The sequence below is a fragment of the Pseudosporangium ferrugineum genome (assembly GCF_003002065.1).
GTDB lineage: Bacteria > Actinomycetota > Actinomycetes > Mycobacteriales > Micromonosporaceae > Actinoplanes > Actinoplanes ferrugineus_A.
Genome location: NZ_PVZG01000002.1, coordinates 168,234 through 396,991, shown reverse-complemented (window position 1 = coordinate 396,991; position 228,758 = coordinate 168,234). Strand labels below are relative to the sequence as shown.

The following is a 228,758-nucleotide window of genomic DNA, read 5'->3' as shown; positions in this document are numbered from 1 at the left end:
GCGCCGAAGACGCCGACGGCCAGGCCCCGGCGCTCCGGCGGGAACCAGGCGTTGACGAACGGCACGCCCACCGCGAAGGCGGTGCCGCCGATGCCGAGGAAGAAGCCGCCGATGAGCAGCGCGGCCAGCGAGCCGTGCCCGGCGAGGCCCAGATAGAGCACCGGGACGATGGTGATCAGCGAGATCAGCGGGAACATGAACCGCCCGCCGAACCGGTCGGTGAGCGCGCCGACCGGGATCCGCCCGACGGAGCCGACCACCACCGGCACCGCGACGAGCAGCGCCTGCTGGAACGAGGTGAGCTGCAGGGCCGTGGTGAACTTGACGGCCAGCGGGCTCAGCAGCGCCCAGGCCCAGAAGTTGACGGCGAAGCCGATCGTCGCCAGGGCCAGCATCAGGTACGCCTTGCCGCCGGTCCGGTCCGGAGCTGTGCTCATGTCGTCTCCACTGTCTCGTCGCCGGTGGTCGGCCGGCCCGATTCCCGTCGCCCAGCGTGCCGTCACGAAAACCGGCGTGACAGGGACTTAGGTCCTGTACGGACGGGACGCTTCCCCTCCAGCGGTGGCTCCTGATGGGCAGAATATCCGGATCGAACGCGGTTTATTCGGGTTTCGGGCGGGCACCGGCTTTTTTTGACGCCGGGAAGCGTTATAACGTAGGTAACCATGGAAACCCCGAGGACCGGGCCGAGCGGCGAGGCCATCGACACCCATCGGCACCGGGCGCTCGGCTCCGCCAGCCGGGCGACGATCCTGCGGCTGGTGCGCGCCGAGGCCGGCGGGCTGACCGCCGCCGACGTCGCCACCCGCACCGGGCAGCACCTGTCCACCACCCGCGCGCACATGGACCGCCTCGTCGAGTCCGGCCTGCTGGTCAAGGCGCGGGCCAGCGGCGGGCGCCCCGGCCGGCCCGCGTGGCGCTACCGGTCGACGACCACGGATCCCGCGCCGGCGCCGTACCGGGCGCTGGCCGCGGCGCTGCTGGAGCATCTGACCCGGGCGGGCGGCGACGTGCGGCACGAGGCCGGGCGCGCCGGACGGGACTGGGGACGGCAGCTCGCGGCGGCGACGCCCGGCGGCACGCCCGCCGACACGGTCGTCACGGTGCTGGACGGGCTGGGCTTCACCCCCCGGCCGCAACCGCCGGCGGACGGCCGCCCCACCGAGATCCACCTGCGCACCTGCCCGTTCCTGGACCTGGTCGGGCGCGACCCGGACGCGATGTGCGGGCTGCACGCCGGCGTCATCCGCGGCATCCTCGACCAGCGCGGCGCCCCCTCCGACGGCACGGTGCTGGAACCCTTCGGCGCCCCGGACGCCTGCGTCGTGCGCCTGCCGGCCGAGGCCGTCCGGTGACCGCCACCGCCGCCGCCCGGCCACCGCGCCCCTCCGCCCGGCGGCGCGCCGTGCGGCGGTTCGTCCCGCCCCAGCACGGCGCCTGGGCGATGCTGCTGCTCCCCTGGCTCACCGGGGTGCTGGTCGCCGGGTTCCGCTGGCCGCACGCGCCGCTGCTGGGGGCGTGGCTCGCCGGCTACCTGGCGTCCTACTACGCCCTCCAGGCGGTCAAGACGCGGCGGCTGCGGCGGTTCCGGGCGCCGCTGCTCGCGTACGCGCCGGTCGCGGCGGTTCTCGGCGCGGTGGTCGTGGCGGCCCGTCCCGGGGTGCTCGCCTACGCCCCCGCCTACGCGCTGCTGCTCGCGGTGAACGTGGCGTACGCCTGGCGCCGCCGCGAGCGCGCCCTGGCCAACGACCTGGCCTCGGTGGCACAGAGCTGCCTGATGGTGCTGGTCGCCGCCACCGTGGCCGGGGAGCCGCCGGCCACGGTGGGCGTGGCGTTCACCGCCGTCCTGCTCTACTTCGCGGGCACCGTGCTCTACGTCAAGACGATGATCCGGGAACGGGGCAGTGCCGCGTACCGGAGGGCCTCGGTGGCGTACCACCTCGTCGCCGCCGCCGTCGCGGCCTGGCTGAGCGTGCCGCTGGGTGTCGTCTTCGCCCTGCTGCTGGCCCGCGCCTGGCTGCTGCCGCGACGCCGGCTCGCCCCGGTGCGGGTGGGCCTGATCGAGATCGCCGGCTGCCTGGCCGTGCTGGGCGCGATCCTGCTCAGCTGACGCCGGCCTCCTCGTCCACGTCGTCGCGGTGCGCGGCCCAGCCGAGCCACCAGTCCTGCTCGCCGACCTCACCGGCGGCCGCGGCGAAGGCGGCGAGCGCGTCGGTGACCGCGGGCTGCCACAGCTCGGCGGTGGCGGCGACGATCCGTTCGAGGTCGGCGCGGCGGCGCGTGATGACCTGCTCCACGATCTGCCGGCCGGCCCGGGGTGAGGCGCACGCGCACCACCCGGCGGTCCTGCGTGGAACGCACCCGGCGCACCAGGCCCTTGCGCAGCAACCGGTCCAGCATGCGGGTGCCGGTGGACGGGTTGACCTGTAGCTCCTCGGCGATGTCGATGCTGCGCTGGGGACCCCGGACGGCCAGCACCACGAGGGTACGGAACTGGGGCAGCGTGATGTCGCCCTCCACGGCCGCCAGCGACCGGACGGTGAGCCCGACGAACGCCCGGCTCGCCAGCATCAGCGCCTGCACGGCGGGCCCGGCCGGTGGGGATGACATCCGATCATCTTCGCACCCGCGCCGGGGCCCGGCCGCCGCAACCGCCGTGCCGGCGTACCCCGCTCCCTTCCCGGCCGAAACCCGGGCGCGCTAAGCGCCCGGCCGCCCGCTGCCGATAGGGATTCCGGGGAGGGAGGTGGAGCCGATGGCACGGTTGCTGGTGGTCGACGACGAACCGGACATCTGCGCCCTGATAGCGCGCCACCTGGTACGCGCGGGACACGAGGTCATCTGCGCGCACGACGGTCCCACCGCGCTCGCCGAGGTCGCCCTGCACGGGCCGCCCGACGCCGCGGTGCTCGACATCGACATGCCCGGCGTGAACGGGTTCGAGCTGCTGGAGCGGTTGCGCGCCACGCTGCCCGGGCTGCCGGCGCTGTTCCTGACCGTGCTCTGGAACGCCGACGTGCTCGCCCGGGCCGCCCGCCACCACGCCGGGTACGTCCCGAAGCCCTTCACCCCCGCGGCATTGCATGACGCCCTGCACGACGTGCTCACCCGGGACAGCGGCACGCCCCGGCGTCCCGGGACGGCGCGATGACCCTGGGCACCTCCCTGCGGCGCACCGCGGCCTTCGCCCTGCTCTACATGGTCGCCACCTGGCTCGGGCGCCAGACCCTGATGGACGGCAACAACCTGAGCCTGGTGTGGCCGGCCGCGGGCGTCAGCGCCGTGTGGTTCCTCGCCCAGCGCCGCTCGCGCTACCGCGCGCTGGACGCCCTGGCGCTGGCCGCGGTGACGCTGACCGTCAACGTGGCCACCGGCGCCTCGGCGGTGCTGGCGGCGATGTTCGTGGTGGCGAACCTGGCCCAGGCGAGCCTGTTCGCGTACCTGTTCCGCCGCTGGCTGCCGCACCTGTGGGGCGGCGGAGGCGACCAGCCCCTGTCCCGGGTGGCCGAGCTGTGGCACCTGATCGCCTCGGCGTTCCTGGCCACCGCGGCCGGCGCGCTGATCGGGCCCACCGCCGGCTGGCTCGTGAACGGCTTCTACTCGTGGACCGCCACCGCGGTGTGGATGACCCGCAACACCGTGAGCATCCTGCTGATCGGCGCGGTGGGGCTGCGGCTCGGGTACGCGCTGCACCGCCTGCACGCCGACAGCCGGCGCGACCCGCGTGCCCTGCTGCGCGACCGGACCTCCGCGCTCACCGGCCGGCGCCTGCTGGAGTACGCCGCCGTGGTGGCGATGTCCGTGGTCACGTACACGGTCGCCTTCGGCATCGACCACGGGCTGCCGCTCGCCTTCCCGCTGCTGACCATGACGGTGTGGGCCGGCCTGCGACTGCACACCGGCTTCGTGGTCCTGCACGATCTGGCCTTCGGCGCCGCCGCCGTGCTGTTCACGCTGCACGGCGACGGCCCGTTCGCGCACATCGGCGACAGCGCGGTACGCGCCCTCATCGCCCAGGCGTTCGTCGGGATGGTCGCCGTCGTCGGCCTCGCGCTGGCGCTCAGCCGCGACGAACGGGACCGGCTGCTCGGCGACCTCCGCAGCTCGGAGCGGCTCGCCGGGGAGCAGGCGACGGTGCTGAGCACGATCGTCGACAGCATGGCCGAGGGTCTCGTGGTGATGGACGACCGCGGCGGGGTCATCCTGCGCAACTCGGCCGCCGCGCACCTCATGGGCGGGGCGGTCAGCGCCGACCGGCGGGTCGCCGGCACCTCCTTCTACGGCCTGTTCCACCCGGACGGCACCCCGCTGGCCGACGAGGAGATGCCGTTCCGGCAGGTCCTGCGCGACGGGGCGCCGTACAGCATGGACATGGTCGTGCGGAACCCGCACGTGCCCGACGGCCGGGTGCTGCACGTGACCGCCACGACGATCCCCCGGCCCATCGACGGCCGCCCCTGCACGGTCAGCATCTTCAGCGACGTGACCGCGGACCGCCGGCACCGCGACGAGCTGGCCACCTTCGCCGGCGTGGTGGCACACGACCTGCTCAACCCGCTCGCCACGGTCGAGGGCTGGTCGGACGCCGCGCTCACCGCGCTCGGCGAGGCACCGGAGCACCCGGCCACCGAGGACGCCCGGGACGGGCTGCGCCGGGTCCAGCGCGCCGGCGGGCGGATGCGGAACCTGATCAACGATCTGCTGGCGTACACGACGGCCCGCGACGCCGAACTCGCCGCCGTGGACCTGCCGCTGGGCCCGCTGGTCGCCGAGCTGACCGCCGCCCGCGTCGACCAGGCGGAGAGCGGCGGCGCGCCGGTGCCCCGGTTCCACGTCGACGACCTGCCCCCGGTGCACGCCGATCCGATCCTGGTCCGGCAGCTGCTCGACAACATCATCAGCAACGCGGTCAAGTACACCGCGCCCGGCGTCACCCCGGAACTGGAGATCGGCGCGGGCCTGACCGAGGCCGGGCTGGTGGAGATACGCGTACGGGACAACGGCATCGGCATCCCCGCGGGCCAGCACGGGCGGGTGTTCGACAGCTTCCACCGCGCCCACCGCACCGCCGGGTACGCCGGCACCGGGCTGGGGCTGGGCATCTGCCGCCGCATCGTGGAGCGGCACGGCGGCACGATCGGCGCCGAGCCCAATCCCGGCGGGCGCGGCACCTGCTTCGTCTTCACGCTGCCCGCGGCGGCCGTCCGGCAGCCCGCGCGGCTCTGACCCGGGCACCCTCCCGCTCCCGGGCCGACGCGGGTCCCGCGGTCGTCCCGCTCAGGACGCGCGCGGAGGCGCCGCCCCGCCGGAACGGGGCGACGCGGAGGATCAGAAGGTGATCCAGTGCTGGTCGGCCCAGCGCCTGCCCTGCTTCCAGTCGCAGGACGTGGCGACGGCCGCGGACTCGCCGGAGCCCCGGGCGGTCAGGCACAGCCCGGAATTGACGTTCTCGAACTGCTCGGTGCTGTCGCTGTTGAACCGCCACCGCCACAACTGGTCGTTCCATCCCCCGCACGTCGTCGCGACCGCCGCCGACTCGCCGGAGCCCCGGGCGGTCAGGCAGAGATTCAACAACGGGCTGTGGATCAGGTACGCGGAACCGACCGGCAGAAGCTGCCAGTACTGGTCCGGCCAGTACTGACCCGGCACGTAGTCGCACGTGGTCTGCACGGCCTGCATTCTCATGGCCTGCCCCCCATTGCGACTGTTCCGTCCGACGAGAGGGTCAGCGAGGATGCCGGAGAGCACGCTGGTGCGGTGACGCCCGATAAACCCCCGTGAACCGTCGTCCCCCGCAGACTAGGTCCGGCCGATGATCGTCCACAATGCGCGGACCCCGTCGGATCGAGGACAAGACCGGTCACCCCGGACCGGAGCATCGGCCCGCCGGACCTGCGGCACCCGGGGCCGCCGGGTCACGCCGGGTCGTCGGCCGGGGTGTACAGGTAGAGGCCCATGCTGTGCATGGTGTTCCGGAGGGTGTCGCGGAGGACGCGGTACTGCTCGTCGTCGAGGAAGGCCAGGGCGCGCTCCTCGGCCCTTCCCGTGGCGGCGTGGGCGCGGGCGAGCAGGGCGGCGCCCTCCGACGTGATCCGGACCTGCAGGATCCGCCCGTGGGTCGGGTGCGGCTCGCGGCGCACGAGGCCCCGGTCGAGCAGCCCGGCGATCGCGGCCGACATCGACTGGGCGGTGATCCCGTTGCGTTCCGCCATGGTCGCCGCCGAGAGCGCCTCGGGGTCGACGAGGCCGAGCTGAGCGAGCGCGCCGTACTGCGCGTGGGTGATCGAGAAGTCCCGGAGCGCCCGGTCGACGTCCTGCGCGAGCGCCGTGCTCACCCGGCGCATCAGGTACGTCAGCCGGTCCTCGAAGTTCTCCGCCATCGTGCCCTGCCTCGCCTGTCGCGTCCCCCGGAGTCCGGGTACCACGCTAGCCGACTTGCATGTTGTCAGTTGACTGATAAGGTGGCTGACATGTCTGCACATCGCACAGTTGTCGTCACCGGCGCCGCGGGCGGCATCGGTTCCGAGATCGTCGACCGGTTCCTGGCCGCGGGCGACACCGTCGTCGCCTCCGATCAGCGCTCGTTCCATCGCGACCAGACGCCCGCGGACCTGGTCGGGGCGATCCTCTTCCTGGCGTCCGACGGGGCCGGTTTCCTGACCGGCCAGACGCTCAACGTCGACGGCGGGCTGCACTTCCTATGAGGAAGTGGATGCCGCTGATCTCCGTCAGCCTGGGCACGTTCATGCTGCTGGTCGACACCACCGTCGTCCAGGTGGCCCTGCCGGGCATCGCGACGGACCTGGACGCCTCCCCCGTGTCGCTGCAGTGGATCGTCGACGGCTACGTGGTGGCGCTCGCCGCGTTGCTGCTCAGTGCGGGCGCGGTGGCCGACCGGCTCGGGCACCGGCGGACGTACGCCGGCGGCCTCGCGCTCTTCGCCGCGGCGTCGGCGCTCTGCGGCGCCGCTCCGGACGACGCCACCCTGGTCGTCTTCCGCATCCTGCAGGGGGTGGGCGCGGCGGCGCTGTTCGCGACCACGACCGCGCTGCTCAACTCCGCCTACCAGGGAACCGACCGCGGCAAGGCGTTCGGGCTCTGGGCGGCGGTCGCGAGCGCGGCGGCCGCGGTGGGACCGATCGTCGGCGGGGTGCTGGTCCAGGGGATCTCGCGGCGCTGATCGTCAACTTCGTCGCGTTCGCCCCGCTCACCTACACGTCGATCTGGCTGCAGGGCGTCGAGGGCGTCTCGCCCATCGGCGTCGGCCTGTCCACCCTTCCGCTGGCGGGGGCGGCGTTCCTGGTCTCCTGGCAGGCCGGCAGGTCGCTGCACCGCCTCCACCCGGGACGGGTCATCGCCGCCGGTCTCACCCTGGTCGCCGCGGGATCGTTCGCCGGCGCCGCCCTGCTGCACGGCGACGCGAGCTGGCCCGCCTCACGGCGGGCCTCGCCCTGACCGGCACCGGCACCGGGCTGGCCGTGCCGAGCCTCACCGCGGCGGCGATGGGCAGCGTGCCGCCCGACCGCGGCGGCATCGCCTCCGGCACGGTGAGCACGGCCCGGCAACTCGGCTTCGCGATCGGCATCGCCGTGCTCGCGACGGCCTTCAACGCCGGGGCGACGGCCTCGCTGGCGTCCGCGGGCGTACCGGACCCGGCCGCCGTCGCCGATGCCCTGTCCGCGGGCCGGGCCGCTCCGGGCCCGGCCGCGGTGCCGGCCGCGCTGCACGACGCCGCCCTGGCCGGCCTCGACCGCGTGTTCCTGCTGTCGGGAGCCCTGGCGGCGGCCGGGGCCCTGGCCGTGATCGTCCTCGTGCGCGCCGTCCGGGACAGCGCCACGCCACCCGCCACCGAATCCACCACCGGAATGAGGAAAGCCCATGCCTAGCCGGCCCGGCATCGATCCCGGCGTCCACCGGCTCGTCCGCGGGATCGCCGCCATCGACGACCACGCACACCCGGTCCCCCCGGAGTGGGAGGTGCCGCCGGACCCCGGAAACCCGATCTCCCCGTACGACCACCCGCGGCCGGTGCGGATGCGGCAGACCAATCCCGAGTACGCCGACGCCTGGCGTGCGCTGTGGGGCTACGAGCACGACGACCTGGAGGACGCCCACCTCGTCGAGCTCTTCGCCGCCAAGCAGCGGGTGCAGGCGGAGCGGGGAACCGGTTACGGCGCCTGGGTCCTCGACCGGATCAACATCGCGACGATGCTGGCGGTCGACCACTGCCCGCAGCCGTCCCTGCCCGCGCCCCGCTTCCGGTGGATCGCCTTCGCCGACTGGCTCATGTGGCCGGTCCCGGCCGTCGGCCAGGACGCCTTCACCCGTCAGTACCAGCCGCAGATCGACGCGGCCTGCAAGCGGGCGGGGCTGGACGGCCCGCCCGCGACGCTGGCGGAGTACGTGCACGGGGTGCTGGAACCCGAGCTCGAGGACCGCGGGGCCACCGGGGCGGTGGCGCTCAAGATCCACACGCCCTACTACCGCCCCATCGACTTCGCCGAGGTCACCGGGGAGGACGCGGCCGAGCTGTACCGCCGGGCGATGACCGGGGGCATCACCGGCGAGGAGCACCGGCACCTCGAGGACCACCTGTTCGCGGTGATCGCCCGCAAGGCGGCCGAGCTGTCCCTGCCGGTGCAGATGCACACCGGGCAGGGGCCCCGGCGGCACTTCCGCAACCAGGGCAGCGATCCGCTGCTGATGGAACCCGCCGTGGTGGCCGCTCCCGGCACCAGCTTCCTGATGCTGCACGCCGGCTGGCCGTTCGACAAGCAGGCCGTCGCCTCGCTGTCCCACGACAACGTCCACCTCAACATCTCCTGCGCGACCGTGCACCTGTACGGGCGCAACCTCGCCGGCATCATCCGGGACGCGCTGGAGTGGTTCCCGGAGAAGATCCTGTACGGCACCGACGCGTACAGCGACCTCGCGCTCGCCTACCTCTCCGGCGCCGAGCCCCGGTCCAACTTCCTGCAGGGCTGGGAGGAGAAGGCCTGGCTGCTGGACCGTACGGCGCGGGAGGCGCTCGCCATGGCGCTGACGGCGATGCGGGACGACCGGGTGATCGGCGCCGGCGACGTCGAGCGGCTGGCGACCATGGTGCTGCGGGACAACGCCACCCGCCTGTACCGGCTGTGAGCCGCCGGGCCTACTCCGGCCGGCCCGTGAGGTAGTGCTCGACGACCGGGGAGATCCAGGCCACGAGTTCCTCCGCGGTCATGGCCACCACGGCCGGCAGTTGCAGGACGTAGCGGGTCAGGGCCAGCCCCATCATCTGGGTCGCGAGCAGGCCGGTCCGCCGGGTGGCCAGCTCCGGGTCGGGCTCGATCGTGGCGACCACGGGCTCGATCTGCTGCGCGACGATCGTGCGGGCGCGCTCGGCCGCCGCCTGCTGGGTGGCGGCCAGGCGCAGCAGGGCGATCATCGTGTCGTCGCGCTCGCAGAGGTCGATGAGGTGCTGGACGAGCGCGGCGCTGCGGGCGCTGGTCGACAGCTGCGACACGTCCGGCATCTCCAGGCCGAACTCGGCCGCGGCGGCCAGCAGCTTCTCCTTGGAGCCGTAGTAGCGCATCACCATCGACGGGTCGATGCCGGCCTGGGCGGCGATCGCCCGGATCGTGGCCTTGGCGTATCCGTCGGCGGCGAACCGTTCGCGCGCCGCGGCCAGGATCGCCGCCCGGGTGCGATCGGAGCGGCGGGGCGGCACGTCGTGTTCCACGGTCATGCCCACGAGTGTAGGCCCACAGGTGTTGACGCGCTGCCCCGGGTCAACGAGTATTGGCAAACATTTGTTGGCATTGGAGGATCGAGCGATGGATACCGATGTGCTGATCGTCGGCGCGGGGCCCACCGGGCTCACCCTGGCCGGCGACCTGGCCCGCGCCGGCGTCCCCCACCTGGTGCTGGAGCGGCGCTCGGCCGAGCCCAACACCACCCGCGCGTTCGCCGTGCACGCCCGGACGCTGGAGCAGCTCGACGCGCGCGGCGTCGCCGACGAACTGGTCGCGACCGGGCGGCAGGTGCCCGGCATCCGGCTGTTCGGGGTGGCCGAGGTGCTGCTGACCGGCGTACCGAGCCGGTTCCCCTTCGTCCTGGTCACCCCGCAGTACGAGACCGAGCGGGTGCTGGCCGGCCGCGGCGTCGAGGTGACCCCCGGCGCCGCCGTGGCGTCGGTGGCGCAGGATGCCGACGGTGTCACGGCGACCCTGGAGGACGGCCGTACGCTGCGGGCCCGCTACCTGGTCGGCTGCGACGGCGTGCGCAGCGCGGTCCGCGGCTCGCTCGGCCTGCCCTTCCCCGGCAAGGCCGTGCTGCGCTCGATCATGCTGGCCGACGTGCGGCTCGCCCAGGAACCCGCGGAGACGCTCACGGTCAACTCCAGCGTCGGCGCCATGGCGTTCATCGCGCCGTTCGGCGACGGCTGGTACCGGATCTTCAGCTGGAACAGCAACGAGCGGCCCACCTCCGAGCCGGTCGAGTTCGACGAGGTGCGCGACACGGTCCGCCGGGCGTGCGGCACCGACTACGGCATGCACGACCCGCGCTGGATGTCCCGCTTCCACTCCGACGAGCGCCAGGCGCCGCGCTACCGGGTCGGCCGGGTCTTCCTGGCCGGCGACGCCGCGCACTGCCACTCGCCGGCCGGCGGGCAGGGCATGAACACCGGCATCCAGGACGCGGCGAATCTCGGCTGGAAGCTCGCCTCCGCGGTGCGGGGCCACGACGGGCTGCTGGACACGTACGAGGCGGAGCGGCACCCGATCGGCAAGGCGGCGCTGCGGGCCTCGGGCGCCCTGGTCCGCTCCGGCATCGCCCGCTCGGCGCCGCAACGGGCACTGCGCATGGCCGTGACCCGGCTCGCGCTCAGCGTGCCGGCGGTCCGCCGCAAGGGCGCGCTCATGGTGTCCGGGGTCGGCATCAGCTACGGCGACGGCGCGGACCGGGTGCCCGACAGCCCGCTGCCCGACGGGCGCCGCGTCTACCAGGCGCTGCGGGACGGCCGGTTCCTCCTGCTCGGCACGCCGCACCTCGACATCGGGGCGTGGTCCGAGCGGGTCACCCTCACCGGCGCGGCGCCGGCCGCCGACCGGATCACCCTGGTACGCCCGGACGCGTACACGGCGTGGTCGGGCGCCGCGTCCGACACCGAGGGACTGCGCGCCGCCCTCGCCCACTGGTGCGGGGGCCCGGCCCGGGCGTCGTCGGCGTCGTAGCGCCTCACGCGTCCGCGGCGTTGCGGGCACGGCGGCCGGGGCCGGAGATGCGGTCCATCATCGCGGCGGCGGCACGCCGGCTCACCAGCCTCGTCGTCAGCACGCCCAGCCGGTTCGAGAACCCGTCGACGACGACCGGACCGGGATCGCGGCGCTCGAGATGGGCCAGCGCCGTGGCGACGACCTGCGCGGGTTCGCGTACGGCGCCGGCGGCGAGCACGTCCGCGCCCGTACCCATGCCGGTCGTGAAGTCCGTGGCGGTGGCGCCGGGACACACGGCGAAGGCGGCGACGCCGGTCCCCCGCAGCTCCGTCCACAGCGACTCGCTGAAGCTCAGCACGAACGCCTTCGCGGCGCTGTAGACCGCCATCCTCGGCGACGGGAAGTAGGCCGAGGCGCCGGCGACGTTGATGACGAACCCGGTGCCGGCGCTCAGCATCCGCGGCAGGAACGCCGCGGTGAGCCGCACCGGCGCGGCGACGTCGACGGCGATCTCGGCGGCCAGGCGCCCGGGATCGGCCTCGGCGAACCGGCCGAAGGTGCCGAACCCGGCGTTGTTGATCAGGCCCGTGACGGTCATGCCCCGATCGGCGACGGCCTTGCGGAGGTCGTCGCCGGCGTCGGGTCCGGCGAGGTCGCAGGGGACGGCCTCGGCCCGGATCCCGTACGTCCGGCGCAACTGCTCCGCCGTCGCCGCCAACCGCCCGGCGCGCCGGGCGACCAGCACGAGGTCCGAGCCGCGCGCGGCCAGGGCCGTGGCGAAGGCGGCACCCGGGGCAGCAGGCTGACCGCCGCCGGCGAGGCCTTCCTGCCCCGCGCCCAGACCCTGCTGCACCACGCCGGCCTGGCCGTCCGCGCGGCCCGCGACGCCGCCCCGCCGGGCTCCGTCACCATCGGCTACGCCGAGGACCTGGTCATCACCCGGGCGGTCCGCGACCTGCGTCGGCGCCACCCGGACGCCCACGTCCGCACCCGCCACCTCGGCTGGCAGGACACCCGCGCGCTGCCCGACGGCCGGGTCGACGCGCTGGTCGCCCGGACGCCGCTGCCGGTGCCCGCCGGCAACCTCGACGTCACCGTCCTCTACGAGGAGCCCCGGGTGCTGGTCCTGCCGGCCTTTCACCGCCTGGCGGGCAAGGAGACCGTGACCCCCGGCGACTTCGCCGCCGAACCGATGGTGGCGTGCGCCGGCGCCCCCGCACCGTGGATCGGCTTCTGGCGCCTCGAGCCCGGCACGCGGCACCGCCCGGCCCCCGTGGCGCCGCTGGTCGCGGACGCGGTCGAGGACAAGCTCGACGCGGTGGCCGACGGCCGGGCGGTGGCCCTGCTCCCGGCCCGCGACCGCCGCCTGACCGGCCGGGACGACCTCGCCACCGTCGCGGTCGAGGGCATCGAGCCCTGCCACGTGGTGGTCGCCACCCGACGCGGCGACGACAACCCGCTCGTCGCGGGCTTCCGCGAGGCCGCGGGCACCCACCTGCGTCACCCGTGAGGGCCGGGCCGGCTACCCGGGCGGCGGGGTGCTGGAGGAGGTGGCCGGCGGGGAGACCGGTATCGAGCTGCCCGGCGGGCTGACCTCGGCGGTGGCCGAGCGGGAGACGTCCGGGGTGGCGGACGGCGCGGGCGTGGCCGGGGCCGAGGGTGTGCCGGCCGCGGGCGGGCCCGGATGTTGCGGCGTCCGGTTGCCGGCGGGCAGCAGGAACGGCAGCACGGCCAGGAGGACGGCCGCCACGGCGACCCCGGCCGCGGCCCGGGTACGGCGGCGGCGGGAGGCACCGCGCAGGGCGCGGTCCGCGAGCGGGGTCGGCACCGCGTCGGCCGAGATGTCGCGCAGGACCGAACGGAGCATGTCCTGGTCCATTACATCTCCTCCCTGAGCGCCGCGAGGTCCGGGACGAGGGACCTCAGTTTGGCCATGGATCGGTGGATGGTGCTGCGGACGGTGCCGACCGACCAGCCGAGCTGCGCGGCGATCTCCGCCTCAGGCAGGTCCTCGTAGTAGCGCAGCACCACGACGGCACGCTGCTTCGCGGTCAGCCGCCGCAGGCCGTCCTGGACCAGGAGCTTGGTGGCGATGCGCCCGCTACTGTCCCCGACCACGGCGTCCAGCTGCACCGCCCGCGGGTCGGTCGGCGTCTCCCGGCGGCCCAGGCGGACCCGCCAGCGGTCCACCTGGCGGTGGTACATGGCGCGGCGGACGTACGCCTCCAGGTCGAGGACGTCGATCGACCGCAGCCGCATGGCCAGCCCGGTGAGCGCGCCCTGCAGCAGATCCTCCGCGTCGTGCTGGTTGCCGGTGAGCAGGTAGGCGGTGCGCATCAGCGCCGGCGTCCGGGTCGCCACGAACTCCCGGAAATGCTGCTCCGCCGCGCTGTCCACTCGCCCTCCTCGTCCCCCAAGACGGAAGCGGCCCCGCCCGGCTATGCCGATCGTGATCTAGATCACTGCTGCCATAGCGGAGCGATCACCACTCGTCCTTGGCGTCCGACCGAGGAGGTTCGCACATGCCGAGACGGGTACGCCTGGAAGTGACCGCCGCGGGAGCCGGGGCGGCACTGCTGGCGATCGCGCTGACCTGGCCCACCCTGCGCCATCCGTGGACGACGATCCCGGGTGACCTGGGCGACCCCACGCTCCAGGCGTGGCAGGTGGCGTGGGCCGGGCACGCGCTGCTGACCGACCCGCTGAACTGGATCGACTCGAACACGTTCTACCCCGCGCCGTACACGCTCGCGTACAGCGACACCCTGCTCGGCTACGCGCCGGCCGGATGGTTCGGCCACGGCCCGCAGGCGGCCGTCCTGCGCTACAACCTGCTCTACGTCGCGGCCCACGCGCTGGCGGCGTTCGGGGCGTACGTCCTGGTCCGCCAGCTCGGCGCCCGTCCGGCGGCGGCCACGGTGGCCGCGGTCGCGTGGGCGTACGCGCCCTGGCGGCTCGCCCACAGCGGCCACCTGAACGTGCTCTCGACCGGCGGGATCGCGCTGTGCCTGGCGATGCTGGCGCGCGGGCACGGCTGGTCCCTGCGCCACGGCCACCGGCCCGACCGGCACAGCCCGTGGTGGGCGTTCGGCGGCTGGCTCGTCGCCGCCTGGCAGATCAGCCTCGGCTTCGGCATCGGCCTGCCGCTGGTCTACGTGCTGCTGGCCGGCTGCGCGGCGTACGCCTGGTTCCTCTGGCGTGGCCGGCGCCGCGGCCCGGACCGGCGGCTGCTGATCGCGGACCTGGCCGGCGCGGTGATCTTCGCGCTGACCTGCGCGTCGCTGGGCCGGCTCTTCCTGCGTGTCGTGGAGCTGAACCCGCAGGCCCGGCGGGACCTGGAGTGGACACGCATGTACTCGCCGCCGTTGCGCGGCTACTTCGTCCCGCCGGCGGACTCGTGGCTGTGGGGCGAGCACTTCACCGCGGCGCGCGACAAACTGTCGTGGCCCCCGGAGATGGCCCTGATGACCGGGGCGGCGCTCATGGTCCTCGGCGTGCTGGGGCTGTTCTGGTCGGTGTTCCCGGTGCGGCACCGGGTGCTGCTCGGCGCCGGCCTGCTGACCAGCGCCGCGCTCGGCCTGGGCAGCAACCTCGGCGCGGACGGCGAGCCCGGCTACCTCACCCTGTCGAAGATCCTGCCCGGGTGGGAGGCGCTGCGCACGCCCGGCCGGCTGATGATCTGGATCAGCCTCTTCCTCGCCGTGCTCGCCGCCGGGCTGCTCTCCAGGCCGGTCGGCCGGTGGCGCGCCCTGATCGCGATCCCGCTGGTGCTGGTGCTGGCCGAGGGCGTCAACCGGACGCCGCACCCGCGGGTACCGGACGCGCCCGCCGCGATGCGGGCCGCGCCGGAGCCGATGCTGGTGCTGCCCAGCGACGGGCTCGGTGAGCTGCACATCGCGCTGTGGAGCACCGACGGGTTCCCGCGGGTCGTCAACGGGCTCGCCTCGTTCGTCCCCGCCGGCCAGGAGGAGATCCGCCGGGGCGCCGAGTCGTTCCCCGATCCGGCCAGCGTCGCGCTGCTGCGGGCGTACGGGATCAGATCGGTCGTGGTGCTCCCGGACGAGCTGGGCGGGACGCCGTGGGAGGGCGTGCCGGACCGGCCGGCGGACGGGCTCGGCATCACCCGGGAGGAGGTCGGCGATGCCCTCGTCTACCGGCTCTCCTGACCCCGCGCCGCTGTCGATCGTGGTGCCCTGCTTCAACGAGGAGAACTCCCTCGTGCCGCTGCACGAGGCGCTGCGGGAGGCCGTCCCGGGCGTGCCGGTGGAGTTCGTCTTCGTCGACGACGGCAGCACCGACGGGACGCTGGAGGTGCTGCGGAAGCTGGCCGCCGAGGACCCGTCGGTGCGCTACACGTCGTTCAGCCGCAACTTCGGCAAGGAGGCGGCGATGCTGGCGGGCCTGCGCCGCGCGACCGGTGACGCGGTGGTCATCCTGGACGCGGACCTGCAGCATCCGCCGCGGCTGCTGCCCCGGATGCTCCAGCTGCACCGGCAGGGCTTCGACCAGGTCGTGGCCACCCGGGACCGGCGCGGCGAGGCGTTCCTGCGCCGGACCACGGCACGGCTCTTCTACCGTACGGTCAACCGCTGGATCGACGTGCGGCTGGACGACGGGGCCGGGGACTTCCGGCTGCTGTCCCGCCGGGCCGTCGACGCGATCCTGGCGCTGCCCGAGTACAACCGGTTCGCCAAGGGGCTGTTCTCGTGGATCGGCTTCTCCACCGTCGTGCTGCCGTACCCGAACGAGCGGCGGCGCACCGGCCGGAGCAGCTGGACCGCGGGCCGCCTGATCAACTACGCGTTCGACGGCCTGCTGTCGTTCAACGACAAACCCCTGCGGCTGGCCCTCTACGGCGGCCTGCTCGCGACCGTCTTCGCCCTCGGGTACGCCCTCTGGGTCGTCGCCCACGCCGTCGTCTCCGGGGTGGACGTGCCCGGCTACACCACGATCATCGTGGCGGTCATCGGGATGGGCGGCTTCCAGGCCGTCCTGCTCGGCATGATCGGCGAATACGTCGGCCGGATCTACCGCGAGTCGAAGCGGCGCCCGCATTTCCTCATCGGCGAGACGGACGAGGACGCGGCCCGGGTTCCGGCGCAGCGGCGCGGCTGACCACGGCCTCCCAGCCGGGGGTGATCAGGTCGAAGATCTCGTCGACCGCGGCCGCCGGGTCCTCCGCCTCGCGGGCCAGCGGGTAGACGCCGAGCACGTAGCGGGCGAAGGCCCGGCAGGCCGGGGACGGCTCCGCGAGGCCGAGGTCGGCGGCGATCGCGCCGGCCAGGGCGTCCTCGTGCCGCAGCCACATGGTCGACGCGTACTCGCGCAGCGCCGGGGAGCTGTCGACGAGCTCCCAGAAGGGCGCGGTGCCCGGCCGGGCGAAGTCGCGCACGGTGACGTGGAGCTGGTGCCGCAGCGCCTGCGGCACGGACCGGCCCGGCTCGCGGTCGGTGACCGCCCGGACGAGCCACTCCTCGCGCTTGCCGTCCTCGTCGAAGACGAGCGCCTCCTTCGACGGGAAGTGCGCGAACAGCGTCGTGATCGCCACGTCCGCGGCCGCGGCGATCTCCCGGATGCCCACGGCGTCGTAGCCGCGCTCCAGGAACATCCGCAGGGCCGTGTCGGCGATGGCCCGGCGGGTGGCGGCCTTCTTGCGTTCGCGTCGTCCCGGCTCGGTCACGCCCCCAGCGTAGCAGAGAAACCCTAACCGTTGCGAAACACTAACCGTTAGCCCTATCGTTGCCGGCGTGGACAACGACGAGAAGCACGGGCCGCGGTCGCTGCGAGCCGCGTGGGTGGCGCTGACCGGGCTGTCCGCGGTGTTCCTGGTCGAGATGCTGGACAACTCGATCCTGAACGTCGCGCTGCCCACGATCGGGCGCGAGCTGCACGCGTCGACCGTCGCTCTGCAATGGGTGACGGGCGCGTACGCGGTCGTCTTCGGCGGCCTGATGCTGCTCTGCGGCGCCCTCGCCGACCGGTACGGCCGCCGCCGCGTCATGCTCGCCGGCCTGGCGCTGCTGGGCCTCGCGAGCCTGGCGACCGCGTTCGTCACCACCGCCGAGCAGCTGATCGCGGTGCGGGCGCTGATGGGGGTCGCCGCGGCGATGACCACCCCGGGCTCGCTGGCCCTGGCGTTCCGGCTGTTCGACGACGACGGCCTGCGCGTCCGCGCCACCACCCTGATCTCGACCGTCGGCCTGGTCGGGCTGGCCGTCGGACCGCCGGTGGGCGGCTTCGTGCTCGCCGTCGCGCCGTGGCAGACCCTGCTGCTGATCAACGTGCCGATCGCGGCGCTCGCGACGGCCGGCGTCCGGTTCGGCATCGCCGCGGACGGGCCGGCGGAGCTGCACCGCGACCCGATGGACCTGCCCGGCGCGGCGCTGGGCACCGCCGCCATCGTGCTCGCCCTGGTCGCGCCGGCCCTCTTCGTCGGCGAGGGCGCCCGGTCGTGGGCGCCGTGGGCCACCACCGCGGCGGCGCTGGCCGGCGCGGCCCTGTTCGCCGTCCGCGAGCGTACGGCCCGTCACCCGCTGCTCGACCTGGCGCTGGTGGCCCGGCCGCTGGTCTCCGCGGGGCTGGCGTACAAGGCGGCGGCCGGGCTGGCGACCGCGGGCCTCGGTTACCTGGTCACGCTCCAGCTGCAGCTCGACTGGGGGTGGCCGCCGGCCCTCGCCGCCCTCGGGATGCTGCCGCAGGTCATCGTCCTGGTCGCGGGCGGAGCGTTCATCGGGCCGCTCGTGCGCCGCGCCGGCCTCGGCCGGGCCGCCGGGCTCAGCGCGGCCGCGGTCGTCGCCGGGCTCGCGGTCTACGGGTCCCTGGGCCGCTTCGGGTACGTCTGGGTCGCCCTCGCCCTCGTGCTCGTGGCGGCCGGGATGCGCGTGGTCGGCGTCGTCGCCGGCGTCACCGTGCTGCGCGGCCTGCCCGAGAACCGCACCACGATCGGCGCGGCCCTCGCCGACACCGCCACCGAGGTCACCTCCGGCGCGGGCATCGCGGTGACCGGCACGATCCTGGCCGCGCTGGTCACCGGCACCGTCGCGACGTCGCACTGGAGCGCCCGGCAGAGCGCGGAGTTCGAGCGGGCGGTCACCGTCTCCGGGCTCACGCTGACCGTCGTCGCCGCGGCGCTGGTGGGGTGGGCGATGCTGCGTACCCGGGGCGCCGCCGGGCAGGACGCGGCGTAGCGCGGCTCGGCTCAGGCACGCAGGCCGACGACCGCCAGGGAGAGGGAGTCCCCGGGGTCGCCCGTCCAGCCGTCGGCGGGCTCGGGGCGCCACTGCGGCGCGTACACGACGCCCGGCTCCACCGGCTCCCAGCCGCGCAGGAGGGCGGCGAGCTGCTCGCCGTCGCGGACCACCAGCGGCGTGCCCGTACGGTTGTAGAGATCGCTGATCCGGTCGACCTGCCCGGACCGGGTGCCCGCGGTGACGTGCGAGACCGCGAGCACGCTGCCGGGCACGGCCGCGTCGCGGTAGCCCGCCAGCGTCGCCGTGAGCTCGGGCCCGTCCTGCAGGAAGTGCAGCACGGCGAGCATCAGCAGGCAGACCGGCTCGGAGAGGTCGATCAGGGCGGCCAGCCCCGGGTCGGCCAGGATCTCCCCGGGACGCCGCAGGTCGCCGTGCACGATGACGGTGCCCGGGTCCGCGCCGACGACCTCCCGGGCGTGCAGCACCGCGGTGGGTTCGCGGTCGACGTACGCGATCCGGGCGTCCGGGCGGACCGCCCGCGCCACCTCGTGCACGGCGCCCTCGGCCGGGATGCCGGAACCGAGGTCGAGGAACTGCCGCACGCCCCGGTCCGCGGCGAAGCGCACCGCGCGGCGCAGGAAGGCGCGGTTGGCCCGGACGATCCTGGGCAGGTCGGGCACCAGTTCGACGGCCCGGTCCGCGACCGCACGGTCGGCCGCGAAGTTGTGGTCGCCGCCGAGGAAGGCGTCGTAGATCCGGGCCGCGCTGGGCCGGTCGGGGTCGATCTCCGTGGGCAGATGGGTGTCGCCGGCCATGGGTGCCGCCCTCCGAACAGTTTCCGCGAACCGCGAGCACCGGGGGTGCCTCTGACTCTACGTTGGGTGAGGCGGTCCTGCGGGGGTGCCGCCGGGATCGAGGCATGGTGCAGACGCTCGGATCGCTGACCGGCCGGCTGGTGGACGAGGCACCCGACGCGGTGATCGTCACCCGGGCGGACGGCACGATCGTGCTCGCGAACCGGCGCGCCCACGAGATGCTCGGTCACCCGCCCGCCGGCCTGCTCGGCGAGTCGGTGGACGTGCTGTTCCCCGAGGACGCCCGGGGCCGGTACCCGGACCAGCGCGCCGCGTACCTGGCCGGCCGGCGGCCACCGCTGCGCCGCGTGCCGTTGCGGGCGCTGCGCAGCGACGGGCAGGCGTTCCCGGTGGAGGCGTCCATCTCCGCCCTCGCCGCCGAGGACGGGATGTACGTGATCGCGATCATCCGCGACGACACCGCCCAGCGCGAGGCCGGGGAGGCCCGCGGCCTGCTGGCGTCGATCGTGCAGTCGTCGCACGACGCCATCGTCACCACCGATCTCGACGGCACCGTGCTGACCTGGAATCCCGGGGCCGAGCTGCTGTACGGCTACCCCGCCGACAAGATGATCGGCGGCCCGGTCGACCGGATCATCCCGGCGGAACGCCGCACCGACGAGGCCGAGATCCTCACCCTGGTCCGCATCGGCGGGCGGATGGACCGCTACCGCACCGTACGGTTGCACGCCGACGGCTCCCCCATCACCGTGTCCGTGCTGGTCTCCCCGCTGCGCGACCCGCGCGGCACCATCGTCGGCATGACCAGCACCGCCCGCGACATCAGCGAGCGCGAGCACGCGGAGGCGCGGGTGCAGGCGGTGCTCGACGCCGCGCCGGACGCCCTGCTCGGCGTCGACGACGCGGGGAACGTGGTGCTCGTCAACGCCGAGGCGGAACGCCTGTTCGGATATCCCCGCCACGACCTGACCCAGCTGGCCGTGCACCGCCTGCTGCCCGACGGGCTCCCGCCGGCCGGGGCCATGCTGCGGGCCGGGGCGGGCACCGCGCTCGACAGCGAGCGGATCGGCGAACAGCCCGGGGAGGCGCCGCGGTGGGTGACGCGGACGGCCCGCCGCCGCGACGGCGAGGAGCTGCCGGTCGAGATCTCGTGCAGCGGCCTCGACACCGGCGAGGGCGTCATCGTGGTCGCCACGGTCCGCGACATCACCGCCCGGCTCGCCGCCGAGGCCGAGCAGGCGGCGCTGCGGGAGGAGGCCGAGCGGCAGCGGATCGAGGCACGGCTGCAGCGCACCCAGCGCCTCGAGAGCCTGGGCCAGCTCGCCGGGGGGATCGCGCACGACTTCAACAACCTGCTCGCCGTGATCCTCAACTACGCGTCGTTCATCGTCGAGGACGCGACCGGCACCCCGCTGGCCCACGACGCCGAGCAGATCGCCCGCGCCGCCCGCCGCGGCAGCGACCTGACCCACCAGCTGCTCGCCTTCGCCCGCCGCGAGGTGATCCGGCCCCGCCCGCTGGACGTCAGCACGGTGGTCACCGAGGTGGAGCAGATGCTCAAGCGCTCGATCGGCGAGCACATCGGCCTCACCACGGTCACGGCGCCGCTGCCGCCGGTCATGGCGGACCCCGGGCAGCTCGAACAGGTGCTGGTGAACCTGGCCGTCAACGCGCGCGACGCGATGCCCTCGGGCGGCCACATCACCATCGACACCGCGACGGTCACCGTCGACGACACCCACCCGGCGGCACGCAGCGGGCTGAGCCCCGGCTGCTACGTGCGGCTCCGGGTGTCCGACACCGGCACGGGCATGCCGCGCGAGGTCATCGAGCAGGCCTTCGACCCGTTCTTCACGACCAAGCCCAGCGGGCAGGGCACCGGGCTGGGCCTGGCCACCGTGTACGGCATCGTCACCCAGGCCGGCGGCACCGTGCACATCTACTCCGAGACCGGTTTCGGCACGACCATCACCGTCCTGCTGCCGGTCACCGACGCCGCGGTGCCGCAGAAGCGCCCCGCCGAGGCGACGGCGGACCTCCACGGGCACGGCGCCACCGTCCTGGTGGTCGAGGACGAGACGGCGCTGCGCGAGGTCACCGGGCGGATCCTGCGCCGCGGCGGCTACACCGTGCTGTCGGCGGCCGGCGGCCGGGAGGCCCTCGACCTGTGCGCCGGCCACGACGGGCCGATCGACGTGCTGCTCACCGACGTGATCATGCCGGGCATGCTGGGCAAGGACCTCGCGGAGGCGGTGACCGCGGCCCGGCCGGGCATCCGGGTGGTGTTCATGTCCGGGTACGCCCAGCCGGTCCTCACCACGCACGGCACGCTGGCCGCCGACGTGCACCTGCTGGAGAAGCCGTTCACCGGCGTGGAGCTGATGAAGGCCCTGCACGAGCAACTCAGCACGCCCGGCGGCGAGTGCTCCGAACAGTGACGGCGGCCGGGCCCGGTGCCCACGATGTTTCGCGCGCCGCCGGGAAGGGTACGGAGGGCGCCGCGACCGGGGAGGAAACCGACTCATGCCATTCGACTGCACCATCGAGCGGGAGGGCGACACGATCGTCGTCGCGCCCGAGGGCGACGTGGACGCGGACAACGCCGCCGTCCTGCGGCAGGTCCTGCAGCAGGTGGTGGACCGCCGCGACTGCGCCCGCCTGGACATCGACATGAGCGCGGTGACGTTCCTCGACTCCTCCGGGCTCGGCATGCTGGTCGCCGCCCAGCGCGCGGCGACCGCCAACGGCATCAGCCTGCGGCTGCGCGACCCGGGGCCGATGGTCCGCATGGTGCTCGAGGTGACGAACCTGCACGAGACGCTGGCCGGGGAACCCGACGCGGAGACCACCGCCTGACCGGATCCGACGGTCACCGTGATTGATCGGCCATCGATCACGGGAGATAGCCTGACGCGCATGTCGCTGCCCACCCCCACGCTGCACAGCGATCGCCTTCGGCTGCGTCCCTTCGACGACGCGGACGCGGACGACCTCTTCGCCATGCACAGCAACGCCTCCGTGCTGCGCTACTGGGACACGCCACCGTGGAGCGAACGCGGGCGGGCTCAGCGTTTCCTGACGGTCTGCCGGCAGATGGCGGAGCGGGGCACCGGGGCGCGGCCGGCCGTGGAGCGGGTCTCGGACGGGGCGTTCCTCGGCTGGTGCAGCCTGAACCGGTGGGATCCGCCGAACCGTAGCGCGTCGCTGGGCTACTGCTTCAACGAGGCGGCGTGGGGCCACGGCTACGCGACGGAGGCCGCGTACGCCCTGCTGGGGTGGGCCTTCGACACGCTGGACCTGAATCGGGTCCAGGCGGCGACCGACACGCGCAACGCGGGATCCGCCCGCGTGCTGGAGAAGCTCGGGTTCGTGCGGGAAGGCACGCTGCGGGAGGACTGCGTCGTGAACGGCGAGGTCTCCGACTCCTGGGTCTACGGGCTGATCAGGCGCGAGTGGCGGCCGGTTCCCGCGGAACGCGGTCAGCCCGCTTCGCACTCCCGAGCATCGAGGTAAGTGCGGGCGGGTGCCAGACTGCGGGGCCGGACGATCGAGGAGGCCGGGCAGTGTGCGCGTACGTGCTGGTCGCGGAGGACGACGACAAACAGGCCGAACTCGTGCGGCGTTACCTGCGGCGCGAGGACCACACGGTGCTCGTCGTGTCCGACGGGCGGGCCGCCGTCGACCAGGTGCGCAGCCGCCGGCCGGACCTGCTGATCCTGGACGTGATGATGCCCCGGCTGGACGGGCTGGACGTGCTGCGTGCCCTGCGGCGCGACTACGACCTGCCGGTGCTGATGGTGACCGCGCGGTCCACCGGCGACGACAAGCTCGCCGGGTTCGACCTGGGGGCGGACGACTACCTCACCAAGCCGTACGACCCGCGGGAGATGATGGCCCGGGTGCGTTCCCTGCTGCGGCGGGCCCGCCCGGCCGGGGACGCGGTCGCGCTGCCGCTGCGGGCCGGACCGCTGGCGCTGGACCGGATCCGCCACGAGGTACGGCGGGACGAGCGGCGGATCGAGTGCACGCCGGCCGAGTTCCGCATCCTGGAGGCGCTGATGTCCAGCCCGGGCCGGGTGTTCAGCCGCGCCCAGCTGCTCGAACGGGCGCACGGCAGGGACAGCTTCGTCACCGAGCGCACGGTCGACGCGCACGTGAAGAACCTGCGGCGCAAGATCGAGGCGGATCCGCGCGACCCGGCCCTGCTGCGCACGGTCTACGGCGTCGGCTACAAGATGCACGATGGCGCGTAGGTACGGGCTGCGGGCCCGGCTGGTCGCCGGGACCGTCCTGGTGGCGACGGCGGCGGTCGCGGCCACCGCCTGGCTGGCGGTGTACGGCACCACGACGTCGATCAACCGGCAGCAGGAGTCCGTGCGCGGCCACTACCCGTACGTGTACCAGGCGCTGATCGACTACGCCGCGACCCATCCGGACTGGACGTCGGCCGGCCCGCTGATCGCCGGGCTGAGCGCCGACCTCGCCCACGACGGGCTGCGGATCGCGCTGACCACCGCCGACGGCCGGCCGGTCGTGGGCCCGTCCGGCGCGCCCGGGAGCGCCGGCACCGCGTACCCGTCGGTGGCGGTGGATCCGCTGACCATCGACCGTACGCTGGCAGCGGTCCGTTTCCGCGACGGCATCAACCCGCTGGTGGTCGGGCCGTTCCAGCTCACCCCGCCGGAGCACGGCGACCTCACCGTGCTGGCCGAGCGGGCGGCGGCCTGCCTGCGCCGGCACCGGGTCGCCGTGGACGTCGCCGAGGTGACCAGCGGGCGGCCGTACCTGCGCATCCCGGAGGCCCGTGCCCCGCGCGCCTGCACCGGGCTCCTCGCCGAGGGCGACGGGTACGTCGGGTTCAGCGACTCCCCCACGGTCACCCCGACCGCGACCGAGCGGGCCGCGCTGCGGCAGCTGGCCCTGCTGGCGCGCAAGTGCATCGATCCGCGCGGGGCGGCGCGGCTGAGCCTGGACGGCACCGGTCAGGTCACCACCGGCGCCGCCCAGGATCCGAAGGCCCGGCAGTGCCTGGTCGACGCGCGGCGGCAGATGCTGCGGTCGTACGTGGCGCCGACCGCGTTCCTCAGCATCGTCCCCGCCGGCGACCGCACCGGAACGGAGGTCGGCCTGTCGTCGGCCGGTGCGCTGCGCATCGCCGGCGCCGCCGGGATCGTCGCCGTGCTCACCGTCGGCGTCGCCCTGCTGCTCGCCGACCGGGTGATCCGCCCGGTGCACGCGCTGACCGTGGCGGCCCGGCGCATGCGGGCCGGCGACCGCTCGGCGCGGGCCGGGACCACCGCCGGCTGGGAGATCGCCGAGCTCACCGCGGCGTTCAACGAGATGGCCGAGCACGTCGCCGGCACCGAGCGGCAGCGCAGGGAGCTGACCAGCGACATCTCGCACGAGCTCCGGAACCCGCTGAACACGATCCGGGGCTGGCTGATCGCGGCGCACGACGGCGTCGCCGACCTCGACCCGGAACTGGTGTCGTCGCTGCTGGCGGAGACCGCGCTGCTCCACCGCCTCGTCGACGACCTGCGGGACCTCGCCCTGGCCGACGCGGGAGAGCTGCGGCTGGAACCGGTGGAGCTCAACCTGGCCGACCTGCTGCGGCACGTGGCGGCGACCGGCAGCGGGCGGGTGACGGTGCAGGCGCCGCCGCGGCTGCTCCTGGTGGCGGACCCGATCCGGATCCGCCAGGCGGTCGGGAACCTGGTGGCCAACGCCGAGCGGTACACCCCGCCGGACGGGTCCATCACGGTACGCGCCCGGCGGGTGGAATCGGTCGTCGTCATCGACGTGGCCGACACCGGGCCCGGCATCGCCGCGGCGGACCTGCCGCACGTGTTCGACCGGTTCTGGCGGGCCGACAAGTCACGCAACCGGCGCACCGGCGGCACCGGCCTGGGCCTCGCCGTCGTCCGGAAACTCGCGGAGGCGCACGGCGGCACGGTGTCCGCGGTCAGTACGCCCGGTGCCGGCAGCACGTTCACGCTGCGGCTGCCGGCGGCGAAGGAACCCGCATAGCGTTCGCACGGGATCTTCACAGTGCCCGGTCACGCTGGTCGCCGTGAAGAAGAAGCTGATCGCACTCCTGGCCCTGCCCCTGCTCGGACCCGCCGCGTGCACCGGGGAGGAGTCCACCTCCGAGGCGCAGGTGGCCACCCTCGCGAGCGCCGGTCCGGTGGCCTCCGCCCCGGCCGACGCCGACGCCGGACGGCCACGGCTGCGCCTCGACATCACCGACGAGGAGAGGGAGGCGCTGGACGCGGCGTTGATCAGCTGCGTCAAGGCGAACGGCGTGCCCGAGCCGCGGTTCCTGGGCTGGGGCGACTTCAGGTCCATGACCAAGCTCGCCCCCGGGGTGCTGGAGAAGGCGAAGGTCGCGTGCCGGTCCAAGATGCCGCTGCCGGCCTGGGAGGAGGACCCGGACAACCCGCACGCCGCCGACTTCGCCCGCGCGGTCGCGACCTGCCTGCGCGCCAAGGGGGTCAAGATGGTGGAGAACCCCTCGGACGGCAGTTACTCCTTCGACGACGGCTCGGCGAGCAAGGGCCTCGAGCTGAAGCCCGCCTGCGAGCGGGAGGCGGCGGCCAAGGGCATCGGCCGCTGACCGCTGCGCCGGCCGGTGACAGGCCGTCAGTCGAAGACCAGCACCAGGCGGCCGCGGGTGCCGCCCGCTTCGAGGCGGCGGTGCGCGTCGGCCGCCCGCTCGGCGGGGTAGGTGTCCGCCACGCGCGGGGTGACGACCCCGCGCTCGGCGAGGTCCCGCAGGCCGTCGAGCTTGGCGCGCTCCTGCGCGTACGACCGCACCATCACCGGCGTGACGCGCACGTCCCGGCGGCCGTCGCCCGGGTAGCCGCGCAGGGTGGCGACCGCGCCGCCGTCCCGTACGGCGGGCAGCACCGCCTCGTTCAGCAGCGCCCCGTCGGCGAGCCCGTCCACGCCGCCGGGGAAGTGCTCCAGGAAGCGGGCCGCGACGTCGGCGCCGCGCGCCACCACGACGTCGGCGCCCAGCCCGCGCACCAGCGCCTCGTCGGCCGGGGCGGCGTCGGCGATCACGGTGAGCCCGGCGGCCCTGGCCAGCTGCACGACGTAGCCGCCGTACGCGCCGGCCGCGCCGGTGACCGCCAGCACCTGCCCCGCCGTGAGCCCGAGCGTGTCCAGGGTGAGCGTCGCGGTCAGCCCGTTCATCGGCAGCGTCGCCGCGGCGACGTCGTCCATGCCGGCCGGCACCCGGGTCACGGAGGCCGCGGGCAGCACGATGTCCTCGCGATATCCGCCGTGCGGGCCGTCCGGCACGACGATGCCCATGACGTGGTCGCCGACGGCCAGCCCGGCTCCCGCGCCGGCACCGAGCCCGGTCACCACGCCGGCGATGTCCATCCCGGGGACGTCGACGCCCCCGGCCGGCCGGTCGCCGGCGGCGCGCAGGCCGGCCCGCAGGCCGGTGTCGGTCGGGTTGACGGCGGCTGCCCGCACCCGTACGCGCACCTGCCCGTCGCCCAGATCCTCGGCCGGCACGTCGACGAGCCTCAGGACGCCGGGGTCGCCGTACTCGGTCAATCCGATCGCACGCATCGCAGTTCTCCGCTCCCGAGCCGGTGTGAACTGACAGATTACAGAATCTGTCAGCCAACCGCTAACGGGAGGGCGGGACGGCGGGGGTGACGACGCCGGCGAGGACCTCGGCGGTGCGGTCGGCGGGCGCCGGCCGGCCGTAGTGGAAGCCCTGGCCCTTGTCGCAGCCGAGGGTGCGCAGGACCGTCGTCTGCTCGTCCGTCTCGACGCCCTCGGCGACCGCGGTGAGCCGCAGCGTGTGTGCCAGGTCGACGATCGTGCGGACCAGGGCCACCTGCTGGGCCGGGTCGCCGGTGGCGGCGTCCGGCATGAACGAGCGGTCGATCTTCAGGATGTCGATGGGGAGGTCGCGCAGGTACGCCAGCGACGAGTAGCCGGTGCCGAAATCGTCGACGGCAACCTTGACGCCGAACCGCCGCAGCTCGCTCAGGTGCGCGATGGTCTGGTCCGCCTGCGCGCCCGCGCCCACCAGCACCCCCTCGGTGATCTCGAGGATGAGCGCGGCGGCGGGCAGGCCCGCGTCGTGCAGCGCCCGCATGACCCGGGCGGCGAAGTCGGCCTCGGAGAGCTGGCGCGGCGACACGTTGACGGTCAGCGTGGTGCCGTAGCGGCGGTACCAGACCGCGGCGTCGTGGCAGGCCCGGCGCAGCACCTGCTCCCCCAGCGGCACGATCAGGCCGCTGTCCTCGGCGGCCGGGATGAAGTCGTCCGGGCCGATCGGGGCCTCGCCGGGCGGGACCCACCGGACCAGCGCCTCCACCGCGATGAAGCCGCCCGTCTCCAGCGACACGATCGGCTGGTAGTGGACCACGATGGCGTCGGTGCCGATGGCCGTGCGCAGCCGGTCCACCACGGCGATCCGGCGCAGCTGATTCTCGCGCAGCGTGACGTCGTACGCGACCACCCGGTCCTTGCCCGCTGCCTTCGCCGCGTACAGGGCGAGGTCCGCGTCGCTGAGCACCTCGGCGCTGCCGGCGGCGGAGGCGAGGTGCCGCAGGCCGACGCTGGCGGTGACGTGCAGCCGGTGGCCGAGCACCTCGACCGGCCGGCGCATGGCCCGCAGCAGCGACTGCGCGTGCCCCTCGGCGACCAGGGCGTCGCGTTCGAGCAGCAGCAGCGCGAACTCGTCGCCGCCCAGGCGGGCCAGCGTGCCCGCGTTGCCCACCTCGGCGTGCAGGCGCCGGGCGACCTCGTCGAGCAGCGCGTCCCCGGTCGGGTGGCCGAAGCTGTCGTTGACGTGCTGGAAGCCGTCGAGGTCCACCATCAGCAGGCAGCCGTCGCGCCCGGCGTGCACCGCCTCCTCGATCAGCCGCTCCAGGTGCAGCCGGTTCGGCAGGCCGGTCAGGGCGTCGTGCAGCGCGAGGTGGGTCATCCGCTGCTGCATCGCCGCCTGGTCGTCGAGCGCGGCCTGCAGGTCGGCGGCCCGCCGGTTCACCAGCGTGCTCGTGTGCGACAGGCGGATGACGAGCAGCACCGCGGTGGCCGCGGCGGCGGTCAGCGGCAGGGCGATGTCGAGGGTGTCGAACCGGCCGCGGTCCAGGTCACGCCAGAACGCGTACGCGGTGGCCACCGGCCCGACCAGCACCAGGACCGCGTAGAAGGTGGTCATCCGCCGCGGCGAGCGCCAGTACCGCCCGATCGCGGCGGCGCCCGCTCCGACGGCCATCGAGGGGTGCAGCGCGGCCGCGCCGACGAGCAGGTAGAACACCATCCAGCCGGCGGCGCTGCCGCCGGAGCCGGACCACGGGCCGCCGGACGCCACCCACAGGAAGTAGCCGACGTCCGCGACCACCAGCGCGGCGACGGAGAACAGGAGCAGCGCGTGGGTCCGGGTGAGCGAGCCCGCGGTCACGGCGAGGCGTACGGCCATGGTCAGCAGGATCAGATCGAGCACCGGGTACGCGAGCGCGCCGCCGCCCGTGGCCCAGTCGTCGCGCGCGTCGACGAACGGGTCGATGAGGAACACCCAGGCGAGGACGGCGGCGGTGCAGGCGACGATCCCGGCCTCGGCCATGCCGACGAGCGCGGAGCCCCTTCCCCGCGCGGCCAGCACCGCCAGCGCCCCGGCGACCAGCAGGTACATGCCGTAGTACACCGCGTCGACGACGGTGAGGCCGGTGGGCGTGCGGCCCAGCAGGAGGGCGACCGACCAGGCGAGGTTGCTGACGGCACCGCACGCCATCCCGGCCGCCAGGAGCACCCACGGCAGCTTCCGGGCGGGCCGGTGGGCCCGCATCCCGACGATGACGGCGGCACCGGCCGCGGCACCGAAGGCGGCGTACCCGGCCTCCTGCGCGGCGGGGCCGAGCACCGCACCGGCCACCACGACCGGTACGCCGCCCAGCAGGAACCACCGCCACGCGCGCTGCTGAGCTCTCATACGGCCGCCTTCTCGCCAGGTCCGAGCCACCCATACTCCGGCGCGACGGGTGCCGCCGGGGAGCAGGACCGGTCGGCGTCCGGAGCAGGCGGGGTATGGCGCGCATAGATCGATCGTGTTAAGTTCCTGAAACGTTCCAACCGCCGGGAGGTCCCCACCGTGCCCGCACCCGCCCGCCTCCGGCCCCGCCGGACCCACCGTTCCCGGCTGCTGGTCATGGCCGTCTGCCTGCTCACCTCCCTCGCCGGCCTCCCGGTCGCCGGTACGCCCGCGACCGCCGCCCTCCCGGCGGTCTCACTGTCGCTGTTGCAGGTGGAGCGCAAGACCGAACCGGTGGGCATCGACGTCGCGCAACCACGGTTCTCCTGGGTCACCGGGTCCGGCCTGCGGGGTGTCGAGCAGACGTCCTGGCGGGTACGCGTGGCGACCAGCAGGTCCCGCCTCGCCGCCGGCCGGCTCGTGTGGGACAGCGGCAGGACGCTCTCCGCCCGGTCCTTCGACGTCGCGTACGGCGGCCCCGCCCTCGCCGCCGCCACCGACTACTTCTGGCGCGTCGACATCGGCACCACCAAGGGCCCCGCCTCCGCCGTCAGCCACTTCCGCACCGGGCTGTACGACGCCGGCGACTGGGCCGGCAGCGCCTGGATCGGCAATGCCCGCACCGCCACCCCGGACCGGCTGAACCTGAGCGGGGCCTCGTGGATCTGGACGCCGGAGGCGACGACGCCCGTCGCACCCGCCGAGCCGCGCGCGTTCCGCACCGTCCGCGTCCCGCCCGCGGGCCGGACCGCCCGGTCCGCCGAGATCCTGATCACCGGCGACGACCTGTACCGGCTGTGGGTCAACGGCGCGCTGCTCGGCGAGACCGGGGGCGCCGACAACGAGTGGCAGCAGTCGCACGAGTACCGCGTGGCCCTCGAACCGGACCGCAACGTGTTCGCGGTCCGCACCGACAACGGCCCCGGGACGCCGGCCGGACTCGTGGCCAAGATCCGGATCACCTACACCGACGGCAGCACGTCGGTGTTCACCACCGGCACCGACTGGAAGGCCAGCAGGACCGTCCCGGCCGGCTTCGAGGCGCCGTCGTACGACGACAGCGCCTGGGGCACGGCGGTCGTCCAGGCCCCGTACGGCCAGGGCCCGTGGGGCAGCAACGTGCGAGCGCCGCAGGCCGAGGTACGCCCGGCGCCGTTGCTGCGCAAGGAATTCCCGGTGGACGGCAGAATCGCCGACGCCACGCTCTACTACGCCGCCGGCGGCTACGCCGAGGTCTCCCTCAACGGCGCCCCGATCGACGACGGCGTGCTCTCACCGGGCTTCACCGACTACGACGACACCGTCCAGTACGCCGCCGTCGACGTCACCGACCGGCTGGCGCGGGGAGCCAACGCGATCGGCATCGAGCTGGGCCGCGGCTTCTACGGCATGACCGGCGGCAACGTGTGGCGGTGGCAGTCGCCGCCGTGGCACGACGAGCCGGTGGTCCGCGCGGTCCTGCACCTGGAGTACGCCGACGGCCGCACCCGGGACGTCGTGACCGACGACTCGTGGACCATCACCGACGGCCCCACGGTCTTCGACGACCTCTACGCCGGCGAGACCTACGACGCCCGCAAGGCCCGGGACGGCTTCGACACGACCGGCTACGACGACCGGGCCTGGGCCCCGGCGAGCGAGGTCGCCGGCCCGAAGGGCGTCCTGGTGAACCAGCGCCAGCAGCCCATCCGGGTCACCGGATCGCTGCCCGCCGCCGAGATCACCCAGCCGGCGTCCGGGGTCTGGGTCGTCAAGTTCCCGCGGGTGCTGGCGGGCTGGGTGCGCATCACCGCCCAGGCTCCGGCCGGCACCACCATCCGCGCCCAGTACGGCGAGAAGCTGCTCCCCACCGGCCGCGTCGACTTCTCCAACAACGGCGGCTTCCAGTCCGGCTTCCAGACCGACCGGTTCATCCTGCGCGGCACCGGCGCCCCCGAATCGTGGCAGGCCCGCTTCTCGTACAAGGGCTTCCAGTACATCGAGGTCACCGGCTGGCCCGGCGGCTCGCCGCCGCCGCTCAGCGCGTTCACCGCCCAGGCCGTGCACACCGGCGCGGCCGAGACCGGCTCGTTCGCCAGCTCGGACGAGACGATGAACCGGACCCACCGCGCGGTTGTGGACACCCTGAAGAACAACATCCACGGCATCCCGACCGACACCCCGATGTTCGAGAAGAACGGGTGGACCGGCGACGCCGCGCTCGGCGCCGAGATGTTCATGCTCAACCTCGACGTGCACGAGCTCTTCGCGAAGTGGATGCGCGACGTCCACGAGACCCGCGACGCCGCCGGCGCGCCGCTGGTGATCGCGCCGAGCTCGGGCGACTGGGGCCAGTGGGGCGTGAACCCGCCGTGGCACTCGGCGTACGTGATGATCCCCTGGTGGCTCTATCAGTACGGCGGCGACGACCGGACGCTGACCGAGCTGTACGACGGCATGAAGCGCTACGCCGACCTCGAGTACGGCCGGACGGCGAACGGCATCGTGGCCGACCCGCGGCTGGGCGACTGGGTCAGCCCGGAGGCCAGCCCGGCCGGCGGCAACGCCCCCGAGGACGTCCGCGTCTCCGGCACGGCGTACCTCTACGCGATGCTGTCCTCGATGGAGCGTGCGGCCCGCCATCTCGGGAAGACGGCCGACGCCACCGCGTTCGCCGCCAACGCCGCCCGGGTGAAGACCGCCTTCAACACCACCTTCCTGGACAGCGCCGCGGGGTACTACCGGGGCAACGGCGATCGTGGTTACCGCCAGACGCACAACGTGCTGGCGCTCGCGTTCGGGCTGACCCCGGACGAGGGCACCGCGGCCCGGGTGGCCGCCGGGATCGTCGCCGACGTCCGGGCCAAGGGCGACCACCTCAACACCGGCGTGCTCGGCACGAAGTACCTGCTGCCGGTGCTCACCGAGGCGGGCTACGGCGACGTCGCCCTGCAACTGGCCCGGCAGACGACGTACCCGTCGTGGGGTTACATGATCGCCAACGGCGCCACCTCGATGTGGGAGCACTGGTCGCTCGAGGCCCGCTCCCGCGGCCACTACTTCCTCGGCACCGTCGACGACTGGTTCTTCCACGACGTGGCCGGCATCCGCGCGTCGGAGGAGACCGGCTACCGCGACCTCACCATCGCGCCCAAGGTGACGAGAGGGCTGGACTGGGCCAAGGCCACCACCCGGACCCCGTACGGCCCGGTGACCAGCGACTGGAGCCGCAGCGGCCGCACGCTGCGCCTCACCGTGACCGTCCCGGTCGGCGCCCGGACCACCGTCGAACTCCCCGCCCGGCACGCGTGCGCGGTCACCGAGGGCGGGACCCCGCTCGCGAGGGCCGACGGCGTCCGGACCGTCCGGCAGGGCGACGGCACGGTGTCCGCCGAGGTCGGCTCCGGCCGCTACACCTTCGTGGTCGTCGACGACCGCTGCGACCGCCCGGGCCCGCGGCCGGCCGCCCCGATCAGCTGACCCCGCCGGCCGGGCCGCGCCGGACGGGACCGCCGAGATCAAGCCGGCAGCCAGCGCCTCCGGTCAGCCGTTGAGGCGGCGGTAGATCGGGGCGAGGTGCTTGTGCACCGAGCGGTAGACCTCGAAGATGCCGTCGTAGGTCTCGTGGTGGGTGCGGTCCGGGGTGAAGACGCGGTCGGTGCGGATCAGGTCCGGGATGTCGGCGAACGCGATCAGGCCGGCGCCCACCGCGCCGATCCAGCCGGCGCCGCGGGCGTTGACCGCCAGGGGGCGGGCGTCGCGGCGGATCTCGTGGCCCAGGACGTCGGCGAAGATCTGGCACCAGGAGTCGGACAGGGCGCCGCCGCCGGTGATGGCCATCGAGGTGACCGGCGCGCCGAGGAAGCGGTCGACCGCGCCGGCCAGCCAGCGGGTGTTGAGCGCCACCCCCTCGAACATCGCCCGCGCCAGGTCCGAGCGGGTCGTGTCCAGCGAGATGTTCAGGAAGCCGGCGCGCAGGTTGGCGTCGTCGACCGGGGCGCGCTCGCCGTACAGCCAGGGGGTGTAGAGCACGCCGTTGGCACCGGGCGGCACCTTCGGCAGGATCTGGTCGAAGGCGTCGAAGATGGAGGTCTCGTCCCGGCTGACGTGGCCGGCGCTCAGCAGCGGGTCGTCGTACTCGACCACCTTGTCGCGCAGCCAGGTCAGGTTCGCGCCGGCCGTCGCTTGCAGGGCCGTCATCAGATAGCGGTCCGGCAGCGCGCAGGGCACCGCCGCGATCTGCGCCACCACGTCGGTCTTCTTGCGCGGCACGTGCGCGGCGATCCACGACGACGTGCCCACGTACAGATGCGGCTCGTTGTCGCGGACCGTGCCCGCGCCGATCGCCGCCGCGGTGTTGTCGATCGCGCCCGCGACCACCCGCACCGACTCCGGCAGGCCCAGGTGCGCCGCCGCGGCCGGGGACAGCGTGCCGATCACCTCGGTGCAGGCCACGATAGGCGGCAGCTTGGCCGCGTCGATGCCGGACGCGGCGACGAGCGAGGGCGCGTACCGGATCGCGCCCGGGCGGCGGTTGTCGGTGACCCAGGAGGTGAGGATCGAGTCGACCGTCGCCACCGTACGGCCGGTCAGCCGCAGGTTGATCCAGTCGAGCACGTTGAGGAACGTGGCCGTGCGCTCGTACACCCCGGGCAGTTCGTCCCTGATCCACAGCATGTGCGCGGCCGGGTCCTTGCCGGTGCCCGACGGCATGCCACCGGTCAGCCGGAGCCAGCGGGCGATCCGGGGCACCGAGAAGCCACCGTACGAGACGGGCCCGCCGAACTGCCTCCGCAGATGCTCCGCCCCGCGCATGTCCAGCCAGCTGATGCACCGGGTCAGCGGCTCCCCCGCGGCGTCGACCGCGATCGTCCCCTCGCCCTGCGTCGACGTGCACACCGTGGTGACCGCCCGCAGGTGCTCCGGGTGGCCGCGGCCGAGCTCGGCCACCACCTCGGCGAGCGCGTCCCACCACTCGCGCGGATCCTGCTCGGCGCCGCCGCCCGGCAGCACGTGCAGCGTGACGGCCCGCTCGGCCCAGCCGGTCACCGTGCCGTCCGCGGCGACCAGGGCGGCTTTCATCCCCGAGGTGCCCAGGTCGATCGCGAGCACCTGCGGCGGCGTCGCCGGCACCCGTCAGACTCCCTCGACCTGGGCGAAGACCCGGTCGAAGCGGTCCAGCGCGTCGTCGATGACCGCGTCGGTGTCGGCCATCGAGGTGTACATCCGCGAACCGGCCAGGGTGATGATGCCGTGCGCCGCGTACGCCGCGCCCATCTGTTCCATGAGCCGCTTGCGGGCCTTGTTCTCCTTGAGCAGCTTCAGCGGGTTGCGCATGTCGAGCAGCATGACGCCACTGCATTCCAGGTGCACGATGGACCCCTGGTTGTACGCGACGTACGGCAGCCCGTACCGGTCGATCAGCCTCTGCAGCCCGCGGGTGAGCCGGTCGCCGGCCCGGCCCGCGATGACCGGCGCGTTGGTCCGGGCCATCTCCTCGATCGCGAAGTATCCGGCGGCGCAGGACAGCGGGTTCGCCGAGAGCGTCCCGCCGACCTGGATGTGCGCGCCGCTCTTGCCGTCCAGCCCGGAGCCGAAGACGGCCATGACGTCGGCCCGCCCGCCGACCCCGCCGGCCATCGGGTAGCCGCCCGAGACGGCCTTGCCCAGCACGGTCAGGTCGGGCCGGACGCCGAAGTAGCCGGCCGCGCCGCCCAGCCCGATCCGGAAGCCGGTGACCACCTCGTCGAAGACCAGCAGGGCACCGAACTCGTCGCAGAGCTGACGGACCTTGGCGTTGAAGTCGAGCGGCACCGGCCGGGTGCCCGACTCGGGGCCGACCGGCTCCACGATCACGGCCGCGGTGCCGCCGCGTACCCGGTTCTCGATGAGCTTGCGGCGCAGCTGGCCGAGGTCGTGCGGGAAGGCCTCCCGGGTCCGCGCGGTCGCGCCGAACGGGATCCCCTTGGCGTTCATCCGGTACGTGCCCGGCACCCGCAGCCCGTAGACCATGGTGTCGGACCACCCGTGGTACGCCCCGCCCACCTTGATCACCATCTTGTTGCCGGTGAAGGCGCGCGCCCCGCGGACCGCCGCCATCACCGCCTCGGTGCCGGAGCCGAGCGACCGGTACATCTCGATGTGCGGCATGTAGCGGTTGATGATCTCGGCGAGCTTGAGCTCGTACTCGTGGAACAGCCCGGTGACCGGCCCGGACTCGCGGATCACCGCGGCCACCCGCTCGTTGACCGGCGCGTAGTTGCTGCCCAGGATCGTCGGGCCGCCGGCCTGGAGGAAGTCGATGTAGGTGTTGCCGTCGCGGTCGGTGAGGTACGCCCCCTCGGCCTTGTCGATCGCCAGCGGGAACGGGTAGTTGAACGCCAGGTTGTGCTGCACGCCGCCGGGGATGCGCTTCTTCGCCCGCTCGGTGATCTCCCGGCTGGCCCGGCACTTGGTGTCGAAGTAGTTCAGCACGTCGAGCAGCGCGTCGTGCCGCAGGCCGCGCACCGGCTGGGCGACCAGCGCCTTCAACCGGCGCAGCGTGTCGGGCACGTCCGGGTAGTCGGTGATCGCGTAACCCGGCGCCTCGGCGGGCGGCTCCCCGGCGGCGGCCACCTTGTCCGCGCTGGGCGGCTGCTCGCCGTCGGGCACGCGTACGGGAGTCACGGCCTTGGTGATCTGCGCGGCGATGCGCTTCTCGTCGGCGCGCAACTTGCCGAACGCCACCTCCCGGATCGCCGCCGGGATGGTGTAGACCTTGCCGGTCTCGGTGGTCAGGGCCATCAGGTACGCGATCGACACCTTCTCCAGCAGCGCCATGTTGAACACGGCCCGGTCCGGGTCGGTGCCCAGCGCCACGATCCCGTGGTTGGCGATGATGAACGCGTTGTCGCCGCCGGCCACCTTCTTCTGCACGTTGCGGGCGAGGAAGCCGGTGCCCGACGGCGCATAGTTCACGATGGCGACCTCCCGGCCCAGGAAGCGGACCTGCTCGTCGGTCAGCGCCGGGATCGGCTTGCGGAGAAAGGCCAGGGCCGACGCGTACGGCTGGTGCGTGTGCACGATCGCGTTCACGTCGGGACGCTCGCGGTAGATGTTGGCGTGCATGCCGCACTCGATCGACGGGGCGAGGCCGGCGCCGGAGTCGTCGGGCACGTGCTTGCCGGCGAAGTCGACCAGGCAGACGTCCTCGACCCGCATCTTGTCGTAGTCGTAGTTGCTGGGCGTGACGGCGTACAGCTCGTGGCCGGGGACGCGCACCGAGACGTTGCCCTCGGTCGCCTTCAGGTAGCCGCGTTCCAGCATGGTCCGGCACATGTCGACGACGTGCTGCCGGGAGGTCAGGTGCCGCACGGTGGTCTCCTCGCCTACGGGCCGGCCAACTCTTCCTTCGCATCGTCCCCGGTGCGGGCGTGCCCCATCACCATCGCGCGGACAGCGAGATTCCGGGCGCGTTTTAGCACGCCGTGCCAAAATCGGCCGATGACGACCCCGCCGGTGTCCCCGGCCCCGTGGCGGCGGCTGCCCGCGGACCTGGCCACCGCGATGCGGCCCCGGCTGGACGGGACGGTCCGCGCGGTGGCGGCGGCGGTCACCGCGGCGCACCCGGTCATCGCCTCCCTCGGCGACACCAAGGTCGAGCGGGACCTGCACGGGCCCGTACGGGTCGCCTTCGAACGGTTCCTCGACCTGGTCGGCACCGGCGAGCCCGCGCTGCCGCCCGCGGTGCGCGACGTCTTCGTCGCGCTGGGCGCCGCCGAGGCCCGCGAGGACCGGGGGCCGGAGGCGCTGCTGGCCTCGCTGCGGACGGCGGCGCGGATGATGCTCCGGCTGGCCGCCGAGGCGCTCGCGGCCCGGCGGCCGGTCGGCACCGACGAGCTGATCGACCTGTCCGACGCCGTGACCGCGTACGTGGACGAACTCGTCGCGGCGGGCACCGACGGCTTCGCGCGGCAGCTGCGCGAGCAGGCCGGCGAGGGTGACCGCCGCCGCCGGCACCTGGCCGAGCTGCTGTTGCGCGGCAGCTCCCCGCCCAGCGTGGTGGCCGCGGCGGCCGCGGCGGCGGGCTGGCCGGGCCTCGGCGAGGTGGTGCCGGTGCTGCTGCCCGCCGGGCAGGCCCGCGACGCCCGGTTCCGCTACGCCGGCGACGGCGTGGTCGTCGAACGCGGCGACCAGGCGATCCTGTTGCTGCGCGCCGGGCCGCGCGCCACCCGGCCGCAGCTCGCCGAGATGCTGCCCGGCCGGGGCGCGGTCGTGGGGCCCGCCACGGGCTGGGCGCAGGTGCCGGAGGCGGTCCGGCTCGCCGAGCTGACCGCCGGGCTGGTCGGGCCGGATCCGGGGCCGGTCTTCGCCGACGACCACCTCGCCACGCTCGGGCTGCGCGGCGAGCCGGGGGCGCTGGCCGCGCTGGCCGCCCGGCGGCTGGCCCCGCTGGACGTGCTGCGTCCCGCCCAGCGCACCCAGCTGCTCGCCACCCTGCACAGCTGGCTGCGGCACTGGGGCTCGCGGTCCGAGGTGGCCGCGGAGCTCTTCGTCCACCCGCAGACGGTCAGCTACCGCCTCGGACGGCTGCGCAAACTGCTCGGCACGGACCTCGACGACCCGGCCGCCCGGTTCGAGCTGCTGCTCGTGCTGGCCCGCTCGCCGGCCCACCCCGGCGCCTCTCGACGTGACGGCGATCACGTGCCAGAGTGAGCGCCCATGGAGAGCGTTCCCCGGCCCGCGCCGGAGCCGCGGTGAGCGCGGCGGAACCCACCGGCGGCGCCCGCGCCCGGTGGATCGGTGCCGGGTACGCGGCACAGGGCCTCGGCTACGCGGCGGTGGTCACCGCCCTGCCGATGTTCAAGGAACGCCAGGGCTTCGACGACGCGCTCGTGTCGGTCATCCTGCTGCTGGTGGTCGTCGCGGCGGCCGGCGGCTCGCTGGTCGCCGACGCGGTCGCGGCCCGGTGGGGCAGCCGCTTCGCCCTGGCCGGCGGCCTGGTCGCGGTCGGCGTCGCGCTGGGCCTCACCACCTTCCGTACGCCCACCGCCGCGTTCGTCGCGATCCTCATGGCGTACGGCGTGGGCCTGGGCACGGTCGACGCCTCGCTGAGCATGCAGGGCGTGCTCGTGCAGGTGCGGCTGGGGCGCAGCGTGATGAACCGGCTGTTCGCCGCGTACACCGCCGCCGCCTTCGTCGCGGCCCTGCTGATGTCCGCGTTCGTCGCGGGCGGGGCGGGCGCCGGGGTGGCCGTCGGCACCGCGGGGGCGTTCGCCGTCGTGGTGGCCGCGGCCGGGTGGCGGGCGTACGAGCCGGCCCGCACGGTGCTGCCCGCGCTCGCCGGCGCCGGCCGCCGCCCCGACGGCACCCGCCGGATCGTGCTCATCTGCGGGGTGCTGGTCTTCACCGCGTTCCTCGCCGACTCGGCGGTGAGCACGTGGAGCTCGGTCTACCTGCACGACTCGCTGCGGGCGGCGGACTCGGTGGCGCCGCTGGGCTACGCCGCGTACCAGGTCGCGGTGTTCGTCTCCCGGCTGGCCGGCGACCACGTCGTGCCCCGCGCCGGCCGTACGGCCGCCGCGGCCGCCTCCCTGCTGGCCTGCGCGGCGGGCTGCGCCCTGGTCGCGGCGGTTCCGTCGGTCCCGGTGGCGGTCGCCGGCTTCGCCCTCACCGGCCTCGGCGTCGGCGTCCTGGTCCCGCTGGCGTTCAGCGCGGCCGGGCACGCCGCCCCGGGCAACAGCGACGAGGTGATCGCCCGCGTCAACCTCTTCAACTACGGCGGCGCGCTGGTCGGCGCGGTGCTGCTCGGCCTGCTGTCGGAGCCGGTCGGGCTGCGGGCGGCCTTCCTCGTGCCGGTGCTGGGCCTGCTGCTCACCCTGCCGGTCGTCCGCGCCCTGCGCGCCCTCAGCCCACCGGTCCCGGCCCCGGCCTGACCCGAAGCCCCGTCGTTGACGGCGGCGGCGTAGCTGCTCCGCCCGCCGAGCGTGCCCAGGTCCGTCAACCGGTAGCCGGACCGATCGTGGGACCACAAAGACCAGAACGACCACCGCTTTCACAACGATGACCGGCGACCGCCGCGTGTTGCAGCATCGGCGAAACACGTGCGCAACATGAGGGAGCGGTCGTGCAGGACATGCAGCAGCGGCGCCCGGGGCGCCTACTCGCGGCCGCGATGGCCGTGACCCTGGTCGCCGCCGCGGCCGCCGGGTGCGAGAAGGACACGGCCGGCGGGCGGTCCGCCGCCGGTTACCCGAGCAAGACCCTCCAGCTGATGGTGCCCGCCGCGCCCGGCGGCGGCTGGGACCTCACCGCCCGCACCATGCAGAAGGTGCTGACCGACGACAAGCTCGTCGGGGAGAGCGTGGAGGTCTACAACGTCACCGGGGCGGCCGGCACGATCGGCCTGTCGCAGCTGGTCGCCAAGAACAGCGGCGACCCGCACCACCTGATGGTCATGGGCCTGGTCATGGTCGGCGGGGTGGTCGCCAACAAGTCACCGGTCAAGCTGGACCAGGTCACCCCGATCGCCACGCTGACCGCCGAGCAGGAGGTCGTCGTGGTGCCGGCGAACTCCCGGTACCGCACCCTCGAGCAGCTGATGACCGACGCGAAGGCGAATCCCGCGTCGGTCACCTGGGGCGGCGGGTCGGCCGGCGGCACCGACCAGATCCTGGTGGGGCTGCTCGCGAAGGCGGCCGGCGCGGACCCGAAGGCGATGAAGTACGTGGCGTACTCCGGCGGGGGCGAGTCGAAGGCGGCGCTGCTCGCCGGCGACCTCACCGCGGCCGTGTCCGGGCAGAGCGAGTTCAAGGATCTCGTCGCCGCAGGCAAGGTGCGCGCCCTCGCGGTCTCCGGGGCCACCGGCGTCGACGTCGGCGCCGGCACGCCGACCAGGACGATCAAGGAGCAGGGGTACGACGTCGAGCTGATGAACTGGCGCGGCATCGTGGCACCGCCGGGGATCGACGGGCCCGCGAAGGAGGCCGTCACCGCCCTGATCGACCGGCTGCACGGCTCGCCGGGCTGGAAGGCGGCGCTCCAGCAGCAGGGCTGGGAGGACTTCTACCGCAGCGGCGACGCCGCCGCCGCGTACTTCGCCGACGAGAACCGGCGCATCACCACGGTGCTGACCGACAGCGGGCTCGGCTAGATGGGCGCCGTCCGGCGCTCCGGCGTCGTCCTCGCCGCCGCCCTGCTGCTGACCGGCGCCGCCCTGCTCGTGTCGGCGCTGCGGGCGGCGGGCGGGGATCTCGCCCTGCGCGGCCCGCGGCTGGCCCCGGTCGTGGTGAGCGCCGCCTGGGTGGTGATCGCGGCGCTCTACCTGCTGCGGCAGCTCCGGGCGCCGGACGAGCCGCGGGAGCCGGCCGGCCTGCGCGCGCCGGCCGGTGTGGCCGCGTGCCTCGCCGGCTTCGCGGTGGCGCTGGAGTACGCCGGCTTCATCCTCTCCGCCGCGGTGTTCGTGGTGGCGGTCGCCCGCGTGCTCGGCAGCCGCCACCCGCTGCGCGACGCGATCGTGGCGGTGGTCCTGCCGACCGTGGTCTACCTGGCCTTCACCCGGCTGCTCGACATCTTCCTGCCCGCGGGGGTGCTGCCGCTGTGAACGTCCTCGGCGACCTGCTCTCCGGCTTCGGCACGGTGCTGAGCCCGGAATACCTGCTGTACGCGGCGATCGGCGTCACCCTCGGCACGTTCGTCGGCGTCCTGCCGGGCATCGGCCCGGCGCTCACCATCGCGCTGCTGCTGCCGGTGACGTTCAGCCTCGACGACCCGATCGGCACGTTCATCATGTTCGCCGGCATCTACTACGGCGCCATGTACGGCGGCTCCACCACGTCGATCCTGCTCAACACCCCGGGCGAGTCGGCGTCGGTGGCGACCGCGATCGAGGGCCACCAGATGGCGCGGCGCGGCCGGGCGAAGGCCGCGCTCGCCACCGCCGCGATCGGCTCGTTCGTCGCCGGCACCATCTCGACGCTGCTGCTGAGCATCTTCGCCCAGCCCGTGGCGAAGCTGGCGACGACGTTCCGGGCGGCCGACTACTTCGCGCTGTCGCTGGTCGCCATGGTGGCGGTCACCGCGCTGGTCGGGCGCTCCCTGCTGCGCGGCCTGCTGTCGCTGGTCCTCGGGCTGTTCCTGGGCCTGGTCGGCATCGACGCCCTGACCGGCCAGGCCCGCTTCACGTTCGGCACGATGGAGCTGCTGGAGGGCATCGACATCGTGGTGGTGATCGTGGGCCTCTTCGCGATCGGCGAGACGCTCTACGTGGCCAGCCGGCTCGGCGCCCTGCCCGAGCACGTCGAACCCCTGGAACCGGGCACGGCGCACGGCTGGATGACCCGCGATGACTGGCGCCGCTCCTGGGCGCCGTGGCTGCGCGGCACCGCCCTCGGCTTCCCGTTCGGCGCGCTGCCGTCCGGGGGCGCGGACGTGCCGACGTTCCTGTCGTACACGTACGAGAAGCACCGGGCGAAGAATCGGGAGGAGTTCGGCAGGGGCGCGATCGAGGGGGTCGCCGGCCCCGAGGCGGCCAACAACGCGGCGTTCTCCGGGGTGCTCGTACCGTTGCTCACGCTCGGGATCCCCACCTCCGCGACCGCCGCGGTGATGCTGGCCGCCTTCCAGATCTTCAACCTGCAGCCCGGCCCGCAGCTGTTCGACAACTCCCCCGAGCTGGTGTGGGCGCTGATCGCCTCGCTCTACGTCGGCAACGTGCTGCTGCTGGCCCTGAACCTCCCGCTCATCCGGATCTGGGTCAAGGTCCTGCAGATCCCCAGGCCCATCCTGTACGCCGGGATCCTGGTCTTCGCCACCCTGGGCGTGTACGCGTCGACCGGCAGCGTCAACCAGGTCTTCATCGCGTACGCCGTGGGCGTCGTCGGCTTCGGCATGCGGCACTTCGACTTCCCGATCGCCCCGGTCATCCTCGGGCTGATCCTCGGTCCGATGATGGAGGTCCAGTTCCGCCGCGCCCTGCTCGTCTCCGACGGCGACCTGTCGGTGTTCGTCACCCGGCCGCTGACCGTGGGGATGCTGCTGCTGGCGGTGGTGGCGGTGCTGGTGCCGTACCTGCCGCGGATCGTCGCCCGGCTGCGCGGTCGCCGGGCCGGGGACGAGCCGCGCAAGCTCACCTTCGCCGAGGAGGACTGAGGACCGGGATGCCTGCCTAGACTGAGATCGGTGCCGATCCGCGTCGGCAACGCGCTTCGGGCACCCCAGGGATCGTGGAGGGTACCGCCGTGGCCGCTACCGAGTCCGTCTACCGGGCCGTCGCCGATCAGGAGCTGATGTTCCGGTCCGACTGCCCGAGCCGCCCGATCCTCGATCAGATCGCGGACAAGTGGTCGATGATGACGATGGCCGTCCTCGCCGAGCCGCGCCGCTTCAACGAGATCAAGCGCCGCCTCGGCGGCGTGACCCAGCGGGTGCTGACCCAGACCCTGCGCCGGCTCGAACGCAACGGGATGATCGAGCGCCGGGTGCTGCCGACCTCCCCGGTCGGCGTCGAATACTCGCTGACCCCGCTCGGCGCCTCCCTGCGCGAGCCGTTCGGCCACCTCTACGACTGGACGGTCGCCCACGCCGCCGAGATCCAGGAGCGGCAGCGCGCCTACGACGAACGCTGATCAGCCGCCCTCGCCCTCGGGCGTAGCCGCGCTTGAGGGCCTCGAGCGGGGTCGCCCGCGCGGGCGCCTCGGCGATCCCCTCGGCGACCTGGAGAACCTCGGCCGTGACCGGTCAGCAGCGGTCGAGGGCGGCCCGGACCCGGTCGAGCGCCTCGGCGCGCCGGCGGTCGCGGTCCGGCATCTGATCGTCGCGGCGCCAGCGCCAGGCCGCGAACATCGCCCAGTTCACGGCGCGGTACCGGCGGATCAGGGCGGGGTCGGCGCCCGGGTAGAACGCGTCGGCCTCCTCGGGCGCGTGGGCAAGGTCGAACTCGACCGGGCCGCGGCAGCACGTGTTCAGGTCCACGAAGAGCGGGCCCTGCCGGGTGGCGAGGAGGTTGCCCGGGTGCGGCTCGCCGTGCAGGAGCTGCTCGCGGGCGGTTCCGGTGGCCGGCGCGCCGAGCGTGGCGGTGAGCAGCTTCCGGCCGTCATCGGGCAGGTCGGGTGACTGCCGCGGGTCGGCGACGACGTCCAGCGCCCTGCCGATCCGGTCGGTGAAGTGCGGTGCGTCGAGCTCGGCCCGGCGCAGGGCGGCGTGGTGCCGCAGCAGCGCGTCCGCGTGACCGGCCGGGCCGACCTCCGGCGCCACCGGCTCGTGGTAGGTCCACAGCGTGATGGCGAAGGAGTCCCGCGCGTACACCCGGGCCCCGGCCCGGGGATCGAGCCCGCCCACCGGGGCGCCCACGGCGGTGAGCCGGCGGGCGACGTCCACCTCGAACTCCGCCTCGGCGACGTCCCGGCCCGGCGCGACGCGGGCCAGCACCTCGCACGGGACCAGGCGCAGTGCGACCCGGTCCGAGTTGTGGACGACCACCACCTCGCCGACCGGCAGGCCCAGCCCGGAAACCGTCGCCCGGGCGGCCTCGACCGCGCGCCGGAGTTCTGCTCGCTCCATCGTGTCCTGTCTCCCCCGTTCGTGCCGTGCCTGATGATCACCGCGTGCCGGAAGGGTCACGCCGTGTTGGGTCTCCACTATCCGCTTCGGGGGAAGCGGACAGCACGAACGAGGGAAGTTTCTTGAACAGGAAGTACGCGGCCGCGGCCGCGATGTCCGGCATCGTCCTTGCCGTCCCGGGTCCGGCGGTGGCCCACGCCGCCGCCCCGGAGGCCCGGACGATCACCCGGGACGGCGCCTCGATCACGTTCCAGCGCGTCGCCGCACCGGCGACGCAGCGCTCCGGCTCCGGCCCGGTCACGTCCGACTTCGACGGCGACGGCCTCGACGACATCGCCGCCGCGGCCCGCGGCGGCGTCGTGGTGCGCTACTCGTCCGGGGGCCACGTCGACTACCTCGGCGGGACCGGCGGCGGTGACGCCCTGACCCTGGGCGCGGCGATCACCAGCGGCGACTTCGACAACGACGGCTACGACGACCTGGTGGTGGGCAACCCCGCGGAGGCCGACGGCACCAACCGTACGGTGGCGGGCGGATTGTGGATCTTCCCGGGTTCCGCCGACGGCCTCCGGGCGTCCGCGGTCCGCCACCTCAACCAGAGCAGCGCCGGCGTGCCCGGCGACGCCGAGGCCGGCGACGAGTTCGGCGGTGCCCTCGCGGCCGGCGACATCAACGGCGACGGCCGCGCCGACCTCGCCGTGGGCCTGCCCGGCGAGACCATCGGGACGGTTCCCGACGCCGGCGGCCTGGTCATGTTCCTGAGCGACGCGCGGGGCATCAGCACGACCGGGGCCCGCTGGCTCGACCAGGGCACGGCGTACGTGCCGGGCAGCCCGACACCGTGGGACCGGTTCGGCGACCGGCTGGCCATCGGCCACTTCAACCACGACGGCTACGGCGACCTCGCGATCGCCAGCACGGGCGAGAACGAGGGCGGCACCGGGGCGAGCCGCGGCATGGTGAACCTGATCCTCGGCGCCGGCACCGGCCTCAACGTGATCGGCGTCTTCTCGGTCGAGGGCGACGACTTCGGGACGGCGGCGCCGGGCGTGCGGCCGGTGCGGCTCGGCTACGGCGGCCTGACGATGGCCGACACCGACAAGGACGGCGCGGACGAGCTCTTCGCCGGCACGCCGGAGGCCGTCGTCGCGGGAGCCGACCGGGCCGGCATGGTGGCGGTCCTGAAGGGCGGCAACGACGGCTTCTTCGTCACGCCGTCCTCCGTGCTGACCCGCGCGACCGCCGGCGTGCCGGACGACCCGCGGGCGGGCGACGGGTTCGGCGCCGCGGTGGCCGCCGGCGACGTCACCGGGGACGGCCTCGGCGACCTGGTGGTCGGCGTCCCGGGCCAGGACGTGGTGGACGCGCCGGGAGCCCCGCGCGGCACGGTCGCCGACGCCGGCGTGACCAGCCTCTTCCGCGGCACCGCGACCGGCCTGGTCCCGCACGGCGGGGACATCTCCCAGGGATACGAGTACGTCGACGGCGTCGCCGAGCCGGGTGACCGCTTCGGCCACGACGTGCGCGTCCTGAACCTCGACGGCCGCGACGGCCTGGACGCGATCGTCTCGTCCCCGGGCGAGCACGGCACCGACCTGGGCGCCCCGGCGCCGCCGCCGGGCGACACCCCGGGCGCGATCTACGAATGCCTGGGCGGCGACCCGAACTTCATGTACGGGATCGGCTGCACCACCGGCACCGAGGTCGCGACGCCCGGCTTCGCCGCCACCGTCTACGGGTACGTCCTCTGACGGCGTGGCCGCCCGGATCACCGGTCCGGGCGGCCCAGCCGCTTGAGGAAGTGGTGCTTGGCCGTCCCGGCGGTGGAAGTCCGGCGCCTGGAACGACATGGTCGCGACGACGACGCGATCACAGCCGCGCCGCAGGCGATCCTGCCGGCCGCGACCGGCTGAAGCATCCGGTTTTCGCCGGGAGCGTGCCTCCGCCACCTTTACCGTACTGCGGACGGGGTGGCTTGCGGCAAGGCCGGGGTGGTGCCGCACAATCGGCGGCCGTTGGTGTCGGACGGCCCGGAGGTAGCTCAGTGAACGAGCCGTACACGATGGATCTCGGGGAGGCCGGCCGGGCGCACGCGGCGGCGGCCGGGGGCAAGGCCGCGAACCTGGGCGAGCTCGCGCGGATCGACGGCGTCGGCGGGCCGGCCGGGTTCTGCGTGACCACCGCCGCCTTCCGCCGGGCCGTGGCGCAGGCGCCGGCGGGCGCGGAGCTCGCCGTCCCGGACGACGTGGCGGCGGCGGTCACGGACGCGCTCAGCCGGCTGGGCGCGACGGACGCGTACGCCGTGCGCTCCAGTGCCACGGCGGAGGATCTGCCGACGGCGTCCTTCGCGGGCCAGCACGACACGTACCTGAACGTCGTCGGCACGGCGGAGGTCCTGCGGCACCTGCGCCGGTGCTGGGCGTCGCTGTTCACCGAGCGGGCCGTGGCGTACCGCCGGCAGCACGGCATCGACGACCGTACGGTGAGCATGGCCGTCGTCGTGCAGCGGATGGTGTTCCCCGAGGCGTCCGGCGTGCTGTTCACCGCCGACCCCGTCACCGGCAACCGCAGGGTGGCGACCGTGGACGCGAGCTTCGGGCTCGGCGAGGCGCTGGTCTCCGGCCTGGTGAACCCGGACGTCTACGCGGTGCGCGACGGCGCGATCGTCGCCCGTACGGTCGCCGCCAAGCAGCGTGCCGTACGCCCGCTCCCCGGCGGCGGCACGCGGGAGGAGCCGGTCGAGCGGCACCGGCAGACGCAGCCGGCCCTGACCGACGCGCAGGTGCTGCGGCTCGTGGAGCTCGGGCGGCGGATCGAGGCGCACTTCGGCAGCCCGCAGGACATCGAATGGTGCCTGGCCGGCGACGACTTCCAGATCGTGCAGAGCCGGCCGATCACCACGCTGTTCCCCGTGCCGGCCGCCCCCGGCCGGGAGAACCGGGTCTACCTCTCGGTCGGCCACCAGCAGATGATGACCGACGCCATGCGGCCGCTCGGCATCTCGCTGTGGCAGCTGACGGCCATGGCGCCGATGCTCGAGGCCGGCGGGAGGCTGTTCGTCGACGCCACCGGGCGCCTGGCCGCGCCGGGCGCCCGCGCCGCGTTCCTCACGATGATCGGCCGGTCCGACCCGCTGACCCGGGACGCGCTCGAGACGATCCTCGCCCGCGGCTTCGTCCCGGAGACCGCGGATCCGGTCCCCGCCGGGCCGCACACCGGCGGACCGCCCGACCCCATCGAGACCGATCCGGCCGTCGTCGCCGGGCTGATCGCGCGCAGCGAGGCCGCCCACGCCGCCCTGCGGCAGGCCATCCGGGCGAAGACCGGTCCCGCGCTCTTCGACTATCTGCGGGAGGAGGCGTTCCCGGAGCACAAGCGGCTTCTCGGTGACCCGCTCAGCATCCGCGCGATCATGGCGGGGATGGACGCCGCCTGGTGGCTCAACGACCGGCTGCGGGAATGGCTCGGCGAGAGGAACGCGGCTGACACCCTCACCCTGTCCGCCCCGGGCAACATCACGTCGGAGATGGGGCTGGCATTGCTCGACGTCGCCGATGCCGTCCGCCCGCATCCGGAGGTGGTGGCGTACCTGCGCGAGCACGCCGGCGACGACTTCCTGGACCGGCTGCCGGAGCTCCCCGGCGGCGCCGAGGCGCGCCGGGCCGTCGAGGCCTACCTCGACCGGTACGGCATGCGCTGCGTCGGCGAGATCGACATCACCCGGCCGCGCTGGAGCGAAGAGCCTGCCACGCTCGTGCCGCTGATCCTCGACAACGTCAGGAACTTCGCGCCGGGCGCGGCGCGGCAACGCTTCGCCCGGGGACGGCAGACGGCGCAGGCGAAGGCCCGGGAGGTGCTCGCCCGGGTCCGCGCCCTGCCGGACGGCGAGCGGAAGGCCGGGGAGACGGAACGGATGATCGATCGCGTACGCACGTTCGCCGGCTACCGCGAATACCCGAAGTACGCCGTGATCGCCCGCTACCTCGTCTACAAGCGGGCCCTGATGGCCGAGGCGGACTCCCTCGTCCGCGACGGGGTGCTCGCCGCCCGGGACGACGTGTTCTTCCTGACGTTCGGCGAATTCCACGACGCCGTACGCACCCGCCACGTGGACGGGGCGCTGATCCGGCGGCGCCGGGAGGACTTCCGGGCGTACCGGGCCCTGACGCCGCCGCGCGTGCTGACCTCGGAGGGTGAGGCGCTCAACGGGGCGTACCGGCGCGACGACGTGCCGCCCGGCGCCCTGACCGGCCTGCCCGTCTCCGCCGGCACCGTCGAGGGACGCGCCCGCGTCATCCTCGACCTGTCCGACGCCGACCTCGCACCGGGCGACATCCTGGTGACGGCCCACACGGACCCGAGCTGGACCCCGCTCTTCGTCGCCGTCGCCGGCCTGGTCACCGAGATCGGCGGCCTGATGACCCACGGCGCGGTCATCGCCCGCGAGTACGGCCTCCCGGCGGTCGTCAGCGTGACCGGCGCGACCCGCCTGATCCCCGACGGCCGGCGCATCCGCGTCCACGGCACGGACGGCTACGTCGAACTCCTCCCCGAGCCCTGAGACGGCCGGTTCCGTCAGGCCGGGGAGATCCAGCGGTAGCGGCGCTGCGGGCGGCCCGCCACACCGTAGCGGAGGCGGACCTCGGCCTTGCCCGCGCTCACGAAGTGTTCGAGGTAGCGGCGGGTGCTGACGCGGGAGAGGCCGATGCGTTCCGCGCATTCCTCTGCCGACAGGTCACCGTCGCAGGCTCGCATGGCGGCGGCTATCAGCAGCGAGGTGTCCTGGGTGAGGCCCTTGGGCATCGGGGCGGTGGTGGCCCGCAGAGCCACGAAGAGGTCGTCGACGTCGGACTGGGCGACGTCCGTGGCGGCGGCGAGGCGGCCGTGCGCCGCCGCGTAGCGTTCGAGGCGGTCGCGCAGGACGTCGAACGAGAAGGGTTTCAGGAGGTAGTGGACGACGCCGCCGCGCAGGGCCGAGCGGACCGTCGTCACGTCGCGGGCCGCGGTCAGGGCCAGGACGTCGGGGCCGCCGCCGGGCAGGGTCTCGCGCAGCCGCCGCAGCACGTCGAGGCCGGTCAGGTCGGGCAGGTAGATGTCGAGCAGCACCAGGTCCGGCTCCAGGTCGGCGACCCGGGCCAGCGCGTCGGCGCCGGTGTGGGCCACGCCGGCCGTGGCGAAGCCGGGCACCCGGTCCACGAAGCCGCGGTGGACCTTGGCCACCATGAAGTCGTCGTCGACGACCAGCACGCGGATCATCGGGCGGGCTCTTCCGCGTACGGAAGCCGGGCCGTGAAGGTGGCCCCGCTGACCGTGACCGAACCGCCGCGGTGGACGCAGATCAGCCGGATCATCGCGAGGCCGAGGCCGTGGTGGCCGTCCTGCCCGCCCTTCGTGCTGTAGCCCTGGCGGAAGACCTGCTCGGCGAGTTCCGGGCCGACGCCGGGACCGGAGTCGGTGACCGTGACGACGACCGTGCCCCCGGTGGCCCGCACGGCGACCTCGATCCAGCCACCCGGGCCGGCCGCGTCGAAGGCGTTGCCGACGAGGTTGCCGACCACGGTGACGAGGTCGGCGGAGAGCCGGTCGTCGACGGGCGGCAGGTCGGTCTCCGCGGCCAGCCTCAGGGTCACGCCCTGCTCGGCGGCCAGGCTCGCCTTCGCGATCAGCAGGGCGGCCAGCGCCGGGTCGCGCACCGCCCGGGTCACCTCCCGGTCCAGGCTCTCGTGCAGCTCGCTGGTGCGGGTGATGTACCGCACCACCTCGTCGTGCTCCCCCAGCTCGACCAGGCCGGCGATGGTGTGCAGGCGGTTGACGAACTCGTGCGCCTGGGCGCGCAGCGTGTCGGTGGTGTGCCGGACCACGTCCAGCTCGCGCCGCAGCGCGGTCAGCTCGGTGCGGTCGCGCAGGGTGGTCACCGAGCCGGCGTCGCGGCCGTGCAGCACCACCGGCTGCCGGTTGAGCACCACGACCCGCTCGTCGCTGAGCACCACCTGGTCGGCGCCGGCCGAGCGGCCGGTGAGCACGTCCAGCAGCGGGCGTTCCAGGTGCAGCTCGGCCAGGGACCGGCCGACCGCGTCGGGGCGCAGGCCGAGCAGCCGGATCGCCTCGTCGTTGACGAGCGTCACGCGCTGCGCCGAGTCGGTGCCGATGACGCCCTCCCTGATGCCGTGCAGCATGGCCTCCCGATGCTCGGCCAGGCCGCGGATCTCGCGCGGTTCCATGCCGAGCGTCTGCCGTTTCACCCGCCGGCTCAGCAGCAGGGAGCCGCCGACGCCGAGGGCCGCGCCGAGCACGAGGTAGGTGAGCAGGTTGGTCAGGGCGCTGCCGAGCCGGTCGACCACGGTCGGATAGGTGCGCCCCACGACGATCAGCCCGAGGAACCGGCCGTCCCGCTCGTCGAGCACCGGGACGTGCGCGACCAGGACCTTCGGGCCGTCGTCGAGCACGCCCACCCAGGACCGCCCGGTCAGCGCGGTGCTCGCGCCGAGCGGCACCCGCCGGCCCGCGTCGGGTCCGGTCACGAGGGTGCCGGCGGCGTCGGCGACGACCACGTAGGACGCCCCGGAGACGGCACGGGCGCTCTCCGCGACCGTCTCGAGGGCGTCGCGGCCGAGCGGGGTTCCCAGACCGAGTCTCACCGTACGGTTGATCGCCGCGTTCTCGCCCACCGACCGCAGCCGCTGGCCCTCGGAGCGCCGGAAGGAGGCGTCCGCCTCGGCGACGGACACGGCGGCGACCGCCCCGACCACCAGCAGCACGATGGCGAGCTGGAGCAGGAGCAACTGCCCGGCGAGGGAGAGCCGCTGTCTCATCTGTTGCATCCTGCGCCGATCGGCCCGGCTGCGCCAGACTGTGCGGATGCGGCGGCGCACCCTTCTCGGCGGCGCGCTGGCGGCTGCCCTGACGGGGTGCGGCGGGCCGCCGGACGACCTGCGGATCATGGTGCCCAACCCGCCGGGCAGCGGGTACGACCTGACGGCCCGGGTGCTGGCGACCGCGCTGGAGACGGCCGGCATCGCCCCCGGCGTGGAGGTGTTCAACCTGCCCGGCGGCAGCGGCACGGTCGGGCTGCGGCGGCTCGCGTACGAGCGCGGCAACCCGCGCCTGCTCATGCTGATGGGCCTCGGCCTGGTCGGGGCGGAGATCACCGCCGGCGCCGCGGCGGGCCTGCGGGACACCACGGCGGTCGCCCGGCTCGTGCAGGAGCCGTCGATCCTCGTGGTGCGGCGGGATTCACCGTACGGGTCGCTGGACGCCCTCGTCGGCGCGTGGCGGGCGGATCCCGCGGGCGTGCCGGTGGGCGGCGGTTCCTCGGCGGGCGGCCCGGACCACCTGGCGGCGATGCTGCTCGCCGAGGCGGCCGGGCTGGCACCGGCCCGGGTGGCGTACCGGCGCCACGACGGCGGCGGGGACCTGCTCGCGGCGCTGCTCGGCGGCGAGGTCGCGTTCGCGATGTCCGGGCTCGGCGAGTACGCGGGCCAGCTCGGCTCCGGGCAGCTACGGGCCCTGGCGGTGACCAGCGGGCGGCCGGTGCCCCAGGTGCCGGCCCCGACCGTACGCGCGGCCGGCCTGGACGTGGTCCTCGACAACTGGCGGGGCATCGTGGCACCGCCCGGCCTGCCCCCGGACGCCGTGACGCGGCTGCGCACCCTCGTCGCGACGGTGGCGCGATCGGCGCCGTGGGAACAGGCCCGGGCCCGCTTCGGCTGGACCGGCGCCTACCTGGACGGCGCCGGCTTCGCCGCGTTCATGGCCGAGGAGCGGCAACGGGTCGCAGGGGTCCTGCGCCGGCTCGGCCTCCGCAGCGGCTGACCGGTGTCAGCCGCGAGCCGCCAGCAGCTGTGGCAGGGCAGCGATCGCCACGCCGCGGCTCGTCTGAGCGTCCACCGCGGCGATCGCCGCGGTGTACGGGATCGCCGGCTCGGGGCGTCCCGGCAGCCAGCCCTTGAGCATGGTGTCGGTGCCGACGATGCCCGGGTAGAGCTGGCACGTGACGGTGACCTCGTAGATGTGCCGCGGGTTGTCGTCGAACATCCAGTCGTGCGAGCAGGCCGGCACCAGCCGCGCCACGACCGCGTGGTAACCGCCGACGAGGCTGTCGAGCAGCGCGGTGGTGGAGAGGCCGTACTTGGCGTACCCGACCATCGCGATGGAGTAGATGACCCCCATCAGCTTGCCGATGTTGTCGGCCGCCGGAAGACCCTGCACGGCGTTGAAGTAGGACGTGGACAGGTACGCGCAGTCGACCGCCCCGTTGACGAACGGCCCCAGCAGGCTGCCCGGCATGCTGTCGATCTGGGCGACCTTCGTGACGGCGGCCTGGGTGCAGGCCTCCACGTCGGCGGCGGCGATGGCGTCGATGTGATCGAGGATCTCCTGCTTGGAGTTCTCGACCGCGGCGATGATCTCCCGCTTCGCCCGCTCCAGCCCGCCATCACCGCCGGACAGCGACTGCACCACGCTGACGACCACCGCGGCCCACTGCGCGACGGACGCCTGGACGGGTCGTGCGGTGCCGCTGACGGTGATGACGATCGCGGCCACCGCGGCCACGACGACCCTGCTCAGGCTGCTCTTCATGGGAGCCGGACCCCTTCCCGGATCAGTTCGGCGAGCAACCGCTCCGCGTCCGGCAGGACGGTGCGCGCCATCGTGTAGTCCTCGACCAGGCCCGGGTCGATCTGCCCGGGGATCGGGGCGCTGCCGTCGATGGTGTACGAGTCGCTGCCCGCCCAGTACTCCGCGCGCACGGTCCGGCCGTCGAACTCGCAGACGTAGGAGACGTAGCCCGCGCTGGGCAGGCTGTTGCGGGCGCAGTCGGGCTGCATCTCGCGGATGAGCTGCTCGAGGCCCTGGCGCAGGTACGGGCGCTGGCCGGCCGCGAGGTTGGTGCCCTCGTCGGCGTCCACCATGAGGTAGGCGGCGTTCAGCTCGGCGAAGAGCACGATCATCGCGCGACCCACGGCGTCCAGGGCGCCGTCGTCGGCGGCGACCGTGGTGAGGTGGGCCTTGGCCGAGTACGCCGCGTCGTGCGTGCTGTTGATCGCGGGCCCGGCGAGCCACGGCACCCGCAGCAGCTCGACCTTCGTGACGGCGGCCTCGGCCTTGCCGCGCAGCTCGCTGGTCAGCTGATCGTCGAGGCGGTCGAGCACGTCGCTCTTCGCCCCGTTGACGGCGCCGATCACCTGCTGGATCAGCTCGTTGATCTCGGCCACCGAGTAGCTGCCGTCGCTGCCCTTGTCGTACGCGCTGATGAAGAACTGGATGAACGTCTCGTAGGTGGCGTCGGCCCGGGCCGGTGCCGGGGCGGCGGCCACGGCCGCCCCGGTCAGGGCCAGGCCGGCCGCGGCGGCGGTGAGGCCACGCCGCAGGAGTCCCGCCTTTCGCACTGTCTTCTCCTCGGATCTCGGGGCCGCTACGCCGCGCGCAGCGCCGGCAGGGCGTGGACGGCCGTGGCGTAGGAGGTGTTCCGGCCCGCCTGCAGCCGCACCGCGTCGAAGTCCGCCTCGGTCGGGGAAGCGGGGAAGATCGTGTTGTACGTCGTGTTGGCGAGGTCGCCGTTGTACGCCTCGCACCAGACGATCCAGTACATCGGGTCGCCGGGACGCGGGCGCACCTCGTTGTCCTGCAGCGCGTCCTGCATGCCGCAGCGGGTCGGTTTCATCTTCACGGCGACGGCCTCGTACCCGGTGATCAGGTTGCCGAGCAGGGACCGGGTGCTGAGGCCGTACTTGGCGAAGCCGGTCATCGCGATCGCGTAGATGACCCCCATGAGCTTGCCGATGTTGTCGGCCGCCGGGAGGCTCTGCACGGTGTTGAAGTAGGAGCTGGAGAGATGGGCGCAGTCGACCGCCCCGTTGACGAACGGGCCGAGCAGGCTGCCCGGCATGCTGTCGATCTGGGCGAACTTGGTGACCGCGGACTGGGTGCACGCCTCGACGTCGGCGGCGGCGATGGCGTCGATGTGGGCGAGGATCTCCTGCTTCGAGCTCTCCACCGCGTGGATGATCTGCTGCTTGGCGGCCTCGAGCTGGGCGTCGTTGCCGCCCCCGCCGCTGTTCGCCGCGAGCGTCGACACCGCGGTGATGATCACTTCGAACCAGTTGACGATGGAGGCCTGGGCCGGCCGGGCCGGAGCGACCGCACCGGCCGTGAGGACCAGGCTTGCCGCTACGGCCGCACCGAGCGTCTTCAGTCTCATGTGCACGGGAACCCCCTCCGACTCCCCCGGGGCGGGGAGTCAGGCCCATCCAAGCAACGACGGGCGGCCGGGGAGTACGGAAGTTCGCGCAAACACGGGCAGGCGATTTGCCACCGTCGGGTATGGACAGGCGTCAGCCGGCGCTGGCCCGTCCGTGCTTCCAGTAGCCGAGGAACGCCACGTCCGAGCGGGGGACGCCGCGGTCGCCGACGAGGTGGCGGCGGACGCCGGTGGCGAGGGCCGACTCCCCCGCGGCCCAGGCGTAGAAGGGCCCGGGGCGCAGGGTCAGGTCGCGGACGGCCCGCAGCGCGAGCGTTCCCGGACGGGCGGCGGGTTCGTCGCGGGGCAGCCAGTGGATCGTCGTGCCGGCCGGTGTGGCGATGCCGGTACGCACATCCGCGGCGGTGGGCACCTCGACGAAGACCTCGGCGGGCAGGTCGCCGCCTTCCAGGATCGCGAGGATCGCCGGCAGCGCGCTCTCGCTGGAGCGCCCCGGGGCGTACGAACGGCTCCGGGCGGTCGTGCTCGACGAGCTCACCGAGGCCCCCGAGCACTCGCTGCACCTGCCCGAGCCCCACGACGACCGGCTGCGCGCCGTCACCGACCTGCTGCACACCGACCCCGCGCGGAACACCACGCTGGCCGAGCTGGGGCGCTCGGCCGGCGCGAGCGAGCGCACCCTGAGCCGGCTGTTCCACACCGAACTGGGCATGAGCTTCCACCGGTGGCGCACGGTCCTGCGGATCCACCACGCGCTGATCCACCTCACCGACGGGCGGTCGGTCACCGAGACCGCGACCGCGTGCGGGTGGTCCAACCCGTCCAGCTTCATCGACGCGTTCACGGCCGTGGTGGGCCAGACGCCGGGGCGTTACCAGGCGGAGCTGCGCGCGGCTCCTACGACACGATGACCGCGCGGGTGACGGCGTCCCGCCCGTCGCCCGGGTGCACCGCTCCGCCGTACAGGAGCCTGATCAGTTTCTCGTCGAGCCGGGAGTAGCGCGTCGGGGTCGCCCAGTAGCGCCCGTAGAAGACGCTGTCCGGGTAGTCGTCGGCGTCGCGCATCAGGCCCATGCTCTGGGTGAGCTCCTCGCGGATGAGGTGGCAGCGCACGGTCGCGCCGATGCCCGCGGTGCGGATCAGCACCGTGCCCGCGGTGATGGCGTGGTCGCCGGCCCACTTGACCGAGAAGAACCCGTCGTTGTCGCGGACGTACGCCGGCTCGACCGCCCGGAAGCGCGAGACGGGACCGAAGAACATGCGGATGTCGGCGGTGCCGCCGCCGGTCAGCCGCAACTTCGTGGTGGCGCTCAGCGCGTTGAAGTCCGCGACGACCCGCTCGAGGCAGTCGCGGCTGGCGGCGCTGACCGTGCCGTCGGTGCGGACGGTCACCACCGGTTTCGTCCAGCGGACGACCACGCTGAGCTCGTCGCCGTACTCGGCACCCAGGGCGATCTTGAAGAAGTAGGCCAGCGCGGCCCGGCTCACCTTCGGCCTGGCGACGGCCGGCGGTACGGCGGACGGCGTCCCGGACGGGCTCGCCGGGGCGGAGGCGGCGACGGTCGGCGTCGCGTCCGCGACCGGGGCGGGCGGATTGCAGGCCGACAGGGCGGGCGCGGCGCTCAGCAGGACCGCGGCGACGGCACCGGAGCAGAGCCGTCGGCGAACTCGTGCAGCCAAGCGGATCCTCCGGGTGTGCGGGCCTCGGACCGGAATCCTACGTCGGCCGGGCGATGCCGGGGTGCCGCAGGCGTTTAGCACAGATGCGGACCGTTCGCGGCAGTTCGCGGGATGTCCTCTCGGACGTGGGCCGGGGCGGCACAGTCGTAGGGCGTAGGCCTTTCCGCCGGGTACGTCACGGAGGAGTCATGTCCGAGCATCGACCCGTCGCTCGCCGTACCGTGCTCGCCGCCGCCGCGACCGGCGCGGGCCTGTCCGTCGCCGGTGGTGACCCGGCCGCCGCGGGCGGGGAGCCGCTGCGGCCGGTCAGCATGGCGATGCACCTGCACGGGCCGTTCAGCGAGGGCGGCGCCAGCTACGAGGCGCACCTGCAGCAGGCCCGCCGGCTCGGCGTCGACCTGGTGTGGTGGACCGACCACGACTGGCGCGTCGCCGCGCACGACCACCGCAGGAAGGTGCACTTCGACGGCGCCACCGAGCTCGAGAAGGGCCTGGCCTGGACCTGGACGCCGCAGACCGAGGGGGTGCTGGCGAACGCGGTCGTCACGTTCGTCCCCGCGCCGGCCGCGCCCGGCGACTCCGGGCGGGCGATGCGGCTGACCGCGCTCGGCGCCGCCTCCGCGGGCGGGATCCTGTGGCAGGCGGGGTCCGCGTGGAACTCGGCGTACCACACGTGCGTGGCGGACACGGTGCTCGAGCTGGACGTGTTGCCCGAGCAGGCCGGTCCGGACGCGGTGCTGCTGGTGCAGATGAAGCTGTCGTACCACCCGGCGCGGGGTCAGCAGCCGGCCGGCGAGTACGTGCTGCGGTACCGCGTCGGCGGGGCGGGGCAGCCGGCGTACACGACTCTCGGTCTGCTCGGGATCGTCGACGTGCCGGCGCCGGCGGGCACCTGGACCCGCCTGTCGCTGCGGCTCGTCGAGGACATCGCCCGGCTCTGGCCCGAACTGGTCGCCCCGGACAACAGCATGCGCGGCCTGCGGATCGGCGTGTCCGCGGGCCCGGGACGGCAGGCCGGGTTCGTCGTCGACCGGCTCGTCCTCCGCCGCGAGCGCCGGGCCGGCCAGGGCGGCGAGGAACTGCGGGCCGAGGTGCTGGAGCACTACGCCGGCGAGTACGAGGACGTCAAGCAGTACCGGGCGTACGAGATCTCCCTGGTACGCCACCTGAACTGGTACGGCGGCGACCAGACCCTGCCGCCCTTCCCGTCACCCCCGGCCCGCGACGACGACCCGGCGGCGGCGGCGAAGATGATCGACTGGCTGCACGGCCACGGCGGCATCGTCTGCTGGAACCACCCGATGGACGTCGAGACCCGCGAGGGCCTGGCCCGCCTGATGATCGAGCGGCACAAGCTCGGCGCGGACCTCGTCGAGATCGGCCGCGAGCCGCAGGAGGACCTGCTGTGGGTCTACGACGTGGCGGCCCGCAACGCCCTCTTCTTCACCGCGGTGGGCGCCAGCGACGAGCACGACGGCGTCGACTGGCTGGCCGGCCCGGAACGCTTCCTCACGTACGCCTGGGCCCCGTCGCGCCGCCGCGGCGACGTCGTCGCCGCCCTGCGCCGCGGCGCCGCCTGGTTCGTCGACCCGCTCTACTACCGCGGCTCCCTGGACCTGCTCGCCGGCGGCCGCCCGGCGATGGGCGCCGTCCACGTCACCAGGGCCGCGACGGTGAAGGTCGACGCGGTGGCGACCTCCCTCCCGGCCGGCTCGGTCCTGGAGATCGTGACGGGCGCGGCGGACCGGGCCGGCACCCGCAAGCTGGCCCCGTCGGTGTCGGTCCAGCGTGTCCCGGCCGGGTCGGTCCCGGCGGCCGGCTTCCGGGTGAAGGTGCGCCCGGGCCCCGGCGCCTACGTACGCACCCAGGTCCGCCTCGCCGACAACCGCCTGGTGGGCGCCGGGAACCCGGTCTGGTTCCTGCCGAAGGCCCCCTCCCGCGGCATCCCGTCCGACCGCAGACGAACCCTGCCGTCCTGAGCTCAGGCGGGCAGGCCGTCGAGGCGGGCGAGGACCTGGAGCATCACCTCGTCGGCGCCCGCGCCGATGGAGACCAGCCGGGTGTCGCGGAGCATGCGGGCCGTCCAGGTCTCCTCCAGGTAGCCCATGCCGCCGTGGAACTGAAGGCACCAGTCGGCCACCTCGCGGACCAGGCGGCCCGCCTTGAGCTTGGCGACGGTGGCGAGGCGGGTGACGTCCTCGCCGGCCATCAGGGCCTCGCAGGTGATCAGGTTGTGGCTGCGGAGCAGGTCCACCTCCGCCTGGAGCTCGGTGAGGCGGAAGGTGACGTACTGGCGGTCGGCGAGCGGGCTGCCGAAGACCGTACGGTCGCGGGCGAACGCCCGGGTGCGCTCGAGGGCGTACTGGCACTGCCCGACGGTGGTGTACGCGGCGAAGAGGCGCTCGGTCACGAACTGCCGCATCTGCTGCTGGAAGCCGCGGCCGATCTCCCCGATGGTGTTGGCGACCGGCACGCGCACCTCGTCGAGCACCAGTTCGGCGGTGTCGGAGCAGCGGTTGCCGAGCTTCTCGAAGGTCCGGGCCACGCCGAAGCCGGGCGTGGCGGTAGGCACGACGATCTGCGACATGCCGCGGTAGCCGCCCTCGTCGGACGTCCGGGCGAGCAGGCACACCCAGTCGGCCTGGGCACCGTTGGTGATGTAGACCTTGCGGCCGCTGATGACCCAGTCGTCGCCGTCGCGGACCGCGCGGGTGCGCAGGCGGGACACGTCCGATCCGGTGTCCGGCTCGGTCACGGCGATGGCGGTGACCGCGGTGCCGGCGACGGCCGGGGCGAGGTAGCGCTGCTTCAGCTCCTCGGTGCCGTACTCGTGCAGCGACGGCGTCGCCATCATCGCCTGGACGCCGAGGGCCATCCCGACGCCGCTCGCGTGCATCCGGCCGTACTCCTCGGCGGCGACCAGCTGGAAGCTCGCGTCCGCGCCCTCGCCGCCGTACGCCGGGTCGTATTCGAGGCCGAGCAGGCCGAGCGCCGCGGCCTTGGGGAACAGGTCGTGCAGCGGCACCCGCCCGGCCGCCTCCCACGCGTCGACGTGCGGGTTCACCTCGGCGTCGACGAACCGGCGGACGCTGTCGGAGAAGGCGCGGTGGTCATCGTTGAGGCGCATCCGCCGACGGTAGCGAAACGCCGGCCGGAGAAACAAGCGCGCTTGCTTGTTTTTGCCCGCTGTGCCAGTGTCAGCGGGCATGAGCCGCATTTCCGACCCCGGTCCGCTGCGGGTCGGCAACTGCTCCGGGTTCTACGGCGACCGGCTGTCCGCCATGCGCGAGATGCTCGAGGGCGGCGAGCTGGACGTGCTGACCGGCGACTACCTCGCCGAGCTGACCATGCTGATCCTGGCCCGGGACCGGGCGTCGGATCCGTCGGCCGGCTACGCGCGCACGTTCCTCACCCAGCTGCGCGACTGCCTGCGGCTGGCGCTCGACCGGGGCGTGCGCATCGTCAGCAACGCCGGCGGCGTCAACCCGGAGGGCCTGGTGGCGGCCGTCCGGGAGCTGGGCCTCTCCCCCAGGATCGCCCTCGTGCGCGGCGACGACCTGACCGGCCGGGCGGCCGAGCTCGGCCTGGGCTCACCGCTCGGCGCGCACGCGTACCTCGGCGCCTTCGGGATAGCCCGCGCCCTGGCCGCCGGGGCCGACCTGGTCGTCACCGGCCGGGTCACCGACGCCTCGCTGGCCGTCGGGCCGGCGATCGCGCACTTCGGCTGGGCACGCACCGACCTCGACGCGCTCGCCGGGGCCACCGTGGCCGGCCACGTGATCGAGTGCGGCACCCAGGCCACCGGCGGCAACTACGCGTTCTTCACCGAGGTCGCCGACCCGCTGCACCCCGGCTTCCCCATCGCCGAGATCCACCGCGACGGCACCAGCGTCATCACCAAGCACCCCGGCACCGGCGGCGCGGTCACGGTCGGCACGGTCACCGCCCAGCTCGTGTACGAGGTGGGCGACGCACGCTATGCGGGGCCGGACGTCACCACCCGCCTCGACACGGTGTCGTTGCGGCAGGCGGGCCCGGACCGGGTCGAGATCGCAGGCGTACGCGGCGAGCCCCCACCGCCGGAGCTGAAGGTCTCGTGCACCTCGATCGGCGGCCACCGCAACGAGCTGACCGTGGTGCTGACCGGGCTGGACGTCGAGGCCAAGGCCGCGCTGTTCCGGCGCCAGTTCGAGGCGTCCCTGCATACGGTGCCGGCGGAGCTGGTCTGGAGCCTGGCCCGGCTCGACACCGCGGACGCGCCCACCCAGCAGCAGGCGTCCGCCCTGCTCACCGCCGTCGCCCGGGACCCCGATCCGCGGGTGGCCGGGCGGGCGTTCAGCGGCGCGGCCGTCGAGCTGGCGCTGGGCTCGTACCCGGGCTTCTTCGCCACGACGCCGCCCGGCAACGCTCACCCGTACGGTGTCTTCACGGCCGGCTCCGTGCCGCAGGCCGCGCCGGCGCACGAGGTGGTGCTGCCCGACGGCAGCGCCGAGGCGATCGGCCCGCCGCCGCTCACCCGGCCGCTCGCGCCGCTGACCGGCCCCGGTCCCGCCCCGGCGCCCGGCGGCTCACCGGTGCGCCGGCTGCCGCTCGGCACGCTGGCCGGGGCTCGGTCGGGCGACAAGGGCGGGGACGCGAACGTCGGGGTGTGGGTGCGCGACGAGGCCGCGTACCCCTGGCTGTCGGCCCTGCTGACCGAGGAGACCGTGCGGGAGCTGCTGCCGGAGACCCGCGGGCTGCCGCTGCGGATCACCCGGCTGCCGGGGATCCTGGCCGTCAACATCGTCGTCGAGGGGCTGCTGGGGCTGGGCGTCGCCTATCAGGGGCGGTTCGACCCGCAGGCCAAGGGGCTCGGCGAATGGCTGCGCTCGCGGCTCGTGCCGATCCCGGAAGCACTGCTGGAGGGAGCACTGTGACGATATTGAGGTCCGCGCTCGACCCGGCGGCGCCGGAGGCCCGCGCCGCCCGGGAGGCGATGCTCGAGGCGCTGGCCGCCGTCGGCGCCGAGACCGCCCGGGCCGTGGCCGGCGGCGGGGAGAAGGCGGTCGCCCGGCACCATGCCCGCGGCAGGCTGACCGCCCGGGAGCGCATCGAACTGCTGCTCGACCTCGATTCGCCGTTCCTGGAGCTGGCCGCGCTGGCCGGCTACGGCTCGCCGTTCACGGTCGGCGGCAGCGTCGTGGCCGGCATCGGGGTGGTCAGCGGCGTGGAGTGCCTGCTGGTCGCCAACGATCCGACGGTGAAGGGCGGCGCGAGCAACCCCTGGTCGCTGCGCAAGACGCTGCGGATGCACGAGATCGCGCTGCAGAACCGGCTCCCGGTGATCAGCCTGGTCGAGTCCGGCGGCGCCGACCTGCCCACCCAGAAGGAGGTCTTCATCCCCGGGGGCGCGGTCTTCCGCAACCTCACCCGCCTGTCCGCCGCCGGGATCCCGACGATCGCGCTGGTCTTCGGCACGTCGACCGCCGGCGGGGCGTACCTGCCGGGGATGAGCGACCACGTGGTGATGATCGAGAAACGGTCCAAGGTGTTCCTCGCCGGCCCCCCGCTGGTGCGGGCGGCGACCGGCGAGGAGTCCGACGACGAGTCGCTGGGCGGCGCGGACATGCACGCGCGGGTCTCCGGCCTCGCCGACCACTACGCGCTGGACGAGCAGGACGCCATCCGGATCGGGCGGCGCATCGTCGCCCGGCTGAACTGGCGCAAGGCCGGCGGGCCGGCGACCGCCTCGCCCCGGCCGCCCCGCTACGCCGCCGACGAGCTGCTGAGCATCGTGCCGCCGGACCTGAAGGCGCCGTTCGACCCCCGCGAGATCATCGCCCGGATCGCCGACGACAGCGACTTCGACGAGGTCAAGCCGCGGTACGGCAGCTCGCTGGTGACCGGCTGGGCGCAGCTGCACGGCTACCCGATCGGCATCCTGGCCAACGCCCGCGGGGTGCTGTTCAGCGCCGAGTCGCAGAAGGCCGCCCAGTTCATCCAGCTCGCGAACCGGTCCCACACGCCCCTGCTGTTCCTGCACAACACCACCGGCTACATGGTCGGCCGGGAGTACGAGCAGGGCGGCATCATCAAGCACGGCGCCATGATGATCAACGCGGTGTCGAACTCGACGGTCCCGCACCTGTCGCTGCTGGTCGGCAACTCGTACGGGGCCGGCCACTACGGCATGTGCGGGCGGGCGTACGACCCCCGGTTCGTGTTCTCGTGGCCGAGCGCCCGCTCCTCGGTGATGGGGGCGCAGCAGCTCGCCGACGTCACCTACATGGTGTCGAAGGCATCCGCCCTGGCCCAGGGCAAGCCGTTCGACGAGGACGGCGCGCAGATGGTGCGCCGGGCGATCGAGCGGCAGATCTCCGCCGAGGCGATGCCCGTGGTGCTGTCCGGGCTCGTGTACGACGACGGCATCATCGACCCGCGCGACACCCGCGACGTCCTCGGCGTGGCCCTGTCCGCGATCCATACCGCACCCGTCCACGGCACCGACGCCTTCGGCGTCTTCCGGATGTGAGCCCCATGCCCTTCTCCAGCGTCCTGGTCGCCAACCGCGGCGAGATCGCCCGCCGGGTCTTCGCCACCTGCCGGCGGCGCGGGCTGGCCACCGTCGCCGTCTTCTCCGACGCGGACGCGGGCTCCCCGCACGTCCGGGAGGCGGACAGCGCGGTGCGCCTGCCCGGGGTGACGCCCGCGGACACGTACCTGCGGGCCGATCTCCTCATCGACGCGGCCCGCCGGGCGGGCGCCGACGCCGTCCACCCCGGTTACGGCTTCCTCTCCGAGAACGCCGGCTTCGCCCGTGCCGTCCTCGGCGCGGGACTGACCTGGATCGGCCCCGGGCCGGCGGCGATCGAGGCGATGGGCAGCAAGGTCGAGGCGAAGCGGCGGATGGCGGCGGCGGGCGTCCCGGTGCTCGCGGAGCTCGACCCGGCCGGCGTCACCGAGGCGGATCTGCCGGTGCTGGTGAAGGCGTCGGCAGGCGGCGGCGGGCGCGGCATGCGCGTGGTGCGCGAGCTCGGCGAGCTGGCCGGGGCCGTGGCGTCCGCCTCCCGCGAGGCCGCCACCGCCTTCGGCGACCCCACCGTCTTCTGCGAGCGGTACCTGGAGTCCGGCCACCACGTCGAGGTGCAGATCCTCGCGGACGGGCACGGCACGGTGTGGGCGCTCGGCGAGCGCGAATGCTCGCTGCAACGGCGGCACCAGAAGGTCATCGAGGAGGCGCCGTCGCCGCTGGTCGACCGGATCGGCGGGGACCTGCGCACGCGCCTGCTCGCGGCGGGCCGCGACGCCGCGGCGGCGGTCGGCTACCTCGGCGCGGGCACGGTCGAGTTCCTCGCCGACGGGACCGGCGGCTTCTGGTTCCTCGAGATGAACACCCGGCTCCAGGTCGAGCATCCGGTCACCGAGGCGGTCACCGGCACCGACCTGGTCGCGCTCCAGTTCGACATCGCCGCGGGGCGCCCGCTCAGCGGTCCGGAGCCGGCCATGACCGGCCACAGCATCGAGGCGCGACTGTACGCCGAGAGCCCCGCCGACGACTGGCGCCCGCAGACCGGCACGCTCGTGCGGTTCGAGGTGCCCGGCGTGGCGGCGGAGTTCGGGCGTACCGGGCCGGACGGGCTCCGGCTGGACTCCGGAGTGGACGACGGCAGCGAGGTGGGGCCGCACTACGACGCCATGCTCGCGAAGGTGGTCGCGTACGCCCACGACCGCGGGGCAGCCGCCGGGCAGCTCGCCGCCGCCCTCCGCCGGTCCCGCATCCACGGCGTGACCACCAACCGCGACCTGCTGGTGGCGACGCTGGAGCACCCGGACTTCCGGGCGGGCACCGCGGACACCGGTTTCTACGCCGCGCACCCGCCGGCCGGGCTGATCGCCGCCGTCGCCCCGGACCCGGAACCGGCCGCCCTGGTCGCGGCGCTGGCCGACGCGGCCGCCGAGCGCGGGCCGCTGCTGCCCGGGGTGACGAGCGGGTTCCGCAACCTCCCGGTCGGCTTCCGCACCCGGACCTACGAGGTGGCCGGGCGCGAGCTCGCCGTCCGCTACCGCTTCGGCCACGACGGCCTCGAGGTCGACGGGCGGGGCGCCGTCAGCGCGGTCGAGGTGGCCGGCGACGCCGTCGTGCTGGAGCTGGACGGTGTCCGGCGGCGCTGGACCGTGGGCCGCTTCGCCGACCGCGTGGTCGTCGACGGGCCGCGCGGCGCCGTGGAGCTGCGCCGCGTGCCGCGCTTCACCGACCCCTCCGCCCAGCTGCCGGCCGGGGCGCTGGTGGCGCCGATGCCCGGCACGGTGGTCCGGGTGGAGGTGACGGTCGGCGACACCGTGGCGGCCGGCCAGCCGCTGATCCGGCTCGAGGCCATGAAGATGGAGCACGTGGTGCACGCGCCCGCCGCCGGCACGGTGGCCGAGCTGCCGGTGGCGGTCGGGCGGCAGGTCGCCCAGGACACCACGCTGGTCGTGCTGACCGCCGATGGCTGACACGGAACCCCGGCAGGACCGGTCCCGGGCCACCCGCCGCCGGCTGCTGGAGACGACGATCCGGTGCCTGGCGCGGCACGGGTGGGAGGTCTCGACGGTGGCGTTCATCGCCGCGCAGGCCGGCATCAGCCGCGGGGCGGTCCAGCACCACTTCCGCACCCGGGAGGCGCTGATCCTGGCCGCCCTCGAGCACATGTTCGAGGAGCGGGCGGCCCTGCTCGACGCCCTCCCCGACCCCGGCGGCAGCGGCCCCGACCGGGTGCACGCGGTCGTCACCGGCCTGGTCGACGCCATCGGGGGCGAGCTGTTCCGGGCGGCGCTTCAGGTGTGGACCGTGGCCGCCGCCGACCCGGAGCTGCGCGCCACCGTGGTGCCGCTGGAGCGCCGCTTCGCCCGCGGCGTGCACCGCCGGGCCGTACGCCTGCTCGGCGTCGACGACGCGGACCCGGCCCTGCGCGCCCTCATCCAGGCGACCCTCGACCTGGCCCGCGGCCTCGCCCTGGCCGACGTCCTCACCGACGACTCCCGCCGCCGCGCCCGCGTCGTCCGGGCCTGGTCGGACCAGCTGGCCGCCGCCCTGCACGCCACCGCATAGCTCGCCACCGCCCAGCCCGCCACCGCCCAGCCCGCCACCGCGGAGCCGGGCTTTCCCGCCGCCGCGGGACCCCGGGTGCGGACCAGGCCCGTCGAGGCCCGCACCCGCGACGGCGGCGCGCCCGGTTCAGCGCGACGCGTCGGCCAGTTCCCCGCCGGGACCGGCCGGGGTCGTGGCCGTGCCGCCGGCCTCCCCCGGGCCGTCCTGATCGCCCTCGACGCTGAAGTGCGGAAGAGCCCGGTCCAGCGGGTGGGGCAACCACCAGTTCGCCCGGCCGAACAGGTGCATCAGCGCCGGCACCAGGATGCTGCGGATGAGGAACGCGTCGATCGCGACCGCTGCCGCGAGCCCGATGCCGAACTCGGAGATCACCCGTTCGCCGCCGAGCACGAAGGCGCCGAACACAAAGATCATGATCAGCGCCGCGGCGACGATGACCCGGCCCGTCTCGCGCTGCCCGATCGAGACCGACCTCCCGTTGTCACGGGTGCGCTCCCATTCCTCGTGCATCCGGCTGACCAGGAAGACCTGATAGTCCATCGAGAGACCGAAGAGGATCGCCAGCATGATGACCGGGACGAACGACTCGACCGGTCCGGGACCGCCGAGGTCGAGCAGGCTCGAGCCCCAGCCCCACTGGAAGATCGCGACGATCACCCCGAACGAGGCGGCCGCGGCGAGCACGTTCATCACCGCCGCGGTGAGCGGCACGAGCACGCTGCGGAACGCGACCGTCAGCAGCAGGAAGCCGAGGGCGATGACCACGACGAGGAACAGCGGCAGCTTGTCGGACAGCACCGTCGCGAAGTCCTGGAAGATCGCGGTCGCCCCGCCGACGTACACCCGCAGGGAGGTCCCGTTCTCGGCGGCCGGGATCACCTCCTCGCGCAGCCGATCGATCAGCTCGGTGGTGCCCGCGTCCTGCGGCGCCGTCGTCGGGATCACCATCGCGACGGCCACCTTCGCGCCGGGCTCGGCGGGTAGCGCGGCGACCGCGGCGACCCCGTCGACCGTCTTCACCTTCTCGAGCAGTTGCTCCAGCGCCCGGCCGTCGGCGGCGGAACCGAGCTCGGCGACCAGCTGCAGCGGTCCGTTGAAACCCGGGCCGAACCCGTCGGCGAGCAGATCGTACGCGGCGCGCGTGGTGGTGCCGGCCTGGTCGTTACCGGCGTCCGAGGCGCCCAGCCGGACGGAGAAGGCCGGGATCGCCAGCACCGCGATCACGATCAGCGCGACGGCGCCGAGCACGGCCCTGCGCCGCTGGACGAGAGCCGCCCAGCGCGCCCCGGACGCGCTCTCCGGCCGGGGCGTGCCCGCGGCCCGCGCCCGCCGTTCCGCGCGGCGCAGCACCCGGGTCCCGGCGAAGCCGAGCATCGCGGGCAGCAGGGTCAGTGCGGACAACAGGGTGAACAGAACGACCACGGCCGCGCCGACACCCATGCCGGTCAGCAGATTCAGCCGGAGCACCAGCAGCCCGAGCAGCGCGATGATCACCGTGCCGCCGGCGAAGAGCACGGCGCGTCCGGAGGTGTTGATCGCGCGGACGGTGGCCTCCTCCGGCGAGAGGCCCGCGCGCAGGCCGCCGCGGTATCTGGTCACGATGAACAACGCGTAGTCGATGCCCACGCCCAGGCCGATCAGCGCGGCGAGGGTCGGCGCGATGTCGCTCAAGGTGATCGGGTGCGAGAGGAGCCCGATCGTCATCAGACCGCCGCCGAGGCCGGCGATCGCGACGACCAGCGGCAGCAGCATCCCGATCAGCGAGCGGAAGAAGAGGAGGAGAACGATCCCGGCGGCGATGATGCCGATCAGTTCCGTGCTCCCCTGGGCCGGCTCGGTGGCGTTCTCGATCGCCGGCCCGGACAGCTCCACCCGCAGTCCCGGGCCGCGGGCCGCCTCGGCGGTGCTGATGACCTTGTCGACATCGGCCGGCGGCAGGTCTGGAGGAAGCGCGTTCATCTGCACCTCGGCATACGCGGTACGGCCGTCGGCGCTGATCTGGCCGGCGCCCTGTTCGGCGTACATGCTGGCGACCGAGGTGACCGACGGTATCTGTTCGACCCGCGCCAGCATCGCGGTGATCCTGGCGCGCACGGCGGGGTCGCGCACCGTGCCCCGGTCCACGTGGACGACGATCTGTTCGGTGTCACCGGACGATTCCGGCAGGGCGTCCTCGAGCAGCTCCAGGGCTCTGGTGGACTCCATTCCCGGCAGGCTGAAGTCGTCGGAATAGGTGCTCCCGGCGGCCGCATATCCGACCCCGAGGGCGATCAGCAGGGCCGTCCAGAGGCCGAGCACGGTGCGCCGGTGCGCAAAACACCAACGAGCGATCGCAGACATCTCTCCCCCTCATGAAACGAGGCAGGCTCGGCGCCGGCCACGACGGCACCGTAGCACGACCATGGTCGTCACGACCATGGTCGTCCACGGTCGCACGGGCTCCGACCCAGCATGCCGTAGAGTTCGACATTGACTCTTGTCGATGGCACTGGAGGGTTCGATGCGTACGCTGTCCCGCCTGCTCGCCGCGGCCCTGGCCGCGGCGGCCACGCTGCTCGTCCCCGCCACCGCGCACGCCGCCCCGGTCACCGGGCGGCCGGTCCGGATCATGCCGCTCGGCGACTCCATCACCTGGGGCGAGGGGTCGAGCACGACCTCCAGCTACCGCGCGGACCTGTGGCAGCGCCTGACCGGCGGCGCCGGGCTCGCCGTCGACTACGTCGGCAGCGCGCGGTCCGGATCGCTGCCGGACACCGACAACGAGGGCCACTCCGGCTGGCGCATCGACCAGATCATCGCCTCCGTCGACGGCTGGCTCGCCACCGCCCGGCCCGACGTCGTGCTGCTGCACATCGGCACCAACGACATGAACCAGAACTACGAGGTGGCCTCCGCGCCGGCGCGGCTCGGCACGCTGCTCGACCGGATCCACGCCGGCGCGCCGTCCGCGGTGGTGCTGGTGGCGCAGATCGTCCCCGCCCTGGACGCCACGATCGACGCGCGGGTCGACAGCTTCAACGCGGCGGTGCCGCCGGTGCTGGCGTCGCGCGCGTACGCCCGGCTGGTCGACCTCAACACCACGATCACGACCGCCGACATGAGGGACACGCTGCACCCCGGCGACGCGGGCTACACGAAGATGGCCGACCTCTGGTACGCCGCGCTGGAGGCTGAACTCGGCGGGGGCCGGGACTGGCCGCTGCTGCGTACCGGGCTGGAACCGGGCGAGACCGCGACCACCTGGACGGACACCGCCGAAGCCGCCGTGAACGTGGGCGGCTACCAGGCGAACCTGGCCGGGATGGAGACCGGGCCCCGCGCCGAGACCTCCCGCGGCGGGGCGAACGCGCTGATGTACTCCGGCAACGACCTCAGCGCGAGCGGCTCCTACTCGTACATGCGGGTCTTCGACACCCACCTGCGGCTCTCCGCCGCCTCGGTCCTCACGTACTGGATCTACCCGCAGCAGGCCAACGGCACGTACGTGGCCGTCGACCTGAGCTTCACCGACGGCACCAGCCTGCGCGACTCCGGCGCCGCCGACCAGTACGGGGTCCGCGCCCACCCGCAGTTCCAGGGCGAGGGTGGCCGCCTCGCGGTGAACAGGTGGAACCTCGTCCGCGTCAACCTCGGCGCCCTCGCCGGCCGCACGGTCGACCGGGTCCACCTCGGCTACGACCAGCCCGCCGGCACGGGCCCCTTCCGCGGCTACGTCGACGACCTCGCGGTCACCGGCAGCACCCGCCAGGCCGCCGACCCGGCCGCCGCCGTCAACCTCGCCCTCAAGCACCCGGCGACGGCGAGCCCGGCCTGCGCCCCGGCCGAGGACGCGGCCAGGGCCGCCGACGGCGCCACCGCCGGCAACAGCAAATGGTGTACGGGCACCAGCGGCGCGACCTGGCAGACCGACCTCGGCGCCGCCACCACCGTCCGCACGGTCGTCGTCCGCCACGCCTCGTCCGGCGGCGAACAGAACGCCTGGAACACCCGCGCCTACCGCATCCAGACCAGCACCGACGCCACCACCTGGACCACCTTCGCCACGGTGACCGCCAACGCCGACGGCATCACGACGACCACGGCACCCCCGGCGACAGCCCGCCACGTACGCCTGGTGATCGACGCCGGCCAGCAGGACGGCGGCCCCACCGCCCGGATCTACGAGGTGGAGGTCTACAGCGCCTGACTGCGGGCTCAGTAGCCGGCGAGGCGGGGAGCGAGGGCGATCACCACGAAGCGGATCGCGCGGCCCAGGAAGCAGGTCGCCGCGAAGACCAGCGGGTGCATCGGGGCGCGGGCCAGGTAGACGCTGACCGCCAGCAGGGGCGGGACGCCGGCGGCGGCGCTGAGCAGGAGCATCGCGGCGGCCTGGCGGGGGCGGTCCAGCAGGCGGACGAGCCCGGCGCCGGCCGCCCTCGGACGGGCGAGCAGGGTGCCCAGCCGGCCCGGTGGCCGCGGGGCGGGACGCGGGCGGCGGGTGAGGCGGCGCCGCAGCCAGGGTGAGTGGATCGCTCCGCGCGTACCCAGGAAGATCAGGACCTTGCCCACGGTCTCGGCGGCCAGGCCGAGGGCGAACGGCGGCGTGCCGGTCGTGGCCACGGCGGCGATCAGGTACGGCTCGGCCGGGGTGAACGGGAGGAAGGCCGACAGGAGTCCGACGGCCGACGCCGCCAGGACCGCGATCATGGCCGGGTTCGCGGCAGGTCCGCCGGGAGCCGGGCGGCGGCGGCGAGCGAGACGACCTTCACGGCGGCGACAGCGGCGGCGAAGGTGACAGCCACGGCCACCGGCGCGACGAGGGCCAGGAGGACCACGGGGGCGGTGCTCAGCGCCTTGGCCGGCGGGGACCAGTTCCAGCGGTGGATGCGGCGGTCGACCCGGGCGAAGTGGTTGGGGCTCAGCAGCGGCCAGCGCAGGAACATCAGGCTGAGCAACTGGTCGATCACCATGAACTGGACGAGGAACACCGCCATCGGCAGGGCCGTGCCGGGGCGCAGCGCGACCAGGGCGGCGGCGCAGGCCGAGGTGCAGGCGCGGTCGGCCACGATGTCGAAGACCGCGCCCGCGCGGGTCTCCTGGCCCAGAGCCCGGGCGGTGAGGCCGTCCAGGATGTCGCCGGCCCAGTAGATCGCGTACGCGGCGACGAGCAGGGGCGCGCTGCGCTGGGTCAGGGCCGCCACGGCCAACGCGACGGAGCAGGCCGTCCGTACGGCGGTGATCGCGTTGGGGACGTTGAGCAGCGTGACCGGCGGGCTGAGGCCGAGGGCGGTCATTCGGCACCCTTCAGGAGACGTACGCGCGCCCGCCGGTCAGCGCCGCGAGCACCCGCAGCCGGTGCGGACTGGCCAGCGTGGCGAGGACCTCGACCAGTGAAAGCGGAACCGTCAACTCCGGCCGCCCGGCGGGTCAAGGGGCCGGCCGCCGGCCTGGCGCCGCAGGGTCACGTCAGCGAGGCCGAACCGGGCCGGCTGCGTACCGTCGAAGGGTGTGGCCGGACTTCCCGGCCCGACCTCGCAGCGCGCGACGGCGACCGGCATCCGATCGCGCGGACCGCGGCGGGTGGGGGTCAGCGCGGGGCGGCCAGGCGGCGGGCCGCCTCCACCACGAAGGCGCGGCGGCGGGCGCGTTCACCAGGGTCGGCGGGGTCGGCTCCGGTGATCATCGCGGCGAGCTGGGGGACCGTCTGCCACCAGGCGGCGAGGGCGATCAGGGCGAAGACCAGGTGGGCCGGGTCCGCGGCGGGGTCCAGGCGGCCCTCGCGCTGGGCGCGGGCCACCAGGTCCACCTTGTCGCGGTAGCGGGCGGTGCGCTCGGCGGCGCGGGCGGCCGGGGCCCGGGTCAGGCCCTCCCATTGCAGGAGGCGGGCCAGTTCGGGGTGGGCGGCGTGGTAGTCGTACGTCGCGCCGGCGAAGTCGCCGATGTCGCCGTCGTCGCGCACGCCGACCGCGGCGGCGAGCCGGTCGAGTTCGTCGGCGAGCACGACCTCCCAGAGGGCGTTCTTGTCGCCGTAGTAGCTGTAGAGACGTTCCTTGTTGATGCCGGCGCGGGCGGCGATCCGGGTCATCGTCGTGCCGTCGAGGCCGTGCTCGGCGAATTCCGCGGTCGCGGCCTCCTTGAGCCGTCGCCGCGTTCCCTCGGTGTCCCACGCCATCGGCTCATCCTACAAATTCCAACGGCAGCGTTGCAGTTCCTCCGGGCGCGCCCTACGGTGGACATCTCCAACGGCACCGTTGGAGATGGGAGGAGACGTCATGGAGTCACCGGGCACGGCGCTGGTCACCGGGGCGAACAGCGGCATCGGCAGGGAGGTGGCCCGGCAACTGCTCGCCCGCGGGCTGACCGTGTACGCCTCGGCCCGCGACCCGGAACGCGGGCGCGCCGCCGTCGACGAGCTCGGCGCCGGCGCCCGCCCGCTCGTCCTGGACGTGACGGACGAGAAGTCGATCGCCGCCGCCGCGGAGCGGGTCGGGGAGCTCGACGTGCTGGTCAACAACGCGGGCATCGCCGACGCCGGCCGGCCCGCCCCCGACCTGGACGTGGACACGCTGCGCCGGGTCTACGAGACCAACGTCTTCGGGGTCCTCGCCGTCACCAACGCCTTCCTGCCGGCCCTGCGCCGCTCGCCGCACCCGCGCATCGTCAACGTGTCCAGCGGCACCGGGTCTCTGGCCTGGAGCACCGGGCCGAACCCGCAGTTCGACCACGCGATGAGCGGCGGGCTCGCGGCGGCGTACCGGTCGTCGAAGACCGCGCTGAACGCGCTCACCGTCTACTACGCGCAGGCGCTGGCCGCCGAGAAGATCAAGGTGAACGCCCTCGCACCCGGGCTGCGGGCCACCAACCTCACCCCCCGCGCCACCGAGCTGGGCGGCGATCCGGGCGAGGCGGCGGCGGAGGCCGTACGGCTGGCGCTGCTGGCGGACGACGGCCCGAGCGGCGGCTTCTTCTCGTGGGACGGCACGCCCGCACCCTGGTGATCACGGGTCCGCTCAGGTCCGAGCGGCACCGGCCGATCATGACGGCGCCATGCACAGACATACGTTCGGGGTCGTGTCGCCCTTCGTCGGGGGCGACTACTACGGCGCCATCATCTCGGGCATCGCCGCCGCCGCGGCGGCCGGCGGCGACCGGATCATGGCGGTGCAGACGCTGGACCCCGGTTCGCACAGCGCGGACCGGGCCGGCGTGCCCGACTTCCGCTACGCCGTGGCGCGGCGGCACCTGGCGGGGCTCGTCGTGCTGCCCGGCGCGGTGCCGCCCGGCTACGCGCGGCGGGCCCGGCAGGCCGGCATGCCCGTGATCTACGTGGGCGAGGACGCCACCGGCCACGACTGCTCGTCCGTGCTGGTCGACAACCGCAGCGGCGTCCGCGAGGCCGTGGCCCACCTCGTGGAGCACGGCCACCGGCGGATCGCCTTCGCCGGCAACCTGGCCCACTTCGACCTGCGGGAACGGTACGAGGGCTACCTCGAAGGGCTGCGCGCCGCCGGGCTCACGCCGCAGACGAGCCTGCTGTACGAGACCGACGACAACCACGAGAGCGGCGGCGCGGCGGTCGCCGACGCCCTCATCCGGGCGCGGATGCCCGCGACGGCCATCGTGCTGGGCACCGACCGCAACGCCATCGGCCTCGCCGGACGCCTCGCCGCCGCGGGGTACGCGGTCCCGGGCGACATGGCAGTGGCCGGCTTCGACGACATCGCGGACGCCACCTTCGCCCGTCCCGGCATCTCCACCGTGCGGCAGCCACTCGACGACGTCGGCGCGGCCGTCTACGAGCTGATGCTGGAGCTGCAGCGGGACGCCGATCCGGCACCCGTGCTGCGGCACGTGCCCACGACCTTCGTCGCGCGCGCCTCGTGCGGCTGCGGCGACGGCAGCCTGCCGGTGTCCGAGGAGGCGACGCGGGCGCTGTTCGGCCAGGTCCAGTACCTCCAGGAGACCCTCAACATCCAGCACCAGCTCGGCATCGAGCTGCTCGGCGCGCACGACCGGGATCCGCGTACGCTCGCCTGGCTCGGCAGCACCCCGGCGATCGGCGGCAGCCTCGGGCTGTGGACGGAGCCGGACCCGGACCGCGACGACCCGCCGCTCGACGTCGTCGGCGAGTACGGTGGCACCGGCGCCGGCCGCCTCGCCGGCTCCACCCCGGCGAGCGAGTTCCCGCCGCCGTGGCTGTTCGAGCTGGCCGACGCGGAACCCGGCAACGCGGTCTTCGTGGTGCCCGTCCGCGGCGGCGCCCGCGACTGGGGCTTCCTGGCGGCGGTGGGGCGCATCCAGGCCACCACCCCGCCCGGCCGCGAGATGATGAACCAGTCCGGCGCGCTGCTCGCCGCGGCCCTGGAGCACCGGGCGATGGTGGCGGCCCTGCGCGAGAAGGAGGAGTCGCTGCGCAACGCGGCGCTCCACGACCACCTCACCGGCCTGCCGAACCGGGTGCTGCTCGAGGACCGGCTGAACCAGGCGCACCTGCGCGCCACCCGGCAGCCCGACCGCCGGTTCGCGGTGCTGCTGCTCGACCTCGACGGGTTCAAGGCGGTCAACGACTCGTACGGCCACGCCGCCGGCGACGAGCTGCTCGTCGAGGTGGCCGTCCGGCTGACCCGGCTGCTGCGCCGGTCCGACACCGTGGCCCGGCTCGGCGGCGACGAGTTCGTGGTGCTGCTCGACGGCGTCGCCGGCCCGCACGGGCACCAGCCGGTCTGCGACGGCATCACCGCCTCGATCGCCGAGCCGTTCGCCGTCGCCGGGCACAAGGTGCACGTCGGGGTCAGCATCGGCGTCGCGCTCTCCCGCGGCGACGGCACCCCGCCGGACCACCTGCTGCGCGAGGCCGACGCGGCGATGTACGAGGCCAAGTCGCTGACCCGGCGGCGCTGAGAAACCGTTCCACTGAGCGGAACACCGCGGTGGACCGGCGCGCGGCGGCCCGGCACCGTGGGGCCATGACGGCACCAGCTGTGAGTACCGCCGCGCGACGCCTGCTCGACGCGGCCCGTAGCGGGGTCCCGTGTCCCCCCGTCCGGGATCTGATCGGCGCGGACGACGTCGCGGCGTCCTACGCCGTGCAGCGGGAGGTCACCCGCGAGCGGCTGGCGGCCGGGGCGCGCGTCGTGGGCTGGAAGGTCGGCCTGACCTCGGCGGCGGTCCAGCGCCAGCTCGGCGTCGGGCAGCCCGACTTCGGGATGCTCTTCGACGACATGGAGGCGAGCAGCACGGGCGAGGTCGACACGGCGCGACTGTTGCAGCCCCGGATCGAGGCGGAGATCGCGTTCGTGCTGGGCGCGCGGCTCGACGGTCCCGGCGAGTTCACCCCGGACCGGGTACGCGCCGCGGTGGCGTACCAGGTGGCGGCGCTGGAGGTCGTGGACAGCCGGATCGCGGGCTGGGACATCTCGATCGCGGACACCGTGGCCGACAACGCGTCGAGCGGGATGTTCGTGCTCGGCCGGCGGCAGGCGACGCCGGCGGCGGTGCCACCGGTGGCGACGGTGATGGAGCTGACCCGTGACGGCGAGGTCGTGTCGAAGGGCTCGGGCGCCGCCTGCCTCGGCGATCCGCTGGCCGCGCTGGCCTGGCTCGCCGGCGTGGCGCGCGACGCCGGCGAGCCGCTGCGGGCGGGCCAGGTGGTGCTGTCCGGGGCGCTCGGGCCGATGGTCCCGCTCGTGGCGGGCGCGACCTACACCGCGACGGTGACGGGCCTCGGCGCGGTGACCGCGCACGCCCGGCGCGGCGTGAACGGGGACCGGGGCGACGACGCGGCACGGACGGAGACGGCATGAGGGTGGCGGTGATCGGGCCGGGCAACATCGGCACCGACCTGATGGTGAAGATCATGCGGGTGTCGGAGAGGCTGGAGATGGGGGCGATGGCCGGCATCGATCCGGCCTCCGACGGGCTCGCCCGCGCGGCGCGGTGGGGCGTCCCGGTCACGGCGGAGGGCGTCGACGGCCTGATCGCCCTGCCGGGCTTCGCGGACATCGGGATAGTCCTGGACGCCACGTCGGCGGCGGCACACCACGCGAACGCGGCGAGGCTGCGGCCGTACGGGAAAAGGTTGATCGATCTGACCCCGGCCGCCCTCGGACCGTTCGTGGTGCCGGCGGTGAACCTGCGCGACCATCTCGACGCCCCCGACGTGAACATGGTGACGTGCGGCGGGCAGGCGACGATCCCGGTCGTGGCGGCGATCTCCCGGATCACCCCCGTGCCGTACGCCGAGATCGTCGCGTCCATCGCCAGCCGCTCGGCCGGTCCGGGCACCCGGGCCAACATCGACGAGTTCACCGAGACGACCGCGCGGGCGATCGAGACGGTCGGCGGCGCGGGCCGGGGCAAGGCGGTCATCGTGCTGAACCCGGCCGAGCCGCCGCTGATCATGCGCGACACCGTGCTCGCCCTGATCACCGACCCGTCCCCCGCGGTGCACGAGGCGGTCCGCGCGTCGATCGCCGCGATGGTCGCCGACGTGGCCGCCTACGTGCCCGGCTACCGGCTGAAGCAGCGCGTCCAGGTGCATCCGGTGCCCGACGGCCGGAGCGTCGCCACCCTCGGCGCCGCCGGCGCCACCCACGTCGTGACGGTGTTCCTCGAGGTGGAGGGGGCCGCGCACTACCTGCCCGCGTACGCCGGCAACCTCGACATCATGACGTCGGCGGCGGTCCGCGTGGCCGAGGAGATCGCGGCGCGGGCGGTGCTCGCGTGACCCGCCGGCTGTACGTCCAGGACGTGACCCTGCGCGACGGGATGCACGCCGTCCAGCACCGGATCGACCCCGCCGGCGTGGCCCGCATCGCCGCCGCCCTGGACGCGGCCGGGGTGGACGCCATCGAGGTCGCGCACGGCGACGGCCTGGCCGGCGGCTCCCTCACGTACGGGCCGGGCAGCGCCGCCGACCGCGACTGGATCTCGGCCGCCGCGGCGGTGGTGACCCGCGCACGGCTCACCACGCTGCTGCTGCCCGGCATCGGCACGGTCCGCGACCTGCGGGAGGCGTACGCCCTGGGCGTCCGGTCGGTGCGGGTCGCGACCCACTGCACCGAGGCCGACGTGGCCGCCCAGCACATCGCCGCGGCCCGCGAGCTCGGCATGGACGTCTCCGGCTTCCTCATGATGAGCCACCTCGCGGAGCCGGGGCCGCTGGCCCGCCAGGCCGCGCTGATGGAGTCGTACGGCGCACACTGCGTCTACGTCACCGACTCCGGCGGCCGGCTGACGATGCGCGGCGTCCGCGAGCGGGTGCGGGCGTACGGGGACGTCCTCGGCCCGTCGACCGAGATCGGCATCCACGCCCACGAGAACCTGTCACTGTCGGTGGCGAACTCGGTGGCGGCGGTCGAGGAGGGCGCCTTCCGCGTCGACGCGTCGCTCGCCGGCCACGGCGCCGGCGCCGGCAACTGCCCCGTGGAACCGTTCATCGCCGTGGCCGACCTGGAGGGCTGGACCCACGGCTGCGACCTGTTCGCCCTCCAGGACGCGGCCGAGGACCTGGTCCGCCCGCTCCAGGACCGCCCGGTCCGGGTCGACCGCGAGACCCTGACCCTCGGGTACGCCGGCGTCTACTCGTCCTTCCTGCGCCACGCCGAGACGGCCGCCCGCCGCTACGGGGTGGACGTGCGCCCGATCCTGCTGGAGGCGGGGCGGCGCGGGCTGGTGGGCGGGCAGGAGGACATGCTCGTGGACATCGCCCTCGACCTCGCCGCCGGACGCTGAGAGCCGCCGGGGCCCGTGGGCCCCGGCGGCTCCTGCCGGTTCCGGTGCCGGCTCGGGCTCAATGCTCGGCGAGGTCGAAGGTGGTGCCGATGCCCATGCCGGTGATCCACTCCGGGACCGGTTCGTAGCTGGTCCAGCGCAGCGGTTCGCGGACCGCCGCGTGGCCGATCAGCCAGGTGCGGATCTCGTGGCCGCCGCTGCCCGCGACCTCCTCGAGCTTGTCGTGGCCGAGGTCCACGACGGGTTCGAGGTCGCCGGTGCCGAGCTGGCGCAGGAACCACCGGTCCCAGCCCGCGTTCACCGGGGCGTCCGGGTCTCCGGCCATCGCGCGGACGCGGGGCTCGCGGGCCGCGGCGAACGCGCGGGTGTCGCGGCGACCGTGGATGAGCGACGCGCGCTTGTCGCCGGCCACAGACGGGTCGCGGGGGTCGTTGGACGGCAGCCAGTGCGACAGGCCGCCGCTGGCCACGATCAGGACCCGGCCCGGCACGTCCGCCGCCCGGACCGCCGCGCCGAGGGCCTGGCCCAGGGCGACGCAGCGGCGCAGCGACGGCAGGGGCGGCGCGGCGGTGTTCACGACCAGCGGGACCAGCGGGACGCCGAGGCCGCCGGTGGCCATCTCGTAGCTCTGCACCACGCCGTGGTCGACGGTCAGCGAGTACGACAGGGACACGTCGAAGCCGCGGTCGGCCAGGCCGTCGCGGACCGCCCAGGCGAGGGCGGACGCGACCGGGAGCGGGCCGGCGGTGCTGCCGAAGTCGCCGAAGCCGACGGCCTCCTCGACGCCGAGCACGAAGGGCGGCATCTGGTCGTAGAAGTTGGCGTGGAAGTGGTCCGGGCCGATGACGACGACCGCGTCCGGGCGCAGCCGCCCCACCGCGGCGGCCACCCGGGCCGCGTCGGCGAGGAAGGTGCCGCCCGGTTCGCCCGGCGAGGCGGGCGGCAGCATCGTCGCGAACGGCGAGTGGGACATGCCGACGAGGCCGGCGATCTCGGTCATGTGGGGTCCTTCTCGAGCAGCAGGAAGTCGCGGTGGGCGCGCAGGAACTCCCCCGGCTTCTCCCACTGCGGCCAGTGCCCGGCGTCCTCGATGACGTGCAGCCGGGCGTCCGGCAGCCAGCCGAGCAGCAGCCGCGCCTCGTCCAGGCCGCCGGTGGGGTCGTGGTCGGTCCAGAGCAGCAGGGTGGTCGCGGTGATCCGGCCGACCCACCCGGGATCCCAGGCGTACGCGCGGCGCACCTCGGGGTCCTGCAGCACCAGCGTGTTGTCGATCGCGCGCAGGAAGCCGGGCCGGCTGTACACCGCCCGCCGCAGGTTCACCAGCTCGTCGGTGACCATCTCCTTGTGGTGGAAGAGGAACTCGACCCTGCGGCGTACGGTCGCATCGCTCGGATCCCGGACCGCGGCCAGCGTGCTCTCCCTGAGCCGCCGCATGACCTCGGCCTTGTTGGCGATGTTGCCCGGGGTGTTGAGCACCAGCCGGGCCACCCGGGCGGGGTGGTGCGCCGCGGTCCACGCCGCCACCCAGCCGCCCAGCGACTCCCCCGACAGGTGGGCGCGCTCGATGCCCAGCGCGTCCAGCAGCCCGAGGAGATGATCCGAGAGCACGTCGATCGTGTACGGGTGGTCCGGCAGCTCCGACCACCCGTGGCCGACCATGTCGTACGCGGTCACCCGGAAGTCCGCCGCCAGTCCCGCGATGTCCCGCGCGTACGCCTCCAGGTGCCCGCCGGTGCCGTGCAGCAGCACCAGATCCGGCCCCGCCCCCGCGCGCAGCACCCGGGTGCGCACCCCGCCCACCTCGACGTGCCGCAGCTCGTGATCGACGTCGGCGAGCTCACCCCAGATGCTGAGGTGCTCGGGCAGGTCACTCATGGGAGCCCTCCTCCTTGAACCGGGCGCGGGCCTCGTCGACCGTGGCCAGCCCGGCGCTCTGCCGGCGTTCCAGGCCGAGCAGCGCGAGCAGCCGGGAATTCTCGATGGTGAGGAACTCGACGGGTTCCTCGCCGGAGTCGTTGTAGTGCCGGTGCCACGTCCACGGCGGGGTGTAGACGAAGTCGCCGGTGGACCAGCTCTCCGTGTCGTCCTCCACCTCGGTGTGGCCGGTGCCGGAGATGACGTAGTGCACCGTCTCGTGGTGGTGCCGCTGCATGTCGGAGCTGAGCCCCGGCGGGATGGTCTGCCGGAAGATCTCCAGGGTGGTGGTCGGCAGCCGGCCGGCGATGCGCAGCTCGGTCGGGTTGTGCACCCGGTCGGCGGGCAGCCGTTCGAGTTCGGCGTCGTGCACCACGATCGGCCGCGCCGCGCCGGGCGGGACCGCGTCCGCGATGCTGCTCAGGAAGTCGCCCAGCCGGAAGCCGGGTCCGGAACGTGCCATCAGATCGTCTCCGTTCGTCCGCCGTCGACCGTCAGCACGGTCCCGTTCACGAAGCCGGCCGCCGCCGACGCGAGGAAGTCCACCGCCGCGGCGATCTCGGCGGGGTCGCCGGGGCGCCCGGCCGGCACGCTCGCCACGTCGGCGGCCTCGACGCCGGCCAGGGTCTCGCCGGTGCGCCGGGCGCGGGCCGCGAGCACCTCGTGCCGCCGGGCGGTGGCGGTCGGGCCCGGGGCCACGCAGTTCACGGTCACGCCGCGGTCGGCGTACTCGAGGGAGAGCAGTTTGGCGGCGGCCGTGACCGCCGCGCGCAGCACGACCGAGGCGGCCAGGTCGGGCTGCGGCTGCCGGACGGCCGTGGAGGTCACCACGATCACCCGGCCGAAGCCGCGGGCCGCCATCGCGGGCAGGGCCAGCCGCGCGTAGCGCAGCGGGCCGCGGACGAGCAGGTCGAAGGCGTCCAGCCACTGCCCGTCGCCGACGTCGAGGACGCGGCCCGGCGGCGGGCCACCGGCGTTGAGCACGAGCACGTCGAGCGCGCCGAACCGGCCGGTCACCTCGCCGACCGCCGCCTCGGCCGACGCCGGGTCGCGCAGGTCGGCGACCACCGGGTGCACCGGCCGGCCGGTGAGCCCGCTCAGCTCCGCGGCGGTGGCGGTGAGCGGCCCGGCGTGCCGTCCGGCGATCGCCACGCGGTGCCCGCTGCGGGCGAGGGCCTCGGCGGTCGCGCGGCCGATGCCGCCGGAGCCGCCGCCGACGAATGCGGTCCGAACCGTGATGGCGCACCTCCCGGCGATCGGGCAATTGCGGTTAGCCTGACCCGATGATCGCGGAGTACCAACGATGAGTCCCGCTGAGCGGGATACCGGCTCGGGCGGGCTGGAGCGCGCCGCGGCGATCCTCGCCGCGTTCGACGCGACCCACCGCGAGCTGACCCTGGCCGCGCTGGTCACCCGCAGCGGCCTGCCCCGGTCCACGACCCACCGCACCGCCGACCGGATGATCAAGCTGGGCTGGCTGGACAAGCCGGCCGGGCGCTACCGGATCGGCAACCGGCTCTTCGAGATCTCCGGCCTGGCGCCGATCCGGCACGAGCTGCGCGAGTCGGTGCTGCCGTTCCTGCACGACCTGCACGCCGCCACCCGCATCACGGTGCAGCTCGGCGTGCTCGACGGCAACCGGGTGCTGGTCGTCGAGAAGATCACCGGTCATCGCCCGATGCCGATGTTGTCGCAGGTCGGCGGCCGGATCCCGGCGCACTGCTCGGGGCTGGGCCGGGCCATCCTGGCGTACTGCGACGCCGCGACGGTGGACGCGGTGATCGCCGACGGGCTCGAGCCCCGGACGCCGCGCACCATCACCTCCGCCGCCGGGCTGCGGCGCGAGCTGGCCGCCATCCCGGACCGCGGCTGGGCGGTCGACCGCGAGGAGGGCAACATCGGCGTCAGCTGCGTCGCGGCGCCGGTCTTCGGCCCGCTCGGCGAGGTGGCCGCCGCCCTGTCGGTCACCGGCCCGACGGCGCTCGTGCGGGCCAATCTCGCCGGGCCCGCGGTGCGGCTGGCCGCGGCGGCGGCCTCCCGGGCGTACGCGCGTCGCTGACCCACATTGCGTCCCGGTCAGCGGGACGCCGCGTTGGCGCCGCCGCGGGACGCCGCTCAGGCTGTGAGCCGGACCACACATCAGGAGGTCAGGGTGAGTCTGGGCGGCGGATACAAGCTCGCGTCACGCGACGGCACGCAGATCCCGGCGATCGGGCTGGGCATCACGATGAAGACCGACGGCAAGTCGACCGGGGACGCGTACTCCCTCTTCGAGTACACGGTTCCCCCGGAGACCGACGGGCCGCCCGCGCACCTGCACACCCGCGAGGACGAGTCGTTCATGTGCCTGGCCGGCCGGCTCGACGTCCGGCTCGGCGGCGAGGACTTCGTGCTCGACCACGGCGACTACCTGTTCCTGCCGCGCAACGTCGTGCACACCTTCCGCAACCCGTACGCCGACGAGGCCCGCATCGTCTCGGTCGTCTCCCCCGCCGGGCTGGAGGCGTACTACCAGGCGCTCGGCGCACTGCCGCCGGGACCGAAGGACATCGGCAAGCTCCAGGCGATCATGGCCGACTTCGGCATCGAGCTCCAGCTCCCGCCCGGGGGGCACTGACCATGCGCGTCGGGATCGTCGGCGCGGGCGTCGCCGGGCTGACCACCGCGAAGGTGCTGCTCCAGGCGGGCCACGAGGTGCTCGTCGCCGACCGGGCCCCGGACGTCGGCGGCGTGTGGAGCCGGACCCGGCGCTACCCCGGGCTGACCACGCAGAGCGCGAAGGCCACGTACTCGCTGTCGGACTTCCCGATGCCCCGCGACTTCCCGGAGTGGCCGACCGGCGCCCAGGTGCAGCGGTGGCTCGAGAGCTACGCCGAGACCTTCGGGGTCGACCGGCACCTGCTGCTCGGCACGTCGGTCGAGCGCGCCGCCCGGCAGGACGACGGGTGGACCCTGACGCTGCGGTCCACGGTGGACGGCTCCGTGCGTACGGAAAAGGTCGATCGCCTGGTCGTGGCCAACGGCGTCTTCTGCGAGCCGGCGATTCCCGACTTCCCGGGCAGGCAGGAGTTCACCGCGGCGGGCGGCCGGGTGTGCGCGGGCACGGAGGTCCACGACGCGGCCGAGGGCGCGGGCAGGCACGTGGTCGTCGTCGGCTACGGCAAGTCCGCCTGCGACGTGACCGTCCCGCTCAGCGAGGTGGCGGCGTCGACCCACGTCGTGGCGCGGCAACTGCTGTGGAAGGTGCCCCGCCGGATCGCCGGACGGGTCAACTTCAAGTTCCTGCTGCTGACGCGCATGGGCGAGGCGCTCTTCCGCTACCTGCGTCCCGGCCCGGTGGAGCGGGTCCTGCACGGCCCGGCGGACCCGGTCCGCCGGAACATGATCAATTCCATCGGTACGGTGTCCCGGCGCCAGTTCAAGCTGGACCAGCTGGGCCTCGTCCCGCGCGGGACGATGGAGGGCATCGTCAAGGGCGCGATCGGCCTGGCCACGGAGGGCTTCTTCGAGGGCGTCGAGGCGGGGCGCATCCGGGTCCACCGCGACACCACGATCGTCCGGCTGCTCGCCGTCGACGGCCGCCCGCACGCCGAGCTGTCGGACGGCACCACCGTGCCGGCGGACCTGGTCGTCTGCGCGACCGGCTTCACCCAGGGCGTGCCGTTCCTGGACCCGGACGTGCGGTCGTCGCTGCTGGACGAGCGCGGCAACTTCCTGCTCTACCGCCAGATCCTCCCGCCGGTGCCCGGCCTGTACTTCAACGGCTACAACTCGTCCTTCTTCAGCCCGCTCAACGCCGAGATGGCGGCCGTCTGGATCGCCGCGGACCTGGCCGGTGGCCTGCGGCTGCCCCCGCCGGAGGAGCGGCGGCGGGCGGTCGCCGAGCAGCTGGCGTTCATGGACGAGGCCACGGACGGGCACCACTGCCGGGGCACGAAGATCATCCCGTACTCGCTGCACAATCTGGACGAGGTGCTGGCCGACCTCGGCGTGACCATCAGCGCCCTGGTCCGCGCGTCGCACTGGCTCAACCCGGTGAGCCCGGCGGCGTACCGGGCCGTGACGCCCAAGGTGCTCGGCCGGCTGCGGGGAACGCCGGCCACCGCTCCCGACGACGTGACCCCGGTCGTCTGAGGCGCCGCTGCCGGGAACGGACGCCGACGGCGTAAGCTCGGCGGCGTGAGCGGCGACATCGCACCGTCGAACCGAACGGTACGCATCTCCGACGCCGAGCGGGAGCAGGTCATCGCCCGGCTCAGCGCCGCGGTGGCCGAGGGCCGCCTCACCATGTCCGAGTTCGAGGAACGCGTCGACGGCGTGGTCCGGGCCCGCACCCACGGGGACGTGGAGCCGTTCGTGGCGGACCTGCCGGCCGCCGCGCCGGCCGTCACCCCCGCCGACGTCGTCGAGCTGCGCAGCGACGCCGGCCACCTCAAGCGCACCGGCCGGTGGTCGGTGCCGCGCCGCCTGGTGGTGCGCAGCATGGCCGGCATGGTCAAGCTCGACCTGCGGCACGCCGTCATCCCGCACCCGGTCGTCGAGATCGCGCTGTCCACCCAGGCCGGTTCCACGACCATCGTGCTCCCCCGGGGAGCGACCGCCGACATCGACGGCGTCACGCTGAGCGCCGGGTCGGCCAGCCTCAAGGTTCCCTCGATCCCGGAGCCCGGCTCGACCTCGCCGCATTTCGTGATCACCGGAAGCGCCGCGGCCGGCTCGCTGCTGGTCCGCTACGAGCGCCGCTTCTGGCGCTGGACCTGGTAGACCGGCCGCCCTTACCGGTCGCCCTTTCCACCTTCGCCACTCCGGGCCTCACCCTGCCCGGGCTCCGGTGATTGTCCGGCTATTGATTGATCGGCGTCGATCATCCGCCGCATCGGCCGACATCGCTGCTAGACCAGTGGACGGAACCGGCGCCGGCCGGCCCGGTTCCACCGTGCGACGGCGGAGGGGGTTCGAGCCCACGGGGGAGCTGGAGAGATGCGCGTTCAGCAAGGCGGAACTCGATTTTCGGAGCAACGAAGGGACACGGGAATGAAAGAGACGATCATCCGCAACGCCAAGAGGTGGGGCGTCGCCCTCGCCGCCCTGGCCGTCGTCGCGGCGCCCGCCCAGGTGGCGAACGCGTCCGCCGGGGACACGGCGTCGCGGTCGGCGTTCGCCGAGCAGGCCCGCGCCGCGGGTCTCGACCAGCGGCAGGCCCGGCAGTTGCAGGGCGAGGTCGACAGGATTCTCGCCGGCATGAAGACCGGCGGCCGGCAGGTCAGCGCCAACGAGGTGCGGTCGGCCGACGGCCGGGTCCGGGCGGTCGTCCCGGTGCCGGGCGAACAGCGGGCCCGCCCGCTGTCCGGCGCGGGGACCATGGCCAACTGCTCGTACGAGTACCTGTGCCTCTTCGACCGGCCCAACTTCAGCGGGGTCCTGTTCAACCTCTACTACTGCGACTTCATCAACCTCGGCGACTACGGCCTGAACGACCGGCTGGAGTCGTACGACAACAGCCAGACGGCCGGCACCACGGCGGGCTTCTACAACTGGGAGGGCAGCTGGAAGTGGAAGTTCGGCAGCACCGCCCCGCACACCGACTACAACCTGAACCGGTGGTCGGGACTGGCGAACATGATCGACGCGGTCGACCCCTGCTGACCGGGGCAGCCGGGTAGGTGACGAGGCGGGTGGGGCCCCTTCCGGGCGTCCCACCCGTTCCCGCTGCCCGATAGGGCATGAAAAGGGGCGCGGCATCCCGAGCGCGGCAATGATCCTTACGATCACGGATCATCACCCCGTCCGGGAAGAGGAACGCATGCGAGCCCTGACCCACGGCGCCCTGGCGGTGCTGCTCGGGTTGTCGTTGTCCACCGCCGCCCCGGTCGCCGCCCGTGCCGCCGCGCCCGAGGTCACCTGCACCGACGTGTCCGTGCCGGTGACCGTCGCCGGCACGCCGATGCCGATGGCCGGGCGGCTGTGCGTACCGGCCGGCGCGAAGGTCGTCCAGGTCCTGGTGCACGGCATCACCTGGGGGCAGTACTACTGGGACTTCCCGTACCAGCCGGAGCGGTACTCGTACGTCCGCGCCGCGAACGCCGCCGGTTTCGCCACGCTGAACCTGTCGCGGCTCGGCCACGGCGCCTCGGCCCACCCGCCGAGCGTCCAGATCACGCACGAGGCCAACGCCTCCTCGGTCCATCAGGTCGTGCAGGCCCTGCGCCGCGGCGAGCTGGGCGGCCGGTTCGACAAGGTGATGCTGGTCGGGCACAGCATCGGCGCGCTCATCTCCTGGCTCGAGGCCGGCACGTACCGCGACGTCGACGCCGTCGTGGCGACGGCCGTCACCCACCAGGCCAGCCTGGAGGGGCTCGCGATCGACTCGCTGCGGTACTACCCGGCGCCGCTGGACCCGAAGTTCGTCACCAGCGGCCTCGACCTCGGCTACGTCACCACCCTCCCGGGCGCCCGGTCGGCGTACTACGAGGCCCGCAACACCGATCCGGCCGTCATCGAGCTGGACGAGCGGCTCAAGGAGACCGGTACGCAGTCCGAGCGGTTCACGGCCCTGCCGGACATCCTGTTCGCGCAGTCGAAGAACATCAACGTCCCGGTCCTCGTCGTGGTCGGACGGCAGGAGCCGGAATTCTGCAACGGGCTCACGTCCGCGGACTGCTCCTCGAGCGAGGCCCTGACGGCCGACGAACGGCCCTACTACGGCCCGGACGCGACCGTCGACGCCCTGGTCGTACCGGACGCCAACCACAACGTCACGCTGCACCGCACGGCACCGCAGACCAACCAGGCGATCCTCGACTGGTCGGCACGGCGCCTCGGCCCGGCCTGACGGCCATAGGGTGGAGCCGCCGGTCACGGCCGGCGGCTCAGCCGTTCTCCTCCAGGAGGGCACGCAGTTGGGCGAGCATGCGGAAGACCTCGATCCGGGCGTCGAGGAAACCCATCCGGTAGTCGGGGCCGGTCTCCGGGTGGCCGGCCCGGTCGGCGTCGCGGTGCCCGGCCAGGGCATCCTCGCGGCCGGCGGCGTACTCCCGGAGTGCGTCGTCCATCCCTGCCTCCTCGCCGTGTCCGCGCGACAATCTCGCACGTCACGGCGATGGCCGGCACCGGCTGACCGCCCGATGCGGACCCGGCCGTACGGTCCCGGGGCCCGCGCGACACATACGGTGATATGCCAGCAATATGGACTTACCGCCTCACCCGCGCACCGCGGCGGCGAGCTCGTCGAGGCGGGTGACGGTCAGGTCCAGCCAGCGCAGGTCCGCCTCCAGGTGCAACAGGGCGTGGTCGCAGAGGAGCCGGTCGGCGAGGTCGCCGGTGGTCCTGCGGCGGGTCAGCTCCCGCATCGCGCGCAGATGGGCGGCGCGCTGGGCGTCGAGCACGGCGGCGGCGGACCGGCCGGTGAGCAGGGCGCCGACGACCTTGGCGTGCACGGCGCTGTGCAGGTAGCCGGCCGGGTCCTCCGGTTCGGACATCCAGCGCCGCACGCCGGTGACGCCGGGGCCGGTGATGGCGTACCGCTTGCGGTCCGGGCCCGCGCCGGGCTCCACCGCCGCCACCTCGACCAGGCCGTTCTTGAGCAGGCGGGACAGCGTGGCGTACACCTGGCCGTGGTGCAGCGGACGGTCCCGGCCGAAGTGCCGGTCGTAGGCACCCTTCAGGTCGTAACCGTGCCGGGGCCGCTCCTCCAGCAGGGCGAGGAAGGCCGCCGCGATCGTCATGGCGGCACACTATACATCTGGGTGTATAGCTGCGCCGGACGGCTCGATTTGTGGGATTCCTACAACGCAAGCGCTCCACCATGCGCGGTCCGGGACATTGGTCTACCGGGCGGTAATCCACCAGGGTGTAGACAGAGGCAGGCGACGCTCCGAGATCCGGACGTCGCCTTCTGTTCGTGGGCAGTTGGGAGACTTCGCCGGTGTTCAAACGTGTCGCCATCGTCAACCGTGGAGAGGCCGCGATGCGGCTCATCCACGCCGTCCGGGATCTATCCGCCCAGACCGGAACGCGGATCGAGACGGTGGCTCTCTACACCGACGACGACCGCAGCGCCACCTTCGTCCGGGAAGCGGACATCACCTACCCGCTCGGCCCCGCCTCGGCGCGGCCGTACCTGGACCACGCGGTCCTGGAACGGGCGCTCGTGGAGACCCGCGCCGACGCGGCCTGGGTCGGCTGGGGCTTCGTCGCCGAGGACCCCGCGTTCGCGCAGCTCTGCGAGAAGATCGGCGTCACCTTCGTCGGCCCGAGCGCCGAGGCGATGCGCAAGCTCGGCGACAAGATCGGCTCCAAGCTGATCGCCGAGGAGGTCGGCGTGCCGGTCGCGCCATGGAGCCGGGGCGAGGTCGCCACCCTCGACGAGGCGCTGCGCCACGGCGAGCAGATCGGCTACCCGCTGATGCTCAAGGCCACCGCGGGCGGCGGCGGGCGGGGCATCCGCAAGGTCACCTCGGCGGACGAGCTGGCGGACGCGTACGAGCGCACCAGCCAGGAGGCCCTGCGCGCGTTCGGCTCCGGCGTGGTGTTCCTGGAGCGCCTGGTCTCCGGCGCCCGGCACGTCGAGGTCCAGGTGATCGCCGACGGGCAGGGCACGGCGTGGGCGCTGGGCGTCCGCGACTGCTCGGTGCAGCGGCGCAACCAGAAGATCATCGAGGAGTCGGCGTCCCCGGTGCTCGCCCCGGAGCAGGCCGCCGAGCTCAAGGCCGCGGCCGTACGCCTGGCCCTCGCCGTGGAGTACCGCGGCGCCGGCACCGTCGAGTTCCTCTACCACCCGGGCGACAAGCTGTTCGCGTTCCTCGAGGTCAACACCCGCCTCCAGGTCGAGCACCCGATCACCGAGATCACCACCGGCACCGACCTGGTCAAGTTGCAGCTGCACGTCGCGTACGGCGGCCGCCTGGAGGGCGAGCAGCCCACCGAGCTGGGCCACGCGGTCGAGGCGCGGCTCAACGCCGAGGACCCGGACCGGGACTTCGCGCCGTCGCCGGGCCGCATCGCGCGCCTGGTGCTGCCCGCCGGCCCCGGCATCCGGGTCGACACCGGCGTCAGCGAGGGCGACACCATCCCGGCGGTCTTCGACTCCATGATCGCCAAGATCATCGCGTACGGCCGGGACCGCGCCGAGGCGCTGGGCCGGCTGCGCCGCGCGATGGCCGAGACCACGGTGATCATCGACGGCGGCGCCACCAACAAGAGCTTCGTGCTCGACCTGCTGGACCAGCCCGAGGTCATCGACGCCAGCGCCGACACCGGCTGGATCGACCGGGTCCGCGCCGAGGGCCGCCTGGTCAACCACCGGCACTCCGCGATCGCGCTGGCCGCCGCGGCGATCGAGGCGTACCAGGACGAGGAGGAGGTCAGCCGGCAGCGGCTGCTGGAGACGGCGCACGGCGGGCGCCCGCAGGTCCGGCACGACACCGGCCGGCCGCTCGACCTCAAGCTGCGCGGCGCCGGATACCGCGTGCACGTCGGCCGGATCGGCCAGAAGCGCTTCCGGGTCGGCGTCTCGGCCGGCGCCGAGGTGCACTCCGTCGACGTCGAGCTGGAACGCTACGACGAGCACAGCGGCCAGATCCTGGTCAACGGGCACCGCTTCCGGCTGACCACCGCCACCCACGGCCCGATCCACCTGGTCGAGGTCGACGGGGTCACCCACCGGATCAGCCGCGACGAGGGCGGCGTGGTCCGCTCCCCCGCCCCGGCCCTGGTCGTGGCCACGCCGCTGGCGGTCGGCGACGAGGTCGAGGCGGGCGCGCCGATCGTCGTGCTCGAGAGCATGAAGATGGAGAACGTGCTCCGGGCGCCGTTCCGGGCCCGGGTCCGCGAGTGCCCGGTGACCGTGGGCAGCCAGGTGGAGACGGGCACCCCGCTGATGCGCCTGGAGCCGCTGGCCGACGAGGGCGCCGAGGCCGGCGCCGCGGAGACCGGCGAGACCGGCGTCATCGACCTGCCCGCCGAGCCGGCCGACGTGCCGGCCGCCGACCGGGTCGCGCGCGGGCTGCAGGACCTGCGCAGCCTGCTGCTCGGCTTCGACGTCGACCCGCAGGACCGCCGCCGGGTGCTCTCCGGATATCTGGCCGCCCGCGACGAGCTCGGCGGCCGGCCGCTGCCCGGCGAACTGGACCTGCTGACCGTCTTCGCGGACCTGCTGGAGCTGAGCCGCAACAAGCCCGCCGGTGCCCTCGACGGCGAGCCGGGCAGCCCGGTGCACAGCCCCCGCGAGTACTTCCACAGCTACCTGCAGAGCCTCGACGTCGAGCGCGCCGGCGTCACCGAGGACTTCCAGGCGCGGCTCCAGCAGGTGCTCGGCCACTACGGCATCACCGGCCTGGACCGTACGCCCGAGCTCGAGTCCGCGGTCTTCCGGATCTTCCTGGCGCAGCAGCGCATGTCCGCCGACGTGGCGATCGTGTCGGAGCTGCTGCGGCAGTGGCTGGCCGGCCCGCCGCCGCTGGACGAGCTCGAGGAACGTGCCGGGCTCACCCTGGAGCACCTCATCGAGGCCACCCAGGTGCGCTTCCCGGCCGTCTCCGACCTGGCCCGCGGCCTGGTGTTCCGCTGGTTCGCCCAGCCGCTGCTGCGCCGCAACCGGGCCCAGGTGTACGCGGCCGTCCGCGACGACCTGCGCCACCTCGACCACCACCCGGACGCCCCGGACCGCGCCGCGCGGATCCAGTCCATGGTGGCCAGCTCCGAGCCGCTGGTCCGGCTCATCGGCCAGCGCATCGGGCGCCCCGGCCGGGACCACGCGCCGCTGCTGGAGGTGCTCACCCGCCGGTACTACGGCAACCGCGGGCTGTCCGGGGTGGCCGTCCGCGACACCCCCGGCGGCCGCTTCGTCACCGCGGAGCAGGCCCGCGCCGACCAGGTCGCCCACGTGGCGACCACCGCCGTGGACATCGCCGGGCTGCCCGGCGCCCTCGGTGCGCTCGGCACCCTCGCCGCCGACGTCCCCGAGCACGGCCTGGTCGCCGACCTCTACGTCACCTGGGCCGGCCAGCCGGACGACGCCGACGCCATGGCCGCCCGGCTCGGCGAACTGCTCGCCGGGCACCCGCAGCCGGCCGGTGTCCGGCGCATCACCATCACCGTCGCCGGCACCAGCGGCGCCATGCACCACCACTTCACCTTCCGCCCGGACGGCGCGGGCTTCGCCGAGGAACGGCTGATCCGCGGTCTGCACCCGCAGATCGCGCACCGCCTGCAACTGCAGCGGCTGCGCGAGTTCACCCTCACCCGGCTGCCGTCGGCCGACGAGGAGGTCTACCTGTTCCAGGCGGTGGCCCGCAGCAACCCGGCCGACGAGCGGCTCATCGCGCTGGCCCAGGTCCGCGACCTGACGCCGCTGCGCGAGACCGACGGCCGGCTGGTGGCCCTGCCGGCCCTGGAGAACACCACGACCGCCTGCCTCGACGCGATCCGCGCGATCCAGGCGCAGCGGCCGCAGAACAAGCGGTTCGACACCAACCGGATCACGATGTACGTCTGGCCGCCCACCGAGCTGTCCACGGACGAGCTGGAGGCGCTGGTCCAGCGCACCCTGCCGACCACGGCGGGCGCGGGCCTGGAGGAGGTCCAGTTCCTGGCCCGGCAGCGCACCTCGTCCGGGGAGCTGACCGAGGTGGCCGTGCGGATCACCCTCGACCCGGGGCACGGGGCCCGGCTGGACGTCGTCGAGCCGTCCACCGAGCCGCTGCAACCCCTCGACGACTACCGGCAGAAGGTGCTGCGGGCGGCGCGGCGGGGCAACGTCTACCCGTACGAGCTGACCGGGCTGCTGGCCGGGGCGCGGGGCAGCTTCGTGGAGCACGACCTCGACGAGCACGGCGCGCTGGTGCCGGTGGACCGGCCCAAGGGCCGCAACACCGCGGCCATCGTGGCCGGCGTGGTCAGCACCCCGACCGAGCGGCACCCGGAGGGCATCACCCGCGTCGTCCTGCTCGGCGACCCCACCAGGGCCCTGGGCGCGCTGTCGGAGCCGGAGTGCGCGCGCGTCATCGCGGCGCTGGATCTGGCCGAGCGGATGCGGGTCCCGCTGGAGTGGTTCGCCCTCTCGGCCGGCGCGAAGATCTCGATGAGCTCGGGCACCGAGAACATGGACTGGGTCGCGGCGGCGCTCAAGCGCATCGTCACGTTCACCCAGGACGGCGGCGAGATCAACATCGTGGTCGCCGGGATCACCGTCGGCGCCCAGCCGTACTGGAACGCCGAAGCCACCATGCTCATGCACACCAAGGGCATCCTGGTGATGACGCCGGACTCGGCGATGGTGCTCACCGGCAAGCAGTCGCTGGACTTCTCCGGCGGCGTGTCGGCCGAGGACAACTTCGGCATCGGCGGCTACGACCGGGTCATGGGCCCCAACGGCCAGGCCCAGTACTGGGCGCCGAACCTGCCCGGGGCCCGCGACGTGCTGATGGCGCACTACGACCACACGTACGTGGTGCCGGGCGAGACCGGCCCGCGGCCGGCGGCGACCACCGACCCCGTCGACCGCGACGTCTCGGACTACCCGCACACGCTCGCCGGCAGCGACTTCACCACGGTCGGGGAGATCTTCTCGGCCCGGCACAACCCGGACCGCAAGAAGCCGTTCGACATCCGTACGGTCATGCGCGCCGTGTCCGACCAGGACCACGCGGTGCTCGAACGCTGGGCGGGCATGGCCGACGCCGACACCGCGGCCGTGCAGGACGTGCACATCGGCGGCCGGCCGGTCTGTCTCATCGGCATCGAGTCGCGCTCGGTGCCCCGGCGCGGCTTCCCGCCCACCGACGGGCCGGACACGTACACGGCGGGCACGCTGTTCCCCCGCTCGTCGAAGAAGACCGCCCGGGCCATCAACGCGGCGTCGGGCAACCGGCCCCTGGTCGTGCTGGCCAACCTGTCCGGCTTCGACGGCTCGCCGGAGTCGATGCGCAAACTCCAGCTGGAGTACGGCGCCGAGATCGGCCGGGCGATCGTCAACTTCGACGGCCCGATCGTGTTCTGCGTGATCTCCCGGTACCACGGCGGCGCGTTCGTGGTCTTCTCCAAGGCGCTCAACCCGAACATGACGGTGCTGGCGCTGGAGGGTTCGTTCGCGTCGGTGCTCGGCGGCGCCCCGGCGGCGGCCGTCGTCTTCTCCGGCGAGGTCAACAACCGCACCGCCACCGATCCGCGGGTCACCGGACTCCAGACCCGGCTGTCGGGGGCCAGCGGCGCGGAGCGCGCGGCGCTGAACGCCCAGCTCGACGAGGTCCGCTCCGCCGTCCGCGCGGAGAAGCTCGGCGAGGTCGCGGCCGAGTTCGACCGGGTGCACAGCATCCAGCGCGCGGTCGACGTCGGCTCGGTGGACGCCATCATCAGCGCGGCGGAGCTGCGGCCCCGGATCATCGAGGCGATCGAGCGCGGCCTCCGGCGCTGAGGCGATGCCCGGGCCGGCTCGTCCGGCCCGGGCACCGTCGCGTGACACAGATGGTCAACCATCCGAGGCACGCGGTGCTGGTCGCGTCCGCTGCCCCGCGGGAGGCTTCTCCCATGCGAGCACTAGTGGTCGAACACGGCGACAACGGTCCGGTCCGATTCGCCGACGTCGACGAACCCGAGCAGGCGGCCGGCGAGCTGCTGGTCGACATCAGGCACATCGGCCTCAACTACGGCGAGCTGCGGCACGCCGGCCAGTACCCGGCCGGCGACATCCACGGCTTCGACGCGTCCGGCGTCGTGCTGCGGGCGGCGCCCGACGGCTCGGGTCCGCCGGAGGGTACCCGGGTCGCCCTGGCCGGGGCCCCGTACGCCTGGGCCGAGCGGGTGGCGGTCAAACCGGCGTTCACCAGCGTCGTCCCCGACGGTGTCGACCTGGCCGACGCCGCCACCCTCGGCATCGCCGGCGTCACCGCCCTGCGGGTGCTGCGCAAGCGCTCGCTGCTGGCCCGCCGGGTCCTGATCACGGGCGCGAGCGGCGGCGTCGGCCGCTTCGCCGTCCAGCTCGCCGCGGCGGCCGGGGCGCGGGTGACGGCGCTCGCCGGCTCCCCGGAGCGGGCGGCCGGGCTGCGGGAGCTCGGCGCCACCCGGGTGCTGACCGACCTCGCGCAGGCCGAGGACCGGTTCGACCTGGTGCTCGACACGGTCGGCGGGGAGCAGCTCGTGCAGGCCTGGGGCGTGCTCGCCGACGGCGGCGACCTGCACATGGTCTGCCAGGCCTCGGGCGGGGAGAGCACCTTCCCGCCGGGGTCGCTGTTCGCCTTCGGCGAGTCCCGCCGCCTGCACACCTACGGCGACATGGACTGGCACCTGTTCTCCGCGGAGATGACGGACCTGCTCGGCCTCCTCGCCGCGGGACGGCTGACGGCCCCCATCGGGCGACGCGGTGACTGGAAGGATGTGGGCGAGGCTGTCCGGGCCCTGTTCGCCCGGGAGGTGACGGGCAAGATAGTCCTGGACGTGTCGTGAAGAGGAGCGGTATGGACGTGCTGGCGGAGGCGTTGCGCCTCACCGGGGCGCGGGGGGCCGTCGGCGTCCGGCTCGAGGCCGGGGAGACCTGGGGCCAGTGGCTGGACTCCTATCCGGGGGCCGCCCTGCACGTGGTGACCCAGGGAAGCGCCTGGCTGCACCGGCCGGGCGACCCGCCCGCCCCGATCGGCGAGGGCGATGCCGTGCTGCTGGCGCCGGGCACCCCGCACGGGCTGGCCGGCGATCCCGGCGCGACCATGGGGCCCTGCGACGGCGGCGCGGCCCGCAGCGCCCGGGCGGCGGGCATGCCGCTGCGGCTGGGGATGCCGCCGGTGCGCACGGAGATGATCACGCTGCACTACGACCAGGATCCGGCGGTACGCACCCCCGTGCTGACCGTGGCGACCGGGCCGATGCACGTCGCGGCGGGCGACAGCCGCCAGTTCACCCGGACCGTCGAGCTGCTCACCGCGGAGCTCGAGGAGCCGCAGCTCGGCACGACCTCCGTGGTCACCAGCATCGTCAACGTGCTGCTGGTGCAGTTCCTCCGCGCCTGGCTCGCCCGGCACCCGCGGCAGCGGTCCGGGTCCTGGCTCGCCGCGATGCGCAACCCGGTGGTCCGCGACGCCCTCACCCGCGTCCACCGGGAGCCGCACCACCCGTGGACCACCGACACGCTGGCCGCCGCGGTCAGCGTGTCGCGGGCGACGCTGGACCGGCACTTCCGCAACGCCCTGGGCCAGTCCCCCGGCGCGTACGTGACGCAGTGGCGCATGGACCTGGCCTCGGTGCGGCTCCGGGACACCGACGACCCGGTCGAGTCGATCTCCGCCGCGGTCGGCTACGGCTCCCCGCACGCGTTCAGCCGGGCCTTCCGCCGCGCCCGCAGCATGGCCCCGGGCGAATACCGCGCCCTGCTCAGATCCGGGGCCCCGGCCCGGCCGGCGGAGGCCTGAGTCAGCGCCCCGTCAGTGCCGTTTCAACGCCCGGCCGCACCCTGAGCGGCGCCCGGACTCCCCGTCCGGCGCACGATCAGGGAGGAACGGCATGGAAGCGGAGCAACCGGCACCCGCCCGGCCGTCCTCACCGGGAAGTGCGGTTGCGGGAGCGGCTGCGGCTACGCGATCCAGAATTCCTCGGGCACGCTCACCGCCGTACCGAAGGCCGCCTCCCGGTAGGCGACGGCCCGGGCCGGACCGCCGGCCCGGGCCGCCCGGTAGCGGTGCAGTTGCGGGTAAAAGTCGGACGGAGCCGTCCCCTCACCGGTGGCGGGATCCGGCCGAACTTGGCGGCAACTGGAGGTTGTCGGAGCGCGGTGGGAGCGGACATGGGCTGGTTCGGAGCGGGCAGGGCGGCGGTACTGGCGAGCGCGCGGTCGGCGGTGACGGAATCGCAGGAGAACAACGCGGCCGTGCTGCGGGTGGTGCAGGCGCTCGGGCGGGCCCGCAGCGTGGCCGACGCGACGCGGATCGCGCTGGACACCGTCCGGGAGAGCTTCGGCTGGGCGTACGGCTCGTTCTGGGAGGTCGACCCGGACGGTGAGGTCCTCCGGTTCGCCGCGGAGTCCGGCGACGCCGGCCCCGAGTTCCGCACGGTGACCCTCGCGGCGTCGTTCGCCGAGGGTGTGGGCCTCTCCGGGCGGGCCTGGCAGGCCAAGGACCTGGTCTTCGTGGCCGACATCGGGCAGCTCACCGACTGCGTACGGGCACCCGTCGCCGTCCAGGCCGGCGTGCGCAGCGGGGTGTGTTTCCCGGTGCTGGCCGACGGCCGGGTGGTCGGGACGATGGACTTCTTCACCACCGACGTCCTCGGCGAGCTGTCGGCCAGCCGGACCGAGGCGCTGCGCAACGCGGTGTTCCTCGTCGCCGAGGCGAGGCAGCGCATCGAGGAGGCCAACCGGATCAGCTCCGCCGGTGCCGAGCTGGTCACCTCGATCGAGGAGGCGGAGCGCAACGTCATCGCCGCGACCTCGGTGGCCCCCAGGCGCAGAGCATGACGGCCGACGCGAACGCCTCGGTGAACGGCCTCGAGCAGTCGAGCACGAAGATCGGCGACGTCGTCAAGGTGATCACCAGCATCGCCGAGCAGACCAACCTGCTCGCGCTGAACGCCACCATCGAGGCCGCCCGCGCCGGCGAGCTCGGCAAGGGCTTCGCCGTCGTCGCCGGCGAGGTCAAGGAGCTGGCCCAGAGCACCGCCCGCGCCACCGGCGACGTCGGGACCCTGGTCACCGCGATCCAGCAGGACGCCGCCACGGTCGTCGGGGCGCTCGCCGGCATCGGCCAGATCGTCGACCGGATCAACGAGACCCAGACCATGATCAGCGGCGTGCTCACCGAACAGGCCGCCGTCACCCGCGACATCGTCGGCGCCTGACGGGGCGCCGGGCCGCCCCGGCGCCCCGCCCCTCAGCAGTACGGCGGGGCGGCGGACGTGGGCCGCAAGCTCACCGCCGCCGGATGATGACCCGCCCGGCGTGCCGCGACGCCCGCCGGCCCCGGATGCGTCAGGATCGTGCGGTGTTCCCGGATGACGAGTACGACACGTCCACGCTGCCACCGCGTCAGCGAGCGATCCTCGGCGTCATCCGGGACTGGGCGGTGCGCCACGGCTACGCCCCGACCGCCCGCGAGATCGGCGACGCCGTCGGGCTGGCGTCCACGTCGTCGGTCGGCCGGCACCTGCGCGCGCTCGAGGACCGCGGTTTCCTGCGCCGGGGCCGCTCCGCGACCCGCCCGCTCGACGTCCGGATGTTCCTCGAGTCCGCCGCCCGGCCGGTGCGCGACGACGACACGGTGGGCGTGCCGCTGGTCGGCGTGATCGCCGCCGGCACCCCGATCCTGGCCGAGGAGTCCGCCGAGGAGACCCTCACCCTGCCGCGCGACCTGGTCGGCCGCGGCGAGCACTTCTGCCTCCGGGTCCGCGGCGACTCGATGATCGAGGCGGCCATCTGCGACGACGACCTCGTGGTCGTGCGCCGCCAGTCGGAGGCCTACAACGGCGACATCGTGGCCGCGATGATCGACGACGAGGCCACCGTGAAGGTGTACCGCCGCCGCTCCGGCCACGTCCTCCTGGAGCCCCGCAATCCCGCGTACCGGCCCATCGACGGCGACCGCGCCGTGATCCTGGGCAAGGTCGTCTCGGTCCTGCGCCGGATCTGAGCGCCGGCCGGGTCAGGTCGCGGCGGGCGCTCTGGACGGGACCGGCAGGTCCTGGCGGTCGGACCAGGCGGCCCGGCCCTTCGCCGCGCCGCCGGTGAGGACCGCGCGGTGGGCCGCCCGGGCCAGGTGCCGGCCCCACTCGGCGCGCGGGCCCGCGTACGCCGCGGCCGGGCCGTCCGGCGGGCAGAGGACCGCCACCGCGTCGGTCGCCGTGCCGGTGGCGGCCAGGCCGAGCTCCCGGATCGCCTGCGTCTTCGCCTCGGTGACGGTCGCGACGGCGTTCACCAGCGCGCCGTCGCTCAGCCGCCGCGGCACCCAGGCGACGATGTTGATCGTGCCGGCGTGCGGCGGGACCGGGTCGTCGTCGGCCGCCGCCTGGATCGGGGCGCCGAGGCCGACCGTCGCCCACAGGCGCACTCCCCCGTCGTCCGCGGCCACCAGGCCGGCCACGTCGACCCCGGTCAGCAGGCCCACGCCCGGCCCGGACAACCCGAGGCCGCCGGCGATCTCGCCCAGGTGCGTGGCCGGGTCGTCCCGGTCGTAGGACATCGGTACGGTCGCGTTCACCACCCACCGGCACGGCCCGATCCCGCCCCCGACCACGGCCGACGAGATGGCCAGCACCGGCGCACCCGGCCGCCACACGAGCACCGGAACCTCCCGGCCCTCCTCGGCCCGCCGGGTCAGCACGGGCGCCCCGATCACGCCCGGCCGCCGTCCAGCAGCGCCACACGCCGCTTCCCCGCCGTACGCCGGTAGCCGGTCTCGATCAGTTCGCCGATCTCGTCCCAGCAGGTGTCGTCGCCGAGGTCCACCCCGAGCCACCCGGACGCCCCCAGATAGGCCGGCAGGTAACACCGCGCCTCACCGAGCAGCGCCGCCCGCTCCCCCGGATCGAGCAGCACCAGCACCGAATGCTCGTGCCGCTGATAGACCCCGTCGACCTTCACCGAGCCACCGTAGTAGGCGAAGACCCTGGTCGTGTAGAACGCCGGATGCCCGTGCGAGATCTTCTCGGCCGCACCGGGCAACGCGAGCGCGAACGCCCGCACCCGGCCGAGCAGCGGGTCGGCGTCGTCGAACATGATCGGGTGACTCACCCCCAAGGTCTATCACGGTGCCCGTCCCACGGGCCCGTCAGAGGGGGTCGAGGCGGCCCTTGAGCAGGCAGAATTCGTTGCCCTCGGGGTCGGCGAGGACGTGCCAGGACTCCTGGCCGGTCTGGCCGATGTCGGCGCGGCGGGCGCCGAGGGCGAGGAGGCGTTCGAGTTCGGCGTCCTGGTCGCGGTCGGTGGCGTTGACGTCGATGTGGAGGCGGGACTTGCCGGGCTCGGGCTCGGCGCGGCGGCTCAGGAAGAGGGTCGGCTGGGGGCCGCCGAAGCCCTCGCGGGGGCCGATCTCCACCGAGCCGTCGTCCTCGCGGGCGAGGACGACGAAGTCCAGGACCTCGCACCAGAAGCGGGCCAGGGCCTCGGGGTCGCGGCAACCGAGGACGAGTTCGCCGATACGACATGCCATGGGCGTGACCGTACCGGAGCCGGGTCAGGGGCGCAGCAGGGCCGGCATCGCCTCGGTGAGCATGGCGCGCCAGTGCGGCAGGGGTGCCACGCCCGTGCCGGACCAGCGGTCGTGGCCGAGCACGCTGTAGGCGGGGCGGCGGGCCGGGCGGGGGAAGCGGTCGCTGGTGGTCGGGCGTACCCGGTCCGGGTCGAGGCCCGCCTCGGCGAAGACGGCGCGGGCGAGGCCGTACCAGGTGGTCGAGCCGGCGGCGGTGCCGTGGTACGCCCCCGGCGCGGCGTGGCCGGCCGTCGCTGCGGTGGCCAGCGCGACCAGCTGGCGGGCCAGGGCGTACGACCACGTCGGCGGGCCCTGCTGGTCGTCGACGACCTCGAGGGTGTCGCGTTCGGCGGCGAGGCGCAGCATCGTACGGACGAAGTTGGGGCCGTGCTCGCCGTAGAGCCACGCGGTCCGCACGACGTACCCGCCGGCGTCCAGGACGGCCCGTTCGCCGGCGGCCTTGCTGCGCCCGTACGCGTTGACCGGCGCCGCCGGCGTGTCCTCCGGGTACGGTGCGGTGCCCGTACCGTCGAAGACGTAGTCGGTCGAGAGGTGGACGAGCCTCTTCCCGGCCGCGGCGGCGAGGTGGCGCACGCCGTCGCCGTTGACCGCGATCGCTTGCGCCTCAGCGGTTTCCGCACCGTCCACATCGGTCCAGGCGGCGGCGTTGAGCACGATGTCCGCGCCCGCCACCGCCTCGCGCACCGCGTCCGGATCGGTGACGTCGAGGTCGGCGCGCGACGCCGCTCGCACGTCGGTCTCCCCCGCTTCGGCCAGGACCGTCCGCAGGTCGTGGCCGAGCATGCCGCCGGCGCCGGTGACGAGCCAGCGCATCAGGCGGTCCGGGCCTTGAGCGGCTCCCACCACTGCCGGTTGTCGCGATACCAGGCGACCGTGGCGGCGAGCCCTTCCACGATGCCGGTCCGGGGCGCGTAGCCGAGTTCGTCGCCGATCTTCGTGATGTCCAGGGAGTAGCGGCGGTCGTGACCCTTGCGGTCGGCCACCGGGCGGACCCGGTCCCAGCCCGCGCCGCAGGCCTCGAGCAGCCTGCCGGTCAGCTCGCGGTTGCTCAGCTCGGTGCCGCCGCCGATGTGGTAGACCTCGCCGGCCCGGCCCTTCTCCAGCACCAGCTGGATGCCGCGGCAGTGGTCCGACACGTGCAGCCAGTCGCGGATGTTGCCGCCGTCGCCGTAGAGCGGCACCTCCTTGCCGTCCAGCAGGTTAGTCACGAACAGCGGGATGACCTTCTCGGGGAACTGGCGGGGCCCGTAGTTGTTGGAGCAGCGGGTCACCACGACATCCATGCCATGGGTACGGTGTGCCGCCAGCGCCAGCAGGTCCGAGCCGGCCTTCGAGGCGGCGTACGGCGAGTTCGGCGCGAGCGGCCACGTCTCGGTCCACGAGCCCTCCTCGATCGAGCCGTACACCTCGTCGGTGGAGACGTGCACGAACCGGCCGACCCCCGCCTCGCGCGCGGCGTCGAGCAGCACCTGGGTGCCGAGGACGTTGGTGGTGACGAAAGGTACGGCTCCGGCGATCGACCGGTCCACATGGGATTCCGCCGCGAAATGGACTATTGCGTCGTGACCACCAAGCAGCTCCCGCAACAGGGCGGAATCCGAGATGTCGCCCTGGACGAACCGTAGTCGGGAATCCGTCAAAGGGAGGTTCGCGCGATTACCGGAATAGGACAACAGGTCCAGAACCGTCACGGAGGCACCGGCGGCACCTGCGTAATCATCCGCGAGGAGGGCGCGTACATAGGCCGATCCGATGAATCCGGCGCCGCCGGTGACAAAAATCTGCACGGCTGGCGAGTGTAGTACCACTGCGCGTTCTGCTTAACCTTCCTGCGTGCGCGGAATTTTGCTCGCCGGTGGCACCGGCTCGCGGCTCTGGCCGATCACGATGGCCATGTCGAAACAGCTCATGCCCATCTTCGACAAACCGATGGTGTACTACCCGCTGACCACGCTCGTGTCCGCCGGCATCCGCGAGATCCTCGTCGTCACGACGCCCGAGGATCAGCCGCACTTCCGCCGGTTGCTGGGCGACGGCAGCCGCTTCGGGCTCTCCCTGTCGTACGCGGAACAGCCGGAACCGGACGGCATCGCCCAGGCTTTCCGGATCGGGGCGGACTTCATCGGCGACGAGCCCGTGGCCCTCATCCTGGGGGACAACATCTTCCACGGCGTCGGCCTGGGGCGGCAGCTGGCCCGGTTCGGCGAGCCGGCGGGCGGCCGCGTCTTCGCGTACCCGGTCGCCGATCCGCACCGCTACGGGGTGGTCGAGTTCGACGACGCCGGCAGGGTGCTCTCGATCGAGGAGAAGCCGGAGCGGCCCAAGTCCACGTACGTCGTGCCGGGCCTCTACTTCTACGACGCCGACGTGGTGCGGATCGCGGAGAAGCTGGAGCCCAGCGAGCGCGGCGAGCTCGAGATCACCGCGGTGAACGAGGAATATCTGCGCCAGGGCCGGCTCGACGTGACGGTCCTCGACCGGGGCACGGTCTGGCTGGACACCGGCACCTTCCAGTCGATGGTGCAGGCCTCGGAGTACGTCCGGGTGATCGAGGAGCGCCAGGGCATGAAGATCGGCTGCGTCGAGGAGGCGGCCTGGCGGCTCGGCTTCATCTCCGGCGACCAGCTGCGGGAGTTGGCCGGGCCGCTGATGAAGAGCGGGTACGGCGAATATCTGGTGCGCCTGCTCGACCGCGACCGGTTCGGGGGTGCCCGGTGAAGATCCGCTCGCTGGGCATCGAGGGGGCGTACGAGGTGACCCCGGTGCAGCACCGCGACGCGCGCGGCTCGTTCCTGGAGTGGTACCGCTTCGACGCGCTCGCCGAGGCGGTCGGGCATCCGCTGGAACTGGCCCAGGCCAACCTCTCCACGTCGGCCCGGGGCGTCGTGCGGGGCATCCACTTCGCCGACGTGCCGCCCGGGCAGGCCAAGTACGTCACGTGCGTCGCGGGCTCCGTGCTCGACGTGGTGGTGGACCTGCGCGTCGGGTCGCCCACGTTCGGGCTGTGGGAGGCCGTACCGCTCGACGACGAGGAGCGCCGGGCGGTGTATCTCGCCGAGGGGCTGGGGCACGGGTTCTGCGCCCTCTCCGAGGGCGCGACGGTGGCATACCTGTGCTCGTCCACGTACCGGCCCGGGCACGAGCACGGCATCCACCCGCTGGATCCGGAGCTCGGCATCGCCTGGCCGGCCGCCGCGCCCGCGCTGTCCACGAAGGACGCCGACGCGCCGGACCTGGCCACCGCGGCGGCGGCCGGGCTGCTGCCGCAATACGAGAAGTGTGTTACCTATATCGAAACAAGGCGTCGGGTTGACGACATCTCCTCATCCCCGCCGACCGATTGACCACACACCATTCCGGTAGTAGGAGTTCGGCACCGCGGCGCATTTCCGCCACGGTGTGGGACGAATCCGTGCCGAGAATCTGATAGGTCCGATCTGACCACCTTGCACCCTTATCGCTTCCTGCCTCATCCGATTCGGCAACCGTATCGAACGGAAAGATGTAGCGCGGACAGGGCGCCATTCAGCAGTCTTTCTCGTGTGTCACACGGGTTACCGCGCGGCACGACCGGCAAGCCGGGAGAACAAGACCTCGGGTTCGCTGCGATCCATGACGGGGGCAAGGCGTGCAGACGATCGAACCGGTGTCGACGCTCGGGGTGACCGACGCGTCCACGCAGTTCAACCGGCCCTTCCGGGCGGGCGTGGACCGCGCCGGATGGCAGAGCAGGTACGTCCTGATCCTCTTCCTCATCGACTCGGTCGTCGGCCTCTGCGCCGCGTCCCTGGCCCTGGTGGTGCGATTCGGCTCGACCGGCGCCGAGCCGTACATGCGCGGCTATTTGTTGTTGACGTTCATAATGCCGATCGCCTGGATCCTCTGCCTCACCGTCAATCGGGCGCACGAGCCCCGCCACCTGTTCGTCGGCACCGACGAGTACGCCCGGGTGTTCCGCTCGGGATTGGCGCTGACCGCCGGGCTCGCCATTGTTTCCTTCGCGTTCGACCTGCGTCTGGCCCGCGGCTACGTCAGCATCGCCCTGCCGCTCGCGATCGTCGTCGATCTCGGCGCCCGGTACATGTTCCGCCAGGCCCTGCACCGTTCGTGGGCCCGCGGCGAGCGGCTGCACCGGGTCATCCTGGTCGGCCACGAGCGGGCGGTCGCCGACATGACCCGCCGGCTGCGCCGGGAACGCCACCACGGTCTCGGCGTCATCGGGGCCTGCCTGCCGCCCGGCCCGCGCCGCGACGGCTTCACGCCCGGCCTGCCGCCCATCTACGGCACCTTCGACGGCGTCGCGTCGGCGGTCATCCGCGCGCACGCCGACACGGTGGTCGTGCTCTCCTGCCCCGAGATCGACGGTACGGCCCTGCGCCAGCTGGCCTGGCAGCTCGAGCGCGACGACATCGACCTCATCGTGGCCAGCACGCTGGTCGACGTGGCCGGCGACCGCACCACGATCCGCCCGGTCGACGGGCTGCCGATGCTGCACGTCGAACATCCGCGCCTCAAGGGCAGCGCCCGCATCGTCAAGGCCGTCTTCGACCGGGTCGGCGCGCTGCTGCTGCTGCTCGCCGCCGCCCCGCTGCTGGTCGCGATCGCCGCGATCGTACGGCTGGGGCGCGACGCCCGGGGCCCGGCCATCTTCCGGCAGGAGCGCGTCGGCAAGGACGGCCGGCCGTTCATGCTCTACAAGTTCCGCACCATGCACGTGGACGCCGAGGCGCGCCTGGCCGAGCTGCGGAACCTCAACGACCACGACGGCATGCTGTTCAAGATGCGCAACGATCCGCGCGTCACCCCGATCGGCCGGTGGCTGCGCCGGTTCTCCCTCGACGAGCTGCCCCAGCTGGTGAACGTCATCAAGGGCGACATGTCGCTGGTGGGCCCGCGACCGCCGCTGGCCGGCGAGGTGGCCGGCTATCCGGCCGACATGCGCCGCCGGCTCGTGGTCAAGCCCGGCCTGACCGGCCTGTGGCAGGTCTCCGGGCGCTCCGACCTGTCCTGGGAGGAGTCGATCCGGCTCGACCTCACGTACGTCGAGAACTGGTCGCTCGCCATGGATCTCGCCATCCTCGCCCGTACCGTCAGCGCGGTCGTCCGCAGCTCGGGCGCGTACTGAACTTTTTCAACGTGGCGAGGCCGGCAGTTGCCGCCGCTGGTCGACGGCGCGGCACCGTCGGGCTCGATGTCAGGTTGAAAATGGTTCACTGAACACCTGGGAAGGACAGCGATGGATTCGCGCCCCCGCATCACCGTCATCGGCACCGGCTACCTCGGCGCCACCCACGCGATCTGCATGGCCGTCATGGGTTACGAGGTCGTCGGCGTCGACGTGGACCCGGCCAAGGTGGACCGGCTGAACTCCGGCGAGGTGCCGTTCTTCGAGCCCGGCCTGCCCGAGCAGCTCGCCAAGGCGCTCGCCTCGGGCCGGTTGCGCTTCACCACCTCGTTCCGGGAGGCCGGGGAGTTCGGCGACGTCCACTTCATCTGCGTCGGCACCCCGCAGCAGCCGGATTCCGAGGCCGCGGATCTCACGTACGTGGACGCTGCCGTCACCGCGCTCGCCGCGCACCTGCACCGCCGCGCCCTGGTCGTGGGCAAGTCGACCGTCCCGGTGGGCACCGCGGCCCGGCTGGCGGCGCTGCTGACGTCGCTCGCACCGGCCGGCGAACGGGTCGAACTGGCCTGGAACCCCGAGTTCCTGCGCGAGGGTTTCGCCGTGGACGACACCATGCGGCCCGACCGGCTCGTCTTCGGCGTCACCTCCGCGTGGTCGGAGCAGCGACTGCGCGCGGCGTTCGCTCCCGTGCTGGCCCAGGGCGTACCCGTCAAGGTCACGGATCTGCAGACGGCCGAGCTCGTGAAGGTCGCGGCGAACTCGTTCCTGGCCACGAAGATCTCCTACATCAACGCGATGGCCGAGGTGTGCGAGGCGACCGGCGCGGACGTGCACGACCTCGCCGAGGCGCTGGCCTACGACGAACGCATCGGCGGCAAGTTCCTGCGCCCCGGGCTCGGCTTCGGCGGCGGCTGCCTGCCCAAGGACATCCGCGCCTTCGCGCACCGCGCCGAGGAGCTCGGCGTCGGCCAGGCCGTCGGTTTCCTGCGCGAGATCGACGGCATCAATCGCCGCCGCCGCGCCCGCACCGTCGACCTCGTCGTCGAGCTGTGCGGCGGAGACGTTGCCGGCAAACGGATCGCGGCCCTCGGCGCGGCGTTCAAGCCGAACTCCGACGACATCCGTGACGCGCCCGCGCTCGACGTGGCCGGCACCCTGCAGGCCATGGGCGCCGACGTCCGCGTCTTCGACCCCGCCGCGATGGGGAACGCCGCGAAGGCCTACCCCGGTCTGACGTACGCCACCAGCGCCCTCGACGCCGCCCGGGACGCGGACGCGGTCGTCCTGCTGACCGAGTGGACGGAATTCCGCCAGATCGAGCCGTCCGCGATGGCCGCCGTCGTCACGTCGGCACGGATCGTGGACGGGCGGCACGCCCTCGACCGCGCGACCTGGCGCGCCGCGGGATGGGAATACCGGGCCCTCGGCCGGCCCTGAGGCCCGGAACGGGCGCGCCGCCCGAGGTGCCGGCCCGGCCCGCCGCCGGAGCGCCGCCCGAGGTGCCGGCCCGGCCCGCCGCCGGGGCGCCGGGCCGTCAGGCGGCGCGGACAGCGATCAGCGACTTGGTGAGGCCGGCGAAGCGTTCGGCGCGCAGCGTGGAATCCGGGAAGTAGTACCGCATCTGGGTGCGGTCGAGCAGTTCCACCCACAGCACCGATTCCAGCGCCCCGGCCCGGTCGTCGGCCCGCGAGTGCACCAGCGGCCAGCGATGCGCCATGGTCGTGCGCGCCGCCGCCGGCAGGAACTGCATGCCCGGCGCCACCCAGTGCGGCTCGATCGGGAAGTACCGGTACGGCGTCTGCACCCAGTGCGAGTCGGCCAGGGCGTGCACCGCCTCGGCCAGCCGCAGCCGCCGCTCGTGGCCGCCGACGTGCTCGATGACCGAGTTGGAGTACACGAGGTCGTAGCGGCGCCCGCGGATAGCCTCCGGCAGGTCGCAGGCGTCGCCGTGGTCGACCTCGGCCCACGACGGCACGTCGCCGCTCTCCCGCTCGAGATTGACGACGTGCACGTGCTTCGGGCGTACGGGGGCGCCGGCCCAGCTGCTCACCCGGCCGCCGAGGTCGATGACGGACATCTCCGCGAGGTCGGGGAACTGCTCCGCCAGCCAGCCGGCGCGCCTGGCCCGCATCCGGTCGCCGAGCGATCCCGGACGGTCGACGAGGCGCCAGCGCAGAGAATGAAAGCCCACAGTCGTGCACGGTAACCAACCTCGGCCCGCGGCGACATGAGCCGTCGGCCATCCGGCACATCGAAGGGCCACGTTCGCGTTCCGTTCGGGCGATTGACGCCCGCCGGTGACTGTACTAAAGAATCTCCGCCCGGCGGCCGGGACGTCGCATTAAGACCACCGTGCACTGTGGACCGCCGGTTCGTCCGATCTGCGCGTCTTGCACTCATTCCGAATTTCTTTCAACCGATTCGCCATATCTCTCGAACGGAAGGGCCTACCGCGGCCCGCCCGGATTCAGCAGGGTTCTCGGGTGGGACTTGCGGGTCCGCGACGAAAGGCCGTTCCCTGCCATTTTCGCCATTGCGCTGCAATTCGGGCATCAGGGACCGGCCACCGGGGGTCGTGGTCGACGACGGAGGCGGTTGTGCAGGCAGAACGGCGTACGGACGGGGTCGCCGGATTCATTGCTGTCACTATTCCGACGCCATTCATCGTGGACTCCGGCGGCCGGCCCGTGGTATGGCGGGAACCGTTTCCCGTATTGTCGCGACGCCGACTCCGGCGACCGCCGGACGCCGGTATGGTGACGCCGTGACAGCCGTTGAGCCGGCTGCCGCGTCCCGGCGCAGTTCCTCTCCCATTCCTTCGCGTCTGCCGTCCTTGACCGGATTGCGGTTCGTCGCCGCATTTCTGGTCTTCGGTTTCCACGTCCACACCGAACGCCTGGTGGCGGACGGCCCGGCACGGACCGCGATGGAATGGGTGTTCAGCCCGGGCGCCGCCGGCGTCTCCTTCTTCTTCGTCCTGAGCGGCTTCGTGCTCACCTGGTCGGCCCGGCCCGGCGACACGGCCCGGCGCTTCTGGCGGCGCCGGGCGGCCCGGATCTATCCCGACCACCTGGCCACCTGGCTCGTCGCCGTCGCGCTGGCCGTGGCCGGCGGCAGCGGCGTCGCCCTGGCCGTGTGGCTGCCGAATCTGCTGCTGGTGCAGGCCTGGTCGCCCGACCTCGACGTGTTCTTCGGCCTCAACACCGTGAGCTGGTCGCTGGCATGCGAGGTGTTCTTCTACGCCCTGTTCCCGGTGCTGTATCTGCTTCTCCCGCGCCTGCCCGGCCGTGCGCTGTGGCCCGCGACGGCCGCGGCCCTGAGCCTCGTGTGGCTCGTGCCGGTGGCCGCCCACGCGCTGCCGCTCGCCGACCGGTACTGGTTCATCTGGGTCTTCCCGGTGAGCCGGCTGCCCGAGTTCGCCGCCGGCATGCTGCTCGCCAGGATCGTCCAGGAGGGACGGTGGCCGCGCCGCTTCGGCCTGGCACCGGCCACGGCCCTGGCGATCGCCGCCTACCTCGGCTCCCGCTGGCTGCCCGACGACTTCCGCATCGTGGCGGCCACGGTGATACCGCTGGCCCTGCTCGTCGCCGCCGTGGCCGCCGCCGACGTGGCCGGCACGCCCAGCCCGTGGCGCTCGTCGCGCTGGGTCCGGCTCGGCGAGCTCTCCTATGCCTTCTATCTGGTGCACCAGCTGGTGCTGCGGCTGGTGGTGCACGTCGCCGGCACCGGGCATCCGGCCGCCGCCGGCCTCGGCATCGCGCTCGTCTCCCTCGCCCTGGCGCTGGCCGGCAGCTGGCTGCTGCACGAGGGCGTCGAGAACCCCGCCATCCGGCTGCTCCTGCGCCGTCGCACCCCGCCGGCCACGGCCGGCTCCGCCCCCAAGCCCCGCACGTGACGACCGAGGAGGTTCCGGACGCATGACCAGCAACCGACCCCAGATCACCATCCTCATCGCGAATCTGCCGGCCGAACGCGACCGCCGGGTCATCCGCGAATGCCTGTCGCTGGAGGCGGCAGGCTACGACGTCACCGTCATCGCCCCGCGCGGCAACAAGGACCTGAAGGTTCTGCCCGGCAGCCGGGGTACGCGGCTGCGGCCGTACCCGATCGTGGTCTACGGGTCCGGGGTCCTGTCGTTCGTGGCGGAGTTCGCCTGGTCCTTCCTGTGCATCGCGGTCCGCCTGATCGCCGAGATCCTCGCGGGCCGGGCGCACGCGGTGCAGGTGTGCAACCCGCCGGACATCTACTGGCCGCTGGCGCTGCTGGTGCGCGCCCTCGGCCGGCCGTGGGTGTTCGACCACCACGACCTGTCCCCCGAGGTCTACGTGACCCGGTCCGGCGGCGCCCCGAACCGCATCGTGCTCGCCGTCCTCAAGTGGCAGGAGAGGCTCACGCTGCGCACCGCGTCGGCGGTCTTCTCCACCAACGAATCGTTCCGGGACCACGCCGTACGCCAGGGCATCCCCGCCGACCGGGTCACCGTGGTGCGCAACGGGCCCGCGCTCGCCGAGATCCGCCGGCCCGCCGAGGACCTCGCGGAGCCGTCGCAGGCCCCGCACCGCCTGGTCTACCTGGGCGTGCTGGGCCCGCAGGACAACGTCGAGGGCGCGGTGCTGGCGGCCGGCGAGCTGACCCGGCTGCGCGGCCGCGACGACTGGCGGCTCATCATCGCCGGCGACGGCGAATCGCTGCCGGCCCTGCACAAGCTCGTCGCCGAACGCGGGCTCGGCGACGTGGTCGAGTTCGCCGGCTGGCTGGACGGGCCGGCCGTGGACGACCTTCTGCGCCACGCGACGGTGGCGATCCAGCCCGATCTGCCGACCACGATGAACGACCTCTCCACGATGGCCAAGACGGTGGAGTACCTCGGCCGTGGGGTGCCCGTGGTCGCCGCCGACCTCACCGAGACCCGGCGCACGGCCGATGCGGCGGCGGTCTACGTGCCGACCGGCGCGCCGGAGGAGTTCGCCCGCGCGGTCAACGACCTCTTCGACGACGAGGCCCGGCGCCGCCGCATGCGCGAGACCGGGCTGTCCCGCTTCACCGAGCTGCTGTCCTGGGAGCACCAGGCACGCCGCTACGTGGCCGTCTGGAACCGCCTGCTGAAGCGCCGCGGTCCCCGGATCGTCATCCCCGCCCAGCGGACCGCGCCGGCCGGCCGCACGGCGGAGAACGGACGGCGCCCCGCCGAGCCGGCGGTGTCCGAGTGAGGCCCAGCGTCGTCATCGCCTCCTACAACGAGGAGGCGGTCATCGGGCGGTGCCTCGACGCGCTGCTCGCCGGCGCCGGTCCCGGCGGCCTGGACATCACCGTCGTCGCCAACGGCTGCACGGACGGCACGGCCGCGGTGGCGGCGGCCCGGCCGGGCGTACGCGTGCTCGAGCGGGCCCGGCCCGGCAAGGCGGCGGCCCTGAACGCCGGCGACGCCGCGGCGCGGGGGTTCCCGCGGTTCTACCTCGACGCCGACATCGTCGTGCCGCCCGGTGGCATCGCCGCCCTCGCCGCCGCACTCACCACCGGCGGCTCGCCGCCCCTGGCCGTGGTGCCGCGCCGCCGGCTCGACCTGGCCGGGCGTCCGGTGCCGGTACGGGCCTTCTACGCCATCAACGGGCGGCTGCCGGCGTACGACGGCGCGCTGTTCGGGCGGGGCCTCATCGGGGTGTCGGCCGCCGGGCGGGCGCGCTTCGCCGAGTTCCCCGACGTGATCGCCGACGACCTTTTCCTCGACTCGCAGTTCGCCGCCGCCGAGAAGCGCGAGGTCGCCGCGGTCGAGGTGGCGGTCGGCACCCCCCGGCGCACCCGCGACCTGCTCCGCCGCCTCGTGCGGGTGCGCGCCGGGAACGCCGCCCTGCGCGCCGGCGGACCGGGGCAGGTGCGGGCCGCCGTACGGTCCTCGTGGCTGCGCGACGTGGTCGTCCCCCGGCCCTGGCTCGCCCCCGCCGCCGTCTGCTACGTCGCGCTGACCGTCGGGGCGGCGCTGCTGGCCCGTCGCCGCGCCGGCGAGGTCGGCTGGGGACGCCCGTCGCAGGCCCCGATGCGGTAAGGAGGTCATATGTCCGCGCACCCCACCGTCAACGTCTGCTTCCACGGCGTCGGCACCCCGGGCCGGGAGCTCGAACCCGGCGAGGACCACTACTGGGTCTCCGTCGAACGGTTCCACGCCGTCCTCGACGAGGTGGCGACCTGGCCGTCGGTGCGGCTCAGCTTCGACGACGGCAACGCCTCCGACGTCGAGCTGGCCCTGCCCGCCCTGCTCGAGCGCGGGCTGACCGCCGAGTTCTTCCTGCTGGCCGGCCGCCTCGACCAGCCGGGCAGCGTGAGCACCGAGGGCGTCCGGGAGCTGCGCCGAGGCGGCATGCAGGTCGGCTCGCACGGCATGCGGCACCGGTCGTGGCGCGGGCTGAGCGAGGCCGACAGCGACGAGGAGTTCGTGGCCGCCCGCCAGGTGCTCGCCGAGGCGTCGGGCGCGCCGGTGACGACGGCGGCCTGCCCGCTGGGCCGCTACGACCGGCAGGTGATCACCCGGCTGCGCCGGCACGGCTACACCCGCGTCTACACCAGCGACCGGCGGCCCGCCCGGCCGGACGCCTGGCTCCAGCCGCGCTACAGCGTCCGCGAGCACGACGACCCGGCCGGCCTGCGCGCCGAGCTGCTCCGCAGGGCACCGCTGAGCCGCCGGCTGCGCGCCGCCGCGGTGGGTACGGTGAAGCGGTGGCGGTGAACGGGCCCCGGATCCTCCTTGGCTTCGCCGAGTCCCTGGCGGCCGTCGAGTCGGCCTGGTGCCTGCGCGACGCCGGCTTCGAGGTGGTGGCGTTCACCCGCGCCGGCATCCGTCCCGCGCTCGCCTCGGCCCGCGGCGTACGCGTCCTGCCGGTGCCCGCGCCCGAGTCCGGGGTGGCGGAAACGGCGGTCGCGGTGGCCGCCCTAATCGACGCGGAGCGCCCGGCGGCCGTGCTGCCGCTCGACGACGCGGCACTGCTCGTCGTCGACCGTCTCCCGCCCGGGGACACCGCGATCGCCGGGCCGGACCGCGACGCGCTGCGCGTGGCGCTCGACAAGAGCGAGCAGCTGGCGCTGGCCCGCAAGGCCGGCTTCGCGGTCCCGGAAACCCTGACCGTGCAGCCCGGCCCGCCGCCGGCCGAGGTGTTGCCCGGGGCCGGGCCGTGGATGGTCAAGTCCGCGCTGGCCGTGGTGGAGACCGATGGCCGGCTGGGCCGCCCCGCCGGTCGCATCGCCACGGAGGCCGGCGAGGTGGCCGCCGTCGCGGCCGGGATCGGCGGCCCCGCCCTCGTGCAGCCGCTCGTGGACGGCACCGGCGAGGGCCTGTTCGGCTATGCGGCCGGCGGCGAGGTGTACGCCCTGTCCGCCCACCGCCGCATCCGCATGATGAACCCGCGCGGCTCCGGTTCGAGCGCCTGTGCGTCCGTACCCGTGGATCCGGACCTGGTGGAACCGGCCCGGCAGTTCCTCGCCGAGGCCGGGTGGCAGGGCATCTTCATGCTGGAGCTGTTGCGCGACGCGGCCGGGCAGGCGTGGTTCATGGAGCTGAACGGGCGGGCGTGGGGCAGCATGGCGCTGGCCCGGCACCGCGGTCTCCCCTATCCCGAATGGGCCGTGCGCGGCACCCTGGACCCCGCCTTCCGGCCGCCCGCCGGGCCCGAGGCGCCGCATCTCGTGTGCCGGCATCTCGGCCGCGAGGCGGTGCACCTGCTGGCCGTCCTGCGCGGCGCCCGCGGCGCCGACGCGGGGCGCTGGCCCGGGCGGGCCGCCACGCTGGCCGCGATGCTCCGGCCCCGGCGCGGCACCCGGTGGTACCACGCGCGGCGCGGTGAGACCGCCGTGCTGGCCCGCGACACCTGGCAGACCGTCTCCGCCCAGCTGCGGCGGCGCGGATGACGACCGTACGCGCGGCGGCGCACGTGCATTCCGAATGGTCCGACGACGCCACGTGGTCGCTGCCCGCCATCGCCGCCGCGTTCGGCGAGCGGGGCTACGGCGTCGTGCTCCTGGCCGACCACAGCAGGGAATTCCCCGCCGGGCGGCTCGACGAGTACCGGGCCGCCTGCGCGGCGGCCAGCACGCCGGAGGTGCTGCTGGTGCCCGGCATCGAGTACAACGACCCGGACAATCTCGTGCACGTGCCGGTCTGGGGCGACGTGCCGTTCTACGGTGCGACGCCGGACATCGGCGGGCTGCTGGCGAAGGTGGCCGCGGACGGCGGCAGCGCGGTGCTCGCCCACCCGTGGCGGCGCGACGCGTGGCGGCGCTACGACCCGGCCTGGTCGCCGCTGCTGACCGCCGTCGAGGTGTGGAACCGCAAGTACGACGGGGTGGCCCCCAACCGGCACGCGGCCGCCCTGGCCCGGCGGGAAGGGCTGCCGTCCTTCGCCGCCGTGGACTTCCACACCCGGCGCCAGTTCTTCCCGCTGGCGGTGGCACTGCGGCTGGACACCGGACGGCCGGATCCCCAGGCGGTGTACCGGTCCCTGCGGTCGCGGCAGTTCGAGGCCGTCTTCCGCGACCGGCCGGTGAGCGGCCTGGCCGGCGGTGGCGGCGGACGCGCGGCGAAGGCCGCCGGCCGCGCGATGGAGGTCGTCGAACGGGCCCGGCGAACCTCCGCCCCCGTCCTGCGCCGCCTGCGCCGCAACTGATCGGGCGTCAGCCGCGCCGGACCATCCACTCCGGACCGGGAGCGGTGCGCAGCAGGCGCGGGCTGGTGAGCGCGGTCGCCGCCGCCCGGCTCGCCGGGTTGCCGAGCACCGCCCGCGACGCCTCGCGCAGCACGAGCGCCGACCAGTAGAGCGCGGTGGCCCAGGCGCGGTGGCGGCGGCGGTAGAGGCGGACCCGGTTGACGCTCAGCATCGCCCACAGCCGCGGCGACACCTTCGATTCGCCCTCCAGGTGCACGACGAGGGCCCGCGGCGCCAGCCGGGTCAGCAGCCCGGCGTCGCGGGCCCGCAGCGCGAAGTCGGTCTCCTCCGAGTAGAGGAAGAACGACTCGTCCCACGGGGCGACCCGGCGCCAGCACTCGGCGCTGATCAGCATCGCCGAGCCGGCGCCCCAGTCGGCGACGGTCTCCTCGGCGTAGCTGCGCTCGCCGGCGACCAGCTCGCCGAGCCACGGGTAGCGGGTGGCCCGGGACGCGCCGAGCAGCGCGTCCCCGAACGCCCGCGGGATGGACGGTTCCCGGCGCAGGGCCGCGATCTGCGAGCCGTCCCCGCGCTCCATGCGCGGCACCACGATCCCCGCTCCGGTACGCCGCAGCACCTCCACCAGCTCCCGGCCGCACCCGGGCGTGAGCCGGATGTCCGGGTTGAGCACCAGCACGGCCGTGTGCTCCCCGGCGGCGGCCACCGCGGCGTTGATCCCGGCGGCGTACCCGGCGTTGCGGCCCATCTCGACCACCCGGGCCGCGGGCAGCAGGCGGCGCACGGTCGCCACGCTTTCGTCGGCGGAGGCGTTGTCCGCGACGGTCAGGTGCCAGGAGAGCCCGTCGAGGCCCTGCTCCAGCGTCGTCAGCAGCCCCGGCAGCACGGCCTCGCTGTGGTAGGTGACGACGACCACGGCGATCGTCTCCTCGGCGTCGGTCAACGCGGCTCCTCACGTACGGCGGCGGGCACGGCCGCCACCATCCTGCCAATCGCGGGGCCCGCGCGGTTCCCCCGGACGGACACCCCGGACTGTCGGGTATTCGTCGCCGCCCCTTCCTCCGGCGGCCCGGGTGCGCCGCGCATTCCGGACTCTGCGGAAATATGCGGGAATTGCCGCTCCGGCCGCAATTCCGCATTCCGGGCGGCGGGGTCCCAGGGCCGGCCGGCGGTGCTAGCATGGGCCGCTCCCGACGATGAATAGGCGCCCCGCAATGCGCGCAGGAATGGCGGGCCGGACTCCGGCCGGCGACGAGGATCGGGCCGGGCGAACCGATAACGGTCGGCGGAGGACATGACAGCCCACGAGGACGAAGCAGCCGGACCGGACCGAGCCGGCCGGCGCGGCAGCCACGGCGCCCGCGAGCCCCGGGGACGGATGGTGCTCGCCATCCTCGGCGCGCTGCTGGTGATGGTCGCCGGCGCCACCCTGTTCCGCTTCATCGGCCCGGGCACGGCCCGCGAGCCGGTGGCCGACGCCCGGGCCGGCGCCGCGGCATCGTCGCCGGCGCTGCCGTCCGGCACCGCGGCGCCCACCGGCGCCGGCCCCTCGGCGAAGCCGTCCGCGACGCCCTCCGGCAGTTCCCGGCCCTCCCGTGCGCCCGCCACCCGCAAGCCGGAGCCGAAGTCGGCCGCGGGTCCGTCCGGGCCGTGCGGCGCCTTCCCGTCGTTCCCCGACGCGAGCTGCACCGGCTGGCAGCACACCGGCGTCAAGCTGCGGACCTGCAACGGCACCATCACGAGGGCGAACACCAAGCTGGACGGGTGCCGCTTCCTCAAGGGCCTGACCATCCAGGCGAAGAACGTCTCGATCACCCGCTCCCGGGTGGAGGGCCTGGTCGGCGCCACGTACCTCACCGACTGGAGCCTCGGCGGGCTGAAGCTGGTCGACGTGGAGATCGACGGCGGCGGGGGCGTCGACCCCAACGGGCAGGCCGCCATCGGCAGCGACGACTACACCTGCATCCGGTGCCACATCCACGGCACCGGCCGCGGCGCCAACATGGCGAACAACGTGCGCATCGAGGATTCGTACCTGCACGGCTGGGTGTACGTCGACGGCGCGCACCAGACCGCGATCGGTTCCAACGGCGGCAAGAACTTCACCGTCGTGCACAACAACCTCGACTGCCAGAGCAAAGGGTGTTCCTCGGCGCTGTCGCTCTACGGCGATTTCGCGCCGATCGACGGTGCGCTGATCGAGAAGAACCTTTTCAACACCGATGGCGGCTATTGCACGTACGGCGGGTCGACCTCCGCCAAGCCGTATCCGATCGGCACCAATATCCGATATGTGGACAACCGCTTCGGCAAGAAGTACGGCCCCAAATGCGGCTACTACGGTCCGGTGGCCACGTTCGAGATGCATGCCGGCAACGAGTGGCGCGGCAACACCTGGCAGGACGGGTCCGGCGAGGTGAAGCCGCAGTCCTGACGGTGCCGCTCAGGTCGTGGTGTGGATCTGCAGGGCCTCACCCATCTGCTCCCGGCCGGCGCCGCGGAAGAAGAGCTGTCCCCATACCTCGGTGAGGATCAGCCGGGTCAGCCACTCGCTCGGGCCGTCGCCGACGGCCACCGCGATCGCCGCGTCGTTCAGGCCGTACATGTCGGCGACGAAGCCGTCCTCGAAGAACTTCGGCGACACCGTCAGCCGGCGCGTGATGGAGACCGGGAAGCCCCGCTTCGGCCGGGCCGCGAGGCTCTTCGGCAGGCGGCGGGCGGCCACCTCGCGGATCGCCCACTTGTCCACGATGAACGGGTGGCGCCGGTCGTTGGCGCGTACGGTGCGGCGCAGCTTGTAGCGGTCCGGCAGGTTGACCGCGAGCCGGGTGAATTCCGGTGCCAGGAAGGGGAATCGGGCCTCGAGGCCCCACGCCATGCCGAGCCGGTCGTTGCGGTGCAGCAGCGACACGAGGTGCGACTGCGCCAGGTCCAGGGACGCGACCCGGGACCGGCGGTCGCGGCGCCGGCCCGCCTCGCCGACCGCGCCGCCGCTGGCCAGGCCGACGGTCTGCGCCTCGAAGCCGGAGCTGAGCTCGACCAGCCGCTGCGCGAACGTGTCGTCCGGGTGCGGCCAGAACAGCTTGGCGGCCTTGGGCGACAGAGCCGACAGCCACGAGCGGGGCACCTTCTTCACCCGGCCCACCAGATCCAGCACCGGACGCAGCGCCTGATCCGGGTAGCCGATCAGGTATTCGTCGCTGCCCTCGCCGGTGAGCAGCACCTTGATGCCGTCCTCGGCCGCGAGCCGGCACACCGCGTAGAACGGCAGCGCGTTCAGGTGGTAGATCAGCGGGCCGTCGTTGTACCAGGTCACGTCGGGGATCGCGGCGATGATGTCGGCGTCGGTCACGCGTACGGTGCGCAGCCGCAGTCCCAGGGCCGCGGCCAGCGCCTCGGCGGCCGGCCGCTCGCTGTCGTTGACCACGTCGGCGTGGTACAGGGGCAGGTCGGGGCGCTCCCCGCCGGCCACCGTGGCGATCAGGCTGGAGTCCACGCCGCCGCTGGCCAGGCACGCCAGCGGGGCGTCGCTGACCAGCCGGGAGCGCACGCCCGCGCCGATCGCCTCGTCGACCCGCCGCACCACCTCGGCGGCGGGGGCGGCGGACAGCTCGCGGTAGAGATCGTCGTCCACCCAGTCGACGATGCGGGCGAACAGCGACCGGTCCACGGTGCCCCGGCGGGGGTCGAACACCAGCCGTTCGCCGGGCCGCACCGCGTGCACGCCGCGGTAGAGGGTGCGATCGCCCCACGTCATCGAGTAGCCCAGCAGGGCGGCGTTGATCCCGGCGACGCTCGGCTCGGCCGCGGCGCCGCCGGTGGCCACCAGCGCCTTGATCTCGGAGCCGAAGCGCAGCCCGCCGTCGGCCGTACGCCTGAAGTAGAGCGGCTTGACCCCGTGCACGTCGCGGCCCAGCGTCAGCACCTCGTCGCGGGTGTCCCAGACGGCGACCGCCCAGTCCCCCTCCAGACGCCGGAACGCGGCGGCGCAGCCGTGCACCGCGATGAGCGAGAGCAGCACCTCGGTGTCGCCGGTCGAGTGCACCTGCACGCCGGCCTCGCGCAACTCGTCGCGCAGCTGCCGGAAGTTGTAGATCTCACCGTTGAACGCCAGGACGTAGCGGCCGTCCGGCGAGACCATCGGCTGCGCGGCGGCATCGCTCAGGTCCAGGATGGACAGTCGTACGTGCCCGAGCCCGATCCCCGCGCCGGTCCAGACCCCGTCGGCGTCGGGACCGCGGTGCCGGATCGGCGCGAGCGCCTCCCGGATCTCGTCCGCGGTGACCGTGCCGCCGGCATGCGTGCATCGCCCGACCAGACCGCACACGTGTCTTCTCCTTCGGATCGGCCGCCGGTCGGCACCGGACGGCTCGGCGTAGCGCCGCGTCAGCCCCGGACCGGCGCGGCACCGGCGCCGGCGGGTACGGGATGTCCGCTGGCGGCCTCGGTGGCCACCAGCACGTTGAGCAGGAAGGCGACGGTTGCCGGATCGGCGGGGCGCCGGCCGGCGAGCAGCTCACCGAGCCAGTCCGCGCGGATGATCCCGGTGTCGCGCAGGGCCGCCGCCCGGCCGGGTTCCGCGCGCCAGTGGCGCACCACGGCCTCGGCGACCGCGGCGGCACCGAGCTGGGTGCGGCGTCCGCCGGTCGCCCGCTGGCGCAGCTTCGCGGCGGCCTTGCCGGCGGCCACCCGGGCCAGCGCCGCCCGGGTCCGCCACCCGCCGCCGCCCAGCCGGCCGGGCACCAGCCCGGAGTCGAGGGGCACGGCGGCCAGCGCGGGATCCAGGCGGACCATGAGCCGTCCGGTGAGCCGCGAGCCGCGCTTGTCCTCCGGCGCCGGCACGAGCGCGAGCTCCATGAACCTGCGGTCCAGCAAGGGATTGACGAAGAACCGGTCGGTCGCGGCGGCGGTGCCGTGCGCGCCGGCCCACCGCTGGGTCCGCTGCCAGAGGTAGAACTCGTCGGTGGCGCGCAACCAGTCGTCGTCGTATCCCCGGAAGCAGGCCTCGACCGCGGCGAGCGCCTCGCGGCGGGCGGCGGCGAACCCGGGGTCGAGCGCGTCCGCGGCGACGGCCTCGTTGACGAAGAGCCGCCAGCCGGCGAGCCGCTCGACCAGCCGCGCCGAGGTGCCGGCGTGGGCGGGCTGCCCGGCGTAGTAGAAGCCGCGGGCGGTCTCGCCGCCGGCGCCGGAGAGCCGGTGCCCCTGCTCCAGCTGCGCCTCGATCAGCGCCAGCGGTGCCAGGGCGACCGGGCTGGCGCCGCATTCGAGGGCAGCGGCGGCGGCCAGCGCGGCGTCGTGCACGACGGCATCGCTGACCGGCGGCTGTTGGTCCACCCGGTACACCTGGTGGGGCAGGCCGGCCAGCGCGCTGAGGCGCCCGGCGATCCGGGACTCCACGCCGCCGCGCACGTCGAGCGTCAGCGCCCGCAGGCTCGCCCGCTGCTCCGGCGGCACGGCGCAGAGCAGCAGGCGGGAATCCTGCCCCCCGGTCAGTTGCAGCACCGTGCCGGGGTGATCGGCGAGGTATCCGCGGTGGAAGTCGCGCAGGATGGTGGCCATCTCGTCGACCACGTCCCCGAACTCCGGCGCCGTCGCGGGACGGGCGAGGGACTCGTCGGCGTAGCGGCGCACCGAGACCCGGCCGCCGGCGAGCACCGCCAGGCACCCGGGGCCGAGCTTCCGCACGTCCGCGAAGGCGGTGGTCGTGCCGAGCTGCCAGCCGAGCAGGCTCTGCACGCCGAGCGCGGCTGTGTCCAGGCCCGCGCCCGCGAGCCGGGCCAGGCAGCGCGCGCTCGTGGAGATCGCGGCGATGCCGTCGCCCTGCCAGTGGTAGAGGTGCCGCATCCCCAGCCAGTCGGTGGCCATCACCACCGGTGCGTCCGGGCCGGCCCGGTGCGCCGCGCCCCAGGGAGGCAGGATCGCGGCGAGCGCGGCCGGATCGCTCGGGGTGCCGCCGGCGAGCAGGCGGGCCAGGGCGCCGGTCTCGAGGTCCGTCGTGCGGTCACGGATCGACCGGGTCAGCCGTACGGTGAAAGCGGTCCCGGGATCGGCCACCTCGTCACCGGGACCGGCGGGGGTCAGGACCACCCAGCCGTCCGGGGTGCGATGGCTCGCCGCCGCCTCGCCGAGCAGCGCCGCGACACCGGCGGGCAGCCGCGCACCGGGCCGTCCGCCGGCAGCGGAGATCGCCAGAAAACCCTTCACGGGTACGGCTCAGCGGCGCGGCATCGTGGCATGCCAGTCACATTAGGCAGTCTCCGCCCGGGCGGGATCCTCCGGACAGGCAGTGCCGGTAGCACGGCCGGCCGCGCGGCAAATGCCGGGCTCGGTGGCAGGAGGGCTGACCTGGCCGTTTTGTACAGCAGGCCGTTTTGCCGGGGATGACCGGTGGTTTGTCTGTCGGGTTGGCGATCCCGGTCCGGTCCGGCCCCTTTTCAGGCCCGGTAAGCCGATTCCGGTCCCTGGGCAGCCTGTTGCCGGTCGCGTACCCTGACCCGTATCCCCGCCGGTCCGCCGGCGGCCTGCTGAGGTCGTCCTGGGCGAGTGGTTCGCCGGCGCGTCGACGAGAGGACATCGTGGATCTCTGGGATCTCACCAAGATGCTGTTCCGGCGGTGGTACGTCTTCGCCCCGGTGCTGCTCGCATCCTTGGCCGGCGTCTTCGTGGTGTCGCAGAACGTCCAGCCCGACTACAGCGCGGTCGGGCACCTGCAACTGATCCCGCCGCCGGAGCGGAAGGCGCCCTCCCCCGGCGCGAACGCGCCCAAGCCGAACAACCGGTGGCTGGATCTCGGTTTCCCGGCACTCGGCTCGGCGGTGATCCTCCAGGCGCAGAGCGAAGAGGTGCTCTCCCAGCTGACCGCGGCCGGCTACACCGACAACTTCACCGTCACGATGGAGTACGGCACCACGTACCTGACCATCGAGGCGATCGGCACGTCCCGCGCCCAGGCCACCACCACGGTCCAGCGCCTCATGAAGGTCCTCGACCAGCTCGTCCTCACGCTGCAGGAGCAGTTCGACGCCCCGAAGCAGGACCAGATCACCACGCTGGCGCTGGACAACGGCGACAAGGTCGAGGCGGTCACGTCGAAGAAGAAGCGGGTGGCGATCGTCGCGTTCGGGCTCGCGCTGATGCTGAGCGTCGGCGCGTCCATCGGCCTCGACGCCCTGCTGCGGATGCGGCGCAGGCGCACCGAGCGGGCGGCGGACGAGGCGGACGAACCGGTGTTCACCGCCACGGTCCCGGCGCAGCGCACCGGCTCGGTCTCCCCGCCGCCGGCCGTGGACTCGACCGTCGTGCTGCGCCTGCCCTCGGCGAGCGCGCGGGCCGAGACCGGCACCCGGGCCGACCGCGGCGGACGGGGACGCGAGGAGACCGCCCGCATCTATCCGGCCGGCCACCCGCACGCCCCGCAGGCGGAGGACAAGGGCCGGCACGGCGAGGCCTCGGCGCGGGCGGAGATCGCCGCGCGGGCCGAGGCGGCGACCCGCGGCGAGGGCGGCGAGGCGGGCACCAGGAACGGGTCGGACCGCAACGGTACGGCCAACGGCCGCAGCGGGGTCGTGGTCTCCCGGAGCGCCCGTCCGGCGGCCGACAACATCGACGCCACCATCATCCTGCCGGTTCCCCGGGGGGCCCGGGAAGACAAGAGCTGAGGCCGCCGTGAGCGCGGTCGGGTACCACCCGTACGACCTCGAGCCGTCGCTGATCGAAGCCGGCACCTACGCCACCCGGCGGCAGGTGCGGCTCGACGTCGCGGCGATGGTCAACGTCATGACCGCCCTGCTGTACCTCATCCCGGGCACGCTGATCGTGCCCAACATGTCGTTCGCGGGGCGGCCCGCGCTGCTGCTGGCCTTCGGCCTGTTCTGCTGGTGGGCGCTGACCCGGCTGAACCGGCGGCTGGCGATGAGCGGCCCGCAGCCGATGCGCTGGGCGGCCTTCGCCTACCTGGCCGGCACGACCGCTTCGTACCTGGCCGGGATGCTGCGCGGCCTGCCGGGCACCGAGGCCAACGCCCAGAACTTCGCGATGCTCCAGCTGCTGCAGTTCCTCGGCATCACGCTGATCATGGCCGACGGCATCCCGAACTGGACGCGCCTCAAGAGCGTGCTGCGGTTCTTCGTGTGGTGCGCCGGCTACATGGCGGTCATCGGCATCATCCAGTCGACGGCGAAGATCAACCTGGCCGAGTATCTGGTCCTTCCCGGGCTGGAGGTCAAGGGCGGGATCATCGGGTTCTCGGAGCGGGGTTCCGACTTCTTCCGGGTGGCCTCCACGGCCGCGCACTACATCGAGTTCAGCGCCATCATGGCGATCGCGGTGCCGTTCGGCATCCACTTCGCCCGGTTCGGGGAGCTGAAGCGGCACCGCCGTGCGGCGGCCGTGTGCACGCTGCTGTGCGCCGCGGCGCTGCCGATGTCGATCTCGCGCACCGGGGTCGTCGCGCTCGGCGCCGTTCTGGTCATCATGATGATCCAGTGGGGCTGGCGGATGCGCTACAACATCGCCCTGCTGACGGTGGTGGTCGTCGGCGGCCTGGTCGTGGTGCGGCCCGGCCTGCTCGGCACGGTCACCTACATGTTCACCGGTGCCGACGAGGACCCGAGCATCTCCGGGCGTACCGACGACTACCACCTGGTGGGCCACTGGTTCGCGCAGCGGCCGATCCTGGGCCGCGGGCCGAACACCCTCGTGCCGGAGCTGTACCAGGGCCTGGTGCTCGACAACCAGTGGCTCTACACGGTGGTGACCCAGGGGCTCGTCGGGGTCGCCGTGTTCGCCGGCATGCACCTGTGCGCCATCGTGCTGGCCGTCATCGCCTGGCGGCGCTCCGAGCGCGTGGAGGACCGTCATCTCTGCGCGGCCCTCGTGTCCGCCCAGGTGGTCTCCCTGCTGGTGGCCGCCACGGTGGATTCGTTGTGGTTCACCACTTTCGCCGTCACCGTGTTCCTGCTGATGGGCGCGTGCGGCGCGGTCTGGCGGCTGACCCATCCGGCCCGGCACGTCCGCACCTCCGGCGTGCCCCGGCCACTGGACTGAACCGCGATCGCGGGCAAAAGCCCGTCAGTGTCGGTAATCCGATTGAATACGAGCACCTCGGACACCACACCTGTACCTAAGGATGACCGCTGTTTCGTCCTTACCGCGCTCGAATCGACATCATCGAGTTATAGGTGTCACGCCGAATGCTCGATACCGTTCCGTCGAGCCTGGAGGGGTACCGGCTCTACACAGTGGAATGCGGAGGACGGCCGTGGGCGGCGACAGGGTAGAGGTGCCGTTGATTCGGCCGAGAAGATTCCGGGCGGCCCTGGGCGCGGCCCTCACGCTCGTGCTGGCGTCCGCCGGGGCGCTCGTGGTGAGCACCTCCGCGTCGGCGGCCGTCGACCCGTGCGGGGCCTCCAGCAACGCCATCGTCTGCGAGAACAGCAAGCCCGGAACGAGCCGCGATGTCTGGGATGTCGACGGGGTGGGCGACCCGGCCATCCAGGGCTTCGCCACCGACATCAGCACCAACGTCGGCCAGCAGGTCCGCTTCAAAATCAAGACCACGGCGGCGAACTACAGCATCACGATCTACCGCCTCGGCTGGTACGACGGCGACGGCGCCCGGCAGATCGACACGGTCACCCCGTCCGCCACCCTGCCCCAGATCCAGCCGGCCTGCGTGACCAGCGCGACCACCGAGATCTACGACTGCGGCACCTGGGGCGTCTCGGCGAGCTGGACCGTGCCGGCCAACGCGGTCTCCGGCGTCTACATCGCCAGGTTGCAGCGCCCCGGTGCCGGCGACGGCAGCCACATACCGTTCATCGTGCGCAATGACGCGAGCCATTCCGCCCTTTTCTTCCAGACTTCCGACACGACGTGGCAGGCGTACAACGACTACGGCGGATCGGACTTCTACACCGGCGGCGACAACGGCCGGGCGTACAAAATCAGCTACAACCGTCCCTTTGCCACCCGGGGCGGCGTAACCGCACGCGATTTCCTCTTCAGCAACGAATACCCCACCATTCGTTTCCTCGAGCAGAACGGTTACGACGTCTCGTACACCACCGGGGTGGACTCCGACCGGCGGGGGGCGCTGATCCGCAACCACCAGGTCTTCCTCTCCGTCGGCCACGACGAGTACTGGTCCGGCACGCAGCGGGCCAACGTCGAGGCGGCCCGTGACGCCGGCGTGCACCTGGCCTTCTTCAGCGGCAACGAGGTGTACTGGAAGACCCGCTGGGAGAACAGCGTCGACGGCAGCGGCACCGCCTCGCGCACCCTGGTCTGCTACAAGGAGACCTGGGCCAACGACAAGATCGACCCGTCCGGCGAGTGGACCGGCACCTGGCGCGATCCGCGGTTCAGCCCGCCGTCCAACGGCGGGAAGCCGGAGAACGGGCTGACCGGCACCATGTTCCAGTCCAACAACGCCAGCTTCGCGCTCCAGGTGCCGGCGGCCCAGGGCAAGCTCCGCTTCTGGCGGGGCACGTCGGTGGCGGGCCTGGGCACCGATCAGACCGCCACGCTGGCGCCGAACACGGTCGGCTACGAGTCCGACGAGGACATCGACAACGGGTTCCGGCCGGCCGGCCTGATCCGGATGTCCACCACGACCCACAGCACGCCGGAGTACCTGCGCGACTTCGGCACCCTGGTCACGCCCGGCACGACCACCCACAGCCTGACCCTGTACCGGGCACCGAGCGGCGCCCTGGTCTTCGGCGCCGGGACCATCCAGTGGGGCTGGGGCCTCGACGAGGAGCACGACGGCGTGCAGTCGCCGCCCGACCGGGCGATGCAGCAGGCCACCGTCAACCTCCTCACCGACATGGGCGTCACCCCGCTGACCGTGATGAGCACGCTGAGCGTCCTGCCCGGCACCAACGACACCACCGCGCCCACGGTAACGGTGACCAGCCCGGCGTCCGGGGCCACGGTGGCCAACGGCGCGGCGGTCACGGTGACCGGCACGGCGAGCGACACCGGCGGGCGCGTGGCCGGCGTGGAGGTCTCGACCGACGGCAGCACCTGGCACCCGGCCACCGGGACGACCAGCTGGACGTACAGCTTCTTCGCGGCCGGCCTGGGCAGCCAGACCGTGCGCGTCCGGGCGATCGACGACAACGGCAACATCCAGCAGACCCCGGCCACCCGCGCGCTCACCCTCACCGGCAAGGTGTCGGTGTTCGGCGGCAAGGTGCCGGAGAACCCCGACGTCAGCGACTCGTCGCCGGTCGAGGTGGGCATGAAGGTGATCCCCCAGACCAGCGGCTACATCTCGGGCATCCGGTTCTACAAGGGCACCGGCAACACGGGTACGCACACCGGCACGCTGTGGAGCGCCGCGGGCACCGAACTCGCCACCGGCACCTTCCGCAACGAGACCGCCTCCGGCTGGCAGACGCTCACGTTCCAGAACGCCGTGCCCGTCGCGGCCGGCACCACGTACGTGGCGTCGTACTACGCGCCGAACGGGCACTACGCCGCCGACCCGTACGCCTTCACGTCGGCGGGCATCACGTCCGGACCGCTGGTCGCCCCGCGCTCGTCGGCCTCGGGCGGCAACGGCGTCTACGCCGACGGCGGCGGCTTCCCGAACAGCACCTGGCAGGACAGCAACTACTACGTCGACGTGCTGTTCGTCGACACCGGCAACTCCGCCCCGGTGGTCGTGGCGAGCACCCCGGCGGCGGACGCGTCCGGCATCGCGACGTCCGTCAATCCCGCGGCGGTGTTCTCCAAGTCCGTCGTCCCGTCCTCGGTGCAGTTCACGCTGAAGGAGGCCGACGGCACCACGGTCGCCGGGTCGAAGGCGTACGACGACGCGACCCGGACGACGACCTTCACGCCCACCGCGGCGCTGTCGTCCGCCACCGGCTACGACGCCACCGTGCAGGCCGCCGACCAGCAGGGCAACACGGTCACGTACACCTGGTCCTTCACCACGGACGTCGACGCCTCGGTGGCCCGGCTGTTCCCGTCGACGATGACCCCGGCCACGCCGGCGGCCAGCGACTCGTCGGCGGTGTCGCTGGGCACCAAGTTCGTGCCCGCCTCGTCCGGGGAGATCGTCGGCATCCGCTTCTATCAGGGTCCCGGCAACTCCGGGAGCCACACCGGCACGCTGTGGAGCGCCACGGGCAGCCAGCTGCGGAAGGTGACGTTCCCGTCCTCGGCGACCGTCGGCTGGCAGACCGCGCTGTTCGACTCGCCGGTGGCCGTCACCGGCGGCACCACCTACGTGGTGTCCTACTTCGCGCCCAACGGCCGGTACGCCATCACGACGAACTTCTTCAACAGTGCGTACAGCAACGGCCCGCTGAGCGCACCGTCGGGCGTCAACGGCCTGTTCGTGTACGGCAGCGACGCGTTCCCGCAGAACTCGTACCAGTCGTCGAACTACTGGGTCGACGCGCTGTTCGTGCCGGGAGGCGGGGGCGACCCGACCCCGACGCCCACCACCCCCAGCCCGACGCCCACCACGCCGACGCCGCTGCCGGAGGGCGCGCAGACGGTCTTCGCGACCGACGCCGTACCGGCCAACGCCAGCTGGAACGACGGCGACGCGCTGGAGGTCGGGCTGCAGTTCCGCAGCGACGTCGCGGGCAAGGCGCTGGGCGTGCGCTTCTACAAGGGCCCCGGCAACACCGGCACGCACACCGGAACACTGTGGACGAACGCCGGCCAGCAGGTGGCCACCGGCACGTTCTCCGGTGAGACCGCGTCCGGCTGGCAGAACATGCTGTTCTCCACGCCGGTGACGCTCACGCCGAACACGTGGTACGTCGTCTCGTACCACACGACGGCGGGGCACTACGCGGTCGACGGCAACGCCTTCGGGGCGTCAGGTGTCGACAATCCGCCGTTGCACGTGCCGTCGTACGCGGCCCGGTATCTTTACGGTGCCGGCGGCGCGTTCCCCGGCTCGGGATCGGCGCACAACTACTGGGTGGACGTGATCTTCAAGTCCGACGCCTGATCCGGCCCGCCGTTCCCGCGAGGAGAGGACCTGACGTTGCGCCTGCTCGTCGGCCTGCACCACCTGGAACTGGGTGGGAGCCAGCTCAACGCGCTCGACCTGGCGACCGCCATGCGCGCCCACGGCCACGACGTCGCCGTGTTCGGCATGCACGGCGGCACGCCCGGCCCGGTCGCGGACCTGGCCCGCTCGGCGGGTTTCCCGGTGACGCTGGTCCGGCACCGCGCCACCCGCGGGCGGCGCGTGCTGCCGGCCCGCCGGGGCGTGGCCCGGGCGCTCACCGAGGCGGCCCGGGAGCACCGGGCGGACCTCGTGCACGTGTACGAGTTCCCGATGGCCCTGGACGCGTTCTACGGCCCGCACCTGAGGCTGGGGCTGCCGTTCGTGACGACCATCTACGGGATGGCGGTACCGCGCTGGCTGCCCCGCCGCCCGGAGCTGGTGCTGGGCACCCGCGAGCTGACCGAGCAGGCCCGCGGGTACGGGATGTCCGCCCACCTCGTCGAGCCGCCGGTCGACACCGACTCGGACGACGCGGCGGTGGTGGACGGGCGGGCGTTCCGGGCGGCGTACGGCATCGGCGACGACGAGCTGATGCTGTGCGTGGTGTCGCGGCTCGAGCCGGAGATGAAGGCGGAGGGCATCGAGCGGGCGATGGCCGCGCTGCCGCTGCTGGGCGACGACCGGCTGCGGCTGGTGGTGGTCGGCGACGGGCCCTCGTACGCGGCTCTGCGGGCCCGCGCCGGCGAGGTCAACGCGGCGCTCGGGCGGCCGGCGGTGGTGCTCACCGGATCGCTGGAGGATCCGCGTCCCGCGTACGCGGCCACGGACATCGCGCTGGGCATGGGCGGATCCGCGCTGCGGGCGATGGCGTTCGGCACCCCGCTGGTGGTGCTGGGCGTCGAGGGGTTCTCCCGCCCGTGCACCCCGGAGGAGCTCGGCTACTTCCTGCACGCCGGCTTCTTCGGCACCGGCACCGGGGAGCTGTCGCCGGCCCCGCTGGCCGCGCAGATCCGGGCGCTCAGCACCGACCCGGCCCGCCGGGAGCGGCTCGGCGAGTGGTCGCGCCGCACGGTCGTGGAGCGGTTCAGCCTGAAGGCGGCCACCGACTCGCTGAGCGAGGTCTACGCGCGGGCCCTGGCCGCCCCGGCGGACCGGCGGGCCACGCTGGCCGAGGCCGGCCGCGTCGCCGCCCACAAGGCCTCCGCCGACCTGATGCCGCCCGCCCTGCGCCAGCGCCTGCGAAGGGCCGGCGGGTGAGGCTCGGGATCCGGGAGGACGCCCCGCTGATCGCCAAGGCGGGCCGCGCCGTCGGCTGGAGCTTCGCCAGCACCGCGATCGGCAAGCTCAGCACCCTCGCCATCGGCATCGCCCTCGCCCGGCTGCTCGGCCCGGCCGAGTTCGGCACGTTCGCCGTCGCGATGGTGGCGCTGCTGGCCGTGCTCAGCTTCAACGAGCTGGGCGTAAGCCTCGCGATCGTCCGGTGGCCGGGCGACCCGCGCGAGATCGCGCCGACCGTGGCCACCATCTCCGCCGGCACCAGCCTGCTCGTCTACGCCGGGTGTTTCGCGGGCGCCCCGGCCTTCGCCACCGCCATGGGCGATCCGCGCGCCGCGCCGCTGGTCCGCGTCCTCGCGCTCAGCGTCGTGATCAGCGGCCTCGTCGCCACCCCCGTCGCGCTGCTCCAGCGGGAGTTCCGGCAGGACCGCAAGACGGTCGCCGACCTCGTGACCAACTGGGGCAGCGCGCTGACGTCGATCGCCTGCGCGCTCTCCGGAATGGGCGCGATGAGCCTGGCGGTCGGCCAGCTCACCGGCGCGGCGGCCGGGGCGGTGCTCTTCTTCCGGTACGCCCCGCAGGGCCTGCGCTTCGGCTTCGACCGCCGGCAGGCCCGGGCACTGCTGAAGTTCGGCCTGCCGCTGGCCGGTTCCAGCATCGTGGTCTTCGCCGTCGCCAACGTCGACCGGGTCCTGGTCGGCGCGCTGCTCGGCCCGGTGCCGCTCGGCTACTACGTGCTCGCCGCGAACCTGTCGAACTGGCCGGTCAGCGTGTTCTCCCAGCCCGTGCGCGCGGTCGCCCCGGCCGCCCTGGCCCGCCTGCAGGGCGACCCGCGGGCGATGCGGCGCACCTTCCTGTCCACCGCCGGGCTGCTGGCCGCCATCACCCTGCCGGCCTGCGCCGTCCTGGCCGGCGTCGCGACACCCCTGATCCGGCTCGTGTACGGCGCCGTCTGGCAGCCGGCCGCGACGGTGCTGGTGTGGCTCGTGCTGCTGGCCGCGCTGCGGATCCTCTTCGAGCTCGTGTACGACTACTTCGTCGTGCTGGCCGACACCCGCGTCGTCTTCACCGTCCAGGTCGTCTGGCTCCTCGCGCTGATCCCGGCCCTGTACGCCGGCGCCACCACCGCGGGGCTGGCCGGGGCCGGCGCCGCGCAGCTCGCCGTGGCGGGCCTCGTGGTCCTGCCGATCTACCTGTGGGAGCTGCGCCGCGCCGGCGTCCCACCGGCCCGGCTCGGCGCCCGGCTGGCGCTGCCGGTGGCCGGCGCCGCGGTCGCCGCCGCGGTATGCGTGGCCGCGGTCCTGCTCGGCCCGCCGGATCCGGTGGTGCTGGCCGTCGGCGCGGTCGCCGGAGCGGGGGCGCTGGCCGCGCTCGGCTACCGCCTGCGGGGCGAGCTGCGGGAGCTGCGCACCGCCCCGGCCGCACCCGGCCCGGCGGAGCCGGTCCCGGCCTGACCGCCCCGGGAGAGGCGGTCCCGCCAGGACGGCCCCGGGCTCGAGGGCCCGGCCCGACCGCCCCGGATCAGGGGTTGCGGACGACCGCCGGCGACCAGGCGTCCGGGATCAGGATCTCCGGCCTGCCGGTGCCGTCCGCGGGCACCCGCCACACGTCGCTCGACGCCGAGCCCGAGGTCTCCCGGGGCAGCCCGTAGACCACCGTGCCGTCGTCGAGCCACTCGACCTGGTCGTCGACGCTGCGCGTCTCGGCCAGCAGCGTCTCGGTCCGGGTGCGCAGGTCGTACACGGCGAGGCGCCACCTGCCCGCCGGCAGGTCGCCGTGCTTCTTGAAGGCCACCCGGGTGCCGTCCGGCGACAGCGACGGGCACTCCACGTCGGTGCGCTGGGCGGTGACCGTACGCGCGGACAGGCTCCCCGCCACCAGCCACGTCCGGCCCCCGGAGGCGGCGGTCGCGTAGAACCGGTCGTCGTCGACGAACGTGACGCCCCACAGGTTCCGGTCGGCCGCCGTGACCGTCCTCCCGCCGACGATCAGCCGGAACTTCTCGATGTCGCCGACCACCTCGCCGTCGGTGCGGGTGACCACGGTGCGGGTGGAGAACTGGCCGGGGTTGGCGTACGAGTCGCCGAAGACGAACGTGGTGGTGGCCGCCAGCGAGCCGTCGCGGGACAGCCGGGCGCGGCTCGGAGCGCCGGTCAGGGGCAGATCCCGCACCGGGGCCCAGGCGGCGTCGAGCAGCTGGGCCTGGTACGTGGTGACCAGCCCCCGGTCCGCGGAGAGGCAGATCGCGTCCTCGGCGGTGGCGTACACCCGTTCGCAGGCCACCGGGGCGAACGCGCGGGGCCCGCCGGGCGCGGACAGCGGCGCGACGGCGACCCGGCCGTAGTTCTCCCCCAGCGCGGTGCTGCGGAACACCAGGTGCGGCGCGGCGCGCAACGCCGCGAGGTCGCCGCCCTGCGCGACCGCCGGGGCCGCGGCGACGGCCTCGGCCTGGTCCTGGCGCACCTTCCAGACATATCCGCCCGCGCCCAGCGCGGCGACGAGCAGGACCGCCACCAGCAGGGCGACGCGCAGCCGGAGCGTCACGCGGCCTCCGCCCGGCCGATGCCACGCAGCAGCCACGCCGCCACCGGCACCGCCACGGCCAGCAGCGCCGCGAACAGCAGCAGCGAGCGGGCCGGTCCCTGCACCGTCCACATCAGACCGAAGAGCACCGAGGACGCGAAGCGGGCCAGCGCCACGACGGTCTGCGCGGCCGCGATCCCGCTCCCCCGGGTCTCGGCCGGCACCAGCCGGCTGACGAGGGCGGGCAGCACCCCGTCGGTCGCCGCGTAGAAGACGCCGAGCAGCAGCAGGACCGCCAGGGTCAGGCCGATCCCGCCGGCCGGCAACGCGGCCAGCAGGTAGCAGACGAGCAGGGCGCCGTGGCCCGCCACCAGCACCCGCCCCCGGCCCACCCGGTCGGCGAGCCGGCCCAGCGGCACGGCCAGGGCGAGGTACGCGACGTTGGTGCCGACGTACAGCAGCGGGAAGTATCCGGCGGCGATCTCGTCGCGATCCTGCAGCGAGAGGTAGAGGAAGCCGTCCCCGACGGTGAGCAGGCCCAGCATCCCGGCGGCGAGCAGCGGCCGGCGCAGCGACCGGCCGCCGATGTCCCGCAGCGCGCGGCGCAGCCCGACCCGGGCCGACGACGCCGTGGTCCGCAGGTTGGGCACGAAGAGCACCAGCACGGCCACGCCGACCGCGGCGAACGCGAACGACACCACGAAGATCGAGTCGTAGCTGCCCGGCACGGAGGCGAGCAGCGCGAAGGCCACCAGGGGCCCGAGCGCCGCGCCGCAGGTGTCGAGCGCGCGGTGCACGCCGAAGGAGCGGCCCAGCACAGCGGGGTCCGAGGCCTCGGCGATGAGGGCGTCGCGGGGGGCCGTCCGCAGTCCCTTGCCGAGGCGGTCGGCGGTCACCACGCCCGTGATGGCCGCGAAGCCCGCGGCGGGCAGCATGGCGATGCGGCTGAGCGCCGACGCGCCGTAACCGAGCACCGCCACCCACTTGGGCCGGCCGCCGCGGTCCCCGGCGTAGCCCCCGGCGATCCGGACGAAGGCGCTGACGCCCTGGTAGACGCCGTCGAGGAAGCCGTACGCGACCGGGCTGAGGCCGACCGCCGCGGTGAGGTACAGCGGCAGCACCGAGGCCACCATCTCCGACGAGACGTCGGTCAGCAGGCTGACCACGCCGAGCAGCACCACCGTCGACGAGACCCGGCGCAGCGCCCGCCCGGCCCCCGGCGCCGCGTCGGCCCCCGGCCGGTCCCGCAGCGTCACGTACACGTCGCCCCACCTTCCCGGCCCACCGGGGCCCGCCTCACGCTACTGGCGTCCGGGGTGCCGCCTGGACGCCCGTTCCGCCCGAACCGCGGAGCGGAAAGGCGGTCCCGCGCCGACGTTCAGCCGACGGCCGCCAGGGCGGCGGACAGCGCCTCGGCCACCCGGGCCTGCTGGTCCGGCGTGATCTGCGGATAGATCGGCAGGGAGAGGAGCTCCGGGCCGGCCGCCTCGGCGTGCGGGAACGAGCCGCCGAGGCCGGCGAACGCGCCCGTGCGGTGCACCGGCACCGGGTAGTGGATCGCCGCGCCGATGCCGGCCGCGTTCAGCCGCGACAGCACCTCGTCGCGGCGGGCGGCGGTGCCGTCGCCGGGGACCCGGACGCAGTAGATGTGCCACACGTGCTCGTTGCCCTCCAGCGTCCGGGGCAGCACCACGTCCAGGCCCGCCAGGAGCTCGTCGTAGCGGGCCGCGGCGGCGCGGCGGCGGGAGTTGCCGTCGGCGAGGCGGGTCAGCTTGGCGCGCAGCACCACCGCCTGGAGGCCGTCGAGGCGGCTGTTCACCCCGACCAGGTCGTGGGTGTACTTGACCAGGCCGCCGTGGCTGCCCAGGGTGCGTACGGTGGTGGCCAGCTCCGCGGAGGCCGTCACGACCGCGCCGGCGTCGCCGTACGCGCCCAGGTTCTTGCCCGGGTAGAAGCTGGTCGCGGCGATCCCGCCGGCGCCCGCGGCGCGGCCGAAGCGGGTGGCACCCTGGCACTGCGCGGCGTCCTCGACGATGGCGACGTCGCGGCCGGCGAGGCCGGCCCGGAGCCGCTCGACGGGCGCGAGCTGACCGTAGAGGTGGACCGGCACGATCGCCCGGGTGGCCGGCGTGACCGCGGCGAGGGCGGCGTCCACATCCAGGAGATACGTCCCCGGATCGCAGTCGACCAGCACCACCCGCGCGCCGGCCCGGGCGACCGCCTCGGCGGTGGCGATGAACGTGTTGGCCGGCAGGATCACCTCGGTGCCGGGGCCGGCGCCGACGGCACGCAGCGCGAGCTCCAGCGCGTCGGTGCCGTTCGCCACCCCGACGCAGTGCGGCAGGCCGGAGAACGCGGCGTACTCCTGCTCGAAGGCGGCGACCTCGGCGCCGCCGATGAACGCGGTCTCGGCGATGATGCGCTTGAAGCCGGTCTCGACCTCCTCGGCCACCTCCGCGTGGGCGGCGGCCAGGTCGACGAGCGGGATGCGGGTCATGGTGTCAGCTCCTCGGCGGGCTGGTCGGCGGTGCGGAGAAAACGGGCCGGGCTGCCGGCCCAGACCTGGCCGGCGGGGACGTCGCGCAGGACGACGGCACCCATGCCGACCAGCGACCGGGAGCCGACGGTGACGCCCTGGAGGACGAGCGCCCCGGCGCCCACGTACGCGCCCTGCTCGAGCACCGCTCCCCCGCCGAGGCGTACGCCGGACGCGACGGTGACGTAGTCCTCGACCCGGTCGTCGTGGGTGAGCACGGCCTGCGGCATGACGGCCACGTGCGCGCCCACGGTGACGTCGGCGGTGAGCACCGTGCCGGCCAGCAGCACGCTGCCCGGGCCGGTGGTGCAGCCCGCCCCCACCTCGGCGGACGGGTGCACGACGGTGGCGTACCGCTCGGCGGGCAGGGCGAGGCGCTCCACGAGGCGGCGGCGGGCGGTGTAGTCGCGCGGATTGCCCACGCAGACCACGACTCCGGCGTGCGGCAGCTCCGCCACGCCGTCCACCCCGCCGAGGATCGGCAGGCCGGACCGGGTGGTGCCGTGCAGCGCCGGGTCGTCGTCGACGAAGCCGAGGATCCGCCAGGTGGGCCGCTCCCGGTTGGCGGCGGCGGCCGCGGCGGCCGTCTCCCGGGCGAAGCCGCCGGCCCCGACGATGACCAGGTCCCTCACCGGCGGCCCAGCTCCCGCAGGATGCCGGCGATGTGGTCCTGGTCGTCCCCGGTGAGCGCGTGGTGCAGCGGCAGGATGAGCGAGTCGCGGGTCAGCCGCTCGGTCACCGGCAACGGCCCGTGGGGGACGCCGGCGTACGCGGGCTCCAGGTGGGCGGCCATGATGCCCCGGCGCGCGGACACGCCCCGGGCGGCCAGCTCGGCGAGCACCTCGTCGCGGCCGGTGGCGTACTCCGGGTTCAGCAGGACCCAGAACGACTGGTAGTTGGTCCGGCCGTACGCCGGGTCGCGGACCGGGACCAGGCCGTCGATGCCGGCCAGCAGGTCGTGGTAGCGGGCGGCGAGCGCGCGGCGCTGCGCGACCAGCCCGGCGAGCCGGCCGAGCTGCACGAGCCCGACGGCCGCCTGGATGTCGGTCATCCGGTAGTTGTAGGCGGTCTCCAGGTACGCCTCCAGCACCGGCTGCGAGCTGGCGTGGCGGTCGGCCGCGGAGACGTTCATGCCGTGCTCGCGCAGCCGGCGCAGGCGGGCCGCCCAGCCGGCGTCGTCGACCGTCACCATCCCGCCCTCGCCGGTGGTGATGAGCTTGCGGGGATGGAACGACCAGGCCGCGATCGCGGCCCCGGCGCCGGCCGGCTGCCCGTACGCGGTGGACCCGGCCGCGCAGGCGGCGTCCTCGACCAGGCCGACGCCCCAGCCGTCCGTGGCCTTGCGCAGCGCGGCCGTGTCGAACGGGACGCCGCCCTGGTGCACGGCGACGACCGCCCGGGTACGCCCGGTGCGCACCGCCTCCACGGTCTCGACGGTGACGTTGCCGGTGGCCAGGTCGACGTCGGCGAAGACCGGGGTGGCGCCGACGTACCGCACCGCGTTGGCGGTGGCGATGAACGACAGCGACGGCACGATCACCTCGTCGCCGGGGCCCACGTCCAGCAGCACCAGCGCGAGGTGGAGTCCCGTGGTGCAGGAGCTGACGGCGACGCCGTGCCCGGCGCCGACCGTGGCCGCGAACTCCCGCTCGAAACGGGCGACCCGGGGGCCCTGGGCGACCCAGCCGGACCGGACGGCGTCGGCCGCGGCCTGCGCCTCCTCCTCGCCCAGCATCGGGATCATGACGGGGATGCGGCGCTCGCTCATCGCGACTCCCGCCACCACTCGACCAGGCCCCGCAGGCCCTCGTGCAGCCCGATCTCCGCCCGGAAGCCGAGCCGGTCCGCCGCGGCCCGGGTGTCGGCGAGCCGGCGGGTGACGCCGTTGACCGCGCGGGCCGGGCCGTGCTCCGGCGCGAGGTCGGACTTCATCACCTCGCTGAGCGCCTGCGCCAGCTCCTTGAGGCTGGTCTCGGTGCCGCTGGCGACGTTGAACACCTCGTCGGTGACGTCGGCGCGGGCGGCCAGGATGTTGGCGCGCGCGATGTCCGCCACGTGCACGAAGTCCATCGTCTGCAGGCCGTCGCCGAGGATCAGCGGCGGGGTGCCCGACTCGATGCGCTCCATCCAGCGGATCAGCACCTCGGTGTAGAGGCCGTAGATGTCCATCCGGGGGCCGTACACGTTGAAGTAGCGCAGGGCCACGTAGTCGAGGCCGGACATGCTGTGGAAGCTGCGCAGCATGGCCTCGTTGAACGCCTTGGCCGCGCCGTAGAACGTGTCGTTGTGGTACGGGTGGTGCCGTTCCGTGGTCGGGAACTGCTCGGCGAGGCCGTACACGGAGGCCGACGACGAGGCGACGACCTTCCGCACGCCCTCGGCGGCGGCGGCCTCGACGACGTTGAACGTGCCGTCGACCAGCACCTCGTTGGCCAGCCGGGGTTCCTCCGCGCACTGGGTGATGCGGATGGCGGCGAGGTGGAAGACGAGGTCCTTGCCGGCCGTCTCGGCGCGTACCAGCTCGCGGTCGCGGATGTCGCCCTCGACGAGCCGCACCGGACCGTTGGCGGTGGCCCAGGCCAGGTTCTCGCGCCGCCCCCGCACGAAGTTGTCGAGGACGACGACCTCGGCGGCCCCGCCGCGGATGAGTTCGTCGACGACGTGCGAGCCGATCGTGCCCGCCCCACCGGTGACGAGGGCCCGCGAGCCCTCGATCTCTACGCCCGTCACGCCATGTGCCCTTCGTCGAGCTCGATCATCTTTCCCCCGTCGGCGAGGCTGCGCGAGGCGGCCTGCAGAATCTCCAGCACCCGCAGGCCGGACCGGCCGTCGGTGAGCGCGGGCGTGCCCGTCGTGATGGCCCGGCCGAACTCCTCGACCATCGTGCGCAGCGCCTCCCGCTCGGTGAGCGCCGGCGCCACCATGTCCCCCGACCGGTACGACACCAGGATGTCCCGGCGCTGCTCGTCGCCGAGCTCGTCCGGCGAGGCCACGTCGACCCCGCGGTCGTAGACGGCCAGCCGCTGGCTCAGATTGAGGTCGTCCCAGACCAGCGTCCGCTTCGAACCGCCGAAGATGGCCGTGCGGACCTTCACCGGGGACAGCCAGTTCACGTGCACGTGGGCGAGGGCGCCGGTGTTCAGCCGCAGCGTCAGGTACGCCACGCAGGCCCGGCCGGCCCCGATGCCGTCCGCGCCGTGCGCGGCGACGGCGACCGGGGTCACGCCCGGCGGCAGCACGAAGTCCAGGATGGACAGATCGTGCGGCGCGAGGTCCCAGACCACGTCGATGTCGCGCTGCACCAGGCCGAGGTTGATGCGTACGGAATCCAGGAAGTGCAGCTCCCCCAGCTCGCCGGAGTGCAGCAGCTCGCGGATGCGCAGCACCGCGGGGGTGTAACAGTAGGTGTGGTCGCACATCAGGGTCAGGCCGCGCCGGTCCGCCTCCTCGACCAGCCGCCGCCCCTGTTCGTACGTGGCCGCGAGCGGCTTCTCGACGAGCACGTGCTTGCCGGCCTCGAGGGCGGCCATCGCCACCGGCAGGTGCGTGCCGGCCGGGGTGGCGATCGCGACGGCGTGCACCCCGGGATCGGCCAGCACCTCGTCGAGGCCGGCGCAGACCTCCACGGTCGAGTAGCCGCCGAGGACCCGCCGGGCCCGGTCGACGTCGAGATCGCACAGCCGGCGCAGCCGGAAGGCGGGGGTGGCCTGGAAATTGCGGACCAGGTTGGGGCCCCAGTAGCCGGCCCCGACGACGGCCACACCGATGGGCTCGTCGGGTTGAATGCGCGGAGAATTCACTGACATCCACTTCTGGTGAGGGGGCTCGCGGGCAAGCTAGCAACGGGTCGCGGGGCGGCACCAGCACGCTGTCGGAAACCTGAAGGGGTGCCTGCCGAAGCCGATCCGTTCGGCCGTACCCGGCGAGCCGGTCGGGCGGCCGAGCCTTCTCATCGGCCGGTCAGCGGTCGGTAGAACGCCAGCAGGTCCTCGTCGAGCCGCTCGGGCGCGTACTCCGACAGCACGCGTTCCGACGCGAGCCGCCCGGCCTTGGCGAAGCCGACCGGATCCGCGTCGTACGCGCCGCACGCCGTCTCGACCGCCCGGGCGAAACCGAGCAGATCGTTCTCGTCGACCGGCGCGCAGTAGGCCGGGTCGAAGAATTCGCGCCCGGCCAGCCCCGGATAGCCGACGACGTAGCTGCCGCTCGCCATCGCCTCGGCCGGCGGCAGGCCGAACCCCTCGCGGTCGCTGAAGCTGAGGAACACCGCGCTGTCCCGCATGATCGCGGCCACCTCCGCCTCCGAGCGGCCGCTGATCGCCACGACGTCCCAGCCGTCCAGCACCCCGCGGGAGCGCAGGATGTGCAGCAGCTGGTCGCGCTCGCGCTCGCGCCGGGTCGTGGTGAAGCAGATCCGCCGGGCGGGAACCTCGGGGCCCGGGCGGAACATCTCCGCGTCGACCACGTTGCGGACCCGGTGCACCGGCAGATCGGGGAACGCGTACGCGAGCAGCTCGGCGTTGTCGCGCGAAACGGTCAGCAGCGCCCGCAGGTTCGGGAAGCCGGCGTACGGGGCACCCGGCCCGGTTCCGGGGTACGGCACGAAGTCGAAGGTGTCGTAGGCGCGCTGATTGAAGACGACCAGCGGCACCGTGGCGGGCAGGCGGTCCAGGGTGGGTCCGTACCACTCGGGCACCACGAGCACGTCGTCGGCGGTCAGCGCCACGTCGCTCGCGTAGGTCACCGCGGTGTCGTGCGCGAACCACGTGGACCGGAATCCCCGGTTGCCGTGCAGCACCCTGGCCCGCAGCCCGAGGGCATTGAGCGCGTCGACGTGCCGGTAGATGACCCGGATCCCGCCGACCGGCAGGTCGAGGTCGGGCGTCAGGTAGTAGACGACCGGCCGCTCGCCGCGCGCCGGCGCGGTACGCAGCGACGGCGGCTGCCGGCGGCGCATCTCGGCGCGGAGCCGGTAGGCCTCGATCCTCCGGTTCGCCAGCGTGCCGATCCGTGGCATCACGTGTGGTCCTCCCAGGGCGTCATAGGTCGGGGCAGCGCACCGGCACCGTCCACGCCGGAACGCGCAGGGGCGCGATCACCAGTTCGGTGCCCGTGCCGTCGGTGGCACAGGCCACTCCGGCGCGGTCCACCTCGGCGCTCCAGCGGGGCCCGTACGCCCGCGGGTTGTCGACGCGGAGGTTGACCAGGGCCACGACGGCCAGCAGCCCGGCCAGCAGGTGCAGCGGGGCGACCTGGGCCCGGCGGGCGACCGTCTCGCCGGGCGGCGCGGGCTGGGCCAGGGCGACCAGCGCGGTCACCACCAGCATGGCGGGAGCGACCGTGTAGCGGGGGGCGGCCACGCCGGACAGGGTCACCGGGAGCGCGTACAGCACGGCGCTGTGCAGGGCGGCCGTGCCGGCGAGGACCCACGCCGGGCGGGTCCGGCCGCGCAGGGCCGCCGCCAGGACGCCGAGGACCACGAGCCAGGCCAGGCCGGCGAGCAGGAGCCAGGAGGCGTCGACACCCTGACCGAGCCAGCGCTGGCCGACCAGCGGGGCGGGCACCGCGCGCAGCAGGTAGCCGGTGGCGGCGGGCACCGGATCCGGGGCGAGCGCCCGGGAACTGGAGCCGCCGAGCAGCCCCGCGGCCTGCACGGCCAGGCCGGCCGCGAGCGCCCCGGCCAGCGCGAGGCCGAGCCGGTCGCGGCGCCCGTCCCCGGCCCGCCGCACGGCACGGAACAGGGCCAGCGGCACGAACGCCGCCACCAGGATGTCGCTCGTGGCCACCAGCAGCACCGTCGCCACCGCCACGACCCGGCCGGCGCGCCCGCGGGGGCTCCACAGCAGCACCCAGAACAGGGCGTAGAGGCCGTACCAGTGGAAGTTGGCGACCGAGTTCAGCACCTCATCCTGCGCCACCGGCACCACCACCAGGCCGGCGGAGACCAGGACGCGGGAAAGCCGGGAGCGCAGGTGGGCGGCGCTGGCGACGTACACCAGCAGCGCCAGCAGGCCGGTGCACAGCGCCGCCGAGACGGCCAGGACGGCCGAGGCGGCGCTGAGCGGCAGCGCGGACGCCAGCGCGGCGAGCAGCCGCGGCACGGCGTGGAAATAGCCGGCGTACGAGTTCAGCAGCGCCGCGAACGGGCCCTCCCGCAGGGCGTCGGCGAGGAAGACGCTGCCGTCCTCGGCCCACACCGTGTCGAGGGCGCCGGCGCCGGGCTGGCGCAGCAGTCCCACCGCCGCGGCGACCGCGACGGCGAGCACCGCCAGGGCGACCGCCCGGCCGCTCACCCGCCCCGGCGGCGGCGCCACGAACAGCGCACGGGCCACCTCCCCGGGGCGTGCCGCGTGCGGGCGCCCGGGCGCTCCCGAGGGTGCGGGCCCGCCGGTCAGCACGGGGGAACCGGCGGTCAGAGCCGGCCCTCGGCGACCGCCTGGGTCACCCACGGGATCACCTCGTCGAGCATCTCGTCGAGGGTGGTGGTCGCCTCGAAGCCGAGCACCTCCCGCGACTTGGTGACGTCCGGGACGCGCTTCTGGACGTCGTGCTCGAACGGGTCGTCGGACACCAGCCGCAGCGGCACGTCCGGGCCCTTGATCTTCCGCCAGATCACCCCGGCCAGCTCGCGGACGGTGGTCGACTCGGCGGTGGAGATGTTGAAGTCCTCGTTGCGGGCGCGCTCGTGCTCCATCGCCGTCGCGATGCCGCGGGCCAGGTCGCCGCCGTACGTGTAGTGGCGCACCTGCTCGCCGTCGCCCAGGATGTGCAGCGGGTCCTGGCCCTTGAGCACCTTCTGCACGAGGTCCGGCACGACGTGCGACATGGCGAGCTTGACGTTGCCGGAGAGCACCTCCGCCTCGCCCAGCGCGCGGCCCTCGCCGACGCCGACGCAGTTGAACGGCCGCACGATCGTGTACGGCAGCTTGTACTGGTCCCAAGCGGCGTGCGCGTAGTACTCCACCGCGAGCTTCTGGAAGCCGTACGACGACAGCGGCGGCGGGATCCGGCGCTCGTCGCCCTCCTTCGACGGCCAGTGGCCGGTGGACTCGAACACCATCGACGACGACAGGTACGTGACCTTGCGCAGGCTGCCCTCGCGGTGCGCGCGGATGGCCGCGTCGCAGGAGGCCGCCATGATCCGCTCGTTGGTGGCGAGCAGGTCGTAGGCGTACGCGTGGAAGTAGGAGATCCCGCCGATCATGGCCGCGCCGGCGATGAAGTGGTCGCAGTCGGACAGCAGCCCGCTGAGCAGGTCCACGTCCCGCGCGTCGCCCTCGACGAAGTGGTAGCGCGGATCGTCGTCGTACGAGTGGGACACCGGCCCGTACTTGGAGAAGTTGTCGACGCCCACCACCTCGTGCCCGCGAGACAGCAGTTCCTCCACGACGTAGCCGCCGATGAACCCGGCGGAGCCGGTGATCAGAACCTTGGACACGAATTCTCCTAGCTGGTGGTTTCGAGCGCGACGGACGGGACGGGTTGCTCGGCCGCCTCGACGCGCACCCGGCGCGCGGCGAGTTGCTCCATGGTGAGCCGGCGGCCGAAGGCGAAGCGGTACCAGCGCAGGTAGCTGGGCAGGAACCGGCCGAGGTCGAAGTGCGACTCGCCGAGCTGGCGGTCGAGCCAGATGGTGGGCAGCTCGGCCACCGGCATCCGGGCCCGGGCGGCCTTGGCGGTCAGCTCCAGCCCGATCTCGAAGCCGGCCCGCGACTCGATGCCCACCTGGCGGACGAAGTCGGTGTGGTACGCCTTGAAGCTGTTCGTGGCGTCGCGGGTGCCGACCCGGGTGAAGTGGTACAGGCTGAGCCCGGCCCACCGCGACATCAGCCGCTTCAGGCGCGGGCCGCCGACCTGCTGGCCGCCGGGCATGTAGCGGGAGGCGGCGGCGACCACCACACCCCGCTCCACCAGCCGGGCGAGGCCGTCGATCTGGCGCGGGTCGTCGCAGCCGTCGGCCATGGTGACCACGGTGACCGGCGCCAGCGCCGCGTCGATGCCGAAGCGGATGGCGTTGGCCGGTCCCCGGCCGTACGTGTTGAGCACCGGGCGCACCCGCGGGTCGGCCATGGCGAGCTTCTGCGCGTACGGGACCGTGGTGTCGTCCGGGGTGTCGTGCACGAGCAGGATCTCGGCCGGCAGCAGCACGTCCCGCAGGATCCGCTCCATGCACGGCATGATCGCGTCGCCCTCGTTGTAGACGGGGATGACGACCGAGACCCGGGGCCTCATACGAGCACCCCGCGCCGCGTCAGCCCCCACATGTCGATGAGCGGCAGGTCGGTGTCGAGGCCGGCGTAGTCGGCGTGCGGAGCGGCGATGACCAGCACGTCGGCGCGGGCCAGCACCTCCTCGAGCGGCACGAACCGGTCGTCGGCGATGTACGGGTCGGTGCACAGCACGGACTTCGCCTTGAGGGTCAGGATCTTGCGCAGCTTGTACGCCAGGCTCTCGCGCGGGTCGTCGCTGCCGGCCTTGAACGCCATGCCCAGCACGCCGACGGTCAGGTCGCTCAGGTCGAAGCGGTCCTCCATCTTCGACACGAGGTAGAGCGGCAGGCCCTCGTTGATGAGCATCGCGGCGTGGCCGAGCACGAAGTTGTTCTTGTTGAACGCCGCGAGCTGCATGGTGTCCTTCAGCAGGCACGGCCCGGCGGCGAAGCCCGGCATCGGCACGTCGGCGGCGCGCGGGTAGTCGTAGGTGATGGCGTGCCGGATCCGGCTGTAGTCGAGACCGAAATCGTTGGCCATCATCCAGAACTGGTTGGCGGTCGCGAACTTGATGTACCGCCACGTATTCGTGAACAACTTGGCCAGTTCGGCCTCTTCGGGCGAGACCGCGACGATCTGGTCGGTCAGGTTGCGGAAGAATTTCTCCGCCCGCAGGCTCACCTCGGGGCTGCGAGCGGCCACGATCTGTGGAAGCTCGAACAATTCGGTCAGCGCCCGGCCCTCGGCGATGCGCTCGGGGCAGAACGCGACGTCGACCTCGATGCCGCGATTGCGCAGCATCTTCTCGGTGAGCGCGGTGACCCCGGGATAGACCGTGCTGCGCAGGATGACGAGCTGGCCCGGCACGAGGTGCTCGGCGCAGCGTTCCAGGGCCCGCGGCACCACGCCGAGGTCCGGGTTCAGGTGTTCGTCGACCGGGGTGCCCACGACCACGACCAGGTGCTCGGCGGCGGCCACCGAGGCGGGGTCGGTCGTGGCGACCAGCTTCCCCGCCGCGACGACCTCGGCGAGCAGGCCGGCGGCCCCGTCCTCGTCGAACGGCATCCGCGCGGCGTTCACAGTGGACACCGCGGCGTCGTTGATGTCGTACAGCGTGACCGTCTGGCCCCGCGACGCGAGTGCGATGCCGAGCGGCAGTCCCACCCGCCCGCAGCCACCGACGATCACGACGTCTCGTGTGAATTGGCGTGTCCCCACGGGCGTTCCCCCCAACCGACGGACCGGCCTCGTTCCGGACCCGGAACGGCTACATGCTACGGAGCACGGTGACCCCGGCAGTTGCATTTGTCGAGTACCGAACAGGGGGTCGAAACGAGGGGACGGGGGAGCTATGGCCGGTCCGGCGCAAGCGCTACCGGTTCAGCCGATGCGAGCATCACCGCGAACCGGAACTTGGTGCCCTGATTGACGTTCCGGGCCCGCACGAGGGCCGTCAGGTCGACCATTAACGCGCCAATCACGCCAATTCCGGCATGCCTCGCGGAGACAATCCCGGGCGCCTCGATCGCCCCGATCACTGGCCTTTGACGCATTGCTGCGGACCAATCCGACAATATGCCGCCACGCGGGTGCCCGGCCGCCCGGCCGCGATCCGGCGCCTTTCCGCCGATACCGCCGCGCCGCGCGCCACCACTACGCTGGCCCGGTCCGCAGGCACCCCGCCACGCCCGCCGGGAGGATCCAGATGACCGAGGCCGAGACGACCGGAGCACAGGACCGGGACGGCGTGACCGTCGCGCCCACCGCCGACGTCGACCCGCGGGCCGGCATCGGCGCGGGCACCCGGATCTGGCACCTGGCCCAGATCCGCGAGGACGCCACCCTCGGCCGCGACTGCAACGTCGGCCGCGGGGCGTACGTCGGCCCCGGCGTCGTCATCGGCGACAACGTCAAGCTGCAGAACCACGCGCTGGTCTACGAGCCGGCCCGGCTCGCCGACGGCGTCTTCATCGGCCCCGCCGCGGTGCTGACCAACGACGAGTACCCGCGCGCGGTCACCCCCGAGGGCCGGCCCAAGTCGGCCGGCGACTGGACCGCCGTCGGGGTGACCGTCGGCGAGGGCGCGGCCGTCGGCGCGCGCGCCGTGTGCGTCGCCCCGGTCACCGTGGGGCGGTGGGCGCTGGTCGCCGCCGGCGCGGTCGTCACCCAGGACGTACCCGACTTCGCGCTGGTCGTGGGCGTGCCCGCGCGGCGGGTGGGCTGGGTCGGGCGGGCCGGGCGGCCGCTGGTCGCCAAGGGCGACGGCGTCTGGGTGTGCCCCCTCACCGGCGCCGGGTACGCCGAGACCGGCGGCCGCCTCGTGGAGCACACCCCCGGCGGTCAGGAACCCACGTAGGCGGCCAGGTGCTCGCCGGTCAGCGTGGAACGCGCGGCGATCAGGTCGGCCGGGGTGCCCTCGAAGACCACCCGGCCGCCGTCGTGACCGGCGCCCGGCCCGAGGTCGATGATCCAGTCTGCGTGCGCCATGACCGCCTGGTGGTGCTCGATGACGATGACCGACTTGCCGGCGTCGACGAGCCGGTCGAGCAGGCCCAGCAGCTGCTCCACATCGGCGAGGTGCAGGCCGCTGGTCGGCTCGTCGAGCACGTACACGCCGCCCTTCTCGCCCATGTGGGTGGCCAGCTTGAGCCGCTGCCGCTCGCCGCCGGACAGGGTGGTGAGCGGCTGGCCCAGAGTGAGGTAGCCCAGCCCGACGTCGGCGAGCCGGTCCAGGATCGCGTGGGCCGCCGGGGTGCGCGCCTCGCCCGCCCCGAAGAACTCCTCGGCCTCGGCCACCGGCATCGCCAGCACCTCGCTGATGTCGCGACCGCCGAGGCGGTACTCCAGCACCGAGGCCTGGAACCGCTTGCCCTCGCACTCCTCGCAGGTGGTCGCCACGCCGGCCATCATGGCCAGATCGGTGTAGATGACGCCGGCGCCGTTGCAGGTGGGGCAGGCGCCCTCGGAGTTGGCGCTGAACAGCGCCGGCTTGACGCCGTTGGCCTTCGCGAACGCCTTGCGGACCGGCTCCAGCAGCCCCGTGTACGTGGCCGGGTTGCTGCGCCGGGAGCCGCGGATGGCGGTCTGGTCGACGGACACCACGCCCTCGCGCCCGGCCACCGAGCCGTGGATCAGCGAGCTCTTGCCGGACCCGGCGACCCCGGTGACCACGACCAGCACCCCCAGCGGGATGTCCACGTCGACGTCGCGCAGGTTGTGGGTGGCGGCGCCGCGGATCTCCAGGGCACCGGCCGGCTCGCGCACCGAGGGCTTCAGGGACGCGCGGTCGTCCAGGTGCCGGCCGGTGAGCGTGGTGCCGGCCCGCAGCCCGGCCACGGTGCCCTCGAAGACCACCTCCCCGCCGGCCGTCCCGGCGCCGGGGCCGAGGTCGACCACGTGGTCGGCGATCACGATCGTCTCCGGCTTGTGCTCCACGACCAGCACGGTGTTGCCCTTGTCCCGCAGCTGGAGCAGCAGGCGGTTCATCCGCTCGATGTCGTGCGGGTGCAGGCCGATGGTCGGCTCGTCGAACACGTACGTGACGTCGGTGAGCGACGAGCCGAGGTGCCGGATCATCTTGGTGCGCTGCGCCTCTCCCCCGGACAGCGTGCCCGAGGGCCGGTCGAGGGAGAGGTAGCCCAGCCCGATCTCGGCGAACGAGTCGAGCAGGTGCCGCAGCCCGGCGAGCAACGGGGCGACCGACGGCTCCTCGAGGTCGCGGATCCAGGTGGCCAGGTCACTGATCTGCATCGCGCAGAGCTCGGCGATGTTCTTCCCGTTGATCCGCGACGAGCGGGCCTCCTTGCTGAGGCGGGTGCCGTCGCACTCGGGGCACACCGAGAACGTCACCACCCGCTCGACGAAGGCGCGGATGTGCGGCTGGAGCGCGGCCACGTCCTTGGCCAGGAAGGACTTCTGGATCTGCGGGATCAGCCCGGAGTAGGTCAGGTTGATCCCGTCCACCTTGATCTTGGTGGGTTCGCGGTACAGCAGGTCGTCGAGCTCCCGCTTGGTGAACCGGCGGATGGGCTTGTCCGGGTCGAAGTAGCCGCAGCCGCGGAAGATGCGCCCGTACCAGCCCTCCATGCTGTAGCCGGGGATCGTGATCGCGCCCTCGTTGAGCGACTTGCTGTCGTCGTACAGCTCGGTGAGGTCGATGTCGGAGACCCGGCCCATGCCCTCGCAGCGCGGGCACATGCCGCCGGTGATGCTGAAGGCGCGGCGCTCCTTGACCGTACGGCCGGCCTTCTCGGTGGTCACCGCGCCGGCGCCGCTGATCGAGGCGACGTTGAACGAGAACGCCTGGGGCGAGCCGATGTGCGGCTTGCCGAGCCGGCTGAACAGGATGCGCAGCATCGCGTTGGCGTCGGTGGCGGTGCCGACGGTGGAGCGGGGGTTGGCGCCCATCCGCTCCTGGTCCACGATGATCGCCGTGGTGAGCCCGTCGAGCAGGTCCACCTCGGGCCGCGCCAGCGTCGGCATGAAGCCCTGCAGGAAGGCGCTGTAGGTCTCGTTGATCAACCGCTGCGACTCCGCGGCGATCGTGCCGAACACCAGCGAGCTCTTGCCCGAGCCGGAGACCCCGGTGAACACCGTCAGCCGGCGCTTCGGGATCTCGACGGTGACGTCCTTGAGGTTGTTCTCGCGCGCGCCGTGCACCCGGATCAGATCATGGCTGTCCGCCGCGTGCGTCCCCGTGGCCTTGCTCATCGTGTCTCCTGACTAGGTCCTGGCTGCTCGGAGCAGTATGGCCGGTTCCGGGGCCCGGAGGGGCTCACCGGTCCTGGAGCAGGCCCAGGACGTTGCCGTCGGGGTCGGTGAAGGTGGCCACCAGGCGTCCGCCGCCGACGTCGTGCGCCGCCTCGGTGACGGTGGCGCCCGCCGCGGTCACCTCGGCCAGCCGCGCCTCGATGTCCGGTACGTGCCAGTACGCCACCGGCGACGTCATCCCCTGCGGGCCGCCGCCGGGCACCAGCCCGATGTGCTGACCGGCGACCTCGTACCCGACGTAGTAGGGCTCGTCGGTCTGCGGGGGCGTGCCGAGCAGGGCGGTGTAGACCTCCTTGGCCTTCGTGAGGTCGGAGACGGGGTGCAGCACCGTCTTGACGCCCTGGGTGGAAGAGCTGCTCATGATGACTCCTTCGAGGTCGCGCGGGCCGGACCGGTCGATCCGGCCGCCGGCATCCACGCTAGGGCCGGCCGGGCACCGCGCGCTTCTCGAATCCTGATCGGTTCCCGCGCGCGGGTCAGGAGTTGTAGGGTTCCGCGGTCACCCGCAGCCCCCGGGGCCGGCCGAGCCGCCGCGGCCAGGAGGCCACCACCCGCCGGGTCTCCCCCGGCAGCAGCCAGAGGTAGTTGTCGTCGTAGGCCGCCGGCAGGACCCGGTCACCGCGGCCGTCGCGCACGGCGACGCGCACCATCGCGGCCACCACGGCGCCCCGGTTGCTGATCGTCGCGGTCACGGCCTCGGAGCCCGGCACCCGGGCCGGGGCGGTCGTGACGGTCACCCGGGCCTTCGGCAGGGCGGACAGCGCACGCATGTCCCCCGGCTCCGCGTAGCGCCAGTACGTGTTCTCCGAGAGCAGCCTTCCCTTCGCGTCGCGCAGCTCCAGGCGTACCAGATGAAGGTCCTTGCGAGGGGTGACGGTGAACGCGGCGGTGGTGGACGAGGGCGCCACCGACAGCTGTTGCCGCTGCGCCGGGCCGAGGCGGCGGCCGGTGAGGTCGTAGGCCTGCGCGGTGACGGTGACGCCGGTCAGCGCCGCGGGGGTGTGGTTGACCGCCCGGACCCGCCAGGTGCCCGGGTCCGCCTGCACGTGCCGCGGCTCGCAGCTCTTGCGGGAGCCGTAGTAGGCGCCGTTCACGTCCAGGTCGTAGTCGTACGTCTGCCACACCGTGCTGTACCAGGACGGATGCGACATCCACAGCAGCAGGCCGGCGGCGTTGCGCCACAGGCTCGCGTTCCACGCCTCGAACATCGCGCGGTGGTTCTCGTAGTTCACGAACTGGGCCCGCGCGGTGAACTCCTCGAGCGACGCGGCGGCACCCAGCCGCTCCTCGATGGCCTGCTGGTAGTAGTCGACGTGCTGGTTACCGTGCACCGCCCAGTCGTGGTAGCCCCACACCTGCGAGATCGGCCAGGCCTGCTCCGCGCCGGCGAGGTTGCGCATCGTCTCGGCGTGCGGCACCACCGGCATGCCGATCTCGGTGTGGAAGCCCAGCACGCCGGCCTTGTAGATCGCCGGGTCGGCGTACGTCTCCGGCGGGACGTAGTGCCACGGCCCGGAGCCGCTGACGATGCCCGCGTTCGACGACGGCACGTAGATGATCTCGGGGTTCTCGGCGGCGACCGCCCGGCGCAGGCCGGCGTCGATCGCGGCCGGCGGGAACTGCTCGTTGGCCCCGCACCAGACCACGATGCTGGGGTGGTGCCGGTAGCGGCGGATCGTGTCGGCGACGATCTCGTCGTAGACGGCCGACTCCTGGAGGAACGCCCCGGCCTCCCAGAAGTCGTTCCAGACCAGCAGGCCGTACTCGTCGCAGGCGGCGTAGAACTCCTCGCGGTTGCTGCTGCCGAGCCAGTTGCGGATCATCGTGAAGTTCATGTCGCGGTGCATCGCGACGGTCTCCCGGGTGCGGTGCGGCTCGGTGCGGCGCAGCAGCTCGTCCCAGCCCCAGTTGCCGCCGCGGGCGAAGACCGGCACGCCGTTGACGCTGATCCTCAGCTCGGTGGCGGCGTTGCTGACCGCCTTCACCTCGCGCCAGTCCCGGCCGTCCGGCGAGACCAGGACGACGAACTCCCGCGCGTACGCCTGTTCCCACACGAGCTCGAGCTCGTCGAAGGTGACCGGCCCGCCCAGGTCCACCTGGATCCACTGGTCGTCGCGCGCCTCGGAGGCCCAGCGCGTGCGCGGGTCGCCGTCCACCGCGTTGCCGGGCGGGTAGCCGTTCTCGCTGGAGGAGGCGGTCGCCGTGCGGCCGCGCGCCAGGTCGGTGCCGGGCTCGGCCCCGCGGCGTACGGACAGCGCCCACAGCGAGATGCCCCAGTCGGTGACCCGCTTGCCGCCCTGGAGGCGTACGTAGCGCGCGGTCTGCTCGGGCAGCTCGACCTTCTGCGGGCCGGTGTTCCCCATCGGCGTCTCGTTGCTCACCACCTTGACGTCGGTCCACGCGTCCCCGTCGCCGGCGACCTGGACCCGGAAGTCCAGCGCGTACGCCGACTCCCAGACGAGCGTGACCCGGTCGAAGTCGCGGGCCTCGCCCAGGTCCACCTGGATCCACTCGCCGTCACGGTACGCCGACGACCAGCGGGTGCCCGGATCGCCGTCGGTCACGGCCGCCGCGGTGGTCCCGTCGGCCTCGCTCAGGGCGGACGCGGTCGCGCCCCGGGCCAGGTCGGCGCCGTCCGGGCCGTCCGCCACCGACAGCGTCCACAGCGAGATGCCCCAGCCGGTGGCGCGGGCCCCGGCCTGGATCCGCACGTGGCGCCGGTGCTGCCGGGGGAAGGTCACGGTCTGCTCGGCCCGCCCGTCGTGGAAGGACAGCGGCGGGACGGCCGGCGGGGAGACGACCACGGGCTGGAAGGACTCGTACGCGAACTCGCGGATGCCGAACCGCGTCGTCCGCACGTCGCTGACCCGGCGCCCGGCCACCGCGGTGACCGTGAGGTCGTGCAGGTGCGACTCGCCGTACCCGTTGGGCCACCAGAGCCGGGGATTCCTCAGCCGCAGCGCGCGATGCCGGCCGGGCGTGAACACGACCTTGCTGGTCGCCCCGGCGGGCACGGTCACGGTCTCCTCGACGGTGGTGCCGCACAACGCCGCGCGCACGGTGACCTCGGTGGCGCTGCTCGCCGCGTTGCGCACCGGGACGGTGACGGTCAGCTCGGCGGTGCCCGCGCCCGCGCCGGGCAGCTTCGTGGCGACGTAGGCGTCCCCGATCACGATCGCGCCGGTGCTGCGGAGCCGGACGTGGTTCCAGATGCCGGCCGCCCGGTCCCGGACCGCGGGCATCCAGTCCCAGCCGGAGGCCGCCAGGTAGGTCGGCGAGTCCAGGAACAGCGAGCCGCCCTGCAGGAACGTCCAGCTCTCCAGCGTCTTGTCGCCCGGGGTGCCGGGGTGCGGCATCGGCGTGACCCGCACCGCGACGGCGTGCTCGGCGCGGCCCCGGATCGCCTCGGTGATGTCGAACGCGGCGCGGGCGAAGGGGTGCGTGACGGTGCCCACGGCGGTGCCGTCGACCCACGCCTCGGCGCGGTGGTTGACGCCGTCGAACTCCAGCCAGACGTGCCGGCCCGGGCCCGCGTCGAAGCCGCGCGGCAGGGTGAAGGCGCGCCGGTACCACCACGCGTGGCGGGACAGGGCCTCCGGCACCCGCAGGTTCTCGAGGCCGCCGACCGGGTCGGGCAGGTGGCCGCGCTCCACCAGGGTGGCGAGGACCGTCCCGGGAACGGTCGCGGGCAGCCAGTCCCGCACGTCGCGGCGGCCGGTGGAGAGGGCGGCGCCGTCGGCCGTACCGGCGAAGTCGTCGAGCGTGAGCGCCCAGCCGGACTCCAGCGGGACGGTGCCGTCCGGCGCGGTCCGCAGGGCGGGGGCCGGGCGCGTGTTGCCGCCGGCCCAGTCGGTCCAGCCGGTGGCGGCGGGGCGCGGGGCGAGCGGGCGGCCGTACACCTGGAAGCCGTTGAGCCCGACCGGGTTGCTGGTCGAGCGCCGGGTGGCGGTGAGACGCACGTGCCGCGCCCGGACCGGCGCCGGGAAGTCCACGGCCTGAACCCCTCCCCCGCCGTCGGCGGTCTCGTGCGCGACGGTCCAGGCGGTGCCGTCGGCCGACACCTCGATCCGGTACGCGACAGCCGCGCTGGACAGGACCTCATCGCCCTCGGTGGCGTTCCAGTCCCCGTCGAACGGTCCGTCGTCGAGGGTGGCCTCGAAGGTCAGCGTGACGGAGCTGAGCTCGCACGGCCCCTGCAGGTCGACCGCGATCCACTGCGGGTCGCCGGGCAGGGCCCGCCAGCCGGAGCCCTGGACACCGACCCGGGCGAGGCCGTCGACCGCGAACGTGGGCGGGGTGGGTGCGTAGGCCGTCGAGCTGGCGGTGACCGGACGGAACAGGGCCAGGTCGGTGCCGGCCGCGGGCGGCGGCGCGGCCCCGGCGGCTTCGGGAAGAAGCGACTGTACGCCGAACGAGGCGAGCAGTCCGCCGCCGGCGGCGGTGAGCAGGGCGCGCCGGGAGACGGGCGGCGTGTCGGGCATGGGAACCTCCGGGGAGCAGGTGACAACGTTGTCAATACGACTTGAATTAAGTCGTGTATGTCAAGAGCGGATTTCGTCCGCGGCGGCGCGACGGTGGCGTGGCCCGCCGGCCCGCACGAGTAGGCTGATCGCTCGTCACGAGGAGGAGGCCGGCGTGGACTATGGCGACAAGCTCTTCTGGCTCTCGGTGGTGATCCAGCGCAAGTACGCGCAGATCTGCGCCGGGTTCGACCTGACCCCCTCGCAGGCCACGCTGATCTGCGCGGTCAGGAACCAGCCGCGGCAGATGGCCGACCTCGCCGCCTCGCTGGGCATGACCAAGAACGCCCTGAGCCAGCTGGTCGACCGCACCGCCCGGCTCGAACTGGTCAGCCGGACCGGCTCGGCACAGGACCGGCGGATAGTCATGCTCAGCGCGACGCCCACGGGCAAGGCGCTCGGCGAGGCCGTCTACGCCGAGATCACCAGGCGCCTGCCCGAGATCGCGAGCAGCCTTGATACCGACGACCAGCGCGACCTCGCGCGCGTGGCCACCACCATCGTGGACACCTCGGACCTCGCTCCGCCCGCCGCGCACCAGCCCGCGCCTTGACGAAGTTCATGCCATGAACTACTTTCGTTCACGGCATGAACTAGTGAGGGGTGGCAACGGTGAGCACACCGACAACAACCGGCACGATCGCGGTCTTCGGCGCGACGGGGCAACAGGGCGGGGCGGTGGTCGACGCGCTGCTGGATCACGGGGCGCGGGTGCGGGCCCTGGTCCGCGACCCGCGGTCCGGCCGGGCCCGGGCGCTGGCCGCCCGCGGCGTCGAACTGGCGGCCGTCCGGGCCGACGATCCGGCGTCGCTGGCCGGCGCGCTGACGGCGGTCGAGGCGTTCCACTTCATGACCCCGGAGGCGAACAGCCTCGAAGAGGTCGAGGCGGAGGTCCGCATCGGCACCGCGCTCGTCGACGCGGCGGTCGAGGCGGGCGTCCCGCACGTCGTGTTCAACTCGGTCTTCGGCGCGGACCGGGAGTCGGGGGTGCCGCACCACGACTCGAAGCACCGGATCGAGGAGCACCTGAGGAAGTCCGGCCTGAGGGCCACGATGGTGCGCGCGACCGCCTTCATGGAGAACTTCACGAGCGTGATGGCACCGAGCCTGGAGGACGGGGAGATCGTGCTGAGGCTGCCGCTGCCGGAGGACGTCGCCCTGAAGATGATCTCGATCAGGGACATCGGCCGGGTCGCCGCCGCGCTCCTGCTCGGCACCGCCGAGGCGCCCGGCGGCGCCGTCGAGCTCGTCGGCGACGAGCTGACGGGCCCCCGGATCGCCGCGGCGTTCGGCGCGCGCGCCGGGCTCCCGGCACGGTACGAGGCCCTCCCGTTGAGCGTGCTTCCCACCGACCTCGACCGGGCGATGTTCCGGCAGTTCGCGGAGGCGGCGGAGGAGCCTTCGGACCTCGCGGCGGTGCGGTCGATCGAGCCGGCGACGCTGGACCTGGCCGGATGGATCCGGGCCACCGGCTGGACCGCGCCCGCACCCGTGGCCGGCTCCTGAGCCTCCGGCCGCCGGCCCGGGTGGAATGTGCACGGCGCGCAAGCGGCCTTGCCTCCGGTGCGGCGCGGGACGAGGCTGGTCCGGGACCCCCGTACGTCGGGCCCTCCTGGCTTGCGAGGAGGCGGCCATGATCAGGACGCGGATAGCGGTCGGCGTGGACGGTTCGGCCGGCGCGACCGCGGCGGTGCGCTGGGCGGCGGTCGAGGCCCGCCGGCGCGAGGCGGAGCTGCGGGTGCTGGCGGCGTACCACCGGGACCGGCCCGGCCCCCGCGCGGCGCCGGCACCCGGGACGGAGGCCGTGCTGCACGCCGCGGTCACCCTCGCCCGGTCGGAGGCGCCCGGCGTCGAGGTCCGCTGCCTGGCGCTGCCGGGCTACGCGGTGCCGGTGCTGCTGCACGCCGCCGAGACGGCCGATCTGCTGGTCGTCGGCGCGCGCCCCGCCGGCCGGCTGCCGGGGCTGCCGTCCGGATCGGTCGGCGCCCAGGTCGCCACCCACGCGAAGCGCTCGGTGGCCGTCGTGCGCGGGCACGCCGCCGCGGACGGCCCGGTGCTGGCCGGCGCGGACGACGGGCCCGACGCCGGCACGGTGGTCGGCCGGGCCTTCGAGGAGGCGGCGCTGCGGGACGCCCCGCTGGTGGCGATCACCGCGCGGGCCGGCGGCGGCGCGGACCCGGCCGGGCCGCCCCTCGGCGGCGACCCGGACGCGCTGCTCGACCCCTGGCGGGAGAAGTACCCGGGCGTCACCGCGCACCGCGAGATCGTCACCGGCCGCCCCGACGTGGTGCTCACCGAGCGCACCGCGAACGCCCAGCTCGTCGTCGTGGGCCCGCGGCGCCACGGCTTCGAGGGGGTGCTGCTCGGCGCGGCCGGCAGCCGGCTGCTGCGCCACGCCGCCTGCCCCGTGCTGATCGCCCGCCCGTGACCGGGGCCGGCCGGCGCAGCCCCCCGTAACCCCGCCGCGCAGGCCGCCCCCTGGGGTGCCGCCACGATCCATCGCAACGCGGTGGGGGCCGCCGCGGGTCGAGTCCAAACGAATCCGTACGCCGCCCGCATCGATTGATATCGTGGCGCCTCGGGGAGGTGGCATGACGACTGCCGACGGGGCGTCCGGGCCGCCCGATCCGGGAGCCGTCCGCAGCCTGGACGAGCTCGTCGGCTGCCTGCGCGCGCTCAAGCTCTGGGCCGGGAATCCCTCGTACGACGCCGTCACGCGCCGGGTGAACGAGCACCGGCGGGCCGCCAGGCGCCCGGACGCGGAGCTCGCGCGCCGGGGCACGGTGGTCGACTGCTTCAAGACCGGCCGGCGGCGGATCAACAGCGACCTGATGCTCGCCGTCGTACGGGCCCTGCACGACGACACCGGCTACCTGGCCCACTGGCAGCAGGCGCTGCGCGTCACCCTCGCCGAGACCGCGGCCGCCGGCCAGGTGCGGGTGCTCGACCGGCTGCCGGACGACGTGCCGTCCTTCACCGGACGGCGGGACGAGACCGCCCGGCTGACCCGGGCGGCCGGCGCCGCGGCGGGACCGCTGGTGTGCGTGCTCTCCGGGATGGCCGGCGTCGGCAAGTCCCAGCTGGCGGTCCACGCCGGTCACCTGCTCGCCGCCGGCGGCGGCTCCGGCACGACCCTCTTCGTCAACCTGCGCGGCTTCCACCCGGACCCGGGGCAGCCGCCGACCGAGCCGGGCGCGGTGCTCGACGGCTTCCTGCGCCTGCTCGGGGTGTCCGGCCACGACATCCCGCACGGCCTGCCGGCCCGGTCGGCCCTCTTCCGCGAGCTGCTGGCCGGTCGGCGGGCGCTCGTCGTGCTCGACAACGCGGCGGACGAGGATCAGGTGCGCCCGCTGCTCCCCGGCGGCCCGGAGACGCTGACGCTGATCACCTCCCGGCGCCGGCTCGACGGGCTGGAGGGGGTTCTCCGTCTCGACGTCGAGCCGTTCGGGCCGGACGAGGCCGAGGGGCTGCTGAGGCGGTCGGTGCCCGGGATCGCGGTCGGCGACGACGGGTCCGCGTACGCGAGGATCGCCGCCCGGTGCGGTCACCTCCCGCTGGCCCTGAGCGTCGTCGCCGGTCAGATGGGCGCCCGGCCCGGCTGGACGGTGACCGACCACGCCGACCGGCTCGACGAACGGCACCGTCACCGCCGGCTGGACAGCGGCGTGGAGGTCGCGCTGCACCTGTCCTAGCAGCACCTTCCCGCCCGGCGGCAGATGCTGCTGCGCCGCATGGCCGCCCACCCCGGCCCCGACCTCGACGACCATGCCGCCGCCGCGCTGCTCGGCACCGACCGCGACACCGCCGTCGCCGACCTGCGCCACCTCACCGGCGAGCACCTGGTCCAGCAGCCGGTCAGCGGGCGCTACGTGCTGCACGACCTGGTGCGGGCGTACACCGCCGACCGCGCCCGCGAGGAGGACCGCCCCGCCGAACGCCGGGAGTCGCTGAGCCGCCTCTTCGACCATTACGTCCACGGCGCGGCTGCCGCCATGGACGCGCTCTACCCGGCCGAGCGGCACCGCAGGCCGGTCCTGCCGCCCCGGCCGCCCGGCGGGCCCGCGCTCGACGACCCGAAGACCGCCCTGCTCTGGCTCGACGGGGAACGCGCCGGCCTGGTGGCGGTCTGCCTGCACGCCGCCCGCGAGGGCTGGCCGGAGCACGCCGTACGGCTCGCCGGGATCCTGTACGCGTACCTGGACAACGGCGGTCACCCGGCCGACGCCTTCACGGTGCACACCGAGGCGCAGCACGCCGCCCGGCTGCTCGGCGACGGCCTCGCCGAGGCCACCGCGCTGGCCCACCTGGGCGTGGTGTGCTGGCAACTGGGCCGCCACCCGGAAGCGATCGGGCACCTGTCCCGGGCGCTGGCGTTCTTCCGGGAGCTCGGTGACGGGCCGGGCGAGGCGCGTACCCTCGGGAACCTGGGTGTGGTGCACAGCGCCGCCGGCCAGCGTGAGCTCTCCGCGACCTACCAGGAGCAGGCACTCGACCGTTTCGTCCGGCTGGGCGACCGGCTCGGCGAGGCCAACACCCTGACCAACCTGGGCAGCATGCACGTGCGGATGGGCCTGCCCGCCCCGGCCGCCGGCTACAACCTGCGGGCTCTCGCCGTCTTCCGCGAGCTGGAGCACCGTGGCGGGGAGGCCACCGCGCTGAACAACCTGGGCGACGCCACCACCCTGCTCGGCGGCTACGCCGAGGCGGCCGGCCACTACGAGCGGGCCCTCACGATCTTCCTCGAGCTCGGCGAGCGGTACGGCCAGACCTGTGTCCTCAACGGGCTCGGTGCCGCGCTGGCGGGACAGGGCCGCACCGGCGAGGCGATCGCCCGGCACCGGGAGGCGCTGGCGCTGGCCACGGAGATCGACCGGCCGGAGGAGCAGGACCGCGCCCGGACCGCGCTGGCCCGCCTCACCGGCCGCGACGGTGACCTCACAGCTTCCTGACTTTGCCCCGGCAGGCTGTCGGTCGGCACGGGGCGGTCCCGCGCCCGGGAGGGGATGAGTTCATGCGGGTGGGACACGGGGCGATCGTGGCGATGATCGCGCTGGCTTCCGTGGCGGGGTGCGGCTCCGGCGAACCGGCCGGGGACAGGGGCACGGCGAAGGTGGCGACGGTGGCCGGCGACGCGGGCACCCCGTCCGCCTCCGCCTCGGCGCGGACGCCGGAGCGGCCCCGGGAGCGGCTGGACACGACCCCCGCGGAGTTCGAGGCGATGCTCCGGCCGTACGAGAAGTGCATGGCGGAGCACGGGGCCCGCAAGCCCGCCGGCAAGCCGGCCAAGGGCGACGTCCCCCGGATGCATGTGGTCACCCCCGCGGAGCAGAAGAGGGAGGACGACGCGAACCGCGTCTGCGAGCCGCGGTTCTATCCGCTGCCGCCGTGGGAGCGCGACCCGGCGAACCCGGAGGCCCGGGACTTCGCGGTCGCCGTCGTCAGATGCCTCAAGGCCAAGGGTGTCGAGTATGTGACAGTGGGCGACGGAGGGCTCGGCGCGGCCCTCGGCGGCGACGACAACGACGCACGGTCGATCCGGCTCGGCCTCCAGTACATGCCGGAATGCGAACGCGAGGTCGCGAAAAAGACGAAATAGGCAGCCGATGGCCATCACTCTCCGTGATGGCCATCCCGCGTCCGGGCGACCCTCTTCACGGGTGTTTCGCCACGCCGCAGGTCGGGTACGATGAGCGGCATTCACGGGCCGCGATCCGGCCGGTGACCAGCAACGACGGCCCCGCCACCGGACAGCAGCACGGTGCGTGACGGCCAGGCGCCGCCAGTACCGACGGCCGGAAGGAGTCACGGGGTGGAATCGCTCGCGGGGCGTTACCGGCTGGAAGAGGCCGTGGGGCGGGGCGGCAGCGCGGTCGTGCACCGCGGCTACGACCGCACCCTGAAGCGCCGGATCGCCGTCAAGCTGTTCTCGCCGTACCGGCCGGACGGCAACGGACCCGCCGTCGACGTGCTGCGGGAGGCCCGCGCCGCCGCCCGCCTCAGCCACCCCAACATCGCCCGCGTGTACGACTACGGCGAGGCGATCGACGGCGACGAGCGCGTCCCGTACCTGATCCTGGAATTCCTCGAGGGTGACACCCTCGCCGACGAGCTGGCCCGCACCGGAGCCTTGGACTGGCGCCGCGCCGCCGCGGTCTGCGCGGACACCGCCGCCGCCCTGGCCGCCGCGCACGAACGCGACCTGGTCCACCGCGACGTCAAGCCCCGCAACGTCATGCTCACCCCCGCCGGGGTGAAGGTGCTCGACTTCGGCATCGCCGCGGCGGCCGGCCAGAGCAGCTTCGACACCCACGGCCAGCTCTGGGGCACCCCCGCCAACCTCGCGCCGGAACAGCTGCGCGGCGAGCCGACCTACCCGGCGGCGGACGTCTACGCCCTCGGCCTGATGCTCTTCGAATGCCTCACCGGCACCCGCGCCTGGCCGGGCAGCACGGTCGGTGAGATCCTCGCGGCCCGCCACGAGGGCCGCACCGCCCGCCTCCCGCGCATCCCCGGCCTCCCCCGCGAGATCAACCGCCTCTACGAGGCCTGCGTCGCCGACGACCAGGCCCGCCGCCCGACGGCCGCGGCCGCCGCCGAGATCCTCCGCCGCGCCGCGGGCTCGGTGCGCTCCCCGATCCCCGCCGCGACCTCCGCGCGCCGCGCCACCACCACCCGGTCCCGGCGCCGCGGTGCCGCCTCGACACACCCCGCTCCCACGGCAGCCGCCGCCGCGGCGCACCCTGCCTCGACGGTCGCTGCGGCGACCCGCCCTGTCGCTCCCACCGCCGCGACCCGGCCGGTGCTTCCGCGGCGGGCCGCCCTCACCGCGGCCATCGCCGGCGCGGCCCAACCGGCCCGCCCCCGCCGCGCGACCCTGGCGGCGTCCATCGCCGCCGCCCACCTGGCGCACCCCCGGCACCGCGCCGCCGTCACGGCCTCGCTGGCGGTCGTCCTGGCGGTCGTCAGCGTCCTCGGCCTCCAACTCGCCAACGGCGGCGCCACCCCGGGCGGCCGCCCCGCGGACGCCGCCGTCGACGGCGCGGGCGGCGCCGGAGCGGTGACCCCGATGCCGCGGCCCAGCACCGCGTCGCCGACCACGACGGCCCCGATCCGCGACATCCCGGTCGACGACGTGGAGCGCCAGACCCGCACCAGAACAGCCACGACGAACCCGGTCTACCAGGCCCCGCCCCCGGCGAACCCGACGACCCGGCCGACGACCCGCCCGACGACGACCCCGCCGGCCGCGCCCTCGTCGTCGCCGCCCCGCACGCCGAGCCAGCCGCCCCCGACCTCGTCGGAGCCGAAGCCGTCGGACCCGCCGGTGACCACCACCCCGCCGACGGAGACCACGTCTCCCCCCACGAACCCGGACCCGGACCCGACGACGCCGGAGTCGGCGGCCACAGAGGAGAACATCGTCCTGGCCGGCCTCGACAACTGACCGCCCCGCGGGCCGGCGGTCAGCCGGGTGGGGCGGCCCGGAGGTGGGCTCGTTCGCCCTGCCTGCCGATCAGGCTGAGGAACTCCACCGGCCCGGCGCTCGTGGCGCCGAACCAGTGCGGCGTGCGCGTGTCGAATTCCGCCGCCTCGCCCGCCTGGAGGATCAGGTTGTGCTCGCCGAGGACGAGACGCAGCGTGCCGTTGAGGACGTAGACCCAGTCGTAGCCCTCGTGGGTGCGCAGCTCCGGCTCCCGGTCGTCCGCGCCCGCCGGGAGGACGAACTTGTACGCCTGGATGCCGCCCGGGCGGCGGGTCAGCGGCAGGACCGTGGAGCCGTCGCCGGTCGCGACCGGGCGGAGGTTGATCCGGGGGTCTCCGGTCGGCGGCGCGTCGACCAGGTCGTCGATGGTGACCCCGTACGCGCGGGCCAGCGGCAGGAGCTGTTCCAGGGTCGGCCGGCGCAGCCCCGCCTCCAGCCTCGACAGGGTGCTGATCGAGATCCCCGTCTCCGCCGCCAGGGCGGTGAGCGTGATGTCGCGGCGCAGGCGCAGGTGCTTCAGCCTCGGGCCGACCGCGTCGAGGGTCCGGGCCCAGTCCTTCTCCATGCCGCCACTTTGCCATTCGGCAAGAAGCTTTGCTCATCCGACCGGCGCGGCGGACAGTCAGGGGGAACCGCACGTGACGACGAAGGGGCAGGTCGGATGGAGCACGGCTTCGACGCGACGTACTGGACGCAGCACTGGAGTCAGGCGTCCGGTGACGGGCACGGCAGCCACCCGGCGCAGGCGCATCTCGCCCGGGAGGTCGACGGCCTGACGCCCGGGACGGCCCTCGACGCGGGGTGCGGGGCCGGCGCCGAGGCGATCTGGCTCGCCGAGCGGGGCTGGCGGGTCGTCGCCGCCGACATCGCCGCCGCGCCGCTGGCCCGCGGGGCGGAGCGGGCCGCGCGCGCCGGGCTCGGCGACCGCGTGGAGTGGGTCGAGGCGGATCTGACCGTGTGGGAGCCGGCCGCCGAGTTCGACCTCGTCACCACGCACTACGCGCATCCCGCGATGCCACAGCTCGCCTTCTACGAGCGGATCGCGCGGTGGGTGGCGCCCGGCGGCACGTTGCTCATCGTCGGGCACCTGCACAGCCCGGGGCACGGGCACCACCCGGCCGAGGCCTCGGTCACGGTCGCGGACATCGTGGCCGGGCTCGACCGTACGCGGTGGAAGGTCGTCACCGCCGAGGAGCGGCTCAACGACGTCGGCCACGCGGAGCCCCTGCGCGACGCCGTGGTCCGCGCCGTCCGCGTCGGCTGAGGCCCCGGGACCGGTAGGGGCGCTACCGTGACGGGATGAGGGGCAGGGTGCCGTACCGCGAGTTGCTGAGGGCCTGCCGGTCGGGCGGCACAGTGGACGGCGGCGGGCGCCGGGGCGTCGACGCGGACGCGATCCGGCGCTGCTGCACGGCGGACGCCGCCCGGGTCGATCCGCGCGGGCTGCACCTGCGCCACCTGCGCGTGCGGGGCACGCTGGACCTGGCCGGCACGGAGATCGGCTTCCCGGTGCGCTTCCACGGGTGCACCTTCGACGCCGCGCCGGTGCTGGAGAACGCGCGGCTGCCGGCGCTCACCATCACGGACTCCCCCGCGCTGCCCGGGCTGCTCGCCAACGGCGTACAGATCCGCGGTGATCTGGATCTGTCCCGGTCCGCGGTCAGCGGCGCCCACCGGACCAGCGCGAGCACGTCGAAGCGGTCCGCGATCTGGTTGTGCGAGTCGCAGATCGGCGGACGGCTGCTGTGCGTCGACACGACGATCGTGGCCGGCGGCGAGCGGGCGATCCAGGCGGACCGGATGCGGGTCGGCGGAACCGTACGCCTGCTGCGCGGCTTCACCGCCACCGCCGAGGTACGCATGATCGGCGCGCGGATCGACGGCACGCTGGACCTGACCGGGGCGACGCTGGGCGGTCCCGGCGGGCTCGCGCTCGACCTGGGCGAGGTGGAGGTGGGCGGCAGCCTCTTCCTGATCCCGGAGCCGGTCACCGGCCGCCCGCCCGCGATCACCGGCCGCATCGACCTCGGCAACGGCCGGATCGGCGGGCAGATGCTGGTGCGCGACGCGATCGTCACGGCGCTCTCGCCCGTGCCGGTGGCCGGGCCGTACGGTCCGAACCGGACCGTCGGCACGGCCGTGAACGCGCCCCGGCTGAGCGTCGGCGGCGACCTCGCCCTCCAGGGCGCCTGCCGGTTCGAGGGCGGCGTCGACCTGGCCCTGAGCGACCTCGGCAGCCTCACCGTGGAGGGGTCGTGCCGGTTCGACGCCCCGGACCGCCGGGCGCTGGACCTGACGAACGCCGAGCTGCGGTCGAACCTCACCATGTCGCCCGGCGTCACCGTGCGGGGCGAGCTGCGGTTCACCGGCATGCGCGTGCACGGAAACCTGTCCCTGCGCGGCGTGCGGCTCAGCCGGCCGCGCGGCGGGTCCCTGGTCTCCGGCTCGGGCGCGGCGATCGACGGCGATCTGCGCCTGGAGCAGATGTCGGCCACCGGCGGGTACGTGCGCTTCCGCAACGCCGTGATCAAGGGTGCCGTCGACGCCGGCGGCGCGGTCCTGGACAACCCCGGCGGCCCTTCGCTCTCGCTGCACCAGTGCCTGATCGGTGGTTCCGTACGCCTCGTCGACGGCTTCCGGTCCACCGGGTACGTGCTGCTCAACAGGTCCACGGTGGACGGCCGGCTGGATTGCCGGGGCGGCGTGTTCCACTGTCCGGGGCCGAGCATGCGCAACCCGGCCGGGCACGCGATCGAGGCGATCTCGGCCACCGTCCGCGGCGGCCTCTACCTCGGGTGGGCGGAGGTGTCGCCGAGCGTCGACCTCACCAACGTCAGCACGCCGATCCTCGCCGACGACCCGGACCACTGGCCGCAGCGCTTCGTCGTCTCCGGCCTCACCTACGACCGGTTCGAGCATCCCGGCGGCACCGGCACCCCGATCGACTGGGACAGCGCCAAGCGGGGCAGGTGGCTGCTCGGGCAGGCCGCGTACGACTCCGGCCCGTACGAGCAGCTCGCCGCGGTGTTCCGCCGGCACGGCTACACCGCCGACGCCGAGGAGATCCTGATCGACCAGCGGCACGCCGCCCGTCGTGCCGTCCCGGCCCGCACCCGCCCGCTGCGCTACGTCCTCGACCTCGCGTACGGGCTGACGGTCGGGTACGGCTTCCGCCCCAGCCGGGTGCTCTGGCTGCTGATGGCGCTGCTCATCGCGGTCACCGTGTCGCTGCACCAGTCCGTCGCCCGGGACACGATGCGCGCCACCGACGAGCGCGGCAACGTCTACGCCGCCGACGGGCGGCTCGTCACGGTCGACGCCGCCCCGGTTCCGGCCCCGCAGCCCACCGCCGAGCCGGTGAGCGAAAGTGCGCGGCACCCCCGCGCCGACGCCTGCGGCGAGGGCCAGGTGCGCTGCTTCAGCCCGGCCCTGTACGCGATCGACACGGTGGTGCCGCTGATCTCGCTCGGCCAGCGGTCCACCTGGTACGCCAACGCGCGCACCCCGCACGGCGGCGCGGTCGAGTGGTGGCTGCACATCGCGACGCTCGCCGGCTGGCTCCTCTCCACGATCTTCCTGCTGTCGCTGGCCCGCCCGAGCCGCAGCGGCTGAGCGGACCCGGTCAGGCCGGTACGGGCTCGTCGAACTGGGTGCGGTAGAGCTCGGCGTACCGGCCGCCGCGGGCCAGCAGGTCGGGGTGCCGGCCGCGCTCCACCACCCGGCCGTCCTCCAGCACCAGGATCTGGTCGGCCGCGCGGATCGTCGACAGCCGGTGCGCGATCACCACGCTGGTCCGGCCGCTCAGCGCCTCGCCGAGGGCCGCCTGCACCGCCGCCTCGGACGTCGAGTCGAGGTGCGCGGTCGCCTCGTCGAGGATCACCACCCGGGGCCGGGCCAGCAGCAGCCGGGCGATGGTGAGCCGCTGGCGCTCGCCGCCGGAGAGCCGGTAGCCGCGCTCGCCGACGACCGTGCCCAGCCCGTCGGGCAGCGACTCGACCAGCGCGTCGAGGCGGGCCCGGCGCAGCACGTCCCACAATTCGTCCTCGGTGGCGTCCCGGGCGGGCGAAGAGCAGGTTGGCGCGGATCGTGTCGTGCAGCAGGTGCCCGTCCTGGGTCACCACCCCGAGGGCGCCGCGGATCGAGTCGGCGGTCAGCTCCCGGACGTCGCGGCCGGACAGGCGTACGGCGCCCTCCTCCACGTCGTAGAGACGCGGCAGCAGCTGCGCGATCGTGGACTTGCCGGCCCCGGACGAGCCGACGAGCGCCACCATCTGGCCCGGCTCGGCCCGGAACGAGACGCCGTGCAGCACCTCCTCGCCGCCGCGGGTGTCGAGCTTCGCGACGTCCTCCAGCGAGGCCAGCGACACCCTGTCGGCCGCCGGGTAGCCGAAGCGGACGTCGTCGAACTCGACCGCCACCGGACCGTCGGGCAGCGGCCGGGCGTCCGGCCGGTCCTGGATCATCGGCTCCAGGTCGAGGATCTCGAAGACCCGTTCGAAGCTCACCAGCGCGCTCATGATCTCGACGCGGGCGCTGGCCAGCGAGGTCAGGGGCGCGTACAGGCGGGACAGCAGCAGCGCCAGGGCGACGACCGCGCCGGCGTCGAGCTGCCCCCGGATGGCGTAGACGCCGCCCAGGCCGTACACCAGGGCCAGGGCGAGGGAACCGACCACCGTGAGCGCGGTGATGAAGACCCATTGCAGCATCGCCGTGCGCACGCCGATGTCCCGCACCCGCCAGGCGCGGGCGGCGAACTCCGCGGACTCCTCCGCCGGCCGCCCGTAGAGCTTGACGAGGGTGGCGCCGGGCGCCGAGAACTTCTCCGTCATCCGGGTGCTCATCGCCGCGTTGTGCTCGGCCGCCTCGCGTTCGAGCCGGGCGAGGCGGCGGCCCATCCGCCGGGCCGGCAGCACGAAGATCGGCAACAGCAGCAGGGCGAGCAGCGTGATCTGCCACGAGTAGGTCAGCATGACGGCCAGCGTGAGCAGCAGCGTCACCGTGTTGCCGACCACGCCGGAGAGCGTGTTGCTGAACGCCTGCTGCGCCCCGATGACGTCGTTGTTGAGCCGGGAGACCAGGGCGCCGGTCCGGGTACGCGTGAAGAACGCGACCGGCATCCGCTGCACGTGGTCGAAGACGGCGGTCCGCAGGTCGACGATGAGGCCCTCGCCGATCCGGGCCGACTGGTACCGGGTGAGCAGCCCGAGGCCCGCCTCCGCCAGCGCGATCACCGCGATCCCGGCGGCGAGGCGCACCACGGGCCCCGTGTCGGTGCCGGACACGATCGCGTCGACCACCCGCCCCGCCAGCACCGGCGCGGCGACGGTCAACAGGGCGGCGACCACGCTGCCGACGAGGAACCAGCCGAGCAGCCGGCGGTGCGGCCGGGCGAACCCGGCGATCCGCTTCAGCGTCGCGCGGGAGAAGGGTCGCTGGTCGCGTTGATGCATCGCGTGGTGCAGGGACATCCAGGCCGTGACTTCCATGCTCATACGGCGAACCTAAAACCTGCACAAAGGTCCAGGTCAAGTGCTTTGCGGAACACGGGGGCCGCGCAGCACCCCGGCGAGGTCTCGTCGCGATCGGCCGGCGGCCCGGGCGACCACCCGAAGGTCCACGGCCGCGACGGCGCCTCATCGGGGGGTGAGGACCGTCCGGAGGTCGTCGATCATCGGGTCGGTGGTGCCCGCGCGGGTGGCGAGCACGACCGTGCTCGGCGGGAGGTCGCGCACCGGCACGGCGGTCAGGTCGCTCCGCAGGGTGTCGGGGCGCTCGTCGGCGGGCGCCAGGGTCAGCGCGTCGCCGGTCGCGACCAGCTCCAGTTTGTCCTCCACGGTCAGGGCGAGCGGGCCGTCCGGCGCGGGTGCGCCGTCCGGGCGCGGGTCGACACGCCAGTAGGCGTCGAGGGCGGGATCGGCGTACCGGACGAGCGGGACGTCGGCGAAGTCGGCCAGGGTGACCGCGTCCCGGCCGGCCAGCCGGTGGTCCGCCGGCATCACCAGGACCCGGGGGTGTTCGTAGAGCACGCCGAGGTCGAGGCCCGCCGAGGGGAACGGCAGCCGGGCCAGGACCGCGCCGACCCGGCGGTCGAGCAGGGCCGGCCGGACGTCCGCGCAGAGCAGGTGCCGGGTGTGCACGGTGGCGCGGGGATACCGCAGGCGCAGCTCGCGCACGGCGGCGGTCACCGGCAGGTTGCCGGTGTACCCGATCACCAGGGTGCCGGGATCCGCGGCGGCCCGCGCCCGGTTGCGGGCCCGTTCGGCCGCCCGCAGCAGCCCCCGGGCCTCGGCCAGGTACGCCTCGCCCGCCGCGGTGAGGCGGCTGCCCCGGTTGGTGCGGTCGAACAGCCGGACGCCGAGGCCCGCCTCGAGGCGCTGGATCTGGCGGCTCAGCGACGGCTGGGCGATCCGCAGCGCGGTGGCCGCGCGGTGGACGTTGCCGTGCTCGGCGACGACGGTGAAGTACCGGACCAGGCGCAGATCGACGTCCATCGGTCCACGGTACCGCGATGCCCGTCGGGCATCACGCGATGAGAAACGGGCCTTGGACGTGCCCCCGGCGGCCTGCCTAGCGTGGACGCATGACCTCACGGACGGCCCTCATCACGGGCGGCACCAGCGGAATCGGCCTGGCCACGGCGGCCCTCCTGCATCGCGGCGGCTATCGGGTCGCGGTCACCGGCAGCACCCCGGAATCGGTCGGCGAGGCCCGGCGCAAGCTGCCGGACGACGTGCTCGTGCGGCACGCCGACGCCCGTTCCCTCGCCGGCACCGACCGGATCGTGGCGGAGGTCCGGGACCGGTTCGGCTCGCTGGACCTGCTCTTCCTCAACGCCGGCATCATGCGGGCGCGACCCGTCGGCGAGTACGACGAGGCCACGTTCGACGAGTTGATCGCGGTGAACTTCAAGGGCCAGTTCTTCACCCTGCAGAAGGCCCTCCCGCTGCTCAACGACGGCGCGAGTGTCGTGTTCACCGTGGGCATCGGCGCCACCCGGGGCATCGTGGCGGGGTCGGCGGCGGCCGCGAGCCGGGGTGCGCTGCTGGCGCTCGTACCGTCGCTGGCCCTGGAACTCGCCCCGCGCCGGATCCGCGTCAACGCGGTCAGCCCGGGCGCGATCGCCACCGGCCTCCTGGCGAAGCTCGGCGTGCCGGCCGAGGCGCAGGAGCAGATGGCGGCGCGGGTCCCGTTCGGCCGGCTCGGGACCGCCGAGGAGGTCGCCGAGGTGGTCGCGTTCCTCGGTTCGCCCGGGGCCGCCTACGTCACCGGCGAGAACCTCGTGGTCGGCGGCGGTGCGGGGCTGAGCGCCTAGAGTGCCGCCCGGCGGTCCCGGAGGAACGCGCGTTCCGTCTCGTTGGCGGCCAGGGCTGCCGCGCGGTCGTACTCGGCCGCGGCCTCGGTGTTGCGGCCGAGGCGGGCCAGCAGGTCGGCGCGGGTGGCCGGGAGCAGGTGGTAGCCCGGCAGCCGGACGTCCTCGAGGGTGGCCAGGGCGACCGCGGGGCCGTGCACCTCGGCCACGGCGACCGCGCGGTTCAGCGCCACGATCGGGGTGGGCGCCAGCGCCTGGAGCTGGTCGTACAGCGCCAGGACCTGGCGCCAGTCGGTGGCCGGGCCGTCGGTGTGCACGGCGTTGATCGCGGCCTGGATCTGGTACGGGCCCGGCCGTCCCCGCCGCAGGCACCGGCGGACGAGGGCGTGACCCTCGGCGATGAGCGTACGGTTCCACAGTGTCCGGTCCTGGTCGGGCAGCCGCACCAGCTCACCGCCCGGGCCCAGCCGGGCCGGCCGGCGCGCCTCGGTGAGCAGCAGCAGGGCGAGCAACCCGAGAACCTCGGGTTCGTCCGGCATCAGGGCGGCGAGCTCGCGGGCGAGCCGGATCGCCTCGGCGCACAGATCCGTCCTGATCAGCGGGCCGGTGGTGGCCGCGTAGCCCTCGTTGAACATGAGGTACAGCACGGTCAGCACCGGCGGCAGCCGGTCCGGGAGCTCGTCGGCCGCGGGCACCCGGTAGGGAATGGCCGCGTCGCGGATCTTCTTCTTGGCGCGCACGATCCGCTGCGCGACCGTCGCCTCGGGTACGAGGTACGCGCGGGCGATCTCCGCGACCTCGAGCCCGCCCAGCAGCCGCAACGTCAGCGCGGTCCGCGCGTCCGGCGCCAGCGCCGGGTGGCAGCAAGTGAAGATGAGCCGTAGCTGGTCGTCGCGCACCGGTCCCGCCTCCTCCCGTGGCTCGTCCCGCTGGTGCAGCAGCAACGCCTGCGCATGCCGCGCCTCGCGCGTCGACTCGCGGCGGAGCCGGTCGATCGCGCGGTGGCGGGCGGTCGTGACGATCCAGGCGCCCGGGTTGGGCGGCGGGGTCTCCCACTTCTCCAGGGCCGTCGCGAAGGCGTCCTGGACCGCCTCCTCGGCGAGACCGAGGTCGCCGAGGAGGCGGGTGAGGGTGGCCACGCAGCGGCCGTACTCCGCCCGGTAGACGCGGTCCAGATCCACGGTGTGCCGGTCCCGTCAGGCCTCGGGCTCGTCCTGGAACGGACGCACCTCGACCGGGCCCAGGCACGCCTCCGAGCACCTGGCGGCCCAGGCGAGGGCCGCGTCGAGGTCCTCGCAGCGCAGCACCCAGAACCCGCCGAGCTGTTCCTTCGTCTCGGCGAACGGCCCGTCGGTCATCGTCGTCCGGCCGTTGTCGGACCGGACGACGGTCGCACTGTCCGCCGGCATCAGGCCGCCGGCGAACACCCAGGCGCCGGCCGCCTGGATCTCCTGGTTGATCTTGTCGACCTGGGCGTACATCTTCTCGGTCACTTCCGGCGAGGGGATGGGCGCGCCCTCGACCATGTGTACGGCGAGCAGGTACTGCTTCATTTCGTCCTCCGATGGTCCGTCGATGACATGGTGGCTTCTCACCAGGGCTACGAACGGGTCCCGCGCCGATCGACACCTCCCCGGAAAATTCTCAGGAGTTTTTTCCGGCCGGGCCCGCGGCGGTCCGGGCGAAGCGCCGGGCGAGGTGGGCGAAGGCCCCGGTCAGCTCCGCGGGGCCCTCGACCTCGATGTCGGCGTCGTAGCGGCCGATCGCGGCGGCCAGGGCGGGCCAGGACCAGGAGCCGAGGGTGAGGCGGCAGCGGTCCGGGGCGAGCTCCTCGACGACGCCGTCGCGGGTGTAGAGCGCCACGGTGGCGGCGGGCAGGCCGAGGATCACCGTGCCCCGGCAGGGCCACTGCCCGTCGTCCGAGCCGCGGAACGTGCCGACCACGTACCCGGCGACGTCGCCACCGGGCACCTCGCGCGGGGTGAAGCGGGGGCCGTTCGGCGTACGCGGCCGGATCCGGTCGACGCGGAAGGTGCGCCACGCCTCGCGGTCGAGGTCCCACGCGACGAGATACCAGCGGCCGTCCCACGTGACGACGTGGTGCGGCTCGGCGCGGCGCGGGGGCCGGTCGCCGTGCTCCGGCCCGTAGTCGAAGCGCAGGACCTCGCGGGCGTGGACCGCCGCGCTGACGGTCAGGAGCAGGGCGCCGTCGACGGGCGCGGCCGGCCGGGTGGCGGGCCGTTCGACGGCGGTGACCCGCAGGGCCTCGATGCGGTGCCGCAGCCGGGACGGCAGCACCTGCCGGACGGTGGTCAGCGCCCGCTCGGCCGGTTCGGCGATGCCGGTGCCGGGGGTGCTCGCGGCGAGCTGGAGGGCGATGGTGAGGGCGACCGCCTGCTCGTCGTCGAACAGCAGGGGCGGCAGCTCGGTGCCCGCGCGGAGCCGGTAACCGCCGTCCGGCCCCTTCGCGGCGGCGATCGGGTAGCCCAGCTCACGCAGCCGGTCGACGTCGCGGCGCACCGTCCGCAGGCTGATGTCGAGGCGGTCGGCCAGCACCGTTCCGGGCCAGTCGCGGCGCGTCTGCAACAGCGACAACAGGGCCAGGAGCCGGGCGGAGGTTTTCGGCATGCCGTCGATTCTGCCCCGGGTAGGTGACACATCCTGGCACCTGGCCCTGCGAATCTTCGGCCGTCGACCCCTTCACCCGAGAGGACCCCGCATGCGTACGCGCCCCCTGGGCCGGACCGGCATCCAGGTCACCCCGTACTCGCTGGGCACCATGATGTTCGGCCCCTACGGCAACGCGGATCCCGACGACTGCGCCCGGATCATCCACCGGGCCCTGGACGCGGGGATCAACGTCATCGACACCGCCGACGTGTACGGCGGCGACGGCGAGACCGAACGCATCGTCGGGCGCGCCCTGCGCGGCCGGCGCGACGACGTGGTGCTCGCCACCAAGGTCAACGGCCCGATGGGCGACGACCCGAACCGCCGCGGCAGCTCCCGCCGCTGGATCGTCACCGCGCTGGAGGACTCGCTGCGGCGACTCGGCGTCGAGCACGTCGACCTCTACCAGGTGCACCACCCCGACCCGGACACCGACGTCGAGGAGACCCTCGCCGCCCTGACCGACCTCGTGCGGGCCGGCAAGGTGCGCGCGATCGGCCACTCCAGCCTGCCGGCCGCCGGGATCGTCGAGGCCCAGTGGGTCGCCGAGCGGCGCGGGCTGGCCCGGTTCCGGACCGAGCAGCCGCCGTACTCGATCCTCAACCGGGGCATCGAGCGCGAGGTGCTGCCGGTCTGCGAGCGGTACGGCCTCGGCACCCTGGTCTGGAGCCCGCTGGCGATGGGCCTGCTCACCGGCCGTTTCCGGCGCGGCGGCGAGCCGGTCGCGGCGGGCCGGATGCACTGGGTGCCCCGGCACATGACCGACGGGCGCAAGCACGAGGCCGTGGAACGGCTCGTCCCGGTCGCCGAGGAGGCCGGGCTGTCGCTGACCCACCTGGCCCTCGGCTTCGCGGTGAGCCATCCCGCGGTGAGCTCGGCGATCATCGGGCCGCGCACCCTCGCCCAGCTCGACGACCTGCTCGCGGCCGGCGGGGCCACGCTGGGCGACGACGTCCTCGACCGGATCGACGAGGTGGTGCCGCCCGGCGTGGACCTGGGCCCGCTCGACGTCTCGTACGTGCCGCCCGCGCTCACCCGGCCGGGGCTGCGCCGCCGCGGCTCGTGACGCCCCCGGTCAGCCGCCGGTGATCGACCAGTGCCACGGCTCGGACGGCAGGTTCACGAACCCGTACGTGGCGGCGTTGGCGGCCAGCCAGCGGAAGCCGGGGCTGTCGGCGCCGAGCGTACGGCCGTCCGCGGTCACGTCGACGGCCAGGCCGAGCTCGTGCAGGGAGCGGCCGGGGATCGCGGTCGGCACCCGGCACGAGGACGCCGGCGCGGTCCAGACGTCGGGGCAGCCGTTGATCTTCCGCAGCTCGATCTGCCGCTGCCGGGTGCGGAACCCGCCGCCGGACAGGACGACCCCGTCGGCCTTCGCGTCGGCGAGCATCCGCCGGAAACTGAAGGCGACGCTCCTGTGCACGGTGATGCCGTTGACGGAGGTGGTGTCGGCGACCTTGAAGGAGGCCCGGACCTCGGTCACGACCGTGCGGCTGAGCGCGGCGGCCTGGCTCGCGTACTGAGCGGACTTGTCGAGGGCGATGAGCCGCTGCTGATTGATCTTGATGGCGGCGTACATGGTCCGCCAGGCCTCGACGGCCCGGTCCAGGCCGGTGGTGGCGGCCCCGGACGCGGCCTGCGCCGTCTTCAGCGCGGCGGCGGTGGTACGAGCCTCGGCCCGCCGGGCGGTGACGGTCGTCGCGGCGGCGGCGACGGCGTTCTTCGCCGCGGTGACGGCGGTGCCGCTGCGGGGCCGCTCCCGCGACACCAGGGTCAGCTTGTTCCGCGCGGTGGTCAGCGCCTCGGTCGCGAGCGCGAGGCTGGTGCGGGTGGCGGCGTCGGCCGCGACGGCGGTGGTCAGGCTGGTCTGCGCGGCGCCGTGCGTGGCGCGGGCCTGGGTGATGCGGGCGGACCGGGTCGACAGGGAGGACCGCTGGTCGGCGAGCTTCTTGCGGAGGGCCACGTACTGCGGGGTCGGGGTCAGGCTGTGCCACATCAGCGACGACCACTTCTGCGCGGCGGCGGGCACCGCGGCCGAGGCCGGGGCGGCCGTACCGGTGGTCGTCAGGACGGCGGCGAGCACCGCGATGCAGGCCGCGCCGAGGAACCGCCTGGCCCCGGTGCGTATTCGCTGGTCGGCACGGTGATCCTGGCGCATCGTGGTCGCTCCCTCGTCCGGACGGTTGATGTCCAGACGAGCTTCCGGGGCGGCAGGTGCAGCCTCGGCCCGGCCACGGAGCGAAAAGGTTGCCGGAGGGGCCGGAGCCCGGCGGTCGCGCAGGCTCCGGCCCGGCGGGTCAGTCCGCGGCGGTCCCGGCCACCGGCGGCGCCGGGAGATACCGGGCGAGCTGGAGCAGCGCGTACCCGATAATCGCGACGAGCACGCCGAGGCCCATGGCCATGGCGGCCACCCCGAAGGACACGACCGAGGTGAACAGCGACGACCGGAGGAACGAGCCGGTCATCACGACCTCCCGCTTCGGGTCGTCCTTGGGGAGCTCGGCGTAGGTCTTGCCGCCGCTGGCCGCGAGCGCATGCTTCTCGATGACCTGCGCCTCGGCGTACGCGGTGAACGGTCCGTCGATCTTCTCGCCGGCAAAGCTGTCGGCGTCCGCCGAGACCGTGATCTTCTCGTCCGCGAGCTGGCCGGAGACGGTGAACCAGGTGACCGCCCCGCCGATCAGCATGACCGCGCCCGCGACGACGAGGAGGATGCCGGAGAGCCGGATCAGCCCGGCCGGGGATCTGCTGGTGGTTGTCCGTGCTGAGGCCACGACGGACCCCTTTCGTCGATCAATGTGGAGAGCCTGCCTTACCTGCCGGAGCGTATCGGCGCCGGAGGGCCGATCGCAGCGATTCCGGTCGCGGGAGGGTCGGTCCGCCCCGCTGCCGGCCCGGACGCTGACGGCGGCGTGGCACCGCGCCGTCATGCCCGGCGCGGCGGCGTGACCTGCTCGCCGGCTGAGCGGGACCGCGGTCACAGGCTGAAGACGCGGTACCGGCCGACCGTACGGAATCCCATCCGGCGGTAGAGCCGTTCGCCGCCGCCGGCCTGGAGGGTGCCGACGCGCACGCCCCGCGCGCGGGCGGCGCGCAGGGCCGCGACGGTGACGGCGGCGCCGAAGCCGCGACGGCGGTGGGCGCCGTCGACGCTGACCGTGTAGAGGCCGGCGACGCCGTCGCTGATCCAGAGTTCGGCGGTGGCGATCGGGCGGTCGTCGAGCCAGCCGAGGAAGCGGGCCAGCCCGTCGAAGCGGTTGCCGCGCTCGACCTCGGCCGCGGTGACGGCGAGGACCGAGGAGGGCAGGACACCCATGGGGCGGGCGTACGTGTCGACGAAGGCCGCCACGTCCGCGGCGTCGGCGACCTCGGTGACCCGGAAACGCGACGGCGCCGCCACCTCGGGGAGGCGGTCGAGTGCGAACGCCATCACCGGGAACGAGGCGACCTCGACCGCCTTGGTGGTCAGGAAGCCGGCCGTGCCCGGGTCGCTGTCCGCGCCGACCCACCAGAGCGACGGCACGCCCGCCAGGTGCCGGCGGGCCTCGTCGTACGCCGCCGGGAGGTTCGCGCCGTGCACCCGCGTCACCCCGTTGAGCATGGGGTGCGGCAGGCCGCTGCGGTGAACGGTCAGGGAGCCGGCGGCACCCTCCACGGTGCCCCAGCTCTGCCAGTGGCTGCGGTTGTTGGCCAGCTGCGGCGGCAGGTCGTCGATCTGCGGTAGGACTCGCACATTCCTGCTCAACGCAGCCCCCGCCGCAACCTTCAGATCTACGGTGTGAACACGGGCCCCTCCGGTACGTATGCATCAGTGGGGACCCCGCCCCAGGAGCGCGTCCTGGCGGTCGCCGCCGAACGCCGCCCAGGGCAGGCCGCTCACGATCACGTCCGCCCGCGGGTGGCCCCGCGCCGCCAGCACGTCGCCGAGGTCGCGGGCGTCGGCCACGGCCACGTCGACGCCCGGGTGCCGCTCGGCCAGCAGCCCGGCGAACCGCGGGTTGATCTCGACGGCGAGGTGCCGCCCGCGACCGGCGAGCCGGTGCCGGATCGCGGCCGTGAACGCCCCCGTCCCCGCGTCGGCGAAGTCGTTGCGCCGGTTCATCCACGCATACACCACCATCGCGGACCAGCCGGTCGCGTTGTTCCTCCGCGGCTTCGCCCAGATCCGGGTCGGCGGTCCGGACCGGGAGGGGAACCGGGCCTTCGTCCGCTCGCTGCTGATGCAGCTCGCGGCCCTGCACGCGCCGGAAGAGGTACGGGTGGCCCTCTGCGCCGACGAATCCGGGACCGCGGCGTGGCAGTGGGTCAAGTGGCTCCCGCACGCCCAGCACCTCACCGACCAGGACGGCGCCGGGCCCGTACGCCTGGCCGCCGACTCGGTGGAGGCGCTGGAACGGCTCCTCGGCGAGTCCTTCGTGGAGCGTCCCCGGTACGAGCAGGGCACCCCGCCGAGCCGCGACGAGCCGTTCGTACTGGTGATCCGCGACGGCGGCCGGATGGGCAACGCCTCGCGGCTGGCCTCGGCCGGCTATCGCAACGCGGTGCTGATCGACCTGGACGACGACACCCCGGCGGCCGGCAAGGGCGTGCTCACCTTCCACGTCGAGGACGACGACCTGTTCATGGTCCGCCGCGACCGGGTGGGTGGCGAGGTGCGGACCCGGTCCGCGCGTCCCGACCGGCTGGGGGTGGCCGCCGCCCGCGCGGTGGCGCGGCTGCTGTCGCCGTACCGGCTCGGGGTGGTCAGCGAGGCCACGGAGGACTCGTTGAAGATGAGCTTCGACCTCGGGGCGCTGCTGGGCATCGCGGACGTCAGCCGGCTGGACGTGGCGCGGCTCTGGGCGCCGCGGCCGGACGCGGAGCGGCTGCGGGTGCCGATCGGCGTCGACGCCGACGGCACGCCGGTCGAGCTGGACATCAAGGAGTCGGCGCTGGGCGGCATGGGCCCGCACGGCATGCTCATCGGTGCCACCGGCTCGGGTAAGTCCGAGCTGCTGCGGACGCTGGTGCTCGCGCTCGCCACCACGCACCCGTCGGACACGCTGAACTTCGTGCTCGTCGACTTCAAGGGCGGCGCGACGTTCCTCGGCCTGGACCGCCTCCCGCACACCTCCGCGGTGATCACCAACCTCGCGGACGAGGCGGCGCTGGTCGCTCGGATGCAGGACGCCCTGCACGGGGAGCTGATCCGCCGGCAGGAGCTGCTGCGGGCGGCCGGCGGCTACAGCTCCGCCCTGGAGTACGAGCGGGCCCGCGCCCAGGGCACCCCGCTGGATCCGCTGCCCACGCTGTTCATCGTCGTCGACGAGTTCAGCGAGCTGCTGGCCGCGCACCGCGACTTCATCGACCTCTTCGTGATGATCGGGCGGCTGGGCCGCTCGCTGGCCGTGCACCTGCTGCTGGCCAGCCAGCGCGTCGACGACGGGCGGATCGGCCAGCTGGAGTCGCACCTGTCGTACCGGATCGGGCTGCGGACGTTCTCGGCGATGGAGTCCCGGTCGGTGATCGGCGTGCCGGACGCGTACGAGCTGCCGCCCACGCCGGGCAACGGCTACCTGCGGACCGACGTGTCGACGCTGATCCGGTTCCGGGCCGCGTACGTGTCCGGCGCACACCGCCCCGCCAAGGAGCGGGCGCCGCAGGAGGTCGTGCAGCAGCAGATCGCGCCGTACACGCTGGAGCCGGTGGAGCTGCGCAGGCCCGAGCCGCCCGCGCCGGAGCCGGTGGCCGAGGCGGTGGAGGCCGCCGACCCGTCCGGGCGCGACAACGTGCTGTCCGTGATGGCCGGCCAGCTCGCCGAGCGCGGCGCTCCCGCGCACCAGGTGTGGCTGCCGCCGCTGGGTGCCTCCCCCACGCTCGACCAGTTGCTGCCCACCCTGGCGCCGGATCCGGAGCTGGGCCTGTCGGCGCCGGAGTGGGCCGGCAACGGCGAGCTGGTGGCGCCGCTGGGCTTCATCGACCGGCCGTTCGAGCAGATCCGCGACCTGCTGGTGGTGGAGCTCGCCGGGATCGGCGGGCACGTCGGCATCGCGGGCGGGCCGCGCAGCGGCAAGAGCACCGTCATGCGCACGCTGATCTGCAGCCTGGCTCTCACACACAGCCCGCGCGAGGTGCAGTTCTACTGCCTCGACTTCGGCGGCGGCGCGCTCAGCTCGGTCGCCGGGCTGCCGCACGTGGGCAGCGTCGCGGGCCGGCTGGACGCCGACCGGGTCACCCGTACGGTGGCGGAGGTGACCGCCCTGATCGCCCAGCGGGAGCGCCGCTTCGCCGAGCTCGGCGTCGACAGCATGGCCACCTACCGCCGGATGCGCGCCGACGGCCGGGTCGCCGACGACCCGTACGGTGACGTGTTCCTCGTCGTGGACGGCTGGTTCACCCTGCGTTCCGAGTTCGAGGCGCTGGACGGCCCGGTACGCCAGATCGCCGCCCAGGGCCTGAACTTCGGCGTCCACCTGTTGCTCACCGCCGGCCGCTGGTCGGAGGTCTAGCACGGGATGCGCGACCAGATCGGCACCCGGCTGGAACTGCGGCTGGGCGATCCCGTCGACTCCGCCGTCGACCTGCGCCTGGCGGCGACCGTGCCGCAGGTGCCGGGCCGCGGCCTCACGGCGGACAAGCTGCACTTCCTGGCGGCGCTGCCGCGCATCGACGGGGACACCGATCCGGCGAGCGTGGCCGACGGCGTACGGTCGCTGGTGTCCATGGTCGGGGATTTCTGGGATTTCGAGCCGGCGCCCCGGGTCCGCACGCTGCCGGCCGTCCTGCCGGCCGATTCCCTGCCGGAGCCGGAGGGCGACGTGCGGGTGGCGATCGGGCTCGACGAGGAACGGATGCAGCCCGTCTGGCACGACTTCGGCGACCTGCCGCACCTGACCGTCCTCGGCGACGACGAGAGCGGCAAGACCGCCGTGCTGCGGCACCTCGCGCAGTCGGTGGTGGCGCGCTACACGCCGGAGCAGGCGCGGATCATGTTCGTGGACTACCGGCGGCAGCTGTTCGACTGCGTGCCCGCCGAATACCGGCTGGGGTATTCCGTGTCGGCGGACTCCACGGCGCAGACGGTCGTCGACGCGACGGCCGGCCTGAAGCCGCGGATGCCCGGCCCGGACGTCACGCCCGAGCAGCTGCGCCGGCGTGACTGGTGGCAGGGGCCGCAGTTGTTCGTGCTGGTGGACGACTACGACCTGCTCGCCGGGCACGACTCGCCGCTGCTGCCGCTCGTCCCGTACCTGGCGCAGGGCGCGGACATCGGCTTCCACATGGTGGTGACCCGGGGGGCGGCGAACGTCGTCCGGATGTCGATGGACCCGCTGATCCGCCGCATGCAGGAGACGAACACGCCGGACCTGGCGCTGTCCTGCCCACCGAACGAGGGGCCGCTGCTGGGCAACGTGCGGCCGCGGCAGCTGCCGCCGGGGCGGGCGCTGTTGTGCACCCGCCGGGGCGGCAAGCTGATCCAGACCGCCTGGCGGCCCACGAGCGAGCTGGTCGGTTCCTGAGCCGGGACGGTCAGGAACGCCGCAGGCGGCGCCGGCTCCGGACGGCCAGGGCGATCAGGTACGCCCCCAGCGCCGCGCCCGCCGTGCCCAGGGCGACCGCCCCGGCGATCACCTTCGCCGGGGCGGGGGGCGCGGCCGTGGGCAGCACGACGCTCCCCCCCCCCGGAGCCGCCCGGCACCACGACGGCGGGCCCGGCCACGTCGGCGACCGCCGCGTAGATGTCCAGCACCCCCGCCCCGCCGTCGGAGGGCTCGGACGTCGCGGTCAGCCGCCGCCGCACCTCCGCCTGGCCGAGCCCCGGGTGGTACGCGCGCACCAGCGCCGCCGCGCCGGCCACGTACGCCGCCGCGACCGCAGGCCCGCCCACCGTGTAGTTGCCGCCGCCCCGGGGTCCCACGGTGTAGGCCCGCTCCCCCGGCGCCAGCAGGTCGAGCCCGGCCCCCTCTGCCACCCTCTCCGTGCGGGCGCCCGACGCGGACAGCCCGCCGACCGCCAGAACCTCCGGGTCGCTCGCCGGATACCACGGCGCCGGCGGCCGGCCCTCCTGCGCGTTGCGGTCCGACACCGCGGCGACCACGACCGCGTCGCGTGCCACCGCCGACCGGACGGCCGACCGGAGCGCGTCGTCCGGGGCCGGGACGCCCACCCCGATCAGGATGACCCCGGCCCCGGCGCCGGCGGCGGCCCGGATCCCGGCGGCCAGCGCGCCCGGCGGCACCTTGCCCTTTCCGTCGACGATGCGGACCGGCAGGATCCGGGCCTCCGGCGCGACGCCGGCGAAGAGGCTGCCGCTGACCGGCCGGGCCGCGACGAGCCCGGCCAGCGCGGAGCCCCGGCCGGCGCAGTCGCTGTCGCCCCGGCCCCGGCCCACCACGGTGGTGCCGGCGGCCACCGCGCCGGAGAGGCCGGCGGCGGCCCGGCTGGTGCCGGTGTCGACGACCGCCACCGTCACGCCGGCGCCCCTGGTCAGCGGCCACACGCCGGTGGGGCCCACCCGCTTGAACGCCCACGAGGTGTCACCGGCCACGACCGGGGACGGGCCGGCGCACCCGTTGCCGGGCCCCGGCAGTGGCGGCGGCTCGGCGGGCGCGGCCCGGGCCGGTGCGGGCACGGCGGCGGCCAGCACCGCCGAGGTCAGCGCCGCGGCCGTCCGCGCGTTCTTCCTTCGTCGCCTGGGCATTCCCGTCGTCCCACCATCCCCTTCGACCGCCGTGCGTCGGACCGACCCCCACCACGTACGACGGACGCGGGACCGCCAGGTTCACCGGGGACCGCGATGTGACGTACAGTGCGGGCCCGGAGGATCGGCCGACCCCCGCCCTGTCCGCCGAGCGACGCTGTGGCCCCGCCGTCCGCACCGTCCCCGGCACCGCAGAGTTCGCCGACCCTCGAGGGGATTCCATGAACGCGCACAGTGACAAGACCTCCGCGTGGCAGGCGCCCAGCTCCGCACCCGCGTCGCAGCCCGCGGACCCGGCACCGGCTCCGACTCCGGCGGCGACAGCACCGGAACGGCCGGCGCAGTGGGGGTGGCGGGGCCGGGCCAACCGGGTCACCGGCGGCGCCCTCACCCTGCCCGCCAAGCGCGAGGAGCTGGTGCACCGCGCGGCCCGCAAGCGCCTGCTGCGCCCGTTCAGCCGCACCATGACCGTGGTGGTCGCCAACCCGAAGGGCGGCGCGGCGAAGACCCCGGCCGCCCTGCTCGCCGCGGCCACGCTGGGTTTCCACCGGGGCGGTTACACGCTGGCGTGGGACAACAACGAGACCCGCGGCACGCTGGGCATGCGCGCCGAGGAGGCCACCCATCGCCGGACGGTGGTCGATCTGCTCCGCGACATCGACCAGTTCCTGTCCACGCCGGCCAGCGTCGGGCGGCTCTCCGCGTACCTGCGCCCGCAGGGGGCCCGCTTCGACGTCCTCGCCTCCGACGACGTCCCGGGCAGCATGGACGTCATCGACGACGCGGCGTTCGGCAAGCTGTGGACGGCCCTGAGCCGCTACTACCGGCTGCTGGTCATCGACACCGGCAACAACGTCCGGGCACCGAACTGGCGGGCCGCCACGGACCTGGCCGACTGCCTGGTCGTTCCCACGACGGTCCAGCGGGACGTGGCGGACAGCGGCCTCTGGATGCTCGACCACCTGCTGCGCAGCGGCCGCGGCGACCTCGCCTCGAACGCCGTCGCCGTGGTGTCCTGCGCCGACCCGAGGACCGACCCCGCCCTCCTGGACGACATCGTCGAACGCTACCGGGCCGTCGTGCGCGACGTCGCGGTCATCCCGTACGACCCGTACGTCCGGTCCGGCGGCCGGATCGAGTTCGACTCGGTGGCGGTGGCGACCCGCCGCGCCTGGTTGCTGGCCTGCACGTCCATCGTCGACTCGCTGAGCCTCCGCGATCAGGAGTAGCCGGAAGCACGTTGCCGGTCTCCGGCAACGTGGGCTCCGGCTGTTCGCCGTCCGCCGCCCTACCCGCCACCCCCGCCCCGCCGGACGCTGGAGGGGAGACCCGGTGAGGAGGCGGTCGTGATGCGGCAGGTCGAGAGGTCACCCGTGGTCGTCGGCGTGGACGGCTCCCCCGCCTCGAAGGCGGCTCTGCGGTGGGCGCTGCGGCACGCCGGGCGCATCGGCGCCGACGTCGAGGCCGTCGCCGTGTGGACCCCACCGGCGGCGTACTACTACGGCGCCGAGTGGGCCGCGGCGGCGTACCCGGGCGACGAGCTCGGCGCCGCGACCGAGACGATGCTGCTGGACACCCTGGTCGAGGTCACCCGCGACTACGGCGCCTCGGTGCCGATCCGGCCACGGGTGCTGCGGGGCCGTCCCGCCCAGGAGCTGCTCCGGGCGGCGGAGGGGGCCCGGGTGCTGGTGCTCGGCGCTTCACGGCCCGGGTTCCTCGCCCGGCTGATCCTCGGTTCCGTCGCGCACCAGTGCGTGCACCGGGCGAGCTGCCCGGTGCTCCTGGTGCCCGCGGCGACCGCCCCACGCCGCCCCGCGGCCACCCGGCCGGCCGCGACCGTCCGCGCCGACCACCTGAGGAGGACCACGTCATGACCAACTTCACCGCCGTACGCGCGTCGCTGAGCGAGGAGTTCGCCCTGCAGACCGCGCGGCTCAAGGAATACACCGAAATCAGCGCGGACACCGGCGACCCCGCCGAGGCGCACCACCAGGCGGCGTTGCTGTCCGCCACGAGGCACAGCCTGGAGCAGATCACCGGCGCGTTGCGCCGCATCGCCGACGGCACGTACGGGCACTGCGAGAGGTGCGCCGGCGCGATTCCGGGCGAGCGGCTCGAGGTGCTCCCGCACGCCCGGTACTGCGTGCCCTGCCAGCGGAAGCACCACGGATGACACCCGCAGCGGTCGCCGTGGACCTGGGCAGCTGCACGGCAGGCGTGTGGGCGGCGCAACGCGGCACGGTGAGCGGCGCCTGCGGTGACAGGTCACCGGTGCGCCGCGGACGCGTGGTGGACGTCGACGGCGCCGTGGCCCTGCTGGAACGCCTCGTCCGGCAGTATCCGCAGGCCGTACCCGCGGGCGGGGTGGTGGTCGCCTGCCGGCCCGTCCTGGCTTCCGGGGCGGAGCAGGAGGCCACCCGCCGCGTGCTCGACGAGGTCCTCGCGCCCAGCCGGGTGCTGTTCGTCGAGACCGTGCGCGCCGCCGCGATCGGCTCGGGCGCGGCCGCCGGTTCGCTGCTCGTCGTCGACGTCGGCGCCGGGCTGACCGAGGTGGCCCTGCTGCGCGACGGCCGGGTCGTCGCGGCGCGCCGTTCCGACCTCGGCACCCGGGACCTGGCCCGGGGCGCCACCGTCGAGCTGATCAGTGACAACGTCGTCCGTCACCTCGACGATCTGCGGGCCGGCGGCGACAGGGCGGAGCTGCGCAGGGCGATGGCGCGCGGGGTGCTGCTGGTGGGCGACGGCGCCCTGCACCCCGGGCTGGCCACGGCCGTCTCGAGCGAGCTGAGACTGCGCGTCCACCGGGCCGCCGGCCCCCGCACCGCCGCCCTGAACGGGGCGGGCCTGGCAGCGATGTCGCTGCTGCGCCACCCCGCCGGCACCCGGGAGGGGCCGGCGCCGAAAGACCGTGCCGGAGCCTGACAGCAGACCGGAGGCGACATGACCATCACCGGAACGCCGGCGGAGCCCATCGAGTTGTTCCGCACCATGCTCGAGGAGGAGTTCGCCGTCCAGACCGCCCGCCTGACGCAGCTGACGGTGTACGCCCGGCTGCCCCGTCGCGGCGGCTACGACGCGGGTGCCCTCGACCGGCTGACCGCGGCGGCGCGGCAGCGGATCGCCGACACCGCGCAGGCCCTCCGGCGGATGTCCGAGGGCACGTACGGCGCCTGCGCGGCCTGCCACCGGCCGATCCCGCTGGGCCGGCTGCGGGCCACGCCCTGCGCCACGCACTGCGTGCCCTGCGAGGCGGCCACCGGCGTCAGGCGGGAAGCGGCAGCGGCGACCCCGGCCAGTTGAGGACCTTCGCGCCGAGCACCGCCGCCTGCAGCGTGAACCGGTGGGCGGGATCCGCCGGGTCGTAGCCGGTCAGCGTCCGCACCCGGTCCAGGCGGTACGTGACGGTCCGCACCGACACGTGCAGCCGCTTCGCCGACTCGGTGGCCACCGCGCCGGTGGCGAAGTACGCGTCCAGCGTGTCGAGCAGTGGCCCCGCCCCGCCGCGCGCCCGGGTCAGCGGGGTGAGGACGGCCTGCACCAGGTCCACCATGGCCGGCTGGTCGCGCAGCAGCACCCGGTAGATCAGCAGGTCCTCCGCCGTGACCACGGGCGTGTCGGCGTGCAGCCGCCCGGCCATCGTGAGCGTCTCGCGGGCCTCCTCGTACGAGCGGGCGATGCCGTAGACGCCGGGGTGGGCCCGGCCGACGGCGACCCGCCACGGGCGCCCGCGGCGCAACCGGCTCAGTTCGCGGTGCATGAGCCGGCCCAGCTCGGTGCTGGCGCCCTGCCCCGGGGCCGGCCGGTCCGCCGCGACGGCGTCGGCCGGCGCCAGCACGACGAGCAGCCCCTCCTTCGTGGCGACGAGCACGTCCCGGTCGCCGAGCCGGTCGAACACCACCGCCTCGAGGGCACTGATCGCCGCGTCCGCGTCCGGCAGCCGCCGGCTCGGCGCCGCCAGCGCCACCTGGTGGACCCGGGCCAGGTCCAGGCCGAACGGCTCGGCGCGCTCCACCAGGGTGCCGAGATCGGAGTCGCCGCGCAGCAGGTCGTCGATCAGCTCGCGGCGCAGTGACTCCTCCCGGCGCACCAGGTCGCGGCGGGCGTCCGCGTAGCCCTCGGCGAGGGTCGCCACCGCGTCGTCGACGACCTGGAGGACGGCCGCCGCGGCGGCGCGCACCGCCTCCCGGTCCCGCGAGCGCACCACCATGGGAAGGTCCTGCCACAGCCGCCGGGCGGCGGACAGATAGAGCTGCACCACGCGCCCCGCGGAGATGCCCTGCTCGGCGGCGCGCCGGCCGAGCACGCCCACGGCGTCGAGCTCGCGGCGCTTGGCCTGGCGCCCGTGGGTCGCCGCGTCGGCGAGCAGGGTCAGGTAGTCGCCGAGGAATTCCACCGGAACCCCGCCGGCGTCGCGGCTCGCCCCCTCGGCGACCTCGGCCAGCCAGTCCGGGGGTCCGGGGTCGGCGGCCCGGCGCCGCGTGCTGTCGGCCACGTCCGGCTCGCCTCCTGGTTCTCGATGGTGGGCACCATTGTTGCCGACCGTCGGCAAGAACGGGTCAGGACGCGCGGTCCTCGGCGAGTTCGTCCACCACCAGCAGGTCCCGCCGGACCTGACCGGCCCGGTAGACCGCCCGCCCGACCATGTGCGCGGCGACCGGCGCGGTGGCCAGCTGGAAGACGCCGACCAGCACGAGGGTCGTGATGTCCACGGTGTTCTGCAGCCGCAGCGCCGTGCCGGCCAGGATCAGCAGCAGGCCGAGCACCTGCGGCTTGGTCGCCGCGTGCATGCGGGAGAGCAGGTCGGGAAAGCGCAGCAGCCCGACCCCCGCCGCGAGGCTGAGCAGCGCCCCGGAGATCAGGCAGATGCCGGCGAGGACGTCGGCGACGCTCTGCAGGGTCATCGACGGCTCCGGGGCGAGAACCGGGCGACGCTCACCGAGCCGATGAAGCCCAGCACCGACAGCACGACCAGGATGGGCAGCGAGGTGGCGTCGCGGGTGAAGGCGGCCTCGGCGGCGATCGCGCACACCACGACGGCGAGGAGCACGTCCACGGCGACGATCCGGTCCAGCGTGGTCGGGCCGCGGACGATCCGTACGAGCACGAGCGACACGGCCGCGAAGAGCAGCGCGGACACGATGATGCCGACGGCGATCACGGGTGTTCCCCCTTTCCGGCGGAGGCTCGGCTGTCGAGCATCCTGATCTCGGCATCGGATCCGACGGCTCGGACGATGCGCGCCTCCGTCTCGTACACGCTGCGGCGGAACCGTTCCACGGCGTCGCGGCCGGACACCCCGATGACGTGGATGTAGAGCGTGGTGGAGGCCTGGTCGGTGTCCACGATGAGGCTGCCGGGCACCAGCGAGACGGCCTCACCGGTCAGGGTGAGCACCAGGTCGGACGGCACCCGCAGCGGCACCCGGATGATGGCGCTGCGCGGCTGGTGGCCGAAGCGGAAGGCCAGCGCGGCCAGTTGCACGCTGGCGACGACCAGGTCACCGGTGAAGCGGGCGGCGAAGCGCAGCAGCCCGCGCACCCGGGGGCGCCCCGCGAAGGTCACCGGCGGCAGCGGGAAGACCCGCAGGACGACGGCGGCGACGACGATCCCGCCGATCAGGTGGGCCCAGGAGAAGACCCCCCAGAGCAGCATCCACACGGCGACCAGCCCCGCCGCGGCCACGAGGCGGTCGCGCCACCCGGCCCGGGTCACGGCGCCTCCCCGAAGACGGCGCGGACGTACGGTTCGCGGTCGAGCAGTTCGGTGGCCGCCCGGCCGGTCACGTCGAACAGCGGGCCGGAGACCACGGTGAGGCCGGTGCCCAGCACCACGAGGGCGAGCGTCGCGCCGACCATGAGCCGCGGCAGGGCCCGTACCCGGTCGGCCGGGACCGGCAGGCGCGGGGTGCGCCAGAACGCGAGGTTCCAGACGCGGCCGATCGCGTACAGGGTCAGCAGGCTGGTGACCACGCTGCCGGCGACCAGGATCCAGGCGAGGGCGCCGCCCTCGGCGACGCCGGCCTGCAGCAGGCCGAGCTTGCCGAAGAAGCCCGAGAACGGCGGTATCCCGGCGAGGTTCAGGGCGGGCAGGAAGAACAGCACCGCGAGTACGGGCGTCAGCCGCGCGAGCCCGCCGAGCCGGTCCAGGCTGGTGCTGCCGCCCCGGCGCTCGATCAGCCCGGCGGCGAGGAACAGCGTGGTCTGGATGATGATGTGGTGCACGACGTAGTAGATCGCCCCGGACAGCCCCGCGTCGGAGGCGAGCCCGATCCCGAACAGCATGTATCCGATGTGGCTCACCAACGTGAACGACAGCAGGCGCTTGATGTCGGACTGTGCCACCGCGCCCAGGATCCCGACGATCATCGTCAGCAGCGCGGCCACCAGCAGGACGTTCGCCGCCGGGCCGTCCGGGAAGAGCAGGGTCTGGGTACGGATGATCGCGTAGACGCCGACCTTGGTGAGCAGGCCGGCGAAGACCGCGGTGACCGGCGCGATCGCCGTGGGGTAGCTGTCGGGCAGCCACGCGGAGAGCGGGAAGACCGCGGCCTTGATGCCGAACGCGAGCAGCAGCATGCTCTGCAGGGCCAGCTGGAGGCCGTCCGGCAGCGCGTCGAGCCGGCCCGCCAGCTGCGCCAGGTTCAGCGTGCCGGTGGCGGCGTAGGTCAGGCCGATCGCGGTGAGGAAGATCAGCGACGACAGCAGGCTGACCACCACGTACGTCGTACCGTCGCGGATGCGGCTCCTGGTGGCGCCCATCGTGATGAGCACGTAGCTGGCGGCCAGCAGGATCTCGAAGCCGACGTAGAGGTTGAACAGGTCGCCGGCCAGGAACGCGTTGGTGACGCCGGCGGTCAGGATCAGGTACGCCGGGTGGTACACCGCCACCGGGGTGACGTCGTTCCCGCCGGCCATGCCCTGCCCGATGGAGTAGACCAGCACGCACAGCGTCACAGCGGCGGACACGACGAGCATGAGGGCCGCGAGCCGGTCGGCGACGAGCACGATGCCCATCGGCGCCGCCCAGCCGCCGACGGCGACGGTCAGCGGTTCGCCGGTGGCGGTGAGGGCCAGCAGGGCGACCGCGACCGCGAGCGTGGCACCCAGCACGACCAGGCTGACCCCGCGCTGCAGGCCCGGGTGGCGGCGCAGCAGCATGGCCACGGCCGCGCCCAGCAGCGGCATGACGACCGGCAGCGGTACGAGCCAGGTCATCGTGGAGCCCCGGCGGCGACGGTGGCGGCCGGTTCTTCGTCGTCCGGTTCGGCCAAGCCCTGATCGCGTTCGGCGCGCTCCCGGATGCGACGGTCCTCGACGTCGTCCTGCACGTTGTCGTGGCCGGTCAGCAGCCAGCTGCGGTACGCCATGGCGAGCAGGAACGCGGTCATGCCGAGGGTGATGACGATGGCGGTCAGGATCATCGCCTGGGTCAGCGGGTCGCTCATCCGCGGCTCCGGGGTGACCCCGACGATCGGGGGCCCGCCGTACGCCCCGCCGAGCAGGATCAGCAGGTTCACCCCGTTGCCCAGCAGCGTGATGCCCAGGATGACCCGGGTGAGGTTGCGTTCCAGCAGCAGCGTGACGCCCGCGGCGAACAGGACGCCGACGACGATCACCAGCAGCAGGTTCGGGCTCATACCAGCTCCTCCTCCCGCCGGGCGTCCGCCACGGCGCGTTCGATCAGCTCGTGGCGGTCCACCTCGGCGCCGAGGCTGCGCAGGATGTTGAGCACCACCCCGATCACCACGAGGTACACGCCGACGTCGAAGATCATCGACGTCACGAAGTGCACGTGCCCGACGAGCGGCAGGTGCCAGTCGAGCAGCGTGCTCTGCAACACCTCCCCGCCCGCGATCAGCGCGGCCAGGCCGGTGCCGAGCGCGACGAACAGCCCGGCACCCATCACCGCGCCGGCGTCGACCGGTGCGGCCACGTCGAGCTCGTGCCGGCCGCCGGCCAGGTATCGCAGCACCAGGGCCAGGCCGACGACCAGGCCGCCCGCGAAGCCGCCGCCGGGCGCGTTGTGCCCGGCGAAGAGCAGGTACACCGAGAACAGCACGACGGTGTGGAAGGCCAGCCGGGTGACCACTTCCAGGATCGGCGAGCGCAGCCCGGCGTCGAGCGTGTGCCCGGCCATCAGCCACACCTGCCCGCGCGGCGGGGCCGGCAGCGGCGGGCGGCGCCCGGGCCGCAGCAGTCGCCGGGAGCCGCCGAACACGAGGCTCGCGACGCCGGTGGCGGCCACCAGCAGCACCGAGATCTCGCCCATGGTGTCCCACGCGCGGATGTCGACCAGCGTCACGTTGACCACGTTGCGGCCGCCGCCGTACGACACGGCGGGCTCCGCGAAGGCGGTGGAGATGGCCACGGCCTGCCGCCCGGCGGTCGCCGCGTACGCGAGGCCGGAGACGACGACGCCGACCGCGACGCCGATCGCCACCCGCACCCGCCGGGCGGCCACCAGCGGCCGGATCGAGAAGTGCCCGGGCAGGCGGCGCAGCACCAGCACGAACATGACCATGGTGCAGGTCTCCACGAGCAGCTGTGTCAGGGCGAGGTCGGGGGCGCCGTGCAGGACGAACAGCACCGCGGTGGCGTACCCGGTCACCCCGACCAGGACCACCGCCGCCAGCCGCCGCCGGGCCCGGGCCGCGAACACCGCCGCGATGATCAGGACGGCCGCCGGCACGAGCTGCAGCGCGTTGTCCCACCACCGGAAGCCGCCGGGCAGCGGCCACATGGCGAGCAGCGTGCTGCCGCCGAGCGCCACCAGCACGAGCAGGATGGTGCCGAGGTAGACGGGCAGCGAGCCGCGCTGGGTGGCGCCGGTGACCTCGACGGCGAGCCGGCCCAGCCCGGCCATGGCCCGCTCGTAGGCGGTGCCCCCGTCCACCGGCAACCGCGCCCGCCGCCAGCCGTGGGTCCGCGCGGTCAGCGCGAACACCACGGCACCGCCCGCCAGCACCAGCGCGGACAGGCCCAGCGCCGGGGTGAGGCCGTGCCACAGCGCGAGGTGGTACGTCCCGGGGTCCGCGTACGTGTCGGCATAGGACGCGAGCAGCCCGTCGAGCGCGGGCGCGAACACCCCGGCCGCGAGACCGGCCACCGCGAGCAGGGCCGCCGGGGCGAGCATCGGCCACGGCACCCGGTGCACCGGCCGCGGCTCGACGCCCGCCTTGCCGGCGAAGGCACCCCAGAGGAAGCGCAGCGTGTACGCGACCGTCAGCGCCGAGCCGAGGACCACCCCGGCCACGACCAGCCGCTCCCACCAGGCACCGCCGAGGAACGCGTCGAGGATCGCCTCCTTGCCGACGAACCCGGCCAGGGGCGGCACGCCGGCCATCGAGGCCGCCGCGAGCAGGGCCACGATCCACAGGGCGGGCGCCGCGCGCCGCAGGCCGCTGAGTTCGCGCAGGTCCCGGGTGCCGGTGGCGTGGTCGACGATGCCCACCACGAAGAACAGCGCCGCCTTGAACATGGCGTGCGCCAGCAGCATCATCGCGCCGGCCAGCGCGGCGTCGCGCAGGCCCGCGCCGAGGGCGACGACCAGCAGGCCGAGCTGGCTGACCGTCCCGTACGCGAGCAGCAGCTTCAGATCGTGCTGGCGCAGCGCCGACCACCCGCCGAAGAGCATGGTCACGGTCCCGCCGGCGAGCAGGACCGGGCGCCACGGCCCGGCGCCGGCGAGCACCGGCCCGAGCAGCCCGATCAGGAAGACGCCGGCCTTCACCATCGCCGCCGCGTGCAGGTACGCGCTGACCGGCGTCGGCGCGGCCATCGCCGACGGCAGCCAGAAGCTGAACGGGAAGATCGCCGACTTGCTCAGCGCGCCGAGCAGCAGCAGGATCACGGCAACGGCCAGGTACGCGCCGTCCGGCGGCGTCGCGGCCACCTGCGACCACCGGTAGCTCCCGGCGTGCTCGCCCAGCATGATGATGCCGACGAGCATCGCGAGCCCGCCCAGCGTCGTGACGATCAACGCCTGGAGCGCGGCGACCCGGCTCGCCCGCGCCGCCGGGTCGTGCCCGATGAGCAGGTACGAGAAGACGGTGGTCAGTTCCCAGAAGACGTACAGGACGAGGAGGTTGTCCGAGACGATCAGGCCGAGCATGGCGCCGGCGAACCCGACGAAGACCCCGGCGAACCGGCCCAGTCCCGGCTCGGCGGCGCCGAAGTACCGGGCACAGTAGATCAGCGCCAGCGCGCCGACGCCCCCGACGAGCAGCACCATCAGCCAGGACAGCGTGGTCATCCGCAGCGCCAGGTCCACGCCGAGCCGGGGCACCCACGGGTACACCTCGGCGACCGCGCGGCCGTCGCGCACGGCGGCGGTGTGCGTGAGCGCCCATCCCAGCCCCGCGGCCGGCACCGCCGCCAGCAGGTAGAAGGCGCGCGGGCCGAGCCGGCGTACCAGGCCCGGCGCCAGCATCGCGGCGGTCAGATGAACGATGAGCAGCACCAGCACGCGTGGTGTCCCCCCTCTGCCCCGGGTGGCGGGGCGGTGGTCCGGATCAGCCGTCGATGAGCAGTTCCCGCAGCGCCGTCGTCGCAACCTCGTCCCCGACGGCCACGACCGCGTCGCCGGCCCGGAACGCGAAGGCCGGGGTGGGCGACGGGATCGCGCTCCCGTCGCGGATCACGGCCACGATCGAGGCTCCCGTACGCGTCCGGGCCCGGGTGTCCCCGAGCCGCCGCCCGCAGTACGGCGACCCCGCCCCGATCGGGATCCGCACCGCCTCCACCCCCTCGAGCCCGGTCGCCAGCTCGGTCACCTGGTCGACGAACACGGGCATCCCGAGCAGCTGCGCGACCGTCGCCGCCTCCGCCTCGTTCAGCGCGGTGGCGTGCAGCACCTCGTCGTGATCGGCGGGGTCGTACGAGATGAGGTCGCGCCGGCCGCTCAGGTGCGCCACCACGCCGACGCGCTGCCCCGCCTCCGTGGCGAAGGTGTAGGACACGCCCAGCCCCGGCAGCGCGGTCCGGGTGAGCTCCATCGGGCCTCCCCCGGCGCTCATCGGTCCAGCGCCCGCAGCGCCACGGCGGCGTGGGTGCCGGCGACCTCGACGGCGTACCGCTCGGCCTGGATGCCGGTCGTGCTGGCGAAGTCGCGCCGGCCGCCGCCGGACCAGTGGGTGAGCAGGCCGATCCCGGCGCCGGCGACGGCACCGGCGAGCAGGCCGCCCATCGAGTGGGCGAGCCAGGCCGCGTCGGCGATGAGCAGGCCGATCACGAGGCCGGTGAGCAGGCCGAGCCACGCGCCGAGGGCGCCGCCGATCAGCGCGCTGCGGGCGGCGGTCAGACGTCCCATCACCTGTTCGACGCTGTGCAGGCCGATGCCGACGATCCGGACCCGCTCGACCGGGAACCCGGCGTCGGACAACCGGTCCACCATCCGTTCGGCCTCGGCGTACGACCGGAACTCGCCCAGGCGGTGGTCGCGGTCGTCGGATCGGTACGTGCTCCGGAGCAAGGTCGCACTGGTGACCATGCCTGCTCGCCACCTCTCAAATAGTTGGTATAACCAAACTATAACCTAGAAAGTTGGTTGGGTCAAACCATCTAATTGAGTAAGGTGTCCTCCGTGCAGAACGACATGTCACCTCCTGAACGCGTGCAGGAGGCGTTCACCGAGCTCATGCGGTGGGCGCACCGGGGCGACGTACGCCGGGCCCTGCTCGGCAGCGCGGCGCAGGAGCTGTCCACCAACGACATCACGCTGCTGCGGGCGATCACGACCCACGGGCCGGTACGCGCCTCGGAGCTGGCCGCGCGGCAGGGCGTCGACAAATCGACGGTCACGCCCCAGATCCGGCGCCTCGAGGACCGCGGCCTCGTCGAGCGCCACGGCGATCCCGGCGACCGGCGGGCCACCCTGCTCTCCGCCACCGACCTCGGCCGGCGCCAGCTGCGGCAGATGGACGAGGTCGGCACGCACCTGTTCGAGCGGGCCCTGCAGGGCTGGCCCGACGACGACCGGCGGGCCCTCGCCACGCTGATGCAGCGGCTGGCCGGCGAGCTGGCCGGGGTGCCCCGCGAGAGCATCCCCCGGGCCCGCCACCACGCCTGACCTTGCCGGTCCCCGGCAACCTGCCGCCGCGGCATCGGCCCGCGCCGGCCCTGTCCGTCCGCGACCGGGCCGGGCAGGGTCGAAGGGGAGCGACGAGAGGAGAAGTCATGCGGCAGGGAAAGGTCCGGGACGTGATGACCGGCGAGGTGCTCACCATCGCCGGGGACGCCACGCCCACCGAGGTGGTCACCCTGATGACGGCGTACGACGTGAGCGCCCTGGCCGTCGTGGACGAGTTCGACGTGGTGCTCGGCGTGGTGACGCGCACGGACGTGCTCAGGGCGCTGCGCCACCGCCCGGCGGCCCCGGGCCTCACCTGGCGCCGGACCACGGCCCGCCGGATGATGAGCGCGCCCGCGCTGACCGTCGCCCCCGGAGCCACCCCGGCCGAGGCCGCGGCGGCCATGACCGGGGCGGGGGTGAAACGGCTGCTGGTGGTCGACCACCGGCGGCGGATGCTGGGGATCGTCGCCGCCACGGACCTGCTCAAGGTCTTCGCCCGCGAGAACGTCACCGCCGGCGCGCCCGCCCCGGAGGCCGCCACGCCCGCCGCCGAGCCCACCCCGGCACCGTCCGGGCCGCGACGGCCCTCCCTCGACGCCTGGTGGATCGGGCGGCGGCACCGCCGTACGGACACCACCGGAGTGCGGTCCGCAGGGTGACGACGTCACCGGCCGCGGTCCGGCTTCCGCGCGCGCTCCGTTTGGTGCAAGCGGCACCGCGGGTACGGGTGACGGATGGCGCACGACGGAGGTCACATGCGTACCGAAGGAATCGGGATCGGCGACGCCGTCTTCCCGGTCGAGCCGTGGCAGATCCGCGAGCCCGCGCTGGACCCGGACCGGCTCGGGCAGAGCGAGTCGGTGCTGGCCCTGGCGAACGGGCACATCGGGCTGCGCGGCAACCTCGACGAGGGCGAGCCGCACGTGATCCCCGGCACCTACCTCAACTCGTACTACGAGCAGCGGCCGCTGCCGTATCCGGAGGGCGGGTACGGCTATCCCGAGCAGGGCCAGACCGTCGTCAACGTCACCGACGGCAAGCTGATCCGGCTGATGGTCGACGACGAGCCGTTCCACGTGGCGCACGGCACCCTGCGCGCCCACGAGCGGGTCCTGGACCTGCGGGCCGGGGTGCTGCGGCGCAGCGTCGACTGGGAGTCGCCGGCCGGGCGGCGGGTGCGGATCCGCAGCTCCCGGCTGGTGTCGTTCACCCACCGGACGGTGGCCGCGGTCGACTACGAGGTCGAGGCGGTCGGCCACGAGGTGCGGATCACCGTGCAGTCCGGGCTGGTGGCCAACGAGAAGCAGCCGCAGGCGTCCTCCGACCCCCGGGTCGCCGCCGCGCTGGACCGTCCGCTGGTGGCGGTGTCGCGCGACACCGAGCAGCACGGCGCGGTCCTGCTGCACCGCACCCGCGCCAGCGGCCTGCTGATGGCCGCCGGGATGGACCACGCGATCGAGGCGCCCGGCGACTACGACGAGGAGACCGACGTGCGCGGCGACTGGGCCCGCACGACGGTGGTCACCGTCCTGCGGCCCGGCGAGCGCCTGCGGGTCACCAAGTTCCTCGGGTACGCCTGGAGCTCCTCGCGCTCGCCCCAGGCGCTGCGCGACCAGGCGGCCGGCGCCCTGACCGGCGCCCGCTACGCCGGCTGGGACGGCCTGGCCGCCGCCCAACGGGAGTACCTCGACGACTTCTGGGACGCCGCCGACGTCGAGATCGACGGCGATCCGGTGCTCCAGCAGTCGGTCCGGTTCGGGCTGTTCCACGTGCTGCAGGCCGGCGCCCGTGCCGAGCGGCGGGCCATCGGCGCCAAGGGCCTGACCGGGCCCGGGTACGACGGCCACGCGTTCTGGGACACCGAGGGTTTCGTGCTGCCGCTGCTGACGTACGTCGCCCCGCACGCGGCGGCCGACGTGCTGCGCTGGCGGCACAGCATCCTCGACCAGGCCCGGCAGCGGGCGAGGACGCTCGGGCTCGAGGGCGCGGCGTTCCCGTGGCGCACGATCCACGGCGAGGAGTGCTCGGCGTACTGGCCGGCCGGGACGGCGGCGCTGCACCTGAACGCGGTGATCGCCCGGGCGGTGGAGCGCTACCGGGAGGTGACCGGCGACGACGCCCTGGAGGGCGACTGCGGCCTGGAGATCCTCGTCGAGACGGCCCGGCTGTGGGTCTCCCACGGTCACCACGACGCGACCGGGGTGTGGCACGTCGACGGCGTCACCGGCCCGGACGAGTACAGCGCGGTCGCCGACGACAACGTCTTCACGAACCTGATGGCGGCCCGCAACCTGCGCGCCGCCGCCGACGCATGCACCCGCCGTCCCGAGGCCGCGGCCCGGCTCGGCGTGCGCCCGGACGAGCCGCGGGCGTGGCGGGCGGCGGCCGGGGCGGTGCACGTGCCCTACGACGAGCGCCTGGGCGTGCACGAGCAGTCCGCCGGCTTCACCCGCTACGCACCCTGGGACTTCGCGGGCGAGCATCCCGGCGAGCCGCTGATGCTGCACGCCCCGTACTTCCAGCTCTACCGGCGGCAGGTCATCAAGCAGGCCGACCTGGTCCTGGCGATGCACTGGTGCCCGGAGGAGTTCACCCCCGAGCAGGCGGCGCGCAACGTCGACTACTACGAGCGGATCACCGTACGGGACTCCTCGCTGTCCGCCTGCACCCAGTCGGTGCTGTGCGCCGAGGTCGGGCACCTGGAACTCGCCCACGACTACGCCTCCGAGGCCGCCCTCGTGGACCTGCGCGACCTGCACGCCAACACCCGCGACGGGCTGCACCTGGCGTCGCTGGCCGGGGCGTGGTCGGCGGTGGTCGAGGGCTTCGGCGGCCTGCGCGAGCGCGGCAGCGTGCTCACGCTGGCTCCCCGGCTGCCCGGTGGCATCACCGGGCTGCGGTTCCGGCTGCGGCACAGCGGCGTGCGGCTGCTGGTCGAGGCCGACCACGAGACGGTACGCGTGACCCTGCGCGACGGCACCGACGCCCGGCTCCCGGTCGTGCTCTACGGCGAGGAGGCCGAGGTGACCGCGGACGCCCCGGTCGAGCGTCCGGTCGTGCCCCTCGAACCGCTGCTGCCGCCGCCCGTCCAGCCCCCGGGGTACGCCCCGCAGCGCGCCGCACCACCGGCAGCCTCCTGACCGGCCGCTTGTTGCCCCCGCCGCCGTCCGACGGCCCGGCACCCGCCTCGCCGGCGAGAGCCGAGCCGGCGGCGGGGCCTCAGCGGACGGGCAGCCAGGCCCGCCAGGTCTCCTGGTGGGCGTCCAGCCAGCGCTTGGCGGCCTGGTCCCGGGACAGCTTGTTCACCGTGATGTCGCGCGCCACCCTGTTCTGGTCCTCGGTCGTCCACTGGAAGTTCTTGATCAGGTCGGCGGCCGGGCTGCCCGAGTCGGCGAACTGCTTGCGAGCGATCTTGTCGAGGTCGTACGGCTGGTAGTCGCACGCGACCGTCTTCGGATCGGCGTCGCAGCCCGGCTTGTACAGCGGCAGCGGCACGTGGACGAGCTTGATCTCCGACAACAGCCACTGCGGCGAGTAGAAGTAGCCGATGAGCGGTTCACGCTTGCTCTGCGCCTTGCGGAACGCGGCGATGAGCTTGTCCTCGCTGCCGGCGTACACCACGGTGAAGTCGAGCTTGAGGTTCTTGATCAGGGCGGCGTCGTTGGTGACGAACGACGGGTCGCCGCCGAGGAACTGGCCCTTGTCGCCGGAGGCGGAGGTGCGGAAGGTGTCCGCGAAGTCGTTGAGGTTCTTCCACTTGAGGATCTCGGGGTGCTCCTGCGCCATCCACGGCGGCACGTACCAGCCGATGACGCCCTTGTTGCCGGTCAGGCCGAGCTCGACGGCGACCTTCTTGTCGTCGATGTAGGTCTTCTTGAGGTCGTCGTGTCCCCAGTTCTCCAGGATGACGTCCACCTCGCCGGTCGCCAGGCCGGCCCAGGACTGGTCCTCGGTCAGGTCCTTCTCCACCGGGGTGCAGCCGAGTTCGTGCTTGAGCAGGTAGCTGACGACGGCCACGTTGGCCTCGTACCCGACCCAGGGGTTGACCGCGATGGACACCGGGCCGCACGGGGTGCGCGCGGCGCCGGGCGGCGGGGTGATCGGATGGTCGGAGCCGCAGGCGGCGACCGCCGCCAGGGTGACGGCGGACAGGGCCGCCAGCAGCCGCCGGGTGCCACGGGTGGGGCTCATCGCGCGGTCACCGCCCGCTGCTGCCGGGAGAGGCGCTTCACCAGGACGACTTCGGTCAGGGCGACGAGCACGTCCTTCACGGACTCCCGGTCGCGGGCGTCGCACTCGACGATCGGCACCGCAGGGCCCACGCCGAGGGCGTCACGGACCTCCTCGAGGTCGAAGCGCCGGGCGTGGTCGAAGGCGTTCACGCCGATCAGGAAGGGGATGTCCTTCTCCTCGAAGTAGTCGAGGGCCGGGAAGCAGTCCTCGATGCGCCGGGTGTCGAGCAGCACGATCGCGCCGAGGGCGCCGTCGACGAGGTCGTCCCAGAGGAACGAGAAGCGGTCCTGGCCCGGGGTGCCGAACAGGTAGAGCAGCAGCGCGTCGTCCAGCGTGATCCGGCCGAAGTCGAGGGCGACCGTGGTGGTGGTCTTGCCGGAGACCGCCGAGGTGTCGTCGACGCCGATCGACCGTTCCGTCATCTCGGCCTCGGTGACCAGCGGCTCGATCTCGGAGATGGCCCCGACGAAGGTGGTCTTGCCCACGCCGAAACCGCCGCTGATGACGATCTTGACGGCCACCGGCGCCAGGTGCTCCGGCTCACTAGAGGGCCCGTACACGGTCTCTGATCCTCTCGATCAAGGCGATGGGCAGCTCCTCGAGCTGCTCCTCGATCGCCAGGTACCTCTCCGCGACCAGGTCCGCGACGATGACCCGCACCACGCCCAGCGGCACCCGCAACGCCACCGACAGGTCGGCGATCGACATCGGGGCCTGGCAGAGCTCGACGATGTGGCGGGCCTCGAACCGCAGCGGCGCCGACAGCGCGGCCGGGGCGGCCCGCAGCAGCGTCTCGATGCGCAGCCCGTCGTGCAGCGGGCGGGTCCGCCCGCCGGTCAGCATGAACGGCCGGACCACCAGATCGTCGCCCTGGTCGGCGTACGGGGCGCCGCCGGCGTACGGGTAGTTGCTCATCGCGGGAGGTACCGGCGGGACTCGGAGATGAGCGCCGGGGTGAGCAGGTCGCCGAAGCGCTCGGCGAGCATCGACATCTCGTAGCCGATCAGGCCCACGTCGCTGTGGCCGTCGGCGACGACCCCGAGGCAGCTGCCGCCCGAGATGACCGAGACGAGCAGGAAGCCCCGGCGCATCTCGATCATGATGAGCTTGAGACCGTCGAAGTCGTAGCGGCGCGAGGCGCTGCGGGCGACGCTCGACAGGCTCGACACGATGGCCGCCAGCTGGTCGGCCTCCGCCCGGTTCAGGCCGTCCGACCCGGCGATGAGCAGCCCGTCGGAGGACACCGCCACGGCATCGCGGACGCCGTCGGTCTGGTGGACGAAGTTGCCCAGCAGCCAGTTGAACTGGTAGCGGTCTGCTGACGTCTCAACACTCATGCGGCACTTCTTTCGACATCGTCACCGGCGTACGGGGAAAGCCGTTCAAGAGCGATCGGAATGTTCTGTGCTGCCGCGCTGCATGCCGCTGCGGAAGGCGGTCAGGCGGCTGCGCACCTCGTCCGGGGAGTCGCCGACGGGCGCCGGGCGGTCGGCGCCGCGGGGCCGGGCGGGCTGCGGCGCCCCCGACGGCTTGCGGGCCTTCGGGCTGCGCTTGCGCAGGCCGTTCGGGGTACGCGCGCCGTCGTCGCCCGTCGGCAGCCAGGGCTCCTCGCCTCCTCCCCCGCCGCCGGCCGGGGCCACCGGGTCGAACCGTGGCGCCGGTGCGGGCTCGGCGCTCGCCGTGGGCTCGTAGCGGGCCGGGGCGGGCGCGCCGGGAACCGTGACGTACTCGATGGACTGCGCCAGTATCCGCCGGTCCGGGGTGGCCGACGGCGGTTCCTGGCCGGGTTCCAGGGTGAGCACCTGGGTGGTCTCCACGTCGGCGGCCGGGCCGAGGGCGCGCCGGCTGTCGGCGAACGGCGCGGCCGGCGCCCGGCTCGGCGCGGCCGGGGCGGGGGCGCCGACCGCCGTGGCGTCCGGCGCCAGCACCGCGGCGGGCAGCACGATGCGGGCCGTCACGCCGGTCACCGGCGAGGGCGCCAGCTGGACGTCGATGCCCATCTCGATCGCCAGCCGGCCGACCACGTAGTGGCCGAGGAAGCGGGTCGGCGCGGTGATGAAGTCACCCTCGCCGCGCAGGCGCTGGTTGGCGATCTCCATGTCGGCGCGGCTCATGCCGATGCCCTGGTCGGTGATCGCGATCAGGTAGCTGTCGTTGAGGAAGCGGCCCTGGATCTCCACGTCGGCGTCCGGCGGGGAGAAGGTCAGCCCGTTCTCGACCAGCTCGGCGAGCATGTGGGCGACGCCGCTGACCACCGCACCGATGACGAACGCGTCGTCGACCCGCCGCAGGGTCACCCGGCGGTATTCCTCCACCTCGGACACGGCGGCACGGATCACGTCGGCGATCGGTGACGGCTGCGCCCACTGCCGCGGGCTCGCCGCGCCCACGAGCACCAGCAGGCTCTCCGCGTTGCGGCGCATGCGGGTGGCCAGGTGGTCGAGCTCGAAGAGGTTCGCCAGGCCGGTCGGGTCGGACTCCTCGCGCTCGAGGCTGGTGATGAAGCCGAGCTGGCGGCGCAGCAGGTTCTGGTTGCGCCGGCCCAGGTTCGCCAGCGACTCGGTGGTGCTGTGCCGCAGCATCGCCTGCTCGGTGGCGAGGCCGTACGCGGTGGCCTGCACCCGCTCCAGCGCGTCGGCCATGAGCCGCACCTCGTCGCTGGCGCCGGCGGGCACGCGCACCGGCGGCGGCGGATCGTCGTCGGCGCCGGCGGTGGCCTTGCGCACGGCCTCGGGCAGCCGCTCGCCCGCGAGCCGGTTGGCCTCCGCGGCGAGCGTGGCCAGCGGCCTGGCGATCGACCGGGAGGCGACGGTGGCGAGGTAGACCGAGCCGGCGAAGCAGAGCAGGACCGCGCCGATGAGCGCGCCCATCCGGGTGGTCGCCTGGTCCTGCAACGTCTGCGCGCGGGCCTGGATGACCGAGCCCACGTGCTGCTGCAGCCGCAGCATGTCGTCGAGCACGGTGGTCAGCGCGGACCACCAGGCCTGCGGGTTGACCTGAAGGTTGCGCCCGTCGCCGGCCTTGAGCGCGAGCTGCTCGAAGTACGCGGCGACGCGGGCCGCGCCGGTGTCCAGGACGTAGTCCCGGGCGGTGCGCTGGGTGGCGGTGGCGTTTTGCCCGTACGCCGTCAGGGCCGCGTCCTTGGTCGCCTTCATGGTGACGAACTGGAGGTACTCGGCGCCGCGGAAGCCGCCGGCCGAGAAGACGCCGTTGAGGAACGCCCGCTCCTGCGCGGTGCTCTCCTTGACGTCGCCGAGCGCCTCCAGGGTGGCCACCCCGCGGCGCAGCGCCGGGTCCGCGGAGCTGTCGAGCCGGTAGTCGAGGTTGCTCAGCGCGGCGATGCGCCCGGTGTAGAAGTCGAAGGTCGGCGCGCGCCCGGCGCCGCCCGCGTCGGTGCCGGCCCGCACCCCGGCCAGGCCGTCGAGGCCGCGGACGGCCGAGGCGACCCGCTCCTGCACGTCGCCGCCGGAGGAGACGAGCCGCTCCACGGCGGCGCGCTGGTCGTCGACCCGCTTGCGGGCGGGCCCGAGCTCGGCCTTGAAGCCCACGTTGCCGCCGAGCAGGCCGGCGGTGAGGCCACGTTCCGTCTGCAGCTCCTGCACGAGGTCCTGGACCGCGAGCACGAGGTCGACCGCCCGCGCCGACTGGGCCGCGGTGCGGTAGTCGTCGACCTGGATGACGGTGATGACGCCGAGCAGCAGCAGGACCGCGGCCACCGGGAGCGTCAGGGTGCGGATCACCCGGCGGCGGATGGGACCTCCGCCGCGCCCCGCGGGCTTCACGGGGTCCGGCGCGGCGGGCACCCCGTCGGACCCTGCCGTCGAAGTGTCGTTGCCGCCCGCCTCGGACACGCGATCCTTCTCCCTCCGTCGAGCTGCATTCCCTCGCCGCATCGCGGGGGCTACACCGTGGTCCACTGTGATCGGACAAGCGCCCACAGTGCACGGTCAACTGAGCTGGACCAGATTCGCGGTAGGAGATTACGAATGCGTTACGATACGGCCGCGGATTGGGAACGGACGTTTGGCTTGCATTAAGCGTCAATTGCCGAGCATGTGCCGAATCCAGGCGTGAAAGTCGGCTATGTGATGCTCACTGGGGACCAGAACACCGCCCGCCGCGTACCCCCTCGAGGCCATCGCGGGCTGGCACGCCTCGCACGCGTCGAAGTCCTGCCGGTTGACCCGGTCGAACAACTCCACCGACCGCGACAGGTCCGCGCCGGCCTCGACCACCTCGGCGGGGAAGAGCCAGTCGCACTCGACGACCGTGCGGTCCGCGGCCCTCGGGAACATGCGGTGGACGATCACGTGGTCGGGCACGAGGTTCACGAAGACCTGCGGCCGGACGGTGACGGCGAAGTACCGCCGGTCCTGCTCCGCCGAGACGCCGCCGATCCGGTCGAGGCCGGGGCCGCCGTCCACGGTGAAGCCGGCCACGCCGGGCCCGAACTCGGCCCCGTGCCCGACGTAGTACTGCGCGGCGTACCCGCCGGCGAACTCGGGCAGCACGTGCACCAGCTCCGGGTGGATGGTGGCGCAGTGGTAGCACTCCATGAAGTTCTCGATGATGAGCTTCCAGTTCGCCCGTACGTCGTAGCGGATCCGGCGGCCGACGACGAGGCGGTCGATGCCGTACCGGTCGATCGCCGCGGCGTCGCCGAGGCGCCGCACGCACGCGCCGATGACGTCGGCCTCGAACGACGGCGGCTCGTCGGCGAGGCAGACCCACACGTAGCCCAGCCATTCCCGGACGGTCAGCGGGCGCAGCCCGAACCGCTCGCGGTCGACGTCCGGCATCTTCACCAGGTTCGGCGCCGCGACCAGCCGCCCGTCCAGGTCGTAGGACCAGGCGTGGTACGAGCACCGGAACGTGCGCCGCACACTGCCGGCCTCCTCGCCGCACAGGGTGGCCCCGCGGTGCGAGCAGAGGTTGAGGAAGGCCCGCGCCCCGCCGTCGCGCCCCCGGGTCACCAGGACGCTCTCGCGGCCGATCGGCACGGTACGGAAGTCGCCCGGCGAGCCGATGTCCGCGCCCCGCACCGCGCAGAACCACATCGCCTCGAAGACGCGTTCCTGCTCGGCCGCGAAGACCGCGGGATCGGTGTAGTAGCGGCCCGGCAGCGTCGGCAGCAGGCTCGGCGGCAGCTCCGTGGCGGTCACGACGTCAACCCTGTCCGGACGCGGGCGCCGCGGGGGCGAGGCGGCTCGGATCGAACAACCCGATCGGATGCCGGGTGCTGCCCGCCGTGGCGAGGTCGGCGAGGATCTCCCCGACCACCGTGGCGAACTTGAACCCGTGCCCGGAGAACCCGCACGCCACCGTCACCGACCCGTGGCCGGGGTGCCCGGCAATGACGAAGTGCTCGTCGGCGGTGTTGGTGTACATGCACGTCTTCGCCTGCAGGAAGCGGCCCGCGAGATCGGGCAGGCGCGGTGCGGTCTGCGCGGCCATCCGCCGGACCTCGTGGTCGTGCACGGTCCGGTCGATGGTGGCCGGGTCGCACGGCTCGCCGCCGCGGAAGAACGCCACCTTGGCGCCGCCGTCGTCCCCGTCGATCGCCGGGAAGCCGTAGATCTGCGTGCCCTCCGCGTCCTCCCAGATGTAGATCGGGTGCCGGTCGGGAGTGAAGGGCGCGACGCCGCCGGCCGGCGCGAACCAGTACTGCACCTGACGCTCGACGACGAACGGCACGCCCAGGTCGGCCAGCAGCTCCGGGGCCCAGGCGCCCGGGCAGATCACCAGGTGGCCGGCGGTGTGGGTGCCCTTCGCCGTGGTGACCCTGACCCCGCCGGGCGTCGGCTCCCAGCGCAGCACCGGCTCCTCGTAGCGCAGGTCGGCGCCGTGCCGCGCGGCGAGCTCGAGGTGGGCGGTCACGGACTGCTCCGGGCGTACGAAACCGGCCTTGGCCTCGAAGAGCGCGACCTCGTCCGGGGCCGGGGTCAGGGTCGGGAAGCGCCGGTGCAGCTCCGCCGCGTCCAGCATCTCGTGGTCGAGGCCCCACTGCACGGCGCTGCGCCGGCTGCCGTCGACCGTGCGGCTCTCCGGCAGTCCCACCATCACGCCGCCGGTCAGGGTGATCACGTCCCGGCCGGAGTCGCGGGCCAGCCCCTCCCAGAGCTCGTACGCCCGCAGCAGCAACGGCACGTAGCTCGGGTCCTCGAAGTAGGACTGCCGGATGATCCGGGAGCCGCCGTGGCTCGAGCCGAGGTCATGGGCCGGCCCGAACCGTTCCAGGCCCAGCACCCGGTGCCCCCGGGCGGCGAGGTGGCAGGCGGCGGCACTGCCCATGCCGCCCAGCCCCACCACGATGACGTCATGTGCCGGCACGTCGCCTCCTCCCGCGCCCCGGCTACCGCCGGAGACGCTCGTGCTTCGGATCGAACAGCGGATCGGTGGTCACGGTGGCCGGCAGCCTCCGGCCGAGATATCCGATCTCCACGGCGGTTCCCGGTACGGCCAGCGCCGGCGGCAGCCACGCGTACGCGATCGGTGCGCCGACCGTGTAGCCGTACGCGGCGCTGGTCACGTAGCCGGCGGGCGCTCCTCCGGCGTACACCGGTTCCCGGCCGAGCGGCACGCAGTCGCCCGCCCGCCCGTCCAGCAGCAGGCAGGTGAGCAACCGCCGGGCGGTGGCCGCCGACCGGCCCTCGATCGCGGCGCGGCCGGTGAAGTCGCCCGCGTCGAGCCGGACCGCGAAGCCCAGCCCGGCCTCGTACGGGTCGTCCTCGGCCGTCATGTCCGTGCCCCAGGCCCGGTAGCCCTTCTCGAGGCGCAGGCTGGTGAAGGCGCCCCGGCCCGCGGCGACGATCCCGAGCGGGGCCCCGGCCTCCCACAGCGTGTCCCACAGCCGCAGGCCGTGCTCGGCGCTGGTGTAGACCTCCCAGCCGAGCTCCCCCACGTAGGACAGCCGGAGCATGGTGACGGGCACGTCCCCCAGATGCGCGCGCCGGGCCCGGAAGTAGCCGAACGCCCGGTGCGAGACGTCGATGTCGGCGAGCGGCGCGATCAGGTCGCGGGCCCGGGGCCCCCACACGCCCAGCCCGCCGGTGCCGCCGGTCACCTCGCGCAGCGACACCGAGCCGTCGCCCGGCAGGTGCCGCCGCAGCCACTCGAGGTCGAGCGGGCCGTTGACGCCGACCTGGAACAGCTCCTCGTCCAGCCGCGCGACGGTGATGTCGCTGCGGATGCCGCCCGCATCGTCCAGCAGCAGCGCGTAGACCACCGTGCCCACCGGCCGGTCGACGTCGTTGCTCGCCAGCCTTTGCAGGTACGCCGCCGCGCCGGGGCCGGCGACCTCCAGCCGGCTCAGCGACGTCATGTCGTACAGGGCGACGCCCTCCCGGGTCGCGCGGGCCTCCGCCGCCACGACGGGCGACCAGTTCCGGGCCGACCACGGTTCGCGGGTCAGGCCGTGCGCGGGTACGGGCAGGCCGGCGTTGGCCTCGTACCACAGCGGCCGCTCCCAGCCGTTCGCCTCGGTCCACACCGCCCCCAGCGCCGTCTGGCGGGCGTGCCACGGGCTGACCCGCAACGCCCGCGGCGGGCCCGGCGGGTCGAGCGGGTGCACGATGTCGTACACCTCCACGAAGCTGCGGATCGCGCGCTGCCGGACGAAGGCCGGCGTGAGCTGCCCGGCGTCGAAGCGGTTCAGGTCGCACTCGTGCAGGTCCAGGCCGGGGCGGCCGTCGACGAGCCAGTCGGCCACGGCGCGGGCCGCACCGGCCGAGTGGGTGACCCAGACGGCCTCGGCCGTCCAGAAGCCGCGGAGCTCGCGCGACTCGCCCAGCAGCGGGAAGCCGTCCGGCGTGAACGAGAAGACGCCGTTGAAGCCCTCGGCGACGTCCGTGCCGCGCAGCGCCGGCAGCAGCTCCTGCGCCGCGGTCCAGGACTCGGCGAAGTCGTCCGGGGTGAAGGCGAGGACCGACGGGTTCGCGCCGGGGGCCAGGCGGGCGAGGTCGACGGGGAGCGGGCGGTGCGCGTACGAGCCGACGCCGAGCCCGTCGCCGTGCTCCCGGAAGTACAGGTCGCGGTCCTGGTGGCGCAGGATGGGCGCGCTCGCGTCGCCGGTGCGCCCGGCGAGCGCGGGGAGGGACGCCGTGCGCGCGTACTGGTGGGCCATCGGCAGCAGCGGCACGGTGACGCCGGCGAGGGCGCCGACGGCCGGCCCCCAGAAGCCGGCGCAGCTGATGACGACGTCGGCCGGGTAGCTCTCCCCCTCGGTGCGGACCGCGGTGACCGCCCCGCCCGCGCTGTCGATGCCGACGACCCGCCGGCCGCCGAGGAACCGGGCACCGCGCGCCGTCGCCGCGCGGGCCTGCGCCTCGGCGGCGGGCAGCGCCCGGGCGAGGCCGTCGCCGGGCAGGTACAGGCCGCCGTGCAGCAGGTCCGGGTCGAGCAGGGGGTGCAGGGCCGCGCACTCGCCGGGATCGAGCAGCCGGGCCTCGAGCCCCCACGAGGTCGCCAGGCCGTGCCGGCGGTGCAGCTCCCGCAGGCGCTCCGGCCCGGTGGCGAGCTCGAGCCCGCCCACGGCGTCGAAGCACCCCATCCGGGTGTACTTGTCCACCGTGTACCGCGCCAGGTGGGCCATGGTGCGCGAGACGTTGGTCCGGAAGACGAGGCCGGGCGCGTGCGAGGTGGAGCCCCCGGTGGCGAACAGGGGCCCCTGCTCGAGGACCGTGACGTCGTGCCATCCGCGCTCGGTGAGCTCGTCGGCGAGGGCACACCCGACGATGCCGGCGCCGATGACGACGACTCGTGGTGGGTGGACCCGGGGATGGTGGACCATGGCCGACCCCCTCCGCTGGTGTCTCTATTAACGCAACTCTCTGCGTCATACGCAACACCCTCAGCGACGGTCGGCCGGTGGATCAGCTCCCGGCGGGGATCCAGGGCTTCCAGGTGGCCTCGTGCTCCTTGACCCACTTCTCGGCCGCCTTCTCGGCGGTCATCCCCTGGTTGGTGATGTAGTCCGAGACCAGGTTCTGGTCCTCGTTGGTCCACTGGAAGTTCTTCACCAGCTGGTACGCCGCACCGCCGGTATCGGCGAACTTCTTGCTGGCGATCTTGTCCAGGGTGTAGTCCGGGTAGTCGCAGGCCACCTTCTTCGGGTCCGCGTCGCAACCGGCGGTGTACGCGGGCAGCTTCACCCGGGCGTACTTCTCCTTGGCGAACAGCCACTGCGGTTCGTAGAAGTAGAACAGCAGCGGCTTCTTCTGCGCGGTCGCCTGCTGGGCCGCCTTGATCAGGGCCGCCTCGCTGCCCGAGTACACGACCTTGTAGTTGAGCCTGAGGTTCTGCACCAGCGCGGCGTCGTTGGTGACGAAGGACGGGTCGCCGTCGAGCAGCTGTCCCTTGCCACCGGACTCCGAGGTCTTGAACAGGTTCGCGTACTTGTTGAGGTTCTTGCCGTCGGTGATGTCCGGGTACTGCTCGGCCATCCACTGCGGGACGTACCAGCCGATGACGCCCTTGTTACCGGTCGGGCCGACCTCGACGGCGACCTTCTTCTCCTGGATGTAGGTCTTCTTCAGGTCGTCGTGACCCCAGTTCTCCAGCACCACGTCCACCTCGCCGGTCTCGAAGCCCTGCCAGGAGATCTCCTCCTTGAGGTTCTTCTTGTCGACGGTGTAGCCGAGCTCCTTCTCCAGCAGGTACGCGACCACCGCGGCGTTGGCCTCGTAGCCGACCCACGGGTTGATCGCGATCTTCACCGTGCCCTTCGAGCCGCCCGCGGCCGCCTTGTCCGTACCGGCGTCGGACTTGGCACCGCCGCATCCCGCCAGGGCCAGGCTCAGGACCGCGGCCACCGCGGTGAGCCGGCCTGTCGTCGCTCTTCTCATCGATGAAACTTCCTTCCGAGGGTTCGCCGCCGGGCGGCGGCGGTGTGGGGAAATGGGGATACGTCTCAGCCGGCCGCGCGCCGCAGTTCGGTGCCGCGGCGGCCGGCGCCCTGGGTGAGCCGGTCCATCAGCACGCCGAGCAGCACGATGGCGAACCCGGCGGCGAGGCCGCGGCCGAAGTCCTCGCGCTGGGCGAAGCCGGCCACCACGTCGTAGCCGAGGGCCCCGGCGCCGACCAGGCCACCTACGACGACCATCGCGAGCACCATGACGATGCCCTGGTTGGCGGCGAGCAGCAGGCCGCCCCGCGCCATCGGCAGCTGCACCTTCCAGAGGAGCTGGGCCGGGGTGGATCCCGCCGACACGGCGGCCTCCACCGCCCCGGCGGGCACGTCGCGGACGCCGCGCTCGACCAGCCGGACCACGGGGGGCACGGCGTAGATGACGGCGGCGGCGATCGCGGTGAACCGGCTGGCACCGAACAGCGCCACCGCCGGCAGCAGGTAGACGAACGAGGGCATGGTCTGTGCCGCGTCCAGCAGCGGCCGGAGCGCCGCGGCGAAGCGGTCGTGGCGGGCACAGTAGACGCCGAGCAGCACGCCGACGACCATCGTCGCCACCGTCGCCACCAGCACCGACGCCAGGGTCTGCATGGCGTTCTGCCACAGCCCGAGGCCGGCCACCCCGCTCGCGGCGAGCCCGGCCACCACCGCCGGCCGCCAGCCGCTGGTCAGGGCGCCGACGGCCACCACCGCGGCGGCGAACCACCACCACGGCGTCGTGGTCAGCACCGTCTGCACCGGATCCAGCAGGGCGGCGGTGACGACGTTCTTGACCGCCTCGGTCGCGTCGTAGAGGTGCAGCTCGACCCAGGCCGTCGCGGTGTTGACCGGCGCGGCGAAGGAGAACCGCCAGCTCTGCGGGAACTCGGCGCCCCAGGGCAGCAGCCGGCCCAGCACGGTCACCGTCGCCGCCACCGCGGCGGCGGCCAGCCCCGCGATCAGGCGCCGGCGCGGGGAGTCGTGGCGGGTCGGCGCCGCCCGGCGGGCGGCGCCGGTGGTGATCCGGTCGAGGACCACCGCCATCACCACGATCGCAAGCCCGGCGTCGAAGGCGGCGCCGACGTTGACCCGCTCCAGCGCCTGCACGATGTTCTGGCCCAGGCCCGGCGCGTCGATCAGGGCGGCGACCACCACCATGGACAGCGCCATCATGATCGCCTGGTTCACGCCGAGGACGATCGTCGGCCGGGCCAGCGGCAGGCGGACCCTGACCAGGGTCTGCCACCGGGTCGAACCCAGCGCGGTGGACGCCTCCACCGCGGTGCGCGACACCTCGGAGATGCCCAGGGCGGTGATCCGTACGACCGGCGGCAGCGCGTAGATCACCGTGGCGATCGTGGCGGCCGGCTCCCCGATCAGGAACAGCAGCGTCATCGGCGCCAGGTACGCGAACGTGGGCAGGATCTGCATGACGTCCAGCACCGGGCGCAGCAGCGCACCGACCGGCGCGACCCGCGCGGCCAGCACGCCCAGCGGTACGCCGATCAGCGCCGCCAGCAGCACCGCGGACAGCGTGAGCACCAGCGTGTCCACGCTCTCCTGCCACAGGCCCAGCACCCCGAAGGAGAGGAATCCGGCGGCGGCCAGCAGCGCCACCCGCCAGCCGGCGAGCACCGCGGCGACGGCGGCGGTCACCGCGACCAGGCCGGCCCAGCCGAGCCCGTACAGCGCGCCGTGCACCGCGCCGACCAGCAGCGACACGCCCAGCCGCAGGTAGTTGAAGCCGTACAGGAACAGCGGGCTGGTGTCCCGGTTCGCGTCCACCCAGTCGCGCAGATCGTCGAAGAACCGGAAGGCCGCCGCGTCGTCGCCGTCCACCCCGCCCGCGGTGCGGACGACGGCGTACCCGGCGAGGACGACGACGAGCACGCCGGCGGTGAGCACGGCGCGGCGCGGCAGCGCGCGGCGCGGGCGCCCGCCGCCGTCCGGCTCGGCCGTCCCCGCGGCGGCCGGGGCGTCCGTGACGACCGTGGTCACGCCGGCCCCCCGGCGCGGTTGCCGGCCAGCACGGGCAGGAGCTGGGCCACGTCGACCACCCCGGCCGGGGCGCCGCCGTCGGTGACGGGCACCGGCCGGCCGGCCCGCAGCACCCGCTCGACGGCGTCCCGGATCCTGGTCTGCGCGGGCAGGGCGGCGTCCGCGAGCTCCTCCCCGTCCGCCGCGGGCCGGGTGATCCACCGCAGGCTCAGCACGTCGGCCCGGGGCACGTCGCGGACGAAGTCGGCCACGTAGTCGTCCGCGGGCGCCCCGACCAGCTCCTCCGGCATGCCCACCTGCACCAGGACGCCGTCGCGCATCACCGCGATGCGGTCGCCCAGCGACAGCGCCTCGGCGAGGTCGTGGGTGATGAACACCAGCGTCTTGCCGACCTCGGCGTGCAGCCGGCGCACCTCGGCCTGCATGTCGCGGCGGATCAGCGGGTCGAGCGCGGAGAACGGCTCGTCGAAGAGCAGCACCGCGGGGTCCGTGGCCAGCGCCCGGGCCAGGCCCACGCGCTGCTGCATGCCGCCGGAGAGCTGGTCGGGGTAGTGGCGTTCGTGGCCGTCGAGACCGACCAGGCCGAGCATCCGGCGGGCCCGCTCGTGGCGCTCGGCCCGGCCCACCCCCTGGATCTCCAGCCCGTACGCGACGTTGTCGACGACCTGCCGGTGCGGCAGCAGCCCGAAGTGCTGGAACACCATGGCGACGCCGTGCCGGCGCAGCTCCCGAAGCCGCCGGGGGCTCATCGCGCCGACCGCCTCGCCGTCGATGCGGATCTCCCCGCTGGTCGGCTCGATCAGCCGGGTCAGGCACCGCACGAGCGTCGACTTGCCGCTGCCGGACAGCCCCATGACCACGAAGACCTCGCCGGGGCGCACGTCGAAGCTGACGTCGCGCACGGCGGCCACGCAGCCGGTGCGGGCGCGCAGCTCGGCCCGGGACAGGTCGGCCAGCGGGGTGCCGGGGACCCGGCCGCCGTGCGGCCCGAACACCTTCCAGAGCCGGTCGACGGCGATGGTGGGCGGGGGTGGTGCGCTCTCGGCCGTCATGAACATCCTCGCGATCGCGGGTCGGCGTGGGCGGTCCGGGTCAGCCGGCCGACAGCGACGCGCCGACCAGATCGGCCGCCCGCTCGCCGACCAGCAGCACGGCCACCATGGGGTTGACCGAGGTCATCGTCGGGAACACCGAGGCGTCCGCGATCCGTACGTTGCGGTAGCCGCGCAACCGCAACTCCGGGTCCACGACGGCGAGCGGATCGGCGTCGGCGCCCATCCTGCAGGTGCCCGCCGGGTGGTAGACCGTGTGATGCACCGCCCGGCCGTACGCGGACAGCTCCTCGTCGCTCTGCACCGCGGGCCCGGGCGCGATCTCGCGGGCGATCCAGGACCTGAACGGCTCGGTGGCGGCGACCTCGCGGGCGATCCGCAGCCCGTCCACGATCGTCTTCTCGTCGTAGCCGTCCGGGTCGGTGAAGTAGCCGAAGTCGAGGGCGGGCTTGGTGAGCGGGTCGGCGTCGGCGAGCCACAGCCGCCCGGTGCTGCGCGGGCGCGGCACGTTGGGCGTCATGCCGAAGCCGTACTCGGGCACGTCGTAGCCGAGCCGGGCGGTGTGCAGCGTGAACGGGATCTGGTAGAGGTGGAACATCAGGTCGGGCCGGGTCGCCTCCGGGTCGCGGCGCACGAACAGGCCCGCGTCGGAGTCCATCGCCGACTGCGGCGGGATCGGGCGGCTCGCCTCCCACAGGATCAGCGACTCGGGGTGGTCGAGCAGGTGCTCCCCCACCCCGGGCAGGTCCCGGGCGACCTCGATGCCGAGCTTGCGCAGGTCCGCGGCGGGCCCGATGCCGGAGAGCAGCAGGAGCCGGGGGGTGTCGATGGCGCCGGCGCTGAGCACGTACTCGGCGGTGGCCCGCAGCGTCACGTGCTCGCCGTCACCGGTGCGCACGCGCACCCCGGTGACCCGGTCCGCGCCGTCGGTGTCCAGGTGGTAGGCCCACGTCTCGGTGAGGACGGTCAGGTTCGGCCGGTCCAGGTACGGATGCAGGTACGCCACCGAGGCCGACGAGCGGATGCCCGTGCCGGGGTCGTAGCCGACCGGGAAGAACCCGGTGCCCTCGGCGAACGGCGCGGCGTTGTAGTCCTCGTGCACCGGCACGCCCAGCGCGGTGTGGCAGGCGGCGATGAAGTCGGCGGTGAGCGGATTGCGGTCCACCTCGGCGACCGGCTCGATGTGCACGGCGAGCCGGTGCCAGTACGGCAGCATCCGCTCGTAGGACCATCCGGTCGCGCCGGCCGCCTCCCAGTCGGCGAAGTCCTCCGGCGGCGGCAGGAAGCTGATCATCGTGTTGTGCGAGGAGCAGCCGCCGAGCACCCGGGCCCGCGAGTGCCGGATGTGCGAGTTGCCGCGCGGCTGCGGAACGGTCGGGTAGTCGTAGTCCAACTCGGACTCCAGCAGGTTGAGCCAGTTGCGCAGCTTCAGCACCCGCTCGTCGCCGACGTCCGACGGGCCACCCTCCACCAGGCAGACCCGCACCGCGGGATCGGCGGACAACCGGGATGCGACGACCGCGCCGGCCGTGCCACCACCGACGATCACCACGTCGTACTCGTGTGCTGCGGGGCTGTTCAGCGTCATGCTCCCTGTGACTGACCGGATAGGCGCCGGGCACAGAGCGTCCCGGGCTCGCCATAGGATTGTGGTGGAGCACCACAGTGGTCAATGCCGGCCGCAGAGTTTTACCAGAGCGCAATGCGCAGCCGCAAAGGGTTCAGCCCGGGTTGCCCAGACTTCCGCCGATCTCCGCCGCCGCCTCCCGCAGCCGCGCCGCCCGCTCGGCGAACATCCGCTCCGGCAGCCGGTAGGACGGCCCGGCCACGCTGATCGCCGCGACCACCCGGCCGCCGGCGCCCCGGACCGGCGCCGCGACGGCGTGCAGCCCGATCTCGAGCTCCTCCACGGTCGAGGCCCAGCCCGCCCGCTCCGCTTCGGACAGCTGCCGGGCAAGGACGCCGGGGTCGGTGATCGTACGCGGCGTGTACGCGGTGAGCGGCCCCGCGAGCGCCGCCCGCCGCACCTCCGCCGGCGCGTACGCGAGCAGCACCTTCCCGCTCGACGTGGCGTGCGAGGGCGTGCGCCGGCCCACCCAGTTGTAGCTGTTGACCGCCGACGGGCCCAGCGCCTGGCACACGTTGACGGTCTGGTCGTCGTCCAGGACGGCCACGTTGACGGTCTCCCCCAGCTCGCCGGCGACCCGGGCACAGACGTGTCCGGCCGCGCCGGGCAGGTCGATGCGCGCGGCGGCAGCGCCGGCGAGGCGCACCATGCCGAGGCCGAGGCGGTACTTCCCCCGGCCGGAGAGCTGCTCGACCAGGCCGCGCGCCTCGAGCGCCCCGACGAGGCGCGAGGCGGTCGACTTGTGCACGCCGAGCTCCGCCGCGATCTCGGTGACCCCGGCGTCGCCCCGGCGCGCCAGGATCTCCAGGACGGTCACCGCCCGGTCCACCGACTGCACCAGGGCGGCCGGCCGGTCCGTCCCGTTGCTCATGGCGCAACTGTAGTGCCCCGGCATCACCCCGCGCGGGCCCGCACGCGGGCGGGCCACCGGCGCACGGCCGAGCCCGCGGGGCCGCCCGGGTCCGGGTGCAGCGGCAGCCGTACGGTGAAGGTCGCGCCCCGCCCCGGATGCCCCTCGGCCGTGATCGTGCCGCCGTGGCCGGTCACCACCTCCTTGAGCAGGGCCAGGCCCAGCCCGAACCGCCGCTCGCCCGCCCCCGGGCCGCGGTGGAACCGGTCGAAGAGCCGGCCGGCGTCGTCCGGGTGGAAGCCCGCACCGGTGTCGGCGACGGTCAGCTGCGCCTCGTCGTCGCCGGCCCGGACGGTCAGCAGCACCCGGCCGCCCGCCGGGGTGTGGGTGAGCGCGTTCGCGAGGAGCTCGGAGACCACCCGGTGCAGGGCGGACCGGATGCCGGGGACCCGGATCGGGGCGGCGGGCGCGGACACCACGATGGAGACCCGGCGGTCGGCGGCCTGCACCGCCTCCATCCCGGCGGCCTCGCGGGTCAGGGCGGCCAGGTCGACCGGCTCGCGCGGCGGCTGGTCCTCCGGCGCGGCGGACAGCCGGGCGGAGAGCAGCAGGTCGTCGACGATCTCGCCGAGCCGCCCGGTGGCGCCGACCAGGCGTTCCAGGTCCCGGCGGTCGGCGGCCGGGGCGTTGCGGGAGCGCCGGGCGAGCAGCTGGGCCCGGGTGTGCACGCGGGCGATCGGGGTGCGCAGCTCGTGGCTGGCGTCGGCGACGAAGCGGCGCTGGCGGGCCAGCGCCTCGGCCAGCGGCGCGACCGCGCGCCGGCCGACGATCAGCCCGGTGATCAGCGCGGCGAGCAGGCCGACCGCGGCGGCCAGCATGAACGCCCACAGCAGGTGGCGACGGTCGGCGAGCTGGTAGCGGGCGTCGAAGATGACCTGGACCGCGGCGCCGTCGCGGAGGCCGGTGCGGACGTGGTAGACGGTCGCCGCGGTGTCCACGGTGGTGATCTCGGTGGGCCCGCCGGCGGCCACCCGGTCGAGGGCGTCGCGCAGCGGGAAGCCGGGCGGCGGCGCGAGCGGGCCCGCCGAGATCCGGCCCGCGCGCATCGAGACGATCCAGTTGCAGCCGACCGGCCCGGTGACGCTGCCGTGCTCGGCGCCCCAGGCGAGTTCGCGCTGGATCTGGCGCTCCTGGTTGCGCACCAGCGTGGCGTACGCGACCACCCCCACCAGCGCCAGCAGGACGCCCACCGCCAGGCCCACGAACAGGCCCATCCGCAGCCGGGACCGGCGGACGAGCGCGTCCTCCTCGGTGGTCACAGCGCACCGAGCCGGTAGCCGAGGCCGTGGACCGTACGCACCACGCCCCGGCCGAGCTTGCGCCGCAGGTAGTAGACGTAGGTGTCCACGATGGAGGCGGCAGCGGCCTCGTCGAAGACCCGCCGGCGCAGCTGAGCCCGGGAGTACACCTGGTGCGGCCGGTCGGCGAGGGTCCGGAGCAGCTCGAACTCGCGGGCGGAGAGCGCCACCCGGCCGCCGTCTGGCAGCACCACGTCGCGGGCGGCGAGGTCGAGCAGGCCGCGCCCGACGTGCAGCGCCTCGGCGGTGTCCGGGATCCGGCGGCAGAGCGCCCGCAGCCGGGCGCTCAGCTCGTCCAGGTCGAACGGTTTGGCCAGGTAGTCGTCGGCGCCGGCGTCCAGCCCGGCGATCCGGTCGGCGACGGTGCCCAGCGCCGTGAGCAGCAGCGCCCGCGCCGGGACCGCCCGCGACCGCAGCCGGGTCAGCAGGTCGAGGCCGTCCAGCGCGGGCAGCAGCCGGTCGATGACCAGCACGTCGTACGGACGGGTGAGGCCCAGATGGAGTCCGCGCTGGCCGTCGGGGGCCCGGTCGACGTGGTAGCCCTCGTCGGTCAGCGTCTCGGTCAGCATCTCGCTCAGGTCCGGATCGTCCTCGACCAGCAGCAGGCGCATGCAGAGATAATGGTCGATATTGCTCCTTCTGCATAGACAGAACTTGAAGTCACAAATATTTAACCTACGAGCAACCTGTCGGCGGTCGCCGGCGCCCGGCGGCGCTCGATCAGGCTCAGCAGCGGGGTCGTCATCAGCGTCGTCACCAGCGCCACCAGCACCAGGACGGTGAACAGCGACCGGTTCACGACGCCCGCCTCCAGGCCCACGTTCAGCGCGATGAGCTGCATCAGGCCGCGGGCGTTCATGAGCGCGCCGACCCGCAGCGCCACCTCGTTCGGTTCGCCGCCCAGCCGGGCCGCGGCCCAGCAGGCACCGAACTTGCCGGCGATGGCGAGCACCACGCAGGCCACCGCGAACAGCAGCACCGCCGGGTCGCCGAGCAGGCCGAACTCCGTACGCAGCCCGCTGAAGGTGAAGAACAGCGGCAGGAACAGGGCGGAGGCGACCGGCGTCAGGGTGTCGACGATCGCGTCCAGCTCGGGGGTGTGCGGCGCGACCACGCCCACGGCGAAGGCGCCGAAGACGGCGTACAGGCCGATCTCGTCGGTGTACCAGGCGACCAGGAACAGCGTCACCACCACCCCGAGGAGCCCGCCCCACCGGGCCGCGAGCACGATCGCCCGCCGGCCGAAGAGCCACATGACCAGCCCGAAGACGACCGCACCGACGACCGTCACCAGCGCCGGCCCGGCCGCGCCCGACGCGAACGCCAGCACCACGGCCAGCATGATCCAGGCGATCATGTCGTCGATCGCGCCGCTGGCCAGCGCCAGCGAGCCGTGCCGGGTGCCCTCCTGGCCGCGCTCGGTGATGATCCGGGCGAGCATCGGGAACGCGGTGATCGCCAGCGCCACCCCGACGAACGCGGCCGAGACCCCGACCGACACGCCCTCCGGACGGATCGGCACGGCGTCGCCGGTGACCAGCACCAGCAGCACGCCGAGCAGCAGCGGCGCGGCCACGCCGGCCAGCGACACCGTGCCCGCGATGCCGGCCAGGCTGGTGATCCGGTGGCGGGCGAAGGCATACCCGGCCTGGAACATGAACAGCACCAGGCCGATCTGGCCGACCACGTACAGCACCGGGTAGAGCTGCTGCGGGAAGAGCGCGTCCTGCACGTCCGGCAGCAGCAGGCCGAGCAGGGACGGTCCGAGCAGGACCCCGGCCAGCATCTCGCTGACCACCGGCGGCTGGCCGACCTTGCCCAGCAGCCACGCGACCAGTTTGCAGAAGACCAGGATGACCGCGACCGCGATGAAGAACCGCGGTGCCAGCTCGGTCGGTGTCACCGGCGTACCTCCTCGAAATAGGTGGCGCAGAGCCGTCGGCGCCGGGCGTCCAGCACCATCCAGGTGCCCAGCACGAGCTGGACGACCGCCCGGCCGGTGTCCGCCCACCGGTCGCCCAGCCGCATGGCGGCCAGCCGGGGGCGGCCGGGACGCGCGGAGCCGTCCGGCGTCAGGTACGCGGGCCCGCGGCTCGGCAGCGACCGGGTGTGCGCCGCCGACGAGTCGACGGCGAAGCGCCGCAGGACCTCACGGGTGACCGCGCGCAGCATCACCGGGGCGACCCCGCGCGCGGGACAGGCGCGGTTCGCCGTGATGCCGTACGGGATGAAGTTCGCCTCGCCGCGCTTCAGCGACAGCCACCGGCCGGGATCGAACGCGTCGTCGGCGGCGGGCCCGGTGCGCTGGTAGGCGAGGTAGTTGAAGAGCAGCACCGAGCCGGTGGGCAGGGTGGCCCCGGAGACCTCGATCGGCGCGGACGTGATCCGGTGCGCGACGCCGAACAGCGGATGCACCCGCAGGGTCTCGTCGATCAGCCGGTCCAGGGCGGCGTCGTCGTCCACCTCGGCCCGGGCCGGCGGGTACGCCGCCGCGCAGAGCAGCACGTGCGCCATGGCCTCGGACATCTGCACGACCGCGGTGTTGAAGAAGGCGCCCTGCAGGTACCAGGCGGTCTCCCGCGCGGTGAACGGCTCGGGCAGCACCACCGGGCAGGTGCCGTCGCCGATCCGGCCGAGCAGGTAGCGGGTGAGCCGGTCCCGCCGGTCCATGTGCCGCAGCCCGGTGGCCTTGAGCGCGGTCACCACGTCGTCCGCGTTCGCCACGATGAGGTCGCGGGCCGGGCGCGGGCATGGCTCGGCGAAGACCAGCTCGTAGAAGACCTCGGCCCACAGCGGCATCATCAGGTCGCGCAGCCGCCGCCGGACCCGCCCCGGCGGCAGACCGTCGAGGATGCGCCGGGCGGCACCGGTCGCCAGCTCGTCGGCGCGGCCGCGCGGGATCGCCAGGACCTTGCGGGTGGTGAGGGCGACGGTCCGGTACCGGTGCCCCGGCTCCAGATGCTCCTGGTGCATCTGCGGGCCGGGCGCCAGCCAGTACCAGAACAGGTCGGACAGGCCCGCGCCCCGGCTGCGCCCGTCGGCCGCCGGGTGCGAGTAGACCTCCTCGAAGTGCTCGGCGCCGACCAGCGGGCCGGGCACGGGGATGCCCTGCGTGCCGTTCACCCGGGCGAAGATCAGCTCGCGGAGCCGGACCACCGCGGGCGGCAGCCAGCGCGGCAGCGTCGGCACCGCGACCAGTGCGGCCGCGGCGGCGAGGTAGGCCGGTGCGCTCATGCGACGAGGTCCGGCGTGAGATCCGCCGGCCGCCGCGCGCCGGCCAGGGCGAGGACGTGGTCCAGCTCCGTGCGCACCGTCTCGAGCAGCTCCCGTACGCCGCGACGGCCGCCCGTGGCGAGGGCGTACACGACCGGCCGGCCGATCAGGACCGCGGTGGCGCCCAGCGCGAGCGCGACGAGCACGTCCGTGCCGCGCCGGACCCCGCCGTCGACCAGGACCGGCAGGGCCGTGGCGGCGGCCACCGCGGGCAGCGCGTCCAGCGCGGCGATCGCGCCGTCGAGCTGGCGACCGCCGTGGTTGGACACGATCAGGCCGGCCACCCCGTGCGCCGCGGCCAGCTCGGCGTCGCCCGGGTGCAGCACGCCCTTGAGCAGGATCGGCAGGTCCGTGGCGGCGCGGATCCGGTCGACGTGGTCCCAGCTCAGCGCCGCGTCCATGGCGATGTCCCGGACCCGGCCGGCGGCGTCGCGCATGTTCTCGCAGGCGTACCCGGCGGGCAGCTCGGTGAAGCCGTGCCGGCTGTCGCGGTCGCGCAGGCCGAACACCGGCGAGTCGACCGTGACCACCAGGGCCCGGCAGCCGGCCCGCTCGGCCCGGCGGATGAGGTGCTCCTGGAACGCGGCGTCGGGCTGCGGGTACAGCTGGAACCACAGCGCCGCGCCGGTGGCGGCGATCTCCTCGATCGGCTGGGTGGCGGCCGAGCTGACCACCATCACCGTGCCGGCGCCGGCCGCCGCGGCCGCCGTACCGGCCTCGCCCTCGGGGTGGGCGAGCCGGTGGAAGGCGGTCGGGGCGATCAGCACCGGCAGGGTCAGTTCGGTGCCGAACAGGGTGGTCCGCAGGTCACGCTCGCCGACCCCGCGCAGCACCCGCGGCACGATCCGGCGGCGGGCGTACGCCTCCTCGTTGGCCCGCAGGGTCCGCTCGTCGCCCGCCCCGCCCGCGAAGTAGTCCCAGTACACCGGGTCGAGCACGGCCTGCGCCCGGTCGGCGGTGGCGGTCATCGCCCGCGGCGTCACGCGAGGCAGCTGCGGACGAAGGCGGCCAGCGGGGCCACGTGCACCGCCGGCCGGTCCCACCGGTTCTCCAGGTTCTCGGCGAGGTGGTGGACGGCCACGAGTTCGCCGCCGCGATGGAACCGGACCACCGGATGCAGGTACGCCGCGTCGTGCGCCCGGCCCGGGTCGTTCTGGGAGATCCGGGTGACGCCGATGTCGAACGGGTCCACCTTGTCGTGGTCGGGGCCGTACTCGAGGGTCACGACGAACGCGCCGTCGCCGGTGTCGCCCAGCCCGCCCCCGGCGAAGTACGCGACCGGCACCTCCTCGTGGTACGCCGCGCTGTCCCCGTGCACGGTCACCACGTCGCCGAGGAAGCCGAACATCTGCCAGAGGGCGGAGGTGCGGTTGACCCGCCCGATCACCGCCGCGGTGATCTCGTCCGGCCCGGCTCCGATCCGGGCGGCGGGGAACGGCGTGTCCTCGTACCGTTGCTTGAGGATCTTGTGGAGCGCGCGCACCCCGTAGCGGAAGCCGTGGATGAAGCCGCTGGTGGACTTCTTGAAGTCACGCTGCTGGGTGATCGTGCCGGCGAAGTAGAGGCCGGGCACGTTCACCGACTCCCAGGCCTCGGTCTGCGCCGGGAAGCGGTCCCGGATCGCCAGCTCCGGGCGGCACGACGCGTCGAAGATCGAGGCGTCGAAGGCGAAGCCGGTGCAGGCCAGCACGCGGTCGTAGGACAGCTCCTTCACGACCTCGTTCACCCGGGCGAAGGCGAACGTGACGCGGTAGCCGTCGCCGTCCCGCGCGATCGACCGGACCGTGCCGTCGAGCACCGCGTTCGCCGACTTCAGCTGGTACGTGTCCAGGAAGTTGTTGTTGACCGCCCGCAGGTGACCGACGTAGTGCGTCCGCCAGGCCAGCCGCACCGAGCTGGGGCCGGCCACGTGGATGACCGTGGTGGTCTCCATCAGCGCGTCGGCCGTCTCGAACGCGGAGTTGCCCTTGCCGATGATCAGGACCCGCTGGTCCAGATAGTCGCGCGGGTCCACGGACATGGTGTCGTAGCGCTCGGCCAGCTCGAAACCGGGGATCTCCGGCTCGTACATCCGCGAGACGCCGGTCGCGACGATCACCCGCCGGGCCCGGTACGTCCGGTCCGCCTCGACGACGAACCCGCCCTCCTCCCGGCCGATCCGGGTCACCGCCGCATCGTAGGCGACCTTCACCCCGGTCTTGGCGGCGAAGTCGGCCAGGTACCGGACCATCACGTCGGCGTCCGGGAAGTACCGGTCGGTGTACGCGGTGAACAGCAGCGCCGGATCGTCGGTCAGCAGCGAGTTCCAGTCCAGCCGCAGGTTCAGCTCCGGGTCGTCCGAGCCGGTACGCGGCTTGTTGATGGAGATGAGCTGCCGGTGCCGCGGGTACCGGGCGAAGAACGCACCCGGCGCCTCGGCGGCCTCCAGCACGAGATAGTCGGCACCGTCCTGCTCCAGCAGGGCCGCCAGCTGAAGTCCGGCCGGCCCCGCCCCGATGATCAGATAGTCGAGCGTCACGGATCGCACGCTAGAAACCCCAATTCAGAGAAATATCAGCCGCGGTACGCACGTCCGCCTCCAGCGGCCGGTCCGGGTCGATCGGCGGAATCCGGCGGGCCAGCGCCGCCAGCAGGGCGCCGGTCCCGGCGGCCGTGGGCCGGCGGGCGCCGACGTGGACCGCCTGGCGCAGGCCCAGCGCCAGCGAGCCGAGGATCAGCCGCAGCAGGGCAGACTGGTCGAGGGCGCGCAGCGCGGCCTGGGTGCCGAGCGGGATCACGTCCTGGTTGTGCAGGTTCGTCGGCAGGCTCTGCATGCCGGCCGGCATCGCGTCCCGGCGGAGCTCCGCCACCAGGGCCGTCGACGCGAGCTGCACCCCCTGCAACCCGTGCTGCTGCCCCGGCCCGGCCGCGAGCATCGGCGGCAGCCCGCCGTTGCGGTGCGGGTCCACGAGCAGGTCCAGCTGCCGCTCCGCCAGGTTGCCGAGCTGGGCCACGACCGAGGAGAGCAGGTCCGCGGCGAACGCCGCCGGCTGGCCGAAGAAGTTGCCGCCGTGCACCACCGCGTCGTCGCCGGGGAAGAACAGCGGGTTGTCGCTGACCCCGGCCAGGTCGGCGGCGACCACACCGTCCACGTAGCGCAGCGCGTCCTCGGCGGCGCCCAGCAGCTGCGGCGAGCAGCGGACGCTGTACGGCTCCTGCAACGGCCGGTCCCCGGACGGCACCACGCCGGCGAGCGTGGTGCGCATCGCGTCCGCCACGTCGATCGCGCCGGGGTGGGCGAAGCGGCGGATCAGCCGCTCGTCGAGGAACTGCGGGTCGCAGCCGAGCAGATCGGCCAGCAGGCAGGTGAGGTGCTGCGCGGCGCGGTGCGCGTCCCGGGCGGCGTGCAGCGCCAGGGCGAGCGCCGCGGTGGTCAGCGAGGTGCCGTTGACCAGGGCGAGGGCGTCCCGCCCGTCGAGGGGCAGCGGGGTGAGGCCGGCCCGCTCCAGCGCGTCGGCGGCCGGCATCCGTTCGCCGTCGAGGTACGCGTACCCCCGCCCGCGCAGCGCCTGGGCCGCCGCGCCGAGCGGGATCAGGTCGCCGCTCGCGCCGACCGAGCCGTAGCGGGGCACCGCCGGCGCGAAGGTGGTGCCGAGCATCGCGGCGAGCGCCTCCACCACGTGCGGGGAGACGCCGGAGGCGGCCTGCGCCAGCGACCGGGCCCGGACCAGCATCGTCGCGCGTACCAGCGCCGGGTCGAGGTCGGGGCCCTGGCCGGCGCCCAGGTGCGCCAGGGTGTTGTCGGCCTGGTCCCGCTGGTCGGCGCGGCCGGCGTACCCGACGAGGGCGCCGAAGCCGGTGGTGGCGCCGTAGACCGCACGGTCGTCACCCAGCACCTTGCCGAGGAAGTCCCGGCCCTCGGCGAGCCGGTCGCGCAGGGCCGCGTCCAGGCCGACCGGCACGGGATCGCGGGCGGCGAGCAGGTCGTCCACGGTGAGTGGAGCGGCGAGGTTCATGCCCGGCGACGCTAGGCAGCGGATCTCAGAACGCTCTGAAATCACGCCGTTACCGTGCCGGCCATGACGCACGACTACCTCATCATCGGGGCGGGACCGGCCGGACTGCAGCTCGCCTCCCTGCTGGAGCGCGACGGTCGTGACTACGTGGTGCTGGAGGCCGGGGACGGGCCGGGGACCTTCTTCCGCACGTACCCGCGGCACCGGCAGCTCATCTCGATCAACAAGGTGTGGACCGGGTCGGACGATCCGGAGTTCAACCTGCGCTCGGACTGGAACTCGCTGCTGACCGACGACCCGGACCTGCTGTTCACCCGGTACAGCAAGCGGTACTTCCCCGCCGCCGACGACCTGGTGCGCTACCTCGCCGACTTCGCCCGCGGGCTGAACGTGGTCTACGGCTCACGGGTCACCCGGGTCGCCCGCGACGCCGGCGGCTTCACGGTCGAGGCGGGCGGCACGTACCGGGCGTCGCGGGTGATCGTGGCCACGGGCGTGTCCCGGCTGCACGTCCCGGGCATCCCGGGCGCGGAGCTGGCCGAGCGCTACGACACGGTCGACGTCGACCCGGAGGGCTTCGTCAACCAGCGGGTGCTGATCGTCGGCAAGGGCAACTCCGCGTTCGAGACGGCCGACGCGCTGGTCGAGACCGCCGCGGTCATCCACGTGGCCGGTCCGCACTCGATCCGGCTGGCCTGGCAGACCCATTACGTCGGCCACCTGCGGGCGGTCAACAACAACTTCCTCGACACGTACCAGCTGAAGTCGCAGAACGCGGTGCTGGACGGGACCGTCGAGCGGATCGCGCCGCGCCCCGAGGGCGGCTTCCGGGTCGACTTCCGCTACGCCCGTACGGTCGAGGCCATCCGGGTCCTCGAGTACGACCGCATCATCCTGTGCACCGGCTTCGCCTTCGACGCCTCGATGTTCGACGCGTCCGCCCGGCCCCGGCTGGTGATCGACGACCGGTTCCCCGAGCAGACCCCGGCGTACGAGTCGGCGACCGTGCCCGGCCTCTACTTCGCCGGGACGCTGACCCAGCAGCGCGACTTCAAGAAGTCCACCAACGGCTTCATCCACGGCTTCCGGTACGGCACCCGCGCCCTGCGCCACATCCTCGGCGAGCGGCACGAGGACCGCCCCTGGCCGGCCACCCCGCTGGAGGCCACCCCGGAGGCGATCACCGCCGCGATCATCGCCCGGATCAACGTGACCTCGGCGCTGTGGCAGCAGTTCGCCGTGCTCGCGGACGTGGTGACGGTGGACGGTCCGTCGGCGGCGTACCGGGAGGAGATGCCGGTGGCGTACTTCCACGCGAGCGGCCCGCCCGGATTGTCCTTCCTGGTCACGCTGGAGTACGGCCCCGACCACGACACCGTGGACCCGTTCGACGTCTCCGTGCCGCGGATCGCGGAGAACGACGCGGCCGCCGCCCACGACGCGAGCTACCTGCATCCGGTGGTGCGGGCGTACCGGGACGGCGAGCCGCTCGGCGCCCACCACCTGGCGGAGAACCTCGAGAACCACTGGGACCTGCCGTCCGTGCACCAGCAGCCGCTCGCGGTCTTCCTGAAGGGCCTGCTCTGACCGTGTGGCCGCAACCCGTGCTGAACCTGCTCGCCGCGGCCGGCGACCGGCCGGTGTTCGAGGACGGCGACCGGGTCGTCTCCGCGGCGGTGATGTCGGCGATGATCCGCCGGTGCGCGGCCGGCCTGCGGGCCCGGGGCATCGGCCCGCGCGACGGGGTGCTCTTCCAGGTCGGCGTGCACCCGGAGGCGTTCGCGGGCATCCTCGCCGCCTTCACCGTCGGCGCCCGGGTCGCCTGCGTGCGGGCCGACCAGGTCGCCGAGGTGCTGCCCGGCGCCTGCGCCGTGCTCATCGACGAGGCGGCCCTCGCCGAGCTGGCCGGGCATCCCGACGACGGCGCCGGGCTGGTCGCCGCGGGGCGCCCCGGCGACTACGCCCGGGTCATCTACACCAGCGGCAGCACCGGCACGCCGAAGGGCTGCTGCCAGACGTACGCGGCCATGACCGCCGGCTGGGCCGCCCATCCGAACCGGTGGCCGCCGGCCGTGCGCGCGCTTGCCGCCCGGCTCGACCGCTACCTGGTCTTCGGCTCCCTCACCAGCCAGGTGATGCTGGAGTACGGCGTCCTCACGCTCGCCGCGGGCGGCACCCTGGTGGCCGCGCACCCGCCGGCGTTCCCGGAGGCGTTCGCGAAGCACCGCGCCACCGCCAGCGTCATCACCGTCGGCCGGCTGCACCAGCTCGTCCGCGACCAACGGGCCCGCCCCGCCGACCTGAGCACGCTGCGGGCGCTGATGGTGTCCGGCTCGCCGCTCGACCCGGGACGGCTGGCCGAGGCGATCGACGTGCTCGGCCCGGTGATCTTCCACGGTTACGGCCAGACCGAGACCGGCATGATCTCGATGGTCACCCCGGACGAGTTCCCCGCCGCCCTCGACACCGTCGGCCGCCCGGCGGTGCGGGTCGAGGTCCGCGACGGCGAGGTGTACGCCCGCACGCCCGCGCAGGCCTCCTCCTACTGGAACGACCCGGCCGGCAGCGCGGAGGTGTTCCTGGACGGCTGGGTACGCACCCGCGACCTGGGCACCCTCGGCGCCGACGGCTACCTGCGCCTCACCGGCCGGGCCCGCGACGTCATCTTCGTGCACGCCGAGCTGGTCCACGCGGGGCCGATCGAACGCCTGCTGGCCGCCCACCCCGACGTCGCGGAGGCATACGTCGTCGCCCGCCCCGACGACGAGACCGGCGAGGCCCCGCACGCGTTCGTGGTGCCGGCCGCCGGCCGCCGGCCCGACCCGCGGGAGCTGCGCGAGCTGGTCACCGGCCCCGGACGGCCGCGGACGGTCACGGTCATCGACCGGGTGCCGGTGGCGCCCAGCGGCAAGCCCGACAAGGACGCGCTCCGGCGGCTCGGTCAGAAGACGCCGCTGTAGGCGTTGAGGGCGGGCTGGCCGCCCAGGTGGGCGTACAGGACGGTCGAGGTCCGGGGGATGTCGCCCGAGCGGACGAGGTCGATGAGGCCGGCCATGGACTTGCCCTCGTACACCGGGTCGATGATCATCCCCTCGAGCCGGCCGGTGAGCCGGATGGCGTCCAGGGTGGAGGCGACGGGGATGCCGTACCTGTCGCCGGCCCAGCCCGCCAGCACGGTGATCTCGTCGTCGCGCAGGTCGCGGCCGAGCCCGACCAGTTCCGCGGTGCCGCGGGCGATCTTGGCGACTTGGCTCCGGGTCTCGTCGAGGCGCGCGGAGGCGTCGATCCCGATCACCCGGCGCGGCCGGTCCTCACCGGCGAAGCCCGCGATCATCCCGGCCTGGGTGCTGCCGGTGACGCTGCAGACGACCACGGTGTCGAAGAAGACGCCGAGCTCACGCTCCTGCTGCCGCACCTCCTCGGCCCACTGCGCGAAGCCGAGACCGCCGAGCGGGTGGTCGGAGGCGCCGGCCGGGATCGCGTACGGCGTGCCGCCCGCCGCCCGCACGTCCTCGAGCGCCCGGTGCCAGCTCTCCTTGAACCCGATGCCGAACCCGGCCCGGACCAGCCGCACGTCGGCACCCATGATCCGGGACAGCAGGATGTTGCCGACCTTGTCGTTGACCGGGTCGGGCCAGTCCACCCAGCTCTCCTGCACCAGCACCGCCCTCAGCCCGGCGCGGGCCGCGACCGCCGCCACCTGCCGGGTGTGGTTCGACTGGATGCCGCCGATGGTGACCAGCGTGTCGGCGCCCGCGGCCAGCGCGTCGGGCAGCAGATACTCCAGCTTGCGGGTCTTGTTGCCGCCGTACGCCAGCCCGCTGTTGCAGTCCTCCCGCTTGGCCCACACGCGGGCGCCGCCGAGGTGGTCGCTGAGCCGCTCCAGGGGGTGCACGGGGCTGGGCCCGAACAGCAGCGGGAACCGGGCGTGGTCGGCGAGCGGCATGGGCGGGCTCCTTCGCGGCGAGGATCTGCAATATATTGCACATCGCCCGTCGCCGGTCAAGCCCGCACCCCAGGGCCGGGTGCCGGCACGCCGTCGATTGCGCGCCGGCATCTCGGGGCCGCTCAGGCGAGGGCGGGCAGGGCCCCCAGCGCGCGGCCCGCCTCGCGGGCGGACTCGAGGGCGCCCGCGTGCATCTCGGCGGCCTGGTCCGCGAACGCGTCGAGGGCCGGGTTCACGCCGACGAGGGTGAACTCGCGCTCGACGACGGTGAGGTCGGCGCCCCACGAGTCGCCGATGATGCGGCGCAGGTAGGGCGTCGAGTGGTCCCAGCCCTCGCGCGGGGTACCGGCGGCGTACGCCCCGCCGCGGACGGTGGCCAGCACGGCGGGCTTGCCCGCGAGGAACTGTGTGCCGGCCGACCGCGGATCGGCGCAGACCAGGTCGATGTACGTCTTGAAGTGCTGGGAGACGCCGTAGTTGTAGAGCGGCACGGCGAACAGGATCGCGTCGGCGGCGAGCAGCTCGTCCATCAGGACCTTCGCCAGCGCGAGGCCGTCGGCCTGCTCGGCGGTGCGGGCCTCCGGCGGGGTCATGCCCGCGGAGACCGCCGCCGCCCAGGCCGTCGCGGGGAGGACGTCGACGCCGAGGTGGCGGCGCTCGACCGGGTCGCCGGGCCGGGCGGCGAGCCACTCCTGCTCGACGATGTCCGCGATCTCGCGGCTCGCGGAGCCGTCGACACGGATGCTGGCGTCCAGCCGGAACAAGGTCATGGGTGCTCCCTGGTAGAGGTTCAAGCTTGAAGCCGAGCGTACGCCATGAAGTTCAAGCTTGAACCGAAATGCGACCCGGGTCACGTCCGGCCGGTGACACCGGGCCGTAGGCTGGGGGGATGCCGGACGAACCTCGGTGGCTGGCCGACTGGGAGCGGGACGCCTGGCTGGCCCTGGCAAGCCTCATGTTCAAACTGCCCAGCGCGCTCGACGCCCAGCTGCTGCGCGACAACGGCCTGACCCTGTTCGACTACTTCGTCCTGAGCAACCTGTCCATGGTGCCGGACCGCACGCTGCGCCTCAGCGACCTCGCCCAGCACACCAGCAGCTCGCTCTCCCGGCTGTCCAACGTCGTCAAGCGCCTCGAGCAGCGGGGCATGCTGCGGCGCGAGCCCGACCCGGACAACCCCCGCTACACCCGGGCGGTGCTCAGCGACGCGGGCTGGGAGCTGGTGGTCGCCGCGGCGCCCGGGCACGTGGCGGCGGTGCGCCGCTTCGTCATCGACGGGCTGACCAAGGAGCAGGTCGGCGTGCTGCGCGAGGTGGCCTGTCACGTCGCCCGCCAGGTGAGCGAGGGCGCCGCCGAACGGCCGGCCCGTAACTGCTGAGCGCGTACGCCCGGCGCGCCTCAGATGCCCGGGCGGTCCGCCGATGGACACTCGGGCACCTTCCCGGCGCAGGGCCGCGAGGGTCGAGCGGGAGGAGCGGCGATGACCGGAGCCGTCGCCGGCCTCCGCGCGCTGGTGGCCCTCCCGGCCGGCCTGCGCTCCCGGATCCGGTACGCCGGCCTGGCCCTCTGCCTCGTCTGCCTCACCCTCGTCGCGGTCCTCGTGCTGCTGGGATTGGCCGGGTATCCCCCGCCGCAACGGGGCGGCATCCTCGCCGGCCTGGGCTTCCTGGCGTGGTGGTGGGTCGGCGGCTACCAGCGCAAGCGGTTCCCCACGGCCGGGTTCCCGCTCGAGATCGTGGTCCTGACCATGACCTGCACCTTCCTCGGTGCGAGCGCGCTGGCGAACCCGCTGCTGGTCGGCAGCCTGCTGTTCCGCAGCCTCTACGGCAGGCTCCGGGACCTGGGCCTGCTGCTCGCGGGCTGGATCACGGCCACCCTGGGCAGCCTCGTGCTGTCGGTCCGGTTAGGCTTCGAGGACGCGGTCGTCACGGACGCCGCGCAGACGGTCCTGACCAGCGCCGTGACCATCACGATCCTGGCGAGCCTGATGTTCTGGGTCTCGTACGCCGCCGGCCGCTACGAACTGCTCGTGCGGCGGGAGAGCGCCCTGAACACGGCGGCCGTCCGGCTGGCCACGGCCACCCACCGCGACGAGATCCGCTCGGCCTGCCTGGAGACCCTCGCCGAACTGGTGGGCGACGAGCAGGGCCCGGTCGGCCTCGACATCCGCCTCCGGCCCGGCCCGCGGGTCCCCGAGACCGGGGTGGCCGGCCGCCGGCACACCTTTCACGCCACGATCGCCTCGCGCGACACGGCGTACGGGGAGATCGCCGTGCTGAGCCGGCGCCCCCTGGCCGGCGAGATCCGGCAGCCGATCGAGAGCCTGGCGGCCACCTGCGCGATGGCCCTGCGCGCCCTCGGCCTCGCCGACGACCTGCGCCACCGCGCCTTCCACGACGCCCTGACCGGCCTGGCCAACCGCGACCTGTTCCTGCAACGGGCCGGGGCGGCGCTGACCGCCGGCCGGCCGGACCCGCCGGCGATCGTCATGATCGACCTCGACGGCTTCAAGCCGATCAACGACCGCTACGGGCACGCCGCCGGCGACCAGGTGCTGCGCGCGGTGGCCCAGCGGATGAACGGCGAGGTCCGCGCCGGGGACGTGGCGGCCCGGCTGGGCGGGGACGAGTTCGCCATCCTGCTCGAGGACGCCGGGACGGCGCTGGACCCGGCCCGCTTCGCCTCCCGCCTGCTGCAGGTGATCGCCGAGCCCATCGTCGTGGGCGGCGTGCCCCTGACCGTGGGAGCGAGCATCGGCGTCGCCGTCCGGCACGGCCACCGCGACGTCGACCACCTGATGAACGACGCCGACGCCGCGATGTACTCCGCCAAGCGCGCCGGCAAGAACCGCGTCAGCGTCGCCCTCACCGGCCGCCGGGTCGCCGCCGGCTGATCCTTGACAGCCCCGGGCCCGCGGTATGGGATATATCGCGTGCCGATCCCCGCCCGCACCGGCGTGATACCCCGCTCGCTGCTGCGGGAGAACGCCTACCGCTCCATCCGCGACGCCATCGTGGACGGCACGCTGACCCCCGGCGAACGGCTCCACGACGCCGAGCTGGCCCAGTGGCTCGGGGTGAGCCGCACCCCGGTCCGCGAGGCCCTCGCCCGGCTCGAGGAGGCCGGCCTCATCCACACCCGGCCCGGCCGCTACACCATGGTCAGCCCCCTCGACGTCCGCGCCGCCCGCGCCGCCCAGTCGGTCACCGCGGCCATGCACGAGCTCGCCGTACGCGAAGCCCTGCCGAACCTGTCCACCGCCGAGCTCGACGCCATGCGGTCGGCCAACACCCGCTTCGCCGAGGCCCTGCGCACCGACGACCTCGACGCCGCGACAGCCGCCGACGACGAGTTCCACGGCGTGGCGGTCACCGCGTCGGCCAACCCCGCCCTGCGCAGCGTGCTCGAGCAGTTCACACCGGTGCTCCGGCGCCTGGAACGGCTGCGTTTCTCCTCCCTGAGCGGCCGCACCTCGGTGACCCTGCACGACCGCATCATCGCCCTCTGCGAGGCCGGCGACGTCGAGGGCGCCGCCGCGGCCACCCGCGAGAACTGGCTCACCCTCGACCCCCTGCTCGTCGACCCGGCGCAGACCTGAGCGATCGTGGCAGTCGCACACCTACCCGGTCGCGGCGGCCTGCTCGTAATCTTGGCGGATGACCAGCAACGCCCTCGGGGAGTTCCTGCGCGCCCGCCGTGACCGGGCCCGGCCGGAGGACTTCGGCATGCCGGCCGGCGGTCGCCGGCGGGTGCCGGGCCTGCGTCGTGACGAGGTCGCGGTCCTGGCCGGCATGAGCACCGACTATTACGTACGCCTGGAGCAGGGTCGCGAACGCAACCCGTCCGCCGAGGTGCTCACCGCCCTCGGCCGGGTCTTCGGGCTCGACGCGGACGGGATGGCCCACCTGCGACGGCTCGCGCACGGCGACCCGGGGCTGTCCGGCGACACCGAACGCGTACCGCCCGGGATGCTGCGGCTGCTCGAACTCTGGCGGGACACCCCGGCCCTGGTGCAGAACCGGTACGGCGACATCCTCGCGTACAACGCCCTCGCCGGGGCGATCCACGCCGGCCTGAGCCGGGACCGCAACCTCATCCGGGCGACCTTCCTCGACCCGGCGCAACGGGCGCTCTCGCCCGACTGGGAGTCCACCGCGCGGCAGGCGGTCGCGTGGCTGCGCGCCGAGGCCGACCCGGACAGCGCGCGCCTCGCGTCCCTCGTCGGCGAGCTGACCCTGAAGAGCCGTGACTTCGCGCGGCTGTGGGCACGCCACGACGTGCGCGTCCGGTCGAGCGGGCGCAAGGAATTCCGGCATCCGGTGGTCGGCGAGTTCGGCGTCGACTACGAGACGCTGCGGCTCGAGGGCAGCAGCGGCCAGACGCTGACCGTCTACCACACCGAACCGGGCAGCCGGGACGCCGACGCCCTCGCCCTGCTGGCCAGCCACTCCGCCACGGCGGCCCAGCGGCCGGCTCGCCACGAGACGGCGTGACCAGCCACTCCACCGTGGCGGCCCGGCGACCGGCCCGCCACGAGACGGCATGACCCGCCATTCCGCCGCGGCGTGGCGGCTGGTCATGCGACGGGCCCGAGCCGGGCGCTACTCGGAGTCCGCCACCTGGTCGAGGGGGGCGCGGGCCGGCGTGCCGGGCCCGGCCTGGGCGGTGCCCGCGTGCGGCTGGGCCGCCCAGAGCGCGAGCAGGCGCAGGTTGTCGTGCGAGCGGCTGCCCGGGTCGGTGGTGTAGATGAACAGGGTCTGTTCCTCGTCGCCCGGCAACGCCAGCGCCTCGTAGCGGATGGTGATGTCGCCGACGGCCGGGTGCCGCATGTGCTTGGTGCCGTGCGTCCGCTCGTGCACCCGGTGACCGTTCCACCACGTACGGAAATCGGCGCTCTTGATGGTCAGCTCCCCCACCAGCTCGCTGAGCTGGGGATCGTCGGGGAACCGCCCGGCGTAGAGCCGCAGGGTGCCGACCACCTCGGCGGCCACGGCCGGCCAGTTCGCGAACGCCTCGCGGGCGGCCGGGTCGAGGAAGACCCACCGGGTGTAGTTGCGGTGCCGCGGGGGCAGCCGGGTCCAGTCGGTGAGCAGGGCCCGCGCCAGCGTGTTCGACGCCAGGACGTCGGTGCGGCGCCCCACGATGAACGCCGGGTGCTCGGTCATCGAGGCGATCATCTGCTGCATCGCCGGCCGGACCCGCTGCACCGGCACCTGCTCGGTGCGGTGCCGCGCCGGGCGGGCGAGATCGGCCAGATGGGCGCGGGCCGCGGCGTCGAGCCCGAACACCCGGGCCAGCGCGTCCAGAACGGCCTCCGACGGGCTGGTGTGCCGGCCCTGCTCCAGCCGGGTGTAGTAGTCGACGCTCATCCCGGCCAGCTGCGCCACCTCCTCGCGCCGCAGCCCGTGCACCCGCCGCCCGCTCTCGCCGGCATAGCCCGGTAGTCCCACGGCCTCCGGCGTCGTGTCCGCCCGGCACTTCCTCAGGAAGTCGCCCAGATCATTGCGTCCCGCCATACCACCATGATTGCCGGGGCGGGGGTGCGATGCCCAGGGACTGGGTGGGCATGGCGTACCCAGGTAGCGCTGGGCCTGCCTGACCGTGTCGGCACCGGGGTGCGCCGCAGCAGCATGGAATCCGTTCCGATCACCGATCCGCAAGGAGAACTCCCATGCCGTACCCCACCTCCGGTCCCGCCACCTGGCTCGTCACCGGCGCCTCCCACGGACTCGGGCTGGAGCTGGTGAAGCAGCTGCTGGCCGGCGGGGACAACGTCGCCGCCACCACCCGTTCCACCGAGCGGCTGACCGCCGCGCTCGGCGCCGCCGACACGTCCCGGCTGCTGCCCCTGCGCGTCGACCTCACCGACGAGAAGGACGTCGGCGCCGCCGTCCGGGCCGTCGAGGAGCGCTTCGGCACCGTCGACGTCGTCGTCAACAACGCCGGCTACGGCCTGCTCGCCGCCGTCGAGGAGGTGAGCGACGCGGAGGCCCGCGAGCTGTTCGACGTGCAGCTGTTCGGCGCGTGGAACGTGCTCCGGGCGGTCCTGCCCGGCATGCGCGCCCGCACCAGCGGCCACATCATCAACATCTCGTCGATCCTCGGCCTGACCGCCTTCCCCGGCTGGGGCGCCTACTGCGCGGCCAAGTACGCCCTCGAGGGGCTGGCCGCGTCGCTGGCCGGTGAGGTCGCCGACTTCGGCATCCGGGTCAACCTGGTCGAGCCGGGCTACATGCGTACGGACTTCCTGCGCCCGGTGAGCCTGCGCCTGCCGTCCCGGGTGACCGACGGCTACCAGGGCATCCGGGAGATGACGCAGGCCCACCAGGGCATGCCCGGCACCCAGCTCGGCGACCCGGCGAAGGCCGCCGCGGCGATCATCACCGTGGCCCGCACGGGGTCGGCGCCGCTGCACCAGATCCTCGGCTCGGACTCGTACTCCCTGGCCACGGCCCGCATCACCGCCCTGACCGCGGACGTCGAGAACGGCCGCGAGCTGGCCACGACGACCGACATCGCCGAGGCAGCGGCTAGCTGAGCGGCGGGCCGGCGCCCCCGCGGGCAGGCCCCGCGGGCGGGTCCGTGCCCATCACGAGCTCGAGCAGGTGGACGAGCTGATCGCGCTGCCCCGGGTCGAGCTGGCCGGTGGCCGGCGCGAGGGCGCGCCGGAACTCGCCCTGGAGGCGTTCGGCCAGCTCGAGGCCCGCGGGGGTCATGAACACGTCGACGACCCGGCCGTCGCCGGGGTTCTTCCCGCGGGCCAGCAGCCCCCGCCGCTCGGCGCGGTCGACCAGCCCGGACAGCGTCGACTTGTCCAGGCCCAGGAAGGCGGCCAGCTCGGTCATCCGGGCGCGGCGGTCCCGCAGGATGCCCAGCACCCGCAGCTGGGTCAGCGACAGATCGTTCTCGGCACCGATCCGGGTGAGCACGGCCATGACCCGGAAGGCGCTGCGCACCAGGGCATCGTCGACGAGGGCATCGGAAGTCATGACCCCACCCTAGACGACATGTTCGCAATGCCAACCATTATCCGCCGCGCGGTGGGCGTCCCTCGCCGTGGCCTGCCCGGTCAGGAGATCAGGTGTCGATCGCGGCCCGCTACATCTGGCCGACCAGGACCAGGACGCCCGGGGTCTGGCCCGCGCCGATGCGCTGACGGGTCACCTCGATCCGGCTGAACTGTCGCAGCGGCACTCCGGACCACAGCTCGACGCGGCCCGGCTTGTGCATGTGGAAGGTGCCCAGCGGCACCATCTCCCGGTCGCGCACGGCCCAGCCCTGGTAGTACTCCCCCGGTGCCGCCGGCGCCAGGCCGCCGATGTCGGCCTCGAGCCGCCACCCGGCGTCCCGCTCGATCGCCCGCACGGTGGCGCCGGCCCCCGGAGCGTCGCCGGTGCCGGCCAGCCGGATCACCGCGATCTGCCGGGAGGTGCCGTCCTCGCGGCCCAGCAGCTCACCGCCGAACATGACGACGACCAGCAGCACCGCCGCCAGCGCACCGGCGGCACCGAGCGCGAACCGCGGCGACGTCCAGTGCGGCGGCGACCACCGCCACCGCGGCCGCCTCGTGGCCGGCGGCAGGTGCCCGAAGGCGGGCGGGGCGTCCGGTTCGGCGGCAGGCGGGGCGTCCGGCTCGACGGCAGGCGGCGCCTCCACCACGGCCGGCGCCTCCACCACGGGCGGCGCCTCCACCACGGGCGGCGCCTCCACCACGGGCGGCGCCTCCACCACGGGCGGCGCCTCCACCACGGGCGGCAAGGCAGCGGCGGCGGACGTCGGGCTCTCGTCGACGGCGGCGGGCGGCGCGGGTGCTGGTGCTGGTGCGGGCACCGCCGCGGTGGCCGGCGGGGTCCGGGCCGCGCGGAGTTCGGCGAGCAGGGAGTCGGGCAGCGTCGCGGCGGCCGGTGACTGCCAGGTGCCCGGGCGGCCGAGCAGCGACCCGATCCGGGCCATCATGGCCGCCTCCCGCTCGTCGCCGGCCGCTGCCCGCTGGTCAGCGGCGGCGGTCGCGGGGCTCAGCAGCGCCTCCAGCGCTCGGGCGCGGCGCTCGATGACGTCTTCGCTCATCGGTGACCTCCTGCCGGTACTTCGCCGGCCGTAGCGGGCTGCGGCTCGTCGAAGAGGTGGCTCAGCGTTCCGGCGAGCCGGCGGTGGGCGCGGTGCGACCGGGATTTCACGGTGCCCACCGGGATCCCGAGGTGCTCGGCGATCTCGCCGTGGGTCAGCTGGTAGTAGTGGGCGAGCCGGACGATCGCGGCCTCGTCCGGCGGCAGGCCCTCCACGGCCCGGCGGACCTCCCACACCTCCCAGAGCCGCTCGGCGGAGAGTCCCTCGACCGCGATGTCCGCCTCCTGCGCCGTGGTGGCGGGACCCCGGCGCTCGCGGCGGTAGACGTCGATGGCGGCCTTGCGGGCGATGCCGAAGATCCACGCCGCGAGGCTGCGCTGCGGGTCGAAGCGGTCGCGGTTGCGCCACAGGCCGATGAAGGCCTGCTGGGCGGCCTCCTCGGCGAGACCGGGGTCGGCCAGGATGGTGATCGCGAGCCCGAAGACGGGGCCGCGGAACGCCGCGTAGACCGCGGCGAACCCTTCTTCGTGGCCCTCGGCGAACGCACCGGCCAGCGGCGTCTCATCCATTGTGGAGACGAGTGTACTGCGCCGCCCCGGCAGCACCGTGCCACCCGCGGCGCCGCGCCCTGCGCTCATCCGAGCCGGATGACGTCGTCGTCCACGCTGACCGGCAGCGCCGTGAGCGGCCGGGTCGCCGGGCCGGCCACCACCGAACCGTCGGCGATCGCGAACCTGCTGCCGTGGCACGGGCAGGAGATCACGCCGTCGGCGACCCGGTCGACGGCGCAGCCCTGGTGGGTGCAGACCGTGGAGAAGGCGCGGACCTGCCTGCCCTCGGGCCGGGTGAGCACCAGCCGCAGCTCGCCGACGATCCTGCCGCCGCCGACCGGGATCTCGTCGAGGCGGGCCAGCGGGGAGCCCGCCGACGCACCGGCCGGAGCGGCGGGCGGCGGGGACGTCTCGTCGTAGACCTGGCAGCCGCCCAGCAACGCGGCCGCGCCCGTGGCACCGGCGGCTGCCAGGACCGAACGCCGACCGGCGCACTGCTCGCCGCAGCCCCGCCCGGAACCGGTGCTGTCGTCCATGATCGTTGCCTTTCGGTCGGGCCCGGCGCGGCCGGGCGCGCGGGCCGGTCAGAGCCGGAAGCCGGTGGTGCCGAAGAACCACAGGGACGAGGTGAGCCACAGGACGACCAGCGCGGTGAAGACCACCGCCCCGGCGATCGGCAGCGCCCAGCCGGGCAGGCCCGGCCGGCGCAGCAGCAGCATCTTGGCCGTGAAGGCACCGAAGAACAGGCAGCCGGCCAGGGAGTGCAGCAGCGTACGGGGGTCGGAGAAGTGCAGGCCGAGGGCGTACAGGCAGTGGACGGCGACGGGCACCGCACAGAGGAAGGCGGCGCGGCCGGACCACCGGTGCAGGCCGCCGGTCCAGGACGGGGCGTGCACCTTCGGCAGGCGACCGTACAACGCGAGGGCGGAGACGAGCTGGACGACCGCGAGCAGCGCCGACACCGTGGTCAGCCACACCTTGACGGTCAGCGGGCCGGAGAAGCCGGCGAGGTTGACGCCGATCCCGGTCGGGGCGTGCAGATGGCCGTACACCCCGAGGGTGATCGCGACGAGGCCGCCGATCAGGACCGGCACGAGCATGGCGGCGGGGGCGTCCGTGGGCCCGCTTGCGGCGCTCATCGGGCCGGATCGGCAGGTGTGGCGGTCACCGGGGTGCCGTCGACCGTCGCCCGGCCCGTCGTGACGTCGACCCGGGACGGCGTGGCCGGTCGTCCGCCGATCGTCGCGAGGCCGACCTGGCTGCCGTCCTCGAGAACGATCCAACCCCCGACAAGCTTGGCTCCGCGTACGTCGGCAGTGGCCCGATACAGCCCCGACGGCTTCCGCACGGTCGCGATGTCCACGTCGGACGTTCGCCCGTTCAGCGTGATCCTGCCCGTGGCGTGCCTCTTGTCGGCGGTTCCGGTGAGGGTGGCACCGTTCTTCCCGCTGAGGTCGAAACGGCCGTCCCGCGCGGTGCCCTTCAGCCACGCCTCGGTCCTCCTGCCGTCGCACACGTACGCGATGGCCTTGCCGCCCTTGATCGTGAGGGCGAGGGTGCCGGCCGTCAGCCGCCCGGCGTAGCTGCCGTCCGGGGTCGGCTGCTGGGCCGGCGGCTGTCCGTCCGCCGTCGTCGGCGTGCCGGCCG

201 protein-coding genes and 5 pseudogenes (2 of these 206 cut by a window edge) are annotated in these 228,758 nt (G+C 74.0%); 99 read left to right on the top strand and 107 right to left on the bottom strand.

Going from position 1 to position 228,758, the window contains the following annotated elements:
* Positions 1-437, bottom strand: partial view of an MFS transporter gene (locus CLV70_RS06000; RefSeq protein WP_106125345.1) — the beginning only. 778 nt of this gene lie to the left of the window's left edge; only the first 437 of its 1,215 coding nucleotides appear in the window; its start codon is at positions 435-437; the stop codon falls past the left edge of the window.
* A gap of 228 nt (positions 438-665) precedes the next feature.
* Here CLV70_RS06000 and CLV70_RS05995 point away from each other — a divergent pair, with 228 nt between their 5' ends.
* Together CLV70_RS05995 and CLV70_RS05990 are read left to right on the top strand one after the other, a co-directional pair.
* Positions 666-1,355 carry a helix-turn-helix transcriptional regulator gene (locus CLV70_RS05995; protein ID WP_106125344.1) on the top strand — a complete coding sequence of 230 codons (690 nt, stop codon included), beginning with the start codon at positions 666-668 and terminating at the stop codon, positions 1,353-1,355.
* On the top strand, positions 1,352-2,110 hold the full coding sequence (locus tag CLV70_RS05990) for a YwiC-like family protein (RefSeq protein WP_245908048.1): 759 nt from the start codon (positions 1,352-1,354) through the stop codon (positions 2,108-2,110). Before CLV70_RS05995 ends, CLV70_RS05990 begins: the two co-directional genes overlap by 4 nt.
* Here CLV70_RS05990 and CLV70_RS40855 read toward each other — a convergent pair.
* Complete coding sequence (locus CLV70_RS40855) at positions 2,103-2,297, bottom strand: hypothetical protein (protein ID WP_245908091.1); 195 nt, start codon at positions 2,295-2,297, stop codon at positions 2,103-2,105. The genes CLV70_RS05990 and CLV70_RS40855 overlap by 8 nt on opposite strands.
* Positions 2,298-2,373: 76 nt before the next feature.
* Positions 2,374-2,571: pseudogene (locus CLV70_RS40850) on the bottom strand (MarR family transcriptional regulator); the annotation flags it as partial.
* A gap of 184 nt (positions 2,572-2,755) precedes the next feature.
* Between CLV70_RS40850 and CLV70_RS05980 the strand changes: the two are divergent.
* The gene (locus CLV70_RS05980) at positions 2,756-3,151 is read left to right on the top strand and encodes a response regulator (protein ID WP_146163972.1); all 396 of its coding nucleotides are present in this window, start codon (positions 2,756-2,758) and stop codon (positions 3,149-3,151) included.
* The gene (locus CLV70_RS05975; protein ID WP_106125342.1) at positions 3,148-5,226 is read left to right on the top strand and encodes an ATP-binding protein; all 2,079 of its coding nucleotides are present in this window, start codon (positions 3,148-3,150) and stop codon (positions 5,224-5,226) included. Before CLV70_RS05980 ends, CLV70_RS05975 begins: the two co-directional genes overlap by 4 nt.
* Before the next feature lie 102 nt (positions 5,227-5,328).
* Here CLV70_RS05975 and CLV70_RS05970 read toward each other — a convergent pair whose 3' ends face one another.
* The gene (locus CLV70_RS05970) at positions 5,329-5,685 is read right to left on the bottom strand and encodes an RICIN domain-containing protein (RefSeq protein WP_106125341.1); all 357 of its coding nucleotides are present in this window, start codon (positions 5,683-5,685) and stop codon (positions 5,329-5,331) included.
* Positions 5,686-5,915: 230 nt separating this feature from the next.
* Positions 5,916-6,380, bottom strand: coding sequence for a MarR family winged helix-turn-helix transcriptional regulator (locus CLV70_RS05965; protein WP_158277717.1), 465 nt, complete (start codon positions 6,378-6,380; stop codon positions 5,916-5,918).
* Between the two features lie 90 nt (positions 6,381-6,470).
* On the opposite strand from CLV70_RS05965, the gene CLV70_RS38970 reads away from it, so the two are divergent.
* From CLV70_RS38970 to CLV70_RS05950, 4 genes are all read left to right on the top strand, one after another.
* Entirely contained in the window at positions 6,471-6,704 is a 234-nt protein-coding gene (locus tag CLV70_RS38970) for an SDR family oxidoreductase (protein WP_146163970.1), read from the top strand.
* An 8-nt stretch (positions 6,705-6,712) separates the two neighbouring features.
* Positions 6,713-7,180 carry an MFS transporter gene (locus tag CLV70_RS40845; protein WP_245908047.1) on the top strand — a complete coding sequence of 156 codons (468 nt, stop codon included), beginning with the start codon at positions 6,713-6,715 and terminating at the stop codon, positions 7,178-7,180.
* A gap of 298 nt (positions 7,181-7,478) precedes the next feature.
* Positions 7,479-7,886, top strand: a complete 408-nt coding sequence (locus tag CLV70_RS40840) for a hypothetical protein (RefSeq protein ID WP_245908046.1) — start codon at positions 7,479-7,481, stop codon at positions 7,884-7,886.
* Positions 7,879-9,141: an amidohydrolase family protein gene (locus CLV70_RS05950; protein WP_106125339.1), complete on the top strand. Its 1,263-nt coding sequence runs from the start codon at positions 7,879-7,881 to the stop codon at positions 9,139-9,141. The genes CLV70_RS40840 and CLV70_RS05950 overlap by 8 nt, the downstream gene beginning before the upstream one ends.
* Positions 9,142-9,151: 10 nt before the next feature.
* On the opposite strand, the gene CLV70_RS05945 is transcribed toward CLV70_RS05950, so the two are convergent.
* Complete coding sequence (locus tag CLV70_RS05945) at positions 9,152-9,727, bottom strand: TetR/AcrR family transcriptional regulator (protein WP_106125338.1); 576 nt, start codon at positions 9,725-9,727, stop codon at positions 9,152-9,154.
* 88 nt (positions 9,728-9,815) lie between these two features.
* Between CLV70_RS05945 and CLV70_RS05940 the strand changes: the two genes are divergently transcribed.
* Complete coding sequence (locus tag CLV70_RS05940) at positions 9,816-11,216, top strand: FAD-dependent monooxygenase (protein WP_106125337.1); 1,401 nt, start codon at positions 9,816-9,818, stop codon at positions 11,214-11,216.
* A gap of 4 nt (positions 11,217-11,220) precedes the next feature.
* Here CLV70_RS05940 and CLV70_RS40315 read toward each other — a convergent pair whose 3' ends face one another.
* Positions 11,221-12,180: an SDR family NAD(P)-dependent oxidoreductase gene (locus tag CLV70_RS40315; RefSeq protein WP_245908087.1), complete on the bottom strand. Its 960-nt coding sequence runs from the start codon at positions 12,178-12,180 to the stop codon at positions 11,221-11,223.
* Between CLV70_RS40315 and CLV70_RS40835 the strand changes: the two genes are divergently transcribed.
* Positions 12,061-12,708: a LysR substrate-binding domain-containing protein gene (locus CLV70_RS40835; protein ID WP_245908086.1), complete on the top strand. Its 648-nt coding sequence runs from the start codon at positions 12,061-12,063 to the stop codon at positions 12,706-12,708. The genes CLV70_RS40315 and CLV70_RS40835 overlap by 120 nt on opposite strands.
* Positions 12,709-12,720: 12 nt before the next feature.
* Here CLV70_RS40835 and CLV70_RS39600 read toward each other — a convergent pair whose 3' ends face one another.
* Positions 12,721-13,077, bottom strand: a complete 357-nt coding sequence (locus CLV70_RS39600) for a hypothetical protein (RefSeq protein WP_158277716.1) — start codon at positions 13,075-13,077, stop codon at positions 12,721-12,723.
* A complete protein-coding gene (locus tag CLV70_RS05920) occupies positions 13,077-13,595 on the bottom strand; it encodes a SigE family RNA polymerase sigma factor (RefSeq protein ID WP_106125336.1) in 519 nt (172 codons plus the stop codon). The genes CLV70_RS39600 and CLV70_RS05920 overlap by 1 nt, the downstream gene beginning before the upstream one ends.
* A gap of 125 nt (positions 13,596-13,720) precedes the next feature.
* Here CLV70_RS05920 and CLV70_RS05915 point away from each other — a divergent pair, with 125 nt between their 5' ends.
* Together CLV70_RS05915 and CLV70_RS05910 are read left to right on the top strand one after the other, a co-directional pair.
* Positions 13,721-15,364, top strand: coding sequence for a hypothetical protein (locus tag CLV70_RS05915; protein ID WP_146163969.1), 1,644 nt, complete (start codon positions 13,721-13,723; stop codon positions 15,362-15,364).
* Positions 15,339-16,313, top strand: a complete 975-nt coding sequence (locus CLV70_RS05910; RefSeq protein WP_106125334.1) for a glycosyltransferase family 2 protein — start codon at positions 15,339-15,341, stop codon at positions 16,311-16,313. The genes CLV70_RS05915 and CLV70_RS05910 overlap by 26 nt, the downstream gene beginning before the upstream one ends.
* Here the strand turns inward: CLV70_RS05910 and CLV70_RS05905 are convergent.
* On the bottom strand, positions 16,258-16,878 hold the full coding sequence (locus tag CLV70_RS05905; RefSeq protein WP_106125333.1) for a TetR/AcrR family transcriptional regulator: 621 nt from the start codon (positions 16,876-16,878) through the stop codon (positions 16,258-16,260). The two genes, CLV70_RS05910 and CLV70_RS05905, sit on opposite strands and share 56 nt — an antisense overlap.
* Before the next feature lie 67 nt (positions 16,879-16,945).
* Between CLV70_RS05905 and CLV70_RS05900 the strand changes: the two genes are divergently transcribed.
* Positions 16,946-18,385, top strand: coding sequence for an MFS transporter (locus CLV70_RS05900; protein ID WP_281260428.1), 1,440 nt, complete (start codon positions 16,946-16,948; stop codon positions 18,383-18,385).
* A gap of 11 nt (positions 18,386-18,396) precedes the next feature.
* Here the strand turns inward: CLV70_RS05900 and CLV70_RS05895 are convergent, their stop codons facing one another.
* A complete protein-coding gene (locus CLV70_RS05895) occupies positions 18,397-19,203 on the bottom strand; it encodes an SAM-dependent methyltransferase (protein WP_106125332.1) in 807 nt (268 codons plus the stop codon).
* A gap of 104 nt (positions 19,204-19,307) precedes the next feature.
* On the opposite strand from CLV70_RS05895, the gene CLV70_RS05890 reads away from it, so the two are divergent.
* From CLV70_RS05890 to CLV70_RS05865, 6 genes are all read left to right on the top strand, one after another.
* Complete coding sequence (locus CLV70_RS05890) at positions 19,308-21,641, top strand: hybrid sensor histidine kinase/response regulator (RefSeq protein WP_106125331.1); 2,334 nt, start codon at positions 19,308-19,310, stop codon at positions 21,639-21,641.
* Positions 21,642-21,726: 85 nt separating this feature from the next.
* On the top strand, positions 21,727-22,059 hold the full coding sequence (locus CLV70_RS05885) for an STAS domain-containing protein (RefSeq protein WP_106125330.1): 333 nt from the start codon (positions 21,727-21,729) through the stop codon (positions 22,057-22,059).
* 60 nt (positions 22,060-22,119) lie between these two features.
* Positions 22,120-22,716, top strand: coding sequence for a GNAT family N-acetyltransferase (locus tag CLV70_RS05880; RefSeq protein WP_106125329.1), 597 nt, complete (start codon positions 22,120-22,122; stop codon positions 22,714-22,716).
* Positions 22,717-22,766: 50 nt separating this feature from the next.
* Positions 22,767-23,456, top strand: a complete 690-nt coding sequence (locus tag CLV70_RS05875) for a response regulator transcription factor (RefSeq protein ID WP_106125328.1) — start codon at positions 22,767-22,769, stop codon at positions 23,454-23,456.
* On the top strand, positions 23,446-25,230 hold the full coding sequence (locus CLV70_RS05870) for a sensor histidine kinase (protein ID WP_106125327.1): 1,785 nt from the start codon (positions 23,446-23,448) through the stop codon (positions 25,228-25,230). The genes CLV70_RS05875 and CLV70_RS05870 overlap by 11 nt, the downstream gene beginning before the upstream one ends.
* A 43-nt stretch (positions 25,231-25,273) precedes the next feature.
* The gene (locus tag CLV70_RS05865) at positions 25,274-25,816 is read left to right on the top strand and encodes a hypothetical protein (protein ID WP_211303649.1); all 543 of its coding nucleotides are present in this window, start codon (positions 25,274-25,276) and stop codon (positions 25,814-25,816) included.
* Positions 25,817-25,842: 26 nt separating this feature from the next.
* Here the strand turns inward: CLV70_RS05865 and CLV70_RS05860 are convergent, their stop codons facing one another.
* Positions 25,843-26,784: an NADP-dependent oxidoreductase gene (locus CLV70_RS05860; RefSeq protein ID WP_106125326.1), complete on the bottom strand. Its 942-nt coding sequence runs from the start codon at positions 26,782-26,784 to the stop codon at positions 25,843-25,845.
* Between the two features lie 61 nt (positions 26,785-26,845).
* Positions 26,846-29,164, bottom strand: coding sequence for a putative bifunctional diguanylate cyclase/phosphodiesterase (locus CLV70_RS05855; protein ID WP_106125325.1), 2,319 nt, complete (start codon positions 29,162-29,164; stop codon positions 26,846-26,848).
* A 159-nt stretch (positions 29,165-29,323) separates the two neighbouring features.
* On the opposite strand from CLV70_RS05855, the gene CLV70_RS05850 reads away from it, so the two are divergent.
* A complete protein-coding gene (locus CLV70_RS05850; protein WP_106125324.1) occupies positions 29,324-32,662 on the top strand; it encodes a family 78 glycoside hydrolase catalytic domain in 3,339 nt (1,112 codons plus the stop codon).
* Between the two features lie 63 nt (positions 32,663-32,725).
* On the opposite strand, the gene CLV70_RS05845 is transcribed toward CLV70_RS05850, so the two are convergent.
* Both CLV70_RS05845 and CLV70_RS05840 read right to left on the bottom strand, forming a co-directional pair.
* Entirely contained in the window at positions 32,726-34,315 is a 1,590-nt protein-coding gene (locus CLV70_RS05845; RefSeq protein ID WP_106125323.1) for a xylulokinase, read from the bottom strand.
* A 3-nt stretch (positions 34,316-34,318) separates the two neighbouring features.
* Entirely contained in the window at positions 34,319-36,535 is a 2,217-nt protein-coding gene (locus CLV70_RS05840; RefSeq protein WP_106125322.1) for an aminotransferase class III-fold pyridoxal phosphate-dependent enzyme, read from the bottom strand.
* Positions 36,536-36,664: 129 nt separating this feature from the next.
* On the opposite strand from CLV70_RS05840, the gene CLV70_RS05835 reads away from it, so the two are divergent.
* From CLV70_RS05835 to CLV70_RS05810, 6 genes are all read left to right on the top strand, one after another.
* Positions 36,665-37,876 carry a PucR family transcriptional regulator gene (locus CLV70_RS05835; RefSeq protein WP_106125321.1) on the top strand — a complete coding sequence of 404 codons (1,212 nt, stop codon included), beginning with the start codon at positions 36,665-36,667 and terminating at the stop codon, positions 37,874-37,876.
* Positions 37,873-39,096 carry an MFS transporter gene (locus CLV70_RS05830; RefSeq protein ID WP_245908045.1) on the top strand — a complete coding sequence of 408 codons (1,224 nt, stop codon included), beginning with the start codon at positions 37,873-37,875 and terminating at the stop codon, positions 39,094-39,096. Before CLV70_RS05835 ends, CLV70_RS05830 begins: the two co-directional genes overlap by 4 nt.
* A gap of 200 nt (positions 39,097-39,296) precedes the next feature.
* Positions 39,297-40,313 (top strand): Bug family tripartite tricarboxylate transporter substrate binding protein, encoded by a 1,017-nt coding sequence (locus CLV70_RS05825; protein ID WP_106125608.1) that lies wholly within the window; start codon positions 39,297-39,299, stop codon positions 40,311-40,313.
* The gene (locus CLV70_RS05820; protein WP_106125320.1) at positions 40,314-40,763 is read left to right on the top strand and encodes a tripartite tricarboxylate transporter TctB family protein; all 450 of its coding nucleotides are present in this window, start codon (positions 40,314-40,316) and stop codon (positions 40,761-40,763) included.
* Positions 40,760-42,310 (top strand): tripartite tricarboxylate transporter permease, encoded by a 1,551-nt coding sequence (locus CLV70_RS05815; RefSeq protein WP_106125319.1) that lies wholly within the window; start codon positions 40,760-40,762, stop codon positions 42,308-42,310. Before CLV70_RS05820 ends, CLV70_RS05815 begins: the two co-directional genes overlap by 4 nt.
* A gap of 89 nt (positions 42,311-42,399) precedes the next feature.
* Positions 42,400-42,786: a winged helix-turn-helix transcriptional regulator gene (locus CLV70_RS05810; protein WP_245908044.1), complete on the top strand. Its 387-nt coding sequence runs from the start codon at positions 42,400-42,402 to the stop codon at positions 42,784-42,786.
* A 112-nt stretch (positions 42,787-42,898) separates the two neighbouring features.
* Here CLV70_RS05810 and CLV70_RS05805 read toward each other — a convergent pair whose 3' ends face one another.
* Positions 42,899-43,720, bottom strand: a complete 822-nt coding sequence (locus tag CLV70_RS05805; protein WP_106125318.1) for a phosphotransferase family protein — start codon at positions 43,718-43,720, stop codon at positions 42,899-42,901.
* A 122-nt stretch (positions 43,721-43,842) separates the two neighbouring features.
* On the opposite strand from CLV70_RS05805, the gene CLV70_RS05800 reads away from it, so the two are divergent.
* Together CLV70_RS05800 and rph are read left to right on the top strand one after the other, a co-directional pair.
* Positions 43,843-45,471 carry an FG-GAP and VCBS repeat-containing protein gene (locus tag CLV70_RS05800; protein WP_106125317.1) on the top strand — a complete coding sequence of 543 codons (1,629 nt, stop codon included), beginning with the start codon at positions 43,843-43,845 and terminating at the stop codon, positions 45,469-45,471.
* Between the two features lie 293 nt (positions 45,472-45,764).
* The gene (rph, locus tag CLV70_RS05795; protein WP_425440119.1) at positions 45,765-48,281 is read left to right on the top strand and encodes a rifamycin-inactivating phosphotransferase; all 2,517 of its coding nucleotides are present in this window, start codon (positions 45,765-45,767) and stop codon (positions 48,279-48,281) included.
* A 14-nt stretch (positions 48,282-48,295) separates the two neighbouring features.
* Here rph and CLV70_RS05790 read toward each other — a convergent pair whose 3' ends face one another.
* Both CLV70_RS05790 and CLV70_RS05785 read right to left on the bottom strand, forming a co-directional pair.
* Positions 48,296-48,976: a response regulator gene (locus CLV70_RS05790; RefSeq protein WP_106125315.1), complete on the bottom strand. Its 681-nt coding sequence runs from the start codon at positions 48,974-48,976 to the stop codon at positions 48,296-48,298.
* Positions 48,973-50,532, bottom strand: a complete 1,560-nt coding sequence (locus CLV70_RS05785) for a sensor histidine kinase (RefSeq protein ID WP_245908043.1) — start codon at positions 50,530-50,532, stop codon at positions 48,973-48,975. Before CLV70_RS05785 ends, CLV70_RS05790 begins: the two co-directional genes overlap by 4 nt.
* A gap of 46 nt (positions 50,533-50,578) precedes the next feature.
* Here CLV70_RS05785 and CLV70_RS05780 point away from each other — a divergent pair, with 46 nt between their 5' ends.
* A complete protein-coding gene (locus CLV70_RS05780) occupies positions 50,579-51,532 on the top strand; it encodes a Bug family tripartite tricarboxylate transporter substrate binding protein (protein WP_106125313.1) in 954 nt (317 codons plus the stop codon).
* A 6-nt stretch (positions 51,533-51,538) separates the two neighbouring features.
* Here CLV70_RS05780 and CLV70_RS05775 read toward each other — a convergent pair whose 3' ends face one another.
* The 4 genes from CLV70_RS05775 to CLV70_RS05760 all read right to left on the bottom strand — a co-directional run bounded on the left by CLV70_RS05775 (position 51,539) and on the right by CLV70_RS05760 (position 54,459).
* Positions 51,539-52,300: a hypothetical protein gene (locus tag CLV70_RS05775; RefSeq protein ID WP_106125312.1), complete on the bottom strand. Its 762-nt coding sequence runs from the start codon at positions 52,298-52,300 to the stop codon at positions 51,539-51,541.
* On the bottom strand, positions 52,297-53,109 hold the full coding sequence (locus tag CLV70_RS05770; protein WP_106125311.1) for a hypothetical protein: 813 nt from the start codon (positions 53,107-53,109) through the stop codon (positions 52,297-52,299). The genes CLV70_RS05775 and CLV70_RS05770 overlap by 4 nt, the downstream gene beginning before the upstream one ends.
* A gap of 26 nt (positions 53,110-53,135) precedes the next feature.
* Positions 53,136-53,921 carry a hypothetical protein gene (locus CLV70_RS05765; RefSeq protein ID WP_106125310.1) on the bottom strand — a complete coding sequence of 262 codons (786 nt, stop codon included), beginning with the start codon at positions 53,919-53,921 and terminating at the stop codon, positions 53,136-53,138.
* Positions 53,922-54,054: 133 nt separating this feature from the next.
* Positions 54,055-54,459, bottom strand: a complete 405-nt coding sequence (locus CLV70_RS05760) for a siderophore-interacting protein (protein WP_106125309.1) — start codon at positions 54,457-54,459, stop codon at positions 54,055-54,057.
* Here CLV70_RS05760 and CLV70_RS05755 point away from each other — a divergent pair.
* Positions 54,443-54,832 (top strand): helix-turn-helix domain-containing protein, encoded by a 390-nt coding sequence (locus CLV70_RS05755; RefSeq protein WP_245908042.1) that lies wholly within the window; start codon positions 54,443-54,445, stop codon positions 54,830-54,832. The two genes, CLV70_RS05760 and CLV70_RS05755, sit on opposite strands and share 17 nt — an antisense overlap.
* On the opposite strand, the gene CLV70_RS05750 is transcribed toward CLV70_RS05755, so the two are convergent.
* Complete coding sequence (locus tag CLV70_RS05750; RefSeq protein WP_106125308.1) at positions 54,819-55,601, bottom strand: DUF2927 domain-containing protein; 783 nt, start codon at positions 55,599-55,601, stop codon at positions 54,819-54,821. The two genes, CLV70_RS05755 and CLV70_RS05750, sit on opposite strands and share 14 nt — an antisense overlap.
* A gap of 188 nt (positions 55,602-55,789) precedes the next feature.
* On the opposite strand from CLV70_RS05750, the gene CLV70_RS05745 reads away from it, so the two are divergent.
* Positions 55,790-57,580 (top strand): CehA/McbA family metallohydrolase domain-containing protein, encoded by a 1,791-nt coding sequence (locus CLV70_RS05745; protein WP_146163967.1) that lies wholly within the window; start codon positions 55,790-55,792, stop codon positions 57,578-57,580.
* A 2-nt stretch (positions 57,581-57,582) separates the two neighbouring features.
* Here the strand turns inward: CLV70_RS05745 and CLV70_RS05740 are convergent, their stop codons facing one another.
* Positions 57,583-58,728 (bottom strand): acyl-CoA dehydrogenase family protein, encoded by a 1,146-nt coding sequence (locus CLV70_RS05740; protein ID WP_106125306.1) that lies wholly within the window; start codon positions 58,726-58,728, stop codon positions 57,583-57,585.
* A 79-nt stretch (positions 58,729-58,807) separates the two neighbouring features.
* Between CLV70_RS05740 and CLV70_RS05735 the strand changes: the two genes are divergently transcribed.
* Genes CLV70_RS05735 through CLV70_RS05720 form a run of 4 tightly spaced genes read left to right on the top strand, consistent with a single transcriptional unit; the run spans position 58,808 to position 64,671 of the window.
* Positions 58,808-60,517: an acyclic terpene utilization AtuA family protein gene (locus tag CLV70_RS05735; RefSeq protein ID WP_211303647.1), complete on the top strand. Its 1,710-nt coding sequence runs from the start codon at positions 58,808-58,810 to the stop codon at positions 60,515-60,517.
* Positions 60,514-62,112 carry an acyl-CoA carboxylase subunit beta gene (locus CLV70_RS05730; RefSeq protein ID WP_106125305.1) on the top strand — a complete coding sequence of 533 codons (1,599 nt, stop codon included), beginning with the start codon at positions 60,514-60,516 and terminating at the stop codon, positions 62,110-62,112. The genes CLV70_RS05735 and CLV70_RS05730 overlap by 4 nt, the downstream gene beginning before the upstream one ends.
* Before the next feature lie 5 nt (positions 62,113-62,117).
* Positions 62,118-64,076, top strand: a complete 1,959-nt coding sequence (locus CLV70_RS05725) for an acetyl/propionyl/methylcrotonyl-CoA carboxylase subunit alpha (RefSeq protein WP_106125304.1) — start codon at positions 62,118-62,120, stop codon at positions 64,074-64,076.
* On the top strand, positions 64,069-64,671 hold the full coding sequence (locus CLV70_RS05720) for a TetR/AcrR family transcriptional regulator (protein ID WP_106125303.1): 603 nt from the start codon (positions 64,069-64,071) through the stop codon (positions 64,669-64,671). The genes CLV70_RS05725 and CLV70_RS05720 overlap by 8 nt, the downstream gene beginning before the upstream one ends.
* 126 nt (positions 64,672-64,797) lie before the next feature.
* On the opposite strand, the gene CLV70_RS05715 is transcribed toward CLV70_RS05720, so the two are convergent.
* Positions 64,798-67,011 (bottom strand): MMPL family transporter, encoded by a 2,214-nt coding sequence (locus CLV70_RS05715; RefSeq protein WP_106125302.1) that lies wholly within the window; start codon positions 67,009-67,011, stop codon positions 64,798-64,800.
* A 142-nt stretch (positions 67,012-67,153) separates the two neighbouring features.
* Here CLV70_RS05715 and CLV70_RS05710 point away from each other — a divergent pair, with 142 nt between their 5' ends.
* Positions 67,154-68,857, top strand: coding sequence for an SGNH/GDSL hydrolase family protein (locus CLV70_RS05710; protein ID WP_106125301.1), 1,704 nt, complete (start codon positions 67,154-67,156; stop codon positions 68,855-68,857).
* A gap of 8 nt (positions 68,858-68,865) precedes the next feature.
* On the opposite strand, the gene CLV70_RS05705 is transcribed toward CLV70_RS05710, so the two are convergent.
* The 3 genes from CLV70_RS05705 to CLV70_RS05695 all read right to left on the bottom strand — a co-directional run bounded on the left by CLV70_RS05705 (position 68,866) and on the right by CLV70_RS05695 (position 70,822).
* Positions 68,866-69,357, bottom strand: coding sequence for a hypothetical protein (locus CLV70_RS05705; protein WP_106125300.1), 492 nt, complete (start codon positions 69,355-69,357; stop codon positions 68,866-68,868).
* Positions 69,354-69,944, bottom strand: a complete 591-nt coding sequence (locus CLV70_RS05700; RefSeq protein ID WP_211303646.1) for a CDP-alcohol phosphatidyltransferase family protein — start codon at positions 69,942-69,944, stop codon at positions 69,354-69,356. The genes CLV70_RS05705 and CLV70_RS05700 overlap by 4 nt, the downstream gene beginning before the upstream one ends.
* Before the next feature lie 293 nt (positions 69,945-70,237).
* Entirely contained in the window at positions 70,238-70,822 is a 585-nt protein-coding gene (locus tag CLV70_RS05695; RefSeq protein WP_106125299.1) for a TetR/AcrR family transcriptional regulator, read from the bottom strand.
* Positions 70,823-70,922: 100 nt separating this feature from the next.
* Between CLV70_RS05695 and CLV70_RS05690 the strand changes: the two genes are divergently transcribed.
* The 5 genes from CLV70_RS05690 (at position 70,923) to dmpG (ending at position 76,383) form a co-directional block, all read left to right on the top strand.
* The gene (locus tag CLV70_RS05690) at positions 70,923-71,648 is read left to right on the top strand and encodes an SDR family oxidoreductase (protein ID WP_106125298.1); all 726 of its coding nucleotides are present in this window, start codon (positions 70,923-70,925) and stop codon (positions 71,646-71,648) included.
* Between the two features lie 73 nt (positions 71,649-71,721).
* Positions 71,722-73,551 carry a diguanylate cyclase domain-containing protein gene (locus CLV70_RS05685; protein WP_158277715.1) on the top strand — a complete coding sequence of 610 codons (1,830 nt, stop codon included), beginning with the start codon at positions 71,722-71,724 and terminating at the stop codon, positions 73,549-73,551.
* Between the two features lie 65 nt (positions 73,552-73,616).
* On the top strand, positions 73,617-74,453 hold the full coding sequence (locus CLV70_RS05680; RefSeq protein WP_106125604.1) for a 2-keto-4-pentenoate hydratase: 837 nt from the start codon (positions 73,617-73,619) through the stop codon (positions 74,451-74,453).
* Positions 74,450-75,376, top strand: coding sequence for an acetaldehyde dehydrogenase (acetylating) (locus CLV70_RS05675; RefSeq protein WP_170148573.1), 927 nt, complete (start codon positions 74,450-74,452; stop codon positions 75,374-75,376). The genes CLV70_RS05680 and CLV70_RS05675 overlap by 4 nt, the downstream gene beginning before the upstream one ends.
* Positions 75,373-76,383: a 4-hydroxy-2-oxovalerate aldolase gene (dmpG, locus tag CLV70_RS05670; protein ID WP_106125295.1), complete on the top strand. Its 1,011-nt coding sequence runs from the start codon at positions 75,373-75,375 to the stop codon at positions 76,381-76,383. Before CLV70_RS05675 ends, dmpG begins: the two co-directional genes overlap by 4 nt.
* A 58-nt stretch (positions 76,384-76,441) precedes the next feature.
* Here dmpG and CLV70_RS05665 read toward each other — a convergent pair whose 3' ends face one another.
* From CLV70_RS05665 to CLV70_RS05650, 4 genes are read right to left on the bottom strand one after another with little or no spacing between them, the layout of a single operon-like run.
* Positions 76,442-77,383 (bottom strand): DODA-type extradiol aromatic ring-opening family dioxygenase, encoded by a 942-nt coding sequence (locus CLV70_RS05665; RefSeq protein ID WP_106125294.1) that lies wholly within the window; start codon positions 77,381-77,383, stop codon positions 76,442-76,444.
* The gene (locus tag CLV70_RS05660; protein ID WP_106125293.1) at positions 77,380-78,258 is read right to left on the bottom strand and encodes an alpha/beta fold hydrolase; all 879 of its coding nucleotides are present in this window, start codon (positions 78,256-78,258) and stop codon (positions 77,380-77,382) included. Before CLV70_RS05660 ends, CLV70_RS05665 begins: the two co-directional genes overlap by 4 nt.
* On the bottom strand, positions 78,251-78,760 hold the full coding sequence (locus CLV70_RS05655; RefSeq protein ID WP_106125292.1) for a cupin domain-containing protein: 510 nt from the start codon (positions 78,758-78,760) through the stop codon (positions 78,251-78,253). Before CLV70_RS05655 ends, CLV70_RS05660 begins: the two co-directional genes overlap by 8 nt.
* The gene (locus tag CLV70_RS05650) at positions 78,760-79,536 is read right to left on the bottom strand and encodes an SDR family oxidoreductase (RefSeq protein WP_106125603.1); all 777 of its coding nucleotides are present in this window, start codon (positions 79,534-79,536) and stop codon (positions 78,760-78,762) included. The genes CLV70_RS05655 and CLV70_RS05650 overlap by 1 nt, the downstream gene beginning before the upstream one ends.
* Positions 79,537-79,600: 64 nt before the next feature.
* Between CLV70_RS05650 and CLV70_RS05645 the strand changes: the two genes are divergently transcribed.
* The 6 genes from CLV70_RS05645 to CLV70_RS05620 all read left to right on the top strand — a co-directional run bounded on the left by CLV70_RS05645 (position 79,601) and on the right by CLV70_RS05620 (position 85,129).
* Complete coding sequence (locus CLV70_RS05645) at positions 79,601-80,356, top strand: IclR family transcriptional regulator (protein WP_106125291.1); 756 nt, start codon at positions 79,601-79,603, stop codon at positions 80,354-80,356.
* A 93-nt stretch (positions 80,357-80,449) separates the two neighbouring features.
* Positions 80,450-80,914 carry a cupin domain-containing protein gene (locus CLV70_RS05640; protein WP_211303645.1) on the top strand — a complete coding sequence of 155 codons (465 nt, stop codon included), beginning with the start codon at positions 80,450-80,452 and terminating at the stop codon, positions 80,912-80,914.
* Between the two features lie 2 nt (positions 80,915-80,916).
* The gene (locus CLV70_RS05635) at positions 80,917-82,431 is read left to right on the top strand and encodes a flavin-containing monooxygenase (protein WP_106125290.1); all 1,515 of its coding nucleotides are present in this window, start codon (positions 80,917-80,919) and stop codon (positions 82,429-82,431) included.
* A gap of 45 nt (positions 82,432-82,476) precedes the next feature.
* Entirely contained in the window at positions 82,477-83,061 is a 585-nt protein-coding gene (locus CLV70_RS05630; protein ID WP_106125289.1) for a DUF1707 SHOCT-like domain-containing protein, read from the top strand.
* 270 nt (positions 83,062-83,331) lie between these two features.
* The gene (locus tag CLV70_RS05625) at positions 83,332-83,943 is read left to right on the top strand and encodes a hypothetical protein (RefSeq protein ID WP_106125288.1); all 612 of its coding nucleotides are present in this window, start codon (positions 83,332-83,334) and stop codon (positions 83,941-83,943) included.
* 157 nt (positions 83,944-84,100) lie between these two features.
* Complete coding sequence (locus CLV70_RS05620) at positions 84,101-85,129, top strand: alpha/beta hydrolase (protein WP_158277714.1); 1,029 nt, start codon at positions 84,101-84,103, stop codon at positions 85,127-85,129.
* Positions 85,130-85,166: 37 nt separating this feature from the next.
* Here the strand turns inward: CLV70_RS05620 and CLV70_RS05615 are convergent, their stop codons facing one another.
* A complete protein-coding gene (locus CLV70_RS05615) occupies positions 85,167-85,349 on the bottom strand; it encodes a hypothetical protein (protein ID WP_106125286.1) in 183 nt (60 codons plus the stop codon).
* A gap of 147 nt (positions 85,350-85,496) precedes the next feature.
* Positions 85,497-86,021 (bottom strand): PadR family transcriptional regulator, encoded by a 525-nt coding sequence (locus CLV70_RS05610; protein ID WP_106125285.1) that lies wholly within the window; start codon positions 86,019-86,021, stop codon positions 85,497-85,499.
* A gap of 200 nt (positions 86,022-86,221) precedes the next feature.
* Here CLV70_RS05610 and CLV70_RS05605 point away from each other — a divergent pair, with 200 nt between their 5' ends.
* From CLV70_RS05605 to lexA, 6 genes and pseudogenes are all read left to right on the top strand, one after another.
* Positions 86,222-91,708 (top strand): ATP-binding protein, encoded by a 5,487-nt coding sequence (locus CLV70_RS05605; RefSeq protein ID WP_106125284.1) that lies wholly within the window; start codon positions 86,222-86,224, stop codon positions 91,706-91,708.
* Positions 91,709-91,821: 113 nt separating this feature from the next.
* On the top strand, positions 91,822-92,736 hold the full coding sequence (locus CLV70_RS05600; protein ID WP_106125283.1) for a zinc-binding dehydrogenase: 915 nt from the start codon (positions 91,822-91,824) through the stop codon (positions 92,734-92,736).
* 11 nt (positions 92,737-92,747) lie between these two features.
* Entirely contained in the window at positions 92,748-93,692 is a 945-nt protein-coding gene (locus tag CLV70_RS05595; RefSeq protein WP_106125282.1) for an AraC family transcriptional regulator, read from the top strand.
* Between the two features lie 371 nt (positions 93,693-94,063).
* Positions 94,064-94,732 carry a GAF domain-containing protein gene (locus tag CLV70_RS41985; protein ID WP_106125281.1) on the top strand — a complete coding sequence of 223 codons (669 nt, stop codon included), beginning with the start codon at positions 94,064-94,066 and terminating at the stop codon, positions 94,730-94,732.
* A gap of 29 nt (positions 94,733-94,761) precedes the next feature.
* Positions 94,762-95,112, top strand: a pseudogene (locus CLV70_RS41980) (methyl-accepting chemotaxis protein); the annotation flags it as partial.
* On the top strand, positions 95,109-95,900 hold the full coding sequence (gene lexA / locus CLV70_RS05580) for a transcriptional repressor LexA (RefSeq protein WP_425440121.1): 792 nt from the start codon (positions 95,109-95,111) through the stop codon (positions 95,898-95,900). The pseudogene CLV70_RS41980 and the gene lexA, both read left to right, overlap by 4 nt.
* Positions 95,901-95,912: 12 nt before the next feature.
* Here the strand turns inward: lexA and CLV70_RS05575 are convergent, their stop codons facing one another.
* The 5 genes from CLV70_RS05575 to rfbB are packed head-to-tail and all read right to left on the bottom strand — an operon-like array spanning position 95,913 to position 99,265.
* The gene (locus CLV70_RS05575; RefSeq protein WP_106125278.1) at positions 95,913-96,605 is read right to left on the bottom strand and encodes an adenosylcobinamide amidohydrolase; all 693 of its coding nucleotides are present in this window, start codon (positions 96,603-96,605) and stop codon (positions 95,913-95,915) included.
* Positions 96,602-97,000 carry an MmcQ/YjbR family DNA-binding protein gene (locus CLV70_RS05570; protein ID WP_245908040.1) on the bottom strand — a complete coding sequence of 133 codons (399 nt, stop codon included), beginning with the start codon at positions 96,998-97,000 and terminating at the stop codon, positions 96,602-96,604. The genes CLV70_RS05575 and CLV70_RS05570 overlap by 4 nt, the downstream gene beginning before the upstream one ends.
* Before the next feature lie 37 nt (positions 97,001-97,037).
* Complete coding sequence (locus CLV70_RS05565) at positions 97,038-97,418, bottom strand: VOC family protein (RefSeq protein WP_106125276.1); 381 nt, start codon at positions 97,416-97,418, stop codon at positions 97,038-97,040.
* Between the two features lie 24 nt (positions 97,419-97,442).
* Positions 97,443-98,291: a dTDP-4-dehydrorhamnose reductase gene (gene rfbD / locus CLV70_RS05560; RefSeq protein WP_211303643.1), complete on the bottom strand. Its 849-nt coding sequence runs from the start codon at positions 98,289-98,291 to the stop codon at positions 97,443-97,445.
* Positions 98,291-99,265: a dTDP-glucose 4,6-dehydratase gene (rfbB, locus tag CLV70_RS05555; RefSeq protein WP_106125275.1), complete on the bottom strand. Its 975-nt coding sequence runs from the start codon at positions 99,263-99,265 to the stop codon at positions 98,291-98,293. The genes rfbD and rfbB overlap by 1 nt, the downstream gene beginning before the upstream one ends.
* A 46-nt stretch (positions 99,266-99,311) precedes the next feature.
* Between rfbB and rfbA the strand changes: the two genes are divergently transcribed.
* The 4 genes from rfbA (at position 99,312) to CLV70_RS05535 (ending at position 104,040) form a co-directional block, all read left to right on the top strand.
* On the top strand, positions 99,312-100,196 hold the full coding sequence (gene rfbA, locus CLV70_RS05550) for a glucose-1-phosphate thymidylyltransferase RfbA (protein WP_106125274.1): 885 nt from the start codon (positions 99,312-99,314) through the stop codon (positions 100,194-100,196).
* Positions 100,193-100,822, top strand: a complete 630-nt coding sequence (locus CLV70_RS05545; RefSeq protein ID WP_106125273.1) for a dTDP-4-dehydrorhamnose 3,5-epimerase family protein — start codon at positions 100,193-100,195, stop codon at positions 100,820-100,822. Before rfbA ends, CLV70_RS05545 begins: the two co-directional genes overlap by 4 nt.
* A 284-nt stretch (positions 100,823-101,106) precedes the next feature.
* The gene (locus tag CLV70_RS05540) at positions 101,107-102,603 is read left to right on the top strand and encodes a sugar transferase (protein ID WP_106125272.1); all 1,497 of its coding nucleotides are present in this window, start codon (positions 101,107-101,109) and stop codon (positions 102,601-102,603) included.
* A gap of 111 nt (positions 102,604-102,714) precedes the next feature.
* Positions 102,715-104,040 carry a UDP-glucose dehydrogenase family protein gene (locus CLV70_RS05535; protein WP_106125271.1) on the top strand — a complete coding sequence of 442 codons (1,326 nt, stop codon included), beginning with the start codon at positions 102,715-102,717 and terminating at the stop codon, positions 104,038-104,040.
* A 97-nt stretch (positions 104,041-104,137) separates the two neighbouring features.
* On the opposite strand, the gene CLV70_RS05530 is transcribed toward CLV70_RS05535, so the two are convergent.
* Positions 104,138-104,794, bottom strand: coding sequence for a class I SAM-dependent methyltransferase (locus CLV70_RS05530; protein ID WP_106125270.1), 657 nt, complete (start codon positions 104,792-104,794; stop codon positions 104,138-104,140).
* Between the two features lie 642 nt (positions 104,795-105,436).
* On the opposite strand from CLV70_RS05530, the gene CLV70_RS39595 reads away from it, so the two are divergent.
* Genes CLV70_RS39595 through CLV70_RS05500 form a run of 6 tightly spaced genes read left to right on the top strand, consistent with a single transcriptional unit; the run spans position 105,437 to position 111,254 of the window.
* Positions 105,437-106,498 (top strand): acyltransferase family protein, encoded by a 1,062-nt coding sequence (locus CLV70_RS39595; protein ID WP_158277713.1) that lies wholly within the window; start codon positions 105,437-105,439, stop codon positions 106,496-106,498.
* 22 nt (positions 106,499-106,520) lie between these two features.
* Positions 106,521-107,813, top strand: a complete 1,293-nt coding sequence (locus CLV70_RS05520; protein ID WP_106125268.1) for a glycosyltransferase family 4 protein — start codon at positions 106,521-106,523, stop codon at positions 107,811-107,813.
* Positions 107,810-108,646 carry a glycosyltransferase gene (locus CLV70_RS05515; protein WP_106125267.1) on the top strand — a complete coding sequence of 279 codons (837 nt, stop codon included), beginning with the start codon at positions 107,810-107,812 and terminating at the stop codon, positions 108,644-108,646. The genes CLV70_RS05520 and CLV70_RS05515 overlap by 4 nt, the downstream gene beginning before the upstream one ends.
* Before the next feature lie 9 nt (positions 108,647-108,655).
* On the top strand, positions 108,656-109,324 hold the full coding sequence (locus tag CLV70_RS05510; RefSeq protein WP_106125266.1) for a polysaccharide deacetylase family protein: 669 nt from the start codon (positions 108,656-108,658) through the stop codon (positions 109,322-109,324).
* Positions 109,315-110,499 carry a hypothetical protein gene (locus CLV70_RS05505; protein WP_106125265.1) on the top strand — a complete coding sequence of 395 codons (1,185 nt, stop codon included), beginning with the start codon at positions 109,315-109,317 and terminating at the stop codon, positions 110,497-110,499. The genes CLV70_RS05510 and CLV70_RS05505 overlap by 10 nt, the downstream gene beginning before the upstream one ends.
* Complete coding sequence (locus CLV70_RS05500) at positions 110,496-111,254, top strand: PHP domain-containing protein (protein WP_106125264.1); 759 nt, start codon at positions 110,496-110,498, stop codon at positions 111,252-111,254. Before CLV70_RS05505 ends, CLV70_RS05500 begins: the two co-directional genes overlap by 4 nt.
* Positions 111,255-111,261: 7 nt before the next feature.
* Here the strand turns inward: CLV70_RS05500 and CLV70_RS05495 are convergent, their stop codons facing one another.
* Positions 111,262-112,194, bottom strand: a complete 933-nt coding sequence (locus tag CLV70_RS05495) for a glycosyltransferase (protein WP_106125263.1) — start codon at positions 112,192-112,194, stop codon at positions 111,262-111,264.
* A 351-nt stretch (positions 112,195-112,545) separates the two neighbouring features.
* Here CLV70_RS05495 and CLV70_RS05490 point away from each other — a divergent pair, with 351 nt between their 5' ends.
* Positions 112,546-113,685: a hypothetical protein gene (locus CLV70_RS05490; RefSeq protein WP_106125262.1), complete on the top strand. Its 1,140-nt coding sequence runs from the start codon at positions 112,546-112,548 to the stop codon at positions 113,683-113,685.
* A 9-nt stretch (positions 113,686-113,694) separates the two neighbouring features.
* Here the strand turns inward: CLV70_RS05490 and asnB are convergent, their stop codons facing one another.
* Together asnB and CLV70_RS05480 are read right to left on the bottom strand one after the other, a co-directional pair.
* Entirely contained in the window at positions 113,695-115,578 is a 1,884-nt protein-coding gene (gene asnB / locus CLV70_RS05485) for an asparagine synthase (glutamine-hydrolyzing) (RefSeq protein WP_158277712.1), read from the bottom strand.
* A 59-nt stretch (positions 115,579-115,637) separates the two neighbouring features.
* Positions 115,638-117,455, bottom strand: a complete 1,818-nt coding sequence (locus CLV70_RS05480) for a class II glutamine amidotransferase domain-containing protein (protein ID WP_106125260.1) — start codon at positions 117,453-117,455, stop codon at positions 115,638-115,640.
* A 371-nt stretch (positions 117,456-117,826) separates the two neighbouring features.
* Between CLV70_RS05480 and CLV70_RS05475 the strand changes: the two genes are divergently transcribed.
* The 5 genes from CLV70_RS05475 (at position 117,827) to CLV70_RS05455 (ending at position 126,962) form a co-directional block, all read left to right on the top strand.
* The gene (locus tag CLV70_RS05475) at positions 117,827-118,909 is read left to right on the top strand and encodes a hypothetical protein (protein WP_106125259.1); all 1,083 of its coding nucleotides are present in this window, start codon (positions 117,827-117,829) and stop codon (positions 118,907-118,909) included.
* 7 nt (positions 118,910-118,916) lie between these two features.
* On the top strand, positions 118,917-120,296 hold the full coding sequence (locus tag CLV70_RS05470) for an O-antigen ligase family protein (protein ID WP_106125258.1): 1,380 nt from the start codon (positions 118,917-118,919) through the stop codon (positions 120,294-120,296).
* Between the two features lie 235 nt (positions 120,297-120,531).
* A complete protein-coding gene (locus tag CLV70_RS05465) occupies positions 120,532-124,230 on the top strand; it encodes a DUF4082 domain-containing protein (RefSeq protein ID WP_211303642.1) in 3,699 nt (1,232 codons plus the stop codon).
* 36 nt (positions 124,231-124,266) lie between these two features.
* The gene (locus tag CLV70_RS41660; protein WP_106125256.1) at positions 124,267-125,490 is read left to right on the top strand and encodes a glycosyltransferase family 4 protein; all 1,224 of its coding nucleotides are present in this window, start codon (positions 124,267-124,269) and stop codon (positions 125,488-125,490) included.
* Positions 125,487-126,962, top strand: a complete 1,476-nt coding sequence (locus CLV70_RS05455) for a lipopolysaccharide biosynthesis protein (protein ID WP_158277711.1) — start codon at positions 125,487-125,489, stop codon at positions 126,960-126,962. The genes CLV70_RS41660 and CLV70_RS05455 overlap by 4 nt, the downstream gene beginning before the upstream one ends.
* Positions 126,963-127,029: 67 nt before the next feature.
* On the opposite strand, the gene CLV70_RS05450 is transcribed toward CLV70_RS05455, so the two are convergent.
* From CLV70_RS05450 to CLV70_RS05395, 12 genes are all read right to left on the bottom strand, one after another.
* Positions 127,030-128,052, bottom strand: a complete 1,023-nt coding sequence (locus CLV70_RS05450; protein ID WP_106125254.1) for a TolB family protein — start codon at positions 128,050-128,052, stop codon at positions 127,030-127,032.
* Positions 128,049-129,293 carry an MFS transporter gene (locus CLV70_RS05445; RefSeq protein ID WP_106125253.1) on the bottom strand — a complete coding sequence of 415 codons (1,245 nt, stop codon included), beginning with the start codon at positions 129,291-129,293 and terminating at the stop codon, positions 128,049-128,051. Before CLV70_RS05445 ends, CLV70_RS05450 begins: the two co-directional genes overlap by 4 nt.
* 116 nt (positions 129,294-129,409) lie before the next feature.
* Positions 129,410-130,528 (bottom strand): DegT/DnrJ/EryC1/StrS family aminotransferase, encoded by a 1,119-nt coding sequence (locus tag CLV70_RS05440; protein WP_106125252.1) that lies wholly within the window; start codon positions 130,526-130,528, stop codon positions 129,410-129,412.
* Positions 130,525-131,199 (bottom strand): acetyltransferase, encoded by a 675-nt coding sequence (locus CLV70_RS05435; protein ID WP_106125251.1) that lies wholly within the window; start codon positions 131,197-131,199, stop codon positions 130,525-130,527. The genes CLV70_RS05440 and CLV70_RS05435 overlap by 4 nt, the downstream gene beginning before the upstream one ends.
* Positions 131,196-132,335: a DegT/DnrJ/EryC1/StrS family aminotransferase gene (locus tag CLV70_RS05430; protein WP_245908039.1), complete on the bottom strand. Its 1,140-nt coding sequence runs from the start codon at positions 132,333-132,335 to the stop codon at positions 131,196-131,198. The genes CLV70_RS05435 and CLV70_RS05430 overlap by 4 nt, the downstream gene beginning before the upstream one ends.
* Positions 132,332-133,297 (bottom strand): NAD-dependent epimerase/dehydratase family protein, encoded by a 966-nt coding sequence (locus CLV70_RS05425; RefSeq protein WP_106125250.1) that lies wholly within the window; start codon positions 133,295-133,297, stop codon positions 132,332-132,334. The genes CLV70_RS05430 and CLV70_RS05425 overlap by 4 nt, the downstream gene beginning before the upstream one ends.
* Positions 133,294-134,373: a Gfo/Idh/MocA family protein gene (locus tag CLV70_RS05420; RefSeq protein WP_106125249.1), complete on the bottom strand. Its 1,080-nt coding sequence runs from the start codon at positions 134,371-134,373 to the stop codon at positions 133,294-133,296. Before CLV70_RS05420 ends, CLV70_RS05425 begins: the two co-directional genes overlap by 4 nt.
* 143 nt (positions 134,374-134,516) lie before the next feature.
* Positions 134,517-135,587: a glycosyltransferase family protein gene (locus tag CLV70_RS05415; protein ID WP_146163966.1), complete on the bottom strand. Its 1,071-nt coding sequence runs from the start codon at positions 135,585-135,587 to the stop codon at positions 134,517-134,519.
* A 19-nt stretch (positions 135,588-135,606) separates the two neighbouring features.
* Positions 135,607-137,016, bottom strand: a complete 1,410-nt coding sequence (locus tag CLV70_RS05410) for a hypothetical protein (RefSeq protein ID WP_146163965.1) — start codon at positions 137,014-137,016, stop codon at positions 135,607-135,609.
* Positions 136,980-138,005, bottom strand: a complete 1,026-nt coding sequence (locus tag CLV70_RS05405; protein ID WP_106125246.1) for an NAD-dependent epimerase/dehydratase family protein — start codon at positions 138,003-138,005, stop codon at positions 136,980-136,982. Before CLV70_RS05405 ends, CLV70_RS05410 begins: the two co-directional genes overlap by 37 nt.
* 8 nt (positions 138,006-138,013) lie before the next feature.
* A complete protein-coding gene (locus CLV70_RS05400) occupies positions 138,014-138,799 on the bottom strand; it encodes a glycosyltransferase family 2 protein (protein WP_106125245.1) in 786 nt (261 codons plus the stop codon).
* Positions 138,796-139,965 (bottom strand): nucleotide sugar dehydrogenase, encoded by a 1,170-nt coding sequence (locus tag CLV70_RS05395; RefSeq protein ID WP_245908038.1) that lies wholly within the window; start codon positions 139,963-139,965, stop codon positions 138,796-138,798. Before CLV70_RS05395 ends, CLV70_RS05400 begins: the two co-directional genes overlap by 4 nt.
* 517 nt (positions 139,966-140,482) lie before the next feature.
* Here CLV70_RS05395 and CLV70_RS05385 point away from each other — a divergent pair.
* Positions 140,483-141,133, top strand: coding sequence for an acyltransferase (locus CLV70_RS05385; protein ID WP_106125242.1), 651 nt, complete (start codon positions 140,483-140,485; stop codon positions 141,131-141,133).
* On the opposite strand, the gene CLV70_RS05380 is transcribed toward CLV70_RS05385, so the two are convergent.
* The 3 genes from CLV70_RS05380 to CLV70_RS05370 all read right to left on the bottom strand — a co-directional run bounded on the left by CLV70_RS05380 (position 141,118) and on the right by CLV70_RS05370 (position 148,028).
* Entirely contained in the window at positions 141,118-143,487 is a 2,370-nt protein-coding gene (locus tag CLV70_RS05380) for an ATP-binding cassette domain-containing protein (protein WP_106125241.1), read from the bottom strand. The genes CLV70_RS05385 and CLV70_RS05380 overlap by 16 nt on opposite strands.
* Before the next feature lie 64 nt (positions 143,488-143,551).
* Positions 143,552-143,908, bottom strand: a complete 357-nt coding sequence (locus tag CLV70_RS05375; RefSeq protein WP_106125599.1) for a VOC family protein — start codon at positions 143,906-143,908, stop codon at positions 143,552-143,554.
* Positions 143,909-144,023: 115 nt separating this feature from the next.
* On the bottom strand, positions 144,024-148,028 hold the full coding sequence (locus CLV70_RS05370; protein ID WP_106125240.1) for a discoidin domain-containing protein: 4,005 nt from the start codon (positions 148,026-148,028) through the stop codon (positions 144,024-144,026).
* Positions 148,029-148,182: 154 nt separating this feature from the next.
* Here CLV70_RS05370 and CLV70_RS05365 point away from each other — a divergent pair, with 154 nt between their 5' ends.
* From CLV70_RS05365 to CLV70_RS40310, 7 genes are all read left to right on the top strand, one after another.
* Positions 148,183-148,620 carry a MarR family winged helix-turn-helix transcriptional regulator gene (locus tag CLV70_RS05365; RefSeq protein WP_106125239.1) on the top strand — a complete coding sequence of 146 codons (438 nt, stop codon included), beginning with the start codon at positions 148,183-148,185 and terminating at the stop codon, positions 148,618-148,620.
* Positions 148,621-148,679: 59 nt separating this feature from the next.
* Positions 148,680-149,573, top strand: coding sequence for an NmrA/HSCARG family protein (locus tag CLV70_RS05360; protein WP_211303641.1), 894 nt, complete (start codon positions 148,680-148,682; stop codon positions 149,571-149,573).
* A 127-nt stretch (positions 149,574-149,700) separates the two neighbouring features.
* The gene (locus CLV70_RS05355) at positions 149,701-150,495 is read left to right on the top strand and encodes a universal stress protein (protein ID WP_158277710.1); all 795 of its coding nucleotides are present in this window, start codon (positions 149,701-149,703) and stop codon (positions 150,493-150,495) included.
* Between the two features lie 163 nt (positions 150,496-150,658).
* On the top strand, positions 150,659-151,759 hold the full coding sequence (locus CLV70_RS05350; RefSeq protein WP_106125236.1) for a hypothetical protein: 1,101 nt from the start codon (positions 150,659-150,661) through the stop codon (positions 151,757-151,759).
* A gap of 39 nt (positions 151,760-151,798) precedes the next feature.
* On the top strand, positions 151,799-153,016 hold the full coding sequence (locus CLV70_RS05345) for a tetratricopeptide repeat protein (protein ID WP_158277709.1): 1,218 nt from the start codon (positions 151,799-151,801) through the stop codon (positions 153,014-153,016).
* A 62-nt stretch (positions 153,017-153,078) separates the two neighbouring features.
* Entirely contained in the window at positions 153,079-153,663 is a 585-nt protein-coding gene (locus CLV70_RS05340) for a hypothetical protein (RefSeq protein ID WP_106125234.1), read from the top strand.
* A 213-nt stretch (positions 153,664-153,876) separates the two neighbouring features.
* The gene (locus CLV70_RS40310) at positions 153,877-155,511 is read left to right on the top strand and encodes a serine/threonine-protein kinase (RefSeq protein ID WP_106125233.1); all 1,635 of its coding nucleotides are present in this window, start codon (positions 153,877-153,879) and stop codon (positions 155,509-155,511) included.
* A gap of 19 nt (positions 155,512-155,530) precedes the next feature.
* On the opposite strand, the gene CLV70_RS05330 is transcribed toward CLV70_RS40310, so the two are convergent.
* On the bottom strand, positions 155,531-156,115 hold the full coding sequence (locus CLV70_RS05330) for a helix-turn-helix domain-containing protein (protein WP_106125232.1): 585 nt from the start codon (positions 156,113-156,115) through the stop codon (positions 155,531-155,533).
* Positions 156,116-156,211: 96 nt separating this feature from the next.
* Here CLV70_RS05330 and CLV70_RS05325 point away from each other — a divergent pair, with 96 nt between their 5' ends.
* Both CLV70_RS05325 and CLV70_RS05320 read left to right on the top strand, forming a co-directional pair.
* Positions 156,212-156,814: an SAM-dependent methyltransferase gene (locus tag CLV70_RS05325; RefSeq protein WP_106125231.1), complete on the top strand. Its 603-nt coding sequence runs from the start codon at positions 156,212-156,214 to the stop codon at positions 156,812-156,814.
* A 35-nt stretch (positions 156,815-156,849) separates the two neighbouring features.
* A complete protein-coding gene (locus CLV70_RS05320; RefSeq protein WP_146163964.1) occupies positions 156,850-159,162 on the top strand; it encodes an AsmA family protein in 2,313 nt (770 codons plus the stop codon).
* 10 nt (positions 159,163-159,172) lie between these two features.
* On the opposite strand, the pseudogene CLV70_RS05315 reads toward CLV70_RS05320, so the two are convergent.
* A pseudogene (locus CLV70_RS05315) lies at positions 159,173-161,018 on the bottom strand (ABC transporter ATP-binding protein).
* Positions 161,019-161,183: 165 nt separating this feature from the next.
* The gene (locus CLV70_RS05310; protein ID WP_106125229.1) at positions 161,184-162,041 is read right to left on the bottom strand and encodes a LysR family transcriptional regulator; all 858 of its coding nucleotides are present in this window, start codon (positions 162,039-162,041) and stop codon (positions 161,184-161,186) included.
* A gap of 89 nt (positions 162,042-162,130) precedes the next feature.
* On the opposite strand from CLV70_RS05310, the gene CLV70_RS05305 reads away from it, so the two are divergent.
* On the top strand, positions 162,131-162,862 hold the full coding sequence (locus CLV70_RS05305; RefSeq protein WP_106125228.1) for an SDR family oxidoreductase: 732 nt from the start codon (positions 162,131-162,133) through the stop codon (positions 162,860-162,862).
* Here the strand turns inward: CLV70_RS05305 and CLV70_RS05300 are convergent.
* The 3 genes from CLV70_RS05300 to CLV70_RS05290 all read right to left on the bottom strand — a co-directional run bounded on the left by CLV70_RS05300 (position 162,859) and on the right by CLV70_RS05290 (position 165,487).
* A complete protein-coding gene (locus CLV70_RS05300; RefSeq protein ID WP_106125227.1) occupies positions 162,859-164,040 on the bottom strand; it encodes an RNA polymerase sigma factor in 1,182 nt (393 codons plus the stop codon). The two genes, CLV70_RS05305 and CLV70_RS05300, sit on opposite strands and share 4 nt — an antisense overlap.
* A 15-nt stretch (positions 164,041-164,055) precedes the next feature.
* The gene (locus CLV70_RS05295; protein WP_106125226.1) at positions 164,056-164,412 is read right to left on the bottom strand and encodes a YciI family protein; all 357 of its coding nucleotides are present in this window, start codon (positions 164,410-164,412) and stop codon (positions 164,056-164,058) included.
* A gap of 91 nt (positions 164,413-164,503) precedes the next feature.
* A complete protein-coding gene (locus CLV70_RS05290) occupies positions 164,504-165,487 on the bottom strand; it encodes a helix-turn-helix transcriptional regulator (protein ID WP_211303640.1) in 984 nt (327 codons plus the stop codon).
* Positions 165,488-165,578: 91 nt separating this feature from the next.
* Between CLV70_RS05290 and CLV70_RS05285 the strand changes: the two genes are divergently transcribed.
* On the top strand, positions 165,579-166,595 hold the full coding sequence (locus CLV70_RS05285; RefSeq protein ID WP_106125225.1) for an aldo/keto reductase: 1,017 nt from the start codon (positions 165,579-165,581) through the stop codon (positions 166,593-166,595).
* Between the two features lie 9 nt (positions 166,596-166,604).
* Here the strand turns inward: CLV70_RS05285 and CLV70_RS05280 are convergent, their stop codons facing one another.
* From CLV70_RS05280 to CLV70_RS40305, 4 genes are all read right to left on the bottom strand, one after another.
* Complete coding sequence (locus CLV70_RS05280) at positions 166,605-167,687, bottom strand: M15 family metallopeptidase (RefSeq protein ID WP_106125224.1); 1,083 nt, start codon at positions 167,685-167,687, stop codon at positions 166,605-166,607.
* Positions 167,688-167,826: 139 nt separating this feature from the next.
* On the bottom strand, positions 167,827-168,303 hold the full coding sequence (locus CLV70_RS05275; protein WP_106125223.1) for an aromatic ring-opening dioxygenase LigA: 477 nt from the start codon (positions 168,301-168,303) through the stop codon (positions 167,827-167,829).
* Positions 168,304-168,506: 203 nt separating this feature from the next.
* Complete coding sequence (locus CLV70_RS05270) at positions 168,507-169,262, bottom strand: GNAT family N-acetyltransferase (RefSeq protein ID WP_211303639.1); 756 nt, start codon at positions 169,260-169,262, stop codon at positions 168,507-168,509.
* Positions 169,263-169,337: 75 nt separating this feature from the next.
* Entirely contained in the window at positions 169,338-169,631 is a 294-nt protein-coding gene (locus CLV70_RS40305; protein ID WP_211303638.1) for a hypothetical protein, read from the bottom strand.
* Here CLV70_RS40305 and eccCa point away from each other — a divergent pair.
* From eccCa to eccCb, 3 genes and pseudogenes are all read left to right on the top strand, one after another.
* Positions 169,585-171,387: pseudogene (eccCa, locus tag CLV70_RS40300) on the top strand (type VII secretion protein EccCa); the annotation flags it as partial. The gene CLV70_RS40305 and the pseudogene eccCa overlap by 47 nt on opposite strands.
* A 78-nt stretch (positions 171,388-171,465) precedes the next feature.
* Positions 171,466-172,017, top strand: coding sequence for an FtsK/SpoIIIE domain-containing protein (locus CLV70_RS42070; protein ID WP_425440120.1), 552 nt, complete (start codon positions 171,466-171,468; stop codon positions 172,015-172,017).
* A 6-nt stretch (positions 172,018-172,023) separates the two neighbouring features.
* Positions 172,024-173,028, top strand: coding sequence for a type VII secretion protein EccCb (gene eccCb, locus CLV70_RS40815; RefSeq protein WP_245908037.1), 1,005 nt, complete (start codon positions 172,024-172,026; stop codon positions 173,026-173,028).
* A gap of 236 nt (positions 173,029-173,264) precedes the next feature.
* Here eccCb and CLV70_RS40810 read toward each other — a convergent pair.
* Positions 173,265-174,209, bottom strand: a pseudogene (locus CLV70_RS40810) (S8 family serine peptidase); the annotation flags it as partial.
* A gap of 221 nt (positions 174,210-174,430) precedes the next feature.
* Between CLV70_RS40810 and CLV70_RS05255 the strand changes: the two are divergent.
* The 5 genes from CLV70_RS05255 (at position 174,431) to CLV70_RS05235 (ending at position 177,509) form a co-directional block, all read left to right on the top strand.
* On the top strand, positions 174,431-175,438 hold the full coding sequence (locus tag CLV70_RS05255; protein ID WP_245908036.1) for a MinD/ParA family ATP-binding protein: 1,008 nt from the start codon (positions 174,431-174,433) through the stop codon (positions 175,436-175,438).
* 120 nt (positions 175,439-175,558) lie between these two features.
* On the top strand, positions 175,559-176,083 hold the full coding sequence (locus tag CLV70_RS05250) for a universal stress protein (protein ID WP_106125221.1): 525 nt from the start codon (positions 175,559-175,561) through the stop codon (positions 176,081-176,083).
* Positions 176,080-176,382 (top strand): TraR/DksA family transcriptional regulator, encoded by a 303-nt coding sequence (locus CLV70_RS05245; RefSeq protein ID WP_106125220.1) that lies wholly within the window; start codon positions 176,080-176,082, stop codon positions 176,380-176,382. Before CLV70_RS05250 ends, CLV70_RS05245 begins: the two co-directional genes overlap by 4 nt.
* A complete protein-coding gene (locus CLV70_RS05240) occupies positions 176,379-177,131 on the top strand; it encodes a rod shape-determining protein (RefSeq protein WP_106125219.1) in 753 nt (250 codons plus the stop codon). The genes CLV70_RS05245 and CLV70_RS05240 overlap by 4 nt, the downstream gene beginning before the upstream one ends.
* Positions 177,132-177,149: 18 nt before the next feature.
* On the top strand, positions 177,150-177,509 hold the full coding sequence (locus CLV70_RS05235) for a TraR/DksA family transcriptional regulator (protein ID WP_106125218.1): 360 nt from the start codon (positions 177,150-177,152) through the stop codon (positions 177,507-177,509).
* Here CLV70_RS05235 and CLV70_RS05230 read toward each other — a convergent pair.
* The 9 genes from CLV70_RS05230 to CLV70_RS05190 form a co-directional block, all read right to left on the bottom strand.
* Positions 177,472-178,701 carry a PucR family transcriptional regulator gene (locus tag CLV70_RS05230; RefSeq protein WP_106125217.1) on the bottom strand — a complete coding sequence of 410 codons (1,230 nt, stop codon included), beginning with the start codon at positions 178,699-178,701 and terminating at the stop codon, positions 177,472-177,474. The genes CLV70_RS05235 and CLV70_RS05230 overlap by 38 nt on opposite strands.
* A gap of 64 nt (positions 178,702-178,765) precedes the next feature.
* Positions 178,766-179,110: a monovalent cation/H(+) antiporter subunit G gene (gene mnhG, locus CLV70_RS05225; RefSeq protein WP_106125216.1), complete on the bottom strand. Its 345-nt coding sequence runs from the start codon at positions 179,108-179,110 to the stop codon at positions 178,766-178,768.
* On the bottom strand, positions 179,107-179,367 hold the full coding sequence (locus CLV70_RS05220) for a monovalent cation/H+ antiporter complex subunit F (RefSeq protein ID WP_106125215.1): 261 nt from the start codon (positions 179,365-179,367) through the stop codon (positions 179,107-179,109). Before CLV70_RS05220 ends, mnhG begins: the two co-directional genes overlap by 4 nt.
* The gene (locus tag CLV70_RS05215) at positions 179,364-179,921 is read right to left on the bottom strand and encodes a Na+/H+ antiporter subunit E (protein WP_106125214.1); all 558 of its coding nucleotides are present in this window, start codon (positions 179,919-179,921) and stop codon (positions 179,364-179,366) included. Before CLV70_RS05215 ends, CLV70_RS05220 begins: the two co-directional genes overlap by 4 nt.
* On the bottom strand, positions 179,918-181,423 hold the full coding sequence (locus CLV70_RS05210) for a Na+/H+ antiporter subunit D (RefSeq protein ID WP_106125213.1): 1,506 nt from the start codon (positions 181,421-181,423) through the stop codon (positions 179,918-179,920). Before CLV70_RS05210 ends, CLV70_RS05215 begins: the two co-directional genes overlap by 4 nt.
* Entirely contained in the window at positions 181,420-181,845 is a 426-nt protein-coding gene (locus CLV70_RS05205; protein WP_106125212.1) for a Na(+)/H(+) antiporter subunit C, read from the bottom strand. The genes CLV70_RS05210 and CLV70_RS05205 overlap by 4 nt, the downstream gene beginning before the upstream one ends.
* Positions 181,842-184,673, bottom strand: coding sequence for a Na+/H+ antiporter subunit A (locus CLV70_RS05200; RefSeq protein ID WP_106125211.1), 2,832 nt, complete (start codon positions 184,671-184,673; stop codon positions 181,842-181,844). Before CLV70_RS05200 ends, CLV70_RS05205 begins: the two co-directional genes overlap by 4 nt.
* A 46-nt stretch (positions 184,674-184,719) precedes the next feature.
* Positions 184,720-185,202 carry a cation:proton antiporter regulatory subunit gene (locus CLV70_RS05195; protein WP_106125210.1) on the bottom strand — a complete coding sequence of 161 codons (483 nt, stop codon included), beginning with the start codon at positions 185,200-185,202 and terminating at the stop codon, positions 184,720-184,722.
* A 17-nt stretch (positions 185,203-185,219) separates the two neighbouring features.
* Positions 185,220-185,696, bottom strand: coding sequence for a YflT domain-containing protein (locus CLV70_RS05190; protein WP_106125209.1), 477 nt, complete (start codon positions 185,694-185,696; stop codon positions 185,220-185,222).
* A gap of 93 nt (positions 185,697-185,789) precedes the next feature.
* On the opposite strand from CLV70_RS05190, the gene CLV70_RS05185 reads away from it, so the two are divergent.
* The 3 genes from CLV70_RS05185 (at position 185,790) to CLV70_RS05175 (ending at position 189,418) form a co-directional block, all read left to right on the top strand.
* Positions 185,790-186,275 carry a MarR family winged helix-turn-helix transcriptional regulator gene (locus tag CLV70_RS05185; RefSeq protein WP_146163963.1) on the top strand — a complete coding sequence of 162 codons (486 nt, stop codon included), beginning with the start codon at positions 185,790-185,792 and terminating at the stop codon, positions 186,273-186,275.
* A 107-nt stretch (positions 186,276-186,382) separates the two neighbouring features.
* Positions 186,383-186,937: a CBS domain-containing protein gene (locus CLV70_RS05180; protein ID WP_106125207.1), complete on the top strand. Its 555-nt coding sequence runs from the start codon at positions 186,383-186,385 to the stop codon at positions 186,935-186,937.
* 96 nt (positions 186,938-187,033) lie between these two features.
* Positions 187,034-189,418, top strand: a complete 2,385-nt coding sequence (locus CLV70_RS05175) for a glycoside hydrolase family 65 protein (protein ID WP_106125206.1) — start codon at positions 187,034-187,036, stop codon at positions 189,416-189,418.
* Between the two features lie 79 nt (positions 189,419-189,497).
* On the opposite strand, the gene CLV70_RS05170 is transcribed toward CLV70_RS05175, so the two are convergent.
* From CLV70_RS05170 to CLV70_RS05075, 20 genes are all read right to left on the bottom strand, one after another.
* On the bottom strand, positions 189,498-190,469 hold the full coding sequence (locus CLV70_RS05170; RefSeq protein WP_106125205.1) for an ABC transporter substrate-binding protein: 972 nt from the start codon (positions 190,467-190,469) through the stop codon (positions 189,498-189,500).
* Positions 190,466-191,071 (bottom strand): GTP-binding protein, encoded by a 606-nt coding sequence (locus tag CLV70_RS05165; RefSeq protein ID WP_106125204.1) that lies wholly within the window; start codon positions 191,069-191,071, stop codon positions 190,466-190,468. Before CLV70_RS05165 ends, CLV70_RS05170 begins: the two co-directional genes overlap by 4 nt.
* Positions 191,055-191,426: a DUF742 domain-containing protein gene (locus CLV70_RS05160; protein ID WP_106125203.1), complete on the bottom strand. Its 372-nt coding sequence runs from the start codon at positions 191,424-191,426 to the stop codon at positions 191,055-191,057. The genes CLV70_RS05165 and CLV70_RS05160 overlap by 17 nt, the downstream gene beginning before the upstream one ends.
* Entirely contained in the window at positions 191,423-191,848 is a 426-nt protein-coding gene (locus tag CLV70_RS05155; protein ID WP_106125202.1) for a roadblock/LC7 domain-containing protein, read from the bottom strand. Before CLV70_RS05155 ends, CLV70_RS05160 begins: the two co-directional genes overlap by 4 nt.
* 45 nt (positions 191,849-191,893) lie before the next feature.
* On the bottom strand, positions 191,894-194,251 hold the full coding sequence (locus tag CLV70_RS05150) for a sensor histidine kinase (protein WP_245908035.1): 2,358 nt from the start codon (positions 194,249-194,251) through the stop codon (positions 191,894-191,896).
* Between the two features lie 300 nt (positions 194,252-194,551).
* Positions 194,552-195,673, bottom strand: a complete 1,122-nt coding sequence (locus tag CLV70_RS05145) for an aromatic ring-hydroxylating oxygenase subunit alpha (RefSeq protein WP_106125200.1) — start codon at positions 195,671-195,673, stop codon at positions 194,552-194,554.
* A 4-nt stretch (positions 195,674-195,677) separates the two neighbouring features.
* Positions 195,678-196,841, bottom strand: a complete 1,164-nt coding sequence (gene solA, locus CLV70_RS05140; protein WP_106125199.1) for an N-methyl-L-tryptophan oxidase — start codon at positions 196,839-196,841, stop codon at positions 195,678-195,680.
* A gap of 22 nt (positions 196,842-196,863) precedes the next feature.
* The gene (locus CLV70_RS05135) at positions 196,864-199,299 is read right to left on the bottom strand and encodes a GcvT family protein (protein WP_106125198.1); all 2,436 of its coding nucleotides are present in this window, start codon (positions 199,297-199,299) and stop codon (positions 196,864-196,866) included.
* A gap of 82 nt (positions 199,300-199,381) precedes the next feature.
* Complete coding sequence (locus CLV70_RS05130; protein ID WP_106125197.1) at positions 199,382-200,353, bottom strand: ABC transporter substrate-binding protein; 972 nt, start codon at positions 200,351-200,353, stop codon at positions 199,382-199,384.
* 65 nt (positions 200,354-200,418) lie between these two features.
* A complete protein-coding gene (locus CLV70_RS05125) occupies positions 200,419-202,392 on the bottom strand; it encodes an ABC transporter permease (RefSeq protein WP_211303635.1) in 1,974 nt (657 codons plus the stop codon).
* Positions 202,389-203,444 (bottom strand): quaternary amine ABC transporter ATP-binding protein, encoded by a 1,056-nt coding sequence (locus CLV70_RS05120; protein WP_211303634.1) that lies wholly within the window; start codon positions 203,442-203,444, stop codon positions 202,389-202,391. The genes CLV70_RS05125 and CLV70_RS05120 overlap by 4 nt, the downstream gene beginning before the upstream one ends.
* 40 nt (positions 203,445-203,484) lie before the next feature.
* Positions 203,485-205,032, bottom strand: coding sequence for a GMC family oxidoreductase (locus CLV70_RS05115; protein ID WP_106125195.1), 1,548 nt, complete (start codon positions 205,030-205,032; stop codon positions 203,485-203,487).
* A gap of 133 nt (positions 205,033-205,165) precedes the next feature.
* Complete coding sequence (locus CLV70_RS05110) at positions 205,166-205,942, bottom strand: IclR family transcriptional regulator (protein ID WP_106125594.1); 777 nt, start codon at positions 205,940-205,942, stop codon at positions 205,166-205,168.
* Positions 205,943-205,965: 23 nt separating this feature from the next.
* A complete protein-coding gene (locus CLV70_RS05105) occupies positions 205,966-207,240 on the bottom strand; it encodes a sensor histidine kinase (protein ID WP_245908034.1) in 1,275 nt (424 codons plus the stop codon).
* The gene (locus CLV70_RS05100) at positions 207,237-207,890 is read right to left on the bottom strand and encodes a response regulator transcription factor (RefSeq protein ID WP_106125194.1); all 654 of its coding nucleotides are present in this window, start codon (positions 207,888-207,890) and stop codon (positions 207,237-207,239) included. Before CLV70_RS05100 ends, CLV70_RS05105 begins: the two co-directional genes overlap by 4 nt.
* Positions 207,891-207,949: 59 nt before the next feature.
* On the bottom strand, positions 207,950-209,182 hold the full coding sequence (locus CLV70_RS05095) for a cation:proton antiporter (protein WP_106125193.1): 1,233 nt from the start codon (positions 209,180-209,182) through the stop codon (positions 207,950-207,952).
* Positions 209,179-210,513, bottom strand: a complete 1,335-nt coding sequence (locus CLV70_RS05090) for a cytochrome P450 (protein ID WP_106125192.1) — start codon at positions 210,511-210,513, stop codon at positions 209,179-209,181. Before CLV70_RS05090 ends, CLV70_RS05095 begins: the two co-directional genes overlap by 4 nt.
* Positions 210,510-211,535 carry an alpha-hydroxy acid oxidase gene (locus CLV70_RS05085; protein ID WP_245908033.1) on the bottom strand — a complete coding sequence of 342 codons (1,026 nt, stop codon included), beginning with the start codon at positions 211,533-211,535 and terminating at the stop codon, positions 210,510-210,512. The genes CLV70_RS05090 and CLV70_RS05085 overlap by 4 nt, the downstream gene beginning before the upstream one ends.
* Positions 211,532-213,070: an NAD(P)-binding domain-containing protein gene (locus tag CLV70_RS05080; protein WP_106125591.1), complete on the bottom strand. Its 1,539-nt coding sequence runs from the start codon at positions 213,068-213,070 to the stop codon at positions 211,532-211,534. Before CLV70_RS05080 ends, CLV70_RS05085 begins: the two co-directional genes overlap by 4 nt.
* Positions 213,071-213,080: 10 nt before the next feature.
* A complete protein-coding gene (locus CLV70_RS05075; RefSeq protein ID WP_106125191.1) occupies positions 213,081-214,547 on the bottom strand; it encodes an aromatic amino acid ammonia-lyase in 1,467 nt (488 codons plus the stop codon).
* Between the two features lie 63 nt (positions 214,548-214,610).
* Between CLV70_RS05075 and CLV70_RS05070 the strand changes: the two genes are divergently transcribed.
* Together CLV70_RS05070 and CLV70_RS05065 are read left to right on the top strand one after the other, a co-directional pair.
* Positions 214,611-216,134, top strand: a complete 1,524-nt coding sequence (locus CLV70_RS05070; protein ID WP_106125590.1) for an NAD(P)-binding domain-containing protein — start codon at positions 214,611-214,613, stop codon at positions 216,132-216,134.
* Between the two features lie 2 nt (positions 216,135-216,136).
* Complete coding sequence (locus CLV70_RS05065; protein WP_245908032.1) at positions 216,137-217,507, top strand: class I adenylate-forming enzyme family protein; 1,371 nt, start codon at positions 216,137-216,139, stop codon at positions 217,505-217,507.
* Here CLV70_RS05065 and CLV70_RS05060 read toward each other — a convergent pair.
* Positions 217,489-218,493: a 1-aminocyclopropane-1-carboxylate deaminase gene (locus tag CLV70_RS05060; protein WP_106125190.1), complete on the bottom strand. Its 1,005-nt coding sequence runs from the start codon at positions 218,491-218,493 to the stop codon at positions 217,489-217,491. The two genes, CLV70_RS05065 and CLV70_RS05060, sit on opposite strands and share 19 nt — an antisense overlap.
* Before the next feature lie 122 nt (positions 218,494-218,615).
* Entirely contained in the window at positions 218,616-219,263 is a 648-nt protein-coding gene (locus tag CLV70_RS05055) for an FMN-dependent NADH-azoreductase (protein WP_106125189.1), read from the bottom strand.
* 119 nt (positions 219,264-219,382) lie between these two features.
* Between CLV70_RS05055 and CLV70_RS05050 the strand changes: the two genes are divergently transcribed.
* From CLV70_RS05050 to CLV70_RS05035, 4 genes are all read left to right on the top strand, one after another.
* Positions 219,383-219,871 (top strand): MarR family winged helix-turn-helix transcriptional regulator, encoded by a 489-nt coding sequence (locus tag CLV70_RS05050; RefSeq protein WP_106125188.1) that lies wholly within the window; start codon positions 219,383-219,385, stop codon positions 219,869-219,871.
* Positions 219,872-219,973: 102 nt separating this feature from the next.
* Positions 219,974-221,386 carry a GGDEF domain-containing protein gene (locus CLV70_RS05045; protein ID WP_106125187.1) on the top strand — a complete coding sequence of 471 codons (1,413 nt, stop codon included), beginning with the start codon at positions 219,974-219,976 and terminating at the stop codon, positions 221,384-221,386.
* Between the two features lie 39 nt (positions 221,387-221,425).
* Complete coding sequence (locus tag CLV70_RS05040) at positions 221,426-222,091, top strand: GntR family transcriptional regulator (RefSeq protein WP_106125186.1); 666 nt, start codon at positions 221,426-221,428, stop codon at positions 222,089-222,091.
* A gap of 58 nt (positions 222,092-222,149) precedes the next feature.
* A complete protein-coding gene (locus tag CLV70_RS05035) occupies positions 222,150-222,986 on the top strand; it encodes a helix-turn-helix transcriptional regulator (protein ID WP_106125185.1) in 837 nt (278 codons plus the stop codon).
* Positions 222,987-223,094: 108 nt separating this feature from the next.
* Here CLV70_RS05035 and CLV70_RS05030 read toward each other — a convergent pair whose 3' ends face one another.
* Positions 223,095-224,009 carry a helix-turn-helix transcriptional regulator gene (locus tag CLV70_RS05030; protein WP_106125184.1) on the bottom strand — a complete coding sequence of 305 codons (915 nt, stop codon included), beginning with the start codon at positions 224,007-224,009 and terminating at the stop codon, positions 223,095-223,097.
* Between the two features lie 155 nt (positions 224,010-224,164).
* Between CLV70_RS05030 and CLV70_RS05025 the strand changes: the two genes are divergently transcribed.
* On the top strand, positions 224,165-225,031 hold the full coding sequence (locus tag CLV70_RS05025; protein WP_106125183.1) for an SDR family NAD(P)-dependent oxidoreductase: 867 nt from the start codon (positions 224,165-224,167) through the stop codon (positions 225,029-225,031).
* Here the strand turns inward: CLV70_RS05025 and CLV70_RS05020 are convergent.
* The 6 genes from CLV70_RS05020 to CLV70_RS04995 all read right to left on the bottom strand — a co-directional run.
* Complete coding sequence (locus CLV70_RS05020) at positions 225,024-225,482, bottom strand: MarR family winged helix-turn-helix transcriptional regulator (RefSeq protein WP_106125182.1); 459 nt, start codon at positions 225,480-225,482, stop codon at positions 225,024-225,026. The two genes, CLV70_RS05025 and CLV70_RS05020, sit on opposite strands and share 8 nt — an antisense overlap.
* A gap of 109 nt (positions 225,483-225,591) precedes the next feature.
* Positions 225,592-226,560, bottom strand: a complete 969-nt coding sequence (locus CLV70_RS05015) for an anti-sigma factor (protein WP_106125181.1) — start codon at positions 226,558-226,560, stop codon at positions 225,592-225,594.
* Positions 226,557-227,129, bottom strand: a complete 573-nt coding sequence (locus tag CLV70_RS05010; RefSeq protein ID WP_106125180.1) for an RNA polymerase sigma factor — start codon at positions 227,127-227,129, stop codon at positions 226,557-226,559. Before CLV70_RS05010 ends, CLV70_RS05015 begins: the two co-directional genes overlap by 4 nt.
* Before the next feature lie 65 nt (positions 227,130-227,194).
* Positions 227,195-227,647, bottom strand: a complete 453-nt coding sequence (locus tag CLV70_RS05005) for a Rieske (2Fe-2S) protein (protein WP_106125179.1) — start codon at positions 227,645-227,647, stop codon at positions 227,195-227,197.
* 48 nt (positions 227,648-227,695) lie between these two features.
* A complete protein-coding gene (locus CLV70_RS05000; protein ID WP_106125178.1) occupies positions 227,696-228,250 on the bottom strand; it encodes a DUF6529 family protein in 555 nt (184 codons plus the stop codon).
* Positions 228,247-228,758 carry the 3' portion of a hypothetical protein gene (locus tag CLV70_RS04995; protein ID WP_106125177.1) on the bottom strand. 214 nt of this gene lie beyond the right edge of the window, so 512 of the gene's 726 nt are visible here — the last part of the coding sequence; its start codon lies beyond the right edge, outside the window — the gene reads right to left on this strand; it ends in the stop codon at positions 228,247-228,249. Before CLV70_RS04995 ends, CLV70_RS05000 begins: the two co-directional genes overlap by 4 nt.

Bases quoted from the DNA above. Each gene is read 5' to 3' on its own strand.
- CLV70_RS05325 (WP_106125231.1), top strand. From the start codon at position 156,212: ATGGAGCACGGCTTCGACGCGACGTACTGGACGCAGCACTGGAGTCAG.
- CLV70_RS05180 (WP_106125207.1), top strand. From the start codon at position 186,383: ATGCGGCAGGGAAAGGTCCGGGACGTGATGACCGGCGAGGTGCTCACC.
- CLV70_RS05000 (WP_106125178.1), bottom strand. From the start codon at position 228,250: ATGAGCGCCGCAAGCGGGCCCACGGACGCCCCCGCCGCCATGCTCGTG.
- CLV70_RS05310 (WP_106125229.1), bottom strand. From the start codon at position 162,041: ATGGACGTCGATCTGCGCCTGGTCCGGTACTTCACCGTCGTCGCCGAG.
- CLV70_RS05625 (WP_106125288.1), top strand. From the start codon at position 83,332: ATGAAAGAGACGATCATCCGCAACGCCAAGAGGTGGGGCGTCGCCCTC.
- CLV70_RS05665 (WP_106125294.1), bottom strand. From the start codon at position 77,383: ATGACCGAGATCGCCGGCCTCGTCGGCATGTCCCACTCGCCGTTCGCG.
- CLV70_RS05135 (WP_106125198.1), bottom strand. From the start codon at position 199,299: ATGGTCCACCATCCCCGGGTCCACCCACCACGAGTCGTCGTCATCGGC.
- CLV70_RS05205 (WP_106125212.1), bottom strand. From the start codon at position 181,845: ATGAGCCCGAACCTGCTGCTGGTGATCGTCGTCGGCGTCCTGTTCGCC.
- CLV70_RS05700 (WP_211303646.1), bottom strand. From the start codon at position 69,944: ATGACCGCCCTCGGCCTCAGCCCGCCGGTCACGCTGCTCAACGTCCCC.
- CLV70_RS05290 (WP_211303640.1), bottom strand. From the start codon at position 165,487: ATGCCGAAAACCTCCGCCCGGCTCCTGGCCCTGTTGTCGCTGTTGCAG.
- CLV70_RS05250 (WP_106125221.1), top strand. From the start codon at position 175,559: ATGCGGCAGGTCGAGAGGTCACCCGTGGTCGTCGGCGTGGACGGCTCC.
- CLV70_RS05245 (WP_106125220.1), top strand. From the start codon at position 176,080: ATGACCAACTTCACCGCCGTACGCGCGTCGCTGAGCGAGGAGTTCGCC.
- CLV70_RS05510 (WP_106125266.1), top strand. From the start codon at position 108,656: ATGTCCGCGCACCCCACCGTCAACGTCTGCTTCCACGGCGTCGGCACC.
- CLV70_RS05320 (WP_146163964.1), top strand. From the start codon at position 156,850: ATGAGGGGCAGGGTGCCGTACCGCGAGTTGCTGAGGGCCTGCCGGTCG.
- CLV70_RS05345 (WP_158277709.1), top strand. From the start codon at position 151,799: ATGGCCGCCCACCCCGGCCCCGACCTCGACGACCATGCCGCCGCCGCG.
- CLV70_RS05020 (WP_106125182.1), bottom strand. From the start codon at position 225,482: ATGACTTCCGATGCCCTCGTCGACGATGCCCTGGTGCGCAGCGCCTTC.
- CLV70_RS05805 (WP_106125318.1), bottom strand. From the start codon at position 43,720: ATGGAGCGAGCAGAACTCCGGCGCGCGGTCGAGGCCGCCCGGGCGACG.
- CLV70_RS05035 (WP_106125185.1), top strand. From the start codon at position 222,150: ATGACCAGCAACGCCCTCGGGGAGTTCCTGCGCGCCCGCCGTGACCGG.
- CLV70_RS05210 (WP_106125213.1), bottom strand. From the start codon at position 181,423: ATGACCTGGCTCGTACCGCTGCCGGTCGTCATGCCGCTGCTGGGCGCG.
- CLV70_RS05720 (WP_106125303.1), top strand. From the start codon at position 64,069: ATGGCTGACACGGAACCCCGGCAGGACCGGTCCCGGGCCACCCGCCGC.
- CLV70_RS05535 (WP_106125271.1), top strand. From the start codon at position 102,715: ATGGATTCGCGCCCCCGCATCACCGTCATCGGCACCGGCTACCTCGGC.
- CLV70_RS05100 (WP_106125194.1), bottom strand. From the start codon at position 207,890: ATGCGCCTGCTGCTGGTCGAGGACGATCCGGACCTGAGCGAGATGCTG.
- CLV70_RS05330 (WP_106125232.1), bottom strand. From the start codon at position 156,115: ATGGAGAAGGACTGGGCCCGGACCCTCGACGCGGTCGGCCCGAGGCTG.
- CLV70_RS38970 (WP_146163970.1), top strand. From the start codon at position 6,471: ATGTCTGCACATCGCACAGTTGTCGTCACCGGCGCCGCGGGCGGCATC.
- CLV70_RS05895 (WP_106125332.1), bottom strand. From the start codon at position 19,203: ATGGCCGGCGACACCCATCTGCCCACGGAGATCGACCCCGACCGGCCC.
- CLV70_RS41985 (WP_106125281.1), top strand. From the start codon at position 94,064: ATGGGCTGGTTCGGAGCGGGCAGGGCGGCGGTACTGGCGAGCGCGCGG.
- CLV70_RS05370 (WP_106125240.1), bottom strand. From the start codon at position 148,028: ATGCCCGACACGCCGCCCGTCTCCCGGCGCGCCCTGCTCACCGCCGCC.
- CLV70_RS05860 (WP_106125326.1), bottom strand. From the start codon at position 26,784: ATGCGTGCGATCGGATTGACCGAGTACGGCGACCCCGGCGTCCTGAGG.
- mnhG (WP_106125216.1), bottom strand. From the start codon at position 179,110: ATGACCCTGCAGAGCGTCGCCGACGTCCTCGCCGGCATCTGCCTGATC.
- CLV70_RS05710 (WP_106125301.1), top strand. From the start codon at position 67,154: ATGGCACTGGAGGGTTCGATGCGTACGCTGTCCCGCCTGCTCGCCGCG.
- CLV70_RS05440 (WP_106125252.1), bottom strand. From the start codon at position 130,528: ATGACCCGCATCCCGCTCGTCGACCTGGCCGCCGCCCACGCGGAGGTG.
- CLV70_RS05400 (WP_106125245.1), bottom strand. From the start codon at position 138,799: ATGAGGCCCCGGGTCTCGGTCGTCATCCCCGTCTACAACGAGGGCGAC.
- CLV70_RS05190 (WP_106125209.1), bottom strand. From the start codon at position 185,696: ATGGTCACCAGTGCGACCTTGCTCCGGAGCACGTACCGATCCGACGAC.
- CLV70_RS05090 (WP_106125192.1), bottom strand. From the start codon at position 210,513: ATGAGCGCACCGGCCTACCTCGCCGCCGCGGCCGCACTGGTCGCGGTG.
- CLV70_RS05490 (WP_106125262.1), top strand. From the start codon at position 112,546: ATGACAGCCCACGAGGACGAAGCAGCCGGACCGGACCGAGCCGGCCGG.
- CLV70_RS05870 (WP_106125327.1), top strand. From the start codon at position 23,446: ATGGCGCGTAGGTACGGGCTGCGGGCCCGGCTGGTCGCCGGGACCGTC.
- CLV70_RS39600 (WP_158277716.1), bottom strand. From the start codon at position 13,077: ATGGACCAGGACATGCTCCGTTCGGTCCTGCGCGACATCTCGGCCGAC.
- CLV70_RS05680 (WP_106125604.1), top strand. From the start codon at position 73,617: ATGACGGCACCAGCTGTGAGTACCGCCGCGCGACGCCTGCTCGACGCG.
- CLV70_RS05375 (WP_106125599.1), bottom strand. From the start codon at position 143,908: ATGAGCAGCTCTTCCACCCAGGGCGTCAAGACGGTGCTGCACCCCGTC.
- CLV70_RS05945 (WP_106125338.1), bottom strand. From the start codon at position 9,727: ATGACCGTGGAACACGACGTGCCGCCCCGCCGCTCCGATCGCACCCGG.
- CLV70_RS05015 (WP_106125181.1), bottom strand. From the start codon at position 226,560: ATGAGCGAAGACGTCATCGAGCGCCGCGCCCGAGCGCTGGAGGCGCTG.
- CLV70_RS05030 (WP_106125184.1), bottom strand. From the start codon at position 224,009: ATGGCGGGACGCAATGATCTGGGCGACTTCCTGAGGAAGTGCCGGGCG.
- CLV70_RS05045 (WP_106125187.1), top strand. From the start codon at position 219,974: ATGACCGGAGCCGTCGCCGGCCTCCGCGCGCTGGTGGCCCTCCCGGCC.
- CLV70_RS05980 (WP_146163972.1), top strand. From the start codon at position 2,756: ATGGCACGGTTGCTGGTGGTCGACGACGAACCGGACATCTGCGCCCTG.
- CLV70_RS05420 (WP_106125249.1), bottom strand. From the start codon at position 134,373: ATGTCAGTGAATTCTCCGCGCATTCAACCCGACGAGCCCATCGGTGTG.
- eccCb (WP_245908037.1), top strand. From the start codon at position 172,024: ATGCGCGACCAGATCGGCACCCGGCTGGAACTGCGGCTGGGCGATCCC.
- CLV70_RS05060 (WP_106125190.1), bottom strand. From the start codon at position 218,493: ATGCCGCTCGCCGACCACGCCCGGTTCCCGCTGCTGTTCGGGCCCAGC.
- CLV70_RS05110 (WP_106125594.1), bottom strand. From the start codon at position 205,942: ATGAGCAACGGGACGGACCGGCCGGCCGCCCTGGTGCAGTCGGTGGAC.
- CLV70_RS05715 (WP_106125302.1), bottom strand. From the start codon at position 67,011: ATGTCTGCGATCGCTCGTTGGTGTTTTGCGCACCGGCGCACCGTGCTC.
- CLV70_RS05055 (WP_106125189.1), bottom strand. From the start codon at position 219,263: ATGACCTTGTTCCGGCTGGACGCCAGCATCCGTGTCGACGGCTCCGCG.
- CLV70_RS05255 (WP_245908036.1), top strand. From the start codon at position 174,431: ATGAACGCGCACAGTGACAAGACCTCCGCGTGGCAGGCGCCCAGCTCC.
- CLV70_RS05160 (WP_106125203.1), bottom strand. From the start codon at position 191,426: ATGAGCAACTACCCGTACGCCGGCGGCGCCCCGTACGCCGACCAGGGC.
- CLV70_RS05070 (WP_106125590.1), top strand. From the start codon at position 214,611: ATGACGCACGACTACCTCATCATCGGGGCGGGACCGGCCGGACTGCAG.
- CLV70_RS05075 (WP_106125191.1), bottom strand. From the start codon at position 214,547: ATGAACCTCGCCGCTCCACTCACCGTGGACGACCTGCTCGCCGCCCGC.
- CLV70_RS05785 (WP_245908043.1), bottom strand. From the start codon at position 50,532: ATGAGACAGCGGCTCTCCCTCGCCGGGCAGTTGCTCCTGCTCCAGCTC.
- CLV70_RS05695 (WP_106125299.1), bottom strand. From the start codon at position 70,822: ATGGCGTGGGACACCGAGGGAACGCGGCGACGGCTCAAGGAGGCCGCG.
- CLV70_RS05610 (WP_106125285.1), bottom strand. From the start codon at position 86,021: ATGACGATCGCGGCGGCCTTCCTCGCCCTGCTGGAGGAGCGGCCCCGG.
- CLV70_RS05880 (WP_106125329.1), top strand. From the start codon at position 22,120: ATGTCGCTGCCCACCCCCACGCTGCACAGCGATCGCCTTCGGCTGCGT.
- CLV70_RS05355 (WP_158277710.1), top strand. From the start codon at position 149,701: ATGATCAGGACGCGGATAGCGGTCGGCGTGGACGGTTCGGCCGGCGCG.
- CLV70_RS05975 (WP_106125342.1), top strand. From the start codon at position 3,148: ATGACCCTGGGCACCTCCCTGCGGCGCACCGCGGCCTTCGCCCTGCTC.
- CLV70_RS05130 (WP_106125197.1), bottom strand. From the start codon at position 200,353: ATGAGAAGAGCGACGACAGGCCGGCTCACCGCGGTGGCCGCGGTCCTG.
- CLV70_RS05195 (WP_106125210.1), bottom strand. From the start codon at position 185,202: ATGGAGCTCACCCGGACCGCGCTGCCGGGGCTGGGCGTGTCCTACACC.
- CLV70_RS05915 (WP_146163969.1), top strand. From the start codon at position 13,721: ATGCCGAGACGGGTACGCCTGGAAGTGACCGCCGCGGGAGCCGGGGCG.
- CLV70_RS05380 (WP_106125241.1), bottom strand. From the start codon at position 143,487: ATGAGCAAGGCCACGGGGACGCACGCGGCGGACAGCCATGATCTGATC.
- CLV70_RS05855 (WP_106125325.1), bottom strand. From the start codon at position 29,164: ATGAGAGCTCAGCAGCGCGCGTGGCGGTGGTTCCTGCTGGGCGGCGTA.
- CLV70_RS05690 (WP_106125298.1), top strand. From the start codon at position 70,923: ATGGAGTCACCGGGCACGGCGCTGGTCACCGGGGCGAACAGCGGCATC.
- CLV70_RS05965 (WP_158277717.1), bottom strand. From the start codon at position 6,380: ATGGCGGAGAACTTCGAGGACCGGCTGACGTACCTGATGCGCCGGGTG.
- CLV70_RS05655 (WP_106125292.1), bottom strand. From the start codon at position 78,760: ATGGCACGTTCCGGACCCGGCTTCCGGCTGGGCGACTTCCTGAGCAGC.
- CLV70_RS05745 (WP_146163967.1), top strand. From the start codon at position 55,790: ATGTCCGAGCATCGACCCGTCGCTCGCCGTACCGTGCTCGCCGCCGCC.
- CLV70_RS05025 (WP_106125183.1), top strand. From the start codon at position 224,165: ATGCCGTACCCCACCTCCGGTCCCGCCACCTGGCTCGTCACCGGCGCC.
- CLV70_RS05430 (WP_245908039.1), bottom strand. From the start codon at position 132,335: ATGAGCGAGCGCCGCATCCCCGTCATGATCCCGATGCTGGGCGAGGAG.
- CLV70_RS05835 (WP_106125321.1), top strand. From the start codon at position 36,665: ATGACGACCCCGCCGGTGTCCCCGGCCCCGTGGCGGCGGCTGCCCGCG.
- CLV70_RS05500 (WP_106125264.1), top strand. From the start codon at position 110,496: ATGACGACCGTACGCGCGGCGGCGCACGTGCATTCCGAATGGTCCGAC.
- CLV70_RS05010 (WP_106125180.1), bottom strand. From the start codon at position 227,129: ATGGATGAGACGCCGCTGGCCGGTGCGTTCGCCGAGGGCCACGAAGAA.
- CLV70_RS05170 (WP_106125205.1), bottom strand. From the start codon at position 190,469: ATGAGCCCCACCCGTGGCACCCGGCGGCTGCTGGCGGCCCTGTCCGCC.
- rfbD (WP_211303643.1), bottom strand. From the start codon at position 98,291: ATGCGCTGGCTCGTCACCGGCGCCGGCGGCATGCTCGGCCACGACCTG.
- CLV70_RS05775 (WP_106125312.1), bottom strand. From the start codon at position 52,300: ATGAAGAGCAGCCTGAGCAGGGTCGTCGTGGCCGCGGTGGCCGCGATC.
- CLV70_RS05660 (WP_106125293.1), bottom strand. From the start codon at position 78,258: ATGAGTGACCTGCCCGAGCACCTCAGCATCTGGGGTGAGCTCGCCGAC.
- CLV70_RS40845 (WP_245908047.1), top strand. From the start codon at position 6,713: ATGCCGCTGATCTCCGTCAGCCTGGGCACGTTCATGCTGCTGGTCGAC.
- CLV70_RS05295 (WP_106125226.1), bottom strand. From the start codon at position 164,412: ATGAAGCAGTACCTGCTCGCCGTACACATGGTCGAGGGCGCGCCCATC.
- CLV70_RS05240 (WP_106125219.1), top strand. From the start codon at position 176,379: ATGACACCCGCAGCGGTCGCCGTGGACCTGGGCAGCTGCACGGCAGGC.
- CLV70_RS05155 (WP_106125202.1), bottom strand. From the start codon at position 191,848: ATGAGTGTTGAGACGTCAGCAGACCGCTACCAGTTCAACTGGCTGCTG.
- CLV70_RS05820 (WP_106125320.1), top strand. From the start codon at position 40,314: ATGGGCGCCGTCCGGCGCTCCGGCGTCGTCCTCGCCGCCGCCCTGCTG.
- CLV70_RS05175 (WP_106125206.1), top strand. From the start codon at position 187,034: ATGCGTACCGAAGGAATCGGGATCGGCGACGCCGTCTTCCCGGTCGAG.
- CLV70_RS05735 (WP_211303647.1), top strand. From the start codon at position 58,808: ATGAGCCGCATTTCCGACCCCGGTCCGCTGCGGGTCGGCAACTGCTCC.
- CLV70_RS05285 (WP_106125225.1), top strand. From the start codon at position 165,579: ATGCGTACGCGCCCCCTGGGCCGGACCGGCATCCAGGTCACCCCGTAC.
- CLV70_RS05940 (WP_106125337.1), top strand. From the start codon at position 9,816: ATGGATACCGATGTGCTGATCGTCGGCGCGGGGCCCACCGGGCTCACC.
- CLV70_RS05740 (WP_106125306.1), bottom strand. From the start codon at position 58,728: ATGCGCCTCAACGATGACCACCGCGCCTTCTCCGACAGCGTCCGCCGG.
- CLV70_RS05520 (WP_106125268.1), top strand. From the start codon at position 106,521: ATGACCAGCAACCGACCCCAGATCACCATCCTCATCGCGAATCTGCCG.
- CLV70_RS05305 (WP_106125228.1), top strand. From the start codon at position 162,131: ATGACCTCACGGACGGCCCTCATCACGGGCGGCACCAGCGGAATCGGC.
- CLV70_RS05765 (WP_106125310.1), bottom strand. From the start codon at position 53,921: ATGAGACTGAAGACGCTCGGTGCGGCCGTAGCGGCAAGCCTGGTCCTC.
- CLV70_RS05725 (WP_106125304.1), top strand. From the start codon at position 62,118: ATGCCCTTCTCCAGCGTCCTGGTCGCCAACCGCGGCGAGATCGCCCGC.
- CLV70_RS40305 (WP_211303638.1), bottom strand. From the start codon at position 169,631: ATGAACCGGCGCAACGACTTCGCCGACGCGGGGACGGGGGCGTTCACG.
- CLV70_RS05890 (WP_106125331.1), top strand. From the start codon at position 19,308: ATGGTGCAGACGCTCGGATCGCTGACCGGCCGGCTGGTGGACGAGGCA.
- CLV70_RS05340 (WP_106125234.1), top strand. From the start codon at position 153,079: ATGCGGGTGGGACACGGGGCGATCGTGGCGATGATCGCGCTGGCTTCC.
- CLV70_RS05615 (WP_106125286.1), bottom strand. From the start codon at position 85,349: ATGGACGACGCACTCCGGGAGTACGCCGCCGGCCGCGAGGATGCCCTG.
- CLV70_RS05565 (WP_106125276.1), bottom strand. From the start codon at position 97,418: ATGGCATGTCGTATCGGCGAACTCGTCCTCGGTTGCCGCGACCCCGAG.
- CLV70_RS05005 (WP_106125179.1), bottom strand. From the start codon at position 227,647: ATGGACGACAGCACCGGTTCCGGGCGGGGCTGCGGCGAGCAGTGCGCC.
- CLV70_RS05825 (WP_106125608.1), top strand. From the start codon at position 39,297: ATGCAGCAGCGGCGCCCGGGGCGCCTACTCGCGGCCGCGATGGCCGTG.
- CLV70_RS05235 (WP_106125218.1), top strand. From the start codon at position 177,150: ATGACCATCACCGGAACGCCGGCGGAGCCCATCGAGTTGTTCCGCACC.
- CLV70_RS05600 (WP_106125283.1), top strand. From the start codon at position 91,822: ATGCGAGCACTAGTGGTCGAACACGGCGACAACGGTCCGGTCCGATTC.
- CLV70_RS05910 (WP_106125334.1), top strand. From the start codon at position 15,339: ATGCCCTCGTCTACCGGCTCTCCTGACCCCGCGCCGCTGTCGATCGTG.
- CLV70_RS05645 (WP_106125291.1), top strand. From the start codon at position 79,601: ATGAGTCCCGCTGAGCGGGATACCGGCTCGGGCGGGCTGGAGCGCGCC.
- CLV70_RS05885 (WP_106125330.1), top strand. From the start codon at position 21,727: ATGCCATTCGACTGCACCATCGAGCGGGAGGGCGACACGATCGTCGTC.
- CLV70_RS05790 (WP_106125315.1), bottom strand. From the start codon at position 48,976: ATGATCCGCGTGCTGGTCGTCGACGACGACTTCATGGTGGCCAAGGTC.
- CLV70_RS05050 (WP_106125188.1), top strand. From the start codon at position 219,383: ATGCCGGACGAACCTCGGTGGCTGGCCGACTGGGAGCGGGACGCCTGG.
- CLV70_RS05950 (WP_106125339.1), top strand. From the start codon at position 7,879: ATGCCTAGCCGGCCCGGCATCGATCCCGGCGTCCACCGGCTCGTCCGC.
- CLV70_RS05385 (WP_106125242.1), top strand. From the start codon at position 140,483: ATGACCGAGGCCGAGACGACCGGAGCACAGGACCGGGACGGCGTGACC.
- CLV70_RS05970 (WP_106125341.1), bottom strand. From the start codon at position 5,685: ATGAGAATGCAGGCCGTGCAGACCACGTGCGACTACGTGCCGGGTCAG.
- CLV70_RS05675 (WP_170148573.1), top strand. From the start codon at position 74,450: ATGAGGGTGGCGGTGATCGGGCCGGGCAACATCGGCACCGACCTGATG.
- CLV70_RS05635 (WP_106125290.1), top strand. From the start codon at position 80,917: ATGCGCGTCGGGATCGTCGGCGCGGGCGTCGCCGGGCTGACCACCGCG.
- CLV70_RS05995 (WP_106125344.1), top strand. From the start codon at position 666: ATGGAAACCCCGAGGACCGGGCCGAGCGGCGAGGCCATCGACACCCAT.
- CLV70_RS05595 (WP_106125282.1), top strand. From the start codon at position 92,748: ATGGACGTGCTGGCGGAGGCGTTGCGCCTCACCGGGGCGCGGGGGGCC.
- CLV70_RS05620 (WP_158277714.1), top strand. From the start codon at position 84,101: ATGCGAGCCCTGACCCACGGCGCCCTGGCGGTGCTGCTCGGGTTGTCG.
- CLV70_RS05120 (WP_211303634.1), bottom strand. From the start codon at position 203,444: ATGACGGCCGAGAGCGCACCACCCCCGCCCACCATCGCCGTCGACCGG.
- CLV70_RS05705 (WP_106125300.1), bottom strand. From the start codon at position 69,357: ATGATCGCGGTCCTGGCGGCGTCGGCCGTCGGACTCCTGTCGGCCTTC.
- CLV70_RS05350 (WP_106125236.1), top strand. From the start codon at position 150,659: ATGACGACTGCCGACGGGGCGTCCGGGCCGCCCGATCCGGGAGCCGTC.
- CLV70_RS05780 (WP_106125313.1), top strand. From the start codon at position 50,579: ATGCGGCGGCGCACCCTTCTCGGCGGCGCGCTGGCGGCTGCCCTGACG.
- CLV70_RS05280 (WP_106125224.1), bottom strand. From the start codon at position 167,687: ATGCGCCAGGATCACCGTGCCGACCAGCGAATACGCACCGGGGCCAGG.
- CLV70_RS05115 (WP_106125195.1), bottom strand. From the start codon at position 205,032: ATGACGCTGAACAGCCCCGCAGCACACGAGTACGACGTGGTGATCGTC.